Raw genomic sequence first — 226290 nt, 5'->3', positions numbered from 1 at the left:
GGCTGCGCGTCAACTCCGGCTTTTGCTGAAGTGGGTGCGCGCGAAGCCGGTGTGCGCTTTAAATAGTCGAAATGCACAAAGTTGCTCTAGAATTGCCTCTGCAACCCGAAGTGGCTGCCGACCGGGGGAATCGTGACCCGGGTGCATCCGGCCAGCAGGCCTGTTCCAGCACCCACCCCCGATGACGCGCCGCCACGCTTTGCGGGTCAGAGCTCACTCCTTACGCCTTCGACATGTGCCTGATGCATCGGCGAAATGCCCCTTGCTCAGTGCCGCCGCCAGCGTCGTGGCCAGGAGTGCCAGCTGCACTTGTGTGTATTGGGTAACCGATTGGGGTGACTACGCCGTCATGGCGGTTTTTTCGTGCCGTCCGTTTTTTTCCGGGCGACATCATTTTGAGTATCGGGGAGTGTTCCTTGGCAGTAAGTAATCTTGAAATGCATGCATTGTTCGTGTTGGGTGATTTGCGCGCAAAGCTGGTCAAGCAGTTCCAATCTCGTTTTGTCTACCTCACCGAACAGTCCGCCGAAGGCATCTACGTCGCCGAGATCGACACCGAGACGGCCCTGGTGGTGGACGACAAGCCGCGCCTTGAACTCAAGGTCGGCGATCATTTTCGCGCCGCCGTGCTGCCCAGCCGTGAAGGCGGCAAGATGGAGATCCGCTTTCGCGAGATCAAGCTGACGGTCTACGGCCTGGGCGACTACGCCTTTGTCAGCAGCCCCCTGGGGCAGGGCATCCTGTTCAAGGAAGGCCATTCGGTGGTGACCGTGTTTGCCGCCAACGAGCAGTTGCAGGAAGGCCTGACCAAGACCCTCAAGGCAGTGACCGCCAAGGCCGCCAAATGGCGCAAGGGCGAACTGGTGAGCTTCAAGGCCAGCGAGTGATGAGCCAGGGCCGCGCCGCGTTTCACCATGAGCATCAACAGGCCGCGAGCGCTGAAGCCCGGCGCCTGTTCGCGCAGAAGACCGTGCTCCAGGGCGCCTGGCTGAACTGGGTCGCCGCCCAGCTGTACAACCTGCGCCCCGCGGCCTACGCCAGCATGGTGCGCCGCGAGTTGCAGCGGTTGCAGGAGCCTCCGGCCTCTTGAGCGGCCATCCGGGAAGGGCCTGGGGTTGAAACTACTGAACCTCTACTACAGTCAGTTGACTTAATGCTTTGGGGGCCGTGCGCTTAGGCGCTGCCTGCCCCTGTGGCCCAGGTCCTGACCCAAGAGGTGTACCCCGATGAAAGGAATCCGCGCGCTGCTGGCCAGCAGCCTGTTGAGCCTTGCCGCCCTGAGTACGGCGCAGCCGGTTGTGGCGGCGCCGCAACCGATTCATTTCGCCGACCTGAACTGGGAAAGCGGCAGCCTGATCACCGAGATCCTGCGGATCATGGTGGAGCAGGGCTATGGCTTGCCCACCGACACCTTGCCCGGCACCACCATCACCCTGGAAACGGCCCTGGCCAACAACGACATCCAGGTGATCGGCGAAGAGTGGGCGGGGCGCAGCCCGGTGTGGGTCAAGGCCGAAGCCGAAGGCAAGGTGCAGGCCCTGGGAGATACGGTCAAGGGCGCCACCGAAGGCTGGTGGGTGCCGGAATACGTGATCAAGGGCGACCCGGCCAAGGGTATAAAGCCCCTGGCGCCGGAGCTGCGCAGCGTGACCGACCTGGCCCGCTACAAGGACGTGTTCAAGGACCCGGAGAGCCCGGACAAGGGGCGTTTCCTCAACAGCCCGATCGGCTGGACCTCGGAGATCGTCAACCAGCAGAAGCTCAAGGCCTATGGCCTGCAGGACAGCTACGTGAATTTTCGCAGCGGTTCCGGAGCGGCCCTGGATGCGGAGATCAGCTCGGCGATCCGTCGCGGCAAGCCGATCCTGTTCTACTACTGGTCGCCCACGCCGCTGCTCGGGCGCTTCAAACTGGTGCAACTGCAAGAACCGCCCTTTGACGCCGAAGCCTGGAAGACCCTGACCGACGCCGCCAACCCCAACCCCCGGCCAACCCGTTCCCTGGCCTCCAGGTTGTCGATCGGGGTGTCCACGCCATTCCAGAAGCAGTACCCGCAACTGGCGCAGTTCTTCGCCAAGGTCGACCTGCCCATTGAGCCCCTGAACCGCGCCCTGGCGCAGATGAGCGAGAACCACAGTGCCCCGCGGGACGCGGCCCGGGCCTTCCTCAAGCAGCACCCCGACGTCTGGCGCGCCTGGGTGCCCCGGGACGTGGCGGACAGGATCGCCGCCACCTTGTAGGCGCCGGCGTGCCGGCGAATGGGCCCTTGAACCTTGCGCCCGGCGGGTGCAGGGCAGGGGTCAGAAGCGGGTCTGCACCGCCACCTCGAAGGTTCGCGGCTGGCCCAGGTAGTACGCCGGGGACACATGGGCGAACTGGCCATAGACCTCGTTGGTCAGGTTGCGCACCCGGCCGGTCACTGTGGTGTGGCTGTCGACCTTGTAGCGCAGGAAGCTGCCGTACAGGGTGTAGGCAGGCATCCGCAGGGTGTTGGCGTTGTCGGCGTATACCGAGGCCACGTAGCGCGCATCGACCCCGGTCTGCCAGTTGGGCGACAGGTCATAGGTCAGCCACAGGTTGGCCAGCCGGTCCGGTACGTTGGTCGGCGTGTTGCCTTTGCGTGAAACCACCGCGCCGCTGGCGATCTTCTCGTTGAACTCGCCGTACTCGGCATCCACCCAGGCGAAGTTGGCTTGCGCCAGTAGCTTGGGGGTGATGTGCAGGGAACTGGCCAGCTCGATGCCCCTGGAGGTCTGCTGGCCCACCGGGATGCTGTTGGCCGGGTCCAGGGGATCGGTGACGGCAAAGTCCTTGCGCTCGATGCGATAGGCGGCAACGGTCGCCGAACCCCGTCCTTGCAGGTAGTCGAACTTGCTGCCCACTTCCCATTGCTTGCCCGTGGACACCTCGAAGTTCTGAGTGCCACTGGGCTGCTCGGCGGCGGTGCTGTACTGCACGTAGACATTGGCGCTGGGCAGGAACTGCCAGGTCAGGCCCAGGCGCCCGGTGACCGGTTCCCAGCTGCGCTTGAGGTGGCGCGGGTTGCTGGCGGTGATCAGCCGATGGTTGGTCACGTCCAGGTCGATGGCGTCGTAGCGCAGGCCGCTGAGCAGTGACAGCTCGTCGGTCAGGGCCAGGCGGTTCTCGACGAACAGGGCGCGGGTGGTGACCTGGTTGGTCTTGTCCTTGGCCCAGCCCTGGCGAGTGCCCTTCAGGTCATAGAAGTACCCCGGCTGGAAGTTGCCGGGATCGACGCTGTTGCTGGCCGGCACGTTCCAGGGCGAGTTGGTGGTGCTGTTGACCTTGTACTCAAACCCCCCGGACCAGGTGGTGTCGAGGCCGAACAGCTGATCGTCGTGGCGCAGTTCGAACTGGTTGCCGTCCTGCTGGCCCTGGTGCCGTACCAGGTAGGCGGTCGAGCGGTTCACCCGGCTATTGTCGGCGTTGTACTGGTAGGTCTCCAGGTTGCGATAGTCGCGCTGGCTGTCCAGGTGGTAGAGGGTGTTGCGCAGGCTGGTGCTGGGGTTGATCCGGTAGTCGATGATCGAGCGCAGCCACACAGTGCGCTGTTCATACAGGCCATCGGCGACGTTGTAGTTGTTGAAGCGGTTGTGCTTGTCGATCTTCAGCTCACCGGCCTTGGGATTGAGCACCGGGGTGCCCCAGTAGGGGCTGTCCTCGTGTTCATCCTGGTATTCCACCGCCAGGGTGTGGGACAGGTCCGGGGTCAGGTCGCTGAGCAGGGAGAAGGCCAGGCTCCAGGCATCCCTTTCCTGGCGGTCGATGTAGCCGTTGCTGGTGTTGTGGCTGACGTCCAAGCGCGCGTAGTGCTGCACCTCGGCGCCGGCCGGGCTGAGGGCGTGGTTGACCCCGAAAGCGGTCTGCGTGGTGTCGTAGCTGCCGTAACCGAGCAGGCCTTCGGCGGCCTGTTCGCGGCGGTCCGCGAGCTTGGTCACGTAGTTCAGCGAACCGCCCACGGAGCCGGCGCCATTGATCAGCGACGAGGGGCCGCCCACCAGTTCCACCCGGTCGTAGATCCAGGCGTCCACGGGCCGGGCCAGGCCGGTGGCGACGTTGATGCCGTTGAACATCTGGGTGATCTGGCTGCTGGTAAAACCACGGTAGGAGACGAAGCCGCCGAACCCCGGCGGCGCACTGGCGTTGACCCCGGGCAGGGCGTTGGCCGCTTCCTGGAAGGTGCGGGCGCCGCGTTGCTCCAGGTCCTGGCGGCTGGCCACGGCCACCGAGGCCGGGGTTTCGCGCAGGCTCAGGCCCAGGCGCGAGGCCATGCCGCTGGACTGGTCCAGGTTCAGGCCCGGCTCGGCATCGGCCTCATCGGCGCCGATGGTGGTGGGGGCCAGTTCGAGGCTCGGCTGGCCCCAGGCATTGATCGACAGGCAGCCCAGCAGGCTCGCCAGCAAAGGAAGGTGTTTCATCGGTGCATCCTGAATTCTTGGCTAGGAAAAGGCCCACGAACGCGCGCCGCGCGACAGCGCAGTGGGCAGGTTGAGCACGAGCAGGAATCAGGCGAGAGGCGGTGCCCGGGGATGGGCCGCGGGCCAGGTGGAGCGGGCGGGGAGGTCGGTCTTGTCCAGGGTGCGCGCAGGCGGGGCCTGGGGCTGCGGCAGCAGGGCCAGGGTCAGGCTGGAGTTCAGGGCCGGGCCCATGCCGCCGGTGGAGCACAGCGGGCAACCGAAGGCCTTGGAGAGAGTGGGCAGGGAGCCCTGGTCGGCCGGTTTCTGCAGCGGCGCCTGGGTGGCAGGGTCGACGCTGCAGAACTGCCCGCCGATGCCGTTGAGCTGCATGCCGAGCATCTGCCCGTGGCCGATGCTGCAGGCGAACACGTTGAACAGGACGCAGCAATAGAGCATCCAGGCAACGAGCGAGCGATCGGAACGGGCAAATTTCATGGGGCGGCACTTTATCATCGAAGGCGACGAACGTACTTACAAAAACGGTCAATCGAGTCCATTCTTCAGCGACATTTTCTGCACGGACGTCTGAACATGAATCTTCTGCTCGCACAGGGGGTGGCTGGCAGCTTCCTGTTGATCAGTCTGATCCATCTGTACTGGGCTGCGGGTGGCAAGCGTGGCAGTGATGCAGTGATCCCCGAAGTGCCGGGGCCAGGGCCCGGCATGACCCAGCCGGCGTTCCGCCCGCCGGCCCTGGCCACGATGCTGGTGGCAGTGGCTTTGTTGCTGGTGGCGATGCTGGTGTGCCTGAGGGTCGGGCTCTACCTGCCGACCGTGACCCATCCGTCTCTGCAGTGGGTGATCAGCGCCATTGCCTTGCTGATGTTCGCCCGGGCCATCGGCGACTCCGAGCTGGTGGGTTTTTTCAAGGAAGTCCGGGATTCGAAATTCGCCCGCCTCGACACCCTGTTCTATTCCCCCCTGTGCGTGGTGCTGGGGGCCGGGTTGCTGGTGCTGGCCTGGGCCTGAGGGCAGTCAGCCGGCGCTGGCCAGTGCAGGAGCTGGCTTGCCAGCGAAGGCGTTTTCGAAGTCGCCGCAAGGCTCACGGGCCTCGTCGCCGGCAGCCGGCTCCTAGGTGCAGCGGATGTGCTCAGTTGCCGGTTTCGCTGCGTTTGCTGCTGATTTCCGCCGGCACATCGTCGCCGGCCATGCGCTTGCGAAACAGCGCGGCCCGCGCCAGCAGCAGGGTGGTCACCGGTACGGTGATGGACATCAGCACCGGGATCAGCCAGGCGTGCAGCACCGGCCCGGACTTGAGCGCGGAAAAGTACAGGATCGACGCCAGGGCCACGGCCCAGGAGCCCATGGTGGAGGCCAGGGCCGGCGGGTGCATGCGCTGGAAGTAGCTCTTCATGCGCAGGATGCCCAGGGCCCCGATCAGGGCAAACACACTGCTGATCACCAGCAGCAGGGCCACCAGCACTTCCACCCAGAGTGGCAATTGTTCCAGGCTGTTCATTCGATCACCTCGCCACGCAGAAGGAATTTGGCCAGGGCGAAGGAGCCGACAAAGCCGAACAGGGCGATCAGCAGCGCCGCCTCGAAGTAGGTGTCACTGGCGTAGCGCACGCCCAGCACCAGCATCATCAGCATCGCCAGGATGTACAGGTAGTCCAGGGCCAGAACCCGGTCCTGGGCCGAGGGGCCCTTGAACAGGCGCACCAGGGTCAGGACCATGGCCAGGGAAAAAATGAACAGACTCAGCAAGATCGCGTTGGTCAGCAGGACACTCATTCGAAAATCTCCATCAGCGGGCGCTCGTACGTGGCCTTGAAGTGCTGGATGAATTGCGCCTCGTCCTTCAGGTCGAAGACGTGCAGCAACAGCAGGCTGCGGTCCAGGGACAGCTCGGACCAGACCGTGCCCGGCACCACCGTGGTGATGGTGGACAGCGCCGCCAGGCCATTGGCGTCCCGCAGGTCCAGGGGGATCTTGACGAAGGCCGAGTGCACCGGGCGCCGGCCGTTGTTGAGCACGCCCCAGGCCACCAGCAGGTTGGACACCAGCACGTCGCGGCCCACCACCAGGAACAGGCGCAGGATGGTGCCCGGGCGGCGGATGCGGATCGGCAGGGGCCGCAGGGGCTGCATCAGCAGCGGCGCGAGAAAGCCCAGCAGGGCGCCCAGCAGCAGGTTGCCCGGGCTGAGGGACAGGTTCAGCACCAGCCAGAGCAGCCACAGTGCCAGGGACAGGAATGGCGCGGGGAACAGGCGCTTCATGGGTGCACCTCCACTGCCGCTGCGGTCTTGGATTCAGGGCTGAGCACGGTGCGGGTGCCGAGCACCGCCATCACGTAATGCTCCGGGTGGTTGAGGCTGTCGGCGGTGGCCTGGGTGAAGCGCAGCAACGGCTCGGCCTTGAAGCTGAGCAGCACGCAGAGCCCCAGCAGCGCCACGATCGGCAGGCACTCCAGGCGCCGCAGCACCGGCGAAGGGCGTTCCTCCGGGGTCCAGAAACGCTGCACACCCAGGCGGGCAAAGGCAATCAGCGAGGCCAGGCCCGAGAGGATCAACAGCGCCAGGAAGCACCAGGCCGCCGGGGTGATCGGCGTGCCCTCGCTGGCCCCCAGGCCCTCGGGGTTGAGCAGGGCGGCAATCAGGTTGAGCTTGCCGATGAAGCCCGATAGCGGCGGCATGCCGATGATCAGCAAGGCGCAGGCGATGAAGCTCAGGCCGAGGAAGGCCATGGTCCAGGGGATCACCTGGCCGACCACCACTTTCTGTTCATCGTCGAGGTTGCTGCCCCGTGGCGGGTGCAGCGACTCCATGGGCCGCGGCAGGATCTCGCCTTCATCCTCCAGGGGGATCTCATTGGCCGAGCGCGAACGCTCGATCAGTTCTGCCAGCAAAAACAGCGCGCACATCGCCAGGGTCGAGCTGAACAGGTAGAACAGCGCCGCGCCGGTGAGGGCCGGCTGGGCGAAGCCGATCACCGAGATCAGGATGCCGGCCGACACCAGGATGCTCAGGCTGGCCATGCGTTCCAGGCGCTGGGCCGGAAGAATCGCCAGGGCCGCGCAGAAGATCGTCGCCATGCCGCCGTACACCAGCCACTGGCTGCCGAAATAGGCCGAGGCCCCGGCTTGCCCGGAGAACAGCAGGGTCCACAGGCGCAGTACGGTGTACACACCGACTTTGGTCATGATGGCGAACAGTGCCGCCACCGGCGCGCTGGCCGAGGAGTAGGCGGGCACCAGCCAGAAGTTCAGTGGCCACATCCCGGCCTTGGCCAGGAAGGCGATCGCCAGGATCGCCGTACCGGCGTGCAGCAGGCCGCGGTCGGCTTCCGGCACCAGGGGGATCTTCATCGCCAGGTCGGCCATGTTCAGGGTCCCGGTGACCCCGTAGATCATCGCCGTGCCGATCAGGAACAGCGACGAGGCCAGCAGGTTGATGGTGATGTAGTGCAGCCCCGAAGACACCCGCGCGCGCCCCGAGCCGTGCAGCATCAGGCCGTAGGACGCCGCCAGCAGCACCTCGAAGAACACGAACAGGTTGAACAGGTCGGCGGTCAGGAAGGCCCCGTAGAGGCCCATCAGCTGGATCTGGAACAGGGCATGGAAACTGGCCCCGGCGCCATCCCAGCGGGCCATGGCGAACAGCAGCGCGCTGACCCCGATGATACCGGTGAGCACCAGCATCAGCGCCGACAGGCGATCGACCACCAGCACGATGCCGAACGGCACCTGCCAGTTGCTGGGCAGGTACACGCCGAAGGAACCGGTGGCGCCCTGGACCTGGGTCCAGTACAGCAGGTAGCCCGCCAGGCACAGGCCCAGCAGGGTGGAGAGCAGGTTGATCCGGGCTTTCAGCGGGCGATGCTTTTCCCCCAGCAGCAACATGATGCCCGCGGTCAGCAGCGGCAGGAGGATGGGGGCGACGATCAGGTGCGACAACGGATTCATTCCTTGGGCTCCCGGCCATCGACGTGGTCGGTGCCGGTCAGGCCCCGGGACGCCAGGAGCACCACCAGAAACAGCGCAGTCATGGCGAAGCTGATGACGATGGCCGTGAGCACCAGCGCCTGGGGCAGCGGGTCGGTGTAGTGCAGCAGGTCCTGGGGCACGCCGTCCTTGACGATCGGCTCCTTGCCGATGAACAGGCTGCCCATGCTGAAGATGAACAGGTTGACCGCATAGGACAGCAGGCACAGGCCCATCACCACCTGGAAGGTCCGCGGGCGCAGCACCAGCCAGACTCCGGAAGCGGCGAGGACCCCAATGGCGATTGCGATGACTTCTTCCATCAGGCGGCTCCGTTCTGAGTCAGGGATTTGGCCTGGCTGGCCGGCTTGTGGGCCCGCACCGACTGGTGCGCCAGGGCCGTGAGGATCAGCAGGGTCGCGCCCACCACCACGGCGTACACGCCGATGTCGAAGAACAGCGCGCTGGCGATGTGGATGTCACCGAACAGTGGCAGGTCGACATGCAGCGTGTGGGTGGTCAGGAACGGGTAGCCCCAGGCCAGGGCGCCGAGGCCGGTGGCCAGGGCAACCAGCAGCCCGGTGCCCATCCAGCGCAGCGGGCGCAGGCTCATCTGCGCCTCGACCCACTGGGTGCCCGCCACCATGTACTGGAGGATGAAGGCCACCGACATCACCAGCCCGGCGACGAAACCGCCGCCCGGCAGGTTGTGCCCGCGCATGAACAGGTAGAAGGACACCACCAGGGCAATCGGCAGCAGCAGGCGCACCAGCACCGCCGGCACCATCATGAAGCCCAGGGCGGTGTCGCTGGCCTGGCGCGGGTTGACCAGGTCGGTGACCACGTCCGGGGCCAGCAGGCGCTGCTGCGCCGGCAACTGCATGCTTTCCTTGGGCGGGCGGAAGCGGCGCAGCAGGGCGAACACGGTCAGGGCCACCGCCGCCAGCACGGTGATCTCGCCCAGGGTGTCGAAGCTGCGGAAGTCCACCAGGGTCACGTTGACCACATTGGTGCCGCCGCCTTCGGGCAGGGCGCGGCTGAGGTAGAACGAGGAAATGTCGTTGGGAGTGGGGCGGGTCAGCATGGCGTAGGACAGCACTGCCATGCCCAGGCCCACGGCCACCGACAGGCTCAGGTCGCGCAGGCGGCGGATGCGCGCCTTGGGCACGCTGCTGGGCAGGGGCGAGACGTCCTCGATCCGCCGTGGCAGCCAGCGCAGGCCGAGGAGGATCAGCACCGTGGTCACCACTTCCACCACCAGCTGGGTCAGGGCCAGGTCCGGCGCCGAGAACCAGACGAAGGTCACGCAGGTCATCAGGCCGCAGACGCTGACCATGGTCAGGGCGGCCAGACGGTGGTACTTGGCTTGCCAGGCGGCGCCCAGGGCGCAGGCGATGGCCAGCAGCCAGAAGGTCACGAAGACGATGGAACCGGGGATCTTCGGCCGGTCGCCCCAGGTCAGCTGGCTGTAGAGCATGGGGATCAGCCCGGCGATCACCGCCGCCAGGATCAGCACGAACAGCTGGGTCTGCAGGCGCTTGGTGCTCAACCGGCGTTCCAGGCGCCGGGCCAGGCGGGTCATGCCCACCAGGCTGCGCTCGAACAACAGCTTGCCGTTGAGACGGCCCACGCCCGGCGGGTAGGCGAAACGGCCCGCCACCAGCGGCTTGTGCAGCAGCAGGTAGAGGACGATGCCGCAGGACATGGCGATCAGGCTCATGATCATCGGGGCATTGAGGCCGTGCCAGATGGCCAGGCTGTATTCGGGCAGGGTCCCGCCCACCACCGGCAGTGCCGCGGCGGCCAGCAGCGGGCCGATGATCTGCGCCGGGAAGATCCCCACCAGCAGGCAGGTGAACACCAGCAGTTCAACCGGGGCACGCATCCAGCGCGGCGGCTCGTGGGGCGTGTGCGGCAGGTCGGTGGCCGGCTCCCCGAAGAACACGTCGACCGTGAAGCGCAGGGCGTAGGCCACGCTGAAGGTCCCGGCGATGGTAGCGATCACCGGCAGGGCGATTTCCACCCAGGCGCTGGAGTTGATGAACACCGTCTCGGCGAAGAACATCTCCTTGGACAGGAAGCCGTTGAGCAGCGGCACCCCGGCCATGGAGGCGCTGGCCACCATGGCCAGGGTCGCGGTGTAGGGCATCAGCTTGATCAGGCCGTTGAGCTTGCGGATGTCACGGCTGCCGCTTTCGTGGTCGATGATCCCGGCCGCCATGAACAGCGAGGCCTTGAACGTGGCGTGGTTGAGAATGTGGAACACCGCCGCCACCGCGGCCAGCGGGCTGTTCAGGCCCAGCAGCAGGGTGATCAGCCCCAGGTGGCTGATGGTGGAATAGGCCAGCAGGCCCTTGAGGTCGTTCTGGAACATCGCGCAGTAGGCGCCCAGCACCAGGGTGCAGGCCCCGGCGCCGCTGACGATGTAGAACCATTCTTCAGTGCCGGACAACGACGGCCACAGGCGGGCCAGGAGAAACACCCCGGCCTTGACCATGGTCGCCGAGTGCAGGTAGGCCGAGACCGGGGTCGGTGCGGCCATGGCGTGGGGTAGCCAGAAGTGGAAGGGGAACTGCGCGCTCTTGCTCAGGGCGCCCAGCAGGATCAGGGGCAACAGGATCGGGTAGAGCGCGTGGGCACGTATCTTGTCTCCGGCAGCCAGTACCTGGTCCAGGTCGTAGCTGCCCACCACATGGCCGAGCAGCATGACCCCGGCCAGCAGGCACAAGCCCCCGGCACCGGTGACCATCAACGCCATGTAGGCGCCGCGGCGGGCATCGGAGCGGTGGTGCCAGTAGCCGATCAGCAGGAAGGAGAAGAGGCTGGTGAGCTCCCAGAAGAACACGATCTGGATCAGGTTGCCGGAAATCACCAGGCCGAGCATGGCCCCCATGAAGGCCAGGAAGAAGGCGAAGAAACGCGGCACCGGATCTTGCGGCGACATGTAATAACGCGCGTAGAGCGCCACCAGGCTGCCGATGCCCAGCACCAGCAGCGAGAACAGCCAGGCGAAGCCGTCCAGGCGCAGCACGAAGTTCAGCCCCAGGCTCGGCAGCCAGGCATACTCCTCGCGAATCACCCCGCCATCGGCGATCTGTGGGTACAGCAGAGCCACCTGGATGGTGCCAATGAGTGCCACCAGGCCGGCCAGCAGAGATTCGGTGTTACGTGCATTGTGCGGCAACAGGGCCGCCAGACAGCTGCCGATGAATGGCAGAAGCAGTAGAACTATCAGGGACATAGGCTTCTAATCTGCGGAAAAGTATGACGCATAATACGTGCCAGGCCCTGGATCACCAACCGCCATGCGCGGCGCGGGCCCCCTAAGAAATGTTACATACGCTTTCAAAGGTAGGAGACAAATGCCTGATGCGCCCGTTCACCGGGTGCTGTGGGGCAAATGCCCTGCCCAGCTCAAGCCGCCACAAGGATCGACAAGGGTGCACATGATTAAAGGATCGGCCTTGGGCCGGCTGTTTCGACGGGGCGCGTTCGCCGTGCTGTTCACCGCCTTTGGTGCGGCATCGGGCATTGGCCTGGAGCATTATCTGGACCGCCCCGACATGCTCAAGACCCGCCAGGCGCTGGTCATCGAAGGCCCGCAGGGGGATGAGCGCAACTATGTGCTGCCGCCGGGCACGGTGCTCTATTTCGACCGCGCCTTTGCCGAGGGGCACGCGCTCTACCACGCCTACTTCTACTATCACGGCGAGCCTGAAAATGACCGGGTACTGCTGGAGCCCAAGCACAAGGGCTCCCTGACCGTCCCCACCTGGCTCTACGCCCCCGGGGACCCCGCACTGTAGGCGCTGGCCTATCAGCGAGAGCGCCTGCAAGAGCACCTTCGCCGGCAAGCCGGCTCCTACAGTCCCCACCACTACCCCAGCCAGCCGTAGGCGCTGGCTTGCCAGCGAAAGGGCCCTCAAGAGCTCCCTCACCAGCAAGCAGCCCCCGCAGCGGGCCGTTGCTCAGGACTCCACCGCCTCGCCGCTCTGCTGTCCGGCTTCTGCCTTGGGCTTCCATTCGCTGATGATCACCGCCAGCACGATCAAGGCGCCGCCCAGCAACGCCAGCCCCGGCAGGCGCTCCCCGGCGATGCGCCCGACAATCCCGGCCCACACCGGCTCGCCGGCATAGATCAGGGTGGCGCGGGTCGGCGAGACGCTTTTCTGCGCCCAGTTCATTGCCAGCTGGATCACCGCGCTGGCAGCCCCCAGGCCCAGGGCGCTGGCCAGCAGCAGCCAGGAAAACCCCGGCAGCGCTTCCCCGGTCGGCCACACCATGGCGAACGCCAGCAGCGAGGTGACCGCCAGTTGCACCACGGTGACCCGGCGCACATCCACCCGCCCGCCGAAGCTGCTGATGAGGATGATCTCCGCGGCAATGGCCACGGTACTGATCAGGGTGGCGATCTCTCCGGGGCTGAAGTCCAGGGACGCGCCATTGGGCCCGGACAGCAGCATCAGCCCGGTGAACGCCAGCATGATGCCGATACTCGGCAGCAACCCCGGGCGCTTGCCCATGAACAGCCATTGCAGCAACGGCACGAAGGGCACATAAAGGGCGGTGATGAACGCCGACTGGCTGCTGGGAATGCTTTGCAGGCCCACGGTCTGCAAACCGTAGCCGAGCATGATCGCGGTGCCGATAAAGGCCCCGGCGCGCAGTTCGAACAGGGTCAGGCCGCGCAAGTGGCGCAGTGAGAATGCACCGACCATGCACGCCGCTGCGGCAAAGCGCAGGCCGACGAAGAACATCGGCCCGCTGACGCTCATGGCGTTCTGCACCAGCAGGAAGGTGCCGCCCCAGATCATGGTGATCAGCACCAGCACGGCTTCGGCCTTGCTCAACTTGAACTGGAATCCGCGGGAGGGCGTTGCTGTCATGGCCTTGCGTGCTACCTGAGGGGGACGCACAATGCGCCGGAAGTTGGGCAGTATACTGCGCAGGCCCCAGGAGTGAGCAATATAGTGCACAAAGAAAACGTCCAGCGGGCCTCGGTCCTGCAACATGTCAGCCTCAACGTCCGCCGCCTGCGCAATGCCGCGGGTTTGAGCCAGAGCGCCCTGGCGGAAAAATCCAATGTCAGCCGGCGGATGCTGGTGGCGATAGAGGCGGGGGAGAAGAACGTCAGCCTCGGCACCCTGGACCGGGTGGCCGAAGCCCTGGACGTGGCCTTCAGCGACCTGATCCAGGCCCCGGAATCCCGGGATTCGAGCCGCATCAACGAGCTGGCCTGGGCCGGTGCTATCCCCGGCAGCAAGGCGCTGCTCCTGGCCAAGGCCGAGGCCACCCGTGAAGTGGAGCTTTGGGAATGGCAGCTGGAGCCTGGCGAGGTCTATCACTCGGAGTGCGACGCCGAGGGCTGGAGCGAGCAGATCTACGTCTTCGAAGGCTGCCTGACGGTGTTCTTCGGCGACACTGAACGGCGCCTGGAATGCGGTGACTTCTTCATGTTCGCCAGCCACGTGCCCCACGGCTACCGCAACGACGGCACCCGGGCCACGCGCTTCGTGCGCAACGTGGTGATCTGATGCCCCGTGGCCCGGCAAGCGCTGTTTGCCCAGCAACAGCAGTTGGACATTTTGCCTGTTTTCAGTTGATGTCTTTTAGCTGAATTATCAAGCAAGCTGCTGATATTAAAGGTTTTTATATTTAGGCACGACTCCTGCAATTGTCCTGGAAAGAACCCCGCGACGGGTGTTCACCTTGATGTTCAGGAAGCGGAGTCGGCCCATGACAGCCCCAGCCCAACCCTCTCGCAGTGCCCATCTCATCCAGAACGATGCGCAAGCCATCAGCGTGGCCCGGGCCCTGGCCCAGCGCTTTGCCGTGGAGGCGGCGCTGCGTGATCGCGAGCGGCGCCTGCCCCGGGCAGAGCTCGACGAATTTTCCGCCAGCGGCCTGTGGGGCATCACCATCCCCAAAGAGTACGGCGGTGCCGGGGTGTCCTACGCCACCCTGGTGGAAGTCATCAAGCTCATTTCCGCCGCCGACCCGTCTCTCGGCCAGTTGCCGCAGAACCACCTGGGAGTGGTGGACATCCTGCTGCAGACCGCCAGCGAAGAGCAGAAGCGCCATTACTTCGCCAAGGTGTTGCAGGGCTACCGCTTCGGCAATGCGTTTTCCGAGGCCGGCAGCAAGCACGTCGGCGCCTTTGAAACCCAGATCCGTTTCGACGGCGAACAGGCGCAGATCGACGGCGAGAAGTTCTACTGCACCGGGGCGCTGTTCGCCCACATCGTCCCGGCGGTGGCGGTGGACGAACACAACCAGGCGCACATTGCCTTTATCGAGCGCGACAACCCTGGCCTCACGGTGATCGACAGCTGGGACGGCTTCGGCCAGCGCACCACCGCCAGCGGCGGGGTCAGCCTCAAGGCGGTGCGGGTGCCGCGCAGCGCGGTGATCCCGGCCCATCGGGCCTTCGACCAGCCCACCGCCGATGGCCCGATCTCGCAAATCATCCAGGCCGCGGTGGACACCGGCATCGCCGTCGCCGCCCTGGAAGACGCCAAGCACCATGCCCGGCAATCCCGGCCGTGGATCGACAGTGGCCTGGACCATGGCTGGCAGGACCCGTTCACCATTGCCGCCATCGGCGACCTGGAATGGCGGGTGCACGGCACCGAAGCGATCCTCGCCAAGGCCGCCGAGGCGGTCGATCAGGCCCTGGCCCAGCCCGGTGAAGACAGCGTCGCCCAGGCCTCCCTGGTGGTGGCCCAGGCCAAGGTGCTGTCGGCGGAGAGTGCCTTGCTCGCCGCCAGCAAACTCTTCGAGCTGGCCGGCACCCGTTCGGTGTCGGGCAAGTACAACCTCGACCGCCACTGGCGCAACGCCCGCACCCACACCCTGCACGATCCGGCGCGCTGGAAATATCACCTGATCGGCAACTACCTGCTCAACGGCATCAAGCCGGCCCGCCACGCCTGGAACTGAAGGACTGCGCCATGAATGCACTGACCCGCCCCGACACCCCCCAAGCGGCCCTGGAACACAACGCCCAGGTCCTGCAGCGGGCCCGCGTCTTGCTGCAGCAAACCCTGGATTTCATCCGCGAGCAGGCCCGGCCCTGGAGCGGCAGCGGCCTGGCCAGGGCCAGCGACGACCCCTATGTGATCAGCCGCTTTGGCGACCTGAACATCCGCATCGACCTGGCCGCGGCCCTGCAGGAGCGGGCCCAGCGCCAAATAGAACAAGAGCCGGACCCGGCGGAAGTTGCGGTGGCCCTGGCCGAGGCGGCGATTGCCGCGGGCCAGGCGCTGCTGGCGGCCAGCGACGCCGAGTTCGAACTCACCGGTCAGCGCAGCCCGCAGCCCCAGACCCTGGATGACCCGCTGCGCTGGAAATACCAACTGATCGGCAACTACCGCCTCAATGGCGTGCCACCCCAAGGTTTCAGGAGTGTTGTGTGATGTCCCGTGAAATCCGCCTCAATGCCTTCGACATGAACTGTGTCGGCCACCAGTCGCCGGGCCTCTGGGCCCACCCCCGGGACCGCTCCTGGCAGTACAAGGACCTGGAGTACTGGACCGACCTGGCGAAAATCCTTGAAAAGGGCAAGTTCGACGGGTTGTTCATCGCCGATGTGCTGGGCATCTACGACGTCTACAACGGCAACGGCGAGGCAGCGATCCGCCAGGCCGCCCAGGTCCCGGTGAACGACCCGCTGCAGCTGATCCCGCCCATGGCCCTGGTCACCGAGCACCTGGGCTTCGGCCTCACCGCGTCGCTGTCCTTCGAGCACCCGTACCCCTTCGCCCGTCGCCTATCCACCCTCGATCACCTGACGAAGGGCCGCGCCGGCTGGAACATCGTCACCTCCTACCTGGAGAGCGGGGCCAAGAACATCGGGCAGCAGGCCCAGACCGAACACGACGCTCGCTACGACTACGCCGAGGAGTACCTGGAGGTCTGCTACAAGCTCTGGGAAGGCAGTTGGGAAGACGGCGCGATCCTGCGCGACCGCGAGCGACGGCTCTTCAGCGACCCGAGCAAGATCCACGAGATCCGCCATGTCGGCAAACACTTCCAGGTGCCGGGCATCCACCTCTGCGAGCCGTCGCCGCAACGTACCCCGGTGCTCTACCAGGCCGGGGCGTCCAGCCGGGGCAAGCAGTTCGCCGCCGAGCAGGCCGAATGCGTGTTCGTCGCCGCGCCGTCCAAGGTGCTGCTGAAAAAGACCGTGGCCGACATCCGCCGCCGGGCCGCCGAGGCCGGGCGCGATCCGTCGAAGATCCTGATCTTCAACCTGCAGACGGTGATCCTGGGCGAGACCGACGCCAAGGCCAAGGCCAAGTTCGAGGAATACAAATCCTGGGTCAGCTACGAGGGCGCCATGGCGCTGATTTCCGGCTGGACCGGCATCGACTTCAGCCGTTTCAAGCCCGACGAGCCCCTCAAGCACGTGCACACCAACGCCATCCAGTCGGCGGTGGAGGCCTTCTCCACGGCAGACCCGAACAAGGTCTGGACACCCCATGAACTGGCGGACTGGGTGGGCATCGGCGGCTTTGGCCCGTTGTTCGTCGGTAGCCCGGAAACCGTCGCCGACCTGCTTCAGGAATGGGTGGAAGAAACCGACGTCGACGGCTTCAACCTGGCGTATGCGCTGACCCACGAAAGCTTTATCGACGCCGTGGAACTGCTGGTGCCGGAGTTGCAGAAGCGGGGCGTCTACAAGACCGAATACGCCCCGGGCACCCTGCGGGAAAAACTCTTCGGCGCCGGCCCGCGCCTGCCCGAAAGCCACCCGGGCAGCGCCTGGCGCAACCTGGGTAGGCAACGCCAAACAGCCGCACAACGTGCCAGCGCCTGAACCCCGCGCCCTGTAGGAGCTGGCTCGCCAGCGAAGGGGCCCACGCCTTCGCCGGCAAGCCGGCTCCTACAAGCGAAAAGGCCCACAAGGCCCCCGTTCATTTCCAGCCAGCGGACCACCGCACGCGATTGCCAAGAGATCGAGGTCAACTCATGAGCGTGCATGAACTCAAGCGTGCGCCGAGCGCGGATTCGCCAGCGCCCCAGGCCCGGCTGCAGTTGAGCGGGGCCCTGGAGCGGTTGCGCCACTGGGCCCAGGTCAGCCCGTTGCACAACGCCTTGCGCCACAAGCGCCACGGCCACTGGTATGCCTGGCGCTGGATCGACGCCCTGCGGGACGTCGAGCGCCTGGCCGACGGCCTGCGCCAGCAGGGCCTGACGCCGGATTCGCGGTTGGCAGTCAGCGCCCGCTTCGAACCGGACCTGCTCCTGCTGGCCCTGGCGGCCCACAGCCTTGGCGCCGAGGTGCTGAGCCTGGACGACGAGCTGCCGCCCCAAGCCCTGCGCCAGACCCTGTGGCGCCTGCAACCGAGCCACGCCTTCGTGCATTCGCGCCAGCAGGTGCTGGATTGGGTCGCCGCCAGTGAAAACGCTCTGGCCCCGCAGTTGCTGATTGCCGGGCAAGCCTTGCCGCGCCTGCCGGAAGGCGCGCATCTGCCCCTGCTGGAATTGCGCGAGCTGCTGGGCCGGGGCGAGCCACCCCGGCGCCAGGCCAATTGGCGCGCCCCGGTCGGCAGCGGCCAATTGTGGAGCGAGGAGGGCACGCAATGGCAGGAGGGCCTGACGGTGCTGCTGGAGCAATGGCTGGGCAGTGGCCAGTGCCTGGCCTTCGCCGAAAGCCGCGGCTCGACCAGCCGCGACCGGCGGGAGGTGGCCCCCAGCGGCCTGCTGCTGTCGCCCCAGCGCCTGCAACGCCTGGCGGACGAGATAGAGAGCCGCCTGGCGCCCCCCGACAGCTGGCGCCGACGCCTGTGCGAGTGGGCCTTGGCCCATCCCCAGGGCCTGTTGGCGCGCCTGCTCAAGCATCGGGTGCGCCGCCTGCTGGGCTTTGCTCGCCTGCAATTCATCTGGCAGGCCCCCCAGGCCACGACGCCACCGGCCACCCCGGCCTGGATCGTCGAATTCACACGGAACATTGCATGAGCCACGCCGAATCCATTTTGCAAGTCAGTGACATCTCCCTGTCGTTCAAGGGGGTCAAGGCCATCAATCAACTGTCGTTCGAGGTGCGCCGGGGCGAGATCTGTGCCCTGATCGGCCCCAATGGCGCGGGCAAGAGTTCGCTGCTCAACGTGCTCAACGGGGTCTATCGCTTTGACGCCGGGACCATCGTGTTCGAGCGCCAGCCGTTGCAGCGCATCGACCCGCTGGACGCCGCGCGCCGGGGCATCGGCCGCACGTTCCAGAACAACGCGCTGTTCAAGAAGATGAGCGTGCTGGACAACCTGCTCACCGGCCTTTCGCGCCACTCCCGCGCGCGCTTCATCGAACAGGCCCTGGGCTTGCCCCGGGCCCGCCGTGAAGCCCGGGCATTCCGCCAGCTGGCCGAAGGCATCCTGCAGTTTCTGGAATTGCAGGCATTGCGCGATGTGCCGGTGGGCAACCTGGCCTATGGCCTGCAAAAGCGCGTCGAGTTGGGCAGGGCGCTGATCGCCGGGCCCAGCCTGTTGCTGCTGGACGAACCCCTGGCCGGAATGAATGCCGAGGAGAAGCAGGAAATGGCCCGATTCATCGCCGACATCAACCGTGACCTGGGCACCACCGTGGTGCTGATCGAGCACGACATGGCGGTGGTCATGGACCTGTGCGACCACGTGGTGGTGCTCGACTACGGACGCAAGGTGGGCGATGGCACACCGGCCGAGGTCCAGGCCAACCCCGAGGTGATCGCCGCTTACCTGGGGGCCGTGCACTGATGGCATTCTTCTTCGAAACCCTGCTCGGCGGTCTGCTGGCCGGCACCCTGTATTCACTGGTGGCCATCGGCTTCGTGCTGATCTACAAGGCCAGTGGCGTGTTCAATTTCGCCCAGGGCTCGATGCTGCTGTTCGCCGCGCTGACCTTCGTCAGCCTGCACGAGCAGGGCGTGCCTTTCGCCCTGGCACTGTTGCTGACGGTGCTGGTGATGATCCTCGGCGCCTGGCTGATCGAACGCCTGGTGCTGCGACCCTTGGTCAACCGTTCGCCGATCACCCTGTTCATGGCCACCCTGGGCCTGTCGTTCATCATCGAGGGCCTGGCCCAGGGCCTGATGGGCTCCCAGGTGCGGGCCCTGGACCTGGGCATCGACGATGTGCCGCTGTTCCTCGGGCCGCTGATGGTCAGCCAGTTCGACCTGATTGCCGCGGCCACCGCCCTGGTGCTGGTGACGGTGCTGGCGCTGCTGTTCAACAAGACCCGCATCGGCATCTCGCTGCGGGCGGTGGCCGACGACACCACGGCGGCGCTGTCCATCGGCATCAACCTCAACCGCATCTGGCAGATCGTCTGGGCGGTGGCCGGGGTGGTGGGGCTGGTGGCCGGGCTGCTCTGGGGGGCACGCCAGGGGGTGCAGTTCTCTCTATCGCTGGTGGTGCTCAAGGCGCTGCCGGTGCTGATCATCGGCGGCTTCACCTCGATCGGCGGGGCGATTGCCGGCGGCCTGATCGTCGGCGCCGCCGAAAACCTGGCGGAGGTCTATATCGGCCCGCTGATTGGCGGCGGCATCAGCCCCTGGTTCGCCTATGTCCTGGCCCTGGCCTTCCTCTACATCCGCCCCGCCGGCCTGTTCGGCGAGCGGGCCATCGAGCGAGTGTGAATTGATGTCCCTTCTTCTGACGCGGCAAACCGCCCCCTTGCTGCTGGTCCAGCGCCGCCTGCCCTGGGGCCTGGCCGGCCTGTTGCTGCTGGCCTTCGGCGTGGTGCCGGTGCTGGGCAACGACTATTGGCTCAACGCGATCCTGATTCCGTTCCTGGTGCTGTCCCTGGCCGGGCTCGGGCTCAACCTGCTGACCGGCTACACCGGCCAGACCTCGGTGGGCGCCGCCGGCTTCATGGCCGTGGGGGCCTTTGCCACCTACGGTATTCTGCTGCGCCTGCCGCAGCTGGGGCTGCCCCTGGCCCTGCTCGGCGGCGGCCTGATCAGCGCCCTGGTGGGCTGGCTGTTCGGCCTGCCCAGCTCGCGGATCAAGGGTTTCTACCTGATGGTCAGCACCCTGGCGGCGCAGTTCTTCCTGGAGTGGCTGTTCGTCAAGTTTCCCTGGTTCTACAACTACGGTTCCTCGGGCACCATTTCGGCGCCGCAGTTGAGCCTGCTGGGCCATGACCTGAACCACCCCCAGGGGCGCTACCTGCTGACCCTGGTGACGGTGCTGCTGTTGACCTGGGTCGCGCAGAACCTGGTGCGCAGCCAGGTCGGGCGCAACTGGATGGCGATCCGCGACATGGACACCGCCGCCGCGGTGATCGGCATCCCGGTGGCCCGCTACAAACGCCAGGCGTTTGCCGTCAGCTCGTTCTACCTGGGCATCGCCGGTGCGCTGTGGGCCTTCGCCTACCTGGGTACCGCCAGCGCCAGCAGCTTCGATATCAATCGTTCGTTCCAGATCCTCTTCATCATCATTATCGGCGGCATGGGCAGCGTGGCCGGCAACTTCGTCGGCGCGGCCTTCATCAGTCTGTTGCCGATTCTCCTCAGCCATGCCGGGCAGGCGCTGCTGGGCGGGGCGGTGGACGCCGGGCAGTTGCAGAACCTGCAGAAAATCATTTTCGGCGTGCTGATCATCCTGTTCCTGATCAAGGAACCCGAGGGCCTGATCCGCTTGCTGGGCAACTTGCGCGAGCGCCTGCGGCACTGGCCGCTGCGCTTCTGAATTCCTCCTCCCAGAACAGAGAGACAACATGCGTGCATCCTTGAAAGCTTCCCTGGCCGGCGCGGCGTTGCTGCTGGCGGCGGCCGTTGCCCCGGCAGCCCAGGCCGGGCCGGACCAGCAATTCTTCCCCCTGGCCACCTACCGGGTCGGCGCCTATGCCTCCAGCGGGGTGCAGGTGTGGGCCGGGATGATCGACTACCTGAACTACATCAACCAGGTGGAGGGCGGCATCAACGGGGTCAAGCTGGTGTGGCAGGAGTGCGAGACCGAATGGACCGCCGAGAAGGGCATCGAGTGCTACGAGCGCTTCAAGAACGGCCTGGATGGCGCACCGGTAGCGGTCTACCAGCCCAACGGCGCACCGGCGGCCTATGCCCTGAGTGAGCGTGCCGAGGTGGACAAAATCCCGCTGATCACCCTGGGCTACGGCCGCACCGAAGCCACCGACGGCACGGTGTTCCCCTACAACTTCCCGGTGATGCTGACCTTCTACAGCGAGGCCTCGACCCTGGTGAACTACATCGCCCAGCGCGAGGGCGGGTTCGACCGGCTCAAGGGCAAGAAGATCGCCACGCTTTATCACGACTCCGCCTATGGCCGGGAAACCCTCGGGCCGCTCAAGCTGCTGGCCGAGAAGTACGGTTTCGAGAACATCCAGATCCCGGTGGCCGACCCGGGCAACGAGCAATCGGCGCAATGGCGGCAGATCCGCCAGCAGAACCCGGACTGGGTGTTCCTGCGCACCTGGGGCGTGTCCACCCCGGTGGCGGTGAAGACCGCCGCGCGCTTCGGCTTCCCGGTGGACCACATCATCGGCGATATCTGGGCCAGCTCCAGCGAAGACGTGCTGCCGGCCGGCGCCGCGGCCAAGGGCTACCTGGCGCTGACGCCCTACCCGGCGGGCAGTGACTTCGAGATCCACAAGCGCCTGAAGCAGTACATCCTCGATACCGGCAAGAGCGACCTCAAGGACCTGAAGAATTTCGGCAGCGTGTACTACAACTCCGGCCTGGTGAACGCGGCGGTGGCGGTGGAGGCAATCCGGACCGCCCAGGGCAAGTTCGGCAAGCGCCCGCTCAATGGCGAGGAAGGGCGCTGGGGCCTGGAACACCTGAACATCGACGACGCCCGGCTCAAGGACATGGGTTACCTGGGGCTGATGCAGAACCTCAAGCTGTCCTGCCGCGATCACGAAGGCGGCGGCGCGGCCCGGGTGCAGCAATGGGACGGCGCCAACTGGACCCTGATCAGCGAGTGGATTGCCGCCGACCGCGCGCTGCTACGGCCGCTGATCGACGAAAAGGCCGCGGCCTTTGCCAAGGAGAAGCGCCTGGTGCCCCGTACATGCAACGAGGGTGACTGAACCATGAGCCACAGCGCCACGGCCGCGACGGCCGAGACCTTGCTGCAGGTACAGGACATCGAGGTGATCTACGACGGCGTGATCCTGGCGCTGGCCGGGGTATCTTTGAGCGTGCCCCGGGGGGCCATTGTTGCCTTGCTGGGGGCCAATGGCGCCGGCAAGAGCACCACCCTCAAGGCCATTTCCGGGCTGGTGCGGGCCGAGCGTGCCGAGCTCAGCCGCGGCGCCATCGCCTTTGCCGGGCAGGACCTGGCCGGGGTCGACCCCAGCCAGCGGGTGCGCCAGGGCATGGTGCATGTGCTGGAAGGGCGCCACGTCTTCCCCCAGTTGACGGTGGAAGACAACCTGCGCGCCGGCGGCTTTGTCCGTGGCCTGGGCCGGCGCCAGCTGGAACAGGACCTGGAGCGCATCTACAGCTGGTTTCCGCGGCTGCTGACCAAGCGCCGGGTGCGCGCCGGGCTGACCTCCGGTGGCGAGCAGCAGATGCTGGCCATCGGCCGGGCGTTGATGACTCGTCCTACTTTGGTACTGCTGGATGAACCGTCCATGGGCCTGGCGCCTATTATCGTCCAGGAGATTTTCCAGATCGTCGCCCAGCTCAATCGCGAGGCGGGGGTGAGCTTTCTGATCGCCGAGCAAAGCATTAATCTGGCGCTCAAGTACGCTTCCCATGCCTACCTGCTGGACACCGGACGCGTGGCCTTGTCCGGCAGCGCCGAGCAACTGCTGGCCCGGGGCGACCTGCAGGATTTCTACCTGGGCAAACACTGACCGTGAGCATTCCATGAGCCAAACCCACACCGGACAGGCAACCCCTGCCACCCGTGATGCGCCAATCCTGATTGTCGGCGGCGGCCTCAGCGGCGCCTTGCTGGCCGCCCAGTTGCTGCGCCTGCCGGGCCAGCGACGGATCCTGGTCATAGAACCGCGCAGCGAGCTGGGGCGCGGCGAGGCCTACAGCGCCGTGGAGCTGGGGCACACCCTCAATGGCAACGCCGCGCGCATGAGCGTCGACCCGGACAACGCCGACGACCTGACCCAATGGCTGGCCCGGCACATCGCCGAGGGCGGCTGGCCCGAGTCGGACCGCCAGCATGTGCCGGTCAGCGAACTGTTTCCGCCCCGCGGGCTGTTTGGTGTCTACGTCCAGCAGCGCCTGGCCGAGGCCCAGGTGCAGGGCCGGGCGCAGGGCTCCTCGTTGAGCCATGTGCAGGGCGAGGCGGTGGACCTGGAAACCGGCCCTGACGGCGTGCTACTGACCCTGGCCGATGGCCGGCAACTGCCCGGCGCGGTGGCGGTGCTGGCCACCGGCATGTTCCCGGCGGCGCGTACCCCGCAGACCCGTTCCAGCGGCCTGAATGCCGCGGCGCTGGACCCCTGGGATGTGGCGGCCATGGCCCGCCTCGATCCCCGGGCGACGGTGCTGATCATCGGTTCCGGGCTGACCATGGTGGACGCCGTGGTGTCCCTGGAGCAGGCCGGGCATCGTGGGCCGATCGAGGTGTTTTCCCGGCATGGGCTGCTGCCACACGTGCGCCGCCAGCCCCCGGCCTGGGAAGACTTTCTCGGCGCTGACCCGAGCATCCGCAGCCCTCGGCAACTGCTGCGGGCGCTGCGCCAGCAATGCCGCGTGGCCGAGGCCCAGGGCATCGACTGGCAGGCCCCGCTGGACACGGTGCGGGTGCATATAGGGCGCCTATGGAGCCAGGCCAGCGAGGTGCACAAACGCCAGTTCGTGCGCCATGTACGGCCCTGGTGGGAAAGCCATCACCATCGCTCGCCGCCCCTGAGCGCCGAGCTGGTGGCGCGCCTGCATGAAGAAGGGCGGTTGCGGATTCATGCCGCTTGCTACCAGGGCCTGGAGCCGGGCGACGAAGGCCGGCTGGCGATCCGCCTGCGCTACCGCGGCAGCCAGGACAGCGTGCGCATGGCGGGCGATGCCCTGATCAACTCCAGCGGCATCGAATACGACTGGCGCCGGGTGGCGCGGCCCTTGCCGCGCCAGCTGCTGGCCCGCGGCCTGGTGACACCCGGGCCTTTGGCCCTGGGCATCAGCGCCGCACCCGATGGTGCCGTGCACAACGCCCAGGGCCAGGCCTGCGAGCGCCTGTTCGCCATGGGGCCGCCCCTGCGCGGCCTGTGGTGGGAAAGCACCGCCGTCACCGACGTCGCCCTGCAGGCCAAGGCCCTGGCCGCGCGCCTGGCCAACCACCAACCGTAGGCGCTGGCTTGCCAGCGAAGGCGCCCGCAAGATCGCCTTCGCCGGCAAGCCGGCTCCTACAGTGCCACCCAGCGCTGTTCGGCGGCGGCAGTGCGGATCGCCGCGGCCAGGCGCTCCACTTCCCAGGCTTCAGCGAAATCCGTGCCGTCCCGGCCCTGGCCGCACAGGGCCATGATCAATTCGTGAACTTCCAGGGTCTTGAGTTCGTTGTAGCCCAGCTGGTGCCCCGGGGCCGGGCTGAAGGCCGCGTAGCCGGGCAGGGCGGGCCCGGCCAGCAGGCGCTGGAAACCCTTCTGGCCGACCCGGTACAGGCGCAGTTCGTTGAGGCGTTCCTGGTCGAACGCCAGGGTGCCGAGGGTGCCGCTGATCTCGAAGCTCAGGTGGTTCTTGTAACCATGCTTGATCCAGCTGCTGCTCAGCGTACCCCGCGCGCCATTGGCAAAGCGCAGCAGGGCATGGGCCTGGTCATCCACGGCGATGGCGCGGCGTTCCTGGCTGCCGGCTTCGGTGGGGCGTTGCAGGTGCACGGTCTGGGTATCGGCGCACACCGCCTGCACCGGCCCCATGAGAAAGCGTGCCATGGCCAGCAGGTGGCTGCCCAGGTCCGCCAGGGCGCCGCCGGCGTGCTGCGGCTCGCAACGCCAGGACCAGGGGGCATCCGGGTCGGCCATGAAGTCTTCGCTGAACTCGCCCTGGAAACTCACCAGTTGCCCCAGTTCGCCGTTGCCGATCATGTCCCTGGCCTGGGCGATCACCGGGTTGTGCTGGTAGTTGTAGCCCACCCGGGTCACCACCCCGGCGGCCTGGGCCGCGTGGTGCATCTGCCGGGCCTGTTCGACGCTGACCGCCAGGGGCTTTTCGCAGTACACCGCCTTGCCTGCGGCCAGCGCCGCCATGGCCATGGGGAAGTGCAGGTGGTTGGGAGTGGTGATGGCCACCAGGTTGACCCGGGGGTTGGCCACCAGGGCCTGCCAGTCGGCATGGGCCTGGGCAAAGCCCCAGGCGCCGGCGCAGTGTTCGCCGCGCTGGGCGTCGGCGTCGGCCAGGGCCGCCAGGTGCAGGCGCACCGGCAATTCGAAGACCGCGCCGGCACTGCGAAACGCCAGGGCGTGGGCACGCCCCATGAAACCGGTGCCGATCAAACCAATGCCGAGCTCGTCCATAACCGCACCTGCAGAATTATTGTTCTAGGGAGGGCTAGTTATGGAATAAGTATTCTTTAATTGCAATTGGTGGAATTAAAATTTTGAAAGACGCCTGTAGGAGCCGGCTCGCCGGCGAAAAGGGCCGCCTGAGTTGCGCCGGGCTCAAGGCCTTCTTCGCTGGCAAGCCAGCTCCTGCGGGAAATGAAAAAGGCAGCCCGGAGGCTGCCTTTGTTGTGGTGCAAGCGGGCCTCAGGAGAGGAAGCCGCCGTCCACATTGAGCGAGACACCCGTGGTGTAGCTGGAGGCGTCGCTGGCCAGGTAGAGCACCGCGCCGGCCATTTCGCTGGGGTCGGCCACGCGCTTGAGGGGGATCTGCGCCAGGGCGGTCTTGAGGATGGCGTCGTTCTTGACCAGGGCCGAGGCGAACTTGGTATCGGTCAGGCCCGGCAGCAGGGCGTTGCAGCGGATGCCGAACTGCGCGCATTCCTTGGCGAAGACCTTGGTCATGTTGATCACCGCAGCCTTGGTCACCGAGTAGATGCCCTGGAAGATCCCCGGCGAGATGCCGTTGATCGAGGCCACGTTGATGATGCTGCCGCCGCCGTTTTCGCGCATCAGCTTGCCGGCTTCCACCGACATGAAGAAGTAGCCGCGGATGTTGACGTCGACGGTCTTCTGGAAGGCCCCCAGGTCAGTGTCCAGGACGTTGCAGAATTGCGGATTGGTCGCAGCGTTGTTGACCAGGATGTCCAGGCGCCCGAACTGTTCGCGGATGCCGGCGAAGACTTGGCTGATCTGCTCCATTTCACCGATGTGGCAGGCAATGGCGGTGGCCTTGCCGCCGGCGGCGATGATCGCGTCGGCCACGTGCTGGCAACCTTCGAGCTTGCGGCTCGACACGATGACATGGGCGCCTTGCTGGGCCAGCAACTTGGCAATGGCCTCACCGATGCCGCGGCTGGCGCCGGAGACGAATGCGATCTTGCCGTCGAGGTCGAACAACTGAGTCTTGGACATGGTTTTTCCTTGTTTGGGCTGTCGAGCGCCGGGGCGCGGTCAGAGGCTGGATTTGTGAATGACCTGCAGGCTCATCTGCTCCAGCAGTTTGTTCATGTGAATGAACTGCGCGAAGCGTTTGTCCTGGGTCTGGCCATGGTAGAAGCGGTAGTAGATCTGCTGCACGATGCCGGCCAGGCGGAACAGGCCGTAGGTGTAGTAGAAGTCGAAGTTGCCGATTTCGATTCCCGCGCGCTCGGCGTAGTAGTCGACGAACTGCTGGCGGGTGAGCATGCCCGGGGCGTTGCTCGGCTGGCGGCGCATCAGTTGCACCGGCGCCGGGTCGCCGGCCTCGATCCAGTAGGCCAGGGTGTTGCCCAGGTCCATCAGCGGGTCGCCCAGGGTGGTCAGCTCCCAGTCCAGCACGCCGATGATCTGCATCGGGTTCTGTGGGTCGAGGATCACGTTGTCGAAGCGGTAGTCGTTGTGCACGATGCTCGAGGTCGGGTGGTCGGCGGGCATCTTCTCGTTGAGCCAGGCCTTGACCTTTTCCCAGTGCGGCGCGTCCGGGGTCAGGGCCTTCTCGTAGCGGTCGCTCCAGCCCTTGATCTGGCGCTGCACATAGCCTTCGGGCTTGCCCAGGTCACCCAGGCCGCAGGCGCTGTAGTCGACCCGGTGCAGCTCGACGAAACGATCGATGAAGCTCTTGCACAGGGCCTCGGTCTGGCCGGCATCCAGGCCCAGCTCCGGCGGCAGGTCGGAGCGCAGGATGATGCCCTTGACCCGTTCCATGACATAGAACTCGGCGCCGATCACCGACTCGTCGGTGCAGTGCACGTAGGCTTTGGGGCAGTAGGGGAAACCGTCCTTGAGCTGGTTGAGAATGCGGAACTCGCGGCCCATGTCGTGGGCCGACTTGGCCTTGTGGCCGAAGGGCGGGCGACGCAGGACAAACTCCTGCCCGGGGTATTCCAGCAGGTAGGTGAGGTTCGAGGCACCGCCCGGGAACTGGCTGATCTGCGGCGTACCGCTCAGGCCGGGAATGTGCGCCTTGAGGTACGGGTCGATCAGGTTGGCATCGAGTTCCTCGCCGGAGCGAGTGCGGGTGGACTGGTCTGTAAGCGCCATGCTTATCCCTTCTGCTTATTCTGGAGGCCAGAGATTATTGGCTAATCTAATGCGCCTACCGGCCCCTCACAATCGCGGCGGGCCTTTATAGGTGCGCGTGTTGCCGGACAATCATTGCTTTTGATACAAGCGTTTGAATTTAGCCCCGTGTGTCTACGACCCGATGAGAGCAAGCCGGCTCCTACACCAGTCATGCAGGCACAGAGGTTGTCCGCCCCACGAGCATAGGCGTTGACTCGGGGCTGGGTCAGTTCGGTGCCGGCAGGGCCAGCGGGGTCAGCAGTGGCCGGCCTTCGAAGTGAGCCAGCAGGTTCTGGCCGACCATCGCCACGGTATCGCGGCTGGCCTGGGGCGAAAGGCCGGCGACGTGAGGGGTCAGCACCACATTGTCGAGCACCTTGAAGGCGTCCGGGACTTGGGGTTCGTCATCGAACACATCCAGGGCCGCGCCGGCAATCCGCCGCTGCTGCAGGGCCTGCAGCAGTGCGTTGGTGTCCACCACGCTGGCCCGGGCGATGTTCACCAGGAAACCTTCGGGGCCAAGGGCTTCCAGCACCGGCTGGTCCACCAGGTGCCGGGTGTCGGCGCCGCCCGGGGTGGCGATCACCAGGGCGTCCGAGTCCCGGGCCAGTTCCACCAGGGTCGGGCAGAAGCGGTAGGGCTGGTCGGGGCGTGGCTGGCGGCTGTGGTAGCTCACCGGCATGTCGAAGCCCAGGGCGCAGCGCCGGGCGATGGCCTGGCCCACGGCGCCGAGGCCGAGCACCCCCAGGCGCATGCCGGCCAGGGACGGGCGCAGCACCTTCGGCCAGTGCCCCTGGCGTACCGCGGCATCGGACTGGGGAATGCCGCGCACCAGAGACAGCAACAGGGCCAGGGCATGATCGGCCACGGACGAGGCGTTGACCCCGGCGCCATTGGTTACCGCGATCCCGCGATTGCTCGCCGCTTGCAGGTCCACTTGCTCATAGCCGGCGCCGATCACGCAGATGATCTGCAATCGGGGCAGGGCGGCGATTTCCGCCGCGCTCAGCCCCAGGGGGCCACGGGTCAGCACCGCATCGATCTGCCCGGCGTGGTCCCGGATCGCCTGGGCCCGGGTCTGTGGGGTGGGCGCCAGGATCAGCCTGAAACCCAGGTCTTCGAGGTGCGGCAGGTAGGCGTTGACGTTTTCAACCAGGACCAGAACGGTGGCGCGCATGGCGGACTCCTCGTGGGTTAGCGGGGCAGGGGTTGGCGCAATTGAAAGATGTTGCCTTCCGGGTCGATGCCGTCGCAGGCCCGGGCGTCCTTGAATTGCCATTCGCGCTCGGCCTCGTACACCCGGCCACCGGCCTTGGCGGCGCGCTGCCGGGCCCGGGCCAGGTCGTCTACCTGGAACAGCGGCTTGCAGGCGCAATCGCTGCGGGGCAGCGGCGGTTCCTGGAGGACGATGCGCGCAGCAATCGCTGGCGGCACCTGGACCAGGGTCAGCTCGAAGCCCTGGTGGGCCAGTTGCTGGTAGTCGGCTTGCTGTTCGGTGATGGGCCAGCCCAGCAGTTCGGCATAGAAGCGGGCGAGGGAAGGTGGATCAAGGCTGTAGAGGAGGCAGCCGGCGATCGTCGTGGCGCTCATGGAGGGTTCCATACGGGCAGGGGCGAAGGCTCAAGGGTGCGGGTTGCGAGGGATTTTGGCAATGCTCGCCGGCACCGTTCCCGGGGGAATCACGCCATGTTCGGCGTGCCCGGGGCGGTGTGGGGACGATGGGGTCAGAAGGTTACGTCGGCGGTTGTGGCCAGGCGCACGAAGGGGCCGTTCAAGGTGGCGTTATGGTGGGCGATGATGGTTTTTGCCCCGATCAGCGGCGTGTCCATGCAGGTGTGGGCGTCTTCCACCAGCACGGCGGCAAAGCCCAGGTCGCCGGCGGCGCGGCAGGTGGTATCGACGCAGTACTGGGTCTTCATGCCGACGATCACCAGTTCATTGACCTGGGCCTCCTGCAGGCGCTCGGCCAGCCCGGTGCCGACAAAGCAACTGGGGCGGGTCTTGTCCAGTACGCAGTCCAGCTCTTCATCCACTTCCAGGGTCGGCAGCAGTTGCCAGAAGGGGCTGCCAGCGGCAATCGGGGATTCGGCGGGGCCGGTATGGCGCACGGCGAAGATCGGCGCCCCGGCCTGGCGGGCGCGGCGGATCAGTTGGTTGATGTTTTCCAGGACCTGCTCGCGCTTGTAGGGCTTGTCCGGTCCATTGAACAACCCGACCTGCATGTCGATCACCAGCAGGGCACGCTTGGCGTTGGATAAAGGCATCTTGTCTCTCCTTGTAGTGCCAGCTGGACGGAGAAACAAAAGGCCCCGTCCATTGCTGGCGGGGCCTTGGTTCTACTGTGCTTGTGTCATCCCGCACAGCCACCACACGACCCGCCGGAGGCAGTCGTGGTGGTGGAGGTAGGGTTCAGCGCGTAGATATTCATGGGGTCCGATCATGCCGCCTGCCCGTGAGGCTTGTCAACGCGGCCCGCTAGGGGCCGGCTTGCCGGCGAATGGCGTCTTCAGGCGGGCGCCTTTCGCTGGCAAGCCAGCTCCTGCGGAACCCGGATTGAGCGGGAGAGGGCCGGGCCAGACGCTTTCCCATCAAACGAAAAAATACCTGCAGCGCATAAACCGTTCCTCAGCTGAGTCTATGCAGCGCCCTTGGAATCCCGGACAATCGCGCCCCCTCTTTTCGCTCGGGCACTGCCTGTCGGGTACTCCGATACGCCCGGGTGAATGGCAAACGACCGGAATGTGGAGATCCCACCGGATGAATGATCAGGCCAACAGCGTTGATCAACGCTTTGAAACCGCGGCCCCAGCAACCCTGACCCGCTGGAACCGCCAAGACACCACCTGGATGCTCGGCCTGTTTGGCACGGCCATCGGTGCCGGTACCCTGTTTCTGCCCATCAATGCCGGCATCGGCGGTTTCTGGCCGCTGTTGATCCTGGCGCTGCTGGCCTTCCCCATGACCTTCTATGCACACCGCGGCCTGACCCGCTTCGTGCTTTCCGGGCGTGACGGCGCGGACATCACTGACGTGGTGGAAGAGCACTTCGGGCTCACCGCCGGTGCCCTGATCACCTTGCTCTACTTCTTCGCGATCTTCCCGATCCTGCTGATCTACAGCGTGGCCCTGACCAACACCGTCGACAGCTTCATGACCAACCAACTGCACATCGCGCCGCCACCGCGGGCGATCCTGGCCCTGGTGCTGATCTTCGGCCTGCTGGTGGTGGTGCGTTGCGGCGAGCAGGTGATCGTCAAGGCCATGAGTCTGATGGTCTACCCGTTCATCGTGGCCCTGCTGTTCCTTGCGGTGTTCCTGATCCCGCACTGGAATGGCGGCATCCTCGCCACCGTCAGCGATGTCCCGGCGCCTTCGGCCTTCCTGCATACCCTGTGGCTGGCGATTCCGGTGATGGTCTTCTCGTTCAACCATTCGCCGATCATCTCGGCCTTTGCCGTGGACCAGAAGCGCCGCTATGGCGTGCACGCCGAAGAGCGCAGCTCGCAGATTCTCTCCCGCGCCCACCTGCTGATGGTGGGCATGGTGCTGTTCTTCGTCTTCAGCTGCGTACTGACCCTGAGCCCGGCGCAACTGGCCGAAGCCAAGGCGCAGAACCTGTCGATCCTGTCCTACCTGGCCAACCATTTCCAGAATCCGACCATCGCCTTTGCCGCGCCGTTGATTGCCTTCGTGGCCATTGCCAAGTCCTTCCTGGGCCACTACATCGGTGCCAGCGAAGGCCTCAAGGGCCTGATCGGCAAGAGCGGCCGGCGCCCGGGCACGAAAACCCTGGACCGCGTCACCGCCGCCTTCATGCTGGTGATCTGCTGGGCCGTGGCCACCCTCAACCCGAGCATCCTGACGATGATCGAGACCATGGGCGGCCCGGTGATCGCGGCGATCCTGTTCCTGATGCCGATGTACGCCATCCGCAAGGTGCCGGCCATGGCCCGCTACCGCGGCCAGGCCTCCAACGTCTTCGTGACCCTGGTGGGCCTGGTGGCCATTACTGCCCTGGTGTACTCCCTGGCGTCCTGACAGCCTTCCGGTAGGAGCCGGCTTGCCGGCGAAGAGGCCCGCAAGCCAACTGCAAGGTGCGCGGACGCCTCCCTGGCGAACCCGCTGCTGCACACAACGCCGTCGGTACTTCACTGTACCGGCGGCGTTGTCGTTCAAGGCATTGATCAGGATTGTTTGCTGCCTTGAATAAAGGGCTAAGCTGGTGCTCTTATTGTTGCCAGGAACCCGCCCGTGGCCATTCCCGCCCCTCTGGCTGCAAGCCTGCCCAAACATGTTTATTCCGTTGGGCGACACCCCCTGAATCTGGATTTTGCGTTGTCACGGATGAACCCGATTGGCCACTGAACCCCTGACCCACCTAACCGCTGCACCCAAGCGCACCCGCGACCTGCTGGCCGGCCTGTCCATTGCCGGCCTGTTGTTGCCGGAAGCCGTAGCCTATTCCAGCATCGCCGCCTTGCCGCCCCAGGCCGGGGTCATTGCTCTGTTTGCCGGGTTGCTGTGCTACGGCCTGTTGGGCACCAGCCGCTTTGCCATTGTTTCTGCCACTTCATCGTCGGCCGCGGTGCTGGCGGCGGCCACCCTGTCCCTGGCCGGTGGCGACGCCCAGCTGCGCCTGAGCCTGGCCTTTGCCCTGGTGCTGCTCACTGGGGCGTTCTTCCTCCTGGCCGGGCTGTTCCGCCTGGGGGGCGTGACCGCTTTCATTGCCAAGCCGGTGCTGCGCGGCTTTGCCTTCGGCCTGGCGTTGACCATTGTCCTCAAGCAGTTCGCCACCGTGGTCGGGGTGCACCTGAGCACCGGCAACCTGGTGCGCTTCCTGCCGCAGTTGCTGGAGCAGTGGCCGCAATGGAACTGGGCCGGCGCCGCGGTGGCGGCGGTGGCGCTGCTGGTGCTGGGGATCTGCTCGCGAATTCCCTATGTGCCCGGCGGGCTGGTGGCGGTGGTGATCGGCATTGGCGCCGGCCAGTGGTTCAACCTGCCGGCCCATGGCGTCGACCTGATCGGGGTCATCGAACTCAAGCTGGAGGTGCCGAGCCTGCCGCAACTGCCTTTTGCCGACTGGCTGCGCCTGGGGGAGCTGGCGTTCGCCCTGGTGATGATCCTGTATGCCGAATCCTATGGTTCCATCAGCTCCTTTGCCCTGAAGCATGGCGACCGGGTTTCCTCCAACCGCGACCTGCTGGCCCTGGGCGCTTCCAATCTGCTCTCGGGGCTGTTCCATGGCATGCCCGCGGGGGCCGGCTACTCGGCCACCTCTGCCAATGAGGCGGCCGGGGCGCGCTCGCGCCTGGCAGGGCTGACCGCGGCGGCGGTGATGCTGCTCATCGTGCTGACCGTGCTGCCCTATATCGCCCTGACCCCGGAGCCGGTGCTGGCGGCGATTGTCATGTACGCCCTGGGCCATGGCCTGAGCCTGCAACCCCTGGGGCGCTACTTCATCTGGCGGCGTGACCGGGTGCTGGTGATCTGCGCGGTCAGCGCGGTGCTGGTGCTGGGGGTGCTGGACGGGCTGCTGCTGTCAGTGGGCATCAGCATCCTGTTGCTGCTGCGGCAGATGTCGGCGGCGGATATCCAGATCCTCGGGCAACTGGGTAGCGGCCACGACTTTGTCGATCTCAGCCGTCATCCTCAGGCCCGGCAGGTGCCCGGCGTGCTGATCCTGCGGCCGGGGGAGGCGTTGTTCTTCGCCAACGCCGAACGCATCCTTGGCGGCGCCCTGCGCCTGATCCGCCATGTGCAGGCGCCGATCCACAGCATCATCCTCAGCCTGGAGGAGTCCCCGGACCTGGACGGCACCAGCATCGAGGCCCTGGACGAGTTCTTCCGCCAGGTCAGCCTGGAGCACAAGCACCTGGCCCTGGCGCGGCTCAAGCACGAGGCCAAGGACGCCCTGGCACTGCTGCCGTCGAGCCGCGAGTACCAGGTGCTGCTCAGCGGCACCAGCGTCGACGACACGCTGCAGGAGAGCCTGCGGGGCTGGAAGGCCGGGGCTATTTCCCAGGCATAAAAAAACGCCGCGTATCGTGGAATACGCGGCGTTCCTTCTTACAACGCTACAGCCTTAGGCTTGCACCACCGGGATGTTGGCGTTGGCAGCCGCTTCACGGAACTCGGCGATCTGGTCGAAGGACAGGTAGCGGTAGATATCGGCCGCCATGCTGTCGATCTTGCCAGCGTATTCCATGTACTCCTCGACGGTCGGCAGGCGACCCAGGATCGAAGCCACCGACGCCAGCTCGGCCGAAGCCAGGTAGACGTTGGCGCCATCGCCCAGACGGTTCGGGAAGTTACGGGTCGAGGTCGAGACCACGGTGCTGTTCGGCTCGACGCGTGCCTGGTTACCCATGCACAGCGAGCAGCCCGGCATTTCCATGCGTGCGCCGGCCTTGCCGTAGATGCCGTAGTAGCCTTCTTCGGTCAGTTGGTGAGCGTCCATCTTGGTCGGCGGCGACAGCCACAGACGGGTTGGCAGCTGGCCCTTGACCTGATCCAGCAGTTTACCGGCAGCGCGGAAGTGACCGATGTTGGTCATGCACGAACCGATGAACACTTCGTCGATCTTCTCGCCAGCAACGCTGGACAGCAGACGGGCGTCGTCCGGGTCGTTCGGCGCGCACAGTACCGGCTCGCTGATGTCGGCCAGGTCGATTTCGATGATTTCGGCGTATTCGGCGTCGGCATCGGCTTCCATCAGTTGCGGGTTGGCGATCCAGGCTTCCATCGCTTGAGCGCGACGTTCCAGGGTACGTGCGTCACCGTAGCCTTCGCCGATCATCCAGCGCAGCAGGGTGATGTTGGACTGCAGGTACTCGGTGATCGACTCTTTCGACAGCTTGATGGTGCAACCGGCAGCCGAACGTTCGGCCGAGGCGTCGGACAGTTCGAACGCCTGCTCCAGGGTCAGGCCTTCCAGGCCTTCGATTTCCAGGATGCGGCCGGAGAAGGCGTTTTTCTTGCCTTTCTTCTCGACGGTCAGCAGGCCGTTCTGGATGGCGAAGTAAGGAATGGCATGGACCAGGTCACGCAGGGTGATGCCAGGTTTCATTTTGCCCTTGAAGCGCACCAGGATCGATTCCGGCATGTCCAGCGGCATGACGCCGGTGGCAGCGGCGAACGCCACCAGGCCGGAACCGGCCGGGAACGAGATGCCCATCGGGAAACGGGTGTGGGAGTCACCACCGGTACCGACGGTGTCTGGCAGCAGCATGCGGTTCAGCCACGAGTGGATGATGCCGTCGCCCGGACGCAGGGAAACGCCGCCGCGGGTCATGATGAAGTCAGGCAGGGTGTGGTGGGTGGTCACGTCGATCGGCTTCGGATACGCCGCGGTGTGGCAGAAGGACTGCATCACCAGGTCAGCGGAGAAGCCCAGGCACGCCAGGTCTTTCAGTTCGTCACGGGTCATGGGACCTGTGGTGTCCTGGGAGCCCACGGTGGTCATCTTCGGTTCGCAGTAGGTGCCAGGACGAACGCCTTTGCCTTCTGCCAGGCCGCAGGCCTTGCCGACCATCTTCTGCGCCAGGGTGAAGCCCTTGGTGCTTTCAACAGGGGCTTCGGGCTTCTTGAACAGGTCGAACGCAGGCAGGCCCAGTTCGGCGCGAGCCTTCTCGGTCAGGCCACGGCCGATGATCAGCGGGATACGGCCGCCGGCACGGACTTCGTCGAGCAGGACCGGGGTCTTCATTTCGAAGGTGGCCAGGACTTCGTCGGTACCGTGCTTGCAGACTTTGCCTGCGTGCGGGTACAGGTCGATCACGTCGCCCATGTTCATCTTCGACACGTCGAATTCGATCGGCAGGGCGCCGGCGTCTTCCATGGTGTTGTAGAAGATCGGGGCGATCTTGCTGCCGAAGCAGAAGCCGCCGGCACGCTTGTTCGGAACATAAGGCACGTCGTCGCCGAAGAACCACAGCACCGAGTTGGTGGCCGATTTACGCGAGGAACCGGTGCCGACCACGTCGCCGACGTAGGCGATCGGGAAGCCTTGACCGCGCATTTCTTCGATCTGCTTCATCGGGCCGGTCTTGCCTTGCTCGTCCGGAACGATGCCGTCACGGGCCATTTTCAGCATGGCCAGGGCGTGCAGCGGGATGTCCGGGCGGGACCAGGCATCAGGAGCAGGGGAGAGGTCGTCGGTGTTGGTTTCGCCGGTGACCTTGAACACCCGCAGGCTGATCTTGTCGGCCAGTACCGGGCGGTTCTTGAACCACTCGCCGTCGGCCCAGGATTGCAGTACGCCTTGGGCGTGAACGTTGCCGTTCTTGGCTTTTTCCGCGACGTCGTGGAAGGCGTCGAACATCAGCAGGGTGTGCTTGAGTTGAGCGGCGGCCACTGGCGCCAGTTCGGCGTCGTCCAGCAGGTTCACCAGGGTCACGATGTTGTAGCCGCCCTGCATGGTGCCCAGCAGTTCAACGGCGCGCTTCTTGTCGATCAGAGGGGAGGAAGCTTCGCCTTTGGCCAGCGCGGAGAGGAAACCGGCCTTGACGTAGGCGGCTTCGTCGACTCCTGGTGGAACGCGATTGGTGATCAGGTCAACGAGGAAAGCTTCTTCGCCAGCCGGGGGATTCTTCAGCAGCTCGACCAGGCCTGCAGTTTGTTCGGCGTTAAGCGGCTGGGGAACGATACCCAGTGCTGCACGCTCTTCGATATGTTTGCGGTAGGCTTCAAGCACAGTTATTACCCTCATCAGTGGTCCCAAATGGGTGTCCGGGACGCTCATCCCGAAATTGCCGTACTCATGCGCTGCGTGGCGTTGTGGGCCACTTAGCCAGAATTACCGACAATTCCTTACAGAAGCTGCTTTCAAAGTTTTACGCCTGCAGAACGGGGAGCTGATGAGGGTTGGCGTTGGGTTTTTCCCCGCTGGAAAAACCCCTCGCCAACACCGCTCTGAAGGAACGACTGTGCTCGTGACGCTTTGAAAACAGCTTCAAACGGACATTGGCGCCTAAAAAGGCTGGCTGATTCTACGGTAAAAAAAGCCTCAACGTAAGTTGCTGTATTGAAGTTTGAGGGGTGATCAATCTTAGACAAAGGGCTAACATTGCCCACTGTTTTGCTTTTGCGTGCGTTGTCTATCTATGCCCAATCAGACCATCAAGACCCCCTGCGTCGGCCTCTGTTCCACGGTTTACGGCGATCTGGTATGCCGTGGCTGCAAGCGTTTCCACCATGAAGTGATCAACTGGAATGGTTACAACGAGGAGGAAAAACGCGCGGTCTGGCTGCGTCTTGAGCACCTGCTGGTGCAGGTGATGGCGGCCAAGCTGGAAGTCTTCGATCCGGTGCGCCTGCGCGAGCAACTGGAGCAGCGCAAGATCCGCTTCGTGCCCCATCAGTCCGAGTATTGCTGGGCCTACCAGCTGATTGCCCGCGGCGCGCGAGTGATCAACCAGCTCGATGCCTATGGGATGGTGCTGCTGCCGGAGTTTCGCGACTGGGCCTTGCCGGAGTTGCGCGACGCCATTGATCGGGAATTCTTCCTGCTGTCCGAAGCCCACTACCAGCGCTACATCGCCCCCGGCTTTCTCAAGGATGCCCTCGGCTGAGTGCTTCGCCGCCAAGGCGCCCCCCACGCAAATGCCACTGTAGGAGCTGGCTTGCCAGCGAAAGCGCCGTCATGGACGGCGCAGATTACGCGATGGCGTTGCGGGGAGGGGGCTCAAGCCTTGGCCGCCAGCTCTTCCAGGTGATCCATGATGTCCGCCGGCTTGAGCACCAGCACGTCGCTGTCCAGGGAGTCGAGCACCACTTCGGCGGTGTTGCCGATCAGTGCCCCGGAAATCCCGGTGCGGGCCACGGTGCCGATGATGGTCAGCACGGCGCCAAGCTTGTGGGCCAGGTGGGGAATCAGCACATCGGCCGGGCCTTCCTCGATATGCAGGTGGGCGTCGTCGATGTCGAACTCGGCCTGGAACGCCTTGCACTGCTCGCGATAGCGCGCCTCGATGGTTTCCTTGAGCTGGAACACCGGGTCGGCGGCCGAGAGCATCGGCGACGGGTGAGCGCTGATCACATGCAACTGGGCCTTGGCCAGGCTGGCGATATCGAAGCCGTGGTCGACGATACTGGCGTGCAAGGCCCGGTGCTCGCCGTCCATGTTGCCGACGTCGATGGCGGCCATCACCACGCCGCCGACCCAGGGCGTGGCGGTCTTGACCAGCAGCACCGGGGTCGGGCAGTAGCGCAGCAGTTTCCAGTCCGCCGGGGTCAGCAGGGCTTTCTTCAGCGGGGCGTCCGGCAGGTGCTGCTTGATCACCAGGCCGCAGCCCTCGGCCTGCTGCACATCGATGATGGTTTCGTGCAGGCTTTCGTTCCAGGCCTGCTCGGTGGTGACGCTGTAGCCTTCGCCGGTGAGGCTGCTCTTGAGTACGCTCAGTAGCGCCGAATGCTCGTGCTTTCTGTCGCAGACCAGCAGGTGCAGGTGGGCCTGGGTGACCCCGGCAATCAGCTTGGCGCGCTTGAGGGCAAGGCTTTCGCCGGGCGTGGGATCGATGACCACCAGGATACTGCGGATGCTTTGCATGATCGGGATCTCCAGGAAGGGATGAACGGTTAGGGTCTGTTCCCGTTTGGCCCCGCAACGCGGCTCGTCACCAAACGGGAACAGACCCTAGCGTGCACAACTATAGTTGCTGGCGCCCGGGCCGGATGTTGATGCATATCAATCGCGGCCGCTGGTGGTCTGCGGCCCGGCCGGTATAATCGCCGGCCTTTCGCTATGAAGCCTTTTGTCCCGTGAGCCTCATGTTAACGATCACTGATAGTGCTGCCTGCCGCTTTGCGGTGGTGGCTGATTGTTCGGAAATGCGCCGATGAACTTTCCTGAAATTCCCGACTTTCTTGGCTGCCGCACGCCCGACGCCTGGGTCCAGGCGGCCCTGGCCGACCAGGAAACCCTGCTGATCGACCACAAGAACTGCGAGTTCAAGGCCGCCAGCACCGCCTTGAGCCTGATCGCCAAGTACCACGCCCATGTCGACCTGATCAACATGATGTCGCGCCTGGCCCGGGAAGAGCTGGTGCACCATGAGCAGGTCCTGCGCCTGATGAAGAAACGCAAGGTCGAGCTGCGCCAGTTGCATGCCGGGCGCTATGCCTCGGGCCTGCGCAAGGTGGTGCGCAGCCACGAGCCGGTGAAGCTGGTGGACACCCTGGTGGTGGGCGCCTTTATCGAGGCCCGCAGCTGCGAGCGTTTCGAAGCCCTGGTGCCGCACCTGGACGAGGAACTGGGCAAGTTCTACTTCGGCCTGCTCAAAAGCGAGGCCCGGCACTACCAGGGCTACCTGAAGCTGGCCTATCAGTATGGCGACGCCAAGGACATCGCCCAGGTCATCGACCGGGTGCGGGCGGCGGAGCAGGAACTGATCGAATCGCCGGATCCGGAGTTCCGTTTTCACAGTGGCGTGCCGGCCTGGTGAACGACTGCCCTTGTGTAAAAGCAGGGGCAAATTGTTAAAAACTCTTAAAAGAATGAAATATCGCGCAAAACCGCTGCAAGTCCCGGGTTTTGTGGCTTGCGTTATCCTTTCCTTAACCTCTTGCCCCCTATAATGCGCGCGCACAAATTGTGTGTTCACAGATTGGCAAATATGGAAAACCTGGGTCTTGGCAAGGTGTTGCTGGTGGAAGATGACGAGAAGCTCGCCGGGCTGATCGCGCATTTTCTGTCCCAGCACGGCTTTGAAGTGCTGACGGTCCACCGCGGCGATACCGCCCTGGCGGCATTTCTCGAATTCAAACCGAAACTGGTGGTGCTCGACCTGATGCTGCCCGGCCAGAGCGGCCTGCACGTGTGCCGGGAGATCCGCGCCGTGGCGGACACCCCCATCGTCATCCTCACCGCCAAGGAAGACGACCTGGACCACATTCTCGGCCTGGAATCCGGCGCCGATGACTATGTGATCAAGCCTATAAAACCGGCGGTGCTGCTGGCGCGCCTGCGGGCCCTGCAACGGCGCCAGGTGCCGGAAACCACCACCCTGCGCGGGGCCCTGGCATTCGGCGTGCTGAGCATCGACCGCAACAGCCGCGAGGTGCGCCTGGCGGGCGAGCCGGTGGAACTGACCACCATGGAGTTCGAGCTGCTCTGGCTGCTGGCCAGCGCGCCGGGCAAGACCCTGTCCCGGGACGACATCCTCAACCGCATGCGCGGCATCGAGTTCGACGGCCTCAACCGCAGTGTCGACGTCTACATCAGCAAGCTGCGGGGCAAGCTCAAGGACAACCCGCGCGAGCCGGTGTGCATCAAGACCGTGTGGGGCAAGGGCTACCTGTTCAATCCGTTCGCCTGGGAGGTTTGAATGCTGCGTCTGTTTCTGGGGCTCTACCTGTTCCTGGCCCTGGGCTTCGCCGGGGCCATGACCGCGGTGCAACACATCTTCATCAACTACCTGGCCGCCGACCTGATCGAGTCCTACAACCGCGACGCGGTGCGCGGGCCGGCCTACAGCCTGAGCGAACAGTTGCGGCCGTTCGACGAGGCCGGGCGTCAGCAGCAGCTGGAGCAGCTCAAGCCGCACTACGGGCTGCTGCTCAAACTGGTGCAGGCCGACGACCTGGACCTGAGCGTGCGCGAACAGGCCCTGCTGGATTCCAACCAGTTGGTGGTGCGCGAGGAGTTCACCGAATTCATCGGCAGCATCGACGGCGGCAAGCAACTGTTGAGCATCAAGCTGCCGGAAGACCCGCCCCTGACCCTGCTCTACAACATCGCCGCCTATGCCTTGCTCGGCGCGCTGCTGGCCATCGTCCTGTACTTCTGGGTGCGCCCGCACTGGCGCGACCTGGAGCGCCTGCGCCTGGCCGCCGAACGTTTTGGCGACAACGACTTGGGCACCCGGCTGCACCTGTCGCGGCGTTCCAACATCCGCGACCTGGCCCAGCACTTCAACCGCATGGCGGCGCGCATCGAGGGGCTGATCGCCAATCAGCGCGAGTTGACCAACGCGGTGTCCCACGAACTGCGCACGCCCATCGCCCGGCTGTCCTTCGAGCTGGACCAGTTGCAGCAACAGCCAGATCCGGATGAGAACCGCGAGTTGATCGCCGACATGTATGCCGACCTCGGCGAGCTGGAGGAAATGGTCTCCGAACTCCTCAGCTACGCCAGCCTGGAACATGGCGCGGCCACCATCAACCGGGAAAACATCCAGGCCCAGAGCTGGCTCGACAGCGTGGTCGGCAGCGTGGCCCTGGAGGCCGAGGCGGCCGGGGTGCAACTGCTGATCCGTTCCTGCCAGGTGGAGGACGTGCGCATCGAACCGCGCTTCATGGCCCGGGCAGTGATCAACCTGCTGCGCAACGCCATCCGCTACGCCGACCGCCGGGTCGAGGTGTCCCTGGTGCGCCTGGAGCATGGCTACGAAGTGCGGGTCAACGATGATGGTCCCGGGGTGCCGGTGGATGGCCGGGAGAAGATCTTCGAGCCGTTTTCCCGTCTCGACGCCAGCCGTGACCGGCGTACCGGCGGTTTCGGCCTGGGCCTGGCGCTGGTGCGGCGGGTCTCGCAATGGCACGGCGGCAAGGTCGAAGTGGCGGATTCGGAGTGGGGCGGTGCCTCGTTTCGCATGACCTGGGCCCACCTCGACTGAGGTTCGCGCGCAGCCCTGAACCTGCGTAGCAACGCGGCCCGTGATCACGGGCCGCGCGTTCCCTTTCTTAGAAGCTGTACTCAAGTTGAGTGGCGATGCTGGTCTGCATGCGCCGGTCGACGATCGGGCTGTCGCCGGCTTCCTTGCTCAGGTACTTCATCGACAGCAGGGTCGAGACCTTGGTCTGCTCATTGAGGGGCAGGGTCCAGGCCAGGTCGGCGCCGCTGCTGACCCGTCCACCCTTGGCCCGGTAGGCGCCGAAGCGGCTGTGGGCCGCCTGGGTGTCGCTCACCCCGTACCAGGTCTGCATGTAGTCGGCGTTGCCGAACAGGCTGTTGAGGCTGGCATCCAGGCTGCCGAAGCGGCCCTGGTAGAGGTTGCTGCCAATGCTCAGTTCCAGTGCGCTGTAGGCCGAGCCGGTGTCGCGGTTATCGTTCTTCTTCACCGCGTGGGTCAGGGTAGCGCCCAGTTCGAACGGCCCCAGGTCATAGCCCAGGTGCGCGCCGAACTGCGCCCGGGTCTTTATTTCGCCCATGCCCTTGAGGCGCTTGGAGCCCTGGCCCAGGTGGTTCTTGTCGCGCCGTGATTCGCTCGGGCCGACCCAGGTACTGAACGACAGGTCGCCCCATTCGTTGCCCCAGCCCAGGCCCTGGTCGGTATTGAGGAACACGCCCCAGGGGCTGATGATCTCGCCGCCGAGAATCGGCGCCAGGGCGCGTTCGTCACTGCCGCTGTAGCGCGGCACGCTGGCCACCCCGGCGTGCACGCCATACTTCCAGTCTTCGGCGTGCAGCGTGCCGCAGACCGTGCTCAGGCCCAGGGTGCCGGCCCACAAGGCGGCGGTGGTGGCGGAATGTTTCAGGGTTTTCATGAAGGGTCAGAACCTCAGGTGGTTGGCGTTATAGGTGCGTTTGAATGAGTAGCCCAGGACGTTCACGCCGTTGACCTGGCGGCGCACGGTGTCGCCCAGGCCCGGGCCGTTGCCGGCGATCACCGCGTGGGCGTTGTCCACCGGGGCGAGGATGTAGTCGGTGAGGGGACGGCCTTGCTGCAGGCTGCGGATCATCAGGAAGCCGTCCTCCAGGGCGATGTCCATGCCGTTGATGGGCGGTTCGCCGGGGTCGTCGCTCAGAGCCTGGTAGGTGCCGACCGTGGCCAGCCAGTTGTCCGTCAGGGGCACCGGCTCGATCCGTTCTCCCACCGCCAGCAACTGGCCGTGGCTCTTGGCGGTGAACACCCGATGGCCCTGGACCTGCATCACGTCCAGTTGCAGTTGCCCCAGCGGGCCCAGGTCCTGGGGCCAGAGCCCGAGGCGCTTCTTGCGCACCCGCAGCCAGCCCTGTTCGTCCCGCAGCAGTTCGTAGCGCTCGCCGGCCAGCTCGGCGTACAGGCGCTGGTGCTGGTCGCGGATCCGCAGCACACCCCAGCGGGTGGCATAGAAGCCCGCCAGGTGCCGGCGATCCGCCGCTTGCGGAACCTGACGTTGCTGGGCCTGGGGGGCCGTGGCCGGTTGCGGTGGCGGTGGCGGGGCGCCGTGGGCCTGCAGCAGCATGCGCAGTACCTGGGGCACCAGGGGCTGGGCCAGGGCCTCGCCGCTGTCGGAATTGCTCATCACGATCACCGCCAGCTGCTGCTCGGCCAGCACGCTGATCCGGGCATGAAAGCCCTCGCCGAAACCGCTTTGCTGCCAGGTGCGCATATCTGGCCGGACCCATTCCTCGCCGCAGGGCGACAGGAACCAGCCAAGGCCTACCTGGCAGTCGAAATCCAGCGGGTTGCCGGCGTTCTGCGTGCGCACCATTTCGTCGATGGATGCCGCCGAGAGCAGTTGGCGGTCCTGGTACCGGCCCTGGGCGAACAGCATGCGTATATAGCGGCTCAGGTCCCGCGGGCTGCTCCACAGGCCCTGGGCGGAAAGGTCGCGGACCAGAGCATCGCTGCTGACACCGTCTTCATAGCCTTTTGCCCGGTAAGGCTGGGCGCGGCTGTCCCCGACAAAGCTCGACTGGCTCATGCCCAGTGGGCGCAGCAGGCTCTTCTGCAACTGCTGTTCGAAATCCACGCCGCTGCTGCGCTCCACCGCTGCCCCGAGCAGGGCATAACCGAGGTTGGAGTAGGCGGTCTGGGTTCCCGGAGCGTTGCTCAGCCACAGCCCGCTGAGCTTTCCCGGCAGTTCGTCGAGGGCGTTGGGGGTGCGTGCGTCGCGCAGGTATTCGCTGGGAATGCCGCCCTGGTGGCTGAGCAGGCGGCGCAGAGTCACGGCCCGGTCGGCGGCGTTCTGGTCCTCGTGGAAGCGCGAGCGGACGTAGAACTCCCTGAGGGTGTCCTGCAGCGGCGCGTCCAGTTGCAGGCGCCCTTGTTCCACCAGTTGCATCACCGCCGTGGCAGTCAGCAATTGCGACAGGGCGCCGGCGCGAAACGCGGTGTTTTCGGTCACTTGCAGGCCCCGGGCCTGGTCGGCGAAGCCAAAGCCCCGGGCCCAGATCAGTTGCTGGCCGTCCACCAGGGCGATGGACAGCCCGGGCACCTGATGTTCGGCCATCTGTTGCGGGATGTACTGCTTCAGGTAGCCGATGATGCTGGCGTAATCGCCGGGCGCGATGGGTGGCGGCGCCGGAGGCTGGCCGTTGCAGCCGAGGTTGCTCAAGAGCAGGCCCACCAGCGGCAGGCCGAGAAGTTTGCGGGACATGCAGCACCCGAGGGCCAATTGGATCAGCGGATGCTAGGGAAGGGGGGCGTGGCAGTCTTTGACAGCTTTGTCGGGAAACTGTCAAAGACTGTTAAGCCCCGGTTGCGCTCATGCCTCCAGCCCCAGGCGCTGGTGCCACTGGGCAATCGATTCCTCGGGGTATTCGGCGAACTGCAGGTCGTGCGCCCCGGCATCGACCTCGACCCAGGGCGCCCTGGAGTCGAGCATCAGGTGGGTGTGCTGCGGCGGCACCGGCAATGGGGTGTCGATGGCCGAGGCAAAAGGGTGGATCAGCTCCGGCCATTGCGGGCTGAACAGCCACAACCCGGAGCCGCAGCGCCCGCAGAAGTGCCGTTCGGCGCTGCTGCTGTGGGCCCGGGCGGCACCGGCGGGCTTGAGCCGGGCATGGTAGATGACGATGTGCTTGCGCCCACGTACCTTGAGGCTGGCCGCATCGCCCCTCAGGTTGATGGCGTAGCCGCCACCGCCCTGGGTCTTGCGGCAGATCGAGCAGTAGCAGCGCTGGTAGGGATAGGGATGGCGGCTGGACAGGCTGAAGTGCACGGCGCCGCAATGGCAGGAGCCCTGGAGTTGCATGGGGTACCTCCACGAATCAACGGGTGGATTGCACAGGCTAGCCGCTGTGCGAGCAGCTGTCGTGGCGCGCTGCTGATGAAATTTTCACATGTGCCCGGCTAAGCTGCGCGCCTCTTTGGGGAGTAACCTGCCACCGCGCCCTGCGGTGGCGCCCGTATCAACATTCTCGGCAACCTGCCGTGGTACGGGCACCGTTTCGGCTGGTGAGACCATCGACATACCTGCGCTGAAGTCGGGCGCGTGGGCATGTCGTGGACTCAAGCCCGACCGGAAGACTCAACGTGAACCCAGCCTCGATCATCTTTCTTGCCTTCGCCATGTCCACCGATGCCTTCGCCGCCGCGGTGGGCAAGGGTTCGGCCATGCTCAAGCCGCGCCTGCTGGAAGCTTTGCGCATCGGCCTGATCTTCGGCGTCATTGAAGCCATCACCCCGGTGGTGGGCTGGTTCATCGGCCAGGCCGCGACTCAATGGGTGGCCAACTGGGACCACTGGATCGCCTTCAGCCTGCTGCTGTTGCTGGGCCTGCACATGATCTACAACGGCACCCGCCAGCAGGCCGAGGCCGAGGAAGAAAAACCGCGCCAGCACGGCTTCTGGCTGCTGGCGGTGACCGGCCTGGCCACCAGCATCGATGCCCTGGCGGTGGGGGTGGGGCTGGCGTTCGTCAACGTCAACATCTGGGTCGCGGCCAGCGCCATCGGCCTGGCCACCATGACCATGGTCACCCTGGGAGTGATGCTGGGCCGCGCCATTGGCACGGTGATGGGCCAGCGCGCCGAAGTGCTGGGCGGGGTGGTGCTGATCATCGTCGGCTCGGGAATTCTCTACGAGCACCTGTCGGCTGTGGCTTGACTTCAGTATCGGCGGCGGGGCGGTTCTGCGGGCAATGCGGCCGCGCCTCGGGCCGAGGCGCGGAGCGCTCTGGCGTTACAGCGCCAGGCTGTGGATCACCTGGGTGGCGTCATCGGGGTCGATGGCGCTGCGCATGCCCAGCTGTTTTGCCAGGCGGCGCATGCTGTAGTTGGCGGCGGAATCCACCGAGTACATCTGCTGGAAACCGTTGTTGCGGGCTTCGTCGATCAGGTGCTGCATCAATAGCGCGCCGAGGCCCTTGCCTTGCCACTCATCGGCGATGGTCACGGCGAACTCGCAATGCGAGGGCTGCTCGTCGACCTGGGCGTAGCGGCTGATCCCCACTTCCCGCAGTTCGCCGTTGTCGTGGACCAGGGCCACATAAGCCACCCGCTGCGGCGTGCCGACATCCATCAGTTGATTGAGCAGTTGCTCGCCCACTTCCTTGATCTCACCGAGAAAGCGCTGGTGCCGGGTGGCCGGGGAGAGGTTTTCGATAAAGGCCTTTTCCCGCTCCCGGTCCTGGGGCCGCAGCGGGCGGATCAGCACATGGCTGCCGTCGTTCAGGGCGTCGATCCAGTATTGGCCTTGCTGCGCCGGGAACGGCGGGTGGGCGAGCGTATCGAGAGCGGTGCTGGGCATGGTCAAGTCTCCGCGGAGCCAAAGGGCGGGCTGCGCACACAGCCCTGATTGGCTTCAGGTTTACTCCGCTGGCGAGGCGGGCACTTGATCGGCATCAATGTCTCTGCTTGCGCCGCCGGCCAGGGCGATCACCGGTCACGAGGCTTGCGGGCTCCGGGCATCGGGCATCAGCGTCGCGATCAGCGCCCGCACGCTGCCGGGCAGGGCCTCCAGTTCGCGGACGATGATGCTGCGTTCGCGCACGGCCCAGCTTTCATCCAGCTTCACCGTCACCAACTGCATGGTGCGGCTGTGCCGCAAGGCCGCGGACTCGGGAATGATGCCGATGCCGACCCCGGCTTCCACCATGCGGCAGATCGCTTCGAAGCTCGACACCTGGATGCGCAGCGAGAGTTGCTTGCCCAGGCGCTCCACATGTTCGCGCAGGAAGGTCAAGAGGGTGCTGCCTTCATGCAGGCCGATGTGCTGGTAGGCCAGGGTCTGTTCCAGGGTCACCGAAGCCTGCCCCGACAGCGGGTGGCCCACGGGCACCATCAGCACCAGGTGGTCGGTGCTGAAGTGCAGCACCTGCAGGCCGCTGGCTTCCACCGGGCCGGCGATGATGCCCATGTCGCTGGTGCCGTCCAGCACACCGCGAACGATGTCCCGGGACAGGCGCTCCTGCAGGTCCACCGTGACTCCCGGGCGTACCGAGAGAAATTTCGCCAGCACTTCCGGCAAGAATTCGGTGACCGCCGTGGTGTTGGCGAAGATGCGGATGTGCCCGGAGGAATCACCGCCGTACTGGGTGAATTCGCTTTTCAGGTAATCCACCTGGCGCATGATCAGCCGCGCGTGCTGCAGCAGCCGTTCGCCGGCGGGGGTGACTTCCACGCCACGGCTGTCGCGGTACAGCAGGCGGGTTTCGAGCTGGCCTTCCAGGGCCTTGATCCGCGCGCTGGCGGCCGCTGGCGAGAGGAAGGCGCGGCGCGCGCCCTGGGTCAGGCTGGGGGATTCGGCAATATGGATAAACAGGCGCAGGTCCGCCAGATCGAAATGCATGTCCGGGCTCCTGAAGGCAGGGGTAGGGGCGAATGGCGTTCAGCATAAACGAACGCCGGTTTATAGAAATGCAAATTCTCCATACGCGCCAGCCCCTTGCATGATGGCCGCCATCACCTTCGTGCCACAGGACCCTGCCACCATGAGTGCCACCGACCCCAGCGCCTGGATCGGCCGCAGCCAGCGGATCGACGACCACCTCAGCCATAACCTGCTGGCCCGCATCGCCGCCACGTTCGGCCAGCCCGCCCCGGCCCCGGGCGAGGCCCTGCCGCCGTTGTGGCACTGGTGTTTCTTCCAGCAGCCACAGCCGGCCTCGGCCCTGGGCGGCGACGGGCATCCGGCGCGGGGCGGTTTCCTGCCGCCGGCGGCCAACCGCAACCGCATGTGGGCCGGTGGCCGCCTGGCGTTTCACCGGCCGCTGCGGGCCGGCGCCGAGGCCAGTTGCACCAGTACCATCCTCCAGGTCGAGGAAAAGGCCGGGCGCACCGGCAAGCTGCTGTTCGTCACCCTGTGCCACGAATATTTTCAGGACGGCCATCTGGCGCTGCGCGAAGAACAGGACATCGTCTACCGCGAAGCGTCCCCGCCGAAAATGAGCAGTGGCGAGCTGCTGCCCGAAGGCGACTGGCGCGAGCCGGTGGAGCCCACGCCGACCCTGCTGTTTCGCTACAGCGCGGTGACCTTCAACGGCCATCGCATCCACTACGACTATCCCTACGTCACCGCCACCGAGGGCTACCCGGGGCTGGTGGTGCACGGCCCGCTGATCGCCACCCTGAGCCTGGGGGCCTTCTGCCGGGCCCACCCCGAGGCGCGCCTGCGCCATTTCGCCTACCGCGGCCTGCGGCCCTTGATTGCCCCGCAGCCTTTCGAGGTCGGCGGGCGCATTAGCGCCCCTGGCCACGCCGAACTGTGGGCCGGCGACGGCTCCGGGCTGGCCCAGCGCGGCGAAGTGCAGTTCGACTGAATTCCAACAATAAGCAAAGGCGGAGTGCCGATTGATGACCCCCCATGACACTGAAGAACTCAATGCCATCCGTGAAGGCGTGCGTGCCCTGTGCGCCGAATTCGACGCCGCCTACTGGCGCGGCATCGATGAGCGCAAGGGCTTCCCGGAAGCCTTCGTCAAGGCCCTGACCGAGGCCGGCTGGCTGGCGGCGATGATCCCTGCCGAGTACGGCGGCTCCGGCCTGGGGCTGGCCGAAGCCTCGGTGATCCTCGAAGAGGTGAACCGCTGCGGCGGCAACTCCGGCACCGTGCACGGGCAGATGTACAACATGTTCACCCTGTTGCGCCACGGCAGCCAGGCGCAGAAGCGCTACTACCTGCCCAAGCTCGCCAGCGGCGAACTGCGCCTGCAATCGATGGGCGTCACCGAGCCCACCACCGGCACCGACACCACCAAGATCAAGACCACTGCCATCCGCCGCGGCGACAAGTACGTGATCAACGGGCAGAAGGTGTGGATCTCGCGCATTCAGCATTCCGACCTGATGATCCTGCTGGCCCGCACCACGCCACTGGCCGAGGTGCGCAAGAAGTCCGAAGGCATGTCGATCTTCCTGGTGGACCTGCGCCAGGCCATCGGCAACGGCCTGACCGTGCAGCCCATTGCCAACATGGTCAACCACGAGACCAACGAGCTGTTCTTCGACAACCTGGAGCTGCCCGCCGACAGCCTGATTGGCGAGGAGGGCAAGGGCTTCAAGTACATCCTCGACGGCCTCAACGCCGAGCGCACGCTGATCGCCGCCGAATGCATCGGCGATGGCCGCTGGTTCATCGACAAGGCCAGCGCCTATGCCCGCGACCGGGTGGTGTTCGGCCGGCCCATCGGCCAGAACCAGGGCGTGCAGTTCCCGATTGCCGAGGCCCATATCGAGATCGAGGCCGCCGACCTGATGCGCTGGCGCGCCTGCGAGGAATACGACAGCGGGCACAACGCCGGGGCCAGCGCCAACATGGCCAAGTACCTGGCGGCCAAGGCTTCCTGGGAGGCGGCCAACGCCTGCCTGCAGACCCACGGCGGCTTCGGCTTTGCCTGCGAGTACGACGTCGAGCGCAAATTCCGCGAGACCCGGCTGTACCAGGTGGCGCCGATCTCCACCAACCTGATCCTGTCCTACGTCGCCGAGCATTTGCTGGAGCTGCCCCGCAGCTTCTAAGGAGCCCCCATGAGCCATACCCACGATCTGGCCGGGTTCCTCGCCGGCCTGCGCTACGCCGACCTGCCGGAAAGCGTCCTGCTGCGCACCCAAGAGCTGTTCCTCGACTGGCTGGGCTCGGCCCTGGCGGCCCAGGGCGCGCACCCGATCCCCTTGTTCGAGGCCTATGCCCGGCACATGGGCCCGGCCAGTGGCCCGGCGCGCATCCTGGTCAATGGGGCCGGCAGCTCGGCGTATTTCGCCGCCCTGGTCAACGCTGCCTCGTCGCACCTGGTGGAGCAGGACGACCTGCACAACAGCTCCGTGCTGCACCCGGCCACCGTGGTGTTTCCGGCGGCGCTGGCGGCGGCCCAGGACCTGGGCAAGTCCGGCCGCGAGCTGCTGCTGGCGGCGGTGGCCGGTTATGAGGCGGGGATCCGCATCGGCGAATTCATGGGCCGTTCCCACTACCGGATCTTCCACACCACGGCCACCGTCGGCACCCTGGCCGCTGCGGTGGCGGTGGGCAAGCTGATGGAATTCGACAGCGAGCAGTTCATCAACCTGCTGGGCAGCGCCGGGACCCAGGCCGCCGGGCTCTGGGAGTTTCTGCGCGACGCCGCCGACTCCAAGCAACTGCACACCGCCAAGGCCGCGGCCGATGGCCTTTTGGCTGCCTACCTGACCCGGGACGGCCTGAGCGGTGCGCGCAATATCCTCGAAGGCGAGCAGGGCATGGCCGCCGGCATGTCCCGGGATGCCGAACCGGCACTGCTCAGTGCCCGCCTGGGCAGCCGCTGGGCGCTGCTGGAAACCTCGTTCAAGTTCCACGCCTCGTGCCGCCACACCCATCCCGCCGCCGATGCCTTGCTTGAGGTGATGCAGCGCGAAGGCCTGGAACACGGGCAGATTGCCCGGGTGCTGACCCGGGTGCACCAGGGCGCCATCGATGTGCTGGGCCGGGTCCAGGTGCCGCAGACCGTGCACCAGGCCAAGTTCTCCATGGGCACCGTGCTCGGCCTGATCGCCGTGCACGGCAAGGCCGGGTTGCCGGAGTTCCAGCGCCATGGGCTGAACGACCCCCGGGTCGCGGCGTTTCGCGACAAGGTCGGCATGCAGCTGGACCCTGAAGTCGATGCGGCCTATCCAGCGCGCTGGCTGGGCCGGGTCGAGGTGCAGTGCGTGGACGGCCGCACCCTGCACGGCGCCATCGATGAGCCCAAGGGTGACCCGGGGAATGGCCTGTCCCGGGCCGAGCTGGAAGACAAGTTCCAGCGCCTGCTGCAGTTCTCCGGCGCCCGCACCCCGGAGCAGGGCAATGCCTTGATCCGCCGGGTCTGGGCCCTGCGGGACGCTGCCGACCTCAACTCACTGCTCTGAATGCCCGACATCGAACAGGGCGAGGACCGAACATGATTGACAACACAGCACAGCCACGGCCCCTGGACGGCATCACCGTGGTCAGCCTGGAGCACGCCATTGCCGCGCCGTTCTGCACCCGCCAGCTGGCGGACCTGGGCGCCCGGGTGATCAAGGTCGAGCGCCCCGGCAGCGGCGATTTCGCCCGGGGCTACGACCAGCGGGTCAAGGGCCTGGCCTCGCACTTCGTGTGGACCAACCGCTCCAAGGAAAGCCTGAGCCTGGACCTCAAGCAGCCCGAAGCCGAGGGCCTGCTGGACAGCCTGCTGGCCGGGGCCGACGTGCTGGTGCAGAACCTGGCACCGGGGGCGGCGGCGCGCATGGGGCTGTCGTTCGAGGCGCTGCATGAGCGCTTTCCACGGCTGATCGTCTGCGATATTTCCGGCTACGGCGAAGGCGGCCCCTATGAGCGGAAAAAGGCCTACGACCTGCTGATCCAGAGCGAAGGCGGCTTTGTATCGGTGACCGGCGGCCCCGAGCCGGAGCAGATGGCCAAGGCCGGTTGCTCGATCGCCGACATTGCCGCCGGCATGTACGCCTACAGCGGCATTCTTTCGGCCTTGCTGCTGCGTGGGCGCACCGGCCTGGGCAGCCGCATCGACATCAGCATGCTGGAAAGCCTGGTGGAGTGGATGGGCTACCCCCTGTACTACGCCTTCGAAGGCGCCGAACCGCCACCCCGGGCCGGCGCGGCCCATTCCACCATCTACCCCTACGGGCCGTTTCCCGCGGGTGACGGCGGTACGGTGATGCTCGGCCTGCAGAACGAACGGGAATGGGCGGCCTTCTGCGACAAGGTGCTGGAGCTGCCCGAACTGGCCACGGACGAGCGCTTTGGCGCCAACTTCAAGCGTTCGGCCAACCGCGAGGCGCTGCGCCAGATCATCGTCGAGCGCTTTGCCCGGCTCAGCGTCGCCCAGGTGATCGAACGGCTGGAGCAGGCGCAGATCGCCAACGCCCGGGTCAACGACATGCAGGGCGTGTGGCAGCACCCGCAACTGGCGGCCCGGGATGCCTGGCGCCAGGTGGACAGCCCGGCGGGCTGCCTGCCGGCGCTGTTGCCACCAGCGCGCAACAGCGCCTATGCGCCGCGCATGGACGCAGTCCCGGCGCTGGGCCAGCACAGCGCAGCGATACTCGCCGAGCTGGGCCTGAGCCCGCAAGGCATCGAGCAACTGCAGGCCCGTGGAGTCATCTGAACCCCATCCTCCCCGTAGGAGCCGGCTTGCCAGCGAAGGGGCCCCAGAGATCGCCTTCGCCGGCAAGCCGGCTCCTACGGAGGGCAGGGCAACACCAGGCTCTTGCCGTAGGGGCCGGGCAGCAAGCCCGGCCGCCATTGGTCTTCCAATAACAAGGATCCGAACATGTCCAACCCCATTGTCCGCTCCGCGCTGTTCGTCCCCGGCAGCCGCCCCGAGCGTTTCGCCAAGGCCCTGGCCTGTGGCGCCGATGCGGTGATCGTCGATTTCGAGGACGCCGTCGAGGAACCCCTCAAGGTGCAGGCGCGAGAGCACCTGGGGCGCTTCCTGCTGGCGCAGCCCCAGGTCCGGGCCTGGGTACGAATCAACGCACCCGAGCACCCCCAGCACCTGGCCGACCTGGCGTTCTGCCAGGCCCATGCCGGTGTGGTGGGCATTCTCCTGCCGAAAGTCGAGAGCGCAGCCCAAGTGGCGCGGGTGGCCGCCAGCGGCCGCCTGGTCTGGCCGATCATCGAAAGTGCCCGGGGCTTGCTGGCCCTGGGCGAGATCGCCGGCGCCCCCGGGGTCCAGCGCCTGTCGTTCGGCGGCCTGGACCTGGCCCTGGACCTCAACCTCAGCAGCGGCTCGGCGGCGGCCCAGTTCGCCCTGGACCAGGCGCGGCTGGCGCTGATCCTGCACTCCCGGGCAGCGGGGCTGCAGGCGCCGCTGGACGGGGTGTTTCCCGGCATCGCCGACAGCCAGGGCCTGGCCGCCTCGGTCCGCCACGCCTACGCCATGGGCTTTGCCGGTGCGCTGTGCATCCACCCGGCCCAGGTGCCGGTGATCCACCAGGCCCTGGCGCCCAGCGCCGAGGAATTGGCCTGGGCCCAACGGGTGGTGGAAGGCGGGCGCGAGGGTGCCGGGGCCTACCAGGTGGATGGGCAGATGGTCGATGCCCCGGTGCTGCTGCGGGCCCAGCGCTTGCTGGCGATGGCCTGACCCTGCGCCCGGGCCGCGGCGCAGGTAGAATGGCGCGGTCTTTTTATCGAGGTGGCACCATGCACGGCTCAGCCCCATACACCTGCGGTAGCGTCCGATGAGCAGCCTGGAGCGGGCCATCGCGCTGGCCGCCCAGGCCCATGCCGGGCAAGTCGACAAGGGCGGCGCGCCCTACATCCTGCATCCCTTGCGCGTGATGCTGCGCCTGACACACCCCGAGGCGCGGATTGTCGCGGTGCTGCACGATGTCCTGGAAGACTGCCCCATCACCCCGGAGCAATTGCGGGGCGAGGGCTTCGGCGAAGAGGTGCTGGCGGCGCTGCTGGCGCTGACCAAGGTTGCAGGCGAGGACTACCCGGCGTTCATTCGCCGCGCAGGCGCGAACCCCCTGGCGCGGCAAGTGAAGCTGGCGGATCTGGCGGAAAACAGCGACCTGTCGCGCATCCCCGAACCGGGTGCCGAAGACCTGCGGCGCCTGGAGAAGTACCGCCAGGCCAGGGACTACCTGAACTCACTGGCGCGCGACTGAGTTCGTGATACCTGCGCCCAGCAGCGGCTCAGGCTTGGTCGTCGTCGCTGAGCTCGCCGGCAAACCCCCAATCGCTGCCGTCGATTTCCTGGATCACGATGTGGGTATGCTCGGGCTTCTTGCCCAGTACCCGCACCAGGGATTCGGTGAATTCCTTGACCAGTTGGGCCTTCTGCTGGCGCGTGGCGCCCTTGGTGATCTGCAGGTTGATATAGGGCATGGATCGACACTCCAGGTGATGGCGCATGGACGGGCGGCAGGGCAGCCTACGACAGCCGCTGCCTTCCTGCCAGCCAGGGGCCTTGGTGCGTCAGTTGCTGTAGCTGGACAGCGCCACTTCGGCGGTGCGTGCCGGTGGCTTGCGCCCACGGGTGCGCCAGTGCTCGATCAGCGCCCGGCCATGGGCCAGGCCGGCCTGCAGCGCGGCTTCAGTGCTGGCGTAGTCGTTGCCGTAGGGCGGGCAGGCGAAGTGCACGGAAAAGCACGGGTGCTGGCCGTGGCCGGTGAGGCGGCCGACGTAGCTGTAGCTGGAACCGGACTGATGGGGATCAAGGCTGGGAGAGCTCGGTTCACGAATGATCATCACGTAGATGTCGTGGTCGAATTGGGTGTCTTGATACCAACTGCTTGAAGAATCCATGGTCCACCTCCTTGTCCGTTAGCCTTCGCCGTGGCCGGCGTCGGCATTGTGTTCTGTGCGGGTCTAGCGGTTTGCGGGTGACGCCTGGGGGGCGTCGCGCAGCCCGGCGGGGTGGCGGAACACCCCCTCGGGCAGCCGTTTTTCCAGGGCCCGTGCGGCCCTCAGTACCAGGGCGTCGCGGCCGAAGCGGGCGACGATCTGCAGGCCGATGGGCAGGCCCGCCTCGCTCAGGGCGCAAGGCAGGCTCAACGCTGGCTGGCGGCTGAAATTGAACGGGAAGGTGGTGGGCTGCCACATGGCGCTGATCTGTTCCGGCCAGTCCGGCGGCAGCAGGCGTTCCACGGCGAAGGGTTCGACCACCGCGGCAGGGGTCAGCAGCAGGTCGTACTCACCCAGGAAAGCGTGAAGCTTGTGCGCCACCTGATGGCGCTCCTCCACCGCACAGGCGTAGTCCAGGGCATTGAGCTGGCGCGCGCGGACCTGGGCCTGCTGGAGAAAGTCCCCCACCAGATGGCGGTCCTCGGCGGGTATTTCCTGGGCCACGGCGCAGGCCACTTCCACCGGCCAGGCCCGCAGGTAGTTCGGCGCCGGGTTGCCGATGTCCGGCGAGGCCAGGACCAGGGTGGCGCCGGCTTCCTGCAACAGCCTGGCAGCGTTCAGGCAGGCTGCGGCGATCTGCGGGTCGACATGGGCGGCGTAGCCCAGGTCGGCGCTGAAGGCGATGCGCAGGCCGGCGACGCCGTCCTCGATGGTACTGAGGAAATCCCTGGGCCCATGGGGCCAGGCAAAGGGCTCGCCGGGCTCGTGCACGGCCATGAGCTCCATCAACAGGGCAATGTCGCGCACGTGGCGGGCAATCGGCCCTTCGGCGGCCATGCCGCCCGGGTCGATGCTCGGGCAGGCGGACACCAGGCCATGGCTGGGCTTGAACCCGACCACGCCGCAAAAGCTCGACGGGGTACGGATCGAACCGGCGGCATCGTTGCCTGTCGCGGCCGGGGCATAACCGGCTGCGACCCCCGCAGTACTGCCGCCACTGCTGCCACCGGCATGCAGGGCCAGGTTCCACGGGTTGCGGGTGATGCCGGTCAACGGGCTGTCGGTCAGGGGCGTGCTGCCCAGTTCCGGCAGGGTGGTCTTGGCGATGAAGATCGCCCCGGCTTCACGCAGGCGTGCCACCAGGCTGGAGTCCCGGGTCATGGCCGGGCGGTTGGCCAGGGCCCGGGAACCACTGCGGGTCTGCCAGCCCTGTACGTCGTTGTTGTCCTTGACCAGGATCGGAATGCCATCCAGCCGGCCCATGGGTTGCCCGGCGGCCCAGCGCGCGGTGGACGCCTGGGCAGCGCGCAGCGCAGCCGGGTCCTGGCGTTCGCAGAGGGCGTTGAGCTGTGGCTCGTGGCGCTCGATCTGCGCCAGCACGGCCTGCAGCACGTCCACCGGGGTGAACTGCAAGGTGGCGAAACCCTGCAGCAGCGCCTCGATCGACAGGTGCGGCAGGGCCGCTTGGCTGGAAGTGGGCAACGACATATTCGGCTCTTCGTTCAAGCACGCCGGGCGCGGGCTGCGCCACGGCGTGGAAAGGCGGCATGGACGCCGTTGGCGGCGTCCTGGCGGGCCTTCGCAGTGAATGACTCAGCGGCCACTGGTGACCTTGACCCAGGTCCGGGTCCGGGTGCGCTCGGCCTTGGCCGGCAGCGGGGCCAGGGGGTAGAGGCGGGTCATGGTCTCGGCGCTGGGGAACAGGTCCGGGTTGTCCAGCAGCGACTGCTGGATGAACGGCTTGGAATCGGTCACGCCGTTGGGGTAGCCGACGTAGTTGCTGATGGAGGCAATGACCTTGGGTTCCATCAGGTAATTGAGGAAGGCGTGGGCGGTGTCCACGTGCTTGGCGCCGGCGGGAATGGCCACGGTGTCGATCCACACCAGGGTGCCTTCCTTGGGAATGCGCATTTCGATGTGCACGCCGTTCTTGGCTTCGTTGGCGCGGTTGGCCGCCTGCAGGAAGCCCCCGGAGTAGCCCACGGCCACGCAGATGTTGCCGTTGGCGATATCGCCCATCCACTTGGCGCTATGGAAGTAGCGCACGTAGGGACGCAGCTTGAGCAGCATGGCCTCGGCCTTGCGGTAGTCCTCGGGGTTCTGGCTGTTAGGGTCCAGGCCCAGGTAGTGCAGGGCCAGGGGCAGCATTTCGGTGGGCGAGTCGAGGAAGGTCACGCCGCACTGGCTGAGCTTCTTCAGGTTCTCTTCCTTGAACACCAGGTCCCAGCTGTTGACCGGCGCGTCGCTGCCCAGCAGCTCCTGGACCTTGTCGCGGTTGTAGCCGATCAGGTTGGTGCCCCACATGTAGGGGATCACGTAGCGGTTGCCCGGGTCGCTCTGCTCCAGCAGCTTCATCACGGCCGGGTCGAGGTTCTTCCAGTTCGGCAACTGCCCGCGGTCCAGGGGCTGGAAGGCGCCGGCGCTGATCTGCTTGCTGACGAAACCGCTGGAGGGCACCACCACGTCATAGCCGCTGTTGCCGGTCAGCAGCTTGGCTTCGAGCACTTCGTTGCTTTCGAAGATGTCGTACTTGACCTTGATCCCGCTCTGGTCCTGGAAATCCTTGATGGTGTTGGGAGCGATGTACTCCGACCAGTTGAAGATGTTCACCGTGCGCTCGGGGGCGGCCTGGGCGGTGACAGAGGCGGCCAGGGCCAGGGCACCGAGGGTGCAAGCCGTGGCGAGGCGGGAGAGGGCGGTGTGCAACGATTTCATATGACAACTCCATGTCCGAAATGAGCGGAACCATCCGAGGCGGACATTTTTCGTCGGATAGGTCGCAGAGAGAATGCTTGCAACGGTCAATAGGGGATATTTAGCGTCAATCTTCGGCGCAGTCCGAGAGCGGCCCGAGCTGGCCGGCCAGCTGGCGGAAGCGCCCGGGAGCGACGCCGCTCCAGCGTTGGAAAGCGTGGCGGAAACTTGCGGTTTCCTTGAAGCCCAGGGCTTCGGCGATGCGGTAGATGGGCAGGCTGTGCTGGCCCAGCAACTGCTGGGCGCGGGCGTAGCGCAACTCGTCCAGCAACTGCTGATAGCTGGTGTCCTGGGCCCGCAGGCGCCGGCGCAGGGTGCTGGGGGAGCAGTGCACCTGGCGCGCCAGGCTGTCGAAATCCGGCACCGCGTGCAGCTGTTCATTGAGGATGCGCCGCACCTGGTCGATCCAGGTCGGCCGCGCGCTGAGCTCCTCGTTGAGGCGGATGCAGCGTTGCAGCATGTCGTTCTGGGTCACCAGGTCCGCCAGGGGCAGGCGCCGGTCCAGCCATTCCAGGTCGAAGCCGATGGCATTGCGCCCGGCATTGAACTGCACCGGGCAATTGAAGGCCTGCTCGTAGCTGTCCATATAGGGCTGGGGGCCATGCATCAGTTGCACCTGGCGCAGGGGCAGGGAGCAACCCAGCAGGTCCTGGCAGGTGACCCGGTAGGACGACATGCAGAAATCGGTGTTGAACACCTCAAGTTCGCTTTCGCTGTACTGGTCGGCGGTGAGCCAGGCCAGGCCGTCGCGGACCTCAAGGTCGAGGCGGAAGAAGGTGCCCAGCAGCAAGGGGTAGCGCAGCGCCAGGGACCAGCCTTCGCGCAAGGTGGCGCTGGTCAGCAGGGTCAGGCCGAACATGCCGTAGGCGGAAATGTGCAGGTTGCGCCCCAGCACCAGCCCCAGGTCCTGGCGAAACTGCACGGCGTTGCTGAACACGCGCATTTCCTGGCTGATATTGATCAGGCTGTTGGGCAGCTCCAGGTCCGCCAGCTGGATGCCGCTGCCCTCCAGCAGCACCTGGGCGGGTACGTCGCTGTCACGGAAGGCGTCCAGCACCGCCTGGGTGGTATGCAGGGTGGTCAAGCGAAGGGCGGTCATCGACGATCTCAGAGTGATATCGGGAGGCGTGACTTTAGGGGTTACGCGCCCGCGGTTCAATTGCCCCTTGCAGGCGCTGGCGGGGATGGCGCAGGGCTCGGGGGCCGTTTCGCCGGCAAGCCGGTTCCTACATGGGGCGGAGCGTTCGGCGGGGGTGAACGCGGGTATCAAAAATTCGAAATTCTCTATACGCCATGCCTTAGGCACTCTTCCCTCAATCACAACAATAAAAAGGTGAAGTCCATGTTCAAGCTCTCAAGAGCGCTGTTCTGTGCCGCCGCATTGCTCGCTGCCGGGGTGGCCCAGGCCGCCGAATCCACCGGCAACCCGATCATCATCAAGTTCGCCCACGTGGTGGCCGAGAACACCCCCAAGGGCCAGGGCGCGCTGCTGTTCAAGAAGCTCGCCGAGGAGCGCCTGCCGGGGCGGGTCAAGGTCGAGGTCTACCCCAACTCGTCGCTGTTCGGCGATGGCAAGGAAATGGAGGCGCTGCTGCTGGGGGATGTGCAGATGCTGGCGCCGTCCCTGGCCAAATTCGAGCAGTACACGAAAAAGATCCAGATCTACGACCTGCCGTTCCTGTTCGACGACCTGGCGGCGGTGGACCGCTTCCAGGCCGCCGAGGGCAAGCAGTTGCTGACCTCGATGCAGGGCAAGGGCATTCTCGGCCTGGCCTACTGGCACAACGGCCTGAAGCAGTTGTCGGCCAACAAGCCCTTGCACGAACCCAAGGACGCCCGTGGCCTGAAGTTTCGCGTGCAGGCCTCCAGCGTGCTCGAAGAGCAGTTCAAGGCGATGCGCGCCAACCCGCGCAAGATGAGTTTCGCCGAGGTCTACCAGGGCCTGCAGACCGGCACCGTCAACGGCACCGAGAACACCTGGTCGAACTATGAAAGCCAGAAGGTCAATGAGGTGCAGAAGTACTTCACCGAGTCCAACCACGGCCTGATCGACTACATGGTGATCACCAACGCGAGCTTCTGGAACGGCCTGCCGGCGGACGTGCGCGGCGAGCTGGAAGCCATCATGGCCGAGGTCTCGGTGGAGGTGAACAAACAGGCCGAGGCCCTGAACCAGAGTGCCAGGCAGAAGATCGTCGAGGCCAGGACCAGCGAAATCATCGAACTGACCCCCGAGCAGCGCCAGGCCTGGCGCGACACCATGCGCCCGGTGTGGAGCAAGTTCGAGGACGAGATCGGCGCCGACCTGATCAAGGCCGCCGACGCCGCCAACCAGCGCCACTGATACGCCCTCCCGGCCGTCCGCGGCGGACGGCCACTGCCCGTTTCGCGAGGTATCTCTATGCAGTCCCTGAGACGTATCTGGGAGCACCTGGAGGAGGGCCTGATTGCCCTGCTGCTGGCGACCATGACCCTGGTGACCTTCGTCTACGTGATGCTCAACAACATCTACACCCTGTTCTTCGCCCTGGCCGACAAATGGGCCGCCAGCAGCGCCTTCTTCAACGCTCTGGGCGACGCCACCATGGGCCTGGCCCAGGACATGACCTGGAGCGTGGCCCTGACCAAGGCGATGTTCGGCTGGCTGATCTTCTTCGGCATCTCCTATGGCGTGCGCACCGCCGGGCACCTGGGGGTGGACGCCCTGGTGCGCCTGACCCCGCGCCCGGTGCAGCGCTACCTGGCGCTGCTCGCCTGCCTGTGCTGCCTGGTGTACGCCGGGCTGTTCATGGTCGCCAGCTTCAAGTGGCTGAGCGCGATCATGGCCGCCCATATCGGCGCCGAAGACCTGGACCGCTTCGGCATCCAGGTCAGCCATATCGTGGTGATAGTGCCCATCGGCTTCGCCCTGGTGCTGATCCGCTACCTGGAAATCTTCTACCGCATCTTCACCCGACGGCAGTTCGGCCTGGGCCTGGCCGACGAGGCGGGCGAGGCCAGCAAGCTGGCGGGCAGCCATGAGGAGCGTCACTGATGGCCGTGCTCTGTCTGTTTCTGCTGCTGTTCGTGTTCATGTTCCTCGGCGTGCCCATCGCCATTGCCCTGGGCCTGTCGGGGGCGGTGTCGATCCTGATGTTCAGCCAGGACTCCCTGAGCTCCCTGGCGATCAAGCTGTTCGAGACCTCCGACGCCTACACCTTCCTGGCGATTCCGTTCTTCCTCTTGTCCGGGGCCTTCATGACCACCGGTGGAGTGGCCCAGCGCCTGATCGACTTCGCCAACGCTTGCGTCGGCCACATCCGTGGCGGCCTGGCAATTGCCGCGGTGCTGGCCTGCATGCTGTTCGCCGCGCTGTCCGGTTCCTCGCCGGCCACCGTGGCGGCGGTAGGCTCGATTGCCGTGGCGGGCATGGTGCGCTCCGGCTATCCCAAGGAGTTCGGCGCCGGGATCATCTGCAACGCCGGGACCCTGGGCATCCTGATTCCGCCGTCGATCGTCATGGTGGTGTACTCGGCGGCCACCGAGACTTCGGTGGGCAAGCTGTTCATGGCCGGCGTGGTGCCCGGCTTGCTGCTGGGCCTGCTGCTGATGGTGGCGATCTACATCGTGGCCCGGGTGAAAAAGCTGCCGGCCCAGCCACGGGCCACCTTTGGCCAGTGGCTGAGTGCTGCGCGCCGGGCGTTCTGGGGCCTGTTGTTGCTGGTGATCATCCTTGGCGGCATCTACAGCGGCATGTTCACGCCCACTGAGGCGGCGGCGGTGGCGGCGGTGTACTCGGCCTTCGTCGCCCTGTTCGTGTACCGCGACATGAAGCTGCGGGACTGCCCCAAGGTGCTGCTGGAGTCGGGCCGGCTGTCGATCATGCTGATGTTCATCATCGCCAACGCCATGCTCTTCGCCCATGTGCTGACCACCGAACAGATCCCCCAGGAAATCACCGCCTGGGTGATTTCCGAAGGCCTGACGCCGATCGGTTTCCTGCTGATGGTCAACGTGGTGCTGCTGGTGGCGGGCAGCTTCATGGAGCCCTCGGCGATCGTGCTGATCCTGGCGCCGATCTTCTTCCCGATTGCCATGAAGCTGGGGATCGACCCGATTCACCTGGGCATCGTCATGGTGGTCAACATGGAGATTGGCCTGGTGCATCCGCCGGTGGGCCTGAACCTGTTCGTGACCTCGGCGGTGACCGGCCTGACCCTGGGCCAGACCATCCGCGCGGCGATGCCGTGGCTGATGATCCTGCTGCTGTTCTTGATCCTGGTGACCTACGTGCCGCTGATCTCCCTGGCCTTGCCCAACTGGCTGGGCATGTAGCGCCCCTATCGCTGGCAAGCCAGCTCCTACAGGCGCGCATAATCCCGTAGGAGCCGGCTTGCCGGCGAACCGCGCAGCGGCCAGTCCGCACCGGGTCAAGTGCGCGGTGTTCAGGCCGTCGGCACGCGCCACAGGTACCAGGCAGCAGTGGTGCGCCAGGGGCTCCAGGCCTGGCCGATCTGGCGCAGCTGCCGGGGGCTGGGCTGTTTCTCCAGGTCTTTCAGGCGGCGATAACCTTCGCGTACGCCAAAGTCGTCCACGGGCAGTATGTCCTCGCGCTCAAGGCTGTAGATCAGCAGCATCTCCACGGTCCAGCGGCCAATGCCGGGCAGCTGGATCAGGCGCTCTATCAACTGTTCGTCATCCAGGCCACGGGCGCTGGCGGCATCGGGGACGCGGCCGTCCAGGGTGGCCTGGGCGATGCCCTGCAGGGTCGCTACCTTGCGCGAGGAAAAGCCGCAGCCGCGCAGGCTCTCCAGGCTGGCATCGGCCAGTTGCCCGGGCGTGGGGAAGTCCTGCCCGGGAAACAAAGCGCGCAGGCGGCCGAGTATCGCGTCGCCCGCGCGGGCATGCAGTTGCTGGTAGGCCACCGCGCGCACCAGCGCCTGATAAGGCTCGCGCTCCGGGCGGGGCTGGTGCAGGCAGGGGCCGACGGCGGCGATCAGCGCGGCCCAGTCGGCGTCCAGTGCGGCAAGAAAACGAGTGGCGGGGCAGGTGGGCATTGGCGATCCGGAACAAGTGGCGGGGCGAGCGGCAGATTAGCCCGCCGCCCCAAGGCTTGCACCCTGTCTCTTGCGCTGGAACTCGCGGCCCGGGCCTTGCACCCGGGCGCAGGGTTTTCAGTCCTTGGCCGCCGATAGGTAGAGCCGCTCCAGCACGTAGTGCAACGAGGCCGCCAGGGTTTGGCCATGGCTGAGTGTTTCAAAACTGTGGTAGTCCAGGGCCAACCCCGGCACCTGGGCCAGCTGCGCCTGCAACTGTCGGGCGCGCTGGTCGGCCTCGGGCCCTGCTGGCTGGCGCGGGTTGCCCGGCTCGGCGCCGCCACGCATCAGCAGCAATTGCGCATGATGGCCCTGCAGGCGCTCGGCCAGGCCCTGGGCCTGGGGCAGGATCAGGCCGTCGCCCCACCACAGCGAAGGGCTCGCGGCAGCGTAGTGGCGAAACGCCTGGGGCTGGCTGAACAGCGCCTGCAGCACCAGCAGGCCGCCATAGGAGTGGCCCCACAGGGTCTGTTGCGCGGTATCTATCGGTGCCTGGGCCGCCACGGCCGGGCGCATGCGTTCGCGCAGCAGTTGCAGGAAGGCTTGCGCGCCGCCGCTGGGTTGCCCGGTCAGCGGGTCTTGCTGCTGCGCCTGGCCCGGTTGCTGCGGGGTGTAGTCATAGGTGCGGGCGTTGCGCTCGATACGCAGCGGGGTCTGGTAACCCACTGCCACCAGCAGCGGCGCCTGGCCCTGGTCCAGGCGCTTGAGCTGCTCGGGGTCGAGGGCGCCGATGGCGGCGTTGCCATCGAGCATCCACAGCACCGGGTAGCCCTGTGGCGGCGGCGCCTGCAACGGTTTGCCGATCCACAGTTGGTAGTGCCGCTGGCCGTCGGCGGAATCCAGTTGCAGGCTAGTGAAGCGGTAGGGCAGGTCCTGGCGTTGCAGCAGGCTGCGGTCCATGGGCTGGTCCGGGGCGGGGGCGGCCAGGGCCGCTCCCGCAAGGCCCCAGGCCAGGGCCAGGGGCAGGAAAAAAGTTCTCATCAGGCGTTCTCGGCAGGCTCTTGGTAATGGCTCAGAACGAAGCGGTCAGGCTGGTGTACAGGGTGCGCCCGGGTTCGTTGTAGGTGGCGGCGCCGGCCCCGGCGATGTTGTTCACGCCCTGGGCATTGCCTTCACGGAACAGGCGTTTGTCGAACAGGTTGTCGACCCCGGCGGTAACGCTCAGGTGGCGGGTCAGGGCGTAGGTGCCGCTGACCCCGGCAATGGCGTATGGCGCCAGTTGCTGGGTGGCGCTGCCGGTGACTCGGTCGCCGTGGTAGTCGTACTTCTTCGGCGTCTGCTGGCCGTACCAGGCCACGGTCGCCTGCAGCGACAGGTCCTGGGTGGCCTGCCAGTCGAGCATCGAGTTGAGGGTGTAGCGCGGGGTCACCGAGAGGTAGTCGCCGGTTTCCTTGTTCTTCGATTGCAGCATGTAGGTGAAGTTGTTGTTCCAGGTCAGCTGGCTGGCCAACGGAATGGTCAGGGTGCCTTCCAGGCCTTCCACCAGGGCCTTGGGCACGTTTTCCCACTGGTAGATCGCCGAGTTGCGATAAGCGCCGCTGCCGCCGCTGGCACGGCTCACCGGCGCCAGGCCGGATTCCACCTTGTTCTTGTAGTCGTTGCGGAAGTAGGTCAGGCCGGCCACCCAGCCGTCGGCCTTGTATTCCAGGCCCAGTTCCTTGTTGACGCTGGTTTCCGCCTTGAGCTTGTCGTTGCCCTGCAGGTAGCAGCTGGTGCTCTGGCCATAGCAGCCCTGGCCGCGGCTGTAGAGCAGGTAGTCGGAGTTGAGCTGGTACAGGTTCGGCGCCTTGTAGGCCCGGGCGATGCCGGCCTTGAGGGTCAGGGTGTCGCTCAGGGCGTGGGACAGGTTGAGCGATGGGCTCCAGTTGTCGCCGACGATGCTGTGGTGGTCCAGGCGCAGGCCCGGGGTGAGCATGGTGCCCGGCTGCAGTTCGATGTTGTCTTCGGCGAACAGCGAGAAGATCTGCGCGCTGGACTGGGTGCTGCGGTTGCTTGAGCTCAGGCCGCCCACGGCGCCGCCTTCGCTGGTGCTCTGGGTGTTGGCGCTGGGGTCGTCGAGCTTTTGCTGGGACCATTCGCTGCCCAGGGTCAGGGTCTGCTCGAAGCCGGCGCGCAGGGGCAGGTTGACCTCGCCATGGGCGGTCAGGTCGCGCAGCACCGCGGTGTAGAACTCGCTGTTGCTGAAGATGCCTTCGGTGCCGCCGGCCAGGCCTTCGTTGATCCGCGTGTTGCGGGTCTTTTCGTATTGCAGGTAGGCCATGGAACTGCCGAAGTCCCATTCGCCACGATGGGTCACCGAATAGGTCTCGCGGTAGCTGCGGTTGGTCTCGTGGCCCAGCAGGTTTTTCACCGTGCTGTTGCTGTTGGTGTTCTGGGTATCGCCGGTGTAGATGTTGCCCTGGCGGCTGAAGCCGGCTTCGAAGTCCAGGCTCTGGTCCGGGGTCAGGTGCCAGCTCAAGAGGCCGTTGAGGTCCTTGTTGCGTACCCCTTCGCGGCCGGCGGGCAGGGTGCCGACCTGGTTGCCGGTGCGCAGGGATTCATGGCCGGCGTTGATGTCGGCGTCGTCGGAATCGGTCTTGGCCACGTTGCCGTAGACCCGGTAGCTCAAGCTGTCGGTCAGCGGGCCGTTGAGGCCGAAGCTCATGCGTTGGGTGGCCCCTTCGTCCTTGTGGGTCGGGAACGAGCTGTAGATCGTCGCATTGCCGTGGGTCTGGATGCCGGCCTGCTTGGTGATGATGTTGATCACCCCGCCAGCGGCGCCGTTGCCGTAGCGGGCCGCCGCCGGGCCGCGGATCACTTCGATGCGTTCGACCTGGTCGGCCGGTACCCAGTTGGTGTCGCCGCGGCTGTCACGCTCGCCGCGCCAGCCGTAGCGCACCGAGTTGCGGCTGCCCACCGGCTTGCCGTCCACCAGGATCAGGGTGTTTTCCGGGCCCATGCCGCGGATGTCGATCTGCCGGTTGTTGCCGCGCTGGCCGCTGGTGGAGTTACCGGTGAGGTTGACCCCGGGCATGGTGCGGATGATCTGCGACAGGTCGTTGGCCGGCGGGCGCTTCTGGATGTCCTCGGCGGTGATCACAGAGACCCCCGGTGCCTGCTTGGTTTCTTCCTTGGCGGTGGCGATGACGCTCTGGGGTTCCAGCTCCAGGACCGGCTGGGTCGAGCCTTCATTGGCAGCCTGCACGGCCTGGCTGAGCAGGCAGCAGCCGGACAGCAGGAAGGGGGCGAAAGGACGCATCGAGCGCATGGACATCGGTGATCTCCGGGACAGAAGCAGAAACAGGAAGATCACGAATGATAATGACTGCTATTTGCGAGTAAAGCGCATTAACTTTCTAAACACTTCCCGGTCGGTACGAGGTTGTGTCAGGGAGCCGGGCGAGCTTGTGCCGGGCCTAGGCGGCGGGCAGCAGCAGGTGCATGCACAGCCCGGGGTGGCCGTTGCTGGCCCAGATCCGCCCCTGGTGCAGCTCGACGGCGCGCCGGGCAATGGCCAGGCCCAGGCCGAAGCCGTCGCCCTGGGCCGAGTCCAGGCGCTGGTAGGGCTGGAAGATGCGTTGCAGGTCCTGTTCGGCGACCCCTGGTCCCTGGTCTTCCAGGCACAGGTGCCAATAGGCGCCTTCGCGCCAGCCGCGCAGGCTCACCCGGCCGTCGGCGGGGGAATAGCGGATCGCGTTGCGCAGCAGGTTCTCCAGGGCCTGGGCGATGCTGTCCAAGTGCACCTGGACCCGGCACTCGGCGTCCAGCAGGCAGGGCAGGCGCTCGGCGTCCCAGGCGCTTTCGAAGCAGGCGTCCTGGCGCAGGGCTTCCCAGATCGACAGCACCTGCACCGCTTCGGTAGGCAGTTGCGGGCGCTCGGTGTCGAGCCAGGCCAGGTCCAGGGTGTCTTCCAGCAGGCGCTGCATGTCGGCGATCTCCCGGTCCAGGCGCTGGCGCAACTGCTCCGGCGGCAACCGGCTGTCATGGGCGATGCGCAACCGCGCCAGGGGCGTGCGCAGCTCATGGGACAGCGTGCGCAGCAGCAGGCGCTGCTGGGCCAGGCTCTGGCGCAGGCGCTCGGCCATGTGCTCGAAGGCCAGGGCCAGTTCCCCCAGTTCGTCGTGGCGGTTCACCAGGGGCGTGCCCAGGCCCTGGCTTTCCAGGTCGTCGGCGCGCAAGGCATCGGCGCGGTCGCGCAGGCGGTTCAACGGCAGCACCAGGTGGCGGTAGAGCAACAGGCCGAGCAGGGCGGCCAGCAGGGTCGGCACCACGCCATGGCTGAGCAGGTGGGTCCAGGGCGTCAGGCCACTGGGCAGCAGGCGCTCGGGCAGTTGCAGCACCAGCCGGCCTTGCTCCGGGTGCTCGGGGAATTCGATGCTGACGTAGGGCAACTCGTCCTGCAGGCGCCGGCTCATGGGCCAGTCGAGCTTGCGCATGAAGGTCAGGTGGCTGGCTTCCTCGGCGGTCAGCGGCGTACTGCCCAGGCTCTGCAGGCGATCGCCGATCACCGCGACCCAGGTGTCTTCCCGGGTTGCCAGTTGTCGCTGGAACTCATCGACCGCGGCCACCCCGCCCTGGCGCCAGGCGTGCTCGGCCTGCTGGGCGTAGCTGGCCAGGTACTGGCGGTCGGCGGGGTCGAGAAAATAGGTGCTGCGCTCGGCCGACAGGCCCCAGGTCCAGATGATCCAGGTCAGCAGCAGGCAGAAGCCGATCTGCAACAGCGCCAGTTTCCACAGCAGGGGGTGACGGCGCATCAGTGGCGTTCCGCTTCCACCAGGATGTAGCCCGCGCCGCGCACCGCCTGGATCTGCAGGTGCTGCACCCCAAGTTCCGCGAGTTTGCGCCGCAGGTTGCACACGTGCACATCCAGGCCGCGATCGAGCCTCGTGTAGATGCGGTGCAGTACGTGCTGATAGAGAAAGGGCTTGCTCAGGGTTTCCCCGGGGTGCTCGCGCAGGGTCACCAGCAGCCGGTATTCCGAGCCGGTGAGGCCCGCTGCGCGGCCCTGGTGCAGTACGTCCTGGGCCTGGTCGTCGAAGCTGAGGATCGGGTCCTGGCGCGTGGCCTGCAGCTGTTGCACCCGGGCCATGCGCCGCAGCAGGGCGTCGGCGCGGGCGTCCAGTTCGGCCAGGCTGAAGGGCTTGGGCAGGTAGTCGTCGGCGCCTCGGGTAAAGCCGGTGATGCGGTCCTGCTCGGCGCCCAGGGCCGACATCAGCATCACCGGCGTGCCCTGTTCCTGGCGCAGGGTTTCCAGCAGGGCCAGGCCGTCCATGCCCGGCAGCATGATGTCCAGCAGCACCAGGTCGAAGTGGCCGGCGCGCACCGCGGCCAGCCCCTGGCGGCCGTCGGTGCAGGTGGTGACGGTAAAGCCGCGCTGGCGGAAATGCAGGTCCAGGTCGTCGCGCAGTCGCGCGTCGTCTTCCACGAGGAGCAGGTTGGGGGTCATGGGGCAGAGCACTTGAATGGGGATATTTAATGAGAATGTTTTACATTTGCGAATATTGCAGCAATGCCCTTGGCTATGCAATTGCCATGATGGGCGGGCATGACCGGGATCAACTGAACAAGAAGTTGAATATTCAACAAGGTGTTGATATTTTTCCTGGCCGTTCACCTTGGTAGTCACCCATGAACCGATCTTGCGCTTCCCTGCTTGCCGAACGTCAGCTGGTGCTGCAGGTGCTGCACAGCACTTTGCAGATGCTGGGCAGTGTGGTCGGCCGGCATGTGGAGATTGTCCTGCATAACCTTGACCGTCCCGAGTGCTCGATCGTCGCCATCGCCAACGGTCATGTCACCGGGCGCCGGGTAGGCGACCCGGTGCTGGTCGGGCCGCGCCAGGACCTGGGTTTTGCCGCGGTGCGACGCGCCCTGCAAGACCGCTCCGCGGCGACCCCGCTGGTGCTGGAGAACTACCCGACCCTGGCCCCCGATGGCCGCGAGCTGCGCAGTTCCACGGTGATCTTTCGCGACAGCAGCGGGCAGCCCTTCGCCAGCCTGTGCAGCAACAGCGACCTGAGCGGTATCGCCGCCGCTCATGCCTGCCTCGGGCAGTTGCTGGGCCTGGGCAGCGCGCCTGCGCCGCGCCGCGACGAAGCCCCCGACATGGAACAGTTGCTGGCCCAGATCATCCAGGACGCCTGCCCGGGGAACGGGGCGCGCATGAGCAAGCAACACAAGCTCGACGCCGTGCGCCAGATGCAGGAGCGCGGGGTGTTCATCGTCAAGGGCGGGATCGAAAAGGCCGCCGCGGCCCTGGGGGTGACCCGCTACACCATCTACAACTACCTGGAACAGATCCGCGCCCAAGGCGCCGAGGAATGACCGCGATGCAGCTCGATATCTTTCAAGTGGATGCCTTTACCTCCCACGTCTTCGGTGGCAACCCGGCGGCGGTGTGCCCCCTGGATGCCTGGTTGCCGGACGAGGTCCTGCAGCGCATCGCCCTGGAGAACAACCTGTCGGAAACCGCCTATTTCGTGCCCCGGGGCGAAGTCTTCGAACTGCGCTGGTTCACCCCCACGGTGGAGGTCGACCTGTGCGGGCACGCCACCCTGGCGGCGGCCTGGGTGCTGTTCGAGCAGTTGGGCGAGCGCCGCGACGTGCTGCGCTTTGCCACCCGCAGCGGCGAGTTGCGGGTGAGCCGCGAGGGCGGCCTGCTGTCCATGGACTTTCCCGCCAAGCAGCCCGAAGCCGTGGCGATTCCTCCGGCCCTGCTGCAAGCCCTGGGGTTGCCGGCGGCCGAGGCCCTGTACCGCACCGACGATTACCTGCTGGTGGTGGACGACGAATCTCTGGTGGAGGCGCTCAAGCCCGATTTCGCCGCACTGGCCGCCTTCGATGTGCGCGGCATCGCCGTGACGGCGCCGTCCCGGGCATTCGATTTCGTCTCGCGCTGGTTCGGCCCGCGGGTCGGGGTCAATGAAGACCCGGTCACCGGTTCCGCCCATACCTCCCTGGCGCCTTACTGGGCCGCGCGCCTGGGCAAGCGTCAGTTGCGGGCGCAGCAGGGCGGGGCGCGCAAGGGCCAGCTGGAGTGTCAGGTGCTGGACAACGGGCGGGTGATTATCAGCGGCTACGGCGCGTTGTACCTCAAGGGCAGTATTTTCCTCTGAACCGGCTGCGGCGCCGCTCTGCCATGCAGGCCTGGTGCCTGCAGGCGGATTTGTCTCGGCGGTGCCGGCGGGAGTAGAGTCGCGTTTTTTTCGCCTGCTCAGGATGCTCCAGACCATGCAACGGACGCGCACCTTGCCCCGCCTTTCCACCTCACCGCTGTTGGCCTTGCTCCTGGGCTTGAGTGCCGGCGCTGCCCAGGCAGCGAGCCTCAGCCAGAGCCTGCTGGAGTGCCAGCCGAGCTTTTTCAAGGCCCTGTATCAGCAGCGAGCCGAGCTCGGGCAGGTGGTGAAACTGGCGGAGAATCAGCGCCAGGGCATCGCCTGGATTCCGGTGGCGGAGCGCCGCGACAGCGCCACCGCGCTGATGGCGTTTTCCCGGCCGCTGCTGGATCAGGGCCTGCCCCTGACCGCCTACTACGACCGCCAGTTCGACCTGGGCGAGCAGGGCACCTTTCACTTCTGGGGCTTTGAAATCGATGCCAGCCGCGAGGCCGTCATGGCCGCGCTGCCCCAGGCCGGTTGGCAGGAGACTGGCGAATACTTCGTCTCCCGGCCGCAGATCAAACTCAACGCCGCGACCCCCTGGCAGGACAACCCGGCCGCCGCTTCGGACATCGCCCCGGCGCCGGGTTCCGCGGAAAAGATCCTCATGCTCAGCCAGGAAGACGGCAAGACCCGTTTGCTCTGCTCGCTGCAGGGCACTGTCGATCAGCCATTGCTGGAGCAGGAGCGACCGGACCTGGCCCAGGGAGCGGGCCAATGAACAAGCTGTCGAGCTTGAGCGCGGCGCTTTTGCTCGCCGGTTGCGCGCATTCGGGTACCCCCGGGGAGGCCCCGGCGCCGCAGCGTCCGGACGGCATGTTCAAGGTGCTGGAAAGCCCGGAACTGGCCACCTACTTTGCCGCCAACTCGCTGGCCCTCTACCAGAACAACCCGAACCTGCGGCAGTTCTATCTGGTCAACAACTACGCCAAGCCTGCTGCGCTGGGCGGTGGCAAGCCGCCGATCTACAGCTCCCGCGCGACCCGGGTGATCAACTGCGAGAAGGATGAGTCGGCGCAGTTCGGCCGGGTGTACTTCTCCGAGCCCTTCGCCCAGGGCGTGGAGGTCATGCGCAAGGAAGATCTTGCGCAATGGGCCGCCTTTCCCCGTCAATCGTTGATCGGGGAGCTGCGCAACATGGCCTGCGCGGTCGATCCGACCCGGCTCAAGCTGGCTCCGGCACCGAGTCGGTGAGCGGTGTCAGCCGGGCCTGTTGTTCAGCCCGGCCAGGCCATGATCAGCATGGGCGGTGGCCTGCCTGATTGAAGCGCGCGCCGCACGCCGCCCAGGCGGCGTTCTGTCCAACTGTTGAGCACCCAGGAAGTTTCGATGCTGGAAAGCAACCGCACCATCACCCTCTCTGGCGAGCAGGCGCTGCAGGCCCTGGCGGAGCTGGAGTTCGTCTTGATCTCGTTGCACAAGATGGGCGCCTACTACATGGATAAACCCGTGGCCGACTACCAGCGCGCCACCACCGATTTCATCGATAACCAGCAGGTCACCCAGCGCCTGGCCCAGGTGCGCAGGATTCTCAGCGAACCCTTCGACCGTACCCTGGGGGAGGACGACATGGACGACATCGAGCGCCATGTGGAGGGGCTCGAACTGTGGCGCCCCGAGTAGCAGGGCGAGGGCTGCCCGCCGATTTATCAAGGAACCTGCCATGTCCAGAATAAGCATCGCCGCCGCGACTCCCAGCACTGACCTGGCGCTGGTCAAGTTTCTCCATCAGCGCCTGGGCCTGTCCCTGAGCGTTGCCCAGGGCTATCTGCGCCGTGGCGCCGAGGGTTTCTTCTACAGCGCCAAGCTGTTTCACAACGACCATGTGGAACGTGAGCAGGAACTGCGCGACATCTTCGCCTTCTGCAACAACGCCCAGGTGCCGCTGCTGATTGTCGAAAGCGACCCCGATGAGGAGTGGAACGGGGTTGCGCCCGAAGCGCTGGAGGACTGCGCGATGCCCCAGGAGCACTTGTTCAATCTGCTCCAGGCCTATGAAGAGGATTATCAATAAGGCCCGGGAGCGGGCCTGTAGCGCCCAACCGAATGCGAGGTTTTCCTAAAGTTCTGGACGCCGGGGTCGAGACGTTGGTGCTGTCCGTCCCTCAATAAGGATATTTCGTGTTCAGAACCCTCCTCAGGGCCACCGCCCTTGTCGCCACCCTGGCGCTGACCGGCTGTGTGTCCTACAACGTCACCGGCCCCTTGGGCGCACCGCTGCATCCCGCGCCTGCCAGCAGCCCGCGCACTGCGCAAATTGCCGATGTGCAGGTTTCCGCCGCCGGTATCGACGAAGCCACCCGCACCGCCATCAGCCGCTCCCTGACCGCCCAGCTGACGCCCTACGTCAAGAGCGCCGGCTACTTCCAGCAACTCAGCGAATTTCCTACCCGCCTGGGGGAAAACGACGTGGTGCTGAAGTTCAACATGACCTCCCTCAAGGGCCATCGCGGGCCGCACCCGGGCTATGTGCCGGGGGCCCTGCTGACCCTGACGCTGTGGATCTGGGTCAATGGCCCGATCTACGTCGACAGCTTCGACCTGGCCGGTGATCTGTCGATCGTCGATCGCGACGGCAAGGAACTGGCCAGCGCCAGGGAGCAGCTCAAGTTCGAGCGCAATGTCGGTCTCTACGGGCGCGAATACTGGGCCCCGACCCAGGGCGCCAAGCAGCTCAACGAGCTGGTTGGCACATTGCTCGACAACGCCACCGCCCGGTTGGCGCACTAGGATCAAGGAGCGTCACATGTTCGGTTCCATCAAGCACGCACTGGTGCTGGCCGCGGTACTGCTGAGCGGCTGCGTGTCCTATTCGCAACACGAACTGACACCGGTCACGGCCTGGCCACCCACCGCCCAGGCGGAGCAACACAAACCCACGGCCTTCGTGCGCACCACCGCGATGAACCAGGTCAATGGCGGCCCGGCCAATGCTGCCGCCGGCGCCCCGGCCGTCGCCTGGGAAGCGGCGGTGGCCGATACCTACCGCCAGTCCGGGCGCTTTGCCCGGGTCAGCACCGACAAGGTCGAGTCGGACCTGTACGCCGAAGCCACCCTGTACAACAACGAACAGTTCAGCATGGCCTCGGCCATCATCACCGGCGCCACCTTCTTCATCATCCCGTCCACGGCGAAGAACACCTTCACCCTGGAGACGGTGTTCAAGGACAAGGACGGCAAGGAATTGGGACGGATTCGCAAGAGCGAGTCGGTGCGTACCTGGATGCAACTGCTGCTGATCGTGGCGATTCCTTTCCAGGCGGATACCCGCGACGTGGTCCAGCAACTGGCCCGCAGCACCCTGGATGAAGCGGTGCAACGCCAGTTGCTGTAACCCCCGCGCAGCACCTGATGGCAGGCATGAAAACGCCGCTGGCCCGGGTAGGGCCAGCGGCGTTTCTCATGGGGCGGGCCAGCAGCGGAACCAGTATTCTCATGCCACTGCACTGGCCAGAGCCCGGCGTAGTTGATCTTGTAGTAATTTATTATTTTTGTGTTTATTAAATAAAAGTTGATTGTCGGCTAACTATAAGTTCGCTATCGAATAGGTTTTTTTCAAGTAGTGGCTGGATTTAAATTTGATTTGTGCTAGCGAGTGAGGGCAGGTTGGAGTGTTGAAGTAAAGCAGGTCTCATGTGGAAAAGGCTTTAGAGGTAAGTCTTAATATTTATATATCGAGATACTGGCTGAGTGCCGCTTGCTGACTATAGTGGTGTTGTGACTAGGCAAGATGTCCACGTTGCCTCTAACTAATGTGTCTACGGCGCGAAGGTCAGTATAAGGGTCAGGAGTGATCCAGGGAGTTAGTTATGATGCGTCTCAAATGGTTAAGCCTGATTGCCTTGGGAGTAGGAGTCGCTGGTTGTTCCGGACCCGGGTCGGTCATGGAGCCTTATGAGTCGGCATTGCAACTGGATAGCACCAATGCAAAAAACTTCCATTCCAGCCTGTATTTTCCATCCGGAACCGCCTTGCATTACCCAGGGTATGTCGTGGCCATTGAAAAAAGCCCACAGGCCATCGTCGGCGGCCCCAAGGCTTATCCTCAGGTCAGCTTCGTCCGGAGCGGCCAATACATCAGCGCGGAAGAACCAAGCCGTTGGGGAACACCAAGTCAGATCAGGAGATTTCAGGAAAGTGACTCTAAGGCGATGTTTATTTCGCACATCATAAAAAACTCGATAGCCAAGGACACCGCCGGGGCAAGTGATCCTTATCTTTCAAAGAATCATTGCTTTGTATATAACGCTTACGCGGCAAAGCAATTATCACTCGTCAAAAAAAACTATGATCTGGCGAAAATAAGTGACTGGCATGCCTGCTCAATATCCACCAATCTGGACAAGGTGGATGCCCATGCCTATCAGTTTTACGATTATGGAAAGTATGCGCTGCTATCGCTGGAAAATAATTTGACCCAGGACCTTCGGCAAGGTAGTTACACCCATGTTCTGGTGATTGTCATGGGGTGGAACACTGCCCAACAAGAAGCAATACGAAATTTCAATGATTTGGCTGGTAACTTGATGGCCGCTTCCTTGGAAGCGGCCAAGGGACAGCAAGAAAGTCCGATCGACAGGACGGTGGCAATCAAACCGCTGGTCGATGATCAGGTGACTGGTCACTTCCGCCCCTTGGTCATTGGCGTGACTTGGCCGTCTTATTGGTCCAACTCCTTCGGCAACGTATTCAGCTATTCAAATAAGGCCAATGATGCGGACGAAGTAGGCTTGTCCTGGCTGAACAAGATTCTCAACGAAACCATTCCGCGCAGCCTGGCGGCCTCTGGCAGCAAGGCCAGGGTTGTTGCGCTAGGCCACAGTTTCGGGGCGCGCGCCATGACTCGCGCGGTGTTCAGTTCACCGGCCCTGGTGCCTCTTGGCAGTCAGTTCCCCGATCAGCCGATGGTCACCAGCCCGGTTGATCTGGCCGTTGGCTTGCAAGGGGCGATGAGCATCAACCGTTTTGCCCCGGATCTCGGACGTGAAGGCGCTCCCTATCGGGACTACGGGCATCTTCAAAAGACCAAGGTGGTGCTGACTGCAGCCACCAACGATTCGGCGACCGGCGCCCCCTTTATCGTCTGGACCGATCCTGCCGGATCGATCGGCTCATACCACAAGGCCTGCGATACGACCGACCCCCAGTACCAGCGCATATTCGAGTGCATGACGGCTTCTGACACATCCGCAGTTCCAGGAGGTCGGTTCGAAGTCTGCAAGCACGGTCAGCAAGGCTGCGCCGAGCCGTTCAAGAGCACCGGCCCGGACAGAAAAGTGGCCTATATCGACGCTTCTAACGGTATTACCGAATTCAACTCGCCGGGATCCGGAGGAGGGGCCCACAGCGATATCTACCGCCTACCGATGGGCCGTTTGCTGTGGAAACTGATTGAGGAATATGCGCCTACCCAATGATCTGAGGGCCTTACTACTACCCTGTTGAAGCGCACCCAGCTTTGCAGGCATGGCGCACACCATGCCTGCTTAAAACGGGAATGGACCTTTGATCAGACTTTCACGGCCAGGAGTAGTGAAGCGGCTCGTGAAGCGCAGAAGGTTGCATCATCGCGCCAAGTCACCATGAGCTGGCCTAGAGTTAAATCGGTGATGGCCGGCAATGAGTACCAATGACCATTCAAGTGAAGTTGGATGTCCTGTCGTGGAATGGTTAGGCAGGGGGGATCGCAAATGATGTATCGACACTCTTGATCGTTTTGGGTCCCATCGGCAAAGCTTGTTCGCCCTGTCAACGCCGCGGTGTCTTTTTTATAGCGAGCCAGAAAGCACAGGAGCATCCAATGTTTGTAAGGCGAGATCAGCCCTGAGGCAGCCTCAATGCACTCCTCATGGTGCGAGGCAATCTTCGTTTGTGCATAGGGGAATGGGCTGTAGTAGTAGAACACGTACACCAGACCATGGACGGCTGCGTAATTTTTCAGCGCTTCGTTCATCGTCAGGTCTTGGGAATGACCTCCTCCCTGGTTGCGGCAGGGTATGGTGAATTCGCTTGAGAAGTATCGCGTCCATTGGTCAGCCGCTTCTGTTCGGTAATAGAAGTCCTCGTCGGGCTCATGATCGCAAGTTGGCAAGCCGGACAGATATTCCTCCAATGTCGGTGGGGCGGCGGGTGCGGGAATGTCCTGCGGCTGCGGCTGCGCTGGTGCATTCCGGCTGAAAAGTCTCTTGATGCATTTGAACATGAGCATTATCCGTCCTTGGCTGGCAGACTTCCCCGAGCGGGAAGTCTGCCTTTTTTTGCCCCTTAGGGCCCCCGTGGTGCTTCTGCTGGCGTCAGCCTCAGCGCTGCGCCGTCCAATAGGCATGCAGTGCCCGCGCCGCCGGTTCGATGGCCGCTACCTGCTGGCGATGCTGGGCCAGGTCGAGGTCGGCCGGCAGTTCGAAGTTGTCCTGTTCGGCACAGTCGATGATCGTCTGCAACAGGCCGGTCTGTAGTGCCGGCATCTGCGGCCAGTTGCCCACGGCCACGCCACGCAGGTAGCCAAAGCACCATTCTTCGGCCAGCAACAGGTCCTGGCCCTGGTGTTCGGTGGTTTCGAAACGTGCATGGAAACCCTGGGCATCACTGGCCAGTTGTTCGGCCAGGGTGTTGATGTGGCGCACGCACAGGTCGATGAACTGCCGGCACTCTTGCGGGGTTTCCCAATTGGGGTTCTCGCCGCCCCAGATCGCCGGGAACCATTCGGCGATATCCACCTGGGTCGGGCCCGACACCAGCGCGGTGAAATAGCCGTCCAGCTCGCAGGGGTTGAGTACCGAGTGGTCGTCGCCGTACTTGAGCAGGGTGTCTTCGAGGGTTTCGAAGTCGGCGGCGTTCAATGGGGTGTTTTGCATGAGAGAAGTCCTGGAAAAAGCAGCGGCAAGTTTCCGGGTTCAGGCCCCGGCCTGCAAGCCTTGAACGGTATGGGCGGCGCTTGAGTGCGCGGCCCTCAGGTGCCGCGCAACAGGTCCTGGGAGTCCAGCAGGCGGTAGGCGATTTCCGGGCGCTGCTCCATGGCCCGGCGGATGGCGGCCGGGATCGATTGCCGGGTCTTGCGGCACAGGCCGGGCAACTCGCCCAGGGAAATGGCGATGCCGCGCATGCTGCGGACCACGTTGTCACTGGGGCTGATCTCGACGCGGATGCCCAGTTGTTCGTACATCCGCCGCTGCATGTGTTCCAGGTCCGCCAGGTCCTTGAGGTTTTCCAGGCGTTCGAGCAGGCGCTTTTCCTCCTGGCGCGTGAGATTGAGGATGCGCAGGTCGGCTCCGGGGGTGTCCAGCAACTGCTCGCGCTCGCAGATGCAGGCGCCGGGCGGACAGGGTTGGCGGATCGCGGGGCTGGGGTTCATGGTGATCCATCATAGCGATCCCGTAGCCGCTGTCAGAGAAAATTCTGTGCTTGGCCAGCTCCTGCGGTATGACGCGCTGGCGGGGCTTTGTGTAGGAGCTGGCTTGCCAGCGAAGGCGTCTTCGGGTGCGCCGCAGGGCGTGAGGGCCTCTTCGCCGGCAAGCCGGCTCCTACGAGATGGCGTGGTGGCGGGGCTTTGTGTAGGCGCTGGCTTGCCAGCGAAGGCGTCTTCGGGTTCGCCGCAGGTCTTGCGGCCTACAGAGCCAAGGGGTTGCCCGGGTCGCCTTCGGCGAGCATCTGGCTCAGTAACTGCCGTTCCTGTTCGCCGGGAAGCACGCCGCGGGTTTCGCCTTCGAGTACGATCACGCCATCTTCGTTGCTCAGGGTGATGACCGCCGTGGCCCGGCCCCGGGCATCCACCTCGGTGATCAGCCAGCGGCAGGTCACGGTATCCCCCGCATAGACCGGGCGGCGGAACTGGAAGCTCATCGCCGAGGCCAGCCAGCCGATCTGCCCGCCGATCTCGGTCACCAGGCTGGCGGTCAGCAGGCCATGGGCCACCGGTTCGCGAAACCCTCGGGCCTCGGCGAAGGGCAGGTGGTAGTGCACCGGGTTGTAGTCCCGGGAAATCTCGGCAAAGCGCTGGATGTCCTGGGGAGTGAAGCATCGCGACAGGCTGAAGCTGTCACCGCTTTGCAGCCCGCGAGCCGCTCGTTGTCTGAAGCTGTGCATGGGTCTTCCTCAAGCCAGGAGTTGTTCCGCCAGCAACACTAGCGCAATCAGGACCATCAACCCGCCCGACAGGCGACTGACCCACAGCGCCGCCACCGGCCGCGCCTGTAGAACAGTGCGCGAGCCGAAGCCCACCAACAGGTAGATCACCGCGCAACTGAAGGCATGCAGCAGCCCCAGGGCGAGGATCTGCAGCGACACCGGCCAGGCGGCCGCGGGGCTGGTGAACTGTGGCAGCAGGGCCAGGAACAGCAGGAAGACCTTGGGATTTAGGCCGCTGACACACAGGCCCTTGAACGACCAGCGCGCCCAGGAAGCATCGGCCTGGCCTGCGCCGGCCTGGGGCGTGGACGGGTGGCGCAGCAGGCCGACGCCCAGCCACAGCAGGTAGCCGGCACCGGCCACGGTCAGGCCCGCAAGGGCCAGGGGGTAACGCGCCACCAGCCCGCCGACCCCGGCGGCTACCACCAGGGTCGCCAGCAGGTGCCCGCTCAGCAGCCCGGATACCGCGGGAATCACCACCCGGCCGTTGAGCCCGGCAGAGATGGCATAGGCCCAGTCGGCGCCGGGGGTGATCACGAACAGCAGCGACACTGCCCAGAACGCGGCCAACATGCTCGGTTCCATGCTGGCTTACCTCGGCTGGCTGCAGGTAGCGTGGGCGGGGCAGGCGGTCGCGCTAGGCAGCGCAGGGTGCGGCTTGGCAAGGGGGTAGGGCATGGGGCTTTCTCACGGGCATCAGGGGCTCGACCGCCGCACAGCTGCGGTGAACAGGGGCTTCAAGGTGTGAAGAAAGAATAGTGAAGATCGAGGGGGATTTTTTCTCTAATATTCCAACTACAAACCTTCTAATGGGGAAAATTATTCAAATGGATCGGATTGATCAGAAGATTCTTGCCGAGCTGCAAGCCGACGGCCGACTTTCGGTCACCGACCTGGCCGAGCGGGTCGGTCTCAGCCTGTCCCCTTGCCATCGCCGGGTACGGGCGCTGGAACAGTCCGGGGTGATCCTGGGCTATCGCGCACAACTGGCGCCCAGCGCCCTAGGGCTGAATTTCTCGGCCATGGTGTTCGTCACCCTGCGCGAGGGCGATCATCAGGCCGTGGCGGCCTTCGAAACTGCCTTGCAGGGCATTGTCCAGATCGTCGAGGCGCAGCGGCTGTTCGGCGAGCCCGATTACCTGCTGCAGGTGATCACCCGCGACCTGCCGGCGTTCCAGCGGTTGTATGACGAACGCCTGTCGACCTTGCCCAACGTCCAGCGCCTGACCTCGACCCTGGTGATGAAGCAGGTGATCCAGGACCGCACCCTGCCATTGTGATCGGGATCAAGGCTCGAAGGCGCCGCAGGTTCTAAGGTGCAGGCTCCTTCATCCAGGTTCCGGGAGCCGCCATGGCCAAGCCCTTTCCCCTGCGCCCCAAACACCCCGAGCGGATCTGCTGGGGCTGCGACCGCTACTGCGCGGCCAATGCCCTGGCCTGCGGCAATGGTTCCGATCGCACCATGCACCCGGCGGAAATGCTCGGGGAGGACTGGTACCTGGACGGCGATTGGGGCATCGAGATGCCCGCCGACAGCGAGCCGGCCCCACAGCGGCAGTCGCGAGGGCCGGCCGCTGTTTAAATATTACCCGGGTATTATTGATTGTCTTATTAATACCCGGGTAATATGCAGCCTCGTTTCCTTGAGGCCATAACCATGTCCGACTCACTTACCCAACCCGTCACTGCGTTTCAGGCCCAGCAGGTGCTGGCAGCCGGCCCGTTGCTGGAGGTCGCGCTGGCGGTCAAGCGTGCCAGCGAAGAGGCGGCGCCGCAGCCGTTGCTGGTGTTCGACGATGCCAGCGGCCGGGTCATCGACCTCGACCTGCGGGGCACCCCGGACGAAGTGCGCCAGCGCCTGGCCGCCACGCCGGCGCCGGGCAACGGGCGCTATCGCCCGCGCCAGCCTGCTGCTGCGCCGGTCGAGGGCGAAGAGGCTGCGCCCCGGGGGCGGGGGCGACCCAAGCTGGGGGTCATCGCTCGGGAAGTGACCCTGTTGCCGCGCCAGTGGGACTGGCTGGCCGAGCAGCCCGGTGGCGCCTCGGCGGTGCTGCGCCGGCTGGTGGACGAAGCCCGGCGCCATGGCGTCGAACCGCAGCGCCAGCGGGCCGCGCAAGAGGCGGCCTACCAGTTCATGCTGGCCATGGGCGGCGATCTTCCCGGTTATGAAGAAGCCATCCGGGCGCTGTTCGCCGCGGACCTGGCGCGCCTGCAACAGTGCATCGAGGACTGGCCGCAGGACATCCGTGCCTATGCCTTGCGCCTGGCCGGGGCGTAATCGCCGGGGCTGGCTTGTGTCCCGGAGCCCAGGCGTTTTATGTTCCTTGCCGGTCAACAACGACGCCTTGCCGATTCTGGAGTGCCTATGAACCTCGCCACCCTGGCGCTATTTCTCCCGGCCTGTTTCGCCCTGAACATGGCCCCCGGGCCGAACAACCTGCTGTCGGTGCGCAATGCCAGCACCTACGGTTTTCGCACCTCGTGCCTGGCGGGCATCGGCCGCCTTGCAGCGTTCGCCCTGATGATCGCCCTGGCCGCCGCCGGCCTGGCGGTGGTGCTGCAAGCCTCGGAGCTGTTGTTCTACGGGATCAAGATTCTCGGCGCGGGCTACCTGCTGTACCTGGCCTATCAGCTGTGGACCGCGGACCCCCAGGTGCAGAGTGCGGAGCGCAGCCGGGTGTCCGGGCTGCTGGCCCTCAGCCGGCAGGAATTTCTGGTGGCCATCGGCAATCCCAAGGCGATCCTGATCTTCACCGCGTTTCTGCCGCAGTTCGTCGAGCCCGGGGCGCCGGTGGGTTCGCAGTTCCTGGTGCTGGGGCTGTTGTTCCTGCTGCTGGAGTGGATCGCCATCAGCGCTTATGCGCTGATGGGCCTGCACATGCGCCGCTGGTTCAGCGAGCCTGCGGGCAAGCGCCTGTTCAATCGTTGCTGCGCGGCGTTGCTGTCGGCGGCGGCCTCGGTGCTGTTGCTGGCCCGGCGCGCCTGAAGCCTGGAGCAAGCCTCTCCCCGCAACGGGGAGAGGCCATGGCCATCAGTGGATGGAGAAGTACGGGTCCCAGGAGCAGTAGGCGATCACCTTGTTGTTGCTGTCCAGGATCATGAAGGCCCAGGTGTAGGTAATGCGTGAGCCGACCCGGGTGGCGTTGGCCTGCCAGTAGTAGTTCTGCACGCTTTGCGCGATGGGCTGCCCGGCCGGGTTGTCCTTGTCGATGATGGGCAGCGGCGTGCTGTCCAGGACCACCGGCGTGACGTCGGTCAGATAGGGCGGATTGCCGGCACTCGGTACCGGGTTGGTCTGGGTGTACTGGTACAGCAGCACCGCGTTGTACATGCCCTTGGACAGGCTGGTGGCGCGCCAGCGGACAATGTCCCCCTGACGCAGGTTGACCGCCAGTTCGGAGCCGCCGTCCGGCCCGTCGGTGTTGTCGCGGCGGGCCACCATGTAGACCACCTGGTCGGACAGGCGCTGGCCGTTGCTGTAGTAGTTGTAGAGCTGGGTGGGGGTGGCGCTGTGCTGGCTCAAGGTCAGCGTGTTGCCGCCGTCGAAGGTCTTGCCGTTGCTTTCCAGAATGGTGTCCACGTCAATGGTGACAAGGATATCCACGATGTTTTCGTTCATGTCCGGCTCCCTGTTGTCGCGCTATGGGCCTGGCGATCCAGGCCCGGGTGTCATCGGCTGTGCAGCGTGCGGCCACCGAGCATCCGGGCGCGGCGCAACAGCTGTCGGGCACCGGGCGAAATGCACTTCCATGAGGTCGCCAGTGGAATCTAGAAGCTCAAGACTGTTAGTCAAATGGGCCGGTCAAAAAAGCGCCGCGAGGGCGTCCTGGCCGCTTCGGACTACAGGCCTGTAGCACCCGTGCCAAGACCCAGGTGCTGATCGGCCCATAGCGCCGCCTGGGCGGCATGGCTCAGGCCCAGGTCGTGATCGGCCCCGGGCACGATGTGCAATCGGGCGACCCCGGATCGCCAAGCGACAGGCCCCGGGATCGGCCGCGACGGTTTATCATGCTGCGCTGCCGCCCGTTGCCCGTGCGACAAGGGGCTGCTCCATTCGCCCACCCTGGAGGCGCCCGCCATGCCTGATCTGCCCAAGCCTGCTGCCATCCCTGAATTCCCCGTGTGCCACGCCCGTGGCGGCACCTCCACCGGGCTGATCCTGGCCCGCGAAGCGCTGCCCCGGGACGAAGCCCTGGTGGAAGAGTTGCTGCGCCACCTGATGGGCGTGCCGCTGCAGGGCGAGTGGCCGGGCAATACTCAGATCACCGGCCTGGGGCGCGGCGGGCCCACCAGCAACAAGGTGTTCATCGTCGAGCGCCGCCCCGGCGAGACGCGCATGGTCAGCACCCTGGCGCAACTGGCGGCGGGCAAGAGCGCCATCGACTGGAGCGTCAACTGCGGCAACATGTCCGCGGCGTTGCCGCTGTATGCCCTGCAGCGCGGCTGGCTGGAGCCCGGGGAGGGCGGTGGGCAGATCGAGATCTACAACAGCAACACCCAGACCACGATGTATGCGCGTCTGGGCTTCGCCAATGGCCGGCTGCTGAGCGACACGCGGATTCCCGGGGTCAACGGGGTGTTTCCCGGGGTCGACCTGTTTCTCGACAAGCCGGTGGGGGCCAAGACCGGCGCGCTGTTCCCCACCGGCAAACGGGTGGACCTGCTGGACGGCATCGCCGCCACCTGCATCGACGTGGCGGTGCCCATGGTCATCCTGCGCGCGGCGGACCTGGGCAAGACCGGCGAGGAAACCCCGGCCCAGCTGGACGCCGACCCGCAATTCAAGGCGCGTCTGCTGGAACTGATGGTGCTGGGCGGGTTGCGCATGGGCCTGCGCAAGCGCGATGGCAGCCTGATGAGCGCCGACGACCTGCGGCGCAGCGAAACCATCCCGAAGATCTGCATCGTCAGCCCGGCGCGAGAAGGCGGCGATATTGCCACCCGTTACTTCACCCCGCAGAACGCCCACCCGTCCCTGGCGGTGTCCGGTGGTTGCTGCCTGGCGGCGGCGTGCCTGGCCGAAGGCACCGTGGCCCATGCCTTGTTGGCGCGGGCGCCGGTGTTAGGCGAGGAGCCGGGCGAGTACCCGCTGGCGATTGAAAACCCCGCCGGAGTGCTGGAGACCCTGATCAACGCCCGGCTGGCCGGTGGAGAGCTGCTGATCGATGGCGCCGCCTACCGGCGCAGCGCGCAGATCCTGTTGCAGGGCAGCACGCCGCTGTACAACGCCTCGGCGGAACTGATCGCCGCCCTTGGCGCCTTGTAGCTGCTGCCAAAGGCTCGCCGGCGCTCCCGCAACCGCCGAGGCCCCTTCGGTGCCTTGCGCAGCCTGCGGCAGCGGCTACAGAGTTGCCCGTGACGCTAGCGCCTGCATCCGCTTCGTGTAGCCGCTGCCGAAGGCTGCGAACGAGCCGCAGGCTCGCCAGCGCTCTCCCAACCGCCACGCGGACAGGGCCCTGAATATCAGGGGCATATCAGCGAGCCTCGCCGCCATCGGGAAGAAACTGCGGCACCTTCTGCCGCAGCAACTGGATCAGTTCCGGGTCCATGAACTCGTAATCATCGGGAATGTTCAGGCAGACAATCTGCTGCTCGCGCAGCTGCGTCTTGAAGCGCTTGCGCAGTTTTTCCCGGTGTCGGGTTTCCATCACCACAATCAGCCCGGCCCATTGCACCAGCTCCGGGCCCAGGGGCACTTCGGCATCGTGGTTGAGCCCCGCCGAAGCGGTTTCGATCCCCGGCCAGTCGGCGAACAGCTGCTCGGCGGTGGGGCTGCGCAGCTTGTTCTGGCTGCAGACAAACAGGACATTGAGCATTGGGCCGAACTCCTTGGCACAGGCGCCCGGCCCGTGGAGGGCAGGGCAAAGGCGCTGATTTTTCGGGGCTTTGGCCGTGCTGTCCAGCAACTTGTGGCAGGCCGGGCGAATGGCGTGGGTCAGCGCCAGTTGCCCGCCAAGCGCCGAGGCTGCGAAACTGCCAGCCCCTTTACTCGCATCGCCCTGGCCATGTCCGCAGCCCCGTTCACCTCACCCCATCTGGGCCTGGCCCTCAGGCGCTGGCGCCTGTTGCACCGGGTCAAGCAGCAGCACGCCGCCGAGTTGTTCGGTGTGGCGCAGTCGAGCATTTCCCGTTGGGAAAACGGCCAGCAGGCCATGGAACCGGCCGAGCGTGTGCGCCTGGAACAACTGCTGGCGGCCAACCTCAGCGCCGCCGCCGACCAGGCCCTGGCGCGACTGGTGAATGACAGCCCGCGCGCCGTGCACCTGGTGTGCGACCTGACCCACCGCCTGCTGGCCTGTTCAGCGACCCGCGCCGGGCAGTTCGGCGTGCCCCTGAGCGAGCTGCTGGGGCACTCCCTGTGGGGCTTTTGCACCGAGGAAATCGTGCGCAAGGAAGCCGCCCTGGATGACCTGGGCTGGCGCGAAGTACTGGCCCCGCCGTCCCTGGAATTCTTCAGCGGCCACAACGATTCGGCCATCGTGCCCATCGCCCCCAGCCAGTGCCGCTGGACCCGCCTCAACCTCTCCGACGGCAACGCCGTGCGGCTGGTGGAAACCCTCTGAAACGGGGCCACGGATATTTTATCCGTGGCCCCCGGCAGCACCCCTTGGCTAGTCTGGTTGGCCATCGCTCGCCGCCTTTCAGTGCCGGCTGTGTTTTGCCCCCCCCGCGCAGGTCTTTCCATGAACAGTGAACTTCTCAGTGGCCGCCTTGAATTCCTCCGTGAAGCGGAAAAACTCAAGGACGTGCTGCGCAGTGCCCACACCTCCAGCGGCCGCCAGGAAAGCACCGCCGAGCACAGCTGGCGCCTGTGCCTGATGGCGCTGCTGTTCGAAGACCAACTGGGGGATCTGGACCTGCTGCGGGTGCTGAAGCTGTGCATCGTTCACGACCTGGGGGAGGCCATTCACGGCGACATCCCGGCGGTGGCCCAGGCCGCCCACCCGGACAAGAGCCCGCAGGAGCGCGCGGACCTGCAACTGCTGGCCCGAGCCCTGGACGCCCCGGCCCGCGAGCACCTGCTGGAGCTGTGGGACGAATACGAAGGCGCCGCCAGCAACGAGGCGCGCGCGGTCAAGGCCCTGGACAAGCTGGAAACCCTGCTGCAACACACCCAGGGCCAGAACCCGGCGGGTTTCGACTACCGCTTCAACCTCGGCTACGGCCGCCGCTACACCGACGCCAGCCCACTGTTCCAGGCCCTGCGCCAGCAGATCGATGCCGACACCCAGCGCCGCCTGGACGCCCAGGCTCAGGCCGCTGTTCAGCATCGGCTGCGCTAAACAAGCCCGGGCGCAGCTCGCCAGATCCGGGGCAGGCCCCCAGGGGGCAGGGCGCCCCGCGCAGAAACCTTGCAAGCGTCATGGTTTTTTTCTGCCAGGGTCATCAAGCGGGTCTATTTTTACCTTCGCTTACCGTTCACTACGCTTTTCATACGCACGTCCAGCCTCGGGCCCATATCGAGCAGCCGGGTAGGGATGACCGAAGGAGAGTCCCATGTCCAACGAATCCAAGTGTCCGTTCAAACACACCGCCGGCGAAGGCACCAGCAACCGCGACTGGTGGCCCGGCCAACTGAACCTGAATATCCTCCACCAGCACTCGCGCCTGTCAGATCCCATGGCCGAGGGCTTCGACTACGCCGCCGAATTCAACAGCCTGGACCTGGCCGCGGTGAAGCGCGACCTGCAGGCGTTGATGACCGATTCCCAACCCTGGTGGCCGGCGGATTTCGGCCACTACGGCCCGCTGTTCATCCGCATGGCCTGGCACAGTGCCGGCACCTACCGCATCGCCGATGGCCGTGGCGGCGCCGGGGGCGGGCAGCAGCGCTTCGCCCCGCTCAACAGCTGGCCGGACAACGTCAGCCTGGACAAGGCGCGGCGGCTGATCTGGCCGATCAAGCAGAAGTACGGGCGCAAGATCTCCTGGGCCGACCTGATCATCCTCACCGGCAACGTCGCCCTGGAATCCATGGGCTTTAAAACCTTCGGCTTTGCCGGTGGCCGCCAGGACGTCTGGGAGCCGGAAGACAACGTCTACTGGGGCAGCGAAACCACCTGGCTCGACGACCAGCGCTACAGCGGCGACCGCGAACTGGAGAACCCCCTGGGGGCGGTGCAGATGGGCCTGATCTACGTCAACCCGGAAGGCCCCAACGGCAACCCCGACCCGCTGGCGGCGGCCCGCGACATCCGCGAAACCTTCGCCCGCATGGCCATGGACGACGAAGAAACCGTGGCCCTGATCGCCGGCGGCCACACCTTCGGCAAGACCCACGGCGCCGGCCCGGCGAGCCACGTCGGCCCGGAACCGGAAGCCGCCGGTTTGGAAGAACAAGGCCTGGGCTGGAACAGCAGCTTCGGCACAGGCGTCGGCGGCGACGCCATCACCAGCGGCCTGGAAGTGATCTGGACCACCACCCCGACCCGCTGGAGCAACGACTTCTTCGACCACCTGTTCGGCTTCGAATGGGAGCTGACCACCAGCCCCGCCGGCGCCCACCAATGGCGGCCCAAAGCCGGCGCCGGGGCCGACAGCGTGCCCGACCCCCACGACCCGAACAAACGCCGCACGCCGTCGATGCTCACCACCGACCTGTCGCTGCGCTTCGACCCGGCCTACGAGGCGATCTCCCGGCGCTTCCACCAGCACCCCGAGCAACTGGCCGAAGCCTTCTCCCGGGCCTGGTTCAAACTCACCCACCGCGACATGGGCCCGCGCGCACGCTACTTGGGCCCGGAAGTGCCGGCCGAGGAACTGATCTGGCAAGACCCGATTCCCGCCGTGAACCACCCGCTGATCGACGCCCAGGACATCCAGCAGCTCAAGGGCCAGATCCTCAACTCCGGCCTGTCCGTGGCGCAACTGGTGTCCACCGCCTGGGCCTCGGCCTCGACCTTCCGCGGCTCGGACAAGCGCGGCGGCGCCAACGGCGCACGGATTCGCCTGGCCCCGCAAAAAGACTGGGAGGTCAACCAACCGCAGCAACTGGCCCAGGTGCTGCGCGCCCTGGAAGGGGTACAGAGCGCCTTCAACAGCTCGCAGACGGGTGGCAAGCGCGTGTCCCTGGCGGACCTGATCGTCCTCGGCGGTTGTGCGGCGGTTGAACTGGCGGCGAAAAATGCCGGCTACAGCATCAGCGTGCCCTTCGCCCCGGGGCGCATGGACGCCAGCCAGGAACAGACCGACGTCGAATCCTTCGCTGTGCTGGAACCCGTGGCCGACGGCTTCCGTAACTACCTCAAACCGGTCAGCGGCGTCACCGCCGAAGCCCTGCTGGTGGACAGAGCGCAACTGCTGACCCTGACTGCCCCGCAACTGACCGTGCTCCTGGGCGGCCTGCGAATGCTGGGGGCCAACGTCGGGCAATCGCCCCACGGCGTGTTCACCGCGCGCCCGGGTACCCTGAGCAACGACTTCTTCGTCAACCTGCTGGACATGGGCACCCAATGGAAACCCCTGTCCGAGGCCCGCGACCAGTACGAGGGCAGCGACCGCGCCACTGGGCAATACAAATGGAGCGGTACTCGGGTCGACCTGCTGCTGGGCTCCAACTCGCAACTGCGGGCCCTGGCCGAGGTGTATGCAGCGGCGGATGCGGGTGAGCAGTTCGTGAAGGACTTTGTGGCGGCCTGGGACAAGGTGATGAACCTGGATCGGTTCGATTTGCGCTGAGAGGTTTGCAAACCGGGTAAAACGACAACGCCTCCCTAGGGAGGCGTTGTTGCAGAGCGCTCACGGCCCTTCAGCCATGAGCACCGCCGATCAACGAGCACCGCGCTTGCAGCGCCCGCCCGACGCCCTACTTGGCCTTGAGGTACTCATTGAGAAACGCCTGGGCATCGCCATAGCTGGACAGGTTGCTGTCATAACCCACCTTCAGCGGCTTGGCCTCACCCGGCAGATGCAGCTCGCCATAGCCTTCCTGAAGCAGCAGCACCACGAACTTCTGCCCGTCCACCTGAGTGAAGTAACGGGTGTCGCGATCGGTTTGCTCCACGCTCATTTTCTGAATGCGCATGTTCCAGTCGTGGTCGGCGTCTTCCACCTGCACCAGCGCCTGATTGGCGCTGCGCTCACCGATGCGCAAGGTCCAGACCTTCACCCCGTGCGGCCCGGTGTAGGCCAGGATCTTGTCCGCCACCTGTGGCCGTTCCTCGGCCTGGGCCAGCCCGGTTCCCAGTACCCACGCCATGACCCACGCGGCCGCCCAACGGTAATAAAGCTGCATCCTTCTAGCTCCTGAACATGAAAAGGGGCGGTTATTGAAGCCGACCTGTGCGGCGCTGCCAAGCACCCAAGGCAACAGGCGGGATAAAAAAACCGGCGCACACGCTGGACTCACCCGCCACCGACCTGTCGCGAACAGCACACTCTTTGCGCCCTCGGCTAAATACAGGTCGCAAGCGTGGCGAGGCAAAACGTCGCCACCGGTAGTCTAAGAGCACCACCCGGGAGACTTTCAATGATTCGACGCGCGTGCTTGGCCGCTCTATTGACCATGACTGCCGCAACCGCCTTTGGCGGCCCTGGCTACGATCATCTCTATGCGTTCGGTGACAGCTACTCTGACAATGGCGCGGGTGAAACCTTCACCCGAACCATGGCCGCGCAGAAGGTCAAAGATGCACAGGAGCTGCCCGGTTCGCTGTATTGGCAGGGACGCTGGAGCAATGGTCCCACCGCGGTCGAGCACTTGGCGCAGGCCTTGAAAATCCCCTTGACCGACTACGCCATTGGCGGCGCCAAAAGCGGCAACGGCAACTACTACGCCTGGATGCAGCCCTCTCGCGACACCGGGGTTTTCGGGCAAATCGCCGATCACCTGAAAGCCGCTAAAACACACAAGGCGGATCCGGATGCGCTGTATTTCATTTTCATCTCAGCCAACGACTTTTTTGAATGGGCCGACTTCGCGCACCCAGAAACGATCGAAGTGCTTGGCCAGAACAGCGTGGCGAACATACAGAAGAGCACCGAGACGCTGATCGCCGCAGGGGCGAAGCACCTGATGGTGGTGGGGACCACGGATTTGAGCCATGTGCCGGCTGTGGTGCAGGGCAATCAAGTCAAGAACGCAACGCAATACCAGCAGATACTCGAACAAAAACTGCCCGCCGTGCTGACAACACTGGCTAACGCCCATCACGTGAGCATTGGCTACTTTGACCACCTGGCCTTCAGCAACACGCTTCGCGCGGCACCGGAGGTGGCGGGCCTGAAGGATCTGGATACCCCGTGCCAAGCCACCTACCCGGACGTCAAACCCGTGTGTGCGGATCCGGATAGCCATTACTACTGGGATGAATGGCACCCGACCCGCAAAGTCCACAGCCTGGCTGCCGAGGCGATGCTTGAAACGCTGAAAGCGAGCCGTTGAGGTTCTCTATCCGCCCATAGCCGTTCAGCACTGCCCGGCTATGAGCGCCAAGCATTGTCATGGTCGTTGCTCGGACATCCTTGCCCTTGTCGTTGAGAACAGCACGCTGCGTTCACGGGACGCTTAGCGACATGTGATCTTGTGGGCACCCTGGGGGGAGGCGCCGGCAACGAGTTCTCCAGTGGTATGGCGGACATGGGCTTGGCTCCATTCTTTAGGTCGTTGTTTGGGCTTGAACCCGATAAAGTGACCCGCCTCAAAGCGCCTGACGCACAAGCTGCGCCCCGATTCAAAGGCTGTATTTTCAGGATGAATACCCCCATGAGCCAACTCACCGCACTGATTGCCCAAGCCAAAGCCGGGCTGTCGGTCCAGCAAAACATTCCCCAGGAACGCTGGGAGGCCATCGCCACCCAGTGCGGCGCCGAGGAAATCGCCGAGATCAAAACCCGCATCGCCTCACTCAAGGCAGACAGGGAAGCCGTCGAAGACTGGGACGGCGACACCCGCGATGACCTGTATTTCGCCATCGCCGACTTCACCCGCCTGCTGGAACTGGCCAGCGCCCACGCACAAGGTGAATGAACATGCCGATTGACCGCACAACGGATTATTTCGAGAGCAGCGAGGGCGCCGTGCGCCTATGGATAGAGCAGGGCAGTGCCATTCATCTCAAGGCCATCAGCCCGCACAACGACCCCGTGGAACTGACGGCAGAACAGGCCCTGGAACTGGCCCAGGCACTGCAACGTCTGGCCAGCCGCCTGGCCGACTGAATGAGCGCCACGCTTTGGCTGACGCACCCCTGGCGCCCGAGCCCACTCAGACAAAGTCCGCCGGCTCGAAGCGCTCGCGGGTGTCCATGCGGATAGCACGCAGGCCCAGCGTCTGCAGATGGGACTCATACAGCCCCAGGGCGCAATAACTGATCAGCAAGCTGCGACGGCGCGCACCGCTGGGGTTCAGACTGGCCCCATGCACCAGATCGGCATCGAACAGCAGCACGTCCCCCGCATTGCCCGCCAACTGCACCACCCGGGATTCATCACTGAAATCAAAGGGCGCCAACCGCTCCCCGGGGCGATGACTGCCGGGCACGATGCGCGTCGCGCCATTGGCCGGCCCATAGTCATCGAGATAGACCAGCGCCGTGACCCGGTCACCGAGGCGCTGCTCCGACAGATCCCGGTGCAATACCTGATGACCGCCCCCCGCCAACGGCTCGCGGCCCTCCACCTGCGCCAGAAAAAAGCCTTCCCCGATCAACTCCCCGGCCACCGCCAAGAGCACCGGCAAACGACACACCGCCTGCACCCGTGCATCCAGATCCACCAGCGCATGCCGCCAATCCGCCCCCCGAGGCACCGGCCATTGCTCAGGCCCAATCACCCCCGCCTCGAACGTGGCCCGCAGCTCATCCAGCCAGCCGGCGGGCACCGCCTGACGTAGCAACAGGTAGCCGTTTTGATGGAGTTGTTCGCGGTCGATCATGAGGGGGCAGATGTCCTTATCCGGGGTGGGGGAAAGCATAACGGCTCGCTAATCCGAGCGACATAACCGGCTACGGTTTAGCGGTTGCCCCAGCGTGAGCAGACCGCCTAGTCTGCTGCGGTCGCTGCAAAATCAGCGACCGGGCCTGAGAACCCGATCAGATGCAGGCACATTGTTGATCAGGGAGTTTCAATCATGTCTGCCGGTAATCTGTCTGAATTTTGCTGCTGTTCCTTTCGCCTTTCCCCGTTCAAAAGCCTCTGCTGCCAGACCCTGGCGGGAGGTGCACGATGAGCCATTTAACCTCCATCAAAACCCAAGGTTTTGTCACCTTTGGCCAATGTGCCGATCCTGAACTAACGTTGTTTCGCGTCAATGGGGATGTGCCTTTGCAGCAGGCGTTGGAGCAGGCCTCTATTTTTTTGTACTACGCCAAGAAACTTGCGCTGGATGCCGCTATGGAAGAGCAGGGCGAGCGCTATGCTTGGGCTTCGCACTTCCTGGCGGAAATGGGTAAGGCGGTGATTGATGATGTGTGTTTGGGGTTGGGGGGAAAAGGGGCCGAGGGAGGGGCTCTGAGTTAGAGCTATACCGTACTAAGTAGATAGAAGCGCCGCTTATTATTGATTGATAAACGGCGTCTTTTGTGATTCGAGAAAGTAGCTTTCGGTCATTAGCGGATGCTCAACGTTAACAAGAAAATATATTGGGTCTTTATAGATGTATCGAGCGTGTTCTTTGTCGGTCAACAATTAGGTCTTCAATTAATTTGTAAGTTGTGAAGGTTAGAGCTTTTAGGGGGGTAAAGTGCAAGAGGAACAAGCTTTTTACAGATTGCCAGAAGAATCCCTTCCGGGTATTAGCTATAAAGAGCACGCGGAAGATCTTCGGGGTTTTAGGGCTTTAATTGATAGTTTGGGAATTAAAACCCACAATACTAGAATTTCTAGATACGTTCAGTATTTCGATGAGGTGGCCTCAGGCGGCGACATCAATGAGCAAAAAATATTCAAGAACGTGAAGGATGCAAGATTCAGTAGCCCCCTTGATTGGCAGCTATATCTTCTTAGAGAAGCTCACGAACTGATGTGGATATTTAGAGGTTTAAAAAAACATGCTCCAAAAGGCATCGAAAATAAGCTTGAGCAATTAGTTAGGGGTAGCGATTTCGCGGCTCTAGATACAAATACCGAGCCAAGAGACACACAGTTTGAACTGAGGGTTGCCAGCTACTTCTGTCAGGCAGGAAGCATGGTTGATGTTAGCACTGATACAGATGTAATTGCCATCGGAGAAGACCACGCTTATATCATCGAGTGTAAACGGATCGCTGGTATCCGTAACCTCAGAGACAATCTTATGAAGGCTAGGGAGCAAATAGCTTTGCGTATTCCTAGAACGTTAGAAGGGCGACGTGCCTTTGGTGTTATAGCGGCCGATGTTACAAAACTTGGATTTTTGCACAATGGTCTGACAATGGGGATGACAGCCGATCACACTAAAGACATCATCCAGAAAAAGCTTTTGCTGATTGCTCAGCAGGTAGAAAAACTGAAAATTTTTAATGGGTGCCCTGAAGTCGTCGAATGTTGGCTTCAAATTCATATGCCCGCAATCATCATGCATCCACCAGCAACTATAACAAGATTTTCTTCTTTTTCAGCAAGTAATCCTAAAGCTGATAGAAGAAGTAGGCGCGCAATAAAAGAGCTGCACTTTATTACTCAGGTCGTAAGGACGGTAGATGATAGAGGAATTAAGCCAAAAAAACTGAAGCTTCGATCTTCAATTGAGGTGCCGGCTGGTACGGAGTTTTATCTAGAGCGTGAGTTAGTGAATACGGTTTTGTCCGGCGAAAAGTTTGAAGGCTACTCTCAAGAAAAAGTAATTGCCTCAATGAAAGCTAATGGCGTTACTCATGAGTTTACAGTCATTGAGCTTGAAATGGTTATGGGGAGGTTTACCTCAGAACAAATACTAAAGCTTCTCGCTAGCGACGGCCAAGAAAGAATAGAACTCATCCTGCAGATGTTTGCACAACGTTATCCATATGAGGAGAGTGCATATTAATTAAATATAAGCTCATATTCCAAGAGGGCGGGCAGATTTATTCTCCCAATCCTGAACGTCAACTTTTAGATGACCTCTACCGGTGGCGACAGTCGCGATTCGGCCAAAAGCGGACGTTGGCAAGCGACTGCTACCGGCCAAAAGCGGACGATCCCTCGGAGCTAGTGCGATCAAATACAGTCGTCTGGTACCCAGGAAGCTCGAGGACAGTCGCTGACTTTTCGACTTGAAAGACCAAGGTTTAGCTCCGTTCAACAAGATCGACAAGGCGTAAGTAACGTGAGTCCGCTTTCAGATCAGGCTGGGTTTCCGCGATCAGAGTGAGTACCTTCGGCAACTCGTATGAAGGGCGTGTGAGAATCTGGGGCGTAACTCTATTCATCAAATCCAGCGTTATCTCAGGGTATAGAACGGTAATCGGCCTTTCATCGTTTAACTCTTGAGTGAACCGGTAGAACGGATGTTCATTTGTCTCCACCGCCACCAAGAATTTCTTTACCGCTTCATATACTGCGGGGAAACTATTGCCGGTGTCATCAAGCATGCCTATCCAGGCTCTCATCGATGCTGCGGTCCTGTATCGGCGTTCTCTCGGCCAGCCCTTGTTGATTAAAGGGATGACGTGTTTGGCCCAACCGTCCTCATTTTCCTGTCCAACCTGACCCAGCCAGGAAATGAAACGGTTCCGAGTATCATCAGACATTGCTCGAAGGACCGAACGCATTTCGCCTTGTGAAAAACCACCAGGCTCATTCGGGTGAAATACATAGATGTAGCCTAACCATTCGGCGGCTCTTCTTGAGAGGTCGTGATCCCATGAAAATCCTTCGACCCACGGGAATAGGTGAAGCAGGAGCGGTTTAATGATCTCTCGCAACTGCCGTCGAGGCACTTGGTCACTATAAAGAAATCCGTTCCATGCTGGTTCCGAAGCTGGATGCTCGAACTCCAACATGGGAGCAAGTCTTTCCTCGGTCCAGACGGGATCTACGAGCATGAGCCAGTTCAGACTCCTGCTCGCTACTGATATGGCATGATCTGAGCCCTCGCCAGGTAAAGCTAAGAGGCGTTCGACACGAGACTTTATGTAACCTGGAAGTAGTGAGCCGGCGATCTCCTGACTCCCTCTGGGAACTGCGTGAAAAAGGGCCTCAGTACACATACCAATGGGGCCGTTGATCGCATGGTCAAATGTGCGTAAGGACTTTTCAATAACTTTTCCGCCTTGGCGGATTTCACCAAGACCACTCTTCGCTGCATCTGCTCCACCGCTCAAGATGCCTTCGACGATATTATCGTAGACCGCCCAACCAAGGTCAGCATTAAACTCAAGGATTGCCACCAGGTGCTGTTGGAGCCATCGGCTCAACGTGTGGTTCAGTTGGGCGATAACTGCATGCGGGAGCCGTGCTACTCGGTTCAAGAATACCCGTCTCAGCCTGGCTGTGGTGTCGGCAGGAAACTCATTAATCATGGAGGACCAGAACGCTTCTGGGTAATCGCCGGCCTTACCTGCAATCGTCAGAGCAGACAATGCCTTTCGCGGATTGACCTTTACTAAACCAGTAAAGGGTCGCTTCTCGGTGAAGTTGCCAAAGTCACGCTTCAGCTCTTCCTTTGCCCTGGAAATCACCTCGTTTACGGGAAGATCCAAGACTGCGTCTGGTTTCTCGTCCGTACCGACCCAGCCGGTATGAGAGCCGTGCTCGATTACAATCGAAGTCGCCCAAGCATCGCTCCAATCAAGAATACCTCCGATCATCTCGGCAAGCCGTTCACTGTGAGCGGTTGTAAGTTCACAACCTTGTAGTTCGAGATATCGAGCGTATCTTGCGGCGACCTTGTCCCGCAGGTCATGGAATTCCCCGTCAGACCATTGAGTACGCTGGTCGGGGCCCGTCAAGATACGGTCTATAAGTTGATTCCGATTCACCTGAGAGAAATCTTTCCACCGGTCAACCAGTAGGAAAAGGAGCTCTCGGGTCACATTATTGTCCCAGAATGCCTCTTGATCTAAGAGCAAGACTTGCTCGGCAACCGAGTCGGCCTCGAAGATATCTACTTTGCTGTACGCATAGAGCTTGAGCTTTCGGAAGAAGAACCGCTCCGTTGTTGGCCAAGTCGTTGCGTGTGCCTTCGCCAGTTCTGGCCATCTGGCAGTCATCCGGTCAAAAAGATGAACAAACCAAACTATGGTCTTCGCAGCATTCGTGGCATACGTTTTCCCGTCGACCTCACGTTTCGGATAGAAGGTGGGTGTACGGAAGTAGATGGTCTCGATATCCCCTAATAGGCCTGAGGCGACAGCAAACTGCTCCTGCAGGATGCTAAATACTTGTGGTAGAAGATCGTCGGGGATGTGTAACTCTTCTTTGTGCTTATCAAGGAACATGATTTCGAACTGGCCGAGATCGCGGAGATGAATGTCCTCCCAAGTTTTCAACGGAGGCCTAATCTGCCCCATGCCAAACGGTCGCTGTATCTTCAGTCGCGGCGTCGCAACCCTCCGAAATTCTCTTAGGACACCTGCAGTCCATCCCTCTGCACTAATCCGTGTCTTCAAGTCAAACCACTCGCCATTCCACTGACGATTGCGAGGGTCTCGATGGTGTTCGAGGATAAGATTCCAGATATGAAGAGCTCGATCGCTGAGAGCCTTTGAATGCTCCACCTGCCACTCGAGCTGTTGCAGAAGTCGAGGATGCAGACCGTTCTGACGGATAGTCCACCACGCCAGCACAGGGCTTTCGATCACCTTGCTGACCCAGGTGATAAGGTGGCCAAGCCTTATCGGCGTCGCCTCGAAACCTTCTGCCTGCCGCCCACCCAACCGATGAAACTCATGCGGATTATCGTCTTCGCTGCGCCAGACTAAAAGATTATCGTTGCTGACATCCTGTCTGCGATCATCTTCAGAAATATCGCACAGATCGTCATCAAGCCCGTAAGCAAGCACAGGGTTAAAACTCTCTGCATCAGCGCCAAAGTCACCACTTGGTTTGTCGGATCGTACATATGCATCCATTACACATACCCATTCAGGATGCGGTGTTGGATCAGCTTCCGAGAACAATCTCGCTCCCTGAACTGTACGAAGAACATGAGCAATTTGACCGCGCTCATGAGGGGTAAGGGCCTTCGGGTCCTGCTGGCTTTTAGCGATTATGGATGCACGCCAGCTGCGCGGATCATCGGCCCGTTCTGCCCAAGCTTCCATGCTCTTCCATAGGTCCGAGTGATCGGAATAGGCTATGGCTGTAACCCCTCGGTCACGCCACTTGGCTTCGATGTCCTCAGGAAGCCCACGATCAAATGCATAGAGTCGGGATCGATCATATTGGCCGTCATGGTTGAGGCCCTGAAGAAGATATTTGACAGGAGGATCTTCAGCCTGATAGCCGACTAAAACGACAGTATGACGTTCGAGAAGGTGCCTGATGAAGTTGGTGGCCCATCCTTCAGAGAGGTACGCACGTCCGAAGTCCGCACTGCTGAGCACGTAGGGATGATATTCAGAGGCTGCATCCACCAGTCGACCGTGAAGATACGTGATCCCCTCTATCTTCGATCCGAAGTTCAGATCGGGAAAAGCAGGCGGCACATGCCAGACCAGGTCCCCTCCCACCTGCCCTGCCTCGAACAATCGGTCGAAGTTTGTCGTGACAATTTGTGGCACGCCGCTCTGACTCGAAGAAATCCGCTTGATCAGATCGTGCTCACGTCCAACATCTTTGATTTGTAGAGCAGCACTTAGCCGCTCTGTGACCAGAGCGTTAACTTCATCCTTACCGTATTCAAGGTGGAGGAGGTTGAAGATTTGGTCGAGTGGGACATTCGCCGCAGATTGACCCTCCAACCATGGTCGAAACGCGACCATGATGTCTGAGTCGGCTGGCGGATCGAAGAATTCTATGACGTGCCGAGTAAGGCCGACGAAAGTAGGCATTCCAGATGGCAACGAAACTCCCGCACCACACAGGAATACGACGCGGCCAGCATCGCAGCGTTCCAGAAGGATATCTGGTATGGAGGGGCCATCAGGAAAGAATCTCATACGCTCAATTCATCAATACTTTTTAAGGTTGTCATACCGGAGCGACGCATATGCTTTCGACGGTAGGAATACTGATACCGAGTCGCCCAGTATAGACGTGCACCGACAGTGACTGCCGCCTATATCAGTCCCATGTAGATATTGTTCATAGGGAATACCTGATCCTGAAGGGTAAGGGCAAGAGGCTGCTTCTGGCCGTAAGCAGAGGTTGGTACTGCATACGACTAGGCTAGCTCTGGGTGAAGTGACAACAGGAGGGCAGATATCCTCCTCATCAATCTCAAAGCTGCTTATCCAAACGCTCTGTTTAAGGGACCAGACATGACCGTTGAAATCATCGAGTTCAGAAAATTGCTAGAAGCCGGGCGGCGCTATCTGGAAGGCAGCGCCGCCCTCGCTGAGCTAAACGGTCGAATCAGCGCAACATTGGAGGCTGGACACTTCTGGGGAGCATCAGCGCCACTCATGGAAGTCGCCCGAGACTGGGAACACATGATTAACCGCGCCTGGAATGAGATGGGCGAGCAACCCGCTCCGCTGACCGAGGCCCAGTTCAGCGAGTGGTTGCGGCAGCAGTTCTACTTCCTAGTCCGTGACAGCTAGTTTTCAGTAAACGAAAGAGCGGTGCATTGCGCTTCCGCTCAGTAGCTCGCCTCAAAACGTCGGCGGTGTAATCACCCACAACACCACCGCATCCTCCTCCCCAGGATTCCCATACTTATGCGGTTCCTGGCTGGAGAAACTAAAGCTATCCCCCTCACTCAACTGAAAATACCGTTCCCCCACCCACAGCTCAAAACTCCCCGACAGCACATACCCGGCTTCCTCGCCCTCATGGCTGTAACTCTCCTTGCTGTAGGTCCCCGGCGGAAAGCGTGAGTGCAAAAACTCCAACTGCCGGGTCGGCTGTGGGGTCAGCAGTTGATCGATAATCCCGTTCTCATAATTCACCTGCAGCCGCTGTTTCTTGCGCACGACATAGCCTTGGTCTTCGGGCGCGGTTTGGGTTTCGCTGGCGAAGAACCATTGGATGGTCACGCCCAGGCTGCGGGCGATGTTGAACAGGGCGGGGATGGAGGGGTAGGCGAGGTTGCGTTCCAGTTGGCTGATGTAGCCGGCGGTGAGTTCGCTCTGCTGGGCCAGTTCGCTCAGGGTCAGGCCGCGGCGTTTGCGCAGGCCGCGGATGCGGGTGCCAAGAAACTGCGGGCCGCCGGGGGCCTGGGTGTCGGTGCCGGGCTCCGGGGCGGAAGGGCGGCTCGCGGGCGGCGTCTTGCTGCTTGGGTTCATGGCGGGCTCCAGGCCTGGAAGGCGGGCGCGTCCGGGCGCCCGTCCTGCAAAAGCCCTGGAGTATAAAGCAGCCTCAAAGCGCCCAGGCGACTTTCAAGCCATCAAAGATGGCTTCTTCCACGGTGCGCGGTGCCAGGCAGTCGCCGATGCGTTGGAAGGGCACCAGGCCTTTGAGTTGCTGGCCGAGGTCGTCCACGGATTGGTGGCCTTGGCACAGGACGAGGCTGTCGACGTTTTCCAGGAGCATGGGTTCGCCGCTGGCGGTGTGTTGCAGGTAGACGGTGCTGTCGTCGCAGCCGTAGAGGCGGGCGTAGGGAATGATCGGGATCGCCAGTTTGTGCAGTTCGCCGGCCAGTTGGTCGCGCACGTACAGCGGCAGGCTTTCGCCGCAGTGGGTGCCGTTGACCGCCAGTTGCACTTGGTGCCCGGCGCGTACCAGGCGCTCGGCGATGCCGGGGCCGATCCAGTCGCAGCGCCAGTCGGCCACCACGACGCTGCGGCCCAGTTGCACTTCGTCCCGCAGTACTTGCCAGGCGTCCACCACTTGCAGGTCGCCGCCGCGTTCGAAGTTCGGCCAGTAGGGCTGGGCGCCGGTGGCGATGATCACGTGGTCGGGGTTTTCGCGCTCGATCAGGGCGCGGTCGACCCGGGTGTTGCGCACCACTTCCACACCGGCCAGTTGCATTTCCCGTTGCAGGTTGGTGCTGGCGCCGCCGAATTCGCTGCGCCGGGGCAGCAGTTGTGCCAGTTGGATCTGGCCGCCCAGTTGCGCGCTGGTTTCGTAGAGGGTGACGCGGTGGCCGCGTTGGGCGGCGACGGCGGCGGCTTTCATCCCGGCCGGGCCGCCGCCCACCACCAGAATGCGTTTGCCGCGGGCGCTGGGCTTGGGCTGGCCGTAGAGCAGCTCGCGGCCGGTTTCCGGGTGCTGGATGCAGGAGATCGGCAGGCCCTTGTGGAAGTGGCCGATGCACGCCTGATTGCAGGCGATGCAGGCGCGCACGTCTTCGGCGCGGCCGCTGTCGCTCTTGTTGGGCATCTGCGGGTCGCAGATCAGCGCGCGGGTCATGCCGCACACATCGGCCTGGCCCTTGGCGATGATCGCCTCGGCTTCCTGGGGCTGGTTGATGCGCCCGGTGACGAACAGCGGGATCGACAGCCTGGCCTTGAAGGTGCCGGCTTCCCGGGCCAGATAGGCCGCTTCCACCGCCATGGGCGGGACTATGTGCACGGCGCCGCCGAGGGAGGCGGAGGTGCCGGCGACGATGTGCACGTAGTCCAGTTGCCCTTGCAGCAATTGCACGGCGGCCAGGGATTCGTCTTCGGTGAGGCCTTCGGGGTCGCGTTCATCGGCGGAAATGCGCAGGCCGATGATGAAGTCGGCATCGGTGCTGGCGCGCATGGCGCCGAGGATTTCCCGGATAAAGCGCAGGCGCTGTTCCAGTTCGCCGTTGTAGCCGTCGGTGCGGCGGTTGACCCGCGGGTTGATGAACTGCGCCGGCAGGTAGCCGTGGCTGGCCACCAGTTCCACGCCGTCCAGCCCGGCCTGATGCAGGCGCCGGGCGGCGTCGGCGTAGCCCTGGATGATCTCGTCGATCATGTCCTGGTCCAGGGCCCGGGGCATGACCCGGAAGCGTTCGTTGGGCACCGCCGAAGGGGCGTAGGCCACGGCCAGCAGGCCGTCGGCGGACTCCATGATTTCCCGTCCCGGGTGGAAGATCTGCGACAGCACCACCGTGCCGTGGGCGTGGCAGGTTTCGGCCAGACGCCGGTAGCCGTCGATGCAGGCGTCGTCGGTGGCCATCAGCACGTGGCTGGTGTAGCGCGCACTGTCGTGGACCCCGGCCACCTGCAGCACGATCAGGCCGACGCCGCCTTCGGCCCGGGCGCGGTGGTAGGCAATCAGCTGTTCGTTGACCAGGTTGTCGGTGGGCATCGAGGTGTCGTGGCCGCTGGACATGATGCGGTTCTTCAGGCGTTTGCCACGGATCTGCAAGGGTTCGAACAGGTGCGGGAAGGCGCTGGTCATTGCGGTGACTCCAGGCGGGCCAAGGGCAGGGGGCGGGGCCTTGGCGTTGTTATTGTTGGCCTATCAAAATTTACCTCCAGTAAAAAATCAACTTGTTTTTTTACTGAGGCTTGCAGTAGCTTCGATTTGCGCCCGCTCCCGGGGCCAACCTCACAACAATAAAAAAGGGCTGTGCCGGCGCCTGCCGGTGTGGCACCGCGAAGAGGATTCACAGATGAAAGCGCTCACCCGCAAGCACGGTTGTTCTTTCCTGGCCCTGAGCCTCGCCCTGGGTCTGACCCTGGGCCAGGGCACTGCCCAGGCAGCCCCCGACATGGTGGTCGTGGCGTACGGCGGAGCCGGACAAAAAGCCCAGGATGTGGCGTTGTTCCAACCCTTCAGCAAGGCCGATGGCAGCAAGCTGATCCAGAGCGAATACAACGGCGAAATGGCCCGGATCAAGGTCATGGTCGACACCGGCAACGTCGACTGGGACGTGGTGCAGATCGAAGGCCCGGACCTGATGCGCGGCTGCGACGAAGGCATGTACGAGCCCCTGGACTGGAAGGCCCTGGGCCGTGCCGAGCAGCTGATTCCAGACGCCGCCCAGCCCTGCGGCTCGGCGGTCCTGGTGTGGAGCGTGGCCATTGCCTACGACCGCAACAAGCTGGCCAAGGCCCCGACATCCTGGGCGGATTTCTGGGACGTCAAGCAGTTCCCCGGCAAGCGCGGCCTGCGCAAGCGCGCGGTGTACAACCTGGAATTCGCCCTGATGGCCGACGGGGTCAAGGTCGAGGACGTGTACAAGGTCCTGGCCACGCCCGAGGGGGTGGACCGGGCCTTTGCCAAACTCAGCGAACTCAAGCCCTACATCCAGTGGTGGGAGGCCGGGGCCCAGCCGGGGCAGTGGCTGGCCGCCGGTGATGTGGTGATGACTTCCACCTACAGCGGCCGCATCGCCGTGGCCGCCCAGGCCGGCGCGCCGCTGGCGGTGGTCTGGCCCGGCAGCCTGTACGGCATGGACTACTGGGCGATCATCAAGGGCTCGAAACACGTGGATCAGGCCAAGCGCTTCATCGCCTTCGCCAACCGCCCCGAGGTCCAGGTCGACTACGTCAAGCAGATCCCCTATGGCCCGACCAACACCCTGGCCGCGGCCAAGCTCGACCCGGCGCTGGCGCAGTGGGTGCCGACCTCGGAACAGAACCTCAAGGACGCCCTGGCGATGAACGTGGAGTTCTGGGTCGATCATGGCGAAGAGCTGGAAGAGCGCTTCAACGCCTGGGCCAGCAAGTAAGCGCAACGGGCTGGACGCCTGCGGGCGTCCGGTCCTATTGTTTGCCGGCTCTTTTTACCGACCCTGTTTGCCCGCCCACCCGCCTGGAGGACTCCAACAATGAACAATATCGCTCCCAGCCCCCACGCCCTGACCGAGCGCAGCAGCACCGAACAGCGCCTGCGCGAAGAGCTGGCGGCCTGCTACCGGCTGATCGCGCACTTTCGCATGACCGACCTGATCTTTACCCATATCTCGGTGCGCCTGCCCGGGCCCGAGCATCACTTCCTGATCAACCCCTACGGCCTGATGTTCGATGAAATCACCGCCTCCAACCTGGTGAAGATCGACCTCAATGGCGAAGCCGTGGAGCCGTCGCCGTACCCGGTGAACCCGGCGGGGTTCGTGATCCACAGCGCCATTCACGGCGCCCGGGAAGACGCCCAGTGCGTGCTGCACACCCACACCAAGGCTGGTTGCGCGGTGGCGGCGCTCAAATGCGGCTTGCTGCCGGTGAACCAGATTTCCATGGAGTTCTATGGCCGCGTGGCCTACCACGACTACGAAGGCGTAGCCCTGGACCTCGGCGAGCAGCAACGTCTGGTGGCCGACCTCGGCGACAAGAGCGTGCTGATGCTGCGCAACCATGGCCTGCTCACCGTGGGCGAAACCGTGAGCCAGGCGTTTTTGCGCATGTATTACCTGGAGAAGGCCTGCGAGATCCAGCTGGCGGCCCAGGCGGCGGGGGAGATCGTGCTACCGCCGGACGCGGTCTGCGCCCACACCGAACGCCAGTTCAACGACCCGGGCCGACCGCTGCAGGAAGGCGAACTCAACGACCCGGACGCCATGCAACTGGCCTGGGCAGCGTTGTTGCGCCTGCTGGAGCGCATCGCCCCCGACTACCGCGCCTGACCACACGTGGGTTTGTATCTACCTGTAGCCGCTGCCGAGCCCTGGCGAAGCTGCGAAAAGGCCCGCAGGACCTTGCTTGACGATCTCCAGCCGAACCTGTGTCGTCTTCAAGATCTTTGCGTCCCTGCGACGGAGTGCCGCCCAGACCGTGCGCAGCCTTCGGCAGCGGCTACAGGGACCGCGCCGTTTGTTGTTTTTGTCACGGTGCTCCCGGCTTTGTCATGTGTAGCCGCTGCTGAGCCCTGGCGAAGCTGCGAAAAGGCCCGCAGGGCCTTGCTTGACGATCTCCAGCCGAACCTGTGTCGTCTTCAAGATCTTTGCGGCCCTGCGGCGGAATGCCGCCCAGACCGTTCGCAGCCTTCGGCAGCGGCCACAGGAAGCGGTGCGGCTTGGGCGGCCACACAAACGCTGGATAGCCACGGAAGGCCTGTTGTACAGTCGTTCAGTTTCAACTTCCCGCCACTGTCCAAGGAACCCGCCCCATGAGCCAGGAAGCGCGCTTTTCCCGCCTGGAACCCGATCTGCGCAAGGCCGAGCTGATCGAGGCGACGCTGACCTGCCTCAAGCTCCACGGTTTCCAGGGCGCTTCGATCCGCAAGATTTCCGCCGAGGCCGGGGTCTCGGTGGGGCTGATCAGCCATCACTATTCCGGCAAGGACGAGCTGGTGGCCGAGGCCTATCGCGCGATCACCGGGCGGGTCATGAGCCTGCTGCGCGAGGCCATGGAGCAGGCCGCGCCCGACCCCCGGCAGCGGCTGTCGGCGTTCTTTCGCGCCTCGTTCTGCGCCGAACTGCTGGACCCGCGGCTGCTGGATGCCTGGCTGGCCTTCTGGGGCGCGGTGAAGACCGCCGAGGCGATCAACCTGGCCCACGAACATTCCTATGGTGAATACCGTAACGAGCTGGCCGGCCTGCTGGGCCAGTTGGCCGGCATTCAGGGCTGGAAAGGCTTCGACGCCGATCTGGCGGCCATCAGCCTCAGCGCCTTGCTCGACGGCCTGTGGCTGGAATCCGGGCTCAACCCCGGGACCTTCAGCCCGCAGCAGGGCGTGCAGATCTGCGAGGCCTGGGTCGAGGGGCTGCTGGCCAGCGGCGGGCGCGGTTTCGCTGTGCCGACATAGGGCTGTTGATCGGTTGTTCAGTAATGGCTAGGCTGCTGCGCTGTAGGTGGTTTCTCTAATAAAAATAATCAGGAACACAGGCGATGACTCCTCGGGTATTGATCGTCGACGACGATCCGCTGATTCGCGAGCTGCTTCAGGCTTATCTCTCTCAGGAAGGCTACGACGTGCATTGCGCCGCCACCGCGGAGCAGGCGGAGAGCTTTCTCGGCCAGCACACGGTGGACCTGCTGATGCTGGACATCCGCCTGCCGGGCAAGGACGGCCTGACCCTGACCCGGGAACTGCGGGTGCGTTCGGAAGTGGGGATCATCCTGATCACCGGGCGCAACGACGACATCGACCGCATCGTCGGCCTGGAATGCGGCGCCGACGACTACGTGATCAAACCCCTCAACCCCCGCGAGCTGGTGTCCCGGGCCAAGAACCTGATCCGTCGGGTGCGCCAGGCCAGCCCGCCCCAGGCCCCGGCCAACAGCCCGAGCCCGGTCAAGCAGTTCGCCGACTGGGCCCTGGACACCGACCGCCGCCGGCTGATCGACCCGCGGGGCGCTGAAACCCTGCTGACCCACGGCGAATACCAATTGCTCAGCGTGTTCCTGCGCAACAGCGGCCACACCCTGAGCCGCGACCAGTTGATGGACCAGATCCGCAACCGCGAATGGGTGCCCAGCGACCGTTCCATCGACGTGCTGGTGGGCCGCCTGCGGCGCAAGCTGCACGACGATCCGGCCGAGCCGGAGCTGATCATCACCATCCACGGCGCCGGTTACCTGTTCACCGCTAGCGTGGCGGCCTGAATTGCTGCGTCGCGCGCTGGTGCTGTGCCTGTGCCTGATCCCGCTGGCCGGCGCGACCTGGGCCGAGCCCGCGCCGCAGCCCCAGCCCGTGCTGCGTTATTGCGACTACCCGGTGTACCCGCCGATTTCCTGGAGCGACGGCAGCCAGGTGCGCGGCCTGGCACCGACGGTGGTGCGCCAGGTGCTGGGGGACCTGGGCTATCAGGTGCAGGTGGTGGTGCTGGGCAACTGGAAGCGCTGCCTGCTGGACGCCGCCGCGGGCCGGGTGGATGTGGTGCTGGCCTACAGCACCGGCCAGCGCCAGCAGGACCTGTTGTTTTCCCGGGTGCCGGTGCTGCGTGAGGAGGTGGCGCTGTTCGTCAACCGCCGCAACCTGCCGAGTTTTACCCACTTGCAGGACCTGACCGCCTACCGCGGCGGCCTGCTGTTCGGCGAGAGCTACGGCCAGGATTTCGACCGCGAAGTGGTGCAGCACGGCAATATCGAATGGGTTTCCAGCAGCCAGCAGAACTTCGGCAAGCTGATCCGCCAGCGCATCGATTTCATCCCCCATGAACGCCGCACCGGGCAGCTGTTCATCGAGCAATTGCCGGGGGCCCAGGACATCATCGCCTTGCCCCAGGCGGTGAGCGTCGACTACCTGCGCCTGGCGGTGTCGCGCCATTCGCCCCTGGCGCCGCGCATGGCCGAGATCGACACCCAGTTGCAGCGCCAGGTGGACAGCGGGGCGATCCAGCGCTGGCTGGCGCAAAGCCAGGACGGCTACCGCGCCATGCTCAAGGCCCAGGTCGAGGGCCGGCCATGATTGCGCTGCGGCCCAGCGGCCTGTTGCGCCGCCTGCTGCTGTTTATCCTGCTGTTCAGCCTGTGCTTCACCGTGCTCGCCAGCAGCGTGCAGCTGTACTTCGAATACCGCCGGGAAATGCGCGACATCGACAGCCGCATGGAGCTGATCCGCGCCGGTTACCTGGGCAGCCTGGAACGCAACCTGTGGGACCTCAACCAGGAACAGCTGACCGTGCAGTTGCAGGGGCTGGTGGACTTTTCCGATGTGGCTCGGGTGCACCTGATCAGCAACGACTTCGACTTGCAGCAGGGCAGTGCCGAGCTGATCGGGCCGCTGCGGGTCGAGCGTTTCCCCCTGAGCTACCAGCCGCCGTCCGGGCCGCTGCGCCAGCTCGGCGAGTTGCAGGTCAGCACCGATCTGGGGGCGGTGTACCGGCGCCTGTACGCCACCGGGCTGGCCAGCCTGTTGTGGATGAGCGTGTTTCTCTGCGGGCTGGCGGTGGCCTTGTCCGGGCTGTTCTACCGCCTGGTGACCCGGCACCTGCAAGTGATGGCCGATTTCGCCCGGCGCGTGGCGGCCGGCGAGCTGCACGAGCCCCTGCACCTGGACAAGCGCCAGCGCCCGGATGGCGACGAGATCGACACCGTAGCCCGGGCCCTGGACGACATGCGCCGGGCGGTGCTCGATGATGTGCAGCGCCGCGAAGCCGACCGTCTGGCCCTGCAGGACAAGCGCGATGAATTGCAGAAAATGGTCCAGCGCCGCACCGCCAGCCTGATGCACGCCAAGGACGAGGCCGAAGCCGCGAACCTCGCCAAGTCGCGCTTTCTGGCGACCATGAGCCATGAACTGCGCACCCCGTTGAACGGTATCCTCGGCATGGCCGAACTGCTGCGTTCGGCGCCCCTGGGCAGCCAGGATCGCCAGCGCTTGCAGGCCTTGCATCAAGCCGGGGAGGGCCTACTGAGCATCCTCAACGAAGTGCTGTCCTTTGCCCGGTTGGAGGAGGGCGAAAGCCGCCCGGAAGTGCGGGACTTCTCCCTGCGTCAGTTGCTGGAAGAAGTCACCACCTTGTTGCAGCCCCGGGCCGAGGCCAACCGCACCCGCCTGGAATTGCACATCGACGAACAACTGGCACCGCGCCAGCAGGGCGCCGAGCAGTACCTGCGCCAGGTGCTGAGCAACCTGCTGGCCAACGCCATTCGTTTTACCGAAGACGGCTGGGTGCGGGTCGAAGTGCAGGTGCTGCACAGCGCCGCCGAGGGCCAGCGCCTGCGTTGCTGCGTGCGCGACAACGGCATCGGTATTGCCGCGTCGATGCGCGAAAAGATCTTCGAGCGTTTCGTCCAGGCCAGTGATGAAGTCAGCCGCCGCTATGGCGGCACTGGCCTCGGGCTGGCGATCTGCAAACACTTGCTGCAGCAACTGGACGGACGCATTGGCGTCGACAGCGAGTTGGGGCAGGGCAGTTGTTTCTGGTTCGAGCTGGTGCTGGGGGTGGGTCAAGAGCCTTTGCCGTCGCCACAGCTTCAGGTGCCGGCGCAGGGTTTGAAGATCCTGGTGGTCGAAGACGTGGCCCTCAACCGCGAAGTGGCCAGTGGCCTGCTGCAGCGTGACGGCCATCAGGTGTGGCTGGCGCAAGACGGTGAAACGGCCCTGGCCCTGTGCCGGCAGCAAGCCTTCGACCTGTTGCTGCTGGATGTGCACCTGCCCGGCATCAGCGGGGTCGAGTTGTGCCGGGACATCCGCCGCCGCCCCGGGCCCAATCGGCAGGTGCGGATCTTCGCCCTGACCGCCAGCGTCCAGCCGTCTGTGGTGCGCAGTTATCTGCAGGCCGGGATGCAAGGCATTCTCGGCAAGCCGTTGCAGTTGGCCAGCCTGCGTCAGGCGCTGGCCGGGCAACTGCAGCCACCGCTGTTGCAGGCCCCGCAAGGCTTGCTCGACCAGGGCTTGCTGGACACTCATCGCAGTCTGTTGGGCGAGCAGAAGTTGCAGGACCTGCTCCAGATCCTGGCCGATGCCCTGGATCAGCAACAACCACTGTTGGCCGACGCCCTGGCCGCCGAAGACTGCACCGAGGTCCTGCACCTGGCCCATCGGCTGGCGGGCAGTGCCGACTCCCTGGGGTTTTGCGCGCTGGCCCGGGTGCTGCGGGAGTTGGAGGCGGCGGCGCAGCAGGCGGATCGCCCGGCTCTGGCGCCCCTGGCGGCGAGGCTGCAGCGGCCCTGGCAAGAGTCTCGGGCCTTGCTGCAGCGCTTGCTGGCGGCCTGACGTACAAAATCCTTACGACTTTTTACATCTTCGATCTTTTGCTTCAACCCGAACTTACATGGCTTTCCAATAATCGCTTGAGCCGCGCCCGCCGCGGCCTTCGAAGCTTATTGGAGATAATAATAATGAACTGCCTGCAAGCTGCTTGTGCCCCACGTCCCGTCCCATCGCCCCGCGCCCTGCGCCTCACCGACTGCTGAGGTGCACCATGACGACCAGTACTGAAAGCAAAGGCATCCAACTGACGCGCTCGCTGAAGAGCCGGCACATTTTCATGCTGTCCCTGGGCGGGGTGATCGGCACCGGGCTGTTCATGGGCTCCGGGGTCACCATCAACCAGGGCGGGCCCTGGGGGGCGATCCTCTCCTACCTGGTGGCCGGCTTCCTGATGTACCTGGTAATGGTCTGCCTGGGCGAGCTGTCGGTGCAGATGCCGGTGTCCGGCTCGTTCCAGGCCCACGCCACCAAGTACATCGGCCCGGCCACCGGCTTCATGATCGGCTGGGTCTACTGGATGAGCTGGGCCACCACCGTGGGCCTGGAGTTCACCGCCGCCGGCATGCTGATGCAGCGCTGGTTTCCCGGGGTGCCGATCTGGTACTGGTCGGCGCTGTTCGTGGCCTTGCTGTTTGGCATCAACGCCCTGGCCACCCGGGCCTTTGGCGAGGCCGAATACTGGTTCGCCGGGGTCAAGGTGCTGGCGATCCTGAGCTTTATCGTGGTGGGCGCGCTGGTGATCTTCGGCGTCATCGACCTGCCCAGCGGCGCCCCGGCGCCGATGTTCGACAACCTCAAGGGCGACTCCCTGTTCCCCAACGGCCTGCCGGCGGTGTTCGCGGTGATGATGACCGTGGTCTACGCCTTCCAGGGCTGCGAGATCATGGGCGTGGCCGCCGGTGAAACCGACCAGCCGGAAAAAAGCATCCCCCGCGCCGTACGCAACGTGGTGTTTCGCGTGCTGATCTTCTACGTGCTGGCGGTGATGGTGCTGGCGGCGATCATTCCCTGGCAGCAGGCCGGGCTGGTGGAAAGCCCCTTCGTCCAGGTGTTCGACATGGTGGGCATTCCCTACGCCGCCGACCTGATGAACTTCGTGATCCTCACGGCGATTCTTTCGGTGGGCAACTCCGGTTTGTATGCCTCCACGCGCATCCTCTGGGCCATGTCCAAATCCGGCATGGCGCCCAAGGCCCTGTCGCCCCTGAGCAAACAAGGCGTCCCCCTGCGCGCCCTGTTCATCACCCTGTGCTTTGCCCTGATCTCGTTGATGACCAGCTTCATCGCCGCCGACACCCTGTTCATGGTGCTGATGGCGGTGAGCGGCATGGCCGGCACCGTGACCTGGATCGTCATTGCCCTGGCCCAGTACCGCTTCCGTCGCCAGTTCCTGCGCGAAGGCGGGCAACTGGAGCAGCTCAAGTACCGCGCGCCCTGGTTCCCTCTGGTGCCGCTGCTGTGCATCGTCCTGTGCAGTTCGCTGTTCGTGTTCCTGGCCCTGGATGAAACCCAGCGTCCGTCGCTGTACTGGGGCTCGGGCTTTATCGCCCTGTGCTACGGCGCCTACTACCTGATGCAGCGCAAACGCCAACTGCAACCTGCAGCCGCCGTGTAGGAGCCGGCAGGTACACCACTCAGGCTCCCGTAGGAGCCGGCTTGCCGGCGAAGAGGCCCTTGAGCCCTGCATCGCCTGGGCCTGCGCTTTCGCTGGCAAGCCAGCTCCTACATTTCCCTGTAGCCGCTGCCGCAGGCTGCGAGCGGCTTGGGCGACATGCCGACGCAGGAGACGCGGCGGTCTTGAAGGCGCCCAGGGTCTGCCTGAGGACCGCCAAGCAAGGCCCTGCGGTCCTTTGCGCAGCCTCGCAGGCTCGGCAGCGGCTACAGAGCCCGCGCGGGAGGTTGTAGGCGGTTGTTCGAAGTTGTAACAGAGGCGCCCGAAGCAACGATTGGTTTTGATTAATATCTATTTAAAACAACGAGTTATGTGTGTTTACCAGAATGAGGACAGGCCTCGATCAACCAATTGCCGCCTTGTTGAACACTCGTTTAGTATGGCCCTCACGTCACCTCCCTCACGCCAACCACAATAATTCGAGGACGCACATGACCCCTTCATCGTCGCTGCTCAGCCGGGTCGAAGCCGGCGTAGCCTGGATCACCCTCAATCGCCCGGAGCAACGCAACGCCCTGGACATCCCCACCCTCAAGCAACTGCATGCCTTGCTGGAGCACTGCAACAGTGACCCGGCGGTACGGGTGCTGGTGCTGACCGGCAGCGGCCGCAGTTTCTGCGCCGGGGCCGATCTGGCGGAATGGGCCGAAGCCGAGGCCCGCGGCGCCCTGGAAAGCTACGGCTGGACCGAAACCGCCCACGCCTTGATGACCTGCCTGCACAGCCTGGACAAACCCACCATTGCCGCCATCAACGGCACGGCGGTGGGCGGTGGCATGGACCTGGCGCTGTGCTGCGACCTGCGGGTGGCCGGGCAGTCGGCGCGCTTCAAGGCCGGCTACACCAGCATGGCCTACTCGCCGGACGCCGGGGCCAGCTGGCACCTGCCGCGCTTGATCGGCAGCGAACAGGCCAAGCGCCTGCTGTTCCTCGATGAGTTGTGGAGCGCCGAACGCGCCCTGGCCGCCGGTTTGGTCGGCGAGGTGTGCGCCGACGAGCAACTGATCGGCAGCGTCAGCGAGCTGGCGGCGCGCCTGGCCACGGGCCCGACCTTCGCCTTTGCCCAGACCAAGAAGCTGATCCGCCAGGGCGCCGACCGCAGCCTGGTGCAGCAACTGGCCGCCGAACTGGCCGCCGGCCTGCTGTGCGGGCGCAGCGCCGACGGCGCCGAAGCCCTGCGTGCCGTCAGCGAAAAACGCCCGCCACGTTTCCAAGGGTTGTAGGGGCGGCCGGGCGGCGCTCGGTTTGCCGGCGAAAGGGCCCCTGGGCCATGTGCCCATTTTGTAGGAGCCGGCTTGCCGGCGAAGGCGCCCGCAAGAACAGCGCCTGATTCAAGGGCCTGTTCGCCAGCAAGCTGGCTCCTACGGGAAGGTGTTTTTCGCCAGATCGTCCTGCCAGATCACTGGTTTTTTTGCACCGTCAATCACTCACAGGTAGCGCCATGAATTTCCAACTCAGCCAAGAACAAGAAATGTTGGTGGACGCGGTTCGCAGTTTTGTCAGCAAGGAGTTGCTGCCCCACGAAGAGGCGGTGGACCGCGCCGATGAGGTCAGCGCCGACCTCGCCGGGGAGATCCGTAGCAAGGCCATCGCCGCTGGCTTCTATGCCTTCAACATGCCGGAAGAAGTGGGTGGTGGCGGCCTGGACTACCTGTCCCAGGCGCTGATCGAGCGCGAGCTGGCCAAGTGTTCCTGGGCCCTGCATGTGTTCGTTGCCCGGCCGTCGAAAATCCTCATGGCCTGCACCGGCTCGCAGATCGGCGACTACCTGCTGCCCTGCGTGCAGGGGCGCAAGGTCGACTGCTTCGCCCTGACCGAACCCGGGGCCGGCTCCGACGCCAATGCGATCAAGACCCGCGCCGTGCGCGACGGCGGCGACTTCGTGCTCAACGGCAGCAAGCACTTCATCAGCCACGCCGGGCATGCGGATTTCGCCATTGTCTTTGCGGTCACCGGCACCTATGAGCACAACGGCCGCCAGCGCAACGCGGTGACTTCGTTCCTGGTGGATCGCGACACCCCGGGCCTGACCATCCGCCGTGGCCCCAAGTGCGTGAGCAACCGCGGCTACCACACCTTCGAGATGTTCTTCGATGACTGCCGGGTACCGGCTTCCAAGGTGCTGGGGGAGGTGGGCAAGGGCTGGGAAGTGGCCAACGCCTGGCTCACCGCCGGGCGAGTGATGGTCGCCGCCAACTGCGTCGGGCAGGCCCAGCGCGCCCTGGATGCCTCCCTGCAATGGGCCGCGGACCGCAAGCAGTTCGGCCAGGCCATCGGCAGTTACCAGGGGGTGTCGTTCAAGCTGGCGGACATGGCCACGCAGATCCGCGCCGCCGAGCTGTTGACCCTGCATACCGCCTGGAAGATGGACCAGGGCAGCATGACCGATGGCGAGGCCGGCATGGCCAAGCTGTTCGCCAGTGAAGTGCTGGGCCGGGTGGCCGATGAGGCGGTGCAGATCTACGGCGGCATGGGCCTGATGGACGAAGGCCCGGTGGAACGCATCTGGCGCAATGCGCGGATCGAGCGGATCTGGGAAGGCACTTCGGAGATCCAGCGCCACATCATTTCCCGTGAACTGCTGCGGCCGCTGATGCGCTGAGCGCCCTGGAGAATTGCCGTCATGTCCCAGACTTTGCGTGACAATCTCAAGCGCCTGCTGGCCCCAAGGCACCTGGCTTTCGTCGGTGGGCGCAGCATGGCCCGGGCCCTCAAGCGCTGCGCCGAAGGCGGTTTTACCGGGCCCATGTGGCTGGTCAACCCGCAGCATGCCGAGCTCGACGGAGTGCCGTGCGTGGCCAGCATCGAACAGCTGCCCTGCGGCCCGGATGCGGTGTTCGTCGCCACCAACCGCGAGCTGACCCTGACCTGCGTCGCGGCGCTGGCGGCCAAGGGCGCCGGCGGGGCTATCTGTTACGCCTCGGGCTTTGCCGAAACCGGCGCCCAGGGCCAGGCCCTGCAGCAGCAACTGCTCCAGGCGGCCGGCGACATGGCGCTGTTGGGCCCCAACTGCTACGGCCTGCTGGACTACCTGCACAGCGCCGCGCTGTGGCCGGTGGCCCATGGCGGCCAGCCCGTGGAACGCGGGGTGGCGGTGCTGACCCAGAGCGGCAACTTTGCCTACAACCTGTCCATGAGCGATCGCTCGCTGCCGGTGGCCTACATGGCGTCGGTGGGCAATCAGGCGCAGCTGGGCATTGCCGAACTGATGGACGTGCTGCTGGACGAACCACGGGTCACTGCCATCGGCCTGCACCTGGAAGGCCTGAAGAACGTGCCGGGTTTTGCCCGGGCGGCGCACAAGGCCCTGGAGAAGGGCATTCCGATCATTGCCCTGAAGACCGGGGTGTCGCAGATCGGCGCCGAGCTGGCCTTGAGTCACACCAGTTCGCTGTCGGGATCGGATGCGCTGTACGACGCGTTGTTCCAGCGCCTGGGGGTGATCCGGGTCAGCGGCCCGGTGAGTTTTGTCGAGACCTTGAAGGCCGCCTCTTGCGGGCAGTTGCCGGCCGGTCCGCAACTGATGGCCCTGGCCTGTTCCGGGGGCGATGCCGGGCTGATCGCCGACTACGCCGAGCGCAACGCCCTGCAGCTGCCCAAGCTGGATGCCGGGCAATGCGCCGAGCTGGCCGGGGTGCTGCCGGGCTACGCCAACCTGGTGAACCCGCTGGATTTCACCACCGCCATCTGGGGTGATGCCCAGGCCCTGCAAGCCATGCTCGACACGGCCCTGCGTACCGAGGCCGACAGCGCCATGCTGGTGCTGGATTACCCGGCCGAATTTACCGGCGAGCGCAAGGAATGCGACCTGCTGCTGGAGCTGTTCTGCGCCGCGTTGCAGCGCCACGGCAAGCGCGGTTTTGTCACTTCGGCCTTTCCCGAACTGCTGCCCGCCAGCGCCCGCGAGCGTTTGCACGGCCATGGCATTCCCGCCTTGCAAGGGGTGGAGGACGGCCTGGCGGCCTGGGGCCGGATCGTCGCCTATCAACAGCGGCGCCCGGTGTTGCTGGCCCTGGGGGAGTCGGCCCTGGTGCCGCTGTGCCCGCAGGCTCTGGACGGTAGCGCTGTGCTGCTGGACGAGTGGCAGTCCAAGCAGGCCCTGCGCGCCTTCGGCCTTTGCACCCCGGACGGCGTGTTGACCACCCCCGGGCAGGCCCTGAGCGCGGCGGCGGGCATTGGCTACCCGCTGGTGCTCAAGGCGGTGAGCGCCGAGCTGCCGCACAAGACCGAGGCCGGGGCGGTGGCCCTCAATCTCAAGGACCCTGAAGCCCTGAGCGCCGCATTGCGGCTGATGCGCACCCGGATTGCCGAGCATGCGCCGCGGCTGGCCTTTGAACAGATCCTGCTGGAGCCCATGGCCGCGGCGCCCCTGGCGGAGCTGATTGTCGGCATCAAGCGTGAGAACGACTTCGGCCTGGCCCTGGTGATCGGCGCCGGCGGGGTGCTGGTGGAACTGCTCAAGGACAGCCGCAGTCTGCTGCTGCCCACCACCGAAGGGGCGATCCGCCAGGCCTTGCTCAGCCTGCGCAGCGCTACCTTGCTGCAAGGCTTTCGCGGGCGCCCCGAGGCCGATCTTGAGGCCCTGGTGGCGGCCATCGGCGCGGTGGCGGACTACGCCTGCGAACATGCCGGGCAACTGCTGGAACTGGATGTGAACCCATTGTTGGTCGGTGCCCAGGGCACCGTCGCGGTCGATGCGTTGATTCGCCTTGGCCAGGCTTGAGGAGAGAGACATGCACGATCAGACCTTGACCGGTGGCCAAGCCCTGGTGCGGCTGCTGGCCGGCTACGGCGTCGACACGGTGTTCGGCATTCCCGGGGTGCACACCCTGGAGCTGTACCGCGGGCTGCCCGGCAGCGGCATCCGCCATGTGCTGACCCGCCACGAGCAGGGCGCGGGCTTCATGGCCGACGGTTACGCCCGGGTCAGCGGCAAGCCCGGGGTGTGCTTTGTCATCAGCGGCCCGGGGGTGACCAACGTCGCGACCCCCATCGGCCAGGCCTACGCCGACTCGATCCCGCTGCTGGTGATTTCCAGCGTCAACCACAGCGCCAGCCTGGGCAAGGGCTGCGGCTCGCTGCACGAAACCCAGGACCAGCGGGCGATTACCGCGCCTATCACCGCCTTTTCGGCCCTGGCTCTGAGCCCGGAAGACCTGCCGGAACTGGTGGCCCGGGCCTTTGCCGTGTTCGACAGCCAGCGCCCGCGCCCGGTGCACATCAGCGTGCCCCTGGATGTGCTGGCGGCCAAGGTGGCCCGGGACTGGACCGGCGAGGTGCGGCGACGCCCCGCTCGCGGCCCGGCTGCGGCGGCGGATATCCAGCAGGCGGCGAACACACTGCGCAAGGCCAAGCGGCCGATGATCATTGCCGGCGGCGGCGCGTTGCACGCGGCCGAGCAACTGCGGGCCCTGAGCACGCGCCTGGGGGCGGTGTTCTTCAGCAGCGTCGCCGGCAAGGGCCTGCTGCCGGATGAAGCGCCACTGAACGCCGGGGCGACTTTGTGCGTGGAGCCCGGCTGGCAGTTGATCGCTCAGGCCGACGTGGTGCTGGCGGTGGGCACCGAAATGGCCGACACCGACTACTGGCGCGAGCGCCTGCCGCTGAACGGCGAGCTGCTGCGCCTGGATATCGACCCGCGCAAGTTCAATGACTTCTACCCGTGCTCGGTGGCCTTGCACGGCGATGCCCGGGCCACCCTGGACGCCTTGCTCCAGGCCTTGCCACCCACACCGGCCGACGCGGGGGCGGCGATTCATGCGGTGGCCGATCTGCGCCAGGCGGTGCAGAACGGGCAGGGGCCCTTGCAGCAGATTCACCGCTCGATCCTGCAACGCATTGCCGCCGAGCTGCCGGAGCACGGGTTTATCGCCAGCGACATGACCCAGCTGGCCTACAGCGGCAACTACCTGTACCCGACCCGGGCCACCCGCAGTTGGCTGCACCCCACCGGCTACGGCACCTTGGGCTACGGCTTGCCGGCCGGCATCGGCGCCAAGCTTGGTGCCCCCGAGCGGCCTGGGCTGGTGCTGGTGGGCGATGGTGGTTTTCTCTACACCGTGCAGGAGTTGGCCACGGCGGTGGAGGAACTGCGCAGCCCGCTGGTGGTGCTGCTGTGGAACAACGATGCCCTGGGGCAGATCCGCGATGACATGCTGGACCTGAACATCGAGCCCATTGGCGTGCTGCCGCGCAATCCGGATTTTGCCGCCCTGGCCCGGGCCTTTGGTTGCAGCGTCAGCCAGCCCGCCAGCCTCGATGAGTTGCAACAGGAACTGCGCGAGGGCTTTGCCCGCAACGGCGTGACCCTGATCGAACTCAAGCACGCCTGCGCGCGCTGACCATCCCTTTTTCCTGGAGCTTGTGCATGCGCTTTTCTCGACTGACCCAACGTATTGCCGGAGACGGCGCCGCCGCCTGGGACATTCATTACCGGGCCCTGGCCAAGCGCGAACGCGGCGAAGAGGTCTGGTTGCTGTCGGTGGGCGACCCGGATTTCGACACCCCCCAGCCCATCGTCCAGGCGGCCATCGACAGCCTGCAGGCCGGCCACACCCATTACGCCGATGTGCGCGGCAAGCGGGCCTTGCGCGAGGCCATCGCCCGCCGCCATCAGCAGCGCAGCGGGCAAGTGGTGGATGCCGAGCAAGTGGTGGTGCTGGCCGGTGCCCAGTGCGCCCTGTACAGCGTGGCCCAGTGCCTGCTGGACCCGGGTGACGAAGTGATAGTGGCCGAGCCGATGTACGTCACCTATGAAGCGGTGTTCGGTGCCTGCAACGCCCGGGTGGTGCCGCTGCCGGTGCGGGCCGAGGACGGCTTTCGGGTGCAGCCCGAGGCGGTGGCCGCGCGCATCACCGGCAAGACCCGGGCCCTGGTGCTCAACAGCCCGCACAACCCGACTGGCGCGAGCATCCCCCGGGCCACCTGGGAAGCCCTGGCGGCGCTGTGCATCGAACATGACCTGTGGCTGATCTGCGACGAGGTCTACAGCGAGCTGCTGTACGAGGGCGAGCATGTCAGCCCGGCCAGCCTGCCGGGCATGGCCGAGCGCACCGCGACCCTCAATAGCCTGTCCAAGTCCCATGCCATGACTGGCTGGCGCCTGGGCTGGGTGGTGGCGCCGACGGCCCTGGCCGCGCACCTGGAAAATCTCGCCCTGTGCATGCTCTACGGCTCACCGGAATTCATCCAGGACGCCGCCGTGGTGGCCCTGGAACAGCCCTTGCCGCAACTGCAAGAGATGGCCCAGGCCTATCGCCAGCGGCGGGACCTGGTGTGCGACTGCCTGGCCGATTGCCCCGGTGCCCGGCCGTTGAAACCCGATGGCGGCATGTTCGTCATGGTCGATATCCGCGCCACCGGGCTCAGCGCCCAGGCCTTCAGCGAGCGCCTGCTGGATGAGCAGGGCGTCTCGGTGCTGGCCGGCGAAGCCTTCGGCCCCAGCGCCGCCGGGCATATCCGCCTGGGGCTGGTGCTGCAGCCGGATGACTTGCGCGAAGCCTGCCGGCGCATCGCCTTGTGCGCCCGGCAGTGCCTGGCCGAACGCGATGCCCCTGTTACTGTGCAACCTGTCTGAGGAAGCTTCATGAATGTGTTGATCGTCCACGCCCACCCCGAACCGCAGTCCTTCACCGCCGCCTTGCGTGACCAGGCCCGCAGCACCCTGGAGGCCCAGGGACACCAGGTGCAGGTCAGCGACCTGTACGCCATGAACTGGAACCCGGTGGCCAGCGCCGCGGATTTTGCCTCCCGGGACAACCCGGATTACCTGGTGTATGCCCTGGAACAGCGCTTGGGGGTGAAGAACCAGAGCATTGCCGCGGATATCCAGGCCGAGCTGGACAAGCTGCTGTGGGCCGACCTCTTGATCCTCAACTTCCCGGTGTTCTGGTTCTCGGTGCCGGCCATGCTCAAGGGCTGGATCGACCGGGTGCTGGTGTCGGGGGTGTGTTATGGCGGCAAGCGTTTCTATGACCAGGGCGGGCTGGCGGGCAAGAAAGCCCTGGTGACCCTGACCCTGGGCGGGCGCGAGCACATGTTCGGCGAAGGCGCGATTCACGGCCCGCTGCAGGACATGCTGCGCCCGCTGCTGCGCGGCACTTTGGCCTATGTCGGCTATGACGTGCTGGAACCCTTCGTGGCCTGGCACGTGCCCTACATCAGCCAGGAGGCTCGCGAAGCCTTCCTGCACAGCTACCACCAGCGCCTGCTGCACCTGGCGGACGACCAGCCCCTGGTCTTCCCGCGCCTGGACCAGTTCGACGAAGCCCTGCATCCACTACCCCTGTAGCCGCTGCCGCAGGCTGCGAACGGCTCCGTAGGAGACGCAGGGATCTTCGCGGCGACAGGGGGTTGTCTGGATATCGCCAGGCAAGGCCCTGCGGGCCTTTTCGCAGCCTCGCTAAAGCTCGGCAGCGGCTACAGGGTTATAGGGTTACAGGGCGGCGGGGTTGACCAGGTTCGGTGGGCGCTGGCCGGCCAGGGCCGCCAGCAGGTTGTCCACTGCGCAGCGGGCCATGGCTTCGCGGGTTTCGTGGGTGGCCGAGCCGATGTGCGGGGTGGCCACGACGTTGGGCAGTTGCAGCAGCGGGGAGTCGTGGTCCAGCGGCTCGCGTTCGAAGACGTCCAGCCCGGCGCCGCGAATCCGCCGTTGTTGCAGGGCTTCTATCAGCGCCGCTTCATCCACCACCTTGCCCCGGGAAATATTGATGAAGATGCTTTCGGGGCGCATCAGGGCGAACTCCCGGGCGCCGATCAGGCCCTGGGTGCGTTCGGTCAGGGGCAGGGTCAGGCAGATGAAGTCGGCTTCCTCAAGCAGTTGCTCCAGGCTCCGGTACTGGGCATTGAAGCGTTGCTCCACCGCGGGCTTGGGCCGGGTGCTGTGGTAGATCAGCGGCATGCCGAAGCCAAAATGCCCGCGCTGGGCCAGGGCTTCGCCGATGCGCCCCATGCCGATGATGCCCAGGGTCTTGCCGTGGACATCCGTGCCAAAGTGCGCCGGCCCGATGTTGCGCTGCCATTGCCCGGCGCGCACCAGGTTGGCCAGTTCCACCACCCGCCGGGCGGCCGCCAGGATCAGCGCGAAGCCGGTGTCGGCGGTGGTCTCGGTGAGCACGTCGGGGGTGTTGCTGAGCAGGATGCGGCGCTGGGTCAGGTAGTCGATGTCGTAGTTGTCGACCCCCACCGAAACGCTGGCCACCGCCCGCAACCGGGGCGCCAGGTCCAGCAGTTCGGCGTCCAGGCGCAGGCTGGCACCCAGCAGCCCGTCGGCGCTCGGCAGCGCCTGGCGCAGGGCATTCAGCCCCGCCGCGTCGAGGGTTTCGATCAGGGTCACCTGCGCCTGCTCCTGCAGGCGCGCCATCAGCGTTGGGGAGAGTTTCTTGTACAGCACCAGGTGTTTTTTCATGGGGTTCTCTAGACCGTTTCAAGGGTGGGCCAGGCGCCGGCGCAGGGGCAGGGCCTTGGCCTGCGGCTGGTCGGCACCGGGTTTGAGCAACAGGGTCAGCAGTACCGAGAGCAGCAGCGCGCCGCTCATCAGCAGGTAGGAGGCGCCGGGGGAGCCGGTGGCGCTGTTCAGGTAGCCCACCAGGTAGGAGCCGCCGAAGGAGCCCAGGGCGCCCATGCTGTTGATCAGGGCCATGGCGCCACCGGCGACGTTGGCCGGAAGGATCTCCGGGACGATGGCGAAGAACGGCCCGTAGGGCGCGTACATGCAGGCCCCGGCGATCACCAGCAGGCTGTAGGACCACCAGAAGTGCTCGGCCCCCAGCAGGTAGGAACCGTAGAAAGCGATGGCCGCCACCAGCAGCGGCGGCCAGACGAAGCGCTTGCGCTTCTGGGTGCGGTCCGAGCCCCAGGACACCGCCAGCATGGCGATCACCGCCGCCAGGTAAGGCAGGGCCGAGAGCCAGCCGGCTTCCACCATGTCCATCTGCGCGCCGTGCTTGAGGATCGACGGCAGCCACAGGACAAAGCCGTAGACCCCGATGCTCCAGCAGAAGAATTGCAGGGCGAGGATGATCACCTTGGGCGAGCGGAACGCCTCGGCGTAGTTCTTCACCGCCTTGATCCCTTGCTGTTCGGCAGCCAGGGCACTTTCCAGGTCGCGTTTTTCGTCCTGGCTCAGCCACTGCGCCTGGCTGGGTCGGTCATCGGCCAGGCGCCACCAGATAAAGGCCCAGATCACCGCCGGCAGGCCTTCGATGATGAACATCCAGCGCCAGCTGAAGTGCTGCACCAGGTAGCCGGAGACCACCGACATCCAGAGCATGGTCACCGGGTTGCCGAGGATCAGGAAGGTGTTGGCCCGGGAGCGTTCGGCGCGGGTGAACCAGTGGCACAGGTACACCAGCATCGCCGGCATCACCGCGGCCTCTACCACCCCCAGCAGGAAGCGGATGCCGATCAGCATGTAGGCGTTGGCGACTATCCCGGTGAGGGTGGCCAGGCCGCCCCAGAGGATCAGGCTGACGAAGATCAGCTTCTTCACGCTGCGCTTTTGCGCGTAGATCGCCCCGGGCACCTGGAAAAAGAAATAGCCGAGGAAGAACAGCGCCCCCAGCAGCGAGGACAGGCCGGGGGTGATCTGCAGGTCGTCGGCCATGCCCGAGGCCGCGGCGAAACCGTAGTTGGCGCGGTCCAGGTAGGCCAGGCTGTAGGTGATGAAGACGATGGGCATGATGTACCACCAGCGGCGGGTGGCGAGTTTGAGCGTGTCCATGAAAGTTCTCCTGAGCTTGTTGTTTTTGTCGCAGCAGGTGGTTCGTGGTGTTCGGTCACTGCAGGAGCCGGCTGGCCGGCGAAGGGGCCCTTGGGGCGTGTGTCGCCGGGCGGGCGTCTTCGCTGGCAAGCCAGCGCCTATAGGGCGCTGGCGGTTTTCAGGCTGGGTGTGTGCTCCGGTAGTTCGTGGCGCAAGGGCAGGCCTTCCATGTCGCCACGGCTCTGCACCGCGCGGCTGCCGATCCAGTTGGCCCGCTGCACCGCTTCGAGGATGCCGCGGCTTTCCAGCAGGGCGCTGATCAGGCCCACGGCAAAGCCGTCGCCGGCGCCTACGGTGTCCACCACCTGGGCCACCGGCACGCCGTCGACGAAGCCGGCATCCAGCTGGGTGCGGTAGTAGGCGCCGTGGGCGCCGAGCTTGATCACCACGGCTTCGGCGCCCTGGTCCAGGTAGAAGGCGGCGATGTCCGCCGGGTCGTCGCGGCCGGTGAGCAGGCGGCCTTCGGCGAGCCCCGGCAGTACCCAATGGGCCAGCGCCGCCAGGCGGTTGATCTCGCGGATCATCAGCGCTTCGCTGGGCCACAGGGCGGGGCGCAGGTTGGGGTCGAACGACACGCTGTGCCCGGCGCTGCGCTGGGTGTGCATCAGGTGGCCGGACAGCTCTCGGGCCGAGTCCGAGAGCGCCGGGGGAATGCCGGTGGCGTGCAAGTGGCGGGCCCGCAGCAGGGCCGGGTCGAGGTCGCCGATGGCCAGGTGGCTGGCCGCCGAACCGCGGCGGAAATACTCGACCCGCGGGTCGTCGCCGCCGTCTTCCCGGGACTTGAGCTGAAAGCCGGTGGGATGGATCGGGTCGCAGCGCACGAAACGGCAGTCCAGGCCTTCGGCGCGCAGGGTGTCGAGCACGAAGCGCCCCAGGGAGTCGTTGCCTACCCGGCTCAGCCAGGCCACCTTGAAGCCCAGGCGTGCCAGGCCGATGGCCACGTTGCTGTCGGCCCCGGCGATGCGCTTGTGGAAGTGCTGGACCTGGGCCAGGTCGCCGCCGTGTTCGGCAACGAACATCGCCATGGTTTCGCCGAACGAGAGGATATCGATATCAGGCATCTGCATGCTCCAGGCGCGATTGGCCAAGGTGGGCCAGCAGGCTGACCTGCTCGGTGGTCACTTGCAGCAGGTCGGTGCCTTGCAAGGGGTATTCCACGGCCCGGGTAATACCTTGAGTCATGTGCCGCAGCAGTTGTTCCCATTGATGCAGCTCCGGGGCGCCGGGCGGTATGGCCACCAGCTTGCCGTCGACCCGCAGGCGCACCGCCTTGCAGTGCACGTAGGCCACGTGCCGGCCCAGCAGGCGCGCGGCGTTGAGCGCCGATTGCTCCTGCCATTGCCAGTTGCCGATGTCGAAGGTCATGCGCAGCGGCAGGTTCAGTGCCTCTACCGCGCTGAAAAAGCGCTGGAACGGCTCGATGCGCCCGCCGTGGGCGGTCTGGTCGTTCTCCACCAGCAGGGCCAGGGGCTGGCGAAACAGCAGGCTGGCCAGGCTGCGCAGGTCGTGGTGTTCGCGAAAGTGCCCGAGGGACACCTTGAGCCGCTTGGCGCCGAACTCCCGGGCCCGTTGCAGGGTGGCGCTCAGTTGCGGGTTGGGCTCGCTGCGCTCGGCCTGCCACAACTCCAGGGGCGAGGAAAACACGCTTTCCAGACCGTGCTCCGCAGCGCTGCGGGCCAGCTCGGCAGGTTGCTCATGGGTCAGCAGTTCTTCGCGCCATTCGATGCAGGACGCGCCGGCGGCGGCCACCAGGGGAATGAAATGCGCCTGACCCTGTGCGCGCACAAGGTCTGCGCCGTAGCTGGACAAACTGATGGAGACGGGGGATTGCTGCATGTTCCTGACCTCTGAAACCGGTTTCATTTTTGTTCGAGAAAAAAGTGGTGGGTCTTGCCCCCACTGTTACAACCGGGTGGAGCCGCGCACGATCAACTGCGCCGGAAAATCCACCACTCGCGCCGGGGCATCGTCGCCCCGCAGGCGCTTGAGCAGGCATTCGAAGGCACTGGTGCCTATGGCTTCGGTGGGCTGGGCCAGGGCCGTGATGCCATTGCCCACCAGGGGGTACCAGTCCAGGTCGTCGAGGGCGATCAGGCCCACGCCTTCGAACAGCGGGCACTCCAGCTCACGCAGGGCACGGGTGGCGGCCAGGGTCGCCACGCCGTTGGCGCAGAACAGCGCCTTGGGCCCGGGGCCGGGGGCGGCGAGAAAGGCTTGCAACTGGCTGGTCAGGTGGCTGCCGGTTTCCAGCAGTTGGCCGCGCAAGGCCGGACGGCGCTCGATCTCGGCCTGGAAACTGGCGCTGCGCTCCAGCCGCGAGCTGGTGCCGTCATGGGGTTCGCTGACCAGCAGCAGGTCGCGATAGCCCTGCTGCTGCAGGTGGTCGAGGGCGCTGCGCACCGCCGCCGGGTTGTCCAGGCCCACCAGGTCGGCCTGCAACTGCGAGAGCTTGCGGTCCACCAGGACCATGGGCATCTCTTCCTGCAATTGCTGCAACTGTTCCAGGTGGTGGCCCAGGGTGTTCACGATCAGGCCTTCGATGTTGTAGGCCCGCAGGTTGGCCAGGTGCCTGGCTTCCTGTTCGTCGTCGCGGTCGGTGTTGCACACCACCAGACTGTAGCCGTGCTGGCGGCAGGCGGTTTCCACGCCATGCATCACGGCAATCGAATAGGGGTTGCGGATATCGGCCACCAGCATGCCGATCAGGCGGGTACGCCCGCGCTTGAGGCCGCGGGCCATCTGGTTCGGGCGGTAGCCCAGTTCGCTGATGGCCTGATCGATGCGCAGGGCAATGGCATCGGAGAGCAGGGCCCGGTCCTCGCCGATAAAGCGCGACACGCTGGCCTTGGAGACCCCGGCGCGGCGGGCGACATCGAGCATGGTGACGCGGCTGCGCTGGGCGGCGGAAAACTGATTCACGGGCGACGACCTTGTTTTTGGAATTATGGGTTTCAGTTGCGCTGAAACCGGTTTCAGGAAACCGCAAAAGCGCTTCGGCCGTCAATAGTGCAGAGGCAGGAAATAGCATCCGGGCAGGTCGGTGGCTGACCAACGGTCGCGTTCAGGGGCGGCCCAGGTGCTGTTCCAGGTAGGCCAACAGGGCGCTGTACAGGGCATCCACTTCAGGGGCCAGGCCCCTGGCACGCAGGCAGCCGTGCACCAGCCCCAGGCCCGGGTACAGCTGGCTTTGCCCACCGGCTGCGAGCAAGTGCTGGTGATAACGCTCGCCGTCATCGCGCAGCGGGTCGAACTGTGCCAGGGCGATAAAGGCCGCGGGCAGGCCGGCGAACTGTTGCGCCAGCAGTGGCCGGGCATAGGCCGAGCACCGCTGCGGGCCGGGCAGGTACAGGGCCTGGAAACAGTCCAGGTCGCTGCTGCTGAGCAAGGGCGCGTCGGCGCACTGGCTGCGCGAGGGCAGGTTGGCGGCGCCACCCAGGCCGGGGTAGACCAGCACCTGGGCCGCCGGCCCGGGTTCGCCGGCATCGCGCAGGGCCAGGCACAGCGCCGCCGCCAGGTTGCCGCCGGCGCTGTCGCCCATCAGCACCCGGCGCTGCGGGTCCAGTGGCAGGGGCAGCAGCCCTTGTTCCAGGGCCCGCCAGACCCCCAGGCAATCGTCGAAGGCGGCGGGGAACGGGTGCTCCGGGGCCAGCTGGTAGTCCACGGCGATCACCAGTATTCCCAGCTCGCTGGCCAAGCGGGCGGTGATGAACTCGTGGGAGTCCAGGCCCCCCAGCACCCAGCCGCCGCCGTGCAGGTACAACAGCCAGGGCCAGCCCGAAGGTGCAGCCGGGCGCTCGGGGTGATACAGGCGCAGTGGCACCCCGGCCAGTTGCAGCTCCTGTACTGCCAGCCCGGCCGGGCGAGGCGGGGTGAAGGCCCGGCACATGCGCTCGTAGCTGTCGCGCAGGCCCTGGAAGCTGCTGTCGGCGCTGGTGTAGCTCAGGGTTCGCTGGACAAAGGCCGCCAGCTCGGCAGAAAGCGGGTAATGGTTCATGAACAGTCCTGGAGTGTGGGAGCCGGCTTGCCGGCGAAGAGGCCCGTGAGACCGCCTGCGCCGGCAAGCCGGTTCCTGCAGAGGGTGGCTACAGGCTCGCTTTGACCGCTGCCACGCCATCGCGGCCGTCGAAGGTGGTCACTCCCGCCAGCCAGCGCTGCAGGTCCTCGGGATGCTCGCGCAACCATTGCCGGGCCACCTCCTGGGGCGATTGGCGCTGCATGATGGGCACCATCAGCTGGCTTTCCTGGGCTGCGGTGAAGCTCAGGTTCTTCAGCAGCCGGTCGACGTTTGGGCAGCGCTCGGCATAGTCCGGGGCGGTCACCGTGGACACCGTGGCCGCGCCTTCGTTGGGCCCGTACACGTCCTCGCTGCCGGTGAGGTAGGTGATGGCCAGGTTGATGTTCATCGGGTGCGGGGTCCAGCCGACGAACACCACGAACTCCTTGCGGTTGATCGCCCGCTGCACCGCCGCCAGCATCCCGGCCTCGCCGGACTCGATCAGCTTGAAGCCCTTGAGGCCGAAATGGTCGGTGTCGATCATGGTCTTGATCGTGGTATTGGCGCCGCTGCCGGGTTCGATGCCGTAGATCTTGCCCCCCAGCTGTTCCTTGAAGCGGGCGATGTCGGCGAAGGTCTTCAGGCCCGCTTGCGCCACGTAGTCCGGCACCGCCAGGGTCGCCTGGGCATCGGCCAGGCTGGGTTGGGCCATGACCCTGACCTGCCCGGCGGCCAGGAAGGGCGCGATGTTCTGGTCCATGGCCGGTTTCCAGTAGCCGAGGAAGATGTCCAGGCGCCGGTCGCGAATGCCGGCGAAGATGATCTGCTGCACCGCGCTGGTCTGCTTGCTGTCGTAGCCCAGGCCGCCGAGCAGCACGTCGGCCATGGCGCTGGTGGCGATCACGTCGGTCCAGTTGACCACGCCCATGCGCACGGTCTTGCAGGCGGCGGGCTCGGCGGCCCAGGTCGGGGCACTCAGCAGGGCGCTGGCGCAACAGGCCAGGAAACAACGCTTGAACGGTGTTTTCATCGGAGGCTCTCGTGGGGCAGTGGTTTTTGTTCGGGGCGGCGTCTTGTTGCGCCGTGTGCGCCACCCTACAGCGCCCCGGTGCCGAGCCAAAGGCACTGGAGCGACCGCCCGTTGCACTGTGGCGACCTCAGGCCCACAGGCTCATCCAGGTGGATGCCAGCAACAGCAGGGCCATGCCCCGATTGAACGCCTGCAGCGCCTGGGGCGAGCGCAGCCAGCGCGCCGAACCGGCCCCCAGCAGTGCCCAGGCGCCCAGGCACGGCAGGGCGATGAGGAAAAACACCAGGGACAGCCACAGCGCCCGCCACTGTCGGTCGGCCTCGGTACCAGCGAACACGCTGACCACCGCCAGGGCCATCATCCAGGTCTTGGGGTTCACCAGTTGCAACGCGGCGGCGCCGGCCAGCCCCAGGCGGCGCGGCTGCCCGGCACTGGCATCCAGGACGCTGGCCGGGGCCTGCCAGATCTGCCAGGCCAGGTAGCTGAGCCACAGTAGCCCGAGCCACTGCATGGCCTGCTGCACCTTGGGCCTGCCGGCGAGCCAGTCGCCCAGGCCGGCGCCCACCAGCAGCACGATCCCGGCCGCGGCCAGCGCCGCGCCGAGGATGATCGGCGGCGCCGCCCGCAGGCCATGGCGGGCGCTGTTGTTCAGCACCAGGATATTGGTCGGCCCCGGGGTGATGGAGGCGACGAAGGCAAACAGCACAAAGGGCAGCAGGGTCGAGAGAGACAGGGGCATGGCAGGCAACTCCGGTAAGTGATCGGCAGTTGATCCTGGCCCAGGTGCTTTCAGGCGTCTGGAAGCTTTGTGCAGCGCTTGCGATACAACGCCGGGCTCAGCCCGTAGGCACGCATGAACCAGCGCCCCAGGTGGCTCTGGTCGGCAAAGCCCAGGGCCGTGGCGACCTCGGCCGGCGCCGCGCCGCCGGCCAGCAGGCGGCGTGCCCGACTCAGGCGCAGTTGCACCAGGTAGGCATGGGGTGGCAGGCCGAAGGCGGCCTTGAAGGCGCGGCTGAGGCGAAAGCGGTCGACCCCGCAGGCCTGGCTCAGGGCTTCCAGGCTCAGGTCCTGGGCCAGGTGCGCATGCAGGTAGTCCCGGGCCCGTTGCGCCACCAGCGGCAGGCGCGGGTCCTGGGCGTAGCGCCGGCGCCAGTGCAAGTGCCCGGTCAGTTGTTCCAGCAACTGGTCCAGGGCGCTCTGGCGGACGATGCGCAACTCGCCATGGTGCAGGCTGTGAAAGGCCGCGCTGGTGGCGCTGGCCAGGCGCGGATCGCTGGCCAGGGTACTGCCGAATGCCAGTTGGGCATTGGCCGGCGCCTCGGCGAACAGCGCCCCCAGTTCGCGCTCCAGCCACTGCGGGTCGAGGTACAGCATGCGGTAGGTAAAGCCGCCCTCGGTGGGGGCCTCGCCGTCGTGGATTTCCCCCGGTTCCAGCAGGAACACCTTGCCCGGCGTGCTCTGGTGCCGGGCCCGGCGGCAGTTGAACTGCTGCACCCCTTGCTCGGTGACGCCCACCAGGTAGCTGTCGTGCCAGTGCGGGTCATAGGCGTGGCCGGTGAAATGGGCCCGCAGGGTCTCGATGCCGGTGTCGGCATCCTGGGCCAGGTCGATCCAGTTGGGCGTGGTCATGGGGCGGTCCGTGGGGCGTGGCGGCAACCCTGGCAGTTAACGCCGGTGCCAGGGCTGGGGTCTAGAAGTTTTGTGCAGCCTCAACTGAACAGCCCGGCGGCGATATTGATCGAGAAACCGAGGATCGCGGTGTTGAACAGAAAGCCGATCAGCGACTGGGCGAGGACGATCTTGCGCAGCTCGCGGGTGGCCACGCCGACGTCCGAGGTTTGCACCGCCACGCCGATGGTGAAGGAGAAATACAGGAAGTCCCAGTAGTCCGGGTTGGTCGGGCCTTCGGCAAAGCGCAGCGCCGGTTCCTTGCCGTCCCAGGTGTAGTACAGGCGCGCGTAGTGCAGGCTGAAGATCACCCCCACCAGCAGCCACGAGCCGATCACCGTCAGCCCGGTGAAGCCGTAGTGGACCAGGCGCTGGGTGCTGTCCAGGTCCTTGCTGCCCACCAGCTCCAGGGTGATCGCCACCAGGCTGGCGATGGCCGCCACACAGACGATCAACAGCACCAGGCCGGCGTTTTCATCCTCGGCTTCGGCGATACGCCTGACCTCATCGGCGCGAGCCCGAACGGTGAGCCAGAACATCAGTGCCAGGTAGCTCCAGACAGCGGCGTTCCAGCCAATGAGGATCTTGCCGGTCAGGCTCTGGGCAGGAGCGAGCAGACCAATGGCGCAGCCGATCAGGACGCCGATGGTCAAGCGGGGGTGGGTGCGGATGACGACGGACATGGGCATTTTCGCGAGAGTGGAAGTGACCAAACCTTAGCATGGCGCCTGGCTCCCGGGCCTGCCCGAATCACGGAATGGCGAACGTGCACCCGCGTCCCCGGCCGGCTTCAAATTCAGGCCGGTGGGGCAGGCTGCTATCAGAACTGATAAGTGAAGGCTGTCTGAATACCGGTCACATCATTGCCACCTGGTTGCTGCGCCCAGAACACGCCCGTATGGACGGCGCTGTTTTTGTTCAGGGCATAGCTCACTCCCGTGCCTGCGCCCAGGCGAGCGTTGTGCTGTTTTTCGGCCTGGTAGGTGTATCGCCCCAGATACTCCATCCGGGCTTGAAAGGCGTCACGGTTGTTGCGCAGGTCCTGGGTCAGCTCCAGGTTGGCACTGAGTTCCAGCTGCCGGGTGAGCTTTTTGGCGCCCCGCACACCGAGGTTCAGGCTGGTGGTCGTGCGGCCCATTTTCGCGTAGCTGGCCGCAAACACCGCGCCGCTGTTTTCACGATAGCCCTGGCGGCTGACCTGAGTCTGGCTGAGGCCCAGATACGGCGTCAGGGTCATTGCATTGAGCATCACGCCGTAGGCGCCTTCGATGCTCAAGGACTTGCCGCGCAGGCTCGAACGTCCTTGGCCGGCCTCGGTGTAAGCCAGTTGTTCGCGTGTGATGTCGACCTTGGAAGACACATAGGCTGCGGCCACACGGCCCTGCCAACCCAGCCCGTGGCCTGTTTCATCAACGGCGGCGAAGAGGGCGACCGCCGGTGCTGCCGACCCTGCCTTGGTGTAGTTGTCCGGCAGTTGCCGATCGAGGTCCTGATCCAGGGTGACGCCAAGGCGCAGATGCTCGGTGGGACGAACCCCCAGGGTCAGGCTCATGCTGGTCTGCCCGGCCACGCCGTTGCGGCTGTAGCTTGGGCCTACACCGATACAGAATGAGCCACTGTCGATCTGGCATTCCTGGCTCATCAATCGAGCCAGTTGTTCGCTGCGCAAATCGAGCATCCCCCAGGCCCGATTGGCGTTCTTGGCCATGGCGGTGCGGGTGTTGTCCAGGTCGATGAGGTGGGAACCTGTTTCGGTGATTTTCCATAGCGCGGCGTGCGTGGCTCCTTCGCCCGTAAGGCTGATACCCACGACAACATTGCCGTCAGCGGAGACGCCGGTCGCCGATGACGTTTCACCGCCCAGGGTGCCCAGGTCGACCATGCCGCTGGCATCGGTGTGCCGGAATGCATGGAAATAGCCAGTGGCCGTCGCCGCTCCTCCTACGATGACGCTACCGTCGGCGGAAGCGCTAGAAGCGAAGGAGTCACCACCCCAGGAGCCCAGGCCGACCATGCCGGCAGTGTCAGTGTGCTTGAACGCTTGAGTGCCGCCTGTAGCTGTCTCGGCCATTCCCACGATAACGCGGCCGTCGGCGGAGATGCCGGACGCTTGTGAGGCCTGCCCTCCCAGGGTGCCCAGATCGATCATGCCGCTTGCGTCGGTGTGCTTGAAGGCATGTTGCATGCCTGTGCTGGCATCGATATTCGCGTATCCCACGACAATGCTGCCGTCCGCGGACACGGCAGTGGCACCGGAGTAGCCGCTGTTGCCCGCATCCAGGGTGCCCAGATCGATCATGCCAGTCATATCGGTGTGCTTGAAAGCATGAAGCGCTCCATTGGCTGCACTCGAATGGCCTACGACAACCGCGCCGTCAGCCGATACGCCTACCGCATCTGAGATTCCCCCTCCACTCAACGTGCCCAGGTCGACCATGCCGGTTGCGTCGGTGTGCTTGAAGGCGTGAACCGTGCTAGAGGTGCTAGCGCTTCCCACGATCACATTGCCGTCAGCGGATATGGCTTTGGCAGAGGCATGGCGTCCCCCCGGGAGGGAGCCCAGATTGACCATGCCGGTCGCATCGCTGTACTTGAACGCATATTGATTGCCGTTCGCGAACGCAGTGCCGACGATGAAATGGCCGTCAGCCGATACGCCATAGGCTACCGAGCCATCAGCGCCCAAAGAACTCAGGTCGATAGTAGTGTCGGCACAGGACTGTGCTGAATAAATCACTCCATAGATCAGGGTTAATGCGGCTGTTGAAAAAGGCGATTTCAATGTAATGAACCTGGCGATAAAGGAAATGACTACAGCGGCCTGAATAATGGATTTTTCTGGGGGCGAGCAGGCTACTGCCGAAGTAATGGCTTGCTTTACGCGGTAATGAGGGTGTGATGCCCGACTGGCTTGGGGTTTGGGGCTGAGTGGGGCGCGATAGTGTGAATCGAAGTTCTCTTGCTTACATGAGATTAGTAACGAGGAGCCTAAACTAATTGCTGTGTTGGATATGAATTTGATGTGTCGGGTTAGTTTAGTTATTAGTTGCGGATGAAGTCTTTAGGAAGATTCTTAAAGCCTGTTGTTTCGGCAGCTCAATCTATTTGAGGCTGCCGATACGCGCATCTTGTGAAGGTTATTGTTTGGCCATGACTGCCAGGAATAACTCTGATTCTAGTTGTTCCTGCAACCACTCCTGCAAGGAGCGATAAGGCGTCTGGGCAAACCACTCCCGGTCCACATGGGCAAACTGGCGAACAAACGGCAGCAGCGCCATGTCCGCCAGGCTCGGATGCGCCGCCAGCAGATAGCGGCGCTGCTGCAACAGGCTATCGAGGCGCGCCAGAAACGCCTCGCCCTGGGCCCGGTAGTGCTCCATGGGCGCCTCGGGGTAGCGCTCGGCGTATTTGTAGCGATTGAGGTGCACCTTGAACACCTGGTCATTCTCGGCAATCAGCGCTGCCATCTGCGCCTGGGCCGTCGGGTCCGCCGTGAGCCGCCAATCCTCGGGGTCATGCTGGGCCAGGGCCCAGTGCATGATCTCCAGGCTTTCATCGATCACCCGATCCTCCAGTGCCAGCACCGGCACCGTGCCCTTGGCCGACAGCGCGAGCATCTCGGCCGGCTTGGCCTTGAGGCTGACTTCGACAATCCGCATTGGCACCCCGGCATAGCGCAGGGCCAGCCGCGCACGCATGGCGTAGGGGCAGCGGCGGAAGGAGTAGAGGGTCGCCCCCGGCGTTTGCAGCGTGCTCATTTCACCTCCAGGGTGCTCAGGCCATTGCCCTGGCGGCTGACCTTGATCTGTACCGGAATCCGTTCGTGCATTTCCTGTACGTGGGAGATCACCGCCACCTTGCGGCCCTGGGCCTGCAGGCCGTCGAGGGCATCCATGGCCAGTTGCAGGGACTCGGGGTCGAGGCTGCCGAAGCCTTCGTCGATGAACAGCGATTCGATCTTCAGGGTGCTGGAAGCCATGGAGGCCAGCCCCAGGGCCAGGGCCAGGGACACCAGGAAGGTTTCGCCGCCGGACAGCGAGTGCACCGAGCGCAGTTCGTCGCCCATTTCGGTGTCCAGCACCAGCAGGCCGAGCATGCTGCCACCACGCTTGAGGCGGTAGCGGCGCACCAGTTGGCGCAGTTGGGCATTGGCGTGGTGCACCAGCAGGTCAAGGTTGTAGGCCTGGGCGATCTTGCGGAACTTGTCGCCTTCGGCCGAGCCGATCAGGGCGCTGAGCCGGGCCCAGCGCTGCCACTGGGCGTAGGCCTGTTCAAGGCGTTGGTTGAGGGCCTGGTTGGCGGCCTGGCGGCGCTGGTCCTCGCTTTGCCGTGCACGCAGGTCCGCCACCTGTTGTTCGCTGGCCTGGGCCTGTTGCTGCAGCTGTTCCAGGGCCTGGGCCAGTTGTTCGGTCTCCAGGTTGCCGTTGTGCTGGGCCTGATGCTGTTCCAGGCGCTGCTGGCGTTCCTGCAGCAGGACCTTGGCCTGCTCGATGGCCTTGTCGTTGTCTTGCAGGCGCTGGCGCAGTTGCTGCACCTGTTCTTCGTCCAGCTCCAGCAGCTGTTGCAGGCCGGCGTCATCCAGTTCCGGGTGCCCGGCGCGCCACTGCTCGATGCTGGCGGCCAGCTGCTGTTGTTCGCTTTCCAGGGCTTGCAGGCGTTCTTCCCGGGCCTTGAGCTCGGCACCCAACTCGATCGCTTGCTGGTGCAGCGCCTGCTGCTGTTGCTGGGCCAGGGCCTGGGCGCTGCGAGCCTGGTCCACGGTTTGCTCCAGATGCTGCTGCCAGTGCTCGGCGCTGGGCTGCTGGCCCAGCAGTTCGGCGAGCCTGTGCTGGCAGGCCTGTTGCTGCTGGTGCAGGGTGTCGAACTGCTGTTGGGCTTCGGCCAGTTGCTGCTGACGGATCAGTTGGCGGTCCTGTTCCTTTTCCAGGGTCAGCTGGCGCTGTTGCTGTTCTTCGGCCTCTTCCTGCTGCTCGCGCAGTTGCTCGATGCGTTGCAGCACCTGCTGGTCGAGCTGCATGAAGGTGCTGGCCGGGTCGCGGCGCAGGCCGTCGAGGACCTCTGCCGGCAGCAGGTGGCTGAAGCTGGCCAGTTCCTCGTCCAGGCGCTGGCGGTCGGCGCTCAGTTGCTGTTGTTGCTTGTCCAGGTGCTGGGCGGCCTGCTGGCTGGCGTCGATCGCCGCCTGCAGCTGGTTTTGCAGGCGCGCGGCATCTTTTTGCAGGGTCAGCAGGGCGCCCTGGCGGTTTTCGTCCTGGGTGATGCTCTGCTGCAGCTGGTCGAGTTGCTGTTGCAGCCAGGCGTCGCGCTTGGGCGGGTCCTGGTCCAGGAGGCTGGCGCTCATGGGGTGGGCTTGCAGGCTTGGGGCCAGGGCCTGCTGCTGGGTCGCCAGATGTTCCTGCTGCTGGAGGAATTCCTTCTGCTGGGCGATCAGCCCCTGGACCTGGGCCCGCAGTTCGTTGAGCTGTTCCTTGAGGCTGTCCACCGTCTTGCGGGCGCTGGCTTCTTCACTCTCGTCATGGCGCCCGAGGCTCTGCAGCAAGGCTTCAGGCTGGTGGTAGGGGTGCTCGACGCTGCCGCACACCGGGCACGGCTGGTCGCTCTGCAATTGCCCGCGCAATTCCTCGACGCTGGCGCTGCGGGCCAGCCGCTGGCGCTCCAGCAGGGCCTGGGTGACGCTCAGGGTCTGCTCGGCCACCACCAGCTCGGCCTTGGCCTGCAGGCCGACCTTGTTCAGTTCCTCGCGCTGGGCGGCCACCGCCTGCTGCCTGTCCTGCAGGGCCTGGCCGCGCTGGTCCAGTTCGCGCTGCTGGGTCCAGAGCCGGGCCAGCTCTTCGACGGCGCGCTGCTGCTTGCGGTTGTCCTGGAGCAGGGTACCGAGCAACTGGATCTGCTCGGCCACCGCCTGGGGCTCGGCCCCGGCTTCGCTGTAGAGCAGTTCGAGCTGCGTGCGTTGCTCGCTCAGTTGCTGGGCGGCGCTGCTGGCGCGCTGTTCCAGGGCCGGCAGTTCGGCCTGGCCCTGGTGCAGGCGATTGCCGATCAGCATCAGCTGTTGCAGGCGTTCGCGGTAGGCGTTCCAGGCGTCGCTCAAGGGGGCGAGGGCGACGCTGTGGGCCAGTTGCCCGGCGATCCGCTCCAGGCGTTCGCCCACCAGGCGCTGTTTTTCCAGCAGTTGCTGGATGCCTTGCTGGCCCTCGGTGCTGGCCTGCTCGGCGCGGCTGCGTTGGGCCTCGGCCTGGGCCAGGCTCTGCCCCAGGCGCTCCAGGTTGGCCTGTTCGGCAAAGGCTTCGCGCAGCAACGGGGCGCTGGTGCTGTGCTGTTCCTGGACCTGGGACAGGGCCGTGCCGGCGTCCTGCAGTTGCTGTTGCAGGCGTTCCTGCTGTTGTTGCAGGGCGCCTTGCTGTTCGACCTGCTGCTGGATCTGCTGGCGCAACGGCAGCAGGCTGGCGCCCAGCTCTGCCTGGCGCAGGAACTGGTGCCGCTGCGGCGCCAGTTGCTCCAGGCGTTGCAGGCGCAGGCGCTCCGGGGCCAGGGCCTGGGCGTCCTGTTCGGCCGCTTGCAGTTGTTCGGCGGCGCTCTGCCGGGCTTCCTGCCAATGGCGCAGTTCCTTGAGCCAGACGTGCTGGGCTTCCAACTGCCTGAGCTGGGCCTGTTGCTCCTTGAGCTGTTGCTGGGCCTGGCTCAACTGCTGTTCAAGCTCGGCCCGGGCCTCGGGCTCCAGCGGGCTGATGCCGCTGGCCTGGGCCTTGAGCTCCTTGTGGGCGTCTTCGGCTTCCTTGCTCTTGCTGTAGGCGCGGCGCCCCAACTGGCTGTAGACCGCAGTGTTGGTGAGCTTTTCCAGCAGCTCGCTGCGTTCCTTGTCGTCGGCCTTGAGAAAGGCGCTGAACTCGCTCTGGGCCAGCATCACCGCCCGGGTGAACTGTTCGAAGTTGAGCCCCAGGCGGGCCTCGATCAGTTGCTTGTATTCGCTCTTGCTCTGGTTGCTCAGCAGCTGTTCGCTGTCCAGGTCAGTGAGGTTCTGCCGGCTGCCTTGCAGCTTGCCGGTGGCTTTGTCGCGGGCGCGGTTGGTTTCCCAGCGGGCGCGGTAGCGACGGCCGTCGATGCCGACAAAGTCCACCTCGGCATAGCCGCTGCCGGTGCCGCGGCGCAGCAGGGTGCGCGGGTCGCTGGTGAGGATCTCGCTGTCGACCTCGGGGACCTTGGTCTCGCGGCCGATGTTGTTCAGCCGCGGCACCGCGCCGAACAGCGCCAGGCACAGGGCATCCAGCAGGGTGCTCTTGCCGGCGCCGGTGGGCCCGGTAATGGCGAACAGCCCGGCGCTGGCCAGGGGCTCGGCGGTGAAGTCGATTTCGAAGGGGCCGGCCAGGGAGGCCAGGTTCTTCAGGCGGATGGCCAGGATCTTCATGGCTGTTCACTTTCTTGCTGGACGTCCTGCAACAGCAGGGCGAAATCCTTGAGGGTGGCTTCGTCCACCTCGTTGGCGTAAGCGTCGCGCCAGGCGCGGCGGAACAGTTCTTCGGGGGTCAGCTGGTCCAGCTCGATCAGCTCGGCACTGGCCTCTTCACCGTCGCCTGCGCCCTTGCCGGCGTATTCGGCGGCGATCCGCACCAGGCGCACGGCCTTGCCTTGCAGGGCGCTTTCCACTTGCTGGCGCAGGTCTGGCTGGGGCTCGTCCAGGCGCACCCGCACTTCCAGCCAGGGCTGGCGCTGCTCCTCGGCCAACAGGTCGATGTCCGGCAGCTCGCCGAGCTGGGTCAGGAGTTCCCCCAGGGGCGCCGGGCCCAGGCGTTGCAGGTTCACCGCGCGGGGAATCAGCCGCGGTTCGACGCTGACCAGGGTCTCGCCGTCCAGGCGCACGTCGAGGATCTGGTGCTGATAGCCGATCTCTGAGAACGACAGCGGGATCGGCGAGCCGCTGTAGCGGATGCGCTCCTCGCCGTTGACCTTCTGCGGCTTGTGCAGGTGGCCCAGGGCCACGTAGCTGATGTCCGGGCCGAACAGGCTGGCGGGCAGGGCCTCGGCGTTGCCGATGATCAGGCTGCGTTCGGAATCTTCCGAGACCGAACCGCCGGCCATGTGCGCATGGCTGACGGCGACCAGGGCCTGGCCCGGCTGGCGCTTGGCGTTGGCCGCGGCGATCAGCCATTCGTGGACCTGGGCAATGCCCTTGAGGTAGTCGTCGCCCAGCTGGCGGCCGGTGACTTCCGCCGGCCGCAGGAACGGCAGGGCCAGGCACCAGGCGGCGACCTGGCCGCTGGCGTCGGGCAGCGGCAGCAGCAGGCGCTCGGCGTCCAGCTGGCCGTCGTCCAGCCACAGCACCCGGCCCAGGGCGTGGGTGCGCAGGCGGCGCATCAGGGGCGCCGGCAGCTCGATGCGCGAGCCGGAGTCGTGGTTGCCGGCGATCATCACGACGGTCAGGGCCGGCTGCTGCTCGTGGGCGCTGACGATGAAGTCGTAGAGCCGCTCCTGGGCGCTGACCGGCGGGTTGACGGTGTCGAAGATATCGCCGGCGATCAGCAGCACATCGGGCTGTTCGTGCTTGAGCTGGCGCAGCAGCCACTCCAGGAAACAGGCGTGTTCGAAGTCGCGTTCCTGGCCGTGTAGGTTCTGGCCCAGGTGCCAGTCGGAGGTGTGAAACAGACGCAAGGCAGGCTCCGCATGCAAAAGGCTTGGCCGCACATAAGGGTGACCGCGGCGAAAGGGCAGAGAGTTTACTGGCAAATGCGTGTTCATGCCCGGCGCCGTGGCAAATGCAGGCGAGACTGGCGCAGCGGCCGGCCAGCCAGGCGCTACGGGGGAACTGTAGGCGCTGGCTCGCCAGCGAACAGGCCCGCCCCGGCGCGGCATGGCTTACGGGGCTTTTCGCCGGCAAGCCGGCTCCTGCGCGGGAGGGGGCTGCGCGAAGCGCCGGTTACTTGGGGTACAGCGGCGGCAGGCTGGTGGTGTCCGCCACCGGGTCCTGGACCCGTTCGTCGATCGGGATGGCGCGTATCGCTCGCCACAGTTCCTCGCCCTGCCAGTACTGGCCGGTCTCGCTGTAGAGCGCGCCGTTGAGGCCGTCCAGGGCGTCGGACAGCGGCACGAAGCGCGCGGCCATTTCGGCCAGGGTTTCGGGCTGCTGCCGGGCCCAGGCGTCCAGGGCCTGGCGGGTGGCCTGGGGGTCGTTGGCCTGGCAGGCACGCTTGAGGTCGTCCAGCAGCGAGCGCGGGCTGGGGCCGGTCTGGGTGGCGCGCAGCACCGCCGGCTGCCAGCGGGCGCGCCACCACAGGCCGAAGCCCAGCAGGGTGGTGCAAGCCAGCAGCAGGGTGCTCAGTTGCCACAGCCACAGGTTGCTGCTGTCGGGCCCGGCCGGGGCGTTGCCTGCCGGGGTGTCCACCACCAGGCTCGGGTTGTTCGCCACCTGCAGGGCCCGCGCCGGCAGGCTGGTGCTTTCCAGGCGGTCTTCGACGGTGTTCCACCAGGTCACTTCAATGGCGGGCAGTTCGACGTTGCCGGGGCGGGTGGGCACCAGCGCCTGGCGGTCTTCGCGAATGCCCAGAAGGCCCTGTTCTACGTGCTGGTTGCTCAACTGCGGCTGGTCCGGGTAGCTGCGCAGGCCATTGACGTCGGCCAGGGGCAGCGGCGGCAACTGGGCGCTGGACAGGCCTTCGGCGCGCAGGGTCAGGCTGCGGGTCAGGGAGTCTCCGACCTGAGGGTGCTCGGGCTCCGGGTTCCAGCTTTCGCTCAGGCTCAGGCTGCGGGCCGGCAGCCAGGGCGCGTCGGCCGGGTAGGTGGCGGGCTTGGCCTTGACCTGCAGGCCGATGTCACTGGAGCTGACGTGGATCAGCTTGCCGGCCCGGGGCGTCTGCGAGCTGGTTTCCTGGCCCGGGTCCGGGTTGGCCAGGGTGGCGCTGAAGGTCAGCGCGGGAATCTGCAACGGCCCGCTGCGCTGGGGATAGAGCGCGTAGCGCATCTCGATCACCCCGTGGCGCACGCCATTGATGAGCTTTTCGTAGGTGCGCGGCTCGCCCAGCTGTTCCACCCGGGTGTCGCTCAGCAGCAGCGGGCTCAGGCTGCTGTCGTCGAACAGCGGCACCGAGTGGTAGATGTGCAGGGTCAGCAGGGCCTGGGCCTGGACATAGACGCTGGGCTGGTCGAGCTCGGCTTCGATGAACACCGGTTCCAGGCGGGCGTTCTGGTCCTGGGCCGGGCTGGTGTTGACCTGCAGGCTCAGGGGCTGGCTCTGCAGGCTGCCCAGTTGCAGCGGGGCGATTTCCAGGGTGCCGGTGTGGCGCGGCAGCAGGGTGACGATCCAGCGGGTACTGGCGTGGTTGTCCCCCAGGCCGTTGAGCTGGTTGACCTGGCGTGTGCCGCGCACCTCGAATTGTGCTTCCAGGGGCGCCAGGTCCGGCTTGCCGAACTGGGTGACATCGGTGGACTCCAGGGTCAGCTCGACGGTTTCCCCGGAATTGACCTGGCTGCGGTCCAGGCTGGCGAGCAGGCCGGCAGCCTGGGACTGGCCAGTGCAGAACGCGAGGGCAAGCAGTAGGGCGGTGCAGCGGGTCATCGAGTTTTTCCCTGATCCTGATGTTGTTGCTGTTCGTACCAGAATTTGCGCCTGAGCAATTCACCCGGGTCGTCGGGGATCTTGCGCAGCCATTGTTCCAGCGCCTGCTGGTGTTCAGCGTCCAGGCTGTCCTCCACCGGGCGCAGCGGGGTGGTGGTGTGCTGGTCGTCCAGCTCGCTGCCGGGCACTTCGCTGTGGCCGGCGGCCTGTGGATCCGGCGACGGCGTGTCGCCTTCGTTGGCCGGCGCCTGTGCCGGGTCCTGCGGGCCATCGCTGCCCGGTGGTGGCTGGGTGGCCGCGCCGCTGGGGCCCGGGCGGGTGTCGTCGCCTTCGGGGGTGTCCGGCTTCTTCGCTGGTGGCGGTGTTTGCGCCTGGGCCTGTTGCTGTTGCAGCAGGCTTTCCACCAGGGCCTTGTTCTGCAACGCCGGTTGCAGGTCCGGCTGGCGTTCCAGGGCCTGCTCGTAGGCGTCGATGGCGGCTTCCAGCTCGCCGCTGCGGGCCAGGGCGTTACCGCGATTGTAGTGGGCGCGGGCGTCGTTGCCCTCGGCGAAACGCTCGGCGGCGGCAGTGTAGTTGCCGGCTTCGTACAAGGCCACGCCTTGCCATTGCGGGTCCTGGAAATGCCGCGCGGCCTCCGCCGGGCGCTGCTGTTGCAGAAGCCGCTGGCCCTGCTGGTCGGGGCGCAGCCACAGGTCATTGAAGTCGAAGGCGTAGCTCGGTTGCGGCATGGCGAACAGCAGCAGGGGCAGGCAGAACAGCCAGCCCCGGCGCCCGGCGCAGGCGGCCAGCAGCAACAGCGGCAGCAGCAGCCAGTAGCCCTGGTCGGCCCAGGTATCCAGGCGCAGGGTCTGGCCGTCGCTGCGCAGGCCCTGCGGGCCGCCCAGCAGGCCCAGGCCGCGCAGGTCGCTGTCGTCCAGGCGCGCCTGGCGGTAGCGCCCGCCCACGTCGCCGATGAAGTGCTTGAGGTCCGGGCTGTCCAGGCGCGATACCAGGATCGCGCCCTGGTCGTCCTTGAGGTAGCTGCCGTCTTCCAGGGCCACCGGGGCGCCGTCGCGGCTGCCGAAGCCGAGCATCAGCAACTGCGGGGCGTCGCCCTTGAGCGCCTGGCGGATGCCCTGGCGTTCCTCTTCGTTGAGGGAGGAGGCCATCAGTAGCACCCGGCCCTGGCCCAGGGCCCCCTGGTCCAGCAGCTTCAGGGCCTTGAGCAGGGCCAGGTCGGCGCGCTGGCCGGCCTGGGGCATGATCGACGGCTTGAGGGCGTCCAGCAGGTTGCGGCTGGTGGCCAGGTCATCGGACAGCGGCACCAGGGTGTGGGCGCTGCCGGCGTAGACCACGATGGCGGTCTGCGCGTCGCTGCGTAGCTGCAACAGGTCCAGCAGCTTGTGCCGGGCCTGCTCCAGGCGATCGGGCGGCACGTCGTTGGCGAGCATCTGCGGGGTCAGCTCCAGCAGCACCACCAGCGGGTCGGCGGGTTTCTGGCTGGTCTGTTCCACCCGCTGCCAGCTGGGGCCCAGCAGGGCCAGCACCGCCAGCAGCCAGGCCAGGCCCAGGGCCACCCAGGGCAGCTTGCTTTCGCGGCCATTGCCGCCGCTGAGCAGGGCGGCGTGAAAGGCCGGGGGCAGGATCATCTGCCAGCGCCCGGCGCGTTTCTGCCGGTGCCAGAGCTTCCACAGCAGCAGCGCCAGCAGGGGCAGTACCAGCAACCAGCCGGGGCGGAACCAATGGGGCCAGAGGCTGATCATCGACGCCTCCGCAAGCGCAGGCGCTTGAGCCGCTGGCGCCAGTCATGGGCAGGCAGCAGGAAGTTCGACTGGGTGAAGAAGCGTTGCAGCGGGTTCTGCGGCCAGCGCTCGCGCAGCACCAGCAGCACGCTGAGCAGCAACGCCGTGGCCAGGGGCCAGTGGTACAGGGCCTGGGCCGGGCGTGCCTTTGTCGGTTGCTGGGCCACCGGTTCCAGTTGGTCGAGGGTTTGCTTGATCGCTTGCAGCTCCTGGCCGTCCCGGGCGCGGAAGTAGCGCCCGCCAGTGACTTGCGCCAGCTCCTTGAGGGCCGGTTCGTCCAGGTCCAGGCTCGGGTTGATGCCCAGCACGCCGAGGGTGGCGCTCTGTTCCGGGTCGGCGCCGATGCCGATGGGGTAGATCTTCACCCCTTCCTCGGCGGCCAGCCGGGCGGCGGTGATGGGGGCGATCTCGCCGCCGTTGTTGGCGCCGTCGGTGACCAGGATCAGCACCCGGCTCTGGGCCGGGCGCTGGCGCAGGCGCTTGAGGGCCAGGCCGATGGCATCGCCGATGGCGGTGTTCTTGCCGGCGATGCCGATCTTCGCTTCATCCAGCCAGACCCGCACCGTGTGCCGGTCGAAGGTCAGGGGCGCCTGCAGGTAGGCCTTGCTGCCGAACAGGATCAGGCCCACCCGGTCGCCTTCGCGGTGTTCGAGAAAGTCCCCCAGCAGGTGCTTGACCAGGTCCAGGCGGCTGACGTCCTCGTCCTGCCATTGCATGTCGGGGAAATCCATGGAGCCGGAAACGTCCACCGCCACCAGCAGGTCGCGGCCGCTGGCGGCCACCGGCAAGGGTTCGCCCAGCCATTGCGGGCGCGCGGCGGCCAACAGCAGCAGGAGCCAGAGCAGGATGAAACGCACCTGCTGGCGCCAGGCCGGGAGGTGGGCGCGGGCTCGGCGCTTGGACAGGCCTTCCAGGTCACTGAGAAAACTGACTTTCAGCGCCGGCTCGCCGCTGTCGGCCACCGGCAGCACCAGGCGCAGCAGCCAGGGCAGCGGCAGCAGGACGAAGACCCAGGGCCAGGCGAACTCAAACATGCTTGCGAATCCAGGTGTCCACCGCCTGGGTCAGGCCAGCGATGGCTTTGTCGTCGAGCTTGCACTCGGGCTTGTAGGCGCCTTCCACCAGCACCATCCAGCGGGTCAGGCCGGCGGCCGGGCAACGGTTGTCGAGGAACGCCAGCCATTTGCGCCCGTTCAGGGTGTGGCTCTGGCTGTAGGGGTAATGGTTGCGGCACAGGCGCTTGAGCAGGGCATTCAAGGCCTGCAGCCAGGCGCCGGCGGGGGCACCGTCATAGGGCTTGGGCAGCAGCGCCAGTTCTGCCAGGGCGGCCAGGCGCACCGGGTCCAGGGGCTGCTCGCTGCGGGCGCGCACGGCCTTGCGCGGCCACAGGTGGCGCCAGTGCCAGAGGGCCAGGCCCAGCAGCGGCAGCAGGATCGCCAGCAGCCACCAGCCCGGGGCCGGCGGCCACAGGCTGACCGCGGGCGGCGGCAGCAGCGGTTGCAGTTGTTCCAGGCTGCTCATCGGCCGGCTCCGGGGCGCTGCGGGTTGAGGTACTCGCGCAGCTGCTCGACCATCTCGCTCTGGGTGCTCAGGGGCATCAGCAGCACCCGCAGCTTTTGCGCCAGGCGTTCCCAGCGGGCGATGCGCGCTTCGCTCATGGCGCGGTAGGCCTGGCGCAGGTCGTAGTTCAGGGTGTCCAGTTCCAGCTGGGCGCCGCGTTCGGCAAAGCGCAGCAGGCCGGCGGCGGGCAGGGCGTGGTCCAGCGGGTCGGAAAGGGGCATCAACAGCAGGTCGCAATGGCGCGACAGCAGGCTCAGTTGCTGCTCGGCGGCGTCGCTCAGGGCGCGTTCGTCGCAGATCACGATCACCAGGCTGCCGGGGCGCAGGACTTCGCGCCCGCGCAGCAGCGCGGTGCCCAGGGCGTCGCGCTGGGGCCGGGCTTCGCTGTGCAGCGACTGGTTGACCCGCACCAGGCGGTTGAGCAGCTGCAACAGGCTCTGCTTGCTGCGCCGCGGCTTGATCTCGTAGTGCTCGTCGTCGCCGTAGACCAGCCCGCCGACCCGGTCGTTATGGCCCAGGGCGGCCCAGCCGATCAGGCTCGCGGCCTGGGCGGCGAGCACCGACTTGAACATCAGCCCCGAGCCGAAGAACAGCTGGCGGCTCTGTTCCACCATGATGAAGATCGGCCGCTCGCGCTCTTCGTGGAACAGCTTGGTGTGCGGTTCCTGGGTGCGCGCGGTAACCCGCCAGTCGATGGTGCGCACGTCGTCGCCGGCCTGGTAGACCCGCACCTGGTCGAAGTCCACGCCGCGCCCGCGCAGCTTGGAGTGGTGCAGGCCGATCAGCGGGCTGCGCTGGCTGGGGGTGGAGAACAGCTGCACCTCGCGCACGCGATGGCGCATCTCGATCAGCTCGCCGAGGGTGATGCGAATGCCGGGTTCGGCAACGGGCTGGGTCATGGGCTTCAGGCGACGGCAACGACGTCGAGGATGCGCTGTACCACACGGTCCTGGTCGATACCGGCCGCTTCAGCCTCGAAGGACAGGATGATGCGGTGGCGCAGTACGTCGAACAGCACGGCCTGGATGTCTTCGGGGCTGACGAAGTCGCGGCCGGCGAGCCAGGCGTGGGCCCGGGCGCAGCGGTCCAGGGCGATGGAACCGCGGGGGCTGGCGCCGTAGGCGATCCATTCGGCCATCTCCGGGTCGAACTTGGCCGGGGTGCGGGTGGCCATCACCAGTTGCACCAGGTATTCCTCCACCGCATCGGCCATGTACAGGCCGAGGATTTCCTTGCGTGCGGCAAAGATCGCCTGCTGGCTGACCCGGCGCTCGGGCTTGGTTTCGCCGTTCAGGGCTTCGCCACGGGCTTGCTGGAGGATCCGCCGCTCCACGGCGGCGTCCGGGAAGCCGATCTTGACGTGCATCAGGAAGCGGTCGAGCTGGGCTTCGGGCAGCGGGTAGGTGCCTTCCTGCTCGATGGGGTTCTGGGTCGCCATCACCAGGAACAGCGGCGACAGTTCATAGGTGCTGCGTCCGACGCTGACCTGGCGCTCGGCCATGGCTTCGAGCAGGGCCGACTGGACCTTGGCCGGAGCGCGGTTGATTTCGTCGGCCAGCACCAGGTTGTGGAAGATCGGGCCTTGCTGGAACACGAAGCTGCCGGTTTCCGGGCGATAGATCTCGGTGCCGGTGATGTCGGCGGGCAGCAGGTCGGGGGTGAACTGGATCCGATGGAATTGCGCTTCAATGCCTTCGGCCAACTCCTTGATGGCCTTGGTCTTGGCCAGCCCCGGAGCGCCCTCGACCAGCATGTGGCCGTCGGCGAGCAGGGCGATGAGCAAGCGCTCGATGAGTTTTTCCTGGCCGAGAATCTGCGTTGAAAGAAAGGTTCGCAGCGCCAAAAGCGCTTCACGATGTTCCATCGGTGACTGTTCCTGGAGAGGGTGCGCCCCGGGCGTTGAGGGAACGTCGGGGCTGGGGGCGATACTTTAATCCATAGCGGGGGTCGGCGACTAACGGGGAAAACCTGATTTGGCGAATTAGTCGAAAAAAATCCGTGTTTTATTCAGCACCACGCGCACCCCCGGTAGGAGCCGGCTTGCCGGCGAAGGGGCCGGCAGGGTTTGCGGCGGGGCTGAAGACGCCTTCGCTGGCAAGCCAGCTCCTGCAAGGGAGGGCGGCGGGTCAGGACAGCTGGCTGATGTAGGTGCCGGTGCCCTTGAGGATGTTCTGCAGGGTTTCCTCCACTTCGGCCAGGTCCGAGGCAGCGGTGCTGTGGCGGATCTCCAGGTGGTCGGCGCCGTTCAGGGCGTCGGCGTCGGCCGCGGCGATTTCGATCAGCAGGGTGGTGGGGCTCAGGGTCACCTTGACGCCATCGAGGGTCGAGGGCTCGCCGTCGAGGGTGATCTCCAGTTCGTCTTCGTCCGGGTAGCGGCTCATCAGGAACATCTCGCCCTGGGTGCTGTGGCAGCAGAGCATGGCCATGTTGTCTTCTTCGTCGTCACAGGGGTTGGCGATCAGGTGGGCGGTGGTCATGTGCATGGGGGCATTCCTGAGAGAGTGGCCGGGCGGGCAGAAAGGAAACAATTCTGCCAGCCCGATGGAATTTCTGCTGGCTTGTCTGTCAGAGAACAGGTCGTGAACACAATCGCTGCGGCAGTCACTTTTGGTACGCAAGTACCGTGAATCCGGGGAAAAAAACCGGTTTTTCCACCGCGGCTGCTAGTGTTGCTCAAAGCGTGAGCGTTCTGCTGCGTGCCGTTGACCGAATATGTCGCAGCATCGCAAGCAGCTGTCACATCGCACTCGTTAAGCTGCGCAGCGGACAATTTGTTCTTAGTGCAATAGGTTGCGTCTGATTTGTGATGGTCACCTGTAAAGGCATTGCGCTCGGTTTCCCGGCAAGCGTCAGTCGTTTTTGCAGATGCCCATCCCCGGAAGGTGAATGTGACCTGTGCGTCTCGTCCAGCTTCACCCACCTGTCATCCTGCTACCTCTGCCCGAGACCAGGAGCAGGATGCAGCACCGCCCCGCGAGGGGTTTGCACGCGACGCTTCCATCAATAACAAGCCCAAGCGGAGTACCACAGATGGCGTTCTTCACCGCAGCCAGCAAAGCCGACTTCCAGCACCAACTGCAAGCGGCACTGGCGCAGCACATCAGTGAACAGGCACTGCCACAAGTGGCGCTGTTCGCTGAACAATTCTTCGGCATCATTTCCCTGGACGAACTCACCCAGCGTCGCATGTCCGACCTGGCGGGCTGCACCCTTTCTGCCTGGCGCCTGCTTGAGCGCTTCGACCACGGGCAACCGCAGGTCCGCGTCTACAACCCCGATTACGAACGCCATGGCTGGCAGTCGACCCACACTGCTGTGGAAGTCCTGCACCACGACCTGCCGTTTTTGGTGGACTCGGTACGCACCGAGCTCAACCGTCGCGGCTACAGCATCCACACCCTGCAGACCACCGTGCTCAGCGTACGTCGTGGCAGCAAGGGCGAGCTGCTGGAAATCCTGCCCAAGGGCACCCAGGGCGAAGGCATCCAGCAAGAGTCGCTGATGTACCTGGAGATCGACCGTTGCGCCAACGCCGCCGAACTCAGCGTGCTGGGCAAGGAGCTGGAACAGGTACTGGGCGAAGTGCGGGTCGCCGTCGCCGACTTCGAGCCGATGAAGGCCAAGGTCCAGGAACTGATCCAGAGCATCGACAACAGCCAGTTCCCGATCGCCGCCGAAGAAAAGACCGAGATCAAGAGCTTCCTCGAATGGCTGGTGGGCAACCACTTTACCTTCCTCGGTTATGAAGAATTCGTGGTCGGCGCCGACCAGGACGGCGGGCATATCGAATATGACCCGAACTCCTTCCTCGGCCTGGCCAAGCTGCTGCGCGCCGGCCTGACCAGCGATGACCTGCGCATCGAAGACTACGCCGTCAACTACCTGCGCGAACCGACGCCGCTGTCCTTCGCCAAGGCCGCGCACCCGAGCCGCGTGCACCGTCCGGCCTACCCGGATTTCGTCTCGATCCGCCAGATCGATGCCGACGGCAAGGTCATCAAGGAATGCCGCTTCATGGGCCTGTACACCTCTTCGGTGTACGGCGAGAGCGTGCGGGTGATCCCTTACATCCGCCGCAAGGTCGAAGCCATCGAGCAGCGCTCGGGCTTCCAGGCCAAGGCGCACCTGGGCAAGGAACTGGCCCAGGTCCTGGAGGTACTGCCTCGCGACGATCTGTTCCAGACCCCGGTGGACGAGCTGTTCAGCACCGTGATGTCCATCGTGCAGATCCAGGAACGCAACAAGATCCGCGTGTTCCTGCGCAAGGACCCGTACGGCCGCTTCTGCTACTGCCTGGCCTACGTGCCGCGTGACATCTATTCCACCGAAGTGCGGCAGAAGATCCAGCAAGTGCTGATGGATCGCCTGCAAGCCACCGACTGCGAGTTCTGGACCTTCTTCTCCGAGTCGGTGCTGGCCCGTGTGCAGTTGATCCTGCGGGTGGACCCGAAACAGCGCATCGACATCGATCCGCTGCTGCTGGAAAAAGAAGTGGTGCAGGCCTGCCGCAGCTGGCAGGACGACTACGCCAGCCTGGTGGTGGAAAGCTTCGGCGAAGCCCACGGCACCAACGTGCTGGCGGACTTCCCCAAAGGCTTCCCGGCCGGCTACCGCGAGCGTTTCGCTGCCCATTCGGCGGTGGTGGACATGCAGCACCTGCTGAGCCTCACCGAAGCCAACCCGCTGGTAATGAGCTTCTACCAGCCCCTGGGCCAGGTCTCCGGCCAGCGCGAGCTGCACTGCAAGCTGTACCACGCCGACACCCCGCTGGCGCTGTCCGACGTGCTGCCGATCCTGGAAAACCTCGGCCTGCGCGTGCTGGGCGAATTCCCGTACCGCCTGCGTCACAACAATGGCCGTGAGTTCTGGATCCACGACTTCGCCTTCACCGCCGCCGAAGGCCTGGACCTGGACATCCAGCAGCTCAACGACACGCTGCAGGACGCCTTCGTCCATATCGTCCGTGGCGATGCCGAGAACGATGCCTTCAACCGCCTGGTGCTGACCGCCGGCCTGCCATGGCGCGACGTGGCGCTGCTGCGTGCCTACGCCCGCTACCTGAAGCAGATCCGCCTGGGCTTCGACCTGGGCTACATCGCCAGCACCCTGAACAACCACACCGACATCGCCCGCGAGTTGACCCGGTTGTTCAAGACCCGCTTCTACCTGGCGCGCAAGCTCACCAGCGACGACCTGGAAGACAAGCAGCAGCGTCTGGAGCAGGCGATCCTCACCGCCCTGGACGACGTCCAGGTGCTCAACGAAGACCGCATCCTGCGGCGCTACCTGGACCTGATCAAGGCCACCCTGCGCACCAACTTCTACCAGACCGACGCCAACGGCCAGAACAAGTCCTACTTCAGCTTCAAGTTCAACCCGCACCTGATCCCCGAGCTGCCCAAGCCGGTGCCCAAGTTCGAAATCTTCGTCTACTCGCCGCGTGTCGAAGGCGTGCACCTGCGCTTCGGCAACGTTGCCCGCGGCGGCCTGCGCTGGTCCGACCGTGAAGAAGACTTCCGCACCGAAGTCCTGGGCCTGGTCAAAGCCCAGCAAGTGAAGAACTCGGTGATCGTGCCAGTCGGTGCGAAGGGCGGCTTCCTGCCGCGTCGCCTGCCACTGGGCGGCAGCCGGGACGAGATCGCGGCCGAGGGCATCGCCTGCTACCGCATCTTCATCTCCGGCCTGCTGGACATCACCGACAACCTGAAGGACGGCGCCCTGGTGCCGCCGGCCAACGTCGTGCGCCATGACGACGATGACCCCTACCTGGTGGTCGCGGCGGACAAGGGCACTGCGACCTTCTCCGACATCGCCAACGGCATTGCCATCGACTACGGCTTCTGGCTGGGTGACGCCTTCGCCTCCGGTGGTTCGGCCGGTTACGACCACAAGAAGATGGGCATCACCGCCAAGGGTGCGTGGGTTGGCGTGCAGCGCCACTTCCGCGAGCGCGGCATCAATGTCCAGGAAGACAGCATCACCGTGGTCGGTGTCGGCGACATGGCCGGCGACGTGTTCGGCAACGGCTTGCTGATGTCCGACAAGCTGCAACTGGTGGCGGCGTTCAACCACCTGCACATCTTCATCGACCCGAACCCGGATCCGGCCACCAGCTTCGTCGAGCGCCAGCGCATGTTCGCGCTGCCGCGTTCGGCCTGGAGCGACTACGACACCAGCATCATGTCCGAAGGCGGCGGTATCTTCTCCCGTAGCGCCAAGAGCATCGCCATCTCGCCGCAGATGAAAGAGCGCTTCGACATCCAGGCCGACAAGCTGACCCCGACCGAGCTGCTCAACGCCTTGCTCAAGGCGCCGGTGGACCTGCTGTGGAACGGTGGTATCGGCACCTACGTCAAGGCCAGCACCGAGAGCCACGCCGACGTCGGCGACAAGGCCAACGACGCCCTGCGCGTCAACGGCAACGAGCTGCGCTGCAAGGTGGTGGGCGAGGGCGGCAACCTGGGCATGACCCAGCTGGGTCGTGTGGAGTTCGGCCTCAATGGCGGCGGTTCCAACACCGACTTCATCGACAACGCCGGTGGCGTGGACTGCTCCGACCACGAAGTGAACATCAAGATCCTGCTCAACGAAGTGGTGCAGGCCGGCGACATGACCGACAAGCAGCGCAACCAGCTGCTGGCCAGCATGACCGACGAAGTCGGCGGCCTGGTGTTGGGCAACAACTACAAGCAGACCCAGGCCCTGTCCCTGGCCGCGCGCCGTGCCTACGAGCGTGCCGCCGAGTACAAGCGCCTGATGAGCGACCTGGAAGGCCGTGGCAAGCTGGACCGCGCCATCGAGTACCTGCCGACCGAGGAGCAGCTCACCGAGCGCGCCGCGACCGGCAAGGGCCTGACCCGTCCGGAACTGTCGGTGCTGATTTCCTACAGCAAGATCGACCTCAAGGAAGCCCTGCTCAAGTCCTTGGTGCCGGATGACGATTACCTGACCCGTGACATGGAGACCGCGTTCCCGCCAAGCCTGGTGGCCAAGTTCTCCGAAGCCATGCGTCGCCATCGTCTCAAGCGCGAGATCGTCAGCACCCAGATCGCCAACGACCTGGTCAACCACATGGGCATCACCTTCGTGCAGCGCCTGAAGGAGTCCACCGGCATGAGCCCGGCGAACGTCGCCGGTGCCTATGTGATCGTGCGGGACATCTTCCACCTTCCGCACTGGTTCCGTCAGATCGAAGCCCTGGACCACCAGGTTTCGGCTGAAGTGCAACTGGCGTTGATGGACGAGCTGATGCGCCTGGGCCGTCGTGCCACCCGCTGGTTCCTGCGCAGCCGGCGCAACGAGCAGGATGCGGCGCGTGACGTTGCGCACTTTGGTCCGCACCTGGCGGCGCTGGGCCTGAAGCTCGACGAACTGCTCGAAGGCCCGACCCGCGAGGGCTGGCAAGCCCGTTACACCGCCTATGTCGAAGCCGGTGTGCCGGAGTTGCTGGCGCGCATGGTTGCAGGCACTACTCACCTGTACACCCTGCTGCCGATCATCGAGGCCGCTGATGTGACCGGCCACGATGCGGCGGAAGTGGCCAAGGCCTACTTCGCCGTGGGCAGTGCCCTCGACCTGCCGTGGTACCTGCAGCAGATCAGCGATCTGCCGGTGGCCAACAACTGGCAGGCGGCGGCGCGCGAAGCCTTCCGCGATGACGTGGACTGGCAGCAGCGGGCGATCACCATCAAGGTCCTGCAGATGGCCGATGCGCCGGATGACATGGAGGCCCGCGTGGCTCTGTGGCTGGAGCAGAACGCGAGCATGGCCGATCGCTGGCGCGCCATGATGGTGGAAATCCGTGCCGCCAGCGGCACCGACTACGCCATGTATGCGGTGGCCAACCGCGAGTTGCTGGACCTGGCCATGAGCGGTCAGTCGGTGCTGTAACGGCCTGACCCCGCCCAGAACCAAAAAAGCCCCGTATCTTGCGATACGGGGCTTTTTTATTGCCTGCCGGTTTGTGTCGGCTGGCGGGTGGCTCGGCTCAGTGGGCCGCCGAGGCGTCCTGCTCGACCACCATGTCCAGCACATAGACGCTGGACGGGGCATCGGCGGGTGCATTCTTCCACTCGTACTGCTTGACCCGCAGCACATTGCGCACGCCGTCCTGGTGCTCGTAGCCCTCGATGGACTGGTACAGCGGGTGCCAGGTGTCCTGGGTCGGCAGTTGCAGGCCGGCGTCGTCGTAGCGGCGCTCACGCACTTGCAGGCACTGGAAGTCGGGGATCAGCGGGTGGCTGCACTTGACGGTCTTGGCCGCCACTTCCAGGAAGCGGGTCTGGCCCTGGCTGCCGTAGCGGGTTTCCGGGGTGGGCTGGCCTTCGAACGTGAGCAGGGTGCCGTCCTGGGTGGCCAGTTGCAGGGTCGGGGTCGACTGGTCGCCGCCGAAGGTGGTGCGCAGGTCGCCCTTGAGCAGGTTGGCGATTTGTGCGTCCAGGGCCATCAGTTTCGGCTCGCAGGCCATCAGGGTGGCGGCCAGTGGCTGTACCTTGAGCACGCCATTTTCATGCTGGAAGCCGCCGAACTGGCGGTTGCAGCCGCCGCTGATGCTCAGGTTCTGCCCGGCGAAGGTCAGGCGCAGCTGGCGCTCGATGCCCTTGTCCAGGGCGGCGACGGGCTTGCCCGCCGCATCGCGGGCCGCAACCAGCTGCCAGTAGTAGGCGGACAGCGCAGGCTGGGCGCTGACGGAGGCAGTGCTGGCGGGCATGGAAGAAGATCCTTCAGGGGTGGTGGAAGCCGGGGTGCAGGCCTGGAGCAGGGCGGCACAGACGGATACGAGGAGGATGTTTTGCTTCATGGTTCGCTCTTTCAGCCTTGATGGAGTATGGCCTGCCGCATGGGGGGCAGGCCCAGGCCGGTAACCTGTGGCGGTGAGGTCGTCGGGCCAGTGCTGCGTGGGCCGCAAGCCGCCGCAGGGCGACCTCCGCCGTTACCGATTGCGATGTGACAGCACTGTGCCAGTTCGGTTTCATCGTCGGGGGTGCCCGGGAGTGTTACCAAATCTTGCACGCTGCCGGTGAGCGCCGTTGCCTGCTTCCGGCCGGGCGCTGCGGGCCAGGTGTGGACGCCCGCCTTACCAGAACCAGTAAGGCAGGAATTTGGGAGTGGGTTCTTTGGCCAGTTCCAGATGATAGGTGATGGCATTGAAGAAGAACCCATCCAGCAAGAGAAAGGCCGCCACGCCGAATGCCAGGACGATGACCTCGTAATGCCGGTGCCCGGTGTACTGCCGGCCGATCCAGTAGCGCACGCCGCTGAGCAGGGCAAAGCTTGAAAACACCCCGGCGAAGTCGGGCTGCAGGGGCCGGGCGGCAAAGCTGTTGTAGCCCAGCACCAGCAGCGCCAGGAACGCGCCGATGGCCGGCAGGTTCAGGCACAGGCGCAGCAGGCGTCTGCGGGTGGCGCTGAACAGGCCGTTGGGGTCGATGAAGATGTAGGCCGCCAGCAGGGAAATGGCCGGGGTGATGGACAGCACGTAACGCGCCTTCTTCGAGTTGGGAATGGTGAAGAACACAATCAGCACCACGAACCAGGCGCCCAGGTGCAGCAGCAGGCGCGGCGCCGACAGCGACGGGGCGCCGAGCCACTGGCGGCCGCTCCTGGCCATCACGCAGAGGGCGTAGAACGCCGTGAAGCTGTAGGTGATCAGCCCGGCGCTGAAGTAGAAGTAGTAGCGGGGCGAGTGATCGCTGGCGATCCGGCCCAGGCCCTGCATCTCCAGCACTTGCTGCATGAAGGCATCGCCGCCCTGCACGTGGGCGGCCCAGGCCAGCAGCGCGACCCCGGCGGCGAACAGCAGGCCGCTCACCAGCGAGAACCCGACCAGGGTTCGCCACTGCCGGCTCAGCAGGTAATAGCTGCCGACCACCAGTGCCGGGCCGATCATGCCGATCGGGCCGCGCAGGGCAAAGCCCAGGATCAGGCCGAGGAACACCAGCGCCAGGCGTCCGCGCTGCTGCTTGAGGTCGGCAGAGTAGGCCAGGTAGAAGCAGCCCGCGGTGATCAGGGCGGGGTAGATGTCCAGGGCCAGGGAGTTGACGCTATCCACGAAGGCCCAGGTGAACAGCGCAAAGAGCACGCCGCACAGGCCCCATTTGCGCTCATGCAGGGCCCCCAGCTTGTAGATGAACACCAGCATCAGCGACGCAGCGATGCAGAAGGGCAGGCCCATCGACAGCACGGACAGCTGGCCGAAGGGCAGCGACGCCAGATAGACCAGCACCGTGTTGGCAATGGTGTAGTCGGGGTAGGGCTGCAGATCGTCGGCAATGGGGAACAGCGTCATGCCGTGCTGCAGCATGTAGTCGGCAAAGTCGACGAAGCGCGTGGTGTAGTTGAGGACTGCCGGTTTGTACTGCAGCGCCATGAACAGCGCGAGGGCAATCAGGAAAATGCTTTGGCAGGGGCGCTGCAGGATCAGCTTTTTATAGTCTTCCATGCGTCCAACACGCAAAAAAACACCAATGATAGGGTGGCCGGCGGGCGAACGCCATCCACGCGCCGTGTTCGGGGCCGTTGCCGGCACCGGGGTTCAAGGCTCGGCAATCTAGCGCGCCCGGGGTTAACGCCCGGTATACGGGCAGGGGCTGATCAAGGGGGCGCGGCGCAGTGCGCGATTGGCCACGGGGCGACCGTCGCCCGCTGCCTTCGCCGCTGTCCAGGCGGGCCCTGGGACGGGCCCGGTGGCGGGTAGCGGCCCGGCAATCGGCCGCCCGCGGCGCCGTTCAGGGCCGTTGCGGCTTGACCGAGGTGCCGAAGGTGTTGCCCATGCGCACGCCGGTGGCCGCCGGCGTCGAGAGCCCGACCTGATTCGGTGGGCGCTTGTTCACCGGGTCCTCCAGGGCCTGCTGGTTGGCCTGGGCCGCCTTCACTGCGTCCGGGTTGTTGCCCATCTGTTTGCTCAGGCAGTTGTAGTCGGGGGCCTTGTAGCCGCCGACGCTGACTTCCACGCAGCCCTCGCTGGCTTCTTCGGCATGCAGCGTCCAGGGCAGGGCGCTGAGCAGCCACAGGGCTGCGCTGTATCGGCTTAATCGTTTCATCCTGGCCTCCTGGCTGGCCCGGGGAATCGGGCTTCGATGCCGGCCGAGTGTAGTGCAAAGCCCGGCCTGAAAAAGTGATGGTTTTTTTGCCGTGGCCGTAACACCAGATTCATAAACTGGCCTCAGGATGACGCTTTTCAGGGATTGGACCGCAGTGCAGCGACGCAGAGCGCAGGTCGGGCGATGGACTTCATTGCACGGGGGCTTGGCGACCTGTGTGGTGGCGCTCGGGCTGCTGCTGTGGATGCCGGCGGGCTGGGCCCAGGGCCCTCCCGGCGGGCCGCCGCGGGTGGATTCACAGGCCCTGCTGGCACTGGAGATACCGGCGCAGAACCTGGCGGATGCCCTGGAGCTGTTCAGCCGCGCCACCGGGATGGCGGTGCTGGTGGACCGGGAGCTGACCCGGGGCCGGCGCTCGGTGGGGATCAACGGTCACTACAGCGCCCGGGAAGGCCTGAGCCGGTTGTTGGCCGGCAGTGGCCTGATGGCCCGCTACGCCCGCAGCGATGCTTTTACCCTGCAGGTGCCGCAGGCCACACAGCCGGCCGTGCAGCCCGGCGCGGCGGGCAGTCGTGCGGCGCGGCTCAACAGCAGCTACGCCAGCGCCCTGCAACGGGCGGTGGAGCGCAGCCTGTGCGGCTCGGCGCTGACTCGGCCGGGGAGCTTTCGCGCCTTGCTGCAACTGTGGATTGGCGGCGACGGAGCGGTGCAACACAGCCGCCTGGTGAGTTCCACCGGCGACCTGCAACGGGATGAGGCGCTGGTGCAGCGCCTGGCCCAGACCCGGGTCGAGCGCCAGGCACCGAGCTCGTTGCGCCAGCCGCTGACCTTACTCTTGATACCGGACACGACAGGGAAACGCATGGACTGCAAGGAATGGGAAGGAGCTTCCGGGGTATGAAAAATACCGGACACAGTGCGATGGTCAGGCTGTTCCTGACGTCCTACGAGGATTTTCGGGTGCGCTTGCGCAGGCGCCTGGGGTCCGAGGACCTGGCCAACGACGTCCTGCACGAAACCTACCTGCGGGTCGACCGCATGGAAGAGCCGCCGAACCTGGCGCAACCCAATGCCTACCTGTACCGCATGGCGCTGAACATTGCCGCCGACCGGCGCCAGTCCGATGCCCGCCTGCTCACCGGCGATGAGGTCGAGGAGCTGTTGCAGATCGCCGACGAAGCCCAGGACCCCTCGCGGGTGGTGGGTGGCCAGAAGGAAATCCAGACCCTGCTCAAGGCCCTCTACGAACTCCCGGCGCGGCGCCGCAAGATCTTCATTGCCGCGCGCCTGGAAGAGGCGCCGCACCTGGAAATTTCCCAGCGCTTCGGCATTTCCACACGGATGGTGGAGAAGGAACTCAAGGCGGCCCTCGGCCATTGCGCCCTGCGCCTGGAAAGAAAAGTCATTCAGCGGTTCGGTCCCGGGGCCGGAAAACCGTCCTAGACAAAGAGCCCTGATCAATCCGTGAGTACCTGCGCGCTTGAACATTTTTAGCATCTCCACACCCCAGGCCTCGGCGGACCAGCAGTTGCTGAACGAAGCCCGGGACTGGCTGGTCCTTCTGACGTCGGGGCGGGCCACCGCCGCCGATGCCCGGGCGCTGCGCCAATGGTGCGGGCAAAGCCCGCAGCACGCGGCCGCCTTCGAGCAGACCAAGGCCCTGTGGCATTGCCTGCAACCGGCCGCGGCGCTGCTGGAACAGCAAGCGCGGCCGCGGCACTTTGGCCGCCGGGCCTTTCTTGGCGGCGCGCTGGCGGCCTCGGCGGCGCTGTTCATGGTGCGGCTCACGGTGCCGGGCGGCTTTGCCGGATTGACCGCCGACTTTGCCACCGAAGTCGGCGAGCAGCGCCGGGTGGATCTGGCCGAGGGCGTGAGCCTGGAGCTCAACACCCAGACCCGCATCAGCCGGCGTGACCTGGGCGCGGGCGAGCAGGGCATCGAACTGCTGGAAGGCGAAGTGGAAGTCTTCAGCCAGCGCCTGCAGCCGCTCAAGGTCCAGGCCGGCGAGGGCTGGCTCAGCGCGCGCCAGGCGCGCTTCAACCTGCGCAACACCGACCACCAGGTGTGCGTCACCTGCATCGAAGGCAGCCTGCAAGTGGACGTGGCCGGGCGCAGCATTGGCCTGGACAGCGGCCGCCAGCTGACCTACGACCCGCGCAGCATCGGCGAGCCCCAGGTGGTGGACATCCACAGCGTGATTGCCTGGCGCGAGCAGGTCCTGGTGTTCGACAACGCCAGCCTCAACACGGTGATCAGCGAGATCAACCGCTACCGCCCGGGGATGCTGGTGTTGCTCAATGCCGAATTGGGCAAGCGCAAGGTCCAGGCGCGTTTCAACCTCAACCAGCTGGCTGGCGTGGCCTTGCTGATCCGCGACGCCTACGGTGCCAAGTGCACCGAACTGCCCGGCGGCGTGGTGCTCCTGAGCTGATCCGCGAAACACCGACAGCCCCCTGTAGGAGCTGGCTTGCCAGCGAAGGGGCCGGCGCTATTTGCCGAATTCTCAGGGCCTGGCCGCTACGCGGTTCGCCGGCAAGCCGGCTCCTAAGGGAGAGGGTTATTGCAACGGCCCCAGCACTTGCCGGTAGCGCTCTTCGCCCTGGGGCGTCTGGCGCACCAGGCGGATCTCCAGGCCCAGGGGGCTGTCCTGGCGGTTGCCGCTGAGCTGGCGCCAGCCTTTGTCGGCATCCCAGACCCGTACTTGCAGGTCGCTGACCCGGTTCAGCACCGCCACGCCGTCGCGCGGCGCGGGCAAAGGGTAGCGGTCGCGGGGCTCGGCCACGGCGCGGTACAGGGTGTCGCCCTTGAGCCACCAGCGCACCCGTTGCAGGCCATCCCCCGGGGTGGCGGCGCTGCGTATCACCTCCAGGCGAAAGCCCTTGCTGTCGGAGCTGCGCACGCTCAGCGGGGCCGGGCTGTCGGGCTCGGCTTCTTCGCTGTCGCCCAGGGCCGGCTCGCGCAGCTGGGTGCCGGCACGCAGGGCCACGTCACGTTCCAGCTGGTTGAGGGTGCGCAGCAGTTCTTCGGTCTGTTCGGTGCTGGCCTTGAGATGGCTGTCGGCCCGGGTGACGCTGTCCAGGCCGCGCCAGGCAATCAGGCTGACCACCGCCATCAGCATGATCGCCACCATCACTTCGATCAGGGTGAACCCCTGCTGCCGGCGCTTCATGGCTGGGTCACCACCCGCAGTTGGCCGGCGGCGCTGCGTTCCAGGCTCAGGCTGTGCTGGCCGTCGGACAACACCAGGCGCAGCGGCGGGTTGATCCACTCGGCGTTCAATACCAGGCGCTGCCTGGGTTCGATGCGCACTTGCAGCGCCGGGGTTTCCCAGGCCCGGGGGCGCAGTTGGGGGTCGCCACGCAGGTCATCGATGCCGCCTCCGGATTCGCTGTGGCGGCTGAAGGCAAAGCCCTTGGCCGTGGCTCGCCAGGTGATCGGCCGACCATCGGCGCGGGCTTCGGCCTGGGCCACTTGCAGCAGTTGCGCCAGGCGCTCGGCGTCCTTGCGCAGCAGTTGCAGCGGGTCGGGCTTGATGCTCAGGCCCACGGCCGCGCTGGCAATGCCGATGATCACCAGCACCACCATCAGCTCGATCAGGGTGAAGCCTTGTTGCTTGCCTGCCTGCATCGGATTGCACTCCTTGGCCCTCGGACCAGCCTGCCAGACGCAGATGATCGTCCGGTGAAATAAAACCGTGAGAATTGAGCGGTAGGCTGGGGGCACGGACAAACAGGAGGTCCCCCCGATGCTACGTGCCATGTCATTCGCCCCGCGCCTTGATGCCCCTCGACTGCTGCAGTACGCGGCCTTGCTGGCGGCCCTGGGTGGGGTCGCCACCTGGTCGTCGCTGCTGCTGACCCCGGCCGAATCCCAGACCCCGGCGGTGGCGCCCCAGGTGCTGGCCGCGCGTTCCGACAACCCGGCCCTGCAGTGGTTTGCCAACCAGCCGGCCCAGGTGCAGATCAAGGTGTCCGGGGTCATGGCCGGGGCCCGTGGCGCAGTGGCGATCCTGCATCTGAACGATGGCCCGCCGCGCAGCTTCCTGGCCGGGGAAACCCTGACCCAGGGTGTGCGCCTGGCTGTGATCGAGGCCGACGGCGTGCTGATCGAGCGCGGCGCCGAGCAGTCGCGGATCAAGGTCAGCAAGCTGCCGGACTCGCCGGAGCTGCCGCGGTTGACCCGCTAGGCCTCACTGGCGTTGTACCTGCGGCCGGCTGACCAGGGTTTCCAGGCGCGCAAGCGGCGGCGCCTCGCGGCTGCGGTCGCTGACTTGCACCTGCACCCGCACCAGCCCCGGCGCACTGCCCGGGGCGATGCGGGTTTCGCAGCGCAGCTTGAGCCGTCCCTGGTCGCAGTCGAGGTTCTTCACGCCGCTGTTCAGGCGGCCTTCCAGGCGCACTTCGGCGACCCGGCTCTGGGCCGCCAGCAAGGCCAGGGATTTGTCCCGCAGCAGGCCGTTGCTCTGGGTCATCAGGCCCGCTACGCGCACCGCCGCAGCCATCGCCACGGCAATGATGGCCAGGGCCACCAGCACTTCGATCAGGGTGAAACCAGCTTGTTTGCGCAGGGCTTGCATGGGCCGCTCGAGACCGGGAAACAGCCTCGCAGACTAGCCTGCGGGCTTGACCGAATGGCGACCGAAACTCCCGAGGTTTTTCAATACCACTGACATATCTTCTTGCAACACTGCGCGACGAATCGAACTTACGCCAAGGAATGTCGAGATGGATATCGCGCCTGTAACATCCCCGCCCCGAGGCCTGCGCGGCCAGCGTGGCTTCACCCTGATCGAGATCATGGTCGTGGTGGTGATCCTCGGGATCCTGGCGGCCATGGTGGTGCCCAAGGTCCTGGATCGCCCGGACCAGGCACGGGCCACGGCGGCCAGGCAGGACATCGCCGGGCTCATGCAGGCCCTCAAGCTCTATCGCCTGGACCACGGCAGCTACCCGAACATGAACCAGGGCCTGAAGGTGCTGGTGGAGCGCCCGGCCAATGCCAAGGACAGCAACTGGCGCTCCTACCTGGAACGTCTGCCCAATGACCCCTGGGGCCGCCCGTATCACTACCTCAACCCCGGTGCCAACGGCGAAGTGGATGTGTTTTCCCTCGGCGCCGATGGCCAGCCCGACGGCGACGGCGTGAATGCCGATATCGGCTCCTGGCAACTATAGGGCCGGTCGTGAAAGCCCATTCGCCCAGTGCGGCGAAGCAGCGTGGCATGGCCATCATCAGCGCCTTGCTGATCGCCGCGGTGGTGGCGGTGATCGCCGGGGGCATGCTTACCCGGCAAACCTCTTTCACCCGTGCGGTGGAAGCCGAACAGGCACGGATCGTCGCTGCCGGAGTGCTTCAGGGCGGCCTGGAATACAGCCGGCAACTGCTCTGGGACGCGCGCCAGCGTGATGTGTTGACACGCCTCGACCAGGCCTGGGCGCGGCCCATCGGCGACCAGGCCCTGGGTGGATTCAACGCCGGGTTCCAGGGCCACCTGCAAGACCTGCAGGGCAAGTTCAACCTGCGCAACCTGGTGTTCAACCAGCAGGTGGATGCGGGGCAACTGCAGAGCTTCCAGCAGTTGTGCCAACTGATCGGCATCGACGGCGCCCTGGGCCGGCGCATCAGCCAGCGGGTGATCGCTTCCTACCCCCAGCGCCTGCAGGCGCCAGCCGCCACCAGCAGCCATGGCAGTTTCAACAGCGGTCGCCAAACCTCGGCAGGCGCTGCGGCGCAGACCCTGGCGCCCAGGCAGCCGATGCTGCGCAGCCTGGACGACTTGCTGGGCCTTGAGGGTGTGACCCCGGAACTGCTGGCGCGCCTGGAGCCGTACGTGAGCATCCTGCCGGGCAATACCTGGATCAACGGCAACACCGCCAGCGCCGAGGTGCTGGTGGCGGCGGTGCCGGGCCTGGATCTGTCCCGGGCCCGGGCCCTGGTGGCCGAGCGTGACGCCGGGCACTGGTTCATCAACCGTGGCGAATTCGTCAATCGCCTGCGCCTGCCGCAGTTGCAGGTGGACCAGATCAAGGTCGGCATCACCAGCGAGTGGTTCCTGCTTCAGGGCCAGGCCCGCCGTGATCAGCGCCGGGTCAGCCTGCAAGCGCTGCTGCACCGTCCCGAGGACCGCATGCCCCAGGTGATCTGGTCGCGGGTGGGCGCATGAGCCGCCTGCGCATCGGCCTGCCGCCCCTGGACTTGTTGCTCGGCACCGAGCAGCCGCAGCAGTGCCGGGTGGATTTTGCAAGGCTCGATCGTGGCGGGCGGGTCACGGATACCGGTTGCTGTGCCCTGGGCCAGCTGGGGTTGCCGGGCAAGGGTGACAAGCCGCCCGCAGTGGAGTGTTTCCTGCACCCACTGGACAGCCTGCTGACCCAGATCCCATTGCCGCAATTGCCCGCAGCGCGGATCAAGGCCGCGGTGGCCTGCGCTGCCCAGGCGCTGATCCTCGGCCCCAGTGAACAGATGCATGTGGCCCACGGCCACCGCGATGCAGAGGGCCAGGTGGCGCTGAGCTGGCTGCCCCGGGAACGCCTGCAGGCCCTGGGGCGGCTGCTGGAGCAGGCCGGGTTGAAGCTCGCCGGCCTGTACCCGGCGCCCTACGCCTTGCCGGCGCCGCCCCCGGGGCAGGTCAACCTGTGCCTGCTGGACGAACAGTTGCTGGTGCGCCAGAGCGCCACCCAGGGCAGCGTGCAGCCCCTGGTGGCCGAGACCCTGGAGCAGTTGCGCGCCAGCGCCAGCGAGTTGTGCTGGATCGGCGAAGTGCCAGCGCTGCCCGGGCAACCATTGCCAGCGCCAGAACCCCTGCCGGCGCAATTGCGCTGGAGCGGCACGCCGCCTTCCTGGGGCCTGCACAGCGGCGCGCTGGCCGGCACCCGGGCCCCCCAGGGCTGGGGCCGGGCCCTGGGCTGCTGCGCCCTGGCGGTGGCGATCTGGGTGCTGGGCCTGAACCTGTACGCCGCCCGCGAGGCAGAGCAGGGGCAGCGGCTCAAGGCGCAGATGAGCCAGCGGGTGAAGCAGGTATTCCCCGAATTGCCGGTGGTGCTCAACCCGCTGCAACAGGCTCGCCAGCAACTGGCGGCGCGCCAGAGCAGCGCTGCGGCGGACCCGAGCCAGGGCTTCGCCCACCTGCTGGCCCAGGCGGGGCTGGCCATGCCGTTCATGGTGGGCAGCGTGCAAAGCCTGGAGTTTTCCGGGCAGCGCTTGCAGCTCCAAATGTTGCCAGACACCCCGAAAACCGCCGACAGCGCCTGGCAGGGGGCCCTGATCCAGGCCGGCTACAGCGTCCAGGCCCAGGGTAATGGCTGGAGCCTGGCCCCGGGGCAGGCTCCAGCCGAAGAGAGCACAGCCGAGGCAACGGGAGAAGACAATGAATAAGGCCATGCTGGCGCCGTATCGGGCGCGCTGGTCGCGCCTGCGGGCCCAGGCCCTGGGCCACTGGAACGGCCTGGCCCTGCGGGAAAAGCGCTTGCTGGGGGCCACTGCCCTGGGGTTGCTGGGGCTGTTGCTGTGGTTGCTGCTGATCCAGCCGCCGCTGAAGAAGATCGACTACTGGCAAGCCGAGACACCCAAGCTGCGCTCCCAGGCCGAGGCCCTGGAAGTGCTGCTGCACGAGGTCGCGGCGGGCCCTCGCAATGCCCCGGGCGAAAGCCTGGAACAGGCCCTGCGCCAGGCCCTGGATGCGGCCGGGCTCCAGGGCCGCTACCAGTTGCAACACGCGGATCAAGCCGGCCCCGAGAGCTGGCGGTTGACCTTTGAGCAGGCCCCGGCGGATGCCGTGGTCGGCTGGCTGCTGGGGGCTCCCCGGCAGTTTTCACTGCAGGTGGTGGAGGCTCGTCTGCAACGCGCAGACGCGGCCGCCGTCCAAGACTCGGCAGGCACACTGTCCGGGACCGTTCGCATGGATCAGGCGCAGGGCGCTAAGGAAGCTTCATGAAGTGGTCAGGTTCCAACTACGTGCGCCAGTGTCGCAAGGCCGCACCTTTTCTGCTGCTGGCGCTGGGGGCTTGCAGCAACACCACCTCCACCACGCCGCCGCCCTTGCTGGTGGACAGCGAGCTGGGCCAGCCCCTGGCCGACACCCGGCGCAGCGGCGATCTGCTGGCGGACCGCGAGCGCTTGCAGGCGCAACAGGCGCAACGGCCGAAAGTCCTGCACCCGGTGACCAGCAGCAGCCGCGCCCAGGGCACGTCGCGCAGCACCAGCGTGCCGCGCAATCCTCTGGGGGACCAGCCGGTGCAACTGAACTTCGTCGACGCCGATATCCAGGCGGTGGTGCGCGCGCTGTCCCGTTCCACCGGCCAGCAGTTCCTGGTGGACCCACGGGTCAAGGGCAACCTGACCCTGGTCAGCGAAGGCCAGGTGCCGGCGCACCAGGCCTACGACATGCTGCTGGCGGCCCTGCGCATGCAGGGTTTCTCCGTGGTGGACGTGGGCGGGGTGGCCCAGGTGGTGCCCGAAGCCGACGCCAAGCTGCTGGGCGGGCCGATCTACAGCGCCGACAAGCCGGCGGGCAACGGCATGCTGACCCGCACCTTCCGCCTGCAATATGAAAATGCGGTGAACCTGATTCCGGTGCTGCGGCCCATCGTCTCGCCGAACAACCCGATCAATGCCTACCCGGGCAACAACACCATCGTGGTCACCGACTACGCGGAGAACCTGCAGCGGGTGGCGCAGATCATCAACGGCATCGACACCCCGAGCGCCATCGACACCGATGTGGTGGCGGTGCAGAACGGCATCGCCGTGGACATCGCCACCATGGTCGCCGAACTGCTGGAAACCCAGGGCGCCGACCAGACCCAGAAGATCAGCGTGATCGGCGACCCGCGTTCCAACTCCATCATCATCCGCGCCGGCAGCCCGGAGCGCACCGAACTGGCGCGCAACCTGATCTACAAACTGGACAACGCCCAGAGCAACCCCAGCAACCTGCACGTGGTGTACCTGCGCAACGCCCAGGCCGGCAAGCTGGCCCAGGCCCTGCGCGGGCTGCTCACCGGGGAAAGCGACAGCGCCGGCAGCGACGGCGCCCGGGCCATGCTCAGCGGCATGGGCGGCAACAGCCAGGGCGCCCAGGGCGCGAGCCAGAACAGCAGCGGCACGCCCACCGCCAGTGGCAACCTCAACAGCAGCAGCGGCAGTGGTGCCGCCTACGGCCAGGGCAGCAGCGCCGGCCAGGGCGGCACGGGCCAGCAGAATGACCAGAACACCGCCTTCAGTGCCGGTGGCGTGACCATCCAGGCCGATGCCACCACCAACACCTTGCTGATCTCGGCGCCGGACCCGCTGTACCGCAACCTGCGGGAGGTCATCGACCAGCTCGACCAGCGTCGTGCCCAGGTGGTGATCGAGAGCCTGATCGTCGAAGTCAGCGAAGACGATGCCAGCGAGTTCGGCGTGCAGTGGCAGGCCGGCAACCTCGGCGGGCGCGGTGGCTTTGGCGGGGTCAACCTCGGCGGCAGCGGGCTGGTGGGCACGCCGGCGAGCAAGACCAGCATCGACGTGTTGCCCAAGGGCCTGAACGTCGGCGTGGTCAACGGCACGGTGGACATCCCGGGGATCGGCAAGGTGCTGGACCTCAAGGTCCTGGCCCGGGCCCTGAAGAGCAAGGGCGGCACCAACGTGTTGTCGACGCCCAACCTGTTGACCCTGGACAACGAGGCGGCGAGCATCTTCGTCGGCCAGACCATTCCCTTTGTCACCGGCAGCTATGTGACCGGCGGTGGCGGCACCAGCAACAACCCGTTCCAGACCGTGCAGCGTGAAGAAGTGGGCCTGAAGCTCAATGTGCGGCCGCAGATCTCCGAAGGCGGCACGGTGAAGCTGGACATCTACCAGGAGGTCAGCAGCGTCGACCAGCGGGCTTCGGTGGACGCCGGCACCGTGACCAACAAGCGGGCGATCGACACCAGCATCCTGCTGGATGACGGGCAGATCATGGTGCTCGGCGGCCTGCTGCAGGACGGCTACAGCCAGAGCAACGACGCAGTGCCGTGGCTGTCGAACATCCCCGGGCTCGGGGTGCTGTTTCGCAACGACAAGCGCAGCGTGACCAAGACCAACCTGATGGTGTTCCTGCGGCCCTACATCATTCGCGACAGTGGCGCGGGGCGCAGCATTACCCTCAATCGCTATGACTTCATGCGCCGGGTACAGGGCCAGTTGCAGCCGGAGCGCAGTTGGGTGATGCCGGATATCCAGGCGCCGCAACTGCCTGCGGCGAGCAAGGCGATCCCCGGGGCAGTGCCGGTGTCCCTGCAGGGCGTACCGCAGACGCCGCGGGCGCCGATTCGCGCGGTGCCGGTGCAATGAACGGGGCAAAGGGGCCCCAAATCCGGGCTGCCAAGCCCCTCGTAGGCGCCGGCTTGCCGGCGAAGGGGCCCGTGGATCGGGCGCTGATCTTGCTGGCGCCTGCGCTGGCAAGCCAGCGCCTTATGGGGGATGCCCCCATTCATTTCCAGGCCAGCGGGCATCGCGGGTTTCACCGTGGCAGCCCACGCAATGGCGCCGCACCCCACAAGGAGCCACAGCCATGACCACCCAGTTGCCCTACGCCTGGGCCAAGTCCCAGCGCATCCTCCTGCGCCACACCGAGCAGGGCGCGGTGCTGCTGGTGTGCCCCTCGACGCCTGGCTGGTCCATCAGCGAAGCCCGCCGCCAGTTCGGCCCGGCGCGCCTGGAGCGGATTCGCGACGAGGAACTCGACGGCCTGCTGGCCACCGCCTACGCCGACACCGGCAGCGCAGCAGCGGTGGTCGGGGCGGCGGAGAACGAGGTGGACCTGGACCGCCTGATGCAGGACATGCCGGAAATCACCGACCTGCTGGACACCCAGGACGGCGCCCCGGTGATCCGCATGATCAACGCCTTGCTCACCCAGGCTGCGCGAGACGAGGCCAGCGATATCCATATCGAACCCTTCGAGACCCATTCGGTGGTGCGCTACCGGGTCGACGGCACCCTGCGCGACGTGGTGTCGCCACGCAAGGCGCTGCACGGCGCGCTGGTGTCGCGGATCAAGATCATGGCCCAGCTGGACATCGCCGAAAAACGCCTGCCCCAGGACGGGCGCATCGCCCTGCGGGTGGCCGGGCGGCCCATCGATATCCGTGTGTCCACGGTGCCCACCGGGCATGGCGAGCGGGTGGTGATGCGCCTGCTGGACAAGCAGGCGGGGCGCCTGCAACTGGAGACCCTGGGCATGGACCCGGACCTGCTGGCGCGCCTGGATACCCTGATCCGCCAGCCCCACGGCATCGTCCTGGTCACCGGGCCCACCGGCAGCGGCAAGACCACCAGCCTCTACGCGGCCCTGGCCCGGCTGGATGCCAGCACCAGCAATATCCTCACCGTCGAGGACCCGGTGGAATACGACCTGCCGGGCATCAGCCAGATCCAGGTCAACGCCAAGATCGACATGACCTTCGCCCTGGCCCTGCGGGCGATCCTGCGCCAGGACCCGGACATCATCATGATCGGCGAGATCCGCGACCTGGAGACCGCGCAGATCGCGGTCCAGGCCTCGCTCACCGGGCACCTGGTGCTGGCGACCCTGCACACCAACGACGCGGTATCGGCGGTCAACCGCCTGATCGACATGGGGGTGGAGCCGTTTCTCCTGGCCTCGTCGATGCTCGGGGTGCTGGCCCAGCGCCTGGTGCGGCGCCTGTGCAGCCAGTGCAAGGAGCAGGACCCGGCCAACCCCGGCACCTGGCGCCCGGTGGGCTGCCCGGCCTGCAACCACATCGGCTACAGCGGGCGAACCGGGATCCATGAGCTGTTCTGCATCGATGACGATGTGCGCAGCCTGATCCACCAGGGCGCCGAGGAGCAGGCCCTGCGTGCCGCCGCGCGCCGGGCCGGGATGTTCAGCATGCGCGAGGACGGTGAACGCTGGGTGCGCAGCGGCGCCACCGCGCCGGAAGAAATCCTGCGTGTGACACGGGACGCCTGATGAATCGCTATCGCTATGAAGCCGCCGACGCCCTCGGCAAGATCGAATCCGGGCACCTGGAAGCCGACAGCCAGGGTGCGGCCTTCGCCAGCCTGCGCAGCCGCGGCCTGACCGCCTTGCTGGTACAGCTCGATGGCAACGGCGGCGACGGCGGAGCAGGGGGGCTGCTGCGCCCCAGGCTCTCGGACAACGACCTGGCCTGGGCCACCCGCCAGCTGGCCAGCCTGCTGGGGGCCAGCCTGCCGCTGGAGGCCGCGCTGAGCGCCACGGTGGAGCAGGCCGAGCGCAAGCACATCGCCCAGACCCTGAGCGCGGTGCGCGCGGATGTGCGCAGCGGCATGCGCCTGGCCGAGGCCCTGGCGGCGCGGCCCAGGGATTTTCCGGAGATCTACCGGGCGCTGATCGCCGCCGGCGAAGAGTCCGGCGACCTGGCCCAGGTCATGGAGCGGCTGGCGGACTACATCGAAGAGCGCAACGGCCTGCGGGGCAAGATCCTCACCGCCTTTATCTACCCGGGGGTGGTGGGGCTGGTGTCCATCGGCATCGTGATCTTCCTGCTCAGCTATGTGGTGCCTCAGGTGGTCAGTGCCTTCTCCCAGGCGCGCCAGGACCTGCCGGGTCTGACCCTGGCCATGCTCAATGCCAGTGATTTCATCCGTGCCTGGGGCGGCCTGTGCTTTGCCGCCATGGTCGCCGGGTTCTGGGGCTGGCGGGTGTACCTGCGCAACCCCCGGGCGCGCTTGAACTGGCACAGTCGGATCCTGCGCCTGCCGCTGATCGGGCGCTTTGTCCTGGGGCTGAACACCGCGCGTTTTGCCTCGACCCTGGCGATCCTCGGCAGCGCCGGGGTGCCTTTGTTGCGGGCCCTGGAAGCGGCGCGCCAGACCCTGTCCAACGACCGCCTGAGCCAGAGCGTGAGCGAGGCCACGGCCAAGGTGCGCGAAGGCGCCAACCTGGCGGCGGCGCTGCGGGTGGAAAAAGTCTTTCCGCCGGTGCTGATCCACCTGATCGCCAGCGGCGAGAAGACCGGCGCCTTGCCGCCGATGCTGGAACGGGCGGCGCAGACCCTGTCGCGGGACATCGAGCGTCGGGCCATGGGCATGACCGCCTTGCTCGAACCCTTGATGATCGTGGTGATGGGCGGTGTGGTGCTGGTGATCGTGATGGCGGTACTGCTGCCGATCATCGAGATCAACCAGTTGGTCACTTGAACCGCACGACCCAACCCGACCTGACCTGACCCCGTCTGGCCCGGTCCGTAGGCGCTGGCTCGCCAGCGAAGGCGTCGGCAGCGGCGATGCAGGGCTGGCGGGCCTCTTCGCCGGCAAGCCGGCTCCTACGAGAGCGAAGCGGTGGTGCGAAGCACAGGGCAGGGCAGCGATAAAATTTCGTGCCGCGTGCCTCACTCCCGACCGGGCAACGGGCCAACCTCGGGTTCCTCGTTCTGTCATGTTCAGACCCGGTGGCCAGCCCCCTAGGCGCTTGCAGGGCAATGCCGCTTCCAGCCCCGGCAACCTGGCGGTCATTTTCCCGGGCAAAGGCGCGAAAACCTCCGACAAACACCCGAGAATCTTTTGCAAAAACAGCTGCTTTCTCCCGAGGTTTTTTCCTTTATCTGTCACCGGAAACTGCGAACTTCTCTCCCCATGGCCTCACCCATCAAGCCGTCTGGATCAAGGCTTCTGGCCCGAGTGCCATGGCGTCATGCAAGAGCTATTCACCCAACGTACGAACACGACGAAAGGAGATTCTTCATGTTTAAGCGCAACGTTCTCGCGGCATCCCTGACCCTGGCTGCCCTGTGCTCGGCACAGGCTGCAATGGCTGATATCAACGGCGGTGGCGCAACCCTGCCACAACCGCTGTACCAGACCGCTGGCGTGCTGACCGCCGGCTTCGCTCCCTACATCGGCGTAGGCAGCGGCAACGGCAAGGCTGCCTTCCTGAACAACGACTACACCAAGTTCGTGGCCGGCACCACCGGCAAGAACGTGCACTGGGCCGGTAGCGATTCCAAGCTCACCGCTGCCGAATTGAACAGCTACGCCACTGGCCACCAAGCGGCCTGGGGCAAGCTGATCCAGGTGCCTTCGGTGGCCACTTCGGTTGCCGTTCCATTCAACAAGGCCGGCACTGCTGCCGTTGACCTGAGCGTCAACGACCTGTGCGGCGTGTTCTCGGGCCGTGTTTCCGACTGGAGCCAGATTGCAGGTTCGGGCCGTACCGGCGCCATCACCGTGGTCTACCGCAATGAAAGCAGCGGCACCACCGAGCTGTTCACCCGCTTCCTGAACGCCAAGTGCGCCGAGACCGGCACCTTCGCCGTGACCACCAACTTCGCCTCCAGCTACTCGGGTGGCCTGCCTGCCGGTGCGGTTGCCGCTGTTACCAGCCAAGGCGTCATGGACGCGCTGAACGCTGGCGACGGTCGCATCACCTACATGAGCCCGGACTACGCCGCGCCGACCCTGGCCGGCCTGGACGACGCTACCAAGGTGGCCAAGGTGGCTGGCGTTTCCCCGGCGCCTGCCAACGTTTCCTCGGCTATCGCCGCGGTTGCCGTGCCTGATACCACTGTTCGTGGCGACCAGAACCTGTGGGTTCCTGTCTTCACTTCCCAGGCCAACATCGACGCCAACCCAAGCGACAAGAGCCTGCGCCTGTACCCAACCAGCGGTTACCCAATCCTGGGCTTCACCAACCTGATCTTCAGCCAGTGCTACGCCGACGCTAACCAGACTTCGCAAGTACGGGCTTTCTTCAGCCGTCACTACGGTGCCCTGGTGAACAACGACACCGCCATCAACAACAACCGCTTCGTGCCTCTGCCAGCTGCCTGGAAAACCGCAGTACGTGACTCGTTCGTTACTGCCTCCAGCGGCCTGAGCATCGGTAACGCCAGCGTCTGCAACGCCATCGGCCGTCCGCTGTAACTCTCGCGTCCGATACCTGCAGCCCCCGGATCAGCAACGGTTTCGACCGTTGCTGATTTTTTTCATGCTCGGCACAACGCTCCGGCACGAGTGCTCGCCCGTCCTGATACGACAGGAGTCATGTCATGTTCAAAATGCATTGGTTAGCCACGTCACTGGTGGGCAGCGCCCTATGTGCCCAGTTGGCCCTGGCGGATATCAACGGTGGCGGGTCGACGCTGCCGCAGTCGTACTACCTGGCGCCCGGGGTACTGACGGCGGGTTTTGCGCCCTACATCGGCTCTGATCTCGGGGACAAGGAAGCCTTTCTGAACAACGACTACAACCGCCTGATTCCGGGCGCCCCTACCCGGAACGTGCACTGGGTGGCCACTGAATCGAAGTTGAGAGGCAGCGAGCTCGACGGCTACTCCATGGCCCATGGGGCGAGCTGGGGGCCGTTGATCCAGGTGCCCGTCGCCGCCACGGCGGTGGCGATCCGCTTCAACAAGGCCGGCATTGGCAACCTGGACCTGAGCGTCAATGACGTGTGCGGGATCTTCTCGGGCCGGCTGGACCGTTGGGAGTACCTGTCGAGCGGTGCAGGCACTAACGGACCACTGACGGTGGTCTACCCGCAAGGGCCCAGTGGCACCACCGAGCTGTTTACCCGTTTTCTCAATGCCAAGTGCTCTGAACCGGCCGGGCCTTTCGCGGTGACCCGGTTCTTCGCCAACGCTTATCCAGCCTCGGTGCCACAGACCGCCAAGAGCGCGCAGGGCAGCCCCCAGGTCATGGAAGTGCTCAATGCAACCCCGGGGAGTGTGACCTTCATCGGTTCGAGCCACGCATCCAGCACCCTTGCCGGGCTGGAAGATGGCAGCAAGGTAGCGCGGGTAGGGGGGATAGCCCCGACACCGGCGAACATCGTCAATGCCATCAGCCTGATCAGCCCGCCGACGGCGAACCTATCGACCGGCCCGTTCAGCGACCCCATCAGGTGGGTACCGGTGTTCGCCGCTTCGTTCGATGGCAATGACCCCTCGGTGGTGCCATTTCCCAGCGTCGGGTATCCGATCCTGGGCTTTAGCACCGCGATTTTCAGCCAGTGCTACGCCGATGCGACGCAAACCGCCCAGGTGCGGGCGTTCTTTGCCCGCCAGTACGGTTCGCTGGTCACTAACGATGCGGCATTGCTCAACAACAACCTGCAACCCTTGCCGGCGATCTGGAAGGCCGCGATCCGGAACGCCTTCGTGACACCCGCCAGCCTGCGCAGTATCGGCAACCCCAATATCTGCAACGCCATTGGCCGACCTTTCTAGCCGGCCAGCGCCGCTTGCCCCTGCTTGCCGCCGTGGCACGCAGGGGCAGGGGCGACACCCTGCACCCCAAAGATGAATTTTCCGTGACATCCGTTCGGTCGCGCCTCGCGCCAACGGCCTATCTCCTAAAGCAGTGACGCGCGCCCTGGGCCCTACAAGCGTCGCGCTCCCGTGGGCGTCATAACAAAGGATGAGTAGTAATGGTTCGCTGCAAACCACCGGTCAAATCCCCCGCGCTGCGCCCTGATGGCGAGCTGCCGATCCTGCGGCTCAAGCCCCTGGCCCAGGCCATCGCCCTGCTGATGGTGGCGGGCAGTGCCCATGGCGCCACGGCCTTCAGTTCCGGCTGGTTCGCCGACAAGGGCGCGTCCCAGGCCGCCACCGCCGCGCGCACCAACGGCCAGGTTCCGGGGATCCCGCCGCTGTCCCAGCAGACCCGCGCCAACCAGCAGTTGCAGCGCTCCCTGAGCAACCTCAATTCCAGCGTTGCCGCCATCGCCGCCCAGCAAGCGGCCCAGGCTGCCGCACGCCAGGCCGCATTCGGCACGGTGAGCACCATTCCCGATGGCCTCGGCGAAGGCGGGCTGAAGGTCGACAACAGCCTGACCCAGGGCTGGCTCAATGCCAAAGGGCCGGTGCAGAGCCAGTCCGGCGGCAAGACCACGGTGACCATCGAGCAGACCGCCGACAAGGCCATTCTCAACTGGGAAACCTTCAACGTCGGGCGCAACACCACCGTCGACTTCCAGCAGCAGTCCAACTGGGCGCTGTTGAACAAGGTCAACGACCCCAATGGACGGCCCAGCGAAATCCAGGGCCAGATCAAGGGCGCCGGTACGGTGATGATCATGAACCGCAACGGGGTGATCTTCAGCGGCACCAGCCAGGTCAATGTGCGCAACCTGGTGGCAGCCGCGGCCACCATCAGCGACGAGCAGTTCACCCAGCGCGGGCTCTATGTGGACGCCAACGGCACCCAGCCGACCTTCAGCGATGCCCTGGGCAAGGTCCAGGTGCAGCGCGGTGCGCTGATCCAGACCCACCCGGCGGCCACCTCCACCGAATCCGGCGGCTATGCCTTGCTACTGGGCTCGGAAGTGGAGAACGCCGGCACCATCGTCACTGCCAAGGGCCAGACCACCCTGGCGGCCGGCGACAGCTTCTACATCCGCCGCGGGGTCGGCACCAGCGGCAACCAGCACTCCACCACCCGGGGCAATGAAGTTGCCACTTCGCTGAAGGCCGGCAGCAGCGCCGGCAAGGTCAGCAACAGCGGCCTGATCATGGCCTCCACGGGCGATATCACCCTCACCGGGCACCAGGTGGCGCAGAACGGCGTGGCCCTGGCCAGCACTTCGGTGGACACCCGCGGCACCATCCATTTACTCAACTCCGCCAGCGACAGCACCGGCAGCGTGACCCTGGGGCAGGGCAGCACCACCGCAATCCTTCTGGACAGCAGTGGCAGCAGCGCTCTGGACAGCCAGCGCAACAACGGCCTGATCAACCTCGACGGCACCCCGACCAACCTGATCACCGGCCAGTTCAACAACCTCAGCAGCGTGGCCGACCGCAGCGACCAGTCCCGGGTGGAGATCGTCAGCGGCGGCACCGTGGATTTCCAGGACGGCTCCATCACCCTGGCCACCGGTGGCCAGGTGGCGGTCAGTGCCGGGCAGCGCAGCCTGGTGCGCGATGGCGCGGTGATCGATGTGGCCGGCGCCGTCGGGGTCAAGGTGGCGATGGAGTCCAACAACATCAAGATCAACGTCCAGGGCAACGAGCAGCGCGATTCGGCGGGCAACCGCGACAGCGGCCAGTTGATCAACAACGACGTCTGGGTCGACCTGCGCGAGCTGGTGTTCGTCCCGGCGGGCACCAACGGCTACGCCACCGATCGCTGGTACACCGCCGGCGGCCTGCTGGAAGTGGGCGGCTACCTGGGCACCCAGGGCCACAACATCGGCGAGTGGATGGCCCAGGGCGGTACCCTGACCTTCACCGGCAAGGACGTGGTGACCCAGTCCGGCGCCCAGTTGAACCTCTCCGGCGGCACCGTCGATGTGCAGGGCGGCTACATCCAGCAGACCTGGCTCAAGGGCGCCGACGGGCGCTTGTACGAGCTCTCCAGGGCGCCGGGGGACCTGCTCTACACCGGCATCTACAAGGGCTATGTGGACAGCAGCCCGCGCTGGGGCCGCACCGATTACTACTACAACCCGCTGATCGCCCAGCAGCGCCGCTACGAGGCCGGCTACAGCGTCGGCCGCGACGCCGGCAAGCTGGTGATCGGCACCAGCAACGCCGTGCTCGAAGGCCAGCTGGTGAGCGAAGTGTTCAAGGGCGACCGCCAGACCCAGGCGCCGAACATCAACCTCGACGGCTACCAGCAATCGCACAAGGCCGCGGCCCAGCGCGCGCAACTGATCATTGGCAACTACACGCCGATCTACAACAAGACCAGCGGCACCCTGCGCTACGCCCTGAGCCCCAGCGTGGACAAGGTGCTGATCGAGGCCAACCAGCAGAAGATCGCCGACGGCCTGGACCTCGCCACAGCCCTGCCGGCCAACCGCCAGGGCCAGCTGGTGCTGGACAGCGACCAGCTCAACGGCTTCCAGCTGGGGGCGATCAAGGTCGGCGCCAGGCAGCAGGTCCAGGTCAACGGTGCGCTGAAGGTGGCCGATGGCGGCGACATCACCCTGTTCGGGCCAGAGGTCAAGATCAACGCCAACCTCACCGCCCACGGTGGCAGCATCAACGCTGGCAACGTGCTGAACCAGGTGGATGTGAACCGCAATTTCGTGGTCGGCGATGTGATCCTCGCGCCCACCGGCGGCGCCCAGGCCCGGGTCGATGTGGCCAGCGGGGTCAAGCTGGATGCCAGCGGGCGCTGGAACAACCTGGCCCTGGACGCCTCGGACAGCAGCGGCCTGGCCTTTATCAACGGGGGCAAGGTGTCGCTGCGCAGCAGCGGCGACCTCAACCTGGCCAACGGCACCCAGGTGGATGCCAGCTCTGGCGCCAGCATTGCCTATGACGGCAAGACCAGCGGTGGCAAGGGCGGCGACGTGACCCTGGCCGCCGACGGCAAGCTCGACCTCGATGGCGAGCTGCGCGGGTATGGGGTCAACGGTGGCGGCACCCTGGCCCTGCAGGCGCACAAGGTGCTGATTGGCGCCCATGATCCGGCCCCCGAGGCCGGCACCCTGCAACTGGCCGGGGATTTTTTCAACAAGGGCTTCGGTGCCTACGACATCACCGGCAACGAAGGGCTGACCGTGGCCGAGGGCGCCCAGGTCGAGGTCAACATGCCGGTCTACCGCTTCGGGGCCCAGGCCAGCAGCAGTGCCACTGGCAGCGACCCGGCCACGGTGCTGGAGCGCTGGTTGCCGCAGCTGTACCAGCAGGATGCAACCAGGGGCGTGCTGACCCAGCGCCGTGGCGCCGGCCTGACCCTGAACGCCGGCAACCAGTACTCCACGGCCGCCCAGTTGGCCACCACGGCGCTGAGCGTGGGGCAGGGCGCGGTGATCAGTGTCGACCCGGGGCAGGCCATCAACCTGCGCAGCGTCGGCCAGTTGACCCTGAACGGCACGCTCAATGCCTGGGGCGGCAGCGTCAGTCTCGGCGGCCTGACGGTGGCCAGTTCCGAGGCCGCCAATGCCGCCGGTCACGGGCGCTCGATCTGGGTCGGCGAGCAGGCGGTGATTGATGTGGCGGCGCGGGCGGTGAGCGCCGTGGACAACCGTGGCCGTCGTTACGGCCAGGTGCGCAATGGCGGCAAGATCGCCATCGGCGGCGAGATCGACCTGGCCACCGGTATCGCCAAGGCCAGCGACCTGTTTGTGGTGGTGCGCGAGGGTGCGCGTCTCGACGCTTCCGGCGCCCAGGCGGCCCTGGACATTCCCGGCCAGGGCCGGGTGCAGGTGGCCAGCAACGGTGGCAGCATCAGCTTCGCGTCCAACAACGGCCTGTACCTGGACGGCAGCTTCGTCGCCCGGGCCGGAGGCGCTGGCGCTGCAGGGGGCACCTTGTCGCTGGCCCTGGAAAGCCCGTACTACATCAAGAACGCGGTCAGTGACCGGGTGCTCAAGGCCCGGGAACTGGTGCTCAGCCAGACCCACCAGGGCAGTGCGCTGCCCGCGAGCGCCGACGCCGCGGCCGCCAGCCTGGAGTATGGCCACGGCCGCCTCGGGGTGGATCAGGTCACCGCCGGCGGCTTCGACAACCTGGCACTGCTGAGCAACGGCCTGTTGAGCTTCGATGGCGATGTGTCGCTGAACATGGGCCAGAGCCTGCGCCTGTACAGCGGTGCCCTGAACCTCAGCGAAAGCGCTGCGGCCAATAGCAGGGTCGACCTGTCGGCACCCTACCTGCTGCTGGCGGGCATCCTCGCGCCGCTGGAAGCCAAGGACCAGTACGTGCGTCCGGTCTCCACCGGCACGCCGTCGCAACAGGCCACCCAGGCGCAGTTCAATGCCAGCGGCAACCTGATCGATGTGCGTGGCAACGTGGTGTTCGGCAGCAAGGGCACGTTGCGCCAGGCCGACAACAGCCTGCTCGGCGTCGAGCGCCGCGGGTTCGACCATGTGCAACTGACCAGCCAGGGCGACCTGCGCTTTCTCGCCGGGGCCGGGGCCGATGTGATCGCCAAGGGCATCAGCACCCAGTTGCTGACCCAGGGCGACATGACCCTGCGGGCCGCGCAGTTGTACCCGGGTACCGAGGTCGGGGCCCGGGTGATTGCCGGCTACCTCAACGATATTTCCGGCACCAGCATCAACTTCGACCCCACGCGCACCCTGACCATCGGCCGCACCGGCCATGGCGAGGCGCCTGTGCCGTACTCGGCCTTCGGCCGCTTGCAGCTGGGCGCGGCCAACATCCAGCAGGGCGGGGTAGTCCGTGCGCCCCTGGGGCTGATCGAGATCGGCAACCTGGGCGCGAGCAAGGTCGAGCTGCTGCCTGGCAGCCTGACTTCGGTCAGCGGCAAGGGCCTGGTACTGCCTTACGGCGGCACCGTCGATGGCCAGGTCTACAAGTACAACGGCAAGACCGTGACCTTCCTCGGCCAGGGCGCCCTGGTGAATGAGAACAGCGACCTGAGCGTCGGGGTGATCCTGGGCGGCAAGTCGGTGCAGGTACAGCCCGATGCCACCGTGGACCTGTCCGGCGGTGGCGAACTGCTGGGCGCCGGGTTCATTTCCGGGCGCGGCGGCTCCACCGATGCGCGCTACAGCCCGCTGGTGCAGATCGGCGCCAACGGCAGCTTCATCCTCCCGGGCCTGGGCAGCAACCCGATCTACGCCATAGTGCCCGGGGTGCAGCCGGGCTATGCACCGGTGGCGCCGGAGGGCGGCGCGGTGGACCCGCTGATCGGCCAGCAGATTACTATCGGCGCCGGAGTGCCGGGGTTGGCGGCAGGTACCTACACCCTGATGCCGTCCACCTATGCGCTGATGCCGGGGGCCTTTCGCGTCGAGATCAACGGCCTCGCCGGGCTCGGCACCGAAGGCGCGACCCAGCCGTTGCGCAATGGCTCCTGGTCCACCGCCGGGCGCCTATCGATCGCCCATACCGGGATCAGCAACAGCGTCGCCAGCCAGTTGATCCTGACCTCGGCCGACACCCTGCGCCGCTATTCCCAGTACAACGAAACCGGCTATGCCCAGTTCGCCCTGGCCGATGCCGCCAAGCTCGGGGTGCCACGGCCGATGCTGCCGGTGGACGCCAAGACCCTGAAGCTGGCCCTGGAGCCGGGGGCCGGTGCGGATGCCTTCTCGTTCAAGGGCATTGGCCGTTTCGATGCCGCTGCGGGGGGCTATGGCGGCACCGTCGCGGTGTTGAACATGGGCAGTGGCAACATCGAAGTGGTGGCGGCCGGCAAGTCGGCCACCCAGGGTTTCAACGGCGTTACCCTGGATGCCGACAGCCTCAACGCCATGGGCGCAGCGCGCCTGATGCTGGGCGGCCTGACGCTGGTCAAGTACGGCCAGGGCGGCAACTACATCACCGTGGCCGAAGGCGTGAACACGCCCAAGGGCTCGATCACCTTGCGCGAGGGCGCCAGCCTGGCCGCGCCGGAAGTGTTCCTGGTGAGCAACACCGGCGAGATCGTCCTGGAGCAGGGCGCCTCGATCAATACCCTGGGCCGAGGCAAGGCCAGCTATGACGCCCGTGACGGTTTCACCTACCAGGTGGCCAATATGCTGGCGGTGTCCAACGGCTTGCTCAACGTGATCAGCAAGGCCCAGGCCGGCGGGCAGACCAGCGGCGGCATCCGGCTCGGGGTGTGCGCCAGCGCGCCGTGCAGCGGGCAGACCGCACTGTATTCCGATGGCAGCATCGTTGCCCTGACCGACAACGCCTTCGAGCTGGGTGACCAGGTGCGCTACGGCACCCGCCACCTGAACCTGGGCCTGAACAATATCAACGTCGGCAGCCCGGAGGCGCTGGCGGCAGCCGCGGCGGGCAATCGCCTGCCCAGCGGCATGACCCTGACCCAGCAACTGCTCGACCGCCTGCTGCGCGGCGATACCCAGGTCGGCGCCCCGGCCCTGGAGACCTTGCAGCTCTCGGCCCGGGACGGCTTCAACTTCTACGGCAGCGCCAGCCTGGACACCTACGACCCGGCGACCGGCAAGTCGCTGCTGAGCAACCTGATGCTCTCCACCCCGGCGATCTACGGTGCCGGGGGCGCCAATGATGTGGCCAGCATCCACACCGCCAACCTGATCTGGCAGGGTTCCGAGACCCCGGCAGGCGCGGTGGTGGCCGGCGGTGCCGGAACCGGCAGCGGCCGCCTGCAAATCAATGCCGAACGCATCGAGTTCGGCTACGGGGCCTTTGCCCAGCCCAGCACCACCAAGAGTTTCGACCGCCTGGCCCTGGGTTTCGCCAACGTCGACCTCAATGCCAGCCAGCGCATTACCGCCAACCACAAGGGCAGCCTGTCGGTCTACCAGAGCCAGGGCGCCTTCGATCCGCTCAAGGGCTTTGCCTACAGCGGCGGCAACCTGAATATCCTCACCCCACTGATGACCGGCGAGGCCGGCTCGGTGAACCGCATCACCGCTGGCGGCGCCATGGATATCGGCGCCTCGGCCGGCCCTCGTGGCCAGGCCAATGGCCAGGGCGCGGAACTGTCTCTGCAGGGCGACAGCATCCGCCTGGCCAGTGCCGTGGTGCTGCCCAGCGGCAAGGTGACCCTGGGGGCCCGGGGTGATGTCAGCCTGACCGATGCGGCGTTGATCGATGTGGCTGGCCGCACCATCGCCTTCAATGACCTGAGCAAATACGGCGCCGGCGGCGAAGTGCTGCTGCAGAGTGCTACCGGCAATGTGCTGCAGGCCACGGGCTCGACCATCGACCTTTCGGCCACCCATAACCAGGCCGGCAAACTGCGGGCGGTGGCGCTGGACGGTGCGGCCGGGCGGGTAGACCTGGCGGGCAAGGTCCTTGGCGGCAGCAGCGGCTACTACGATGCCGGCGGCACCCTGGTGCCGTTCCTCGGCGCCACGGTGGAAATCCAGGCCCAGCACCTGGGCAGCAGCGGCACGCTGGACGAGCAGTTCGCCGCCCTCAACCAGCGCCTGAACCAGGGCCAGGTCTTTGGCGCACGCAGCTTCCAGCTCAAGCAGGGCGACCTGACCATCGGCGACGGGGTCAGGGCCAGCACCGTCAACGTCTCGGTGGACAACGGCAGCCTGCGGGTTACCGGGCGAGTGGACGCCAGCGGCGAACGGGTCGGCAGTATCAACCTGGCGGCCGGCAAGGGCCTGACCCTGGACGGCAGCGCGGTGCTCGATGCCCACGGCAGCAAGCTGCGGGTGGACAGCTACGGCAAGATCATCGACTCACCGAACCGCGCCAGCGTGGTGCTCAGCTCGGGCCAGGGCCGCCTGACCCTGGCCGACGGTGCGCGCATCGACCTGCGCCACGGCACCGACGTGGCTGTGGGCAGCGCGGCGGGGCAGAACGACGGTCGCAGCCGCGGCACCCTGGAGCTGAACGCGCCGCGCCTCGTCCAGGCGGACCAGAGCAGCAACGACATCGACATCGATGCCCGTGGCCCGCTGGATATCCAGGGCGCGCGCTCGATTGCGGTCAACGGCATGCTCCGCTACGACGATGCTCCGGAAAAAACCGACGCCACCGCCAGCGGCCGCCCTTACCAGGAAATCACCCAGGCCTACCTGGATGCCAAGCATGCCCAGAGCACGGCCTTTATCAACGCGGCCCTGCAAAACAGCGACCTGCTGCAGAACAAGCTGGCCGGCCTGAACAACGCCAGCTATGCCGACGCCTTCCATCTGCGGCCCGGGGTCGAGATCGTCAGCAAGAGCGCAGACGGCGACCTGGTGGTGCAGGGCGACCTGGACCTGTCGGGCTATCGCTATGCCAGCCTCAACCCCCACAGCCAGAAGACCTCGGTCTACGGTTCCGGCGAGGTCGGCAGCCTGACGCTGCGCGCCGGGGGCGACCTGAATGTCTATGGCAGCATCAACGACGGCTTCGCGCCGCCGCCTGCCACCGTGGACGACAAGGGCTGGGTGCTGCTGCCGGGCGTGGACTTCACCGGTGGCACTATCATCGTGCCGGGCAACGGCGTGACCCTGGCCGACGGCACCGCCTTCCCGGCGGGCAGCACCCTCAACTACGACCTGCCGATCAAGGGGTTGACCGTGGCCGCGGGCACGCGCCTGCCGGTCACGGCGACCCTGGACCAGACCCTGGTACTGCCGGCGGGTACGGTACTGGCGGCGGCGATTCGCGATGCCTCGGGCAACCTGCTGTTCGCCGCCGGCACCCTGCTTGGCGAGCCCAGGACCCTGGTCGCCGGCACCCGTCTGGAGGCCGGGACGCTGTTGACCCAGGGCACCCAGCTGCGGTCCATGACCTGGCCCAAGGGCGTGCCGCTGCCGCAAGTACACCTGGCCAATGTGAACAACAACATCGTCATGCTCGACGGCAGCAAGGCCCTGCCCAAGGGCGGGCTGATCCCGGCCGGCACCAACGTCAAGCTGCCGAGCGGCGTCGACTCGGTGCAGTTGCGGCCCGAAGACGTCGGGCGCCAGGGCAAGCTCTGGGCCATTGCGCCGATGCTTGCCGAAGGCTCGCAATCCTGGTCCCTGCGCCTGGTGGCCGGGGCCGATACCAGCGCAGCCGACAGCCGCATCGTGCAGGCCAACCCACGCAGCGGTGACTTGCATCTGGCGGACAGCCATTACGGGATGTTCGCCAAGGAACTGCCCAGCCAGGTGGTGCGGACCTGGACCCAGGTGGCGGTGGATGACCTGGCCGGCGTAGGGATAGTGGTCAAGGCCGGTGATCCGATCGACGAACAACTGCTGGTGGATCTGGGGCAGACCTCGATCGAGCAGTTCTGTGCCGACAGCCCGGCCTATTGCGCAATCAAGGCCAGCTACGCCTGGACCCAGCTGGCGGTGGACGAGCTGGCGGGCGCCGGGGTGGTGGTCAAGGCCGGCGATCCGATCGATGAGCAACTCCTGCTGGACCTGGGGCAGTCGTCCGTCGCGGCCTTCTGTGAAGAGTCGCCCGCCTTCTGCATGGCCCTGGACAGCAAGACCTATGGCGCAACGCCGTCCAGCAGCCGCTTCAGCGTGATCCGCACCGGCACCGGCGACCTTGAACTGCTCAGTGCCGGCAACCTGAGCATGGACTCGCTGTACGGGGTCTACACCGCCGGTACTTCCTCCACGGCGACGACGGCCGGCGATCCCTACAACCAGCCACGGGCCCAGGGAACGGGAGCCACGGTGCTCAATGACCCGGGCAGTTACTTCGAACAGTTCGTCAATGGCAGCGGCACCAGCCTGTACCGCGCCTGGTACCCGGAGGCGGGGGGCAACCTGCGGGTCAGTGCCGGTGGCGACCTGACCGGCAATATCAGCAGTACCGCCAACGACAGCCGTGCCTGGCCCAACCCCAAGGACAACGGCCAGGACTCGGCCGAAGTGGGCAACTGGCTGTGGCGCCAGGGCAGCGGCGATGTCGCCACCGGCGGTTCGGCGCAACCCGGTGCCTGGTGGATCAATTTCGGCACCTATGCGGCCAACGGCAGCGCCGACCGGATGCTGGGCTTTACCGGGTTCGGCACCCTGGGCGGCGGCAACCTGGAGCTGAATGTCGGCGGTGACGCGGGCATCCTCCAGCGCCTGACGGACAGCGCCGGCGCCTCCACCGTGGCGCCCCGCAGCCAGGGGCTGGTGCTGGCCGTGGGCAGTACCGGCCGGGTCGCCAGCGATGGCAGCCTGCAACTGACCGGCGGTGGCGACCTGCGGGTGAACATTGCGGGCGCCTTGAACCCGGCCAGCAACCTGGTCATCGAGCATCGCAATGGGGTGGTGGTCAACCTGCGTGGCAGCAGCCATTTGCAGAGTGCCTCCCTGGGCAGCATCGACCTGCACTATGGCGGCACCGCCGTTGACCACAACCCCAGCGAAGCCCGGGCCTTCGACCCGTTGCGCGCCACCCGTGGCCTGGCCCAGGGCGGCCTGACCCTGGTGCCCGGCGATGCCACCTTCAACCTGCAGAGCCGCGGCGACCTGGTGGTGCAGAACGTCGAGGACCCGGGCCGGGTCCGCCAGTTCAACACCGCGCTCTTCAGCCGTGGCAGCCAGCAAGGCAGCGGCCGGAGCTGGTTCACCCTGTGGACCGAGCGTACCGCCATCGACCTGATGTCCCTGGGCGGCAACCTGACCCCGCTCACCAGCCCTGGCAGCACCGATCTGGCGGTGGTCTATCCGTCGATCCTCAGGGCCGTGGCAGCCAGCGGCAGCCTTTACTATGGCAAGGCCGCCAGCGCGCAAGTCGGCGACCTCAACTACCGGGTGCCGCTGTTCCTGGCGCCGGGCGCCGCAGGGCAGTTGCAGTTCCTGGCCCAGGACTCGATCTACGCGGGCGGTTTCACCGTCAGCCAGTCGGGCGCCGCGGCCGCTTCGGTGGCCACGCCCTGGCGTCCGGCATTTGTCGGCAGCATCGAGGGTGAGGTGGTGGCCAGCAACCTGTCGGTCAACGGCAACCCGGTCATCGGCTCGATCCTGCCGTTGTTCGCCTTCGGTTCCGGCAGCGTCTCCGGGCTGGTTGCCGGCCCGGCCGATCCGGCGCGTTTCTATGCGGTGAACGGCGACCTGATGGGGGTCAACAGCGGCCGGATCATCACCTTCGGCCAGGCGGCCTCCCAGTTGCACTCGGGGCAGACCTGGTACGAGGGCAGCCGCCCGGTGTGGATGATGGCCGGGCGCGATATCGTCAGCAGTGGCCGGACCTTCGGCGTCGAGGACCCGGTCAATGGCTCGACCTCCCAGGGCAACCTGTTCGTGCACAACAACCCCAGTGACATCTCCGTCGTCAGCGCCGGGCGCGACATCCTCTACAGCAACTTCAACGTCGCCGGCCCCGGCACCCTGGAACTGACCGCGGGGCGCAACATCCTCATGGAGGACAAGGTCAGCGTCACCAGCATCGGCGCCGTGGCGCCGGGGGACCGCCGGCCTGGGGCGAGCATCGTGATGCAGGCCGGGTTCGGCCCCAACGGCCCGGACTACCGGCGCTTCGTCGAGGCTTACCTGGACCCGGCCAACCTCGCCCAGCCGGGCGAAAGCCTGTCGGGCGCCCGGGTGGCCAAGACCTACGAGGACGAACTGCTGGACTGGCTGGCCGAGCGCTTCGGCTTTGTCGGCGACAGCGCCCAGGCCCGGGCCTATTACGCGGCCCTGCCCGCGGAACAACAGCGGGTGTTTGCCCGGAATGTGTATTTTGCCGAGCTCAAGGCCGCCGGCCGCGAGTACACCGAGGAAGGCGGCATGCGCCAGGGCAGCTATGCCCGTGGCCGTGCGGCGATTGCCGGGCTGTTCCCGAGCACCGACGTGGCGGGCAACCCGATCACCTACCAGGGCGATATCACCCTGTTCGGCGGTGCCGGGGTGCACACCGACTTTGGCGGCAACATCCAGATGCTGACCCCCGGCGGCAACCAGACCTTCGGCATCGAGGGCACGGCGCCACCGGCCTCGGCGGGGATCATCACCCAGGGCGCGGGGGACATCCAGCTGTACTCCCTGGGCAGCATCCTGCTGGGCCAGAGCCGGATCATGACCACCTTCGGCGGCTCGATCATGGGCTGGTCGGCGGCGGGCGACATCAACGCCGGCCGCGGTTCCAAGACCACCGTGGTCTATACACCGCCCAAGCGGGTCTACGACAACTGGGGCAACGTCAGCCTGTCGCCGTCGGTGCCCAGCACCGGGGCGGGGATCGCCACTCTCAACCCGATACCCGAAGTGGCGGCCGGCGACATCGACCTGATCGCGCCCCTGGGCACCATCGATGCCGGCGAGGCGGGGATCCGGGTCTCGGGCAACGTCAACATCGCCGCTTTGCGGGTGGTCAACGCGGCGAACATCCAGACCCAGGGCAAGTCCAGCGGGGTGCCGGTCACGGCGGCGGTCAACACCGGCGCCATGACCTCGGCCAGCGCCGCCGGCTCCGCCGCGTCCCAGGCCGCGGAAGATGCGGCCCGCAACCAGCAGGCGGCGGCCAAGCAGGGCCGGGCGTCCATCGTCACCGTGGAAGTGCTGGGCTTTGGTAGCGAACCGGTGCAACGCCCCCGTGAAGACGCCAGCCGCGCCCCGGGCTACAACCCCGACAGCCCGGTGCAGGTGCTGGGCGCCGGGCCCTTGAGCGAACAGGCGCGGGCGCGTTTGACCGACGAGGAGCGCGGGCAACTGACGCTGTAGGTTCTCTCGTGGTAGCAAGGCTTGGGGGCGATCGTCGATCGCCCCTTTTTTTGGGAGCAGAGAGGTTCTATTCCAGACGGGAATACAATGAATAAAAACAATGAATTTTAATTATCAAACCGCAGGGCCTAGCCTGTCCCGATCCTTTGAATGGAGCCCTGCCATGACCTCATCCTCGGTAAACCCGGTTGAAAAATTCGACCGCTCGCGGGCCGACGAATACGCCCGCCAGAGCCGTATCGCCCTGGCGGGCTACGACGCCTGCCATGACCTTGCCGCCTGCATGTTGGCGGCCAGCCTGGGTGAGGGGCGTGCGGCCCACATCCTGGCCGTGGGGGCCGGTGGCACGGCCCAGGAGATTATCGCCATGGCTTCCCTGGAACCGGGCTGGCGCTTTACCGCTGTAGACCCCTCGGCACCGATGCTGGAGGCAGCGCGCCAGCAGTTGCAGGCGCAGGGTTTGCTGGAGAGGACCGAAGTGCGTCTGGCCACGGTGGACGAACTGGCGGCGGACGAACCCTTCGACGGGGCCACGCTGATCGGCGTGCTGCACCATCTGCCCGGTGATGAAGCCAAGCGGCAATTGCTGCGGGCCATCGCCCGGCGCCTCAAGCCCGGCGCGCCGCTGATCGTCGCCGGCAATCATTACGCCTACGCCAGCCAGCCCCTGCTGCTGGCGGCCTGGGGGCAACGCTGGCGCCAGCAGGGCGCGACGGCGGATGAGGTACACGCCAAGCTGGGGAAAATCCTTCAAGGCGCCGACCCGCCCCATTCCGAGGCGGCGGTGCAACGGTTGCTCGAAGAGGGCGGTTTCAGCGCGGGAACACGTTTCTTCAGCAGCCTGTTCTGGGGCGCCTGGTTGAGCCGCAAGAGTCGCTGAGGGGCCGCTCGAACATGCCTGGCACGCCTTCAGGCCGGCAAGCTCCACAAGGTCATCACTCATGGAGTGTCGCCGCATGCCGGGCCAGCCCGCGAGGCTGGTATCGCCTTTGAGCATCTGCTGTGCATGAGCAATGTGCCGCCACTGGCGGCCTCGCCTCCCTGTCGGGCAGCCCAGGCGCCGATTGCCGAGCGCCTGGGCATCAATGATCACTCGCCGGCCCTCCTGGCCTGTTCCAGGTTGGCCGCGCCCAGCCAGTAGAACAGCCCGCCGGCGACTATGAACGCTCCCAGCATGTAGAAGATCCAGTGCGCCGGGTGGCTGGCCAGGACCATGCCGCAGAGTATCGGGCCCAGGGCGCCGCCGAGGTTGGAGAGGTTCTGCGCGCCGTAATACAGGCCTCGCAGGTGTTCGGGGGCGATCAGGTCGATGAACATGTACTCGGCGGGAAACACGATGATTTCCCCCAGGGTGAACACCACCATCGACAGCACCCACAGCGCCAGGCTGGTGGCCAGGCCGAAGCCGCTGACCCCCAGCAGGAACAGGCCCAGCCCCAGCGCCAGCCAGCGGCTCAGGTGGCGCTGGGTAATCCTGCGGCCGATGGCGTATTGCAGGGCGATCACCAGCAGCGCATTGGTCGCCACCAGGGTGCTGATGATGCGGTAGGTGGCCTCGGCCGAGGTGGTGACCACCAGGTACTGCGACAGGTATGCCGAGAACTGGCCAAAGACCACGGCGCTGAGCAGGCCGCCCAGGGTGAAGCACACCAGGCGGTAATCCCGTAGCAGCTGTTTGCCCAGGGCCGCGAAGGATAGCGGCGCTGGCGTCGGGCCGGCGGCGCTCAGCTGTCTGTCGCCCCAGCGCACATGGATCGCCAGGAACCCGGCGCCCAGGGCGGCGGAGATCAGGAACGGCAGGCTGATGTCCAGGCGCGCCAGCCCGGCGCCGAGGAACGGGCCCACGGCGTAGCCGATATTGGTCAGGGTGTATTTGATCGAGAAGGCTTCGCTGCGCTGTTCCACCGACAGGCGCTGGGCAAAGCCGGCCTTGATCGCGATGTCGATCACCGCATAGGCCAGGTTGACCAGCACCAGGCACAGGTAGAACAGCCACAGCTGGCGGGCACTGAAGGCGCCGATGAAGCCCAGGGTGAACAGCGCGCAGCAGGCCAGGATCAGCCGGTAGCTGGGCGTGCGGTCCACCAGGAAACCACCGTAGAGGCTCAGCAGCGAGCCGAGGATCATGCTGCTGCCGATCACCAGGCCGATGTCGCTCACTTGCAGGCCGAAAGCACTGCTCAGGTAGATCACCAGGTAGGGCAGGGTGATTGCCCGGGCCAGGGTCAGCACCAGGGTGCCGGCCAGCAGCAGGTTGATTGCTTTCGGGTAGCTTTTCAGGGTGCGCAGCATCCGTGCCTCATCGGTCTGTAACGGCGTTTTTGAGAATGGCAGCCAGCTTACTGGGGAATATGGTTCTGTTTTATGATGTTTTTTACCCAGTGAATGGAATCAGATTCATGAATAAGAGGTGCCAATGTTTTCTTCCGAACGCTTGAAGGGGATCGATGTGTTTGTCTGCGTGGCCGACTGCGGCAGCTTCAAGGCCGCCGCCGAACGGCTCAACCTTACGGCTTCCGCCGTCAGCAAGGCCATCGCCCGGCTGGAAGGGCGCCTGCAGGCGCGGCTGTTCCAGCGCACCACCCGCAGCCTGGCGCTGACCGATGCGGGCACGGCCTTCTACCGCACTTGCAGCGGGGTGCTGGCAGACCTGGAAGAGGCCGAGCTGGCGCTGAACGCGGAAAACTCCGAGCTGCGGGGGCGGGTGCGCATCGACCTGCCCGGGACCTTCGGCCGCTCCCAGGTGCTGGGCGCCGTCCTGCGCTTTGCCCGGGAGCATCCGGGCTTGCAGCCGCACATCACCTTTTCCGATCCCGGTGTCGAGCCGCTTGAAGCCGGTGCGGACATCGCCGTGCGCCTTGGCGGCTCGGGGCAGTGGCCGGCGGCGCTGGGGCACCGCTGCCTGGGCCGCGAATGGCACCTGTTCTGCGCCTCGCCCGACTACCTGCGCAGCCATGGCGTGCCGCTGACCGACCAGGACCTTGAGCGCCATCAGTGCATTGCCTATGGCTGGGTGGATGGCCGGGTCAGCCCCTGGAACTTCGCCAGCGGCCGCCCGGGCGAGAGTGAGCGCCGGGTGATGTCCGCCAGTTGCGTGGTGGGCGATGGCGAGGGACTGTTGATGGCGGTGCAGCAAGGCTACGGCATTGCGCAACTGCCTTCCTGGCTGGTCAAGCGCCAGTTGGAGGACGGAAGCCTGGTGGAGGTGCTGCCGCAATGGGCCAGCGAAGGGCAGGCGATCCATCTGCTGTGGCTGAAAAGCCGGCAGGGGCTGCCCAAGGTCAGTGCATTGCTGGAGATGCTGGAACGGAATCTGCGGGGATAACGATGAGAAAAAATGGCAGGGGCGGCTGGATTCGAACCAACGCATGGCAGGATCAAAACCTGCTGCCTTACCGCTTGGCGACGCCCCTGTAGCTGTTGCGATGTTACTTGCCTGAACTGCCGGCCCGGGGAGGGCCGCTGCAAGAACGGGCGCAAATTTATCAACTTATCGGCGGGCTGGGAAGCCCCCTGGTGAAAAAAATGAGTTTGAAAACAGCTGCTTAGTCTTTTTCAGGGCGATTTTATCCGTCCCGGGGTTCAAGGGACCAGGTAGCCGGGCTGTGAATCCTTCAGCGGCCGGGCCATATCCAGTGCGCGGCGGATGGCCCGCAACTCCGCCCCTTCAAGGGCGCGCCGGCCAAATTGATAGTCGTCGCCCCCCGGGCCCAGGTGCACCGAAAGCAGCCCGAACAGCTGCTCGCCCACTGCTTCGATGAACATTTCCATATAGCTTTCGTAACGGCCGTAGGCGCACAGGTAGATCAGCCCCTGGACCTCGGCGCGCTCGCACTCGTGAATGTCATCCCAGGTCAGGCAACTGCCGTGTTCGCCACTGATCAGCGGCAGGTGCCAGGCGTTCGGTGCGAGCGGTTGGGCGCGCAGGGCCGCCGGTAGCGGCTGGCAGGACAGCACCTGGAAGCGGTACCTGAGCCTGCCGTGGTGGTTGGCATGCCGTGGCGCGGGAGGCTCGGCGGCCGGGCCGGTGATCCGCACGTGCAGCAGGTGGCTCAGGGCGATTTCCGAGGGTTGCTCGTTCCAGCCATTGAGGTCCGCCAGCGGCGGGCACCAGATCAGTTGCAGGGTTTCACCGAGCACGATGCCGTCCTGGCGTTGGAAGAAGGCTGAGCTTTGCTCGCCCACCACTGGCAGCAGGTCGCGCAGCTGCAAGGTCGGCGCGCCGTAGTCGATGCCAAGGTCGGTGGACCAGAACAGGGGGGTGCAGGTTCTCAGGGTTGCCGGCATGGACGCGAGCCTGTGATGGGGAGGGGGAGGATTCTTCGGTAACTGGCGCCCGATGTCACCTCTGTCTGACTCAATCGGCTACATCCGCTGGCTCAATGTGACCGTGACAGCCCGCTGCCGCGCACTAGTATAGGGAGCCTTGGGCAAGACCTATAAGAACAGCAGAAGGACACACACGCATGCGACGCTGGAACGGCTGGGGGGATGCATCCACGGTGGTCGAATTGCCGGCCCAGGGCGCGGGGTTTCTCGCCGAGCGCCTGGGGCCGGGACGCAGGTTGCCGGAGGCGACCCTGGAGCAGGCCCTGGCCCGGGTGCCGGCATCGCGCCTGCAAGCCCATGACTTGTACAGTATCAGCGCCGAGGACCGGCTGCTGCACGCCCGCGGCCAGAGCCTGGCGGACTGGCTGGCGCTGCGCGAGGGCGAGCTGGGGGCCTACCCGGACGCCGTGGCGTTCCCGGAAACCGCCGAACAGATCCGCCAGCTGCTGGCCCTGGCCGAGGACCGCGACCTGTGCCTGATTCCCTACGGCGGGGGCACTTCGGTGGCCGGGCACATCAACCCCGGCTGGTCCGAGCGGCCGGTGCTGACGGTGTCCCTGGCGCGCATGAGCCGCCTGCTGGACCTGGACGAAGACAGCCTGCTGGCGACCTTCGGTCCTGGGGCCAGTGGCCCTCAGGTGGAAAGCCAGCTGCGGGCCCGGGGCTACACCCTGGGGCACTTTCCCCAGTCCTGGGAACTGTCGACCCTGGGTGGCTGGGTCGCCAGCCGCTCCAGCGGCCAGCAGTCGTTGCGCTACGGGCGCATCGAGCAGCTGTTCGCCGGCGGCACCCTGGAAACCTTTGCCGGGCCGATGCCCATCGCCACCTTTCCGGCGTCCGCCGCCGGGCCGGACCTGCGCGAGGTGGTGCTGGGCAGCGAAGGGCGCTTCGGGATCATTTCCGAGGTCAAGGTGCGGGTCAGCCGCCTGCCCGATGACGAACGTTTCTACGGGGTGTTCCTGCCCGACTGGCAGCAGGCCCTGCAGGCGGTGCGCGCCCTGGCCCAGGCCCGGGTGCCGCTGTCGATGCTGCGCCTGTCCAATGCCCTGGAGACCGAAACCCAGCTGGCCCTGGCCGGCCACCCGACGCAGATCGCCTGGCTGGAAAAGTACCTGGCCCTGCGCGGCGCCGGGGCGGGCAAGTGCCTGTTGACCTTCGGCGTGACCGGCAACCGCCGGCAGAATGCCCTGTCCCTGCGCCAGGCGCGCCAGCACCTGAAGGCTTTCGGCGGGGTGTTCACCGGCACCCTGCTGGGCAAGAAATGGGCGCAGAACCGCTTTCGCTTTCCCTACCTGCGCGAAAGCCTGTGGAACGCCGGCTACCTGGTGGACACCCTGGAGACCGCCACCGACTGGAGCAATGTCGACCGCCTGCTGCAACGCATCGAGCAGAGCCTGCGTGACGGCTTGGCCGCCGAGGGCGAGCAGGTGCATGTGTTCACTCACCTGTCCCATGTCTATGGCGAAGGGTCGAGCATCTACACCACCTACGTGTTCCGCCCGGATGCCCAGTACCCGGCGACCCTGGCCCGCTGGCAGGCACTCAAGCACGCTGCCAGCCAGACCATCGTCAACCACCGCGGCACCATCAGCCACCAGCACGGCGTGGGCAAGGACCATGCGCCGTACCTGCTGCGGGAGAAGGGCCCGCTGGCCATCGATGCGCTGCAGGCCCTGAGCCGCCACTTCGACCCGGCCGGGCGCCTCAACCCCGGCACCCTGCTGGAGCCGTGAACCATGAGCCAGGACTGGAATGCCCAGTGGCGCCAAGAGGCGCTGCCCGGGCTGGCGGCGCAAGCCTGGGACCTGATCGTGATCGGCGGCGGCATCAGCGGCGCCGGCATCCTGCGCGAAGCGGCGCGGCGCGGCTGGCGTTGCCTGCTGCTGGAACAGCGAGACTTTGCCTGGGGCACCTCCAGCCGCTCCTCGAAGATGGTCCATGGCGGCTTGCGCTATATCGCCAAGGGCCAGTGGCGCCTGACCCGGGATTCGGTGCGCGAGCGCCAGCGCCTGTTGCAGGAGGCCCCGGGGCTGGTGGAGCCCATGAGCTTCCTGATGCCCCATTACCGCGGCAAGTTTCCCGGGCCCAGGGTGTTCGGCGGCCTGCTGAGTGTGTATGACGCCCTGGCCGGGCGGCGCAATCATCGCTTTCACGATGCCCGGCAGCTGGCTTTCCTGGCCCCCGGGGTCAAGGAGCCGGGGCTGTTGGGGGGGACCAGTTTTCTCGACGCCCTGACCGACGATGCGCGGCTGGTGATGCGGGTGCTGGCCGAGGCCCGGGCCGATGGCGCCCAAGTGTTCAACGGCGTTCGGGTCACCCGCCTTTTGCGCGAGAACGGGCGGGTCTGCGGGGTGCAGATCGAGGACAGCGAAGGCGGGCAGCCGCAGCAGGTGCGCTGCGCGGCCCTGGCGGTCGCTACCGGCGCCTGGGCCGAGCGCCTGCGCCCGGCGGACCGCGTGCGCCAGCTGCGGCCCTTGCGCGGCAGCCATCTGCTGCTGCCGGGCTGGCGCTTGCCGGTGGCCCAGGCCTTCAGCTTCATGCATGCCGAGGATGGCCGGCCGGTGTTCGTCTTCCCCTGGGAGGGCGCCACCGTGGTCGGCACCACCGACCTGGATCACCGCGATGACCTGGACCAGAGCGCCAGCATCAGCCAGGAAGAGCTTGAGTACCTGCTGGCCGCCTGCGCCCAGCAGTTTCCCCAGGCCCTGATCACTGCCGGCGACGTGCTGTCGACCTGGGCCGGGGTGCGCCCGGTGGTGGCCAGCAGCGACGGCCAGCAGGGCAAGCCTTCCAATGAAACCCGCGAGCATGTGCTGTGGCAGGAACCCGGCTGCGTGACCCTGGCCGGCGGCAAGCTCACCACCTTCCGGCCCCAGGCCATCGAAGTGCTGCAGGCCTGCGGAGCGATGCTCGGGCGTGAAGTGGTGGACGACGGCGCCCCGGTCTTCACGCCTGTGGCGCCCCTGGAGATCCCCGGCCTGAGCGGCGCCCAGGTGCGGCGCCTGGCTGGCCGCCACGGCCGCCATCTGCCGCGGCTGGCGCAGTGGGTGGCGACCCTGGGCGGCGATTGCGTCGGCGCCAGCGACACCCTGTGGGCCGAGCTGGCGTTTGCCGCCGAGGCGGAAATGGTCCTGCACCTGGACGACCTGCTGCTGCGCCGTACCCGCATCGGCCTGCTGCTGGCCGAGGGCGCCGCCCAGTACCTGCCGGCCATCCGCCGCCTGTGCCAGCCGCAGCTGGGCTGGGACGACGAGCGCTGGCAGGCCGAGGAACAGCGCTACCGGGCCCTGTGGCAACGCCATCACAGCCTGCCGCCACTCGCCTAACGATGCTCAACCAAGAGAGCCCCATGGATAACCACAACAACAATAAGCAGGACTACCTGCTGGCCATCGACAACGGCACCCAGAGCGTTCGTGCGCTGCTGTTCGACCTCAAAGGCAACCTGCTGGGCAAGGGCAAGGTGGAGCTTGAAGCCTATTTTTCCAGCCGGCCCGGCTGGGCCGAACAGCACCCGGACTACTACTGGGCCAAGCTCGGCGAAGCCTGCCAACTGCTCTGGCAGCAGACCGGCATCGACCGTTCGCAGATCCGCGGCGTGTCCCTGACCACCCAGCGCGGCACCCTGATCAACGTCGATGCCCAGGGCCGCGCGCTGCGCCCGGCGATCCTCTGGCTCGACCAGCGCCAGGCCGAGGTCGAAGGCAAGATCAAGGGGCCCTGGGGCTGGCTGTTCAAGTTGATCGGCGCCGAGGCCACGGTGGATTATTTTCGCGCCCAGGCCGAGGCCAACTGGGTGGCACAGGAGCAGCCCGAGGTGTGGGCCGCCACCGACAAGTTCCTGTTGCTCTCGGGCTTTCTCACCCATCGCCTGACCGGCAATTTCGTCGACTCGGTGGGCTGCTGCGTGGCCTACCTGCCGTTCGACTACAAACGCTTGCGCTGGGCCGCCCCCAGTGACTGGAAGTGGCAGGCCCTGGCGGTGCGCCAGGAGCAGTTGCCGACCCTGCTCAAGCCCGGGGAAACCCTGGGCCGGATCACCGCCGAGGCCAGCCGCCATACCGGCATACCCGAAGGCCTGCCGCTGATTGCCGCGGGTGCCGACAAGGCCTGCGAAGTGCTGGGCTCGGGCGTCCAGGACTCGACCACCGCCTGCCTGTCCTACGGCACCACGGCCACCATCACCACCACCCGTTCGCGCTACCTGGAAGTGGTGCCTTTGATACCGCCGTACCCGGCGGCGGTGCCGGACCACTACAACTGCGAGGTGATGATCTTTCGCGGCTACTGGATGGTCAGCTGGTTCAAGCAGCAGTTCGGCCTGCGCGAAGTGCAGCAGGCGGCGGAGCAGGGGCTGGAGCCGGAGCAGCTGTTCGACGCCCTGGTCCAGGCGGTGCCGCCGGGGTCCATGGGCCTGACCCTGCAACCCTACTGGTCGCCGGGCATCCGCGAGCCGGGCATGGAAGCCAAGGGGGCGATGATCGGCTTTGGCGACGTGCACACCCGGGCGCACATCTACCGGGCCATTCTCGAAGGCCTGGCCTATGCCCTGCGCCAGGGCATGGAGCGCATCGAAAAGCGCTCCAGGCTGAAGATCAGCCGCCTGCGGGTGGCCGGCGGTGGCTCCCAGAGCGACGCGGCCATGCAACTGACGGCGGACATCTTCGGCCTGCCGGTGGAGCGGCCCCATGTCTATGAAGCCTCGGGGCTGGGTGCGGTGATCGCCTGCGCGGTGGGCCTGGGGCTGTACCCGGACTTCGCCACGGCCATCAGTGCCATGACCCGGGTTGGCGCAGTGTTCGAGCCCCAGCCCCAGGCGCAGCAGATGTACCAGCGGCTGTACAGCGAGGTCTACCTGCGCATGTACCGCCAGCTCAAGCCGCTGTACCAGAGCATTCGCGAGATTACCGGTTACCCGGCGTGAGGGCGCGGGCCAGGAGGGGTAAGGGTTCCCGGTCGAAAAAAGCCGCTTGCGCGGCACGGCTCAACTATCGTCATCCAGGTGGACGGAACCCTACGACAACCTGAACCAGTGAGCCGAACATGAACCGCCAGGACGCGCTGAACATCCTCTGGAAGCGATTGTTCATCATCTTTGTGCTGCTGTTGGCGGCGTCCCTGGGGGCGGTCGCCCTGGCCGACGGTTACACCATTCCCTCGGTGGTGTTCATCGTCGGCAATATCGGCGGTTACGTGGGCTTTCACCGCCAACTGTCACACCTCAGCGAGGAGGAGATCGTCAGCCTGTGCAGCTCCTGGTTCAACGTGCTGTTGCCGTCGTTCATCGGCGGCATCCTCGCGGGCCTGCTGTATATCCTGTTCATCTCAGGCGTGGTGCAAGGTGAACTGTTTCCCCAGATCGTCGACGACAAGATCTGCCGGTACCCGGACAACAGTTTCTATGTGATTTTCTGCCAGCACGCGGACGGCTATGCGTCCTACGGCAAGCTGCTGTTCTGGTCCTTTGTCGCGGGTTTCAACCAGAACTACGTGGTCGATCTGATCGAGAACATCAAGGGCAGCAAAAAAGCACAGGGTGAAGCATGAGCAAAGGCCGCCGGGTAAAAGGGCCGGCGTCGTGCGGCCCTTCGATTGCTGGTCGCTGCGGTCACTCGATCTGAAGAATGCTAGGTGTGTGTGTTTTGTTGTGTGAGTATTTAATTACAAGTAGGTGTTGACACCTACTACTAGGTTAAATATTCTTCGTGACACATACACAAGAGATGCCTTCCAATGAATAGTCTCGTCAACGCCTACAAGGCGCTCGAAGTCCTCACCCAGGATGAGTTCAATCGTCGCTTTCCGCAAAAGCACACGCTGGGGGAAGTGGTGCTGGGCATGGGAGAACTGGTTGAGGTCTTGAAGAAAGACAACGGCCTGTCGCTGCGCAAGATTGCCGAAATCGCCGATGTTTCGGTGGCCGGTCTCGATCGCTGGCGCAACAACGGCTACGGCAGCAAGAAGCACTGTGAAAAACTCATCGCCTACTGCCAGCAATTGCTGGGCGAAACCCTCTTGCCACATCCGGTCGCCACGGCACCCGCTGCCAGTGTGGCGCAGAGCCTGCGCGCCTGTAGCCCGGCGCAGTTGGAGGCGGCCATTGAGCGTGCCTTGCAGGCACAGCTGGGGTTCCCCGATTCGCTGGAATGCACCCTGGTCAGGATGGAGGCCGGCGCTGACGGCCACCGTCTGGAAATTCTGCTTCGCTGAGCCACGGCCCCGGTGTTTCCCGGGCTGCGGCTGGCGCCATTGAGCTTCAAGGAGAGTTGAAGATGAACCCTATGCAAACTTCGGCCTGGGACCAGGCCGCCATCGCCCTCAAACAGAATGCGGCCAAGCTGCCTGCCGGGTACCAAGGCAAGGTTCGCCAGATCATTGGGGAAACGCTGTGGGAGCCTTTGCAACGCACGACCCGCCATCGCTTTGGCAAGCATGTACGAGCCAATCTTGAACACTATGGATTGGTGTTCGTGGGCAAGGCGGGGACCATAGCGGTGTACAAGAAGTCGGCGGTCTGATCGGCCGGCTGACCGCGGGCCAAGCCTCGGTGAGGCCACCCGCCCTGTCCGCGTTGCAAAGCGCCGCCGCCCCTGGTCGGGCAGCGGCGTTTTATCTGTTTGAGCGCCGATTTCCCGCCGCCTGAATGACCTTGGCCAGATTGTCCTGTGCTCTGTTGGTTCTTTCCTGCGTCGCACCTTGCATTGCCCTCTTTCTGCCGGTCGGAGTTTTCTCGATGTCTTCCCCAAAATCCTTGCCCACGGTCCTGTTGGGCCTGGCCCTTGCCTGCCCGGCGCTTGCCGAAACCCGCGCTGTAGAGCTGGCACCGGCGCAGGTCCTGGGGCAGGAGCCGGTTGGCGAGGGGCAGGGCATGGAGGAGGCCGCGGCGCGGCTGGCCCAGGTGCCCGGCGGCACCAATGTGGTGGACATGCGCCGCCCGCTGCAGGGCCGGGTGGCCAGCAACCAGGATGTGCTGGCCTACCAGCCCGGGGTCTATGCCCAATCGGCGGGCAACGAAGGGGTGAAGATCTCGATCCGCGGCTCGGGCATCAACCGCGCACCGGGTGCCCATGCCTCGGGGCTGTATACGATGCTCGACGGCCTGCCCCTGACCGGCCCCGGTGGCACGCCCTATGAATTGCTGGAGCCCTTGTGGGTCGACCACGTGGAAGTGCTGCGTGGCGCCAACGGGTTCGACCGTGGCGCCCTGGCCCTGGGCGGGGCCATCGATTACGTCAGCCATACCGGCTATGACGCACCGCTGTTGCAGGTGCGCTACGCCACCGGCAGCCACGGTTATCAGCAGCGTCAGGTCAGTTCCGGGCAAGTGCTGGGGGATTTCGACTATTACGTGTCACTGACCGACTCCAATGCCGACGGCTACCAGGATCACACCCGCAGCCAGAGCAAGGGGCTGATCGGCAACTTCGGCTACCGCTTCAACCCGAACCTGGAAACCCGCTTCTACCTGCGCTACCGCGAGACCGACAACGATCTGGCCGGGCGCGTGACCAAGCGCTCCATCGAACACGACCCGCGGGCGGCCAACCCGGCCTACGTCAGCCGCGACGACCGGCGCAAGCAGCCGGGCAGTACCTTTGTCGGCAACAAGACCACCTATTACCTGGACGACGATTCGAGTATCCAGGCCGGGCTGGTGTACCACGACTACCCCATGGACCTGCGCGAAGGCCCCAACCGCCTGAAGGTGGCCTACAGCGACGTCAGCGGCACCCTGGACTACAAGCGCCGCGACAGCCTCTGGGGCCTGGAAAGCCGCAGCACCCTGGGCCTGCGGGTGACCAAGCACCTGCCCAATGACGGTGCCAGCGAGTTCGTGCGCATTCCCACCGGCAATACCGCGAACTATGCGCCGGGCACGCGGATCCGCAACTTCACTTACCAGGGCTCGGACACCGTCCTGCACGTTGGCAATGACCTGGAGATCGCCGACGACCTGTGGCTGACCACCGGGCTGGCGGCCATCTACACCCGCCGCGAAAGCGCGGTGACTTACCCCGAGGGCGGCGGCAAGACCAGCCTTGGCGATTGGGACTACGCGCCGCGCCTGGGCCTGCGCTATCAGCTGAACCCGGATCTGCAACTGTTCGCCAACCTCAGCCGCTCGGTGGAAGCGCCACACCCCTGGTCGCTGATCTACAGCGCCAATCAGCGTTTTCCGGCCGGCAGCGGCGTCGCCACCGGCGCCCAGCGCGACCCGGTCAAGCTGCGCAATCAGACCGCTACCACCCTGGAACTGGGCGGGCGCGGCGACAGCAGCCTGGGCCAGTGGAGCCTGGCCTGGTACTACGCCCAGGTGCGCCACGAACTGCTTTCGGTGCTGCCGGACGCCAACGCCACCACGCCTTACGAGCTCAACGCCAGCCCCACCGTGCACCAGGGCGTGGAAGCCAGCCTGCAGAGCGAGCTGTGGTCGCGCCCGGGCGTCGGCCGCCTGAGCCTGCGCCAGGCCTATACCTTCAGTGATTTCCACTACCGCGACGATCAGCGTTTCGCCAACAACCGCCTGCCGGGCCTGCCCATGCACTACTACCAGGGCGAGCTGCGCTACGACTGGCCCCTGGGCTTCTTCGCCGCGCTCAATACCCAGCTGGTGTCCAAGGTGGCGGTGGATTACGCCAACAGCTACTACGCCGATCCCTATGCGCTGTTCGGCGCCACCCTGGGCTACAACGCGCCGAAGAACGACTGGCAGACCTGGGTCGATGTGCGCAACCTGACCGACAAGCGCTACGCCGCCACCGTGACCCCGGGCTATGACGACAAGGGGCTGGACGCGGCGCGTTCAACGCCGGGGGAAGGGCTGGGGGTGTACCTGGGGGTGTCCTGGAGCCTGCGCTGAAAGCAGGGCCGCGAGCGAGCCGACACCCCCCAATGAAAGTGCCCGCAGCAGCGGGCACCTGGTTCATGCCGGGCGGTGTCAGCCCGGGCGGCAGTGATTTACCACTGGCCCGAGAACACGCAGGTCAGCGCTTCGATGGCGCTGAACTTCCACAGCGAGTCGCCGCAGTCGCTGGCAAAGGCGTGGGCGTTGGAGGCGGTGAGGGCCAGGGCGATGGCCGAGGCATAGACGATTTTCTTGAGCGACATGGGAAAACTCCTTGTTATGAATCCGCACGTTCTTGTAGGCGCCGTCCTGAAGGGGGGGGCTGCTGCGGACTATAGGCCCGTGCTGCCCCCGGCACTATTAGCCCGAGTGTGCTAATGGCCCATGCGCATCACTGTGCCGCCCGGCCCAGGCTCAGTTGCGAAAATACAGCTCGTCCAGCTGCCGCCGGCGTATCACCAGGTACTCCTCCCAGACCTTGGGGAAATCCTCGTCCCGGGTCAGGGGGAAGGTCAGGTAGTAAGTCCGACCGCTGACACTGATGTACTCCCGCACCCGCTTGTACGCCGGCTGTTCCAGCAGCGAGATGTATTCGTCATAGGCGTAGTGGTAGTGGGAAATCGTCACCCGATGGGGCGCGATCATGCAGCGGGAGAAGTCGATCACCCAGCCATGGCTCATGTCGCTGCCCAGGTAGCCGTAGACCCCATCCTCGGAGAGGCTGATGGCTTTTCGTGCCTGTACCCCATCCTCATCGTTGACCAGCACGATCTGGCTTTCGAAGTAGCGGATGGCCTGTTGCTCGGGGCCGCGCAACTGCAGGTTCCAGCCGACGGCGCCCATGCGGAACTCGCCCTGCTCGGTATATTCGGCAGTCCAGCCGTTGGCAAGGGTAATGCTGTGTGTGGTCATTGTCGTCCTGGTGATGGCTGTCCCTGAAGGCTGGGGATTGTACGTCAGCCGCTGTGCGAAACGGCAGGGCCCGTGGCGCCCGGTCAGTCATGCCCGCATGCGAGCTGTCCTGTGACTGTGGCCGTGCCCTGTGGCTAGTTCGCCAGTGCGTGGCGCAGATGCGCCAGGGCCCGGGTTTCGACCTGGCCCTGGTCGCTCCCCGGATTGAAGACCGCGCAGCAGGCGCTGGTGCCGGCGACGTTGGCGCGATAGACCGCCAGCGTGCTGCCGGGGCCGCTGCCGGTGTGGCCGTAGAGCGTCAGGCCAGACTCGACACTGCCCACCATCAGGCCCATGGCATAGCCGGGAGCGACCCAGGGCCGGCCGGCCATCGGCCCGCCCAGAAGCTGGGCCTGCTGCATGCCTGCCAGCAGTGCCGGGGGCAATAGCGCGCCGCTCAACAGCCGATCCAGCAGCAGCGCCGCCTCCGCCAGGGGCCCCACCAGCAGGCCGTGGTAGACCCAGCCGGGGTGGTAGTCGCCCAACTGGCCCAGGTCCACATCCCGCAGGTCTTCGCGGGTCACGGCGAGGCGCGTGCGAGACAGGCCCAGGGGCGCCAGTACCCGTTGTTGCAGGGCAAGGTGCAGGGGCAGGTCCGTCGCCTGCTGGATCAGCTGCGCCACGAACAGGTAGCCCACATTGGAGTAGCGCCACTGGCTGCCGGGGGCGTAGCGCAGGCGGCTGGCGTCCAGGCGCAGCAGCATCTGTGCATCGGGCCATGCATCCTCGTTGCGCAAAACCGCGTCGTGGTAGTCGCTCAGCTCGCTGTAGTCCGCCAGCCCGGCCTGATGCCGCAGCAACTGGCGCAGGGTGAAGGGGTCCTGGGGCAGCGGCTCATCCAGCCCCAGCAGGCTGTCGCGCACCAGGGTCAGGGCCGCTGCGCTAAGCACGGTCTTGGTGAAGCTCCACCAGGGCACCAGTGGCTGGGGTTGCTGTGGGGCCAGCGGTTGGCCGTTGTGGATCAGGGCATGAAGCACGGAGGGGATGTCCTTGATGGGCTGTGTTGCCGCGCGCTGTTGGGCCAATCAGGTCGTGAGCGGCCCTGCAGGGTACGGCATAATGCGCGGCCGTTTGGCTAAACCTAGGAATTGATCAGGAGGATCAGGCTGGCTATGTACAGACTTGGGCACATGATAGACAACCAGTGGGTCGAGCACAGTTATCCGCCGGTATTCGTGGTGGCGCCTATTGGCGAGGGGCAGCGCGTGGTGGCGGGCGCCCCAGGCTCGGACCCGCAGGTCCTGCTCAGCCTGCTGGGCTGCCTGGCCGAGCCGCTGGTGCTGCTGTTCGTGCTGCACACGCCCCGGGACGAATCGCAAGCCGGACGCTACTGGAGCCCGCAGCTGTCGCGTGAGGACGTTCAGGATTTCATCTACGACTTCAAGCCACTGCTCTGTGGCGACAGCCGTTTCGACCTGTGGGTCCACTCGCCCGAGCAACAGGCCACCGTAGTCTGGGACCGGCACAACCTGATCTATGGCTACGGGCCGCTGGAAGACTACGCCACGGCCCTGCGCGCACTGGGCTTCGGCCATGGCGAGCCGCAGTTGCCCGTGCCCCATACCCACCACTACCACCCGCAGCTGGACGACCTGTGCCGGCAGTTGCTCACCCACTTCGATTGGCAGCACTCGCCATTGCGACCTGAGGATGAGCAGTGATGGTGCAATCAAGCCCACTCATGCTCGGTCAATCTTTTGAATTCAGTGCAGGCCTCGTCAAACTGTTGCCTGGAGAATTCGGCGCGTTGAGCGTTGCTGTTCCAGGCCACCGCAGTGACCAGTCCGTCGATCACTGTGACGGCTCGTCCAAAACGTTCCCAGATCAGCTTGTCTCCCCGTACCACCTGCTCGACCACGGCCACTGTGCAACTTAGATCCATGTCGTCGGGGCAGATCAGCAACGGGACGATGCTCGAGCAATCCTCGCTCGCGGGAGCCAGTAACTGCCAGGCAAGTTCTGCGTGCTCGTCATCGATCAGCCAGCCCTGGGCCGGTACCAATCCCTCGGTGCTGTCTGCCCCCGAGCCATCGTAGATGACCCCCTTGATCCAACTGTCCAGGGGGACGTCGTCGAGGGTGAAGACGGGGTGGGGGGCCTTGGTGTATTTCGATTGATGCATTGCAGCGCGAATGTGGTTCATGGGGTCTCGCCAACGGGTTGAGCGCAAAAGGTCATGCGCAAAGGGGACTCGAAGGGACGGCGTTGAGGAACGGGGCCGTTGCGGCCCCCGATCCGGTTTGTCACTGGCCGCTGTGCAAGGCCGGCGTGCGCGGTGGAATCAGGCGCTTGCTGCCGGTGGCCTCGAAGGCCGAAGCCAGGCCCAGCAGGCTCGAGTCGTCATAGGCGCGCCCGGCGAAGGTCAGCCCCACCGGCATGCCGATGTCCGCCATCACCCCCATGGGCACGGTAACGGTGGGCACCCCCAGGTGGCGGATGGCGAGGTTGCCGTTGGCCACCCACACGCCATTGCTCCAGGCGATGTCTGCCGACTCGGGGTTGATATCGGCATCGGCCGGGCCAACGTCGGCCACGGTGGGGAACAGCACGGCGTCCAGCCCCAGGCGGTCCATCCAGTCTTCCAGGTCGATGCGCCGGGTCTGCTCCAGGCCGCGCAGGCCGTCGGCCAGGGTGGCGATCTGGTCCCAGGTCTTGAGCCCGCGCTTGGCCATGTTCACGTATTCGTCCATGCCGGCGGCCAGGTCGTCTTCGCGGTTGGGCAGGGTGCCGGGGTCGTGGGGGAAGATCTGCGGCCCGTCGACATCCGCCAGGCGGTTGAGCTTGGGGTCGTCGTTGGCCCGCAGGAAGTCGTCGAAGGCCCAGCCCGAGAGCTCCCACAGCTCGTCGTGGAGGAACTCCTTGCTGACCAGGCCGCGGTTGTACACGGTCGGCGCGCCGGGGCGGTCGCCCTCGCAGTTGGACACCAGGGGGAAGTCCACTTCCAGCACTTGCGCGCCGGCGGCTTCCAGGGCCTGGCGCGCCTGCTCCCAAAGGCTGATCACCGAGGGCCGGGTATGGATGCGCTGGCCGGTGGGGCCGCCGATGCCCGGTTTCTCGCTGGTGCCGGCCTCAGGGTCGGCATTGATGTACATGCGCGGCACGCCAAGGCGCTTGCCCTTGAGCGCCGCGGCGCCGGCCGCCAGTTGCGGGTAGGACGCCGGGCGCACCGAAGCGACGCTGGGGATCGGCACCCAGGGTTGCAGGCGCCACAGGTCGCCGCGGGTGTCCGGGTCTTCGGCCACCACCACGTCCAGCACTTCCAGGAGGTCGGCCATGGTCCGGGCAAAAGGCACCACCACGTCCATGGTCGGGGTCAGCGGCCAGTTGCCGCGCACCGAGATCACCCCGCGCGACGGGGTGTAGGCGCACAGCCCGTTGTTGGAGGCCGGGCCACGGCCGCTGGACCAGGTTTCCTCGGCCAGGCCGAAGGCGGCGAAGCTGGCGGCGGTGGCGGTGCCGGCGCCATTGGACGAGCCCGAGGCGAAGGGCGCGGTCAGGTAAGCGGCGTTATAGGGGCTTTCGGCGCGGCCATACACGCCACGCTGCATGCCGCCGTTGGCCATGGGCGGCATGTTGGTCTTGCCCAGGCAGATGGCCCCGGCAGCCCGCAGGCGCTCGATGGTGAAGGCGTCGCGGTAGGCCACCAGCTCGGCGAAGGCCGGGCTGCCGGAAGCAGCCGTCAGGCCCTTGACCAGGTAGCTGTCCTTGGCGGTGTAGGGAATGCCGTCCAGCGGGCCCAGGGTCTGGCCCTTGGCGCGGCGCTCATCGGCGGCCCGCGCCTCGTTCAGCGCCTCGGGGTTGCGCACCACCACGGCGTTGAGGGCGGTGGCGGTGTTCGGGCCGTCATAGGCCTCGATCCGCTCCAGATAGGCCTGGACTAGTTCCACCGAGGTGGCCTGCCCGGACTCCAGGGCGGCGCGCAGGTGGGCAATGGTGACTTCGGTGACTTCGATCATGCTGCTACCGCCGTTGGCTGGTGGGTGATGAGGTGCAGAGGGCGCAACGGGGCGCGGGTTTTCGGGTATTGGCTGTGCATGGTGATTCTCGTGGTACGGCTGGCACGACAAGGGTGGCATGGGAACGCTGGGGGCCTTTTTAGCATCTAGTGCCGGGCAGAGGAATCGGCTTGATGGATTATTGCTTCAGGCCAACTGCGCCAGGGCCTGCGGGCTAGAGGTAGATCTTTCCCTCGGCGTCCCTTGCGTGAAACTGCTGCAGGAAAGCGTGGTAGTCACGATAGTCATGGAAGTCCATGCCGGCCTTGTCAGCCCGATCGTGGAGATCCCGTGGATTGGGACGAAAGATTTTCTTGATCTGGCGCATTCGCTGCACATCGATGCCGTTGAATTTTTGATCTCGCTCATAGTGGCTGTAGAGATTCTTTCCACCGACCGAGAACCCGCGGCGAGCCAGAATCCAGTCGACTTGAGCCTCTGCCTCCTCGGGATGTATGGGGAACCATTCGGAGTCACGGCCGGTGTCCAAGTGCTTGATCGGCTCTCCAAAGACCGATCTTGAATGGATGTAACGCTCGATGTCGGACAGCTCCCGGCGCGAAGTCCCGTTGGAGCACTTGGACAGTTCATAGACCGTGAACAGGGTAAGGAAAGGATTGTAGGTCTTGCCTTCGGCAATCCGTTGCTGCGGAGTTCGCTTGGTGGTCAGCCCGATCTTTGTCAGGCCCATGTCGCGGATGTCGATGGCGATATAGAGCCAGGCATACAGGGCAGGGGTGCAGTCAGCGTAGTACTCGTTGAACTGCGCTTCTTCATCGTCAAAATCGAGGTCCATCTAGCCACCTTCCTTACGGGCTGCTGAATGCAATAGCTGATTGCAAGAGCTCGCTCATGCGGGCTCCACGTTGAACTCGCCAAGGTAGTCCAGGGTTGCCGTGCTTGCGGGCTGGCGTTGATTGGCGCCGCCGGAGATCGATTTGTGGTCACCGTAAATCGACTCGCAGCCAACGATGATGAAATGGCTGTAGCCGGAGTCGATGCGCGTGCGCAGCTGCTTTTTTTCGGCGTCGCTGCGGATCAGCGATTCCAGGTATTGCGGGCCGTCTTCACTGTCGATCAGCTCGACGAAATCGGAGTCCATGTAGTACCCCAGCTCCTGTTTGAGGCCCCAGCTGGGGTTGCGTGCTTCCCAAGCGCTGAACTCGGCGTCGCTGGCGTCGGCCGCGGGGGCGGGCTCCCACTGTTCGAAGGCAAACCGTTCGGCCTCTGCCTGGTCCGGGAACCGGGCAGCGAACAGGTAGAAAGGAAAGTAGGCATCGGCTTCTGACATGGACGGCTAGGCTCCTTGGTTCAGATCAGGCTGGCGCGCTGCAAATGGCTGACATGAGCATGGCCGGCGGCGCTCAAGCGCACGGCCAGGTCTTCCCGGGCCTGGGCCCCGCCGCTGCGTACGTACTCCAGCTCCGCGGCGGTGATCAGCACCACCGGCACCAGGGTCACGGGGGACAGCGGCATGTCTTCCAGGCGTGTCGGGAAGTCCGGGGCCGGGCCGCCCACCAGTACCCCGGCGCAGTCGTCAGCGCTGATGAAATGCGCTGGCAGTTGCTCGCTCATGGCGCGGGACTGGCTGACGCCGGGCAGTTCCAGGGACAGCACCCCGTAGCGCTGCAGGCGGGCAGTGAGGCCACCGGCATCGGCCGTGGTGTTGGCCACGCAGCGCAGCAGTTCGAAAGCCCAGCTATCGGCGAACGGGTAGACATCACCCACCGCGCCCTGGGCATGGGGTGGGATGTCCGGGGTTTCGACGAACAGTTCCATCTCGAAACCATTGCCCAGATCATCGCCTGTGACCCCATCGAACGGGTCGGACAGGCCCTCGGTGGCGAGAATGATGCCGTTGTTGCGACGCACGATGCGATAGGCCTGGCGCGTGGAGGGCCAGTGCGAGCCGCCCATGAAACTGGGGCTGATGGCGAAGCCCAGGACGTCTTGCTCACAGTGGCCGACCGCTTGCCAGTGGCGATCGAGGCAGGCGGCACCGGCCTCCATCAGGGCAATACCGGCCAGCTCTGCTTGGGTTGGCTGGTACTGGGCGTAGGGCTCCTCTGCGGCGGCCGGTTCGCCGGCGGGCAGGGCGGGCTCGGCCTTTTGTGGCGCCGGCTTTTTGAAGACGCTGAGCAGTTTTTCCAGGAAATTCATCGGGCGATCCTTGCAGGGCAAGTGCGTTGCACAAGGCGCACAGCACAGGGGTAGAGAGAGGGGGCACATTGTGACGGGTTTGCCGTGCCCATGGAAACCGACGGATGCAAGTTGCACGAAGCCTTGCCTTGCCGGTGTGGCTGCCCGAGAATCCGCCCCGGTCCGCTATCAAGGAAAGTGATCAGCATGTCTTACCCGAAGAAGCTAAGTCCGGAGTTTTCCGGGGCACTGAGAACCTTCAGTTTCTGGGTCGCCAACGGCACCTTGGGCTATCCGTTGCTGGAAGGCGTCGACTACCGCAGTTGCCTCGGGGACGAGCCGAGCATGCTGGAGATGGCCTATGCCATTTTTGCCAATGTGCTGGAGCTGGACGAGCAGGGCGTACCGGTGAATGCCAAGTACGCCGAGCACCGGGCGGCGCAGTACATCCGCCAGTATTGCGATCCGGGCTACCAGGCACGGCCGGCGTTCGAGGACTGGGAGCAGGAGCTGTACGGCCCGCCCGAGCGGGACGACAGCAAGCCCTGGCCAGCCGGCGTGGCCTAGGTTTTTCGACGGCTGGATACAAGCCTCGGGCACTACGGCTTCGAAACGACGAACCCCCCTCATCAAGGATTATGAATGTCGCTGATTTCGCAACGTGTAGAACTGGCCCGACAGGGTGCCAACGACAAGGTGATTTGCCGCATGGCCTCGGGCTGGGCGGTGATGGGCGATGTGCAGTTTCTTGAGGGCTATTGCCTGTTGTTGCCGGACCCGGTGGTGGCCAGCTTGAACGACCTGGATGCCCAGGCCCGGGCCACCTACCTGCTGGACATGGCCCGCATCGGCGATGCGCTGCTCGAGGCCACCGGAGCGCTGCGCATCAACTATGAAATCCTCGGCAACTCGGAGCCTGAGTTGCATTGCCATATCTTTCCCCGCTACGCCTCGGAGCCGGAAGGCAAGCGCCGGATGCCGGTGTGGTTCTACGACTGGAAGACCGCGCCGCCCTATGTCGAGGCCGAGCACGGCCCATTGCGCCAGCAGCTTGCCCGGATATTGGCTGGCCAATTGTAGGAGCGAGCTTGCTCGCGATGCTCGTTAACGAAAAACGCCGCGTTCACTGGGGGAGCGCGGCGTGCTTGAGTGCTTCGCGAGCAAGCTCGCTCCTACAAGGGGCTGTTGATCAGCGCTTTGCTGCGCTCCACTTGGCTCGCGCTGCGTGCAGCTTCTTGTAGCTGTCGATCAGCCGCAGGTGGCGGTCCAGGCCTTCGAGCTGCAGGTTGGTCGGGGTCAGGCCGTAGAAGCGCACGCGGCCTTGCACCGAGCCGATCACCGCGTCCATCCGTTCGTTGCCGAACATGCGCCGCAAGTTGGCCTCGTAGTCGCCCAGCTCCAGCTCGTCGTCCAGCTCCACTTCCAGCACCGCGTTCAGGGCCTGGTAGAACAGCCCGCGCTCGACGGTGTTGTCGTTGTATTGCAGGAACATCTCCACCAGCTCCTTGGCCGGGTCGAACTGCCCCAGGGCCACGTGGATCAGCAGCTTCAGCTCCAGGATGGTCAACTGGCCCCAGGCGGTGTTGTCGTCGAACTCGATGCCGATCAGGGTGGTGATGTCGGTGTAGTCGTCCAGTTCGCTTTCTTCCAGGCGCTCCACCAGCGAGCGCAGGCCGTCTTCGTCCAGGCTGTGCAGGTTGAGGATGTCTTCACGGAAGAACAGCGCCTTGTTGGTGTTGTCCCAGATCAGGTCGTCCACCGGGTAGATTTCCGAGTAGTCCGGCACCAGGATGCGGCAGGCCGTGGCCCCCAGGTGTTCGTACACCGCCATGTAGACTTCCTTGCCCAGGCCCTCGAGGATGCCGAACAGGGTCGCGGCCTCCTCGGCGTTGGCCGCCGCTCTTTCACCGCTGCTGCCCTGGCTGGTGAAGTCCCACTCGACGAATTCGAAATCCGCTTTGGCACTGAAGAAACGCCACGACACCACGCCGCTGGAGTCGATGAAGTGCTCGACGAAGTTGTTCGGCTCCATCAGCGCCTGGCTTTCGAAGGTCGGCTGCGGCAGGTCGTTCAAGCCTTCGAAACTGCGGCCCTGGAGCAGTTCGGTGAGGCTGCGCTCCAGCGCCACCTCGAAGCTCGGGTGGGCGCCGAACGAGGCGAACACGCCGCCGGTGCGCGGGTTCATCAGGGTCACGCACATCACCGGGAACTCACCACCCAGGGACGCATCCTTGACCAGCACCGGAAAGCCTTGTTCTTCCAGACCCTGGATGCCGGCCAGAATGCTCGGGTACTTGGCCAGCACTTCCTGAGGCACATCCGGCAGGGCCATCTCGCCTTCGAGAATCTGGCGCTTGACCGCCCGCTCGAAGATCTCCGACAGGCACTGCACCTGGGCTTCGGCCAGGGTGTTGCCGGCGCTCATGCCGTTGCTCAGGTACAGGTTCTCGATCAGGTTGGAGGGGAAATACACCACCTCACCGTCGGACTGGCGCACATAGGGCAGGCAGCAGATACCGCGCTCGATATTGCCCGAGTTGGTGTCGTACAGATGCGAGCCGCGCAGCTCGCCATCCGGGTTGTAGATGGCCAGGCAGTGCTCGTCGAGGATCTCCTTGGGCAGCTCATCCTTGCGCCCCGGCTGGAACCAGCGCTCGTCCGGGTAATGCACGAACTCGGCGTTGGCGATCTCTTCGCCCCAGAACTGATCGTTGTAGAAGAAGTTGCAGTTCAGGCGCTCGATGAACTCGCCCAGGGCCGACGCCAGTGCGCTTTCCTTGGTGGCGCCCTTGCCGTTGGTGAAGCACATCGGCGACTGCGCATCGCGGATATGCAGCGACCAGACGTTGGGCACGATATTGCGCCACGAAGCGATTTCGATCTTCATCCCCAGGCCCGCGAGGATCCCGGACATGTTGGCGATGGTCTGCTCCAGGGGCAGGTCCTTGCCGGCAATGTAGGTGCCTTCGCTGGAGCCCGATTGCGGCATCAACAGCGCCTGGGCATCGGCGTCGAGGTTTTCCACTTCCTCGATGATGAATTCGGGGCCGGTCTGCACCACCTTCTTCACCGTGCAACGGTCGATGGAACGCAGGATGCCCTGGCGGTCCTTGTCGCTGATGTCCGCCGGCAGCTCGACCTGGATCTTGAAGATCTGGTTGTAGCGGTTTTCCGGATCGACAATGTTGTTCTGCGACAGGCGGATATTGTCGGTGGGGATATTGCGGGTCTGGCAGTACAGCTTCACGAAGTACGCCGCGCACAGCGCCGAAGAAGCCAGGAAATAATCGAACGGCCCCGGCGCCGAACCATCGCCCTTGTAGCGGATAGGTTGGTCGGCCACCACCGTGAAGTCGTCGAACTTGGCTTCAAGTCGAAGGTTGTCGAGAAAGTTGACCTTGATTTCCATGGGGGGCACCGGCGTGACGAGGCAAAAAAATGGGGGGCATTATCCGGGTTTTTACCGGGTTGTGGGGTGGTTTTTGTGCGGGGAGGGGCAGCGAGTTAGCGTTGCTTGAGTGCAGCTCATTGGTTTTCGCAACAGAATGTCGAATGGGGATGTCTGAATGTGGTACTGCATCTCCCTTTCTTTGATATGTCTGTATCGAATGAAGAACCGTGCTCATTGGGATGAGCACGGTTTCCGTTAGCGTTTCGGAGCGCTACGGAGGTGGCGTCTTATATGTTCACGCTGACCATTGCGGGTACGATCGTATGCGCGAACAGAGACAGTCTTTTCATCAGTACAAGACATTTTCTATCCCCTTTTAAAGAGAGAGAACGCGGTGGACATTGTCGGCTGCCCACGCACTCTGTATTCTGATTTCGTGAGGACTCAGTTCAGAGTGTTCCGGCAGACAGATGCCGCGAAATTACCGTTCTGTGCTTGAGCCTTTAGTACAGGGAGGGGTTGCACCCCCTTTCCTGTACGCTTTCTCAAGCCCACCTTTTGTTAATTCAGAAGAGTTTGGTCATCTTATCTATATCGCTGTCCTCATACAGACTTATCATTTTTTTGTGCCTCTCTTCGGAAATAATCCGTGAGTCGGGCAGGTGGCCGATTAGGTAGCACTTGATAGTACTTATGATGTGCTGAGTAATTTTCTCCTCGATCTCGGCCTGCATCTCCTCCTTTGAATACTGGGTTCCATAATCGAAAATGCTGACAAACCACTTGTTTTTGAGCAGGTGGAAACTCATGACGTTGCGTGTCGTTCTGGTGCTAGTTTTTATGTGTTTTTCATCGGTCACTCGATTGAAGTAGGCCGAGTCGATCCTGAAGTGCTCGTATGATTCTCTGTGGTCGTTTCGCGGAGTCCAAAACTCGGGAATGACAAAAACCAGTCTCTGCAGAACTTGTTCCGGCAGATTTTCGGGAGGGGTAATGGTCACCAGAAGATGTCCCACAAGCTCGGGGAACGCGTTCGGCGGTTTTTTCCAGTTAAACGTGCAAGCCACCACATTCTTACCTTCGATACCGAGAATCTCGGCTTTGTCGATGGTGTTTTGGACGAGTAAACGCATGTCATCGCTGATCGACAGCTCAGCGCCCTCGACCAGCCTTTGATATTCGTTGAGAACATCTTGGTCCAGCCTGACGCTGACGGATTTTTTTACTTTCTGCTCGCTCACGGACGCCACCAAAAGATTACGAATTCATACGTAAACTATACACGATGAATACGATTTGCATAGGTGCTCAGGATTTCTTTGGCTTTCTCCGCCCCTGCCCTGGCAGGGGCGATGATGGCTGCTCGATGATCACGCGCTGGTCTTAGGGGTAGGTACTCAGTGAAATCTAAAGGGGCCCTCAACTCATGATGTTTTGTTGGAGCATTCAAATTGAACGGAAGGAGTTCAAGATCGTTTTGCCTCCTTCTTCCCGGCTTGCGCAAAGGCTTCAGCCTGATTCAAGACATCTGGCAACTGAACGGGCCTGAAACCTAACTAAAAATATGCCCCCCGGCCCAAATCACTCTTTTTGTCGAAAAGTTGAAGCAGGTTTAACCGATCGGCTTTTCTAGTTGATTCATGACCCGCCCCAGCCACCATCAATTGGCTGCTGTTGCAGTTCCCTTTCTCCGAGCGTCATTCCACGTAGCGCAGCCACAGGTGAGTGCGACCGCGAACAGCCTCGACAACCGTTGAAACCACGGCTTGTCGGTCCTCCTCGGGGGTGTTGTAGAGCGCACAAAAATCCCTCGCCACCGCGCTGGCGACGCAAAGGTCGGCAGGCCCTGCACGCAGGAAGCCGAGGTAGGACGCGCCCACCCCGATCAACTCATAGCCATGGGCCTGGGCGAAATGGCGGGCCACCGCAAAGTTCTGCGCGGGGCCCAGGTCGCAACTGAAGTAGCCGTTGGGAAAAGCGGCGAGCGCCTGATAGGACTGCTCGACGGGCACCAGGAGTGCCGAGAGGGGTTGGTCGAGCAGTGATACCGGGTTTTGCTGATAGTCCACCCATTCGCGCAGGGCTGGCTCATCAAGGGTCAGGCCGTGGGCGCAAGCGTCTTCGAACGAGCTGCCTGCCACCAGGTCAGTGAAGTTGCGCAAGCAGATCGCGAACTCGGCCTTGGTGGTGGGGTAGCCCAGGTATTCACCCTGTTCGAAGCACTCTGCAGGTAGCAGGGCGATCTCCTGCTCCGAGGCATCGTCCAGCCCCAGGTTGTTGCGGGCATGCCCGGAGGTGTAGCGGGCCTGGGGCAGATCGTCCAGCGAGAGAAGGGGCTGGAAACCCGGGTGGTCGCCAGCGATCTTGCGGTAGGCGTCGATCAGCTCATCCAGGCTGGAAATGGCGCTCAGGCTGTATTCATCGCAGGTGCCAGCGGCGGGGTTGCCAGGCATTGCGTTACCGCGAAATTGGATATCCATCGAATGGCTACCGGCTCCATGTGGGTGTTCAGGCGAATGAGCAACGCTCGGTCGAACGTACGTGAGCCTGCTGGTGCTCTCGCTGTTCGTGCCAGGCCCGTGAGTTCATTTCAGGCCCGGGGCCTAGCTTAAAGAGAGCACATCCTGCCTGGGCATGAAGAAGCGTGCAAAGAGTTCGGACTGTGACTTGATGTTCAACTTGGCGTAGATGTTGCGGCGGTGCACTTTGATCGTCTCTGTGGAGAGGGAGAGCTTTCCTGCGATTTCCTTGTTGGAAAAGCCACTGAGCAGCAGCCTGAGCACATCACTTTCCCGCGTGGTTATCTGGGTACCAAACTGGGTGATCGTTTCCGGCCATTGCGGCGGTTCGCTGAGGCTTTTTTCCACATCGACTTCGAAGCACATGCGCTGATGCATGAGTGCCGTGACCCACGGCTTGATGATGTCCAGCATGGTGATGTGTTCCTGGCTGAAATGGGCGTTGCTGCCAATGGAAATGCACAGTGTTCTGTCAGCATCGAGCTGGATGTTGTATTGCACTTCATCTACGCAAATATATTGTGCAAAGTACTTGTGGTAGTACTCGGTTTCAACAAAGTACTCCGGCGCTATATCCAGTAGATGAAAGAAGCCGCTCTGCGGGTTTTCCCGGTTGGCGATATAGAAGGGGTCCAGCAAATACAGGCCTTTTACATAGAGGTGAATGAACGCATCCACTTCTTCTGCATCTGCCACCTCGGGCAGGCTGACAACTTGCACTTGTTGATTGCTGAAGATCAAAACCACCCAGTTATCAATCTGCACATATTCATTGAGTGTGCGGATAAGTGAGCTCCAGAACTCTGGGCGATTCAACTGCAGAATCAGTTTTCCAATCGAACGGTGCCAGGCCAGGCTATGAAGATCGAGTGGCATTTTCTACCCCTTTAGGGTTAGGGAATGGTCGGCCGGAGCTAAGTAATCGTAGGTATTTACTATTGGCTGATGCCCGGTATATTCGCTGGCACAGGTTTACGACCGCCATGAGGGCACGTCGTCTGGACAAGGATGTTGCATGAGAAAGTCACGTTTGCGAACCATTTTTTCGGCTGCGTTTCTCTATGCCGGAATAAGCACAACGGCGGGTGCCGCAGAGCCTGCCATGTACCTCTACAACTGGTTCGGGCTGCTCGCACCAGAGACTCCAAAGGAGTTCGAACAGGCCACCGGCACCCGTATCCACATGGATGCCTTCGACAGCGCCGATATCATGCAGAGCAAGGTCATGGCCGGGCGCACGGGGTATGACGTGGTGGTGGCGACCTCCAATGTACTGCCCAGCCTGATCCAGGCCGGAGTCCTGCAGCCACTTGATTCAGGTCAACTAAGTAACCTGTCCCATGTCGATCCCGCCATCCTGGCGCAACTGGCGGTCAATGACCCGGGCAATCGCTACGCAGTGCCCTACTTGTGGGGCACCACCGGCATTGGTTATGACGTGGATAAAGTCAAGGCAGCCCTGGGCGACAATGCCCCGGTCAACAGTTGGGACCTGATCTTCAAGGAAGAGAACATCAGCAAGTTGCAGTCTTGTGGTGTGGCCATGCTCGACTCTCCCAGCGAGATCATCTCGATTGCCTTGAATTACCTCGGGCTGCCCAGCAATAGCAAGAACCCGGATGATTACCAGAAAGCTCAAGCGCTGCTGTTGAAGATTCGCCCCTATATCCTTTATTTCGACTCCTCCAGAATCGATACCGACTTGGCGGGCGGCAACATCTGTGTCGTTGTGGGCTGGGCCAATGGCGCCCTGGCTGCGCAAGCCGCCAATGAAAGTGCCAATACCGGGCGCAGGATCAACTACAGCCTTCCTCGTGAAGGTGCGCTGGTCTGGTCGGAAAACCTGGTGCTGTTGAAAGATGCCCCTCACCCCAAGGAAGGGCTGGCCTTCATCAACTATATGTTGCGCCCGGAAGTGATTGCCAAGACCTCGAATCACACGCTTTATCCTAATGGCAATAAAGATGCCACCGAGTTTGTCGAGCAGAAGTTGCGCGATAACCCCTGGATTTATCCAGACAAGCAAACCATCGCCACATTGGTTCCGCTTGAGCCGCTGCCTTTGAAACTGGAAAGAATCCGTACTCGGGTCTGGACCAAGGTGAAGAGCAGTATCTGATCTGAGTTGACTCTTCGCTTGCTGCTTCATGCACATCGTTATTGTGTGTGAGCGCATTGTTCAAACACTCGGAGACATGTACGCGTCTTGTGCAAGATGAACTTTTGCGCAAGGCGCTGCACGACCGTGCCCATTCAACAGGTTATGCAATAAGAGAACAGTGGATGTTCAGCCCAGCCAATGCACCCCGGTTCAGCCTGACAATCGACGGTTTTGCGCACGACTTAAAGGTGCGCGCGTTCACCGGAGAAGAGGCGATCAGCAAGCCTTATTTCTTCAATGTGGAGTGTGTGTGCGAGCGGCCGGATCTGGATCTGCAATGCCTCTTCGATGTGCCGGCTTTTCTGGCATTCGACACTTGGGGCAATGGCATTCATGGGCGCATCTATCACATTGCGCGAGGCCCAGACGCCCAAGGCTTGACGCACTACAACCTGGCCCTGGTGCCGCACCTGTCCTACTTGCGTCACCGTATCAACAAGAGGATCTATCAGCAGTTCTCGGTGCCCGCTATCGTCGCCCTGGTCCTGGAGGAGCATGGGATTCTGGGGGATGCCTACCGCTTTGAGCTCGGGGCGAGCTACCCCGAGCGTGACTGCTGCACCCAGTACGATGAAACCGATCTGCATTTTATTCAGCGCCTGTGCGAGGAAGAGGGAATTCACTTCCACTTCCAGCACAGCGCTCAAGGCCACGTGCTGGTCTTTGGCGATCAGCAGGCAGTATTCCCCCCGATCGGGCCGACCACGGCTTTTACCCCCGGGCACGATGGGCTCGCCACCCTGTTACCGATCGGTCACGGCACGCCGACAAGCCTGCGTGCCAGGGAGTCGCGCCAGGTTGAAGGGCAAGGTACGCAGAGCGGGCTGCTCAGTGGTCATGTCCTGGAAACCTCGGGCCAGGGCAGCGACCTCTGGCTACTGACTCAGGTCATTCATGAGGGCAAGCAACCACAGGTTGCGGATGAGAGCGTCGCCAATGGCCACACTGACAACCAGGATCAACTGCGCCAGGGTTATCGCAACCGTTTCACCGCGCTTGCGTTGGACCTTTGCTATCGCCCGCCTTTGGCTCATGAGAAGCCTCTGGCGCCAGGCAACCAGACGGCGCTGGTCATTGCCCTGGAAGACCAGGCGAACTCGCGTGGTCAGCGTTTCGAAAGGGTCAAGGTCAAGTTTCCCTGGGACCGCGAAGGTCGGTTCGACGACAAGAGCAGTTGTTGGCTGGCCGGTACTGCCAATTGGCGTTGTGAAGTGACGCCGCTGCGACCCGGTGTGGAGGTCAAAGTCGCGTTTCTTGAAAACGACCCCGATCAACCGCTGATCAGCGGTTGCCTGTGTTGCGGCTGATACGCCATTGCCCTGAACGCGCATCAAGCCGCCAGGGAGAAGGCCCGGACCACACTCGATAGTGAGTCGTCGGTTGCCATCAGTGGCCTGATCCCAGGCCTTGGTCCTGACGCCAGGGCTTTCTCATGAGTGTCTGGCCGCGTAGGTCTGACCCGTCAGCAGGATGACGCCTTCTTTCGAGCAGACGCGGGTGATGCTGTTGATCACGACTTCAAGGCCGCTGGAATGCGGGAACAGCGAAAACAGCAACTCGAAATACAGATAGTCCTGGACCAGGCGCGCCGCCTGATCGGGATGGTCCTTCAACAGCGTCCTGAAGCTTGGGTAGCCCAGCTCTGCAAGCTCCGGGAGGTCGACAAAACCCTGGTCGATATCGTCGGTTTTGCATTCGGCGGCAAAGGTGTCCGCGCATTCAAGAAAGCGTTGCGGCAGATCGCCGTGGTGGATGCGCAGTTCATAGGGCGTTACCGGGATCGTCAGTGCCTCGCCGAAGCCCAGGCTGCGATAGCCGACGGTTCGTGGGTCGATGATTTGGCCGGCTGAGGTGAACTTCATGATGGGCTTCCGGGGTGCTCGGGGGGTGAAGGACTGTCGCTATCTTCGAGCGTGCGCGCTTGGGATCTAACGGTTGCGACGTAATAAAGGATATAGCCCGAATACACCAGCGAGCCTGCTGCCACTTCTTGGTCGAAGCACTGCTTTAGTTCATCCTCATCCGTAAAACCGTATTCCACGAGCCTGTTCTCGGCAAAACCGGCCAGCCTCGATAGGGTTACGCCGTCGATTTCGCCCTGCTCGCCAAAGTCAAAGCTCACCGTTGCCGTTGGCAGGTGAACGGCGCAGCCATAGCCGTGCTTGAAGTAGCGAATACCGCCAGCCAGTTCTCCTTGATCCGGGATATCGGTTCCCACCCAATCGGCGTTGCTGGCAGGGAGGGGAATGGCGGATTGTTGCATCAGTTCGACAGCCGTGCGGATGCTGGCTTGGTAGTCGGAAACAAGATGGGCGAGGTGCGGGTTCATGGGAATTGGCATCGTGGGCAAGGGGGCAGAAGATTTCAGAGATTGCGGCGCGATACAAGCGGCGAGTGTGCTGGATGCGCGCCAGTGCGTTGATATCGGTATATTCGCCCGGACAAATTTCGGAGCCGAAAACATGGGGTTTTCCACCACTGTCTGGGAATGGTACGGGCAGGATGAGTACAAGCGGGTGTTGGCGGTGGGCGAGGCGCAGTTGCGCCCCTTTCTGGAGGAACTGATGGTGGATTGTGGACGTGCGGTGCGTGGCGTGAAGTCTTGACCCAAGTATTGGCCAGAGGCTGTTAACGAATGCGGCAACCTGTGATGGAGTGGACAGAAACGGATGTTTGACGAGCTGATATTTACCGGTGAAACGCCTGCAAAAGAGGATGCCTATGTCGGTGGTGGGGCCTGCCTGCCCACAGAGCTGGCTTGGCCCTGTTCGCCTGATGGAGTGCCGCTGACACACCTGATGGCCATTCCTGGACATTGGTTTTCAGAGGCCCTGATCGATAGGAGTTATTGGGTTTCGGTTTTTGTGCCGTACTTGCCGGGCGAAGTCGGTCACTATCGAAAGTTGCGTGCCATCCAGGGGCGCTCGCAAGCGGTTGTCATGGGCTATGTTCGAGCCGGTTCCGAGCGGAATGAGGCTGTTCAGCCGATTGCAGATCGCGGGGCGGTACGGCTGGGGGTGAACTGTGAGGTGGACGATGACGAGAACCTGGCCTCGAAGCTGGATGGCGTGGACGCTTGGCTGCAGGCGCCTGTTTTAGCGGGGACAGGGCGCAGAAGGGTATCCATTTATGGGGGCGATCTGGATAGAGCGCTGCCTGAGCATAAAGGCGTGCTTTCGGATGGCATGGGGTATCTGTTTCTGGATGAGGATTTTTCAGAGCGGATAGGCGCGGGGATTGGTCGGTTCTTTTTGCAGTTGGGGTAGGGGAGATGGCGTTAGCGTACGGAACTCAGAACGGCAGGATGGAAACGCGCTATCCCTTGGTCGGAGCTTTACCCAAGTGTCTGCGGCTCTTGGACGCTACCCGTTTGGATTCACCTGCGTCGGCACCTTTCACTGGGAGTAAGTTCCGGGAGATGTTGCTAGTGCGGTAATAAGCTGAAGTCTGTTTAGCCTTCGTCCGAACGGTTTCGAGTGGCGCCGCCTTTCCCGAGGCTGCCGATACGAACGCCCTAGGCTCCATCGAAAATCGCTCTGCCAGCGCGTATGCCATCTTGTGACTGATGGGGCGATCTCCACTGAGTACCTTGGACACCGCTGTTTTATCGCCAATTTCAGGGAGGTCAGAGCCCGTGAGCCCGAGCGTTTCCATCAGATCCTTGATCAACTGCACGGGGGTGCAGGTCGCCTCAAATGCAGCGTTCGATTCGCGAAACTGCTCGGAGTGGCGCTGGTAGGCCAGGATTTCATCCTCGAGTTCGACAAGAACTTTCTCTTCGACCTTGCTCAGCTCGCGCCCGTCAGTGAGTTCATCGAGCAGGTTGGTCGCACGCTCATAGTCGGCGGGGGTCTTGATGCCGTGCACAAACTCACCACGCAGGCGCTCCAGTACTGCGTGCAGTTCGCCAAGCGTTGCGATCACGGTTTGAAGTTCGTTTCGGGCTGTGCTCATCGTTTTACCCCTTGGTTGCTTGCATACCAGTCGTTGGCAAGGTCGTAGTCAGCATGTGTGTAGATGTGTTTGACGTAAAACTTCTGTCGGGTGTAGTTGACGCCGCCGATCACCCTGAGATTGTTTCCGCCTACGTCGATCACGACCCAGTTCGCTGCGGCTCTCGGTTTGAACAAGTCGATCCCTTGCGTACCGAAAAGCTTTTGCAGGTCTGCGAATCCTTTTGGGCGTGCCATCCTCAAAATCCGCAGGCAACGATCAAGCCCGGCCTTGTCGATCGGATACAAAATCGCAGCATCGGTAAAACGTGATGGCGTGAGAATGTCCATAGGTTTCCCTGTCTTCGAGCCAATGCTACTCTGGTTGTGTTTTTTCACAACTGCGGTTTGTCGACAGCTTGAGACTTAATGGTTCCTCCTTGCGAGGGGGCATTTGGGTATTCCTCCAGCAAGTTGCGACCGTCGCGCAGAGTCATTTCAGCGACCTTGGTGATGTGCTGCCGGTTGGTGTTGTCAGCATTTTTTCGGTGCGCGAGATGCGCTCGAAACGCGGGTTGGCGAACCGAGAGAGACTATGGGCGTTGGGTCCCGGAGGGGACAAGTCAGACGCGTCTGCAAGTTTTGTAGGATTGCGGAGGGGGACTTGGCGGCCTGCGAGCCAGCCAGTTTTTCTGGGTGGTTGGGGTACATATCCGCTGCTGCGGTAACGACCACTTAAGGTTTCACCCTTACGGCGAGTGCCTTTTTACAGTCGCCTGAAACGTAACCAAAAACGCTTGCCCCCGCGTTCTGCCTTCGCGGCGCTCAGGTTCCCTCGCTCCGGTGCCCATCAGGGGGCATCGTTTCCAGCGATGGCCTCGACTTTGTCGAGGGACGCTGCGCGCCCGTCCCCTGATGAACACCTGCACTCAGCCTGCCGAGGGGCGGGTGGGTCAAGATCAACAGCCAAATCAACAGCAGAAGCAAAAGCCAGAATAATTTTGGTCATGTATTGAGGTGCCTGGCTGCGCTCTTTGCTTGGTCCAGCCAGCCCGGGACTGTTGCTTCTTGTGCTGCATCAAGTGGATTCAAGGGTTCTTCTGGCGCAGCGTTTGGTGCGTTGGCTTGTGCTGCCAGGGCTTGGGCGGCTTTGAGGATGGTTTTCAAGTCGTCGGTGGTGGCGGTCTGTTCGTTAAGCGCCGCAGGCATTGGCAGTGCCTGTGCTTGTTTCAGTACGCTGCCAGGATCGTGAGTGAAGACGCGCAGGGCTTCCATGCCTTCAAGCATCGGCAGGGCGAGGCCGGTAACGGTGTCGAATGCGCGGATCTCTGGTAAGCCGGCTTTGCCTCGAAGGACCGGGATGCCCAGGGACGGAATAATCAGCCCCACCAGCAAGCGTGGGTCGCGGCGTTTGATGCTCAGGCCAATGCTGCCCACAGCCACGGCTACGCCGATGACTCGGGTGGCGGTCGCCAGCAGCGACAGTTGCTTGTTCGATTCGTTGTCGAAAAAGACGCAGCGGTAACGGAAGTAGTCGCTGAAGAGTTCGCGTTCGTTGAGGTTGGAGTTCATGAACCAGGCACGGGAGTCGTGTACCTGCTCGTCGAACAGCCTGATGATGGCCTTGGCCTGTTCGTCCTGGGGCTGGCCATTGGAGTCGAACAGCATTGCGTAATGATGGTTGCCGGCGCGGCGCAGCTTGGCGTAGTCCTCGGCTTCGTCCTGGTCGTTGGTCATGTAGACGATGCCACCCAGGAGGATATTGGGCAGGCTGCCCAGACTGAAGCCGTCGCCTTCGCTCAAGCCCCATTCGGGGATGTAGTCGCGGCGAAAGTCGGTCATGGCGTTTTCCAATTGCCGGTGGTCCAGGCTCGGTTCGAACACTTTGCTGGTATTGAGCTCGACCGGGGAGGCGGCTCCTGTGCGGCGTTCGTACTCCTGTTTCACCCGTTCATGTTCTTGCCGGGTTTGCTGCTGGCGCTCCGACCATTCAGGCAGCGGTTGATTGGCCCGGACGGCGGCGTCTTCTTCGAGCTGCATCCAGTGCAGGGCCTCGAAGGATTCGATTTCCCTGGCGGTCATGTCGCCACCGCGGTGGTGGCCGCTCTTCATCACTTCGCCATAGGAGGGAGTGTGTCTGAGGCGGTAGTTGGCATAGCGGTTGATGCGCCAGCCGGTGATCAGGCCGGCCTGGCGCTCCATGACGTCTTCCAGGGGGCCATTTTCGACGGAGTTGAGCCAGGTGTTGAAGCGCTTGATTGGGGTGGGGCCGATGTCGAATTCGTTTTCTGTTTCAACATCCATTTCCAACCAGGGCCACTCCTTCTTCCAGACACCGAGTGCCCGGGACGGTACCTGCAACGGCGCACCAACCTTGAATGCTTCGGCGTACATATGGTGCAAGGCAATCTGCGATAGCAGTTCATGGCTACCGGCGAAGGCTTTGCCCTGATCGCCAGGCGGGTAGCCGCCACCGACATCGGAGTGCATGCCGGGGTAGAGGTATTCAGCGGTGCCATTGCGATAGGTGGAAGGGCAGTCGGGGTCGTCCGGGTCGGCTTTGCGCCGGATCGAATCCAGGGGGAAGCAGCCCCGTTGTTCGTGGGCGGCGACCAGGTGCACACAGTGTTCGAGAAAGGCTTCGGAGTCCGGCAGGCGCAGCGAGCCGTCGGCCCAGCCCATGTGCCCGGCGGCGAAGGGCACTATGTAGGGAATGCCCACCGAAGCCACGGTGTCGAACAGACCCATGAACACGATCTTGATGGGCAGCCCGGCGAACAGGTAGCAGGTTTCGCCGTTCACCTCGACCCTGGTCAAGGCTTCGAGCCAGGTGGCGAAGGCCCGGGCTTCGGCGGCGCCACGGGAGAAGCCGTATATGAACAGGCGCACTGCTTTGATCCTGGCGATGGACTTGGCGGCGTGGGCGGCATCTATTTAGCTTTTCAGGGTTGCCAATGGCTCTTTCAGCGCTTCCTGACGGCGGGCGTGGCTGTCTTTGAACAGGGATGCGCCGAGCAGATCTTCGGTGAGGCTGGTGCCCATTTTTTCGACGAGTTGACAGGAGTCTTCTACCGTTAGCGGTTCTTTGCCGCAGGCTCTTTTGAGTGCATCTATAAGACGTGTCAGGCCCCAGTTAATCCGCTTTTCGCCGCCCATCGACATTTTTAGACCGTCAGCATCGGGCTTGAACTCACCTATTTCCTTGAACTCGGTGCCGACACCTTGCATGTAATATGCATAAAAGCCCTGCTGCTCTATTGACTCCTTTGAGGTGCGTCCCAGGCTCGCATGGTATAGGCGAGCCACATTGGTAGTGGTAGAAGGTCGGGCGATGCTATCGCTGGGCTCGTGGTTATTGGTGCCGTCAAAACACAGAGTGATGCTCAGAATTTTCATGCAGGGCGAACCAATGTAAACGTTTCCTGCGGCTTGGGCTGCGCGCTGCGCCGCGAGCTCAAAGGGGGCAAAGGCTTTGTGTTGTTCTCGGCGGTTGTGTGCCACTTGCTTGGGTGTCTCAGGTAGCAGTCCACCGTCTCTGAATTCGGGTGTAGGGGTGAGCCATTGTGCTTCTGGCCGGGAGTGAGGTGGAGTTAGGGCTTCGGGCATGTCTTGGGCTCCTGCATCTTTTCAGGGAAATTAAAGGGATAGTCCGGGCGGCTTGGATAGGTGGTCCCAGCCGACACTGCGACTTGGTTGCAAGGTAGAAAATGCACATTGACCAGCCCCAACTTTTCATATGGAGCTACAAGCACTACTGCACGGTGGCGTGTGTAATTGGCGGCATGTTTTTTGTACTCGGCTCTGTAACCATCAGTGCCTAGGGGAGGCCAATTTGCGGATGCATGAGGATCGGGATCTTTTTCCCATTCGACGACTACGGTTAATCCCGGATGCCACCTGACCGGAAGTGCAGCGCAACAGTTTTGTTTTCCTCCACCTCCATAAGGGCTGATGTTAGGACCTCCACTCCCATTGACTGAGAAGCGGTTAATGGCTGCCGAGGTATGGCTGAAGCCCTCTATCGGGGCTCCAAGTACGCGGGTTTTTGGTTCAGCGCAGCCTTGCACAGCGATGCAACTGATTAACACAAAGAGCAAAAAGCGAGTCATGGGACAGCCTTGTCGTGAGCGAGCTTCCGGGGAAGCGGAAGTTGGATCGTTACTTGTGGTCGTTAGCTGCTTCGCTAGCGGCCGATCAGGTGGAATGCGCAATTAGGGCTTCGGACATGCATTTGGCTCCTGCATTTTTTGAGGGAAGTTAAAGGGATACCCAGGTTGGCCTGGCAACTCCGCCACGGCGGATACCGCGACTTGATTGCAGGGCAAAAAATGAACGTCGATAGCTCCGGGTCGTTCATACGGCGCAACAGCCACCACCGCGCGATGACGGGTGTACTTGGCTGCGTGAATCTTGTAGGCCGCCCTGTAGCCATCAGTCCCTAGTGGTGGCCAATTTGCAGATGCGTGAGGGTCAGAGTCTTTTTCCCACTCTACGACCACGGTCAAACCAGGATGCCACTTGACCGGAAGTGGTGCGCAGCACATCTGGCTACCCCCACCTCCATAGGGGCTGATATTCGGGCCGCCATTGCCATTGACCGAAAAGCGGTTGATGGCCGCCGAGGTGTGGCTGAAGCCCTCGATGGGCAATCCAATCATGTCGGCTGTTTGTCCTGCGCAGCCTTGCAGGGCGAGGGCGCTGACCAATGCCCGGAGCAGCAGGCCATTCCTGCGCTGTGCCTTGCCCTGCGCGAGGCGTTGAACATCCATGGTTCCTCCTGTCGTAACAGTGTTTTGGCGTGGCCGTCCGCCACGCTGAAAGCTGCCGGCCTTATAGCCTGAATGCACTGCGCAAGGGCTTGCGCACCGGGCTGTAACGCAGGCTGGGGCTGGCGAGAATTAATTCACGACCAAATATTTCGCGAAGCAGCCCAGGCCTGCCCATCCGGTAATGGGCTGTGTGCACGCTCCACTTTCGGAGGTCGTGGTTTCACCGTCCGTTGGCCTTTGTGAATGAAGCTTTTATGACAAAAGTTCGGTAGCACATGGCCACGCGCGTCTTGGGTATGTAACGCGCTTGAGGGGGCCGCCAGGCCACTTTTTTAAGCCGAGGCGGGACGCCGGGAGTGAGGCTATGGGGACTATGGAACGCTACTCGAAAGTGGGCATGCAGGAGCTGGATCAACGGCTATCGAAGATTGTCGAGGCCGCGCGCAAGAAGCCGGTGTCGGTCTATCGCTACGGCGCGCCGTGGGTCTGGATCGTCTCCCAGGATGACTGGCAGGGCGCCTTGAAGGAGGTGGCCAGCTATATCCCGCCGGGGCATTCGCTGGTGCTGCTGCGCCCGCAGATCGATGAGTTGCTGGATCAGCACCGCGACTTGCTCCAGGGCCTCAACGCCGAGCCGGGGATGCTGATTGCGCCGCGCACGGTGATGCACATTCTGTTGTTGCAGTTGCTGTATTCGGTGCCCAGCGAGCAGCAACTCTATGAGCAGCTCAGCTACAACCTGTTGTTTCGCTGGTTCATCGGCCTGGACCTGAATCAGAAGGTCTGGAGCTTCAGTGTCCTCAGTCGCGATATCGCCACGCTGTTGAACAACCCGCGGGCGGTGCAGTTGATCCAGAAAATCATCGGTGAAGTGTTCTGCGGTGCCTTGCTGCAAATGCCCGAGTTCTCGTTGAACTTCGCGCTGTTGCATACCTGGCTGGCTCGCCACGAAAACACCTCGATCACCAGCAATTGAATCGGCCAAACGCTGTGCAGACGGCGACGGCAATGCGCGCGTGCGCGCCAATTTTCAGACTTCTAGGGGGCGGTGTGGAGCATCTGGGCAAATCAGGGCGACCGGGCAGTGGCGGGCGCTGGTGGCCGTTGTGCGGCTGGTTGGCGCTGGCGGCGCTGGTGCCGGCGGTGCAGGCCGAGGAGGGCCAGCCGGCCCCGGTCGAAGCCTCGGCGGCGGCGCGGTTGGTGGACGTCAATGAATACTTCGTGCGCGGCAATACCGTGCTCGATGCCCGGGCCATCGAGGAGGCGGTGTATCCCTTCCTTGGCCCGCAGAAGGCCCTGGCCGATATCGAAGGCGCCCGGGATGCGCTGCAGAAGGTCTATCAGGAGCGCGGCTACCAGTCGGTGTTCGTCGAGCTGCCGGAGCAGAAGGTCGAGGACGGTATCGTCTACCTGCAGGTCAGTGAAACCAAGGTCGGCCGAGTGCGGGTGGTGGGGGCCAAGCATTATTCGCCGGTGGAGATCCGCGACCAGGTGCCGGCGCTGAAAGAAGGCCAGGTACCGGATTTTGCCACGGTGCAAAGCCAGCTGGCCGGGCTCAATCGCGGCGCCGGGCGCCAGGTCATGCCGCTGGTGCGTGAAGGCCAGCGCCCGGGGACCATGGACGTGGACCTGCAAGTGGAAGACCAGAACCCCTGGCATGCCAGTGTCGGCCTGAACAACGACTACAGCGCCGACACCGAGAAGCTGCGTACGGTGGTCAATGTCGGCTACGACAACCTCTGGCAACTGGGCCACAGCATTTCCCTGACCTATTTCACCGCGCCCCAGGACACCGACAACGCCAAGGTCTGGTCCGGTTCCTACACCGCGCCGCTGAGCGATCGCTGGGCCTTGCAGTTCTCCGGCTACCAGTCCGACAGCAACATCGCCACCATCGGCGGCAGCAACGTGCTGGGCAAGGGCCATTCCTACGGGGTGTCGGCGATCTACACCTTGCCCGCCGCGGGCAACTGGGCCAACTCGCTGTCGGTGGGTGTGGATTTCAAGGACTTCGACGAAGAGATGCGCTTTGGCCGCAGCAGCGACCAGATTCCGCTGAAGTACGCCCCCATGACCTTTGGCTACAACGGTTACCGCTACAGCGAAAAAGCCCAGCTGGGCCTGGGCCTGAACCTGATCGTCGGCACCCGGCGCTTCTTCGGCTACGGCAGCGATGCCGAGGAGTTCCAGTACAAGCGCGACGAGGCCAGCGCCAGCTTCTCGGTGCTCAAGGGCGACCTGAATTTCACCTACACCTTCGCCAACGACTGGCAGTCGGCGTCCAAGGCGGCGTTCCAGCTGGCCTCGGGGCCGCTGGTGTCCAACGAGCAGTATTCCGCCGGCGGCGCCACCTCGGTGCGCGGCTATCTGGCCGCCGAACGCACCGGGGACGAGGGCTACCTGTTTTCCCAGGAGCTGCGCACGCCGTCTTTGGCCAAGTTCCTCGGCAGTTACGTGCAGGAGTGGCGCTTCTATGCCTTTGCCGAAGGCGCGCACCTGTCGCTGCACGACCCGCTGCCCGAGCAGGAGGACGAATACAGCCTGGCCAGTGTCGGCCTGGGCACCCGCGCCAGTTTGAGCAAGTGGCTGTCCGGCAGCCTGGACTGGGGCTACCCGCTCAAGGACGGCCCCAACACCCAGAAATACGACCCGCGCCTGCATTTCAGCGTGCAAGCGACGTTCTGACTTTTTACGGAGACCCTTCACATGCAACGCTTATTCCTGAGCCTGTTGATCTGCCTGGGCTTCGTGCTCCCGGCCACGGCCCATGCCTGGTGGCAGGACGACTGGCATTACCGCAAGCAGATCAGCGTGGACACCACCCCGCAAGGCGCGGCCATCAACGAGGCCCTGGGCCGCACCGCGTTGCTGGTACGCCTGCACACCGGCAACTTCACCTTCGACGGGGTCAAGGAAGACGGCGCCGACCTGCGCTTTGTCGCCGCCGATGACAAGACCCTGCTCAACCACCAGATCGAAAGCTTCGACCCGCTGATGGGCATGGCGCTGATCTGGGTCGATGTGCCCAAGGTCGAGGGCGGCCAGCGCCAGGACATCTGGATGTACTACGGCAACCAGAAGGCCCCGAGCACGGCCAATGGCCAACTGACCTTCGACCCCAGCTACACCGCGATCTACCACTTCGACGGCAGCAACGGTACGCCGGCCAAAGACACCACCGCCTACGGCAACACCGCGCAGAACGCCACCGGCGCGGCGATCGACGGGGTGATCGGCCGGGCACTGCAGTTCAGCGGCCAGCCGCTGTTGCTGCCGGCCAGCCCGTCGTTGCAGCACAACGCCGGCGGCGCCTTTACCTTCAGCGCCTGGGTGCGCCTGGACCAGGCCAGCGGCGAACAACTGCTGCTGGCTCGCCGCGAAGGTACCGGCAGCCTGCTGATCGGCATCAACCAGGGCATGCCCTTCGTTGAGGTGGACGGCCAGCGCGCCGCCTCCACCCAGCCGCTGAACCCGGGGCAGTGGCAGCACCTGGCCCTGAGCGGCGAGGGCAGCCGACTGGCGCTGTATGTCAATGGCCGCGAAACCGCGAGCCTGGCCCAAGCCATTCCAACCTTCAATTCGCCGTTGGCCATCGGCGCCGACTTGCCAGCGGCCGCCGGGGCCGAGGCCAGTCACTTCCAGCCCTTCACCGGGGCCCTGGACGAGCTGCGCCTGTCCAAGGTGGCGCGTCCGGCGGCGCTGATCCTGGCCGATGCCAGCGCCCAGGGCGCGGAGTCGAAGCTGGTGGCCTACGGCGTCGATGAAGAACAGTCGGGTTTTGGTTTTGGCAGCCTGGGTTTCCTGCTCAAGGCGGTGCCGGTGGATGCCTGGGTGATCATCCTGGTGCTGGTGGGAATGATGATCCAGTCCTGGGTGATCATGCTGCGCAAGAACCGCATGGTCGGCCGGGTCAGCGCTGCCAATGCGCTGTTCCGCGAGCAGTTCGCCAAGGTCGGCACCCGCCTGGAGATGTTTGCCGACGACCAGGTGCTGGCCAGCCGCCTGGAGCATTCCTCGCTGTGGCGCCTGTACCTGGTGGCGGTGAAAGAGATCCGCACCCGCCGCGAGCAGGGCGCCGATACCTCGTCGGTGTCGGCGGCCACCATTGAAGCCATCCGCTGCTCCATGGATGGCGTGCGCACCCGGGAAAACCAGCAGCTGAGTTCCAAGCTCTCGACCCTGTCCAACGCCATTGCCGGCGGCCCCTACATCGGCCTGCTGGGCACGGTGCTGGGGATCATGGTGGTGTTCCTCGGCACCGCCATGGCCGGTGACGTCAACATCAACGCCATCGCCCCGGGCATGGCCGCGGCCTTGCTGGCCACGGCCATGGGCCTGTTCGTCGCGATCCCGGCGCTGTTTGGCTACAACCGCCTGATCACCCGCAACAAGGAAGTCGGCGCCGACATGCGGGTGTTCGTCGACGAGTTCATCACCCGGCTGGCGGAGCTGCATGGCGAAAGCCAGCACAGCGAAAACGCCCACTGGCGGGTCAGCCACAGCAACGCGTCGGTTCCGGCCTGAGGAGAACTGCCATGGCTTCCGTGAAGGCCTCCCATGACGACGAAGACGATGCCGCCGTCGACAGCATCAACATCACGCCCCTGGTGGACGTGCTGATGGTGGTGCTGGTGATGTTCATCCTCACCGCCACCGCCCAGGTCTCGGGCATCCAGATCCACTTGCCCAAGGCCAGTGCCTCGGTGTCGCTGTCCGAGGCCAAGACCAAGGCCATTTCGGTGAACGATGGCGGCCAGGTGTTCCTCGACGCCTACCCGGTGACCCTGGGCGAGCTGGAAGAGCGCCTGCGCATCGAGAAAGCGCAGAACCCGGACTTCCCGATCATCGTCCGCGGCGATGCCACGGTGCAGTACCAGAAGGTCATCGAAGTCCTCGACCTGCTGCGCCGCCTGGAGTTGTCCCAGGTCGGCCTGGTCACCGGCAAACCGAGCCAGGGCTGAGCCATGAGCGCACATCAACCGTTCGAGCTACCGCCTATACAGAACAAGCCGCGCGCCCTGCGCCTGCTCAAGTGGGGCGCGGGGTTGCTGCTGGGTGCCGTGGCGGCCTGGCTGCTGTGGCAGTGGGCCAATGACATGGCCGGGGTGCGCCGGGAAGCGCCCAAAGTGCCAACCATCATCCCGCTGCCGCCTCCGCCGCCGCCACCCCCACCGCCGCCGGAGAAACCCAAGGAGCCGGAGCCGGTGGAAGAAAAGATCCCGGAGCCCGAACCCACGCCCACCCCGGAGGAGGTCAAGCCGGAGGAGGAAGCACCGCCATCGCCGGCGGACGATCTGGCCAACCCGATGCAGATCGATGGCGACGCACAGGCCGGTAACGACGGCTTCAACGTCGGTGCCGGCAAGGGCGGCGGCATGGCCGGCGCCGGTGGCGGCGGGCTGGGCACCGGGACCTACAAGCAGTACCTGGCGGCGACCTTCCAGCGCGCGCTGCGCGAGGACCCGGAGCTGCGCAAGAAGGCTTATGCGCTGCAGGTGGACCTGTGGCTCGGCGCCGACGGGCAGGTGACCCGCGCCGAGCTGGCCGGCTCCAGTGGCAACCCCGAGACCGACCAGCAAGTGCTGGCGGCGCTGCGGGCCACGCCGCGCCTGAAAGAGCGCATGCCGGCCTCCCTGACTTTGCCGGTACGCCTGTCCCTCAAGGGCCGGCGACCGGAATGAGCAAACCCCTATTTGCAGTTTCTACAGGAGTTGTGTGCAGATGATTTCCACCGTGAATCGATTGACCCTGGCGCTCGGCATGGTCGCCCTGACCCTGGCCGGACAGGCCACGGCCGCCGCGGCCGCGCCCTCGGAGAACGCCACGATCAACCTGATCCGTCTGTTGGTGCAGCAGGGGGTATTGAAGCAGGAGCAGGCCGACGGGCTGATCGCCCAGGCCGAGAAAGAAGCCCAGCAGGCCCGCGCGGCCACCGCCGTGGCGGCAACCGGCCCGGCTGCGGCGCCCGGTGATGTGCGGGTGCAATACGTGCCGGCCATCGTCCGCGACCAGATCCGCGATCAGGTCAAGGCCGAGGTCATGGCCACCGCCAAGCAGGAAAACTGGGCCCAGCCCAACACCTTCCCGGACTGGATCTCGCGTATCAGCTTCGACGGCGACATCCGCCTGCGCGACGAGTCGCGGTTCTTCGCCGACAACAACAGCAACGAGATCGTCGACTACGCCAAGCTCAACGACAGTGGCCCCTACGACGTCAACAAGGACACCAACAGCAAGCTGCCGCCGCTGCTCAACACCCGCGAGGACCGCGACAACCTGTTCCGCCTGCGCGCGCGCCTGGGGATGAAGGCGGTGATCTCGCCGGAATGGACCGCCGGCATCCGCATCGGCACCGGCTCGGACAACAACCCGGTGTCCACCACCCAGACCCTGGGCGGCGGCTTCGGCAAGAAGGACATCTGGCTCGACCAGGGCTACCTGACCTGGAAGGCCACCCAGGACTTGACCCTGACCGGCGGGCGGATCGCCAACCCGTTCTATGCAACCGACATGCTGTACTCCAACGACCTCAACTTCGACGGCGTGGCGGCGATCTTCAACCACAAGCTGAGCAGCGACTGGGGCCTGTTCGGCACCCTCGGCGCCTTCCCGGTGGAGTACACCAACGACACCGCCACCAGCAACGGTTTCGACAAGAACGAGAGCGACACCAAGTGGCTGTTCGGCGGGCAGGTCGGCGCCAACTGGAAGATCAACCGCAGCAACAGCCTCAAGGGCGCCTTGGCCTACTATCGCTTCGATGACATCGAGGGCCAGCGCTCCAGCCCTTGCGCGCCCTGGGCCGGGGCCCCGGGCTGCGACACCGATGGCTCGCGGGTCGCCTTCATGCAGAAGGGCAACAGCGTGTTCCTGCTGCGCGACATCACCCCCAACCCGGCCACGCCGGGCCTGACCCCGCAGCCGCAGTTCGTGGGCCTGGCCTCGAAGTTCGACGTGCTCGACCTGAACCTGGCCTGGGATACCGAATTGCCGGACGACCTGCGCCTGCGCAGCCAGACCAACTTCATTCGCAACCTGGCCTACGACAAGGGCGAGATGCTCAAGCGCAGCGAGGGCGAGATCGTCAACAACATCAACAGCCAGGGCCAGTTCGAAAGCGGCGGCAACGCGCTGATGGTGCAGTTCACCCTGGGCAACGCCCTGGAAATGAAGAAGTCCGGCGACTGGAACCTGCTGGCCGGCTACAAGTACATCCAGCCCGACGCCTTGCCCGACGGCTTCAACGACTCCTCGTTCCACCTGGGGGGCACCAACGCCAAGGGCTATTTCCTGGGCGGCAACTACGGCATCGACAAGAACATCTACGCCACGGCCCGCTACATGAGCGCCTCGGAAGTCTACGGGCCGCGCTACGAGGTGGACGTGATGCAGCTTGAACTCAACACGCGCTTCTAAGTGCAGGGAGGAAGGTTATGAACAGCCGAGCGAGGGCAGGGGCGGCGCGCCTGTTGCTGGTCTGGGGCGTGCTGGCCAGTGTCGGCGCAAGCGCCGAAGGCATGGAGGAGCGCCTGCGCACCCAGTTGCGCAGCACCACCCAGCAGCTGCAGGCCCTGCAAAGCGAACAGGCCCAGGCCGCGGCGGCGCGGGTCGCCGCCGAGAACGCGGCCAGGGAGGCCCAGGCCCAGGTCAAGCAACTGACGGCCGAGCTGGCCAAGACCCGTGGTGTGGCAGAGCAGTTGGCCGGCCAGCAGCAGAGCCTGCACAACCAGGCCCAGGCCCAGGCGGCCGCCAGCAGCGAGCAACTGGGCAAGTTCAAGAAGGCCTATGAGGACCTGCTGGTGCTGGCCCGGGGCAAGGAAGCCGAACGGGCCAGGTTGCAGGCGCAATTGAGCGAGCGTGACACACAAGTGCAGCAATGTGCGGTCAAGAATCAGCAGATGTACGGCATCGCCAAGCAGATCCTGGCGGCCTACGAAAACATCGACGTGGCCGAGGTGGTGAAAATCCGCCAGCCCTTCGCCGGCAGCGCCCGGGTCAAGTTCGAGGAACTGGGCCAGGGCTTTGGCGACGAGCTTTACCAGACCCAGTTCGACGCCCCGCGGGCGGCGAGCACCCACTGATCACCAGGGAAGAGATGACCATGACCTTGATTAACAGCGTCACCACCGAAAGCCTCACCGACCTGCTGCAAGGCGCCGGCTACCGGGTCAACCAGACCGAACAGAACGGCATCGTGCAACTGCTCAGCGCCAGCCAGGGCATCGGCTACGCCGTGCGCTTCGGTAACCCGGGCAGCGAAGCCGGGCACTACGTGGACTTCACCTACAGCTGCGCGCTGCGGGTGCAGGGCGAATTGCCGGCCGGGCTGGCGGAGCTGTGGAACGCCTCGCGGCGCTTTGCCCGGCTGTCGCTGCAGGGCGAATTCCTGGTGATGGAGATGGACGTGGTGGTGGCCGGCGTCGGCGAGACCCACCTGCGCAGCCAGTTGGAGCTGTGGGATCGGTTGCTGCAGGAGTTCATCGTCTACCTGCGCGAATACAGCCAGCAGGCGGCCCAGTTGCAGGCCCAGGCCGAAGCGCCCCAGGCGGCGCAAAGCCAACCCCGGGAAGAGGCGGCCACCCTGTGAAAAAGCCCACCCTGGTGGTCGGTGCCGGGGCACTGACCTTGCTCGGCCTGGCGTTGGGCCTGGCCCTGCGCCCGGGCAATGACCCGGTGGCGGCGCAGCAGCCGGCCCCGACCCTGCTGCAACAACAACTGGCGTCTACGCCCGCTGTGGCGCGCCTGGGCAATCAGCAGGTGGCGGCCGAGGAGCTCAAGAGCCTGTTCGCCAGCCTGCCCGAGGAATCCCGGGGGCAATTGCGCGGCAATCGCCCGGCGCTGGAAGCCTGGATTCGTTCACGGCTGGCGGAAAAGGCCGTGCTGGAGCAGGCCGATGCCCAGGGCTGGCGCCAGCGCCCGGAGGTGGAGCAGCAGACCCGCGCCGCCACCGAACAGATCGTGTTTCGCGACTATCTGCAGTCGGTCAGCCAGGTGCCGGCGGACTACCCCAGCCCGGCGGAGTTGCAGCAGGCCTATGACAGCGGCAAGTCGGCGTGGATGACACCGCCGTTGTACCGGGTCAGCCAGATCTTCCTCGGGGTCGCCGAGCCCCAGGCGGCCGAACAGGTACGCCGCCAGGCGCAGGAACTGAGCCGCAAGGCCCAGGCCGCGCCGGGGGAGTTTGCCGCCTTGGCGGCGCAGTACTCCCAGGACCGGGACAGCGCCCAGCGCGGTGGCGACTCCGGCCTGCAGCCCTTGCAGCAACTGCTGCCGGAGGTGCGCAGTGCGGTGGCTCGGCTCAAGGTGGGCGGGGTGTCCGAGGTGGTGCAGAGCGCGGCGGGTTTCCACGTGCTCAAGCTCACCGAACAGCAGCCAGCACGGACCG

The 226290-nt window shown here is 65.0% G+C and carries 201 protein-coding genes and 1 tRNA gene (1 of these 202 only partly in view); 108 read left to right on the top strand and 94 right to left on the bottom strand.

Features of this window, described 5'->3' with window-relative positions; translation table 11 throughout:
* Positions 1-437 precede the first annotated feature (437 nt).
* From BLS75_RS06055 to BLS75_RS06045, 3 genes are all read left to right on the top strand, one after another.
* The gene (locus BLS75_RS06055) at positions 438-887 is read left to right on the top strand and encodes a hypothetical protein (RefSeq protein WP_036996569.1); all 450 of its coding nucleotides are present in this window, start codon (positions 438-440) and stop codon (positions 885-887) included.
* Complete coding sequence (locus BLS75_RS06050; protein ID WP_011060898.1) at positions 887-1090, top strand: hypothetical protein; 204 nt, start codon at positions 887-889, stop codon at positions 1088-1090. The genes BLS75_RS06055 and BLS75_RS06050 overlap by 1 nt, the downstream gene beginning before the upstream one ends.
* A gap of 136 nt (positions 1091-1226) precedes the next feature.
* Positions 1227-2240 carry an ABC transporter substrate-binding protein gene (locus BLS75_RS06045; RefSeq protein ID WP_015635323.1) on the top strand — a complete coding sequence of 338 codons (1014 nt, stop codon included), beginning with the start codon at positions 1227-1229 and terminating at the stop codon, positions 2238-2240.
* A gap of 60 nt (positions 2241-2300) precedes the next feature.
* Here the strand turns inward: BLS75_RS06045 and BLS75_RS06040 are convergent, their stop codons facing one another.
* Both BLS75_RS06040 and BLS75_RS06035 read right to left on the bottom strand, forming a co-directional pair.
* Positions 2301-4436, bottom strand: a complete 2136-nt coding sequence (locus BLS75_RS06040; RefSeq protein ID WP_072452258.1) for a TonB-dependent receptor — start codon at positions 4434-4436, stop codon at positions 2301-2303.
* 87 nt (positions 4437-4523) lie between these two features.
* On the bottom strand, positions 4524-4910 hold the full coding sequence (locus BLS75_RS06035; RefSeq protein WP_176876708.1) for a DUF2946 domain-containing protein: 387 nt from the start codon (positions 4908-4910) through the stop codon (positions 4524-4526).
* Between the two features lie 96 nt (positions 4911-5006).
* Between BLS75_RS06035 and BLS75_RS06030 the strand changes: the two genes are divergently transcribed.
* Entirely contained in the window at positions 5007-5444 is a 438-nt protein-coding gene (locus tag BLS75_RS06030; protein WP_019094294.1) for a DUF3995 domain-containing protein, read from the top strand.
* A gap of 121 nt (positions 5445-5565) precedes the next feature.
* Here BLS75_RS06030 and BLS75_RS06025 read toward each other — a convergent pair whose 3' ends face one another.
* Genes BLS75_RS06025 through BLS75_RS06000 form a run of 6 tightly spaced genes read right to left on the bottom strand, consistent with a single transcriptional unit; the run spans position 5566 to position 11638 of the window.
* On the bottom strand, positions 5566-5934 hold the full coding sequence (locus BLS75_RS06025; RefSeq protein WP_011060902.1) for a Na+/H+ antiporter subunit G: 369 nt from the start codon (positions 5932-5934) through the stop codon (positions 5566-5568).
* Positions 5931-6209 carry a K+/H+ antiporter subunit F gene (locus BLS75_RS06020; RefSeq protein WP_011060903.1) on the bottom strand — a complete coding sequence of 93 codons (279 nt, stop codon included), beginning with the start codon at positions 6207-6209 and terminating at the stop codon, positions 5931-5933. Before BLS75_RS06020 ends, BLS75_RS06025 begins: the two co-directional genes overlap by 4 nt.
* Positions 6206-6694, bottom strand: coding sequence for a Na+/H+ antiporter subunit E (locus tag BLS75_RS06015; RefSeq protein WP_011060904.1), 489 nt, complete (start codon positions 6692-6694; stop codon positions 6206-6208). Before BLS75_RS06015 ends, BLS75_RS06020 begins: the two co-directional genes overlap by 4 nt.
* Positions 6691-8379 (bottom strand): monovalent cation/H+ antiporter subunit D, encoded by a 1689-nt coding sequence (locus BLS75_RS06010; RefSeq protein ID WP_072452256.1) that lies wholly within the window; start codon positions 8377-8379, stop codon positions 6691-6693. Before BLS75_RS06010 ends, BLS75_RS06015 begins: the two co-directional genes overlap by 4 nt.
* Positions 8376-8720, bottom strand: coding sequence for a Na+/H+ antiporter subunit C (locus tag BLS75_RS06005; RefSeq protein ID WP_011060906.1), 345 nt, complete (start codon positions 8718-8720; stop codon positions 8376-8378). Before BLS75_RS06005 ends, BLS75_RS06010 begins: the two co-directional genes overlap by 4 nt.
* Entirely contained in the window at positions 8720-11638 is a 2919-nt protein-coding gene (locus tag BLS75_RS06000; protein ID WP_011060907.1) for a monovalent cation/H+ antiporter subunit A, read from the bottom strand. Before BLS75_RS06000 ends, BLS75_RS06005 begins: the two co-directional genes overlap by 1 nt.
* A gap of 205 nt (positions 11639-11843) precedes the next feature.
* On the opposite strand from BLS75_RS06000, the gene BLS75_RS05995 reads away from it, so the two are divergent.
* The gene (locus BLS75_RS05995) at positions 11844-12203 is read left to right on the top strand and encodes a hypothetical protein (protein ID WP_169891825.1); all 360 of its coding nucleotides are present in this window, start codon (positions 11844-11846) and stop codon (positions 12201-12203) included.
* A 162-nt stretch (positions 12204-12365) separates the two neighbouring features.
* On the opposite strand, the gene BLS75_RS05990 is transcribed toward BLS75_RS05995, so the two are convergent.
* Positions 12366-13373 carry a DMT family transporter gene (locus BLS75_RS05990; RefSeq protein WP_072442447.1) on the bottom strand — a complete coding sequence of 336 codons (1008 nt, stop codon included), beginning with the start codon at positions 13371-13373 and terminating at the stop codon, positions 12366-12368.
* On the opposite strand from BLS75_RS05990, the gene BLS75_RS05985 reads away from it, so the two are divergent.
* The 11 genes from BLS75_RS05985 to BLS75_RS05935 all read left to right on the top strand — a co-directional run bounded on the left by BLS75_RS05985 (position 13368) and on the right by BLS75_RS05935 (position 24649).
* Positions 13368-13931, top strand: a complete 564-nt coding sequence (locus BLS75_RS05985) for a helix-turn-helix domain-containing protein (RefSeq protein WP_011060910.1) — start codon at positions 13368-13370, stop codon at positions 13929-13931. The genes BLS75_RS05990 and BLS75_RS05985 overlap by 6 nt on opposite strands.
* Before the next feature lie 202 nt (positions 13932-14133).
* Positions 14134-15336: an SfnB family sulfur acquisition oxidoreductase gene (locus tag BLS75_RS05980; RefSeq protein ID WP_011060911.1), complete on the top strand. Its 1203-nt coding sequence runs from the start codon at positions 14134-14136 to the stop codon at positions 15334-15336.
* A gap of 11 nt (positions 15337-15347) precedes the next feature.
* Entirely contained in the window at positions 15348-15812 is a 465-nt protein-coding gene (locus BLS75_RS05975) for an acyl-CoA dehydrogenase (RefSeq protein ID WP_011060912.1), read from the top strand.
* Complete coding sequence (locus tag BLS75_RS05970) at positions 15812-17215, top strand: LLM class flavin-dependent oxidoreductase (RefSeq protein ID WP_072452255.1); 1404 nt, start codon at positions 15812-15814, stop codon at positions 17213-17215. Before BLS75_RS05975 ends, BLS75_RS05970 begins: the two co-directional genes overlap by 1 nt.
* Positions 17216-17367: 152 nt before the next feature.
* On the top strand, positions 17368-18357 hold the full coding sequence (locus BLS75_RS05965; protein ID WP_041117778.1) for an AMP-binding protein: 990 nt from the start codon (positions 17368-17370) through the stop codon (positions 18355-18357).
* On the top strand, positions 18354-19130 hold the full coding sequence (locus tag BLS75_RS05960; protein ID WP_011060915.1) for an ABC transporter ATP-binding protein: 777 nt from the start codon (positions 18354-18356) through the stop codon (positions 19128-19130). Before BLS75_RS05965 ends, BLS75_RS05960 begins: the two co-directional genes overlap by 4 nt.
* Positions 19130-20011: a branched-chain amino acid ABC transporter permease gene (locus tag BLS75_RS05955; RefSeq protein WP_011060916.1), complete on the top strand. Its 882-nt coding sequence runs from the start codon at positions 19130-19132 to the stop codon at positions 20009-20011. Before BLS75_RS05960 ends, BLS75_RS05955 begins: the two co-directional genes overlap by 1 nt.
* Positions 20012-20015: 4 nt before the next feature.
* A complete protein-coding gene (locus tag BLS75_RS05950; RefSeq protein ID WP_011060917.1) occupies positions 20016-21065 on the top strand; it encodes a branched-chain amino acid ABC transporter permease in 1050 nt (349 codons plus the stop codon).
* A 28-nt stretch (positions 21066-21093) separates the two neighbouring features.
* Positions 21094-22428 carry an ABC transporter substrate-binding protein gene (locus BLS75_RS05945; RefSeq protein WP_011060918.1) on the top strand — a complete coding sequence of 445 codons (1335 nt, stop codon included), beginning with the start codon at positions 21094-21096 and terminating at the stop codon, positions 22426-22428.
* Positions 22429-22431: 3 nt separating this feature from the next.
* Positions 22432-23199 (top strand): ABC transporter ATP-binding protein, encoded by a 768-nt coding sequence (locus BLS75_RS05940; RefSeq protein WP_015635334.1) that lies wholly within the window; start codon positions 22432-22434, stop codon positions 23197-23199.
* Positions 23200-23212: 13 nt separating this feature from the next.
* Positions 23213-24649, top strand: a complete 1437-nt coding sequence (locus BLS75_RS05935; protein WP_019094299.1) for an FAD/NAD(P)-binding protein — start codon at positions 23213-23215, stop codon at positions 24647-24649.
* 56 nt (positions 24650-24705) lie between these two features.
* On the opposite strand, the gene BLS75_RS05930 is transcribed toward BLS75_RS05935, so the two are convergent.
* The 6 genes from BLS75_RS05930 to BLS75_RS05905 all read right to left on the bottom strand — a co-directional run bounded on the left by BLS75_RS05930 (position 24706) and on the right by BLS75_RS05905 (position 30203).
* Positions 24706-25812: a Gfo/Idh/MocA family protein gene (locus BLS75_RS05930; protein WP_011060921.1), complete on the bottom strand. Its 1107-nt coding sequence runs from the start codon at positions 25810-25812 to the stop codon at positions 24706-24708.
* Positions 25813-26043: 231 nt separating this feature from the next.
* A complete protein-coding gene (locus BLS75_RS05925; protein WP_011060922.1) occupies positions 26044-26811 on the bottom strand; it encodes an SDR family oxidoreductase in 768 nt (255 codons plus the stop codon).
* Between the two features lie 39 nt (positions 26812-26850).
* Complete coding sequence (locus BLS75_RS05920; RefSeq protein ID WP_011060923.1) at positions 26851-27918, bottom strand: phosphotransferase family protein; 1068 nt, start codon at positions 27916-27918, stop codon at positions 26851-26853.
* A gap of 247 nt (positions 27919-28165) precedes the next feature.
* A complete protein-coding gene (locus BLS75_RS05915; protein ID WP_072452254.1) occupies positions 28166-29116 on the bottom strand; it encodes a 2-hydroxyacid dehydrogenase in 951 nt (316 codons plus the stop codon).
* A 17-nt stretch (positions 29117-29133) separates the two neighbouring features.
* Positions 29134-29529 (bottom strand): VOC family protein, encoded by a 396-nt coding sequence (locus tag BLS75_RS05910; RefSeq protein ID WP_019094301.1) that lies wholly within the window; start codon positions 29527-29529, stop codon positions 29134-29136.
* A 134-nt stretch (positions 29530-29663) separates the two neighbouring features.
* Positions 29664-30203, bottom strand: a complete 540-nt coding sequence (locus tag BLS75_RS05905) for a cysteine hydrolase family protein (RefSeq protein WP_072452253.1) — start codon at positions 30201-30203, stop codon at positions 29664-29666.
* A 493-nt stretch (positions 30204-30696) separates the two neighbouring features.
* Here BLS75_RS05905 and BLS75_RS05900 point away from each other — a divergent pair, with 493 nt between their 5' ends.
* Both BLS75_RS05900 and BLS75_RS05895 read left to right on the top strand, forming a co-directional pair.
* Positions 30697-31977 carry a serine/threonine transporter gene (locus BLS75_RS05900; protein WP_019094303.1) on the top strand — a complete coding sequence of 427 codons (1281 nt, stop codon included), beginning with the start codon at positions 30697-30699 and terminating at the stop codon, positions 31975-31977.
* Between the two features lie 316 nt (positions 31978-32293).
* Positions 32294-33967: a SulP family inorganic anion transporter gene (locus BLS75_RS05895; RefSeq protein WP_072452252.1), complete on the top strand. Its 1674-nt coding sequence runs from the start codon at positions 32294-32296 to the stop codon at positions 33965-33967.
* Between the two features lie 54 nt (positions 33968-34021).
* Here BLS75_RS05895 and acnB read toward each other — a convergent pair whose 3' ends face one another.
* Positions 34022-36631, bottom strand: a complete 2610-nt coding sequence (gene acnB, locus BLS75_RS05890; protein WP_011060929.1) for a bifunctional aconitate hydratase 2/2-methylisocitrate dehydratase — start codon at positions 36629-36631, stop codon at positions 34022-34024.
* 409 nt (positions 36632-37040) lie between these two features.
* On the opposite strand from acnB, the gene BLS75_RS05885 reads away from it, so the two are divergent.
* A complete protein-coding gene (locus tag BLS75_RS05885; RefSeq protein ID WP_011060930.1) occupies positions 37041-37508 on the top strand; it encodes a DUF1289 domain-containing protein in 468 nt (155 codons plus the stop codon).
* 113 nt (positions 37509-37621) lie between these two features.
* Here BLS75_RS05885 and BLS75_RS05880 read toward each other — a convergent pair whose 3' ends face one another.
* Positions 37622-38485 carry a universal stress protein gene (locus tag BLS75_RS05880; RefSeq protein ID WP_011060931.1) on the bottom strand — a complete coding sequence of 288 codons (864 nt, stop codon included), beginning with the start codon at positions 38483-38485 and terminating at the stop codon, positions 37622-37624.
* A gap of 289 nt (positions 38486-38774) precedes the next feature.
* Here BLS75_RS05880 and miaE point away from each other — a divergent pair, with 289 nt between their 5' ends.
* The 3 genes from miaE to BLS75_RS05865 all read left to right on the top strand — a co-directional run bounded on the left by miaE (position 38775) and on the right by BLS75_RS05865 (position 41552).
* Entirely contained in the window at positions 38775-39380 is a 606-nt protein-coding gene (gene miaE / locus BLS75_RS05875; RefSeq protein WP_011060932.1) for a MiaE family protein, read from the top strand.
* A gap of 171 nt (positions 39381-39551) precedes the next feature.
* On the top strand, positions 39552-40262 hold the full coding sequence (locus tag BLS75_RS05870) for a winged helix-turn-helix domain-containing protein (RefSeq protein ID WP_011060933.1): 711 nt from the start codon (positions 39552-39554) through the stop codon (positions 40260-40262).
* Positions 40263-41552, top strand: a complete 1290-nt coding sequence (locus BLS75_RS05865) for an ATP-binding protein (protein WP_072452251.1) — start codon at positions 40263-40265, stop codon at positions 41550-41552. It begins immediately after the preceding gene.
* A 67-nt stretch (positions 41553-41619) separates the two neighbouring features.
* Here the strand turns inward: BLS75_RS05865 and BLS75_RS05860 are convergent, their stop codons facing one another.
* The 3 genes from BLS75_RS05860 to BLS75_RS05850 form a co-directional block, all read right to left on the bottom strand.
* On the bottom strand, positions 41620-42423 hold the full coding sequence (locus BLS75_RS05860) for a MipA/OmpV family protein (protein ID WP_072442183.1): 804 nt from the start codon (positions 42421-42423) through the stop codon (positions 41620-41622).
* Positions 42424-42429: 6 nt separating this feature from the next.
* Positions 42430-44241 (bottom strand): serine hydrolase domain-containing protein, encoded by a 1812-nt coding sequence (locus tag BLS75_RS05855; RefSeq protein WP_072452250.1) that lies wholly within the window; start codon positions 44239-44241, stop codon positions 42430-42432.
* A 108-nt stretch (positions 44242-44349) separates the two neighbouring features.
* A complete protein-coding gene (locus tag BLS75_RS05850; protein ID WP_072452249.1) occupies positions 44350-44838 on the bottom strand; it encodes a GFA family protein in 489 nt (162 codons plus the stop codon).
* 281 nt (positions 44839-45119) lie between these two features.
* On the opposite strand from BLS75_RS05850, the gene mntP reads away from it, so the two are divergent.
* Positions 45120-45692 (top strand): manganese efflux pump MntP, encoded by a 573-nt coding sequence (mntP, locus tag BLS75_RS05845; RefSeq protein ID WP_019093782.1) that lies wholly within the window; start codon positions 45120-45122, stop codon positions 45690-45692.
* 75 nt (positions 45693-45767) lie between these two features.
* Here the strand turns inward: mntP and BLS75_RS05840 are convergent, their stop codons facing one another.
* Positions 45768-46334 (bottom strand): GNAT family N-acetyltransferase, encoded by a 567-nt coding sequence (locus BLS75_RS05840; RefSeq protein WP_011060939.1) that lies wholly within the window; start codon positions 46332-46334, stop codon positions 45768-45770.
* Positions 46335-46469: 135 nt separating this feature from the next.
* Positions 46470-47375, bottom strand: a complete 906-nt coding sequence (locus BLS75_RS05835; RefSeq protein WP_019093783.1) for a LysR family transcriptional regulator — start codon at positions 47373-47375, stop codon at positions 46470-46472.
* 142 nt (positions 47376-47517) lie between these two features.
* On the opposite strand from BLS75_RS05835, the gene BLS75_RS05830 reads away from it, so the two are divergent.
* From BLS75_RS05830 to BLS75_RS05805, 6 genes are all read left to right on the top strand, one after another.
* Positions 47518-48345 (top strand): HTD2 family dehydratase, encoded by an 828-nt coding sequence (locus BLS75_RS05830; protein ID WP_011060943.1) that lies wholly within the window; start codon positions 47518-47520, stop codon positions 48343-48345.
* Between the two features lie 34 nt (positions 48346-48379).
* Complete coding sequence (locus tag BLS75_RS05825; RefSeq protein WP_072442177.1) at positions 48380-49543, top strand: acyl-CoA dehydrogenase family protein; 1164 nt, start codon at positions 48380-48382, stop codon at positions 49541-49543.
* A 9-nt stretch (positions 49544-49552) separates the two neighbouring features.
* Positions 49553-50902: an MmgE/PrpD family protein gene (locus BLS75_RS05820; RefSeq protein WP_015635353.1), complete on the top strand. Its 1350-nt coding sequence runs from the start codon at positions 49553-49555 to the stop codon at positions 50900-50902.
* A 35-nt stretch (positions 50903-50937) separates the two neighbouring features.
* Positions 50938-52140, top strand: a complete 1203-nt coding sequence (locus BLS75_RS05815) for a CaiB/BaiF CoA transferase family protein (protein ID WP_176876733.1) — start codon at positions 50938-50940, stop codon at positions 52138-52140.
* Between the two features lie 165 nt (positions 52141-52305).
* Entirely contained in the window at positions 52306-53118 is an 813-nt protein-coding gene (locus BLS75_RS05810) for an HpcH/HpaI aldolase/citrate lyase family protein (RefSeq protein WP_072452247.1), read from the top strand.
* 97 nt (positions 53119-53215) lie between these two features.
* Positions 53216-53647 carry an HD domain-containing protein gene (locus BLS75_RS05805; protein ID WP_072452246.1) on the top strand — a complete coding sequence of 144 codons (432 nt, stop codon included), beginning with the start codon at positions 53216-53218 and terminating at the stop codon, positions 53645-53647.
* Between the two features lie 28 nt (positions 53648-53675).
* Here BLS75_RS05805 and BLS75_RS05800 read toward each other — a convergent pair whose 3' ends face one another.
* The 5 genes from BLS75_RS05800 to BLS75_RS05780 all read right to left on the bottom strand — a co-directional run bounded on the left by BLS75_RS05800 (position 53676) and on the right by BLS75_RS05780 (position 58179).
* Positions 53676-53867 carry a tautomerase family protein gene (locus tag BLS75_RS05800; protein WP_011060949.1) on the bottom strand — a complete coding sequence of 64 codons (192 nt, stop codon included), beginning with the start codon at positions 53865-53867 and terminating at the stop codon, positions 53676-53678.
* A gap of 90 nt (positions 53868-53957) precedes the next feature.
* The gene (locus tag BLS75_RS05795) at positions 53958-54287 is read right to left on the bottom strand and encodes a hypothetical protein (protein WP_011060950.1); all 330 of its coding nucleotides are present in this window, start codon (positions 54285-54287) and stop codon (positions 53958-53960) included.
* A 63-nt stretch (positions 54288-54350) separates the two neighbouring features.
* Positions 54351-55814, bottom strand: a complete 1464-nt coding sequence (locus BLS75_RS05790; protein ID WP_072442168.1) for an amidase — start codon at positions 55812-55814, stop codon at positions 54351-54353.
* A 105-nt stretch (positions 55815-55919) separates the two neighbouring features.
* Positions 55920-57041, bottom strand: coding sequence for a polyamine ABC transporter substrate-binding protein (locus BLS75_RS05785; protein WP_072452245.1), 1122 nt, complete (start codon positions 57039-57041; stop codon positions 55920-55922).
* A 106-nt stretch (positions 57042-57147) separates the two neighbouring features.
* On the bottom strand, positions 57148-58179 hold the full coding sequence (locus BLS75_RS05780) for an AraC family transcriptional regulator (RefSeq protein WP_036996300.1): 1032 nt from the start codon (positions 58177-58179) through the stop codon (positions 57148-57150).
* A 243-nt stretch (positions 58180-58422) separates the two neighbouring features.
* Here BLS75_RS05780 and BLS75_RS05775 point away from each other — a divergent pair, with 243 nt between their 5' ends.
* Genes BLS75_RS05775 through dctM form a run of 3 tightly spaced genes read left to right on the top strand, consistent with a single transcriptional unit; the run spans position 58423 to position 61394 of the window.
* A complete protein-coding gene (locus BLS75_RS05775) occupies positions 58423-59424 on the top strand; it encodes a TRAP transporter substrate-binding protein (protein WP_072442162.1) in 1002 nt (333 codons plus the stop codon).
* A gap of 57 nt (positions 59425-59481) precedes the next feature.
* Positions 59482-60114, top strand: coding sequence for a TRAP transporter small permease (locus tag BLS75_RS05770; RefSeq protein ID WP_011060955.1), 633 nt, complete (start codon positions 59482-59484; stop codon positions 60112-60114).
* On the top strand, positions 60114-61394 hold the full coding sequence (gene dctM, locus BLS75_RS05765) for a C4-dicarboxylate TRAP transporter large permease protein DctM (RefSeq protein ID WP_011060956.1): 1281 nt from the start codon (positions 60114-60116) through the stop codon (positions 61392-61394). The genes BLS75_RS05770 and dctM overlap by 1 nt, the downstream gene beginning before the upstream one ends.
* 110 nt (positions 61395-61504) lie before the next feature.
* Here the strand turns inward: dctM and BLS75_RS05760 are convergent, their stop codons facing one another.
* The 5 genes from BLS75_RS05760 to BLS75_RS05740 all read right to left on the bottom strand — a co-directional run bounded on the left by BLS75_RS05760 (position 61505) and on the right by BLS75_RS05740 (position 67580).
* Positions 61505-62116, bottom strand: coding sequence for a DNA-3-methyladenine glycosylase family protein (locus BLS75_RS05760; protein WP_072452244.1), 612 nt, complete (start codon positions 62114-62116; stop codon positions 61505-61507).
* Between the two features lie 117 nt (positions 62117-62233).
* Positions 62234-63136, bottom strand: coding sequence for an alpha/beta hydrolase (locus BLS75_RS05755; protein WP_072452243.1), 903 nt, complete (start codon positions 63134-63136; stop codon positions 62234-62236).
* 31 nt (positions 63137-63167) lie between these two features.
* A complete protein-coding gene (locus BLS75_RS05750; protein ID WP_072452242.1) occupies positions 63168-65408 on the bottom strand; it encodes a TonB-dependent siderophore receptor in 2241 nt (746 codons plus the stop codon).
* Positions 65409-65550: 142 nt separating this feature from the next.
* Positions 65551-66888: a HAMP domain-containing sensor histidine kinase gene (locus BLS75_RS05745; protein WP_072452241.1), complete on the bottom strand. Its 1338-nt coding sequence runs from the start codon at positions 66886-66888 to the stop codon at positions 65551-65553.
* Positions 66888-67580: a response regulator transcription factor gene (locus tag BLS75_RS05740; RefSeq protein ID WP_072452240.1), complete on the bottom strand. Its 693-nt coding sequence runs from the start codon at positions 67578-67580 to the stop codon at positions 66888-66890. Before BLS75_RS05740 ends, BLS75_RS05745 begins: the two co-directional genes overlap by 1 nt.
* Positions 67581-67762: 182 nt before the next feature.
* Between BLS75_RS05740 and BLS75_RS05735 the strand changes: the two genes are divergently transcribed.
* The 9 genes from BLS75_RS05735 to BLS75_RS05695 all read left to right on the top strand — a co-directional run bounded on the left by BLS75_RS05735 (position 67763) and on the right by BLS75_RS05695 (position 74708).
* Entirely contained in the window at positions 67763-68458 is a 696-nt protein-coding gene (locus tag BLS75_RS05735) for a helix-turn-helix transcriptional regulator (protein WP_072452239.1), read from the top strand.
* 5 nt (positions 68459-68463) lie between these two features.
* Complete coding sequence (locus BLS75_RS05730; RefSeq protein ID WP_072452454.1) at positions 68464-69249, top strand: PhzF family phenazine biosynthesis protein; 786 nt, start codon at positions 68464-68466, stop codon at positions 69247-69249.
* A 115-nt stretch (positions 69250-69364) separates the two neighbouring features.
* Positions 69365-70012 carry a hypothetical protein gene (locus BLS75_RS05725; RefSeq protein ID WP_072452238.1) on the top strand — a complete coding sequence of 216 codons (648 nt, stop codon included), beginning with the start codon at positions 69365-69367 and terminating at the stop codon, positions 70010-70012.
* On the top strand, positions 70009-70485 hold the full coding sequence (locus tag BLS75_RS05720) for a surface-adhesin E family protein (protein WP_015635370.1): 477 nt from the start codon (positions 70009-70011) through the stop codon (positions 70483-70485). Before BLS75_RS05725 ends, BLS75_RS05720 begins: the two co-directional genes overlap by 4 nt.
* A 135-nt stretch (positions 70486-70620) precedes the next feature.
* On the top strand, positions 70621-70914 hold the full coding sequence (locus BLS75_RS05715) for a hypothetical protein (protein ID WP_011060967.1): 294 nt from the start codon (positions 70621-70623) through the stop codon (positions 70912-70914).
* Between the two features lie 40 nt (positions 70915-70954).
* The gene (locus tag BLS75_RS05710) at positions 70955-71305 is read left to right on the top strand and encodes a hypothetical protein (protein ID WP_072452237.1); all 351 of its coding nucleotides are present in this window, start codon (positions 70955-70957) and stop codon (positions 71303-71305) included.
* Between the two features lie 107 nt (positions 71306-71412).
* On the top strand, positions 71413-72021 hold the full coding sequence (locus BLS75_RS05705) for a hypothetical protein (RefSeq protein ID WP_019093795.1): 609 nt from the start codon (positions 71413-71415) through the stop codon (positions 72019-72021).
* A gap of 16 nt (positions 72022-72037) precedes the next feature.
* Positions 72038-72625, top strand: coding sequence for a hypothetical protein (locus BLS75_RS05700; RefSeq protein WP_072452236.1), 588 nt, complete (start codon positions 72038-72040; stop codon positions 72623-72625).
* A gap of 475 nt (positions 72626-73100) precedes the next feature.
* A complete protein-coding gene (locus BLS75_RS05695) occupies positions 73101-74708 on the top strand; it encodes an alpha/beta hydrolase (RefSeq protein WP_072452235.1) in 1608 nt (535 codons plus the stop codon).
* Positions 74709-74800: 92 nt separating this feature from the next.
* On the opposite strand, the gene BLS75_RS05690 is transcribed toward BLS75_RS05695, so the two are convergent.
* The 5 genes from BLS75_RS05690 to BLS75_RS05670 all read right to left on the bottom strand — a co-directional run bounded on the left by BLS75_RS05690 (position 74801) and on the right by BLS75_RS05670 (position 78000).
* Positions 74801-75499, bottom strand: a complete 699-nt coding sequence (locus BLS75_RS05690) for a hypothetical protein (RefSeq protein ID WP_072452234.1) — start codon at positions 75497-75499, stop codon at positions 74801-74803.
* 91 nt (positions 75500-75590) lie between these two features.
* Positions 75591-76145, bottom strand: a complete 555-nt coding sequence (locus tag BLS75_RS05685) for a UPF0149 family protein (RefSeq protein WP_072452233.1) — start codon at positions 76143-76145, stop codon at positions 75591-75593.
* Positions 76146-76240: 95 nt separating this feature from the next.
* On the bottom strand, positions 76241-76642 hold the full coding sequence (locus BLS75_RS05680) for a hypothetical protein (RefSeq protein ID WP_011060973.1): 402 nt from the start codon (positions 76640-76642) through the stop codon (positions 76241-76243).
* A 254-nt stretch (positions 76643-76896) separates the two neighbouring features.
* A complete protein-coding gene (locus BLS75_RS05675) occupies positions 76897-77373 on the bottom strand; it encodes a MaoC family dehydratase (RefSeq protein WP_072452232.1) in 477 nt (158 codons plus the stop codon).
* A 9-nt stretch (positions 77374-77382) separates the two neighbouring features.
* On the bottom strand, positions 77383-78000 hold the full coding sequence (locus tag BLS75_RS05670; RefSeq protein ID WP_011060975.1) for a LysE family translocator: 618 nt from the start codon (positions 77998-78000) through the stop codon (positions 77383-77385).
* Between the two features lie 242 nt (positions 78001-78242).
* Between BLS75_RS05670 and BLS75_RS05665 the strand changes: the two genes are divergently transcribed.
* From BLS75_RS05665 to BLS75_RS05650, 4 genes are all read left to right on the top strand, one after another.
* A complete protein-coding gene (locus BLS75_RS05665; protein WP_011060976.1) occupies positions 78243-78695 on the top strand; it encodes an Lrp/AsnC family transcriptional regulator in 453 nt (150 codons plus the stop codon).
* A 71-nt stretch (positions 78696-78766) separates the two neighbouring features.
* Positions 78767-78997 (top strand): DUF3079 domain-containing protein, encoded by a 231-nt coding sequence (locus BLS75_RS05660; RefSeq protein WP_011060977.1) that lies wholly within the window; start codon positions 78767-78769, stop codon positions 78995-78997.
* A gap of 45 nt (positions 78998-79042) precedes the next feature.
* Positions 79043-79693 (top strand): DUF2239 family protein, encoded by a 651-nt coding sequence (locus BLS75_RS05655; RefSeq protein ID WP_072452231.1) that lies wholly within the window; start codon positions 79043-79045, stop codon positions 79691-79693.
* Between the two features lie 87 nt (positions 79694-79780).
* Complete coding sequence (locus BLS75_RS05650; RefSeq protein WP_011060979.1) at positions 79781-80401, top strand: LysE family translocator; 621 nt, start codon at positions 79781-79783, stop codon at positions 80399-80401.
* 45 nt (positions 80402-80446) lie between these two features.
* Here BLS75_RS05650 and BLS75_RS05645 read toward each other — a convergent pair whose 3' ends face one another.
* Positions 80447-81034, bottom strand: a complete 588-nt coding sequence (locus BLS75_RS05645) for an AidA/PixA family protein (protein WP_065363866.1) — start codon at positions 81032-81034, stop codon at positions 80447-80449.
* A gap of 459 nt (positions 81035-81493) precedes the next feature.
* Here BLS75_RS05645 and BLS75_RS05640 point away from each other — a divergent pair, with 459 nt between their 5' ends.
* A complete protein-coding gene (locus tag BLS75_RS05640) occupies positions 81494-82681 on the top strand; it encodes a PrpF domain-containing protein (protein ID WP_072452230.1) in 1188 nt (395 codons plus the stop codon).
* A 208-nt stretch (positions 82682-82889) separates the two neighbouring features.
* On the opposite strand, the gene BLS75_RS05635 is transcribed toward BLS75_RS05640, so the two are convergent.
* Positions 82890-83231, bottom strand: a complete 342-nt coding sequence (locus BLS75_RS05635) for a low molecular weight protein tyrosine phosphatase family protein (protein WP_072452229.1) — start codon at positions 83229-83231, stop codon at positions 82890-82892.
* A 189-nt stretch (positions 83232-83420) separates the two neighbouring features.
* On the opposite strand from BLS75_RS05635, the gene BLS75_RS05630 reads away from it, so the two are divergent.
* The 3 genes from BLS75_RS05630 to katG all read left to right on the top strand — a co-directional run bounded on the left by BLS75_RS05630 (position 83421) and on the right by katG (position 87093).
* The gene (locus tag BLS75_RS05630; RefSeq protein ID WP_072452452.1) at positions 83421-83978 is read left to right on the top strand and encodes a helix-turn-helix domain-containing protein; all 558 of its coding nucleotides are present in this window, start codon (positions 83421-83423) and stop codon (positions 83976-83978) included.
* A gap of 120 nt (positions 83979-84098) precedes the next feature.
* Complete coding sequence (locus tag BLS75_RS05625) at positions 84099-84698, top strand: HD domain-containing protein (RefSeq protein WP_011060985.1); 600 nt, start codon at positions 84099-84101, stop codon at positions 84696-84698.
* A 214-nt stretch (positions 84699-84912) separates the two neighbouring features.
* Positions 84913-87093 carry a catalase/peroxidase HPI gene (katG, locus tag BLS75_RS05620; RefSeq protein ID WP_072452228.1) on the top strand — a complete coding sequence of 727 codons (2181 nt, stop codon included), beginning with the start codon at positions 84913-84915 and terminating at the stop codon, positions 87091-87093.
* Between the two features lie 127 nt (positions 87094-87220).
* On the opposite strand, the gene BLS75_RS05615 is transcribed toward katG, so the two are convergent.
* Positions 87221-87649, bottom strand: coding sequence for a hypothetical protein (locus tag BLS75_RS05615; protein WP_072452227.1), 429 nt, complete (start codon positions 87647-87649; stop codon positions 87221-87223).
* Positions 87650-87883: 234 nt separating this feature from the next.
* On the opposite strand from BLS75_RS05615, the gene BLS75_RS05610 reads away from it, so the two are divergent.
* The 3 genes from BLS75_RS05610 to BLS75_RS05600 all read left to right on the top strand — a co-directional run bounded on the left by BLS75_RS05610 (position 87884) and on the right by BLS75_RS05600 (position 89574).
* Entirely contained in the window at positions 87884-88798 is a 915-nt protein-coding gene (locus BLS75_RS05610) for an SGNH/GDSL hydrolase family protein (RefSeq protein WP_072452226.1), read from the top strand.
* A 321-nt stretch (positions 88799-89119) separates the two neighbouring features.
* Positions 89120-89383 carry a hypothetical protein gene (locus BLS75_RS05605; RefSeq protein ID WP_072452225.1) on the top strand — a complete coding sequence of 88 codons (264 nt, stop codon included), beginning with the start codon at positions 89120-89122 and terminating at the stop codon, positions 89381-89383.
* A 2-nt stretch (positions 89384-89385) separates the two neighbouring features.
* Positions 89386-89574, top strand: coding sequence for a DUF6360 family protein (locus BLS75_RS05600; RefSeq protein WP_236203763.1), 189 nt, complete (start codon positions 89386-89388; stop codon positions 89572-89574).
* A 46-nt stretch (positions 89575-89620) separates the two neighbouring features.
* On the opposite strand, the gene BLS75_RS05595 is transcribed toward BLS75_RS05600, so the two are convergent.
* Entirely contained in the window at positions 89621-90289 is a 669-nt protein-coding gene (locus tag BLS75_RS05595) for a phytanoyl-CoA dioxygenase family protein (RefSeq protein ID WP_072452224.1), read from the bottom strand.
* A 290-nt stretch (positions 90290-90579) separates the two neighbouring features.
* Between BLS75_RS05595 and BLS75_RS05590 the strand changes: the two genes are divergently transcribed.
* Together BLS75_RS05590 and BLS75_RS32010 are read left to right on the top strand one after the other, a co-directional pair.
* Entirely contained in the window at positions 90580-90873 is a 294-nt protein-coding gene (locus BLS75_RS05590) for a DUF3077 domain-containing protein (protein ID WP_072452223.1), read from the top strand.
* A gap of 223 nt (positions 90874-91096) precedes the next feature.
* Complete coding sequence (locus BLS75_RS32010) at positions 91097-92359, top strand: hypothetical protein (protein WP_143031419.1); 1263 nt, start codon at positions 91097-91099, stop codon at positions 92357-92359.
* Between the two features lie 241 nt (positions 92360-92600).
* On the opposite strand, the gene BLS75_RS05580 is transcribed toward BLS75_RS32010, so the two are convergent.
* Positions 92601-96413 (bottom strand): SIR2 family protein, encoded by a 3813-nt coding sequence (locus BLS75_RS05580; RefSeq protein ID WP_072452221.1) that lies wholly within the window; start codon positions 96411-96413, stop codon positions 92601-92603.
* Positions 96414-96734: 321 nt separating this feature from the next.
* Between BLS75_RS05580 and BLS75_RS05575 the strand changes: the two genes are divergently transcribed.
* Positions 96735-97016, top strand: coding sequence for a hypothetical protein (locus BLS75_RS05575; protein ID WP_072452220.1), 282 nt, complete (start codon positions 96735-96737; stop codon positions 97014-97016).
* A gap of 51 nt (positions 97017-97067) precedes the next feature.
* Here BLS75_RS05575 and BLS75_RS05570 read toward each other — a convergent pair whose 3' ends face one another.
* Positions 97068-97700, bottom strand: a complete 633-nt coding sequence (locus BLS75_RS05570; RefSeq protein ID WP_072452219.1) for a cupin domain-containing protein — start codon at positions 97698-97700, stop codon at positions 97068-97070.
* Between the two features lie 73 nt (positions 97701-97773).
* Positions 97774-99726, bottom strand: coding sequence for an oxidoreductase (locus BLS75_RS05565; RefSeq protein ID WP_072452218.1), 1953 nt, complete (start codon positions 99724-99726; stop codon positions 97774-97776).
* A 214-nt stretch (positions 99727-99940) separates the two neighbouring features.
* Here BLS75_RS05565 and BLS75_RS05560 point away from each other — a divergent pair, with 214 nt between their 5' ends.
* From BLS75_RS05560 to BLS75_RS05500, 13 genes are all read left to right on the top strand, one after another.
* A complete protein-coding gene (locus BLS75_RS05560; protein ID WP_072452217.1) occupies positions 99941-101002 on the top strand; it encodes a polyamine ABC transporter substrate-binding protein in 1062 nt (353 codons plus the stop codon).
* 99 nt (positions 101003-101101) lie between these two features.
* Positions 101102-101896: a class II aldolase/adducin family protein gene (locus BLS75_RS05555; RefSeq protein WP_019093492.1), complete on the top strand. Its 795-nt coding sequence runs from the start codon at positions 101102-101104 to the stop codon at positions 101894-101896.
* A 482-nt stretch (positions 101897-102378) separates the two neighbouring features.
* Positions 102379-103017, top strand: coding sequence for a TetR family transcriptional regulator C-terminal domain-containing protein (locus tag BLS75_RS05550; RefSeq protein ID WP_053151166.1), 639 nt, complete (start codon positions 102379-102381; stop codon positions 103015-103017).
* Between the two features lie 83 nt (positions 103018-103100).
* Positions 103101-103817, top strand: a complete 717-nt coding sequence (locus BLS75_RS05545) for a response regulator (RefSeq protein WP_011061002.1) — start codon at positions 103101-103103, stop codon at positions 103815-103817.
* Between the two features lies 1 nt (position 103818).
* Positions 103819-104622 carry a substrate-binding periplasmic protein gene (locus tag BLS75_RS05540; protein ID WP_072452216.1) on the top strand — a complete coding sequence of 268 codons (804 nt, stop codon included), beginning with the start codon at positions 103819-103821 and terminating at the stop codon, positions 104620-104622.
* Complete coding sequence (locus BLS75_RS05535) at positions 104619-106874, top strand: ATP-binding protein (RefSeq protein WP_072452215.1); 2256 nt, start codon at positions 104619-104621, stop codon at positions 106872-106874. The genes BLS75_RS05540 and BLS75_RS05535 overlap by 4 nt, the downstream gene beginning before the upstream one ends.
* A gap of 208 nt (positions 106875-107082) precedes the next feature.
* On the top strand, positions 107083-108486 hold the full coding sequence (locus tag BLS75_RS05530; RefSeq protein WP_072452214.1) for an amino acid permease: 1404 nt from the start codon (positions 107083-107085) through the stop codon (positions 108484-108486).
* A 488-nt stretch (positions 108487-108974) separates the two neighbouring features.
* Positions 108975-109766 carry an enoyl-CoA hydratase/isomerase family protein gene (locus tag BLS75_RS05525; protein WP_072452213.1) on the top strand — a complete coding sequence of 264 codons (792 nt, stop codon included), beginning with the start codon at positions 108975-108977 and terminating at the stop codon, positions 109764-109766.
* A 218-nt stretch (positions 109767-109984) separates the two neighbouring features.
* Entirely contained in the window at positions 109985-111145 is a 1161-nt protein-coding gene (locus BLS75_RS05520; RefSeq protein ID WP_011061007.1) for an acyl-CoA dehydrogenase family protein, read from the top strand.
* A gap of 21 nt (positions 111146-111166) precedes the next feature.
* A complete protein-coding gene (locus BLS75_RS05515; protein ID WP_072452212.1) occupies positions 111167-113266 on the top strand; it encodes an acetate--CoA ligase family protein in 2100 nt (699 codons plus the stop codon).
* A gap of 10 nt (positions 113267-113276) precedes the next feature.
* Positions 113277-114884 carry a 5-guanidino-2-oxopentanoate decarboxylase gene (locus tag BLS75_RS05510; protein WP_072452211.1) on the top strand — a complete coding sequence of 536 codons (1608 nt, stop codon included), beginning with the start codon at positions 113277-113279 and terminating at the stop codon, positions 114882-114884.
* A 26-nt stretch (positions 114885-114910) separates the two neighbouring features.
* Positions 114911-116119 (top strand): pyridoxal phosphate-dependent aminotransferase, encoded by a 1209-nt coding sequence (locus BLS75_RS05505; RefSeq protein WP_072452210.1) that lies wholly within the window; start codon positions 114911-114913, stop codon positions 116117-116119.
* A gap of 9 nt (positions 116120-116128) precedes the next feature.
* A complete protein-coding gene (locus BLS75_RS05500) occupies positions 116129-116833 on the top strand; it encodes an NAD(P)H-dependent oxidoreductase (protein WP_072452209.1) in 705 nt (234 codons plus the stop codon).
* A 144-nt stretch (positions 116834-116977) separates the two neighbouring features.
* Here BLS75_RS05500 and BLS75_RS05495 read toward each other — a convergent pair whose 3' ends face one another.
* From BLS75_RS05495 to BLS75_RS05395, 21 genes are all read right to left on the bottom strand, one after another.
* Positions 116978-117949 (bottom strand): 2-hydroxyacid dehydrogenase, encoded by a 972-nt coding sequence (locus BLS75_RS05495; RefSeq protein ID WP_072452208.1) that lies wholly within the window; start codon positions 117947-117949, stop codon positions 116978-116980.
* A gap of 18 nt (positions 117950-117967) precedes the next feature.
* Entirely contained in the window at positions 117968-119263 is a 1296-nt protein-coding gene (locus BLS75_RS05490; RefSeq protein ID WP_015635407.1) for an MFS transporter, read from the bottom strand.
* A gap of 137 nt (positions 119264-119400) precedes the next feature.
* Positions 119401-120363, bottom strand: a complete 963-nt coding sequence (locus tag BLS75_RS05485) for a sugar kinase (RefSeq protein WP_065363898.1) — start codon at positions 120361-120363, stop codon at positions 119401-119403.
* Positions 120356-121138 (bottom strand): sugar phosphate isomerase/epimerase family protein, encoded by a 783-nt coding sequence (locus tag BLS75_RS05480; RefSeq protein ID WP_072442074.1) that lies wholly within the window; start codon positions 121136-121138, stop codon positions 120356-120358. Before BLS75_RS05480 ends, BLS75_RS05485 begins: the two co-directional genes overlap by 8 nt.
* A gap of 66 nt (positions 121139-121204) precedes the next feature.
* Entirely contained in the window at positions 121205-122221 is a 1017-nt protein-coding gene (locus BLS75_RS05475; protein WP_047336608.1) for a LacI family DNA-binding transcriptional regulator, read from the bottom strand.
* Between the two features lie 142 nt (positions 122222-122363).
* Positions 122364-123296 (bottom strand): alpha/beta hydrolase, encoded by a 933-nt coding sequence (locus tag BLS75_RS05470; RefSeq protein WP_072452207.1) that lies wholly within the window; start codon positions 123294-123296, stop codon positions 122364-122366.
* An 88-nt stretch (positions 123297-123384) separates the two neighbouring features.
* On the bottom strand, positions 123385-124326 hold the full coding sequence (locus tag BLS75_RS05465) for a choline ABC transporter substrate-binding protein (protein WP_065363901.1): 942 nt from the start codon (positions 124324-124326) through the stop codon (positions 123385-123387).
* A 127-nt stretch (positions 124327-124453) separates the two neighbouring features.
* Positions 124454-125065, bottom strand: a complete 612-nt coding sequence (locus BLS75_RS05460) for a LysE family translocator (RefSeq protein ID WP_072442065.1) — start codon at positions 125063-125065, stop codon at positions 124454-124456.
* Positions 125066-125115: 50 nt separating this feature from the next.
* Positions 125116-125955: an AraC family transcriptional regulator gene (locus tag BLS75_RS05455; protein ID WP_011061019.1), complete on the bottom strand. Its 840-nt coding sequence runs from the start codon at positions 125953-125955 to the stop codon at positions 125116-125118.
* Between the two features lie 80 nt (positions 125956-126035).
* Positions 126036-126677 (bottom strand): DUF1345 domain-containing protein, encoded by a 642-nt coding sequence (locus BLS75_RS05450; RefSeq protein ID WP_065363903.1) that lies wholly within the window; start codon positions 126675-126677, stop codon positions 126036-126038.
* Positions 126678-126814: 137 nt separating this feature from the next.
* The gene (locus tag BLS75_RS05445) at positions 126815-128776 is read right to left on the bottom strand and encodes an HAF repeat-containing protein (RefSeq protein WP_239690642.1); all 1962 of its coding nucleotides are present in this window, start codon (positions 128774-128776) and stop codon (positions 126815-126817) included.
* 355 nt (positions 128777-129131) lie between these two features.
* On the bottom strand, positions 129132-129752 hold the full coding sequence (locus BLS75_RS05440; RefSeq protein ID WP_072450555.1) for a glutathione S-transferase: 621 nt from the start codon (positions 129750-129752) through the stop codon (positions 129132-129134).
* Positions 129749-133393, bottom strand: a complete 3645-nt coding sequence (locus tag BLS75_RS05435) for an AAA family ATPase (RefSeq protein ID WP_072450554.1) — start codon at positions 133391-133393, stop codon at positions 129749-129751. The genes BLS75_RS05440 and BLS75_RS05435 overlap by 4 nt, the downstream gene beginning before the upstream one ends.
* Complete coding sequence (locus tag BLS75_RS05430) at positions 133390-134634, bottom strand: exonuclease SbcCD subunit D C-terminal domain-containing protein (protein WP_072450553.1); 1245 nt, start codon at positions 134632-134634, stop codon at positions 133390-133392. Before BLS75_RS05430 ends, BLS75_RS05435 begins: the two co-directional genes overlap by 4 nt.
* A gap of 265 nt (positions 134635-134899) precedes the next feature.
* Positions 134900-136534, bottom strand: coding sequence for a BatD family protein (locus tag BLS75_RS05425; RefSeq protein ID WP_065363910.1), 1635 nt, complete (start codon positions 136532-136534; stop codon positions 134900-134902).
* Complete coding sequence (locus tag BLS75_RS05420; RefSeq protein ID WP_065363911.1) at positions 136531-138276, bottom strand: tetratricopeptide repeat protein; 1746 nt, start codon at positions 138274-138276, stop codon at positions 136531-136533. Before BLS75_RS05420 ends, BLS75_RS05425 begins: the two co-directional genes overlap by 4 nt.
* On the bottom strand, positions 138273-139349 hold the full coding sequence (locus BLS75_RS05415; RefSeq protein ID WP_065363912.1) for a vWA domain-containing protein: 1077 nt from the start codon (positions 139347-139349) through the stop codon (positions 138273-138275). Before BLS75_RS05415 ends, BLS75_RS05420 begins: the two co-directional genes overlap by 4 nt.
* A complete protein-coding gene (locus BLS75_RS05410) occupies positions 139342-139836 on the bottom strand; it encodes a DUF4381 domain-containing protein (protein WP_011061031.1) in 495 nt (164 codons plus the stop codon). The genes BLS75_RS05415 and BLS75_RS05410 overlap by 8 nt, the downstream gene beginning before the upstream one ends.
* A complete protein-coding gene (locus BLS75_RS05405; RefSeq protein WP_011061032.1) occupies positions 139833-140774 on the bottom strand; it encodes a DUF58 domain-containing protein in 942 nt (313 codons plus the stop codon). The genes BLS75_RS05410 and BLS75_RS05405 overlap by 4 nt, the downstream gene beginning before the upstream one ends.
* A 5-nt stretch (positions 140775-140779) precedes the next feature.
* Complete coding sequence (locus BLS75_RS05400) at positions 140780-141739, bottom strand: AAA family ATPase (RefSeq protein ID WP_003218556.1); 960 nt, start codon at positions 141737-141739, stop codon at positions 140780-140782.
* Between the two features lie 262 nt (positions 141740-142001).
* The gene (locus BLS75_RS05395; protein WP_019094865.1) at positions 142002-142358 is read right to left on the bottom strand and encodes a hypothetical protein; all 357 of its coding nucleotides are present in this window, start codon (positions 142356-142358) and stop codon (positions 142002-142004) included.
* Positions 142359-142905: 547 nt separating this feature from the next.
* On the opposite strand from BLS75_RS05395, the gene BLS75_RS05390 reads away from it, so the two are divergent.
* Entirely contained in the window at positions 142906-147765 is a 4860-nt protein-coding gene (locus BLS75_RS05390; protein WP_011061034.1) for an NAD-glutamate dehydrogenase, read from the top strand.
* A 97-nt stretch (positions 147766-147862) separates the two neighbouring features.
* On the opposite strand, the gene BLS75_RS05385 is transcribed toward BLS75_RS05390, so the two are convergent.
* The 3 genes from BLS75_RS05385 to BLS75_RS05375 form a co-directional block, all read right to left on the bottom strand.
* A complete protein-coding gene (locus tag BLS75_RS05385) occupies positions 147863-148585 on the bottom strand; it encodes an META and DUF4377 domain-containing protein (RefSeq protein WP_015635425.1) in 723 nt (240 codons plus the stop codon).
* A gap of 366 nt (positions 148586-148951) precedes the next feature.
* Complete coding sequence (locus BLS75_RS05380) at positions 148952-150403, bottom strand: ArnT family glycosyltransferase (protein ID WP_011061036.1); 1452 nt, start codon at positions 150401-150403, stop codon at positions 148952-148954.
* A gap of 199 nt (positions 150404-150602) precedes the next feature.
* Positions 150603-150917, bottom strand: a complete 315-nt coding sequence (locus BLS75_RS05375) for a hypothetical protein (RefSeq protein WP_011061037.1) — start codon at positions 150915-150917, stop codon at positions 150603-150605.
* 244 nt (positions 150918-151161) lie between these two features.
* Between BLS75_RS05375 and BLS75_RS05370 the strand changes: the two genes are divergently transcribed.
* Genes BLS75_RS05370 through BLS75_RS05360 form a run of 3 tightly spaced genes read left to right on the top strand, consistent with a single transcriptional unit; the run spans position 151162 to position 153348 of the window.
* Complete coding sequence (locus tag BLS75_RS05370; protein ID WP_050783811.1) at positions 151162-151818, top strand: STN domain-containing protein; 657 nt, start codon at positions 151162-151164, stop codon at positions 151816-151818.
* Complete coding sequence (locus BLS75_RS05365; protein ID WP_011061039.1) at positions 151815-152360, top strand: RNA polymerase sigma factor; 546 nt, start codon at positions 151815-151817, stop codon at positions 152358-152360. Before BLS75_RS05370 ends, BLS75_RS05365 begins: the two co-directional genes overlap by 4 nt.
* Before the next feature lie 37 nt (positions 152361-152397).
* Positions 152398-153348, top strand: a complete 951-nt coding sequence (locus tag BLS75_RS05360) for a FecR family protein (RefSeq protein WP_053158187.1) — start codon at positions 152398-152400, stop codon at positions 153346-153348.
* A gap of 126 nt (positions 153349-153474) precedes the next feature.
* Here the strand turns inward: BLS75_RS05360 and gspJ are convergent, their stop codons facing one another.
* Positions 153475-154086, bottom strand: a complete 612-nt coding sequence (gene gspJ / locus BLS75_RS05355; protein ID WP_015635429.1) for a type II secretion system minor pseudopilin GspJ — start codon at positions 154084-154086, stop codon at positions 153475-153477.
* Entirely contained in the window at positions 154083-154544 is a 462-nt protein-coding gene (locus BLS75_RS05350) for a GspH/FimT family pseudopilin (RefSeq protein WP_011061042.1), read from the bottom strand. The genes gspJ and BLS75_RS05350 overlap by 4 nt, the downstream gene beginning before the upstream one ends.
* A 118-nt stretch (positions 154545-154662) precedes the next feature.
* Between BLS75_RS05350 and BLS75_RS05345 the strand changes: the two genes are divergently transcribed.
* Positions 154663-155103 (top strand): general secretion pathway protein GspC, encoded by a 441-nt coding sequence (locus BLS75_RS05345; protein ID WP_083533689.1) that lies wholly within the window; start codon positions 154663-154665, stop codon positions 155101-155103.
* A 3-nt stretch (positions 155104-155106) separates the two neighbouring features.
* On the opposite strand, the gene gspI is transcribed toward BLS75_RS05345, so the two are convergent.
* Positions 155107-155493, bottom strand: coding sequence for a type II secretion system minor pseudopilin GspI (gspI, locus tag BLS75_RS05340; protein WP_011061044.1), 387 nt, complete (start codon positions 155491-155493; stop codon positions 155107-155109).
* Between the two features lie 148 nt (positions 155494-155641).
* Between gspI and gspG the strand changes: the two genes are divergently transcribed.
* The 11 genes from gspG to BLS75_RS05285 all read left to right on the top strand — a co-directional run bounded on the left by gspG (position 155642) and on the right by BLS75_RS05285 (position 180754).
* Positions 155642-156091 (top strand): type II secretion system major pseudopilin GspG, encoded by a 450-nt coding sequence (gspG, locus tag BLS75_RS05335; RefSeq protein WP_011061045.1) that lies wholly within the window; start codon positions 155642-155644, stop codon positions 156089-156091.
* Positions 156092-156099: 8 nt separating this feature from the next.
* A complete protein-coding gene (gspK, locus tag BLS75_RS05330) occupies positions 156100-157080 on the top strand; it encodes a type II secretion system minor pseudopilin GspK (RefSeq protein WP_072450552.1) in 981 nt (326 codons plus the stop codon).
* Positions 157077-158291, top strand: coding sequence for a type II secretion system protein GspL (gene gspL / locus BLS75_RS05325; RefSeq protein ID WP_072450551.1), 1215 nt, complete (start codon positions 157077-157079; stop codon positions 158289-158291). Before gspK ends, gspL begins: the two co-directional genes overlap by 4 nt.
* Entirely contained in the window at positions 158284-158850 is a 567-nt protein-coding gene (gene gspM, locus BLS75_RS05320) for a type II secretion system protein GspM (RefSeq protein WP_072450550.1), read from the top strand. Before gspL ends, gspM begins: the two co-directional genes overlap by 8 nt.
* Positions 158847-161231 carry a type II secretion system secretin GspD gene (gspD, locus tag BLS75_RS05315; RefSeq protein ID WP_072450549.1) on the top strand — a complete coding sequence of 795 codons (2385 nt, stop codon included), beginning with the start codon at positions 158847-158849 and terminating at the stop codon, positions 161229-161231. Before gspM ends, gspD begins: the two co-directional genes overlap by 4 nt.
* 220 nt (positions 161232-161451) lie before the next feature.
* Complete coding sequence (gspE, locus tag BLS75_RS05310) at positions 161452-162873, top strand: type II secretion system ATPase GspE (RefSeq protein ID WP_015635436.1); 1422 nt, start codon at positions 161452-161454, stop codon at positions 162871-162873.
* Positions 162873-164084, top strand: a complete 1212-nt coding sequence (gene gspF / locus BLS75_RS05305) for a type II secretion system inner membrane protein GspF (protein WP_011061051.1) — start codon at positions 162873-162875, stop codon at positions 164082-164084. Before gspE ends, gspF begins: the two co-directional genes overlap by 1 nt.
* 543 nt (positions 164085-164627) lie before the next feature.
* Positions 164628-165806, top strand: coding sequence for a substrate-binding domain-containing protein (locus tag BLS75_RS05300; protein WP_065363919.1), 1179 nt, complete (start codon positions 164628-164630; stop codon positions 165804-165806).
* Positions 165807-165931: 125 nt separating this feature from the next.
* Positions 165932-167110 carry a substrate-binding domain-containing protein gene (locus BLS75_RS05295; protein WP_072450548.1) on the top strand — a complete coding sequence of 393 codons (1179 nt, stop codon included), beginning with the start codon at positions 165932-165934 and terminating at the stop codon, positions 167108-167110.
* A gap of 200 nt (positions 167111-167310) precedes the next feature.
* Entirely contained in the window at positions 167311-179874 is a 12564-nt protein-coding gene (locus tag BLS75_RS05290) for a filamentous haemagglutinin family protein (RefSeq protein ID WP_072450547.1), read from the top strand.
* A 163-nt stretch (positions 179875-180037) separates the two neighbouring features.
* Positions 180038-180754, top strand: a complete 717-nt coding sequence (locus tag BLS75_RS05285; RefSeq protein WP_072450546.1) for an SAM-dependent methyltransferase — start codon at positions 180038-180040, stop codon at positions 180752-180754.
* A gap of 209 nt (positions 180755-180963) precedes the next feature.
* On the opposite strand, the gene BLS75_RS05280 is transcribed toward BLS75_RS05285, so the two are convergent.
* Complete coding sequence (locus tag BLS75_RS05280; RefSeq protein ID WP_072450545.1) at positions 180964-182166, bottom strand: MFS transporter; 1203 nt, start codon at positions 182164-182166, stop codon at positions 180964-180966.
* A 124-nt stretch (positions 182167-182290) separates the two neighbouring features.
* Here BLS75_RS05280 and BLS75_RS05275 point away from each other — a divergent pair, with 124 nt between their 5' ends.
* Positions 182291-183199 carry a LysR family transcriptional regulator gene (locus BLS75_RS05275; protein WP_011061057.1) on the top strand — a complete coding sequence of 303 codons (909 nt, stop codon included), beginning with the start codon at positions 182291-182293 and terminating at the stop codon, positions 183197-183199.
* A gap of 13 nt (positions 183200-183212) precedes the next feature.
* Here BLS75_RS05275 and BLS75_RS05270 read toward each other — a convergent pair.
* Positions 183213-183287, bottom strand: a tRNA-Gln gene (locus tag BLS75_RS05270).
* 169 nt (positions 183288-183456) lie between these two features.
* On the bottom strand, positions 183457-184161 hold the full coding sequence (locus BLS75_RS05265) for a hypothetical protein (RefSeq protein ID WP_072442041.1): 705 nt from the start codon (positions 184159-184161) through the stop codon (positions 183457-183459).
* A 179-nt stretch (positions 184162-184340) separates the two neighbouring features.
* Here BLS75_RS05265 and BLS75_RS05260 point away from each other — a divergent pair, with 179 nt between their 5' ends.
* From BLS75_RS05260 to BLS75_RS05230, 7 genes are all read left to right on the top strand, one after another.
* Positions 184341-185936, top strand: coding sequence for an FAD-binding oxidoreductase (locus BLS75_RS05260; protein ID WP_072450544.1), 1596 nt, complete (start codon positions 184341-184343; stop codon positions 185934-185936).
* 3 nt (positions 185937-185939) lie between these two features.
* A complete protein-coding gene (locus tag BLS75_RS05255; RefSeq protein WP_072450543.1) occupies positions 185940-187529 on the top strand; it encodes a glycerol-3-phosphate dehydrogenase/oxidase in 1590 nt (529 codons plus the stop codon).
* A 23-nt stretch (positions 187530-187552) separates the two neighbouring features.
* Positions 187553-189127 (top strand): FGGY-family carbohydrate kinase, encoded by a 1575-nt coding sequence (locus BLS75_RS05250; RefSeq protein WP_011061061.1) that lies wholly within the window; start codon positions 187553-187555, stop codon positions 189125-189127.
* A gap of 119 nt (positions 189128-189246) precedes the next feature.
* On the top strand, positions 189247-189750 hold the full coding sequence (locus tag BLS75_RS05245) for a hypothetical protein (protein ID WP_072450542.1): 504 nt from the start codon (positions 189247-189249) through the stop codon (positions 189748-189750).
* Positions 189751-189936: 186 nt separating this feature from the next.
* On the top strand, positions 189937-190413 hold the full coding sequence (locus BLS75_RS05240) for a hypothetical protein (protein ID WP_047336647.1): 477 nt from the start codon (positions 189937-189939) through the stop codon (positions 190411-190413).
* Between the two features lie 62 nt (positions 190414-190475).
* The gene (locus tag BLS75_RS05235; RefSeq protein ID WP_047336648.1) at positions 190476-190721 is read left to right on the top strand and encodes a hypothetical protein; all 246 of its coding nucleotides are present in this window, start codon (positions 190476-190478) and stop codon (positions 190719-190721) included.
* 215 nt (positions 190722-190936) lie between these two features.
* Entirely contained in the window at positions 190937-193063 is a 2127-nt protein-coding gene (locus BLS75_RS05230) for a TonB-dependent receptor family protein (RefSeq protein ID WP_072450541.1), read from the top strand.
* A 98-nt stretch (positions 193064-193161) separates the two neighbouring features.
* On the opposite strand, the gene BLS75_RS32355 is transcribed toward BLS75_RS05230, so the two are convergent.
* The 3 genes from BLS75_RS32355 to BLS75_RS05220 all read right to left on the bottom strand — a co-directional run bounded on the left by BLS75_RS32355 (position 193162) and on the right by BLS75_RS05220 (position 194994).
* Positions 193162-193311 carry a hypothetical protein gene (locus BLS75_RS32355; protein ID WP_015635448.1) on the bottom strand — a complete coding sequence of 50 codons (150 nt, stop codon included), beginning with the start codon at positions 193309-193311 and terminating at the stop codon, positions 193162-193164.
* A gap of 151 nt (positions 193312-193462) precedes the next feature.
* On the bottom strand, positions 193463-193960 hold the full coding sequence (locus BLS75_RS05225) for a hypothetical protein (RefSeq protein WP_019094881.1): 498 nt from the start codon (positions 193958-193960) through the stop codon (positions 193463-193465).
* 134 nt (positions 193961-194094) lie between these two features.
* The gene (locus BLS75_RS05220) at positions 194095-194994 is read right to left on the bottom strand and encodes a serine hydrolase domain-containing protein (protein ID WP_275656349.1); all 900 of its coding nucleotides are present in this window, start codon (positions 194992-194994) and stop codon (positions 194095-194097) included.
* 135 nt (positions 194995-195129) lie between these two features.
* Here BLS75_RS05220 and BLS75_RS05215 point away from each other — a divergent pair, with 135 nt between their 5' ends.
* Positions 195130-195660: a hypothetical protein gene (locus tag BLS75_RS05215; RefSeq protein ID WP_072450540.1), complete on the top strand. Its 531-nt coding sequence runs from the start codon at positions 195130-195132 to the stop codon at positions 195658-195660.
* An 8-nt stretch (positions 195661-195668) separates the two neighbouring features.
* Here BLS75_RS05215 and BLS75_RS05210 read toward each other — a convergent pair whose 3' ends face one another.
* The 5 genes from BLS75_RS05210 to BLS75_RS05190 form a co-directional block, all read right to left on the bottom strand.
* Positions 195669-196142 carry a hypothetical protein gene (locus BLS75_RS05210; RefSeq protein WP_011061069.1) on the bottom strand — a complete coding sequence of 158 codons (474 nt, stop codon included), beginning with the start codon at positions 196140-196142 and terminating at the stop codon, positions 195669-195671.
* A 100-nt stretch (positions 196143-196242) separates the two neighbouring features.
* A complete protein-coding gene (locus BLS75_RS05205; protein WP_072450539.1) occupies positions 196243-197955 on the bottom strand; it encodes an amidase in 1713 nt (570 codons plus the stop codon).
* Between the two features lie 214 nt (positions 197956-198169).
* Positions 198170-198790, bottom strand: coding sequence for a GIY-YIG nuclease family protein (locus BLS75_RS05200; RefSeq protein WP_015635452.1), 621 nt, complete (start codon positions 198788-198790; stop codon positions 198170-198172).
* 54 nt (positions 198791-198844) lie between these two features.
* Complete coding sequence (locus BLS75_RS05195; protein WP_072450538.1) at positions 198845-199285, bottom strand: hypothetical protein; 441 nt, start codon at positions 199283-199285, stop codon at positions 198845-198847.
* A gap of 20 nt (positions 199286-199305) precedes the next feature.
* Positions 199306-200271 carry a suppressor of fused domain protein gene (locus BLS75_RS05190; RefSeq protein WP_072450537.1) on the bottom strand — a complete coding sequence of 322 codons (966 nt, stop codon included), beginning with the start codon at positions 200269-200271 and terminating at the stop codon, positions 199306-199308.
* 69 nt (positions 200272-200340) lie between these two features.
* Here BLS75_RS05190 and BLS75_RS05185 point away from each other — a divergent pair, with 69 nt between their 5' ends.
* Together BLS75_RS05185 and BLS75_RS05180 are read left to right on the top strand one after the other, a co-directional pair.
* Positions 200341-200700, top strand: a complete 360-nt coding sequence (locus BLS75_RS05185; protein WP_065363932.1) for a DUF7677 family protein — start codon at positions 200341-200343, stop codon at positions 200698-200700.
* Positions 200701-200775: 75 nt separating this feature from the next.
* Complete coding sequence (locus tag BLS75_RS05180; RefSeq protein WP_011061074.1) at positions 200776-201213, top strand: HIT family protein; 438 nt, start codon at positions 200776-200778, stop codon at positions 201211-201213.
* 109 nt (positions 201214-201322) lie between these two features.
* Here the strand turns inward: BLS75_RS05180 and BLS75_RS05175 are convergent, their stop codons facing one another.
* The 4 genes from BLS75_RS05175 to BLS75_RS05160 form a co-directional block, all read right to left on the bottom strand.
* Positions 201323-203542, bottom strand: a complete 2220-nt coding sequence (locus BLS75_RS05175; protein ID WP_072442017.1) for an OsmC domain/YcaO domain-containing protein — start codon at positions 203540-203542, stop codon at positions 201323-201325.
* Positions 203543-204090: 548 nt separating this feature from the next.
* A complete protein-coding gene (locus BLS75_RS05170; RefSeq protein ID WP_143031417.1) occupies positions 204091-204765 on the bottom strand; it encodes a hypothetical protein in 675 nt (224 codons plus the stop codon).
* A gap of 456 nt (positions 204766-205221) precedes the next feature.
* Positions 205222-206004, bottom strand: coding sequence for a hypothetical protein (locus BLS75_RS05165; protein ID WP_072450535.1), 783 nt, complete (start codon positions 206002-206004; stop codon positions 205222-205224).
* 123 nt (positions 206005-206127) lie between these two features.
* Entirely contained in the window at positions 206128-206919 is a 792-nt protein-coding gene (locus tag BLS75_RS05160; protein WP_011061102.1) for a response regulator transcription factor, read from the bottom strand.
* A gap of 139 nt (positions 206920-207058) precedes the next feature.
* Here BLS75_RS05160 and BLS75_RS05155 point away from each other — a divergent pair, with 139 nt between their 5' ends.
* Both BLS75_RS05155 and BLS75_RS05150 read left to right on the top strand, forming a co-directional pair.
* A complete protein-coding gene (locus BLS75_RS05155) occupies positions 207059-208162 on the top strand; it encodes an extracellular solute-binding protein (protein ID WP_015635473.1) in 1104 nt (367 codons plus the stop codon).
* A gap of 164 nt (positions 208163-208326) precedes the next feature.
* Positions 208327-209511, top strand: a complete 1185-nt coding sequence (locus BLS75_RS05150) for a contractile injection system protein, VgrG/Pvc8 family (RefSeq protein ID WP_072450534.1) — start codon at positions 208327-208329, stop codon at positions 209509-209511.
* A gap of 123 nt (positions 209512-209634) precedes the next feature.
* Here the strand turns inward: BLS75_RS05150 and BLS75_RS05145 are convergent, their stop codons facing one another.
* Together BLS75_RS05145 and BLS75_RS05140 are read right to left on the bottom strand one after the other, a co-directional pair.
* Complete coding sequence (locus tag BLS75_RS05145) at positions 209635-210066, bottom strand: hypothetical protein (RefSeq protein WP_072450533.1); 432 nt, start codon at positions 210064-210066, stop codon at positions 209635-209637.
* A complete protein-coding gene (locus BLS75_RS05140; RefSeq protein WP_072450532.1) occupies positions 210063-210533 on the bottom strand; it encodes a DUF6896 domain-containing protein in 471 nt (156 codons plus the stop codon). The genes BLS75_RS05145 and BLS75_RS05140 overlap by 4 nt, the downstream gene beginning before the upstream one ends.
* Between BLS75_RS05140 and BLS75_RS05135 the strand changes: the two genes are divergently transcribed.
* Both BLS75_RS05135 and BLS75_RS05130 read left to right on the top strand, forming a co-directional pair.
* Positions 210532-210810 carry a hypothetical protein gene (locus BLS75_RS05135; RefSeq protein ID WP_072441992.1) on the top strand — a complete coding sequence of 93 codons (279 nt, stop codon included), beginning with the start codon at positions 210532-210534 and terminating at the stop codon, positions 210808-210810. The genes BLS75_RS05140 and BLS75_RS05135 overlap by 2 nt on opposite strands.
* A 63-nt stretch (positions 210811-210873) precedes the next feature.
* On the top strand, positions 210874-211470 hold the full coding sequence (locus tag BLS75_RS05130) for a hypothetical protein (protein WP_072450531.1): 597 nt from the start codon (positions 210874-210876) through the stop codon (positions 211468-211470).
* 49 nt (positions 211471-211519) lie between these two features.
* Here the strand turns inward: BLS75_RS05130 and BLS75_RS05125 are convergent, their stop codons facing one another.
* The 6 genes from BLS75_RS05125 to BLS75_RS05105 form a co-directional block, all read right to left on the bottom strand.
* Positions 211520-212158, bottom strand: a complete 639-nt coding sequence (locus BLS75_RS05125) for a helix-turn-helix domain-containing protein (RefSeq protein WP_072450530.1) — start codon at positions 212156-212158, stop codon at positions 211520-211522.
* Positions 212155-212487, bottom strand: coding sequence for a type II toxin-antitoxin system HigB family toxin (locus BLS75_RS05120; RefSeq protein ID WP_072450529.1), 333 nt, complete (start codon positions 212485-212487; stop codon positions 212155-212157). Before BLS75_RS05120 ends, BLS75_RS05125 begins: the two co-directional genes overlap by 4 nt.
* A gap of 654 nt (positions 212488-213141) precedes the next feature.
* The gene (locus tag BLS75_RS05115; RefSeq protein WP_239690640.1) at positions 213142-215025 is read right to left on the bottom strand and encodes a T6SS phospholipase effector Tle1-like catalytic domain-containing protein; all 1884 of its coding nucleotides are present in this window, start codon (positions 215023-215025) and stop codon (positions 213142-213144) included.
* A 45-nt stretch (positions 215026-215070) separates the two neighbouring features.
* Positions 215071-215742 (bottom strand): phospholipase effector Tle1 domain-containing protein, encoded by a 672-nt coding sequence (locus BLS75_RS32560; RefSeq protein ID WP_239690639.1) that lies wholly within the window; start codon positions 215740-215742, stop codon positions 215071-215073.
* Positions 215727-216245, bottom strand: coding sequence for a Tli1a family immunity protein (locus BLS75_RS05110; protein ID WP_072450528.1), 519 nt, complete (start codon positions 216243-216245; stop codon positions 215727-215729). The genes BLS75_RS32560 and BLS75_RS05110 overlap by 16 nt, the downstream gene beginning before the upstream one ends.
* A 102-nt stretch (positions 216246-216347) precedes the next feature.
* Complete coding sequence (locus tag BLS75_RS05105) at positions 216348-216905, bottom strand: Tli1a family immunity protein (RefSeq protein WP_072450527.1); 558 nt, start codon at positions 216903-216905, stop codon at positions 216348-216350.
* Between the two features lie 373 nt (positions 216906-217278).
* Between BLS75_RS05105 and BLS75_RS05100 the strand changes: the two genes are divergently transcribed.
* The 9 genes in view from BLS75_RS05100 to BLS75_RS05060 are tightly spaced (at most 40 nt apart) and all read left to right on the top strand, a layout consistent with a single transcriptional unit that may run on beyond the window.
* Positions 217279-217881 carry a transposase gene (locus tag BLS75_RS05100; RefSeq protein WP_072450526.1) on the top strand — a complete coding sequence of 201 codons (603 nt, stop codon included), beginning with the start codon at positions 217279-217281 and terminating at the stop codon, positions 217879-217881.
* A 32-nt stretch (positions 217882-217913) separates the two neighbouring features.
* Positions 217914-219590, top strand: coding sequence for a ShlB/FhaC/HecB family hemolysin secretion/activation protein (locus tag BLS75_RS05095; protein WP_176876703.1), 1677 nt, complete (start codon positions 217914-217916; stop codon positions 219588-219590).
* 21 nt (positions 219591-219611) lie between these two features.
* On the top strand, positions 219612-221429 hold the full coding sequence (locus BLS75_RS05090) for a DUF2341 domain-containing protein (RefSeq protein WP_072450525.1): 1818 nt from the start codon (positions 219612-219614) through the stop codon (positions 221427-221429).
* 11 nt (positions 221430-221440) lie between these two features.
* Complete coding sequence (locus BLS75_RS05085; RefSeq protein ID WP_072450524.1) at positions 221441-221866, top strand: ExbD/TolR family protein; 426 nt, start codon at positions 221441-221443, stop codon at positions 221864-221866.
* A 3-nt stretch (positions 221867-221869) separates the two neighbouring features.
* On the top strand, positions 221870-222586 hold the full coding sequence (locus BLS75_RS05080; protein WP_072450523.1) for an energy transducer TonB family protein: 717 nt from the start codon (positions 221870-221872) through the stop codon (positions 222584-222586).
* Positions 222587-222626: 40 nt separating this feature from the next.
* Positions 222627-224321: a putative porin gene (locus BLS75_RS05075; protein ID WP_072450522.1), complete on the top strand. Its 1695-nt coding sequence runs from the start codon at positions 222627-222629 to the stop codon at positions 224319-224321.
* 17 nt (positions 224322-224338) lie between these two features.
* Positions 224339-224986, top strand: coding sequence for a DNA repair protein (locus tag BLS75_RS05070; RefSeq protein ID WP_072450521.1), 648 nt, complete (start codon positions 224339-224341; stop codon positions 224984-224986).
* A 20-nt stretch (positions 224987-225006) separates the two neighbouring features.
* The gene (locus BLS75_RS05065; RefSeq protein WP_011061117.1) at positions 225007-225492 is read left to right on the top strand and encodes a YbjN domain-containing protein; all 486 of its coding nucleotides are present in this window, start codon (positions 225007-225009) and stop codon (positions 225490-225492) included.
* On the top strand, positions 225489-226290 hold the 5' portion of the coding sequence (locus tag BLS75_RS05060; protein ID WP_072450520.1) for a peptidylprolyl isomerase. Its footprint extends 155 nt past the window's final position; only the first 802 of its 957 coding nucleotides appear in the window; the start codon lies at positions 225489-225491; its stop codon lies beyond the right edge, outside the window. Before BLS75_RS05065 ends, BLS75_RS05060 begins: the two co-directional genes overlap by 4 nt.

Source organism: Pseudomonas sp. NFPP12, from assembly GCF_900103205.1.
Taxonomy (GTDB): Bacteria; Pseudomonadota; Gammaproteobacteria; order Pseudomonadales; family Pseudomonadaceae; genus Aquipseudomonas; species Aquipseudomonas protegens.
The sequence above is the reverse complement of the archived record's forward strand: the minus strand, read 5'-3'. Positions and strand labels throughout refer to the sequence as shown.

Coding starts and splice junctions, on each gene's coding strand:
- BLS75_RS06055 (WP_036996569.1), top strand. CDS start 438: ATGCATGCATTGTTCGTGTTGGGTGATTTGCGCGCAAAGCTGGTCAAG.
- BLS75_RS06050 (WP_011060898.1), top strand. CDS start 887: ATGAGCCAGGGCCGCGCCGCGTTTCACCATGAGCATCAACAGGCCGCG.
- BLS75_RS06045 (WP_015635323.1), top strand. CDS start 1,227: ATGAAAGGAATCCGCGCGCTGCTGGCCAGCAGCCTGTTGAGCCTTGCC.
- BLS75_RS06040 (WP_072452258.1), bottom strand. CDS start 4,436: ATGAAACACCTTCCTTTGCTGGCGAGCCTGCTGGGCTGCCTGTCGATC.
- BLS75_RS06035 (WP_176876708.1), bottom strand. CDS start 4,910: ATGAAATTTGCCCGTTCCGATCGCTCGCTCGTTGCCTGGATGCTCTAT.
- BLS75_RS06030 (WP_019094294.1), top strand. CDS start 5,007: ATGAATCTTCTGCTCGCACAGGGGGTGGCTGGCAGCTTCCTGTTGATC.
- BLS75_RS06025 (WP_011060902.1), bottom strand. CDS start 5,934: ATGAACAGCCTGGAACAATTGCCACTCTGGGTGGAAGTGCTGGTGGCC.
- BLS75_RS06020 (WP_011060903.1), bottom strand. CDS start 6,209: ATGAGTGTCCTGCTGACCAACGCGATCTTGCTGAGTCTGTTCATTTTT.
- BLS75_RS06015 (WP_011060904.1), bottom strand. CDS start 6,694: ATGAAGCGCCTGTTCCCCGCGCCATTCCTGTCCCTGGCACTGTGGCTG.
- BLS75_RS06010 (WP_072452256.1), bottom strand. CDS start 8,379: ATGAATCCGTTGTCGCACCTGATCGTCGCCCCCATCCTCCTGCCGCTG.
- BLS75_RS06005 (WP_011060906.1), bottom strand. CDS start 8,720: ATGGAAGAAGTCATCGCAATCGCCATTGGGGTCCTCGCCGCTTCCGGA.
- BLS75_RS06000 (WP_011060907.1), bottom strand. CDS start 11,638: ATGTCCCTGATAGTTCTACTGCTTCTGCCATTCATCGGCAGCTGTCTG.
- BLS75_RS05995 (WP_169891825.1), top strand. CDS start 11,844: ATGATTAAAGGATCGGCCTTGGGCCGGCTGTTTCGACGGGGCGCGTTC.
- BLS75_RS05980 (WP_011060911.1), top strand. CDS start 14,134: ATGACAGCCCCAGCCCAACCCTCTCGCAGTGCCCATCTCATCCAGAAC.
- BLS75_RS05975 (WP_011060912.1), top strand. CDS start 15,348: ATGAATGCACTGACCCGCCCCGACACCCCCCAAGCGGCCCTGGAACAC.
- BLS75_RS05970 (WP_072452255.1), top strand. CDS start 15,812: ATGTCCCGTGAAATCCGCCTCAATGCCTTCGACATGAACTGTGTCGGC.
- BLS75_RS05965 (WP_041117778.1), top strand. CDS start 17,368: ATGAGCGTGCATGAACTCAAGCGTGCGCCGAGCGCGGATTCGCCAGCG.
- BLS75_RS05960 (WP_011060915.1), top strand. CDS start 18,354: ATGAGCCACGCCGAATCCATTTTGCAAGTCAGTGACATCTCCCTGTCG.
- BLS75_RS05955 (WP_011060916.1), top strand. CDS start 19,130: ATGGCATTCTTCTTCGAAACCCTGCTCGGCGGTCTGCTGGCCGGCACC.
- BLS75_RS05950 (WP_011060917.1), top strand. CDS start 20,016: ATGTCCCTTCTTCTGACGCGGCAAACCGCCCCCTTGCTGCTGGTCCAG.
- BLS75_RS05945 (WP_011060918.1), top strand. CDS start 21,094: ATGCGTGCATCCTTGAAAGCTTCCCTGGCCGGCGCGGCGTTGCTGCTG.
- BLS75_RS05940 (WP_015635334.1), top strand. CDS start 22,432: ATGAGCCACAGCGCCACGGCCGCGACGGCCGAGACCTTGCTGCAGGTA.
- BLS75_RS05935 (WP_019094299.1), top strand. CDS start 23,213: ATGAGCCAAACCCACACCGGACAGGCAACCCCTGCCACCCGTGATGCG.
- BLS75_RS05930 (WP_011060921.1), bottom strand. CDS start 25,812: ATGGACGAGCTCGGCATTGGTTTGATCGGCACCGGTTTCATGGGGCGT.
- BLS75_RS05925 (WP_011060922.1), bottom strand. CDS start 26,811: ATGTCCAAGACTCAGTTGTTCGACCTCGACGGCAAGATCGCATTCGTC.
- BLS75_RS05920 (WP_011060923.1), bottom strand. CDS start 27,918: ATGGCGCTTACAGACCAGTCCACCCGCACTCGCTCCGGCGAGGAACTC.
- BLS75_RS05915 (WP_072452254.1), bottom strand. CDS start 29,116: ATGCGCGCCACCGTTCTGGTCCTGGTTGAAAACGTCAACGCCTACCTG.
- BLS75_RS05910 (WP_019094301.1), bottom strand. CDS start 29,529: ATGAGCGCCACGACGATCGCCGGCTGCCTCCTCTACAGCCTTGATCCA.
- BLS75_RS05905 (WP_072452253.1), bottom strand. CDS start 30,203: ATGCCTTTATCCAACGCCAAGCGTGCCCTGCTGGTGATCGACATGCAG.
- BLS75_RS05900 (WP_019094303.1), top strand. CDS start 30,697: ATGAATGATCAGGCCAACAGCGTTGATCAACGCTTTGAAACCGCGGCC.
- BLS75_RS05885 (WP_011060930.1), top strand. CDS start 37,041: ATGCCCAATCAGACCATCAAGACCCCCTGCGTCGGCCTCTGTTCCACG.
- BLS75_RS05880 (WP_011060931.1), bottom strand. CDS start 38,485: ATGCAAAGCATCCGCAGTATCCTGGTGGTCATCGATCCCACGCCCGGC.
- miaE (WP_011060932.1), top strand. CDS start 38,775: ATGAACTTTCCTGAAATTCCCGACTTTCTTGGCTGCCGCACGCCCGAC.
- BLS75_RS05870 (WP_011060933.1), top strand. CDS start 39,552: ATGGAAAACCTGGGTCTTGGCAAGGTGTTGCTGGTGGAAGATGACGAG.
- BLS75_RS05865 (WP_072452251.1), top strand. CDS start 40,263: ATGCTGCGTCTGTTTCTGGGGCTCTACCTGTTCCTGGCCCTGGGCTTC.
- BLS75_RS05860 (WP_072442183.1), bottom strand. CDS start 42,423: ATGAAAACCCTGAAACATTCCGCCACCACCGCCGCCTTGTGGGCCGGC.
- BLS75_RS05855 (WP_072452250.1), bottom strand. CDS start 44,241: ATGTCCCGCAAACTTCTCGGCCTGCCGCTGGTGGGCCTGCTCTTGAGC.
- BLS75_RS05850 (WP_072452249.1), bottom strand. CDS start 44,838: ATGCAACTCCAGGGCTCCTGCCATTGCGGCGCCGTGCACTTCAGCCTG.
- BLS75_RS05840 (WP_011060939.1), bottom strand. CDS start 46,334: ATGCCCAGCACCGCTCTCGATACGCTCGCCCACCCGCCGTTCCCGGCG.
- BLS75_RS05835 (WP_019093783.1), bottom strand. CDS start 47,375: ATGCATTTCGATCTGGCGGACCTGCGCCTGTTTATCCATATTGCCGAA.
- BLS75_RS05830 (WP_011060943.1), top strand. CDS start 47,518: ATGAGTGCCACCGACCCCAGCGCCTGGATCGGCCGCAGCCAGCGGATC.
- BLS75_RS05825 (WP_072442177.1), top strand. CDS start 48,380: ATGACCCCCCATGACACTGAAGAACTCAATGCCATCCGTGAAGGCGTG.
- BLS75_RS05820 (WP_015635353.1), top strand. CDS start 49,553: ATGAGCCATACCCACGATCTGGCCGGGTTCCTCGCCGGCCTGCGCTAC.
- BLS75_RS05810 (WP_072452247.1), top strand. CDS start 52,306: ATGTCCAACCCCATTGTCCGCTCCGCGCTGTTCGTCCCCGGCAGCCGC.
- BLS75_RS05805 (WP_072452246.1), top strand. CDS start 53,216: ATGAGCAGCCTGGAGCGGGCCATCGCGCTGGCCGCCCAGGCCCATGCC.
- BLS75_RS05800 (WP_011060949.1), bottom strand. CDS start 53,867: ATGCCCTATATCAACCTGCAGATCACCAAGGGCGCCACGCGCCAGCAG.
- BLS75_RS05795 (WP_011060950.1), bottom strand. CDS start 54,287: ATGGATTCTTCAAGCAGTTGGTATCAAGACACCCAATTCGACCACGAC.
- BLS75_RS05790 (WP_072442168.1), bottom strand. CDS start 55,814: ATGTCGTTGCCCACTTCCAGCCAAGCGGCCCTGCCGCACCTGTCGATC.
- BLS75_RS05785 (WP_072452245.1), bottom strand. CDS start 57,041: ATGAAATCGTTGCACACCGCCCTCTCCCGCCTCGCCACGGCTTGCACC.
- BLS75_RS05780 (WP_036996300.1), bottom strand. CDS start 58,179: ATGACCGCCCTTCGCTTGACCACCCTGCATACCACCCAGGCGGTGCTG.
- BLS75_RS05775 (WP_072442162.1), top strand. CDS start 58,423: ATGTTCAAGCTCTCAAGAGCGCTGTTCTGTGCCGCCGCATTGCTCGCT.
- BLS75_RS05770 (WP_011060955.1), top strand. CDS start 59,482: ATGCAGTCCCTGAGACGTATCTGGGAGCACCTGGAGGAGGGCCTGATT.
- dctM (WP_011060956.1), top strand. CDS start 60,114: ATGGCCGTGCTCTGTCTGTTTCTGCTGCTGTTCGTGTTCATGTTCCTC.
- BLS75_RS05760 (WP_072452244.1), bottom strand. CDS start 62,116: ATGCCCACCTGCCCCGCCACTCGTTTTCTTGCCGCACTGGACGCCGAC.
- BLS75_RS05755 (WP_072452243.1), bottom strand. CDS start 63,136: ATGAGAACTTTTTTCCTGCCCCTGGCCCTGGCCTGGGGCCTTGCGGGA.
- BLS75_RS05750 (WP_072452242.1), bottom strand. CDS start 65,408: ATGTCCATGCGCTCGATGCGTCCTTTCGCCCCCTTCCTGCTGTCCGGC.
- BLS75_RS05745 (WP_072452241.1), bottom strand. CDS start 66,888: ATGCGCCGTCACCCCCTGCTGTGGAAACTGGCGCTGTTGCAGATCGGC.
- BLS75_RS05740 (WP_072452240.1), bottom strand. CDS start 67,580: ATGACCCCCAACCTGCTCCTCGTGGAAGACGACGCGCGACTGCGCGAC.
- BLS75_RS05735 (WP_072452239.1), top strand. CDS start 67,763: ATGAACCGATCTTGCGCTTCCCTGCTTGCCGAACGTCAGCTGGTGCTG.
- BLS75_RS05730 (WP_072452454.1), top strand. CDS start 68,464: ATGCAGCTCGATATCTTTCAAGTGGATGCCTTTACCTCCCACGTCTTC.
- BLS75_RS05725 (WP_072452238.1), top strand. CDS start 69,365: ATGCAACGGACGCGCACCTTGCCCCGCCTTTCCACCTCACCGCTGTTG.
- BLS75_RS05720 (WP_015635370.1), top strand. CDS start 70,009: ATGAACAAGCTGTCGAGCTTGAGCGCGGCGCTTTTGCTCGCCGGTTGC.
- BLS75_RS05715 (WP_011060967.1), top strand. CDS start 70,621: ATGCTGGAAAGCAACCGCACCATCACCCTCTCTGGCGAGCAGGCGCTG.
- BLS75_RS05710 (WP_072452237.1), top strand. CDS start 70,955: ATGTCCAGAATAAGCATCGCCGCCGCGACTCCCAGCACTGACCTGGCG.
- BLS75_RS05700 (WP_072452236.1), top strand. CDS start 72,038: ATGTTCGGTTCCATCAAGCACGCACTGGTGCTGGCCGCGGTACTGCTG.
- BLS75_RS05695 (WP_072452235.1), top strand. CDS start 73,101: ATGATGCGTCTCAAATGGTTAAGCCTGATTGCCTTGGGAGTAGGAGTC.
- BLS75_RS05690 (WP_072452234.1), bottom strand. CDS start 75,499: ATGCTCATGTTCAAATGCATCAAGAGACTTTTCAGCCGGAATGCACCA.
- BLS75_RS05685 (WP_072452233.1), bottom strand. CDS start 76,145: ATGCAAAACACCCCATTGAACGCCGCCGACTTCGAAACCCTCGAAGAC.
- BLS75_RS05680 (WP_011060973.1), bottom strand. CDS start 76,642: ATGAACCCCAGCCCCGCGATCCGCCAACCCTGTCCGCCCGGCGCCTGC.
- BLS75_RS05675 (WP_072452232.1), bottom strand. CDS start 77,373: ATGCACAGCTTCAGACAACGAGCGGCTCGCGGGCTGCAAAGCGGTGAC.
- BLS75_RS05670 (WP_011060975.1), bottom strand. CDS start 78,000: ATGGAACCGAGCATGTTGGCCGCGTTCTGGGCAGTGTCGCTGCTGTTC.
- BLS75_RS05665 (WP_011060976.1), top strand. CDS start 78,243: ATGGATCGGATTGATCAGAAGATTCTTGCCGAGCTGCAAGCCGACGGC.
- BLS75_RS05660 (WP_011060977.1), top strand. CDS start 78,767: ATGGCCAAGCCCTTTCCCCTGCGCCCCAAACACCCCGAGCGGATCTGC.
- BLS75_RS05655 (WP_072452231.1), top strand. CDS start 79,043: ATGCAGCCTCGTTTCCTTGAGGCCATAACCATGTCCGACTCACTTACC.
- BLS75_RS05650 (WP_011060979.1), top strand. CDS start 79,781: ATGAACCTCGCCACCCTGGCGCTATTTCTCCCGGCCTGTTTCGCCCTG.
- BLS75_RS05645 (WP_065363866.1), bottom strand. CDS start 81,034: ATGAACGAAAACATCGTGGATATCCTTGTCACCATTGACGTGGACACC.
- BLS75_RS05640 (WP_072452230.1), top strand. CDS start 81,494: ATGCCTGATCTGCCCAAGCCTGCTGCCATCCCTGAATTCCCCGTGTGC.
- BLS75_RS05635 (WP_072452229.1), bottom strand. CDS start 83,231: ATGCTCAATGTCCTGTTTGTCTGCAGCCAGAACAAGCTGCGCAGCCCC.
- BLS75_RS05630 (WP_072452452.1), top strand. CDS start 83,421: ATGTCCGCAGCCCCGTTCACCTCACCCCATCTGGGCCTGGCCCTCAGG.
- BLS75_RS05625 (WP_011060985.1), top strand. CDS start 84,099: ATGAACAGTGAACTTCTCAGTGGCCGCCTTGAATTCCTCCGTGAAGCG.
- katG (WP_072452228.1), top strand. CDS start 84,913: ATGTCCAACGAATCCAAGTGTCCGTTCAAACACACCGCCGGCGAAGGC.
- BLS75_RS05615 (WP_072452227.1), bottom strand. CDS start 87,649: ATGCAGCTTTATTACCGTTGGGCGGCCGCGTGGGTCATGGCGTGGGTA.
- BLS75_RS05610 (WP_072452226.1), top strand. CDS start 87,884: ATGATTCGACGCGCGTGCTTGGCCGCTCTATTGACCATGACTGCCGCA.
- BLS75_RS05605 (WP_072452225.1), top strand. CDS start 89,120: ATGAGCCAACTCACCGCACTGATTGCCCAAGCCAAAGCCGGGCTGTCG.
- BLS75_RS05600 (WP_236203763.1), top strand. CDS start 89,386: ATGCCGATTGACCGCACAACGGATTATTTCGAGAGCAGCGAGGGCGCC.
- BLS75_RS05595 (WP_072452224.1), bottom strand. CDS start 90,289: ATGATCGACCGCGAACAACTCCATCAAAACGGCTACCTGTTGCTACGT.
- BLS75_RS05590 (WP_072452223.1), top strand. CDS start 90,580: ATGAGCCATTTAACCTCCATCAAAACCCAAGGTTTTGTCACCTTTGGC.
- BLS75_RS05580 (WP_072452221.1), bottom strand. CDS start 96,413: ATGAGATTCTTTCCTGATGGCCCCTCCATACCAGATATCCTTCTGGAA.
- BLS75_RS05575 (WP_072452220.1), top strand. CDS start 96,735: ATGACCGTTGAAATCATCGAGTTCAGAAAATTGCTAGAAGCCGGGCGG.
- BLS75_RS05570 (WP_072452219.1), bottom strand. CDS start 97,700: ATGAACCCAAGCAGCAAGACGCCGCCCGCGAGCCGCCCTTCCGCCCCG.
- BLS75_RS05565 (WP_072452218.1), bottom strand. CDS start 99,726: ATGACCAGCGCCTTCCCGCACCTGTTCGAACCCTTGCAGATCCGTGGC.
- BLS75_RS05560 (WP_072452217.1), top strand. CDS start 99,941: ATGAAAGCGCTCACCCGCAAGCACGGTTGTTCTTTCCTGGCCCTGAGC.
- BLS75_RS05555 (WP_019093492.1), top strand. CDS start 101,102: ATGAACAATATCGCTCCCAGCCCCCACGCCCTGACCGAGCGCAGCAGC.
- BLS75_RS05550 (WP_053151166.1), top strand. CDS start 102,379: ATGAGCCAGGAAGCGCGCTTTTCCCGCCTGGAACCCGATCTGCGCAAG.
- BLS75_RS05545 (WP_011061002.1), top strand. CDS start 103,101: ATGACTCCTCGGGTATTGATCGTCGACGACGATCCGCTGATTCGCGAG.
- BLS75_RS05535 (WP_072452215.1), top strand. CDS start 104,619: ATGATTGCGCTGCGGCCCAGCGGCCTGTTGCGCCGCCTGCTGCTGTTT.
- BLS75_RS05530 (WP_072452214.1), top strand. CDS start 107,083: ATGACGACCAGTACTGAAAGCAAAGGCATCCAACTGACGCGCTCGCTG.
- BLS75_RS05525 (WP_072452213.1), top strand. CDS start 108,975: ATGACCCCTTCATCGTCGCTGCTCAGCCGGGTCGAAGCCGGCGTAGCC.
- BLS75_RS05520 (WP_011061007.1), top strand. CDS start 109,985: ATGAATTTCCAACTCAGCCAAGAACAAGAAATGTTGGTGGACGCGGTT.
- BLS75_RS05515 (WP_072452212.1), top strand. CDS start 111,167: ATGTCCCAGACTTTGCGTGACAATCTCAAGCGCCTGCTGGCCCCAAGG.
- BLS75_RS05510 (WP_072452211.1), top strand. CDS start 113,277: ATGCACGATCAGACCTTGACCGGTGGCCAAGCCCTGGTGCGGCTGCTG.
- BLS75_RS05505 (WP_072452210.1), top strand. CDS start 114,911: ATGCGCTTTTCTCGACTGACCCAACGTATTGCCGGAGACGGCGCCGCC.
- BLS75_RS05500 (WP_072452209.1), top strand. CDS start 116,129: ATGAATGTGTTGATCGTCCACGCCCACCCCGAACCGCAGTCCTTCACC.
- BLS75_RS05495 (WP_072452208.1), bottom strand. CDS start 117,949: ATGAAAAAACACCTGGTGCTGTACAAGAAACTCTCCCCAACGCTGATG.
- BLS75_RS05490 (WP_015635407.1), bottom strand. CDS start 119,263: ATGGACACGCTCAAACTCGCCACCCGCCGCTGGTGGTACATCATGCCC.
- BLS75_RS05485 (WP_065363898.1), bottom strand. CDS start 120,363: ATGCCTGATATCGATATCCTCTCGTTCGGCGAAACCATGGCGATGTTC.
- BLS75_RS05480 (WP_072442074.1), bottom strand. CDS start 121,138: ATGCAGCAATCCCCCGTCTCCATCAGTTTGTCCAGCTACGGCGCAGAC.
- BLS75_RS05470 (WP_072452207.1), bottom strand. CDS start 123,296: ATGAACCATTACCCGCTTTCTGCCGAGCTGGCGGCCTTTGTCCAGCGA.
- BLS75_RS05465 (WP_065363901.1), bottom strand. CDS start 124,326: ATGAAAACACCGTTCAAGCGTTGTTTCCTGGCCTGTTGCGCCAGCGCC.
- BLS75_RS05460 (WP_072442065.1), bottom strand. CDS start 125,065: ATGCCCCTGTCTCTCTCGACCCTGCTGCCCTTTGTGCTGTTTGCCTTC.
- BLS75_RS05455 (WP_011061019.1), bottom strand. CDS start 125,955: ATGACCACGCCCAACTGGATCGACCTGGCCCAGGATGCCGACACCGGC.
- BLS75_RS05450 (WP_065363903.1), bottom strand. CDS start 126,677: ATGTCCGTCGTCATCCGCACCCACCCCCGCTTGACCATCGGCGTCCTG.
- BLS75_RS05440 (WP_072450555.1), bottom strand. CDS start 129,752: ATGAGCACGCTGCAAACGCCGGGGGCGACCCTCTACTCCTTCCGCCGC.
- BLS75_RS05435 (WP_072450554.1), bottom strand. CDS start 133,393: ATGAAGATCCTGGCCATCCGCCTGAAGAACCTGGCCTCCCTGGCCGGC.
- BLS75_RS05425 (WP_065363910.1), bottom strand. CDS start 136,534: ATGACCCGCTGCACCGCCCTACTGCTTGCCCTCGCGTTCTGCACTGGC.
- BLS75_RS05420 (WP_065363911.1), bottom strand. CDS start 138,276: ATGATCAGCCTCTGGCCCCATTGGTTCCGCCCCGGCTGGTTGCTGGTA.
- BLS75_RS05415 (WP_065363912.1), bottom strand. CDS start 139,349: ATGTTTGAGTTCGCCTGGCCCTGGGTCTTCGTCCTGCTGCCGCTGCCC.
- BLS75_RS05410 (WP_011061031.1), bottom strand. CDS start 139,836: ATGAGCAGCCTGGAACAACTGCAACCGCTGCTGCCGCCGCCCGCGGTC.
- BLS75_RS05405 (WP_011061032.1), bottom strand. CDS start 140,774: ATGACCCAGCCCGTTGCCGAACCCGGCATTCGCATCACCCTCGGCGAG.
- BLS75_RS05400 (WP_003218556.1), bottom strand. CDS start 141,739: ATGGAACATCGTGAAGCGCTTTTGGCGCTGCGAACCTTTCTTTCAACG.
- BLS75_RS05395 (WP_019094865.1), bottom strand. CDS start 142,358: ATGCACATGACCACCGCCCACCTGATCGCCAACCCCTGTGACGACGAA.
- BLS75_RS05390 (WP_011061034.1), top strand. CDS start 142,906: ATGGCGTTCTTCACCGCAGCCAGCAAAGCCGACTTCCAGCACCAACTG.
- BLS75_RS05385 (WP_015635425.1), bottom strand. CDS start 148,585: ATGCCCGCCAGCACTGCCTCCGTCAGCGCCCAGCCTGCGCTGTCCGCC.
- BLS75_RS05375 (WP_011061037.1), bottom strand. CDS start 150,917: ATGAAACGATTAAGCCGATACAGCGCAGCCCTGTGGCTGCTCAGCGCC.
- BLS75_RS05370 (WP_050783811.1), top strand. CDS start 151,162: ATGCCGGCGGGCTGGGCCCAGGGCCCTCCCGGCGGGCCGCCGCGGGTG.
- BLS75_RS05365 (WP_011061039.1), top strand. CDS start 151,815: ATGAAAAATACCGGACACAGTGCGATGGTCAGGCTGTTCCTGACGTCC.
- gspJ (WP_015635429.1), bottom strand. CDS start 154,086: ATGAAGCGCCGGCAGCAGGGGTTCACCCTGATCGAAGTGATGGTGGCG.
- BLS75_RS05350 (WP_011061042.1), bottom strand. CDS start 154,544: ATGCAGGCAGGCAAGCAACAAGGCTTCACCCTGATCGAGCTGATGGTG.
- BLS75_RS05345 (WP_083533689.1), top strand. CDS start 154,663: ATGCTACGTGCCATGTCATTCGCCCCGCGCCTTGATGCCCCTCGACTG.
- gspI (WP_011061044.1), bottom strand. CDS start 155,493: ATGCAAGCCCTGCGCAAACAAGCTGGTTTCACCCTGATCGAAGTGCTG.
- gspG (WP_011061045.1), top strand. CDS start 155,642: ATGGATATCGCGCCTGTAACATCCCCGCCCCGAGGCCTGCGCGGCCAG.
- gspL (WP_072450551.1), top strand. CDS start 157,077: ATGAGCCGCCTGCGCATCGGCCTGCCGCCCCTGGACTTGTTGCTCGGC.
- gspM (WP_072450550.1), top strand. CDS start 158,284: ATGAATAAGGCCATGCTGGCGCCGTATCGGGCGCGCTGGTCGCGCCTG.
- gspD (WP_072450549.1), top strand. CDS start 158,847: ATGAAGTGGTCAGGTTCCAACTACGTGCGCCAGTGTCGCAAGGCCGCA.
- gspE (WP_015635436.1), top strand. CDS start 161,452: ATGACCACCCAGTTGCCCTACGCCTGGGCCAAGTCCCAGCGCATCCTC.
- gspF (WP_011061051.1), top strand. CDS start 162,873: ATGAATCGCTATCGCTATGAAGCCGCCGACGCCCTCGGCAAGATCGAA.
- BLS75_RS05300 (WP_065363919.1), top strand. CDS start 164,628: ATGTTTAAGCGCAACGTTCTCGCGGCATCCCTGACCCTGGCTGCCCTG.
- BLS75_RS05295 (WP_072450548.1), top strand. CDS start 165,932: ATGTTCAAAATGCATTGGTTAGCCACGTCACTGGTGGGCAGCGCCCTA.
- BLS75_RS05290 (WP_072450547.1), top strand. CDS start 167,311: ATGGTTCGCTGCAAACCACCGGTCAAATCCCCCGCGCTGCGCCCTGAT.
- BLS75_RS05285 (WP_072450546.1), top strand. CDS start 180,038: ATGACCTCATCCTCGGTAAACCCGGTTGAAAAATTCGACCGCTCGCGG.
- BLS75_RS05280 (WP_072450545.1), bottom strand. CDS start 182,166: ATGCTGCGCACCCTGAAAAGCTACCCGAAAGCAATCAACCTGCTGCTG.
- BLS75_RS05275 (WP_011061057.1), top strand. CDS start 182,291: ATGTTTTCTTCCGAACGCTTGAAGGGGATCGATGTGTTTGTCTGCGTG.
- BLS75_RS05265 (WP_072442041.1), bottom strand. CDS start 184,161: ATGCCGGCAACCCTGAGAACCTGCACCCCCCTGTTCTGGTCCACCGAC.
- BLS75_RS05260 (WP_072450544.1), top strand. CDS start 184,341: ATGCGACGCTGGAACGGCTGGGGGGATGCATCCACGGTGGTCGAATTG.
- BLS75_RS05255 (WP_072450543.1), top strand. CDS start 185,940: ATGAGCCAGGACTGGAATGCCCAGTGGCGCCAAGAGGCGCTGCCCGGG.
- BLS75_RS05250 (WP_011061061.1), top strand. CDS start 187,553: ATGGATAACCACAACAACAATAAGCAGGACTACCTGCTGGCCATCGAC.
- BLS75_RS05245 (WP_072450542.1), top strand. CDS start 189,247: ATGAACCGCCAGGACGCGCTGAACATCCTCTGGAAGCGATTGTTCATC.
- BLS75_RS05240 (WP_047336647.1), top strand. CDS start 189,937: ATGAATAGTCTCGTCAACGCCTACAAGGCGCTCGAAGTCCTCACCCAG.
- BLS75_RS05235 (WP_047336648.1), top strand. CDS start 190,476: ATGAACCCTATGCAAACTTCGGCCTGGGACCAGGCCGCCATCGCCCTC.
- BLS75_RS05230 (WP_072450541.1), top strand. CDS start 190,937: ATGTCTTCCCCAAAATCCTTGCCCACGGTCCTGTTGGGCCTGGCCCTT.
- BLS75_RS32355 (WP_015635448.1), bottom strand. CDS start 193,311: ATGTCGCTCAAGAAAATCGTCTATGCCTCGGCCATCGCCCTGGCCCTC.
- BLS75_RS05225 (WP_019094881.1), bottom strand. CDS start 193,960: ATGACCACACACAGCATTACCCTTGCCAACGGCTGGACTGCCGAATAT.
- BLS75_RS05215 (WP_072450540.1), top strand. CDS start 195,130: ATGATAGACAACCAGTGGGTCGAGCACAGTTATCCGCCGGTATTCGTG.
- BLS75_RS05210 (WP_011061069.1), bottom strand. CDS start 196,142: ATGAACCACATTCGCGCTGCAATGCATCAATCGAAATACACCAAGGCC.
- BLS75_RS05205 (WP_072450539.1), bottom strand. CDS start 197,955: ATGATCGAAGTCACCGAAGTCACCATTGCCCACCTGCGCGCCGCCCTG.
- BLS75_RS05200 (WP_015635452.1), bottom strand. CDS start 198,790: ATGGACCTCGATTTTGACGATGAAGAAGCGCAGTTCAACGAGTACTAC.
- BLS75_RS05195 (WP_072450538.1), bottom strand. CDS start 199,285: ATGTCAGAAGCCGATGCCTACTTTCCTTTCTACCTGTTCGCTGCCCGG.
- BLS75_RS05185 (WP_065363932.1), top strand. CDS start 200,341: ATGTCTTACCCGAAGAAGCTAAGTCCGGAGTTTTCCGGGGCACTGAGA.
- BLS75_RS05180 (WP_011061074.1), top strand. CDS start 200,776: ATGTCGCTGATTTCGCAACGTGTAGAACTGGCCCGACAGGGTGCCAAC.
- BLS75_RS05175 (WP_072442017.1), bottom strand. CDS start 203,542: ATGGAAATCAAGGTCAACTTTCTCGACAACCTTCGACTTGAAGCCAAG.
- BLS75_RS05165 (WP_072450535.1), bottom strand. CDS start 206,004: ATGGATATCCAATTTCGCGGTAACGCAATGCCTGGCAACCCCGCCGCT.
- BLS75_RS05160 (WP_011061102.1), bottom strand. CDS start 206,919: ATGCCACTCGATCTTCATAGCCTGGCCTGGCACCGTTCGATTGGAAAA.
- BLS75_RS05155 (WP_015635473.1), top strand. CDS start 207,059: ATGAGAAAGTCACGTTTGCGAACCATTTTTTCGGCTGCGTTTCTCTAT.
- BLS75_RS05150 (WP_072450534.1), top strand. CDS start 208,327: ATGTTCAGCCCAGCCAATGCACCCCGGTTCAGCCTGACAATCGACGGT.
- BLS75_RS05145 (WP_072450533.1), bottom strand. CDS start 210,066: ATGAAGTTCACCTCAGCCGGCCAAATCATCGACCCACGAACCGTCGGC.
- BLS75_RS05135 (WP_072441992.1), top strand. CDS start 210,532: ATGGGAATTGGCATCGTGGGCAAGGGGGCAGAAGATTTCAGAGATTGC.
- BLS75_RS05140 (WP_072450532.1), bottom strand. CDS start 210,533: ATGAACCCGCACCTCGCCCATCTTGTTTCCGACTACCAAGCCAGCATC.
- BLS75_RS05130 (WP_072450531.1), top strand. CDS start 210,874: ATGTTTGACGAGCTGATATTTACCGGTGAAACGCCTGCAAAAGAGGAT.
- BLS75_RS05125 (WP_072450530.1), bottom strand. CDS start 212,158: ATGAGCACAGCCCGAAACGAACTTCAAACCGTGATCGCAACGCTTGGC.
- BLS75_RS05120 (WP_072450529.1), bottom strand. CDS start 212,487: ATGGACATTCTCACGCCATCACGTTTTACCGATGCTGCGATTTTGTAT.
- BLS75_RS32560 (WP_239690639.1), bottom strand. CDS start 215,742: ATGCCCGAAGCCCTAACTCCACCTCACTCCCGGCCAGAAGCACAATGG.
- BLS75_RS05110 (WP_072450528.1), bottom strand. CDS start 216,245: ATGACTCGCTTTTTGCTCTTTGTGTTAATCAGTTGCATCGCTGTGCAA.
- BLS75_RS05105 (WP_072450527.1), bottom strand. CDS start 216,905: ATGGATGTTCAACGCCTCGCGCAGGGCAAGGCACAGCGCAGGAATGGC.
- BLS75_RS05100 (WP_072450526.1), top strand. CDS start 217,279: ATGGAACGCTACTCGAAAGTGGGCATGCAGGAGCTGGATCAACGGCTA.
- BLS75_RS05095 (WP_176876703.1), top strand. CDS start 217,914: ATGCGCGCGTGCGCGCCAATTTTCAGACTTCTAGGGGGCGGTGTGGAG.
- BLS75_RS05090 (WP_072450525.1), top strand. CDS start 219,612: ATGCAACGCTTATTCCTGAGCCTGTTGATCTGCCTGGGCTTCGTGCTC.
- BLS75_RS05085 (WP_072450524.1), top strand. CDS start 221,441: ATGGCTTCCGTGAAGGCCTCCCATGACGACGAAGACGATGCCGCCGTC.
- BLS75_RS05080 (WP_072450523.1), top strand. CDS start 221,870: ATGAGCGCACATCAACCGTTCGAGCTACCGCCTATACAGAACAAGCCG.
- BLS75_RS05075 (WP_072450522.1), top strand. CDS start 222,627: ATGATTTCCACCGTGAATCGATTGACCCTGGCGCTCGGCATGGTCGCC.
- BLS75_RS05070 (WP_072450521.1), top strand. CDS start 224,339: ATGAACAGCCGAGCGAGGGCAGGGGCGGCGCGCCTGTTGCTGGTCTGG.
- BLS75_RS05065 (WP_011061117.1), top strand. CDS start 225,007: ATGACCTTGATTAACAGCGTCACCACCGAAAGCCTCACCGACCTGCTG.